Below are 230,686 nucleotides of genomic sequence, written 5' to 3'. Positions count from 1 at the left end.
AGCAGGTCATATTGAGGGGCTTCCATTAATTCCGATGGGTGAGATTGCCGACCTGATGGATCGTTTGGACCCGAGCAAAGAGTATATCTTCGTCTGCCGGAGCGGCCGCCGCAGCTATGAGGTCGCCAAGTTTTTTGGTAATAACGGCTTCGAACGCGTGCATAACCACTTGGGCGGCATGCTGAATTGGCAGCAGCAGGGACACGATATTGCGTTTGGACCTGCCGAGGACATCATCGAGAACTTCAAACCTGAGCAATTGGAAAGGAAGCGTGGATAATGAGCTTGAACGAACAGCAACTACTTGAAATCAAACCGGATCATATTGTCGATGCTATCGGCGAAGTATGCCCTCATACCTTAAATCTGGCGCTGGCTGGCTTGAAAAAAGCCAAGTCTGGTGAAATTGTCGTTGAAATTACCGATCATTCGATTGCAACCAAAACCATTCCAGCAGCTGTGAAAATGAATAAATACGGAGAATTCCTCGGTGTCGCCAAAAAAGGCGGTAACTATCACATTTTTATCAAAAAAGCTTAAGCTGCACGATGAGCAAATCCTGATGCGGATTTGCTTCTTAATTTATTAAAGGTTAGGACGGTTTACATCATGGCTTATACTTGGGATGTCTTTTTAATGGCTGCTATCTTTGGATTTCTGTACGGGTTTCTGCTGCAAAAGGCGGACTTCTGCTTTGTGGCCTCGATTCGTGACTGGATCAGCGTCAAAGATACCCGAATCCTGAATGGCGTGCTTGTACTGATTGCAACAGCTTTACTTGGCTGGGGACTCGTGCTGACCCTTGATATCAAAAGCGTGTCCGACATCTGGACTGTACCGCTTGGCGGCGCTAACCTGCTCGGCGGCATTTTGTTCGGTATCGGTATGACGATTGCCGGCGGCTGCGGCTCGGGAACGCTGTACCGCTGCGGTATGGGCTATATCCAATTTTGGATTGTGCTGTTGTTTGCCATTGCCGGTAATCTGCTGTTTGCACTCATTTATGATCCTTGGGCGCGCGATGCGCTTAAACCTCTTACTGTACTAGAAGGCGGATTTACACTGTTCTCATGGCCTTTGCCCTATTATTTACTTCCTGTAGTTATCGTAGCGGTTATGTTGGCTATAGCGATTTATCGCTTCGGGCTGAAAGGTTTTGTTGGCGGCATCAAGTCGTCCTTGACGGATTGGGAAGGAAGCCCTCTGAAGCAGTCCCACTGGGATATTCGGTTGGTCGCTTTCCTGATCGGAGTGGTAGCTACCATTCAATTCGCATTGATGTCCAATGTCAGTATTACCGGGCCTGAAACGAGAATCGGAGCGGTTGCACTGGCGCAGCTGTTGGGAAATGATTTTGTATTTAACAATACGTACCTGAATGCGATGTTTGCCGATTTTCCGCGGGTTGGACTTGGTCCAGAAGAAACACTCATTATTTTTCTGGTGATCGGCTCATTTGTCGCATCTCTTCTAAGCGGTAGCTTCAAATTCCGTATCCCGAGAGCGTCACGGCTTCCTTTTGCCATTGGCGGAGGTCTGTTGATGGGTGTATCCTCACGGATCGCACCTGGCTGCAATATTGCCAACGTCATTACGGGAATCGGCGGTTTATCCTTGAGCAGTGTTATTGTCGTTATTGGCATGATCATCGGAATTGTCATCGTCGTCGCGTTTGTATTCAAAATGCCGCTGATGCTGTTCCAGCGTAGTGATGCTTTGGATGACTGACCACCTGCATGTGAACAACCTAAAAACGTCTAACCTCTTATTACTCGGGGATAGACGTTTTTTGCTGTTCCAACATCCATGTCGCCATAACCAATCTGCTTAAAAATGCTCCAGGACGATTTTTCCAATCGTACGGCCTGACTCCACCAACTCATGAGCCTTCCGTAGATTCGCCGCGTTAATCGGCGTAAGCCGTTCTGTCATCGTGGTACGGAGCTCTCCGGCATCAAGCTTGGCCGCAACCGCATCCAACAACCGATGCTGCTCAATCATATCTGGCGTCTCATACATCGCTCTTGTAAACATAAATTCCCAGACAAAGGTCGCGCTTTTATTCTTCAGCGGCATCAGATCGAGCTGCTCGTCGGTCTCAACGATTGAGCAGATTTTACCCTGTGGGACAATGATTTCTAACATTTGCTTCCAATGCTGCTGCATTTGATTCAGACAAAAAATATAGTCGACGCCTGCAAAGCCCAGCTCCTTAAGCTGCGGAAGAAACGGTTCATAATGGCTGATCGTATAATCGGCTCCATGTTCTTTGACCCATGCCACCGATTCTGGACGTGAGGCTGTGCCAATGACCGTTAGTCCAACTCCCTTTGCGATCTGCGTTGCTATCGAGCCTACACCTCCGGCAGCACCTATGATCAAAATCGTTTGACCGGCATTATGCTCAGGACGCTGAGAGATACCGAGTCGATCGAAAAGTCCCTCCCACGCCGTAATCGTCGTTAATGGCAGGGCTGCCGCTTCAGCATAATCAAGCGTCTTCGGCTTGTGGCCCACAATTCGTTCATCAACCAGATGAAATTCGCTGTTGCCACCAGGACGGGTAATACTCCCCGCATAATACACTTCATCTCCGGGTTTAAACAGTGTGCAGTCGGGTCCAACCGCCTCCACTACCCCGGCAGCATCCCAACCGAGCACGCGTGGTGATGCTTCTGTACGATTCTTTGGTGCCCTCACTTTCACATCAACGGGATTAACCGAAATCGCTTTGACCTGTACGAGCAGATCGCGCCCTTGCACAGTCGGTTTCTCCAGCAACACATCCAGCAGACTTTCCTTATCTGCAATAGGTAAATATCGGTGTAAGCCAACAGCTTTCATTTGAAACATCACATTCAACCCTTTCGTTTATGTTACCATGCACTCATTATATGTGATAAAATCGTTTTGTATAAGTACGCACATTAATGTTGTATAGGTACATTCTGTATACTATGGAGAGTGAAGCTATCATGAGAAATCGCAAAAGCGGCTACGGACCTGCATGTGAAGACGGATGTCCGGTCGAATTTACACTGGATGTCATCGGTGGCAAATGGAAAGGCGTTCTGCTCTACCATCTGATTGACAGCACCAAGCGGTTCAACGAATTCCGTAAGCTATCCCCCGGCATAACCCAAAGAATGCTTACCTTACAGCTCAGGGAGCTTGAGGAGGATGGTATCGTACACCGGGAAATCTACCGTCAAGTACCGCCAAAGGTAGAATACTCGTTAACCGAGTTCGGACGTACACTCGTACCGATCATCCTGCTCATGAAGCAATGGGGTGAAGCCTATAAGAGCAAAAAATAGCTTTTTTTTCTTGACAATTCCCTTGATAATCATTATCGTTTAAATGATCTTGATAATCATTATCATGATAGTGGTGGATCGTTGTTGAACAACGTCCCTAAATCTCTATAAGGAGTTGTCATTGTGCAAAATATGTTCAAGTCTGTTACAGCTATATTAAGTTTAACCCTCTTATTTCTGATCTCAGCATGCGGCTCTGCCCAAAACCCGGGAGAACCTGTTTCCGCTCCAACCGCTCAACCCCCTGCCGCCTCTGCTGCCACCAAGACGATCAAGCATGCGATGGGTACCGTAGAAATTAAGGGTACACCGAAGCGTATCGTAACCCTGGAATGGGTGTATGCGGAGGACCTGCTGGCACTTGGTGTTCAGCCAACAGGCGTAGCCGACATTGCCGGATATAAAAGGAATTTCAGTATTCAGCCACAGCTGGCTGCCGAAACGGTAGATGTCGGAACACGACAGGAATCGAATCTGGAGTCTATTGCCGGTCTTAAACCTGACCTTATCATTACCTCTGCCAACCGTGCCAAGCAAAATTACGAACAGCTGAAAAAAATCGCACCTACGATCGTATTTGACTCGTATCCGGCTGAAGGTGCAGGTGATCAATATACGGAGATGGAAACGACCTTCAAAACAATCGCCGACCTTACCGGTAAAACAAGTGAAGCCGACAAAGTTTTAGGCGATTTGCAAAAAACGTATGCCGACTCCAAAGAAAAGCTGAAAGCAGCGAATAAGGAAGGCGCCGAGTTCGTATTAACCCAAGCCTACAGCAACCAGAATGCGGCACAGCTGCGGTTGTTCACTGACAATTCGATGGCTGTACAAATTTTGCAGCGGGCCGGTTTGAAAAATGCTTTCAAATCGAGTAAATTTGAAAGCTTCGGTTTTACAACAGGCTCGGTTGAACTGCTGCCTTCTGTACAGAACGCCAACTTTCTATACATTGTTCAGCCGGAAGATAATGTATTCGAGAAGCAGCTGAAGGACAACGCCGTGTGGAAAGGGCTCAACTTTGTAAAAGAAAACCGTTCTTACATGCTGCCTGGAACTACGTGGGTATTTGGCGGTCCGCTATCTGCTCAAGTATTCGTCCAGCTTGCGACCAAGGCCATTGCGAAATGACAACCCGTGAAATCGCCGCACCTCTGACATCGACAAACACGGTAGGCTGGAAGCCGGTCCTTGTATTCGGAGGCGGCTTTCTTGCGCTGATCGTGCTCCTGTTTGCCAGTCTGACCCAAGGTGAAGCCAGCGTCACGATGCAAACAGTCATCGATTCGCTGCTGCATCCGCAGGATATCCCTTCCCACCACCTGGTACTCGGTCTTCGTATGCCCCGGGCCTGTATCGGAATGCTTGCAGGTGCCGCACTGGCTGTGGCCGGGGCTTTGCTGCAAACTGTAACACGCAATCCACTCGCTTCGGCATCCACACTCGGACTTAATGCAGGCGCCTACTTCATTATCGTATTGGCTGCCGTTTATTTTCCGGGCCTAAAGGCTAGCATGCCGCTGCTGCTCGCGCTCATTGGCGCTTGCGGCGCGGCTACTATGGCGTATCTGATGGGGGGAGGCCGCAGAAGCACACCGGTACGGATGGCACTCGCGGGACTGATTGTTTCCCTCGTTCTGTCCTCGTTCACCAGCGCGCTGCAGCTCATCTATGAGAACCAAACCTCCGGCCTGTTCGTCTGGGGGTCCGGCTCACTTGTACAGAATGACTGGGTCGGTGTCCGTTATGCTTGGCCATGGGTCACGCTCGGTATAGCTGGTGCTATATGGTTTGCCCGTCCACTCGACCTGCTGGAGCTGAATGAAGAAACATCGGCTTCACTCGGTCAAAGCGTCACCTTTACCCGGTTTGCTGCTTTAGGTCTTGCTGTTCTGCTGGCAGGTGTGACGGTCAGCGTAGTCGGACCGATTGGCTTTATCGGACTCATAGCCCCGCATCTTGTACGATTGATCGGGCTGCGCCGCCATCGTATGCTGCTGCCTGCAAGCGCCCTATGGGGTGCTGTCATACTGGTGGGCGCTGACACGGTAGCCCGTATGTTCCACAGCACGCTTGGTGAGCTTCCGGCAGGTGCAGTGACCGCATTGATTGGTGGACCATGGCTCATCTGGCTCGCTATTCGGGGTATTCGCGTGCAGCGGTCGGCTGAAGGCTCTTCGTCTATGAGTGTCGGTAATCTGAATAGAAAGATTCCGTATAGTGTGCTTGTCCTGACCGTCAGTGTGGCACTCGTCCTGCTGATCACGGTCAGTGTGATGGCTGGCTCGATGAGGCTGTCATTCATGGAGGTGTGGTCGATCTGGAGCGGCGGAGGTACGGAACTTGCCCGTAATATCGTCTTTAACCTGCGGCTGCCACGTATCCTTGTTGCTGCCATGGCCGGTGCAGCGCTCGCTGTCGCCGGCGTGATGATGCAAGGCGCACTACGCAATCCGTTGGCCGATTCGTCGATAGTCGGCGTTACCGCCGGTGCAGGTTGTGGCGCTCTGCTGCTGCTGGTCGCCTGGCCGCAGGCTTCAGCAGCGTGGCTTCCTGTCGCTGCGTTGGCTGGAGCTTTTGCCGCAGCCACAGCGATATATGTGCTTGCCTGGAAAAAAGGATTGAATCCGGTTGTTGTCGTGCTTGTCGGTATCGCTATCTCCGCCATAGGCTCGGCCGTTATCCAATTCCTTGTCATTAAATCGGGGGTTACTGCCTCAGGAGCCATTGCCTGGTTGGCAGGAAGCACGTATGCCAAAGGCTGGGAGGATCTCATCGGACTCACAATTGCCAATGTTATCCTGCTGCCGCTCGCCTGGCTGCTGGGTCGCAGGGTCGATCTGCTCGCATTCGGAGATCAGGTATCGTTGGGTCTTGGCCTTAAGCTGCAGCGTACGCGACTGATCACAGCCGCCATCGGTGTGGCGCTTGCCGCAGCTGCAGTAGCCAGTGTAGGGACTGTGGGCTTTATCGGATTGCTAGCCCCTCATGCCGTACGTTTGTTTACCGGTCAACATCATCGTCACTCTGTTATACTGTCCGCGATGATAGGCGCCTTATTGCTCGTCGGAGCCGATATGATTGGCAAATTGGTTTTGGCTCCCAAGGAAATTCCTTCTGGAATCATTGTAGCGCTCTTGGGAACTCCCTATTTGCTGATACTCATGTACCGAAGTGCTGTACGACGCTAATCATTAACCCTGTTAATCGTATTGCTCGGTTCTGTGCTTCAGCACACTTTCGCCTCTTCCGCTTTTGATTCACCAAACTTCCAAAACCGCTGTTACGGCACATGATTCAGTGACGTCCCAGCGGTTTTTACATTTTTTTCAACAAAAATACGGTATGAGTGGATAAACAGAAGCAATCTGGGTAATAAAAAAATGGAGCCTCGGCATATCTAAGAAGCTTACAAAATTCATAAAAGGAGGGACTGACATGCTTGTCTCGCAAATCCATACGGATCATCTGACCAAGGAACACATACATAAGCTGCTCTACGCTAATATGGACGATGACGGGAAACAGGGTGATTGTATCTTCGTATTCGGAAGCCGCAATGCCGTCACCTACCGCGTTCCCAAAGCCGTCGAGCTGTACAAGCAGGGACGCGCCAATAAAATCCTGTTCACAGGTGGCGTATTCGACACCCCTGAGGCCAAGACGATGAAAAGCAGTGCCATTCAGGCCGGTGTATTAGAAAAGGATATTATTATTGAAACCCGCTCCAAGCATACGAAGGAAAATGTGCTGGCTGCGTTATTTGTGCTTGATCGGGCGATCGGACTCCATAAGATCAAAAGACTGCTTGTCGTCACGACCAATTATCATATGAGACGCTGCCTGCTCACGCTGCAAACCTATATGCCGGACTGGATCGAATACACCATATGCAGTGTAGATGATAAAGTGACCCGGGCTGACAATTGGTGGCTGCATGAAACGGGCACCAAACGGGTTCGACAGGAGATCAATAGCCTTGTCAAATATATTAGACAAGGCCAAATTCGTGATTTTGAATGTTAGTAGTCCTCTTACCCTTTCACCAGCACCTTGAGCATCGCTTGGATCATTCCCGTATGGTTGTTCTCATGAAGCAGATTGGTTAGTAGAATCTCTTCCACATGGTCAGCTTTGGCAAAGTTTTCTTTAACCGGAGCTTGCAATTTTCCTGCAAAAACTTCGCGTATCCGAATTGGCTGCTGTTTCAATTGCTCAATGATCGCTTCCCACGTTGGCGGTTCCTCCGTCCAATCGGCAGGCTTCGTGCCACTACCGAAGAAGGCACGGTACTCCGCAGGAATCTGGACAGCTTCTCCAGAAAATCCAAAGACAAGGCCTTCCGTTATCGTTAGAATATGACCGATCTGCCATAAGATCGAATTGTTAAATCCCGTCGGGACCACATTACGCTGCTCTGCTGGACATTTATCCACCAGCTGCAGCAGGCGGTTACGGTATTTGTCCACCGCGTCAAACATAAAAGTTTCTCTCATCGATTAGCCTCCCAAATTTTGCGCATATTTTACACATACATCTTATCATAGCTTTGAAATTTCGGAGGATCAAGCAGGTCTAACGGGATTTTTCTTCATACGCTGAAAAGCCCATACCATAGCACCAACTCCAACCATGCAGCCTCCTGCGGTACAAACCCCATTCCATTCCCCGATACTCCAGGCATAGCTGCCAAGCGCCGAGCCTATGGATCCACCAATAAAGGTGCTAACCATAAATACAGTATTAATCCGGCTTCTGGCCTCTGGAGCCAAAGCATAAATTCTCGCTTGATTGGAAATTTGAGAGCCTTGCACACCCAGATCAAGCAAAATCACACCCAAAATCAAACCCCATAGATGAGAGCCCACTGTCCAGAAGGAAAGGTAGGATAATAAGGCTAAACCAATAAAGATACCTACCATCCCCGTCGCACTGAACCGGTCGGTTAAACGACCTGCGGCCGGAGCAGCAGCAGCTCCCAATACACCCACCAAGCCAAACAAGCCCGCGATCTCACTGCCATAATGATAAGGGCTCCCCTCTACATAAAAGGCAAGTGCCGTCCAGAACACACTAAAGCCGCCAAATAATAAAGCCCCCAGTAATGAAGCTTCACGAAGGACAGGCTGTGTCCGGATCAGTTCTGCAATCGACCTCATTAGCTGCTTATAGGTGATAGCAACCTGCGGCTCGGCTTTGGGCAGCACCTTCCATAACACAATCGCCAGAATCAACATAAGAGCCGCGGCAATCCCGTACATGGAACGCCAGCCCATAAAGCCGCCGATTACACCGGAGACCGTCCTTGCCAATAAAATACCGATCAACAGTCCACTCATAACCGTGCCGATCACTTTGCCACGCTCTGCGGGAGGAGCCAGATGTGCAGCAAGCGGAATGATAATCTGTGTAGTGACGGCTGTGAAACCGACGGCCAGGCTGGCGATATTAATCCATAGGATCGTTTGAGAAGTCGCCACTCCGATAAGCGCAATCATCTCGGCAAGCAGGATCATCACAATCAGTCCGCGGCGCTCCTTCATATCTCCGAGCGGCACGAATATAAACATGCCTACTGCGTAACCGATCTGCGTTAACATGGATACGCTTCCGACTTCCCTCGCCGTTGCATGAAAGGTACGGCCTATATCAGCAAGCAGCGGTTGATTATAATACAAATTAGCTACAGACAATCCGCAGGCCACAGCCATTAAAAGAATAAGTGCTTTTGTCATTATCGGCTTGCTGGATTGTTCCCGGGTTTCCATTGCTAGTTCACTCATAACCGTTATGCTCATCCCATTCATCGTTTACTTCGGCTATTAAACCTTTTATTAGTATACTACGATCTCAGGTTCAATACCGCAATATAAACAGGACGATTAAGTATCAGGATGTGCCTAATCCGTAATCGATTTTCTATAGCAGGCTGGCGATGCTCCTGTCCAACGCTTGAACTGCCTGCTGAAATGAGCGAGCTCCCGATATCCAATCAACTCAGCGACATGATCAATGGAAAGCTCTTTTTGCATGAGCAGATGCTTGGCCTTTTGAAGCATTAAGGAGGATAAATATTGACGCGGAGAGATCTGATAACGTTTTTTGAAGATTCGATTGCAATAAGCAGGACTAATGCCAAGCTCTGCCGCGATATCGTCGATGCCTATTCTGTCCTCATCGACAGGACCGTGTATATGCGTATTTTTAACGAGATTCTCGATTTTTTCAGCAATAAGAAAGGCTAGCTGCTCGTTCATCTTCGGATCAATTTGTCTTTCTTTCTCCGAAGTCAGCTCATCGGCTATCGTCCCAAACAATTGAAACAGCTCAGAAAGCATGAACATACGGTCACTTACCTGTAAAGAAACGTTTTTTTTGGAAAATTCGATTAGGCGGTTCAGGTGGGGCAGCACTTTGCTGGTCATTGGGGAATCACAAGGATAATACGTTTGATTGGAGCCGTTAAGCACTGGAAGCAGTTGACCATCATCGATCTGAAAATGCAGACAAAAATAAGTAAATTCCTTTTCGTTGCCTGAACGATTAAAGTGAACTTCACCCGGTTGAATCAACAGCAGATCACCAGCCTGTTGATTATAAGTATTACCATTTATTGTAAATTCCTGACAACCTTCTATTAAGTAATTGATCTCATATTGAAAGTGCTCGTGCGATGGAAAAAACCACGTTCCTTTGACATGGCGTACATGCATGCTGAATAAATGCAGGTTGGTTTGAACATCCTTGGCGAAATATTCCTCCAATGTAAAATCACTCGTTTGCGGTCTTGCCGAATTCACCAAGCTGCTTCACCGCCTTATGGATTAATAGTACGGTTTGTTCACCTCAAATTGCAGTGAATAAGTCCCGCTGCGCAACCGAAGTGTGGCCAAATGTCCTTCCGATTATTCACGCTATCAAAGGTGAACATTTCGCTGTTACAGGATCATTTGGCCGCTTCGCTTAAGCTTTAAAGTTATTATAGCCTAGCTGCTGCAAATACTTTTTGCTTATTTGCACAGCGTCCAGAGAAGGATACATCGGACGACCCTTACGGGTCTGGCTCCACTGATTTCCGTCTAATTCTACATGAGCATAGCCCTTGTACCCGATCTCCTCCAAGTATCCGAGAATACCATTGATGTCTACCGTCCCTTCTCCAAGAGGGGTGTATCCCAGGAATCCGGTTGTATCGACCTCCCTGCCTTCGGCATCCTGTTCGACAGGCCCTCCACTATAATCCTTTACGTGAACAATCCCAATCAGTTCGTGGTAAGCTTTGACGATAGTGAGCGGATCAGAGCCGCCCTTGGCTATTTGACCCAGATCAGGCGCAAAGCTGACAACACGTCCATCCACAGCATCCATCACGCGGTTAATTTCCTCTTCGGTTTCTACAGGCGTGCCTGTGTGCGGGTGGAAACAGCATAGCAATCCGTGATCCGTGATCCGCTCGGCCAGCTCATTGAGGGTTGAGATCACTTGTGGGATATGCGCTGTCAAAGAAAATTGCTGCCGATTCAGCATTTTACCTCCGATAATAACCGCAGGTCCGTTATATTTTGTATACAGCTTTACCCATTCCATCACCTTATTGATTTCAGCCTCGCGATGATCCGGATTTAATAAATCCAAATGGCAGTACAGGGACGTCAGTTGAAGCTGATTGCGCTCGAAAACCTCCAATAGATCTCGATTGGATGCCTCCCACTCCTCCAGTACCCAGCCAAACGTCTCCGTCCCCCAATAACCGCAAGCTGCAATAGCTGGAACGGCCGTTGCAATATCTTCATTGGCCCAAGTAATAGCCGTGTGTCCAAATCGTATTTGCTTATCCATTTTGTCTATTTTGTCCATTCAACATCCATCCTCTCTATTGCTGATCCGATTGGTTGCGCCAAGAGAACTGCGGCTTGTAGCCGAGCTTGGTCCGGAGCTTTTGGGCTGTAATGAGTCCTTCCGTCCCTTCCAAATCCGTTGCCATTTCGACCAGATCGGGCCATACCTTGGCGACCACATCCTTCGTATCCTCCACATGACGGCTGTCAGTCAGCAAATGAAAAGCCTCGAACATCTCCAGATGCTCAGCCTCGATAGCCAACGTAAAAGCTTGCGCTGCATCACGAGGATCAACGTATTGATAGGTTGTACCTACAGGACCGCCGGCATGGTTGGGCCGTGCTTCCAGCGTAATACCATATTTGTAGTCATCCTTGCGAAACGGCCAATCAATCCCCTGCAGACGAAAAGCGACCGCACGAATCCCATACGCTCTGCTATAGGCGCGCAATATTTCTTCTCCGAACATCTTGGACAAAGCGTACGAATCCTCAGGTCGATTCGGATGCTCCTCATCAATCGGCAAATAATCGACCTTGAAAGGCGTCCCGCTAAGTCTTCGTCCCATACCCAGCGCATAGTAGGAGGAGGCAAACGCAACGGTTTTCACATGCTTGAATCGGCGTGCGGCGTCCATCAAGTAATACGTTCCCATTGTATTGACCTTCATGCACTCGTCCTCCGGCAGACTTTGAATTCGCGACTGACCAGGATGAAGCTCGGTATCATAAGGAATGGCAGCCAGATGGATGATCGCTTCCGCTTCGGATAAAGAAATCGCCCGCATGCAGTCCTCAAGAGTTGTCAAATCACCTTTGACAAACTGCACGCCCTTGGGATAATCAGTTGCATTCGGCGCAGCACAATCAAAGCCGGTTACCCGATAATCCCGGTCCACTAAATACTCAATAACATACCGCGCTAGTCTACCGCTTCCACCTGTTACCAGAACATTTTTCATCTGCTTACCCTCTCCCTGATTGATTTTGCAGCTTTTTCAAATAAGCTACGCTCTGTGCGTAAAATTCAGCTTCCTGCAGATTAACGTCCCGCTCCGGGTCCCACCGCATCCAGCCGGGCTCTATAATCAGATGCAAGCCTTCGGCACGAGGGCTGCACTCAGCCAACAGCTGAACCGTTCTGGGCAAATCGACATGTCCTTCACCAAAGGCACAGCCGAATGCCGTAAACGGGATATAACCTCTTATCGGAGAATCGACCACAACCATGTCCTTCACATGAGTAGTAAAAGCATAGGGCGCCAGCGCTTCAATATCTTCATTCGGATCGCAAAATACCGTAAACCCATTCGCCGTATCCAGCGCAGCGCCGACATGAGCGGAGTCAACCTTATCGAACAGCCTGGCCATTTCGCGACCGGTAAAATCACAATGATTTTCCACAGCCAGTAATATATCTGCATCCTTTGCGATGGCAGCCGCTTCCTGTAATGAGGGGAGCAAAGACTCGATATGATCGTGGATGTTCACACTCCGATTGAAACGGCTGCTAGTGATCTTCAACCGTCCATAACCGGTTCGAACGACAGGCATGTTCAGCAGCTTGGCAGTTTCGATGGCCTGCAGAAATTGGGCTTTAGCCTCCTGATCTACATTCACGCCAGCCAATTGAAATACACCGGGAACAGATGTCTCCAGTTCAATTCCCAGTGTCTCTGACAGCTTCCCCAGTGCCTTCAATAACTCTAAGTCTTTGGGAAGATGACGGGTTTGCAGCACCGTACATCCGAGCTCTGCTGATCTGTGCAGCAGCCACTCGGCGGAACATTCCTCTCCCACTTCCGTGGGAACGGGATAAAAGCCTCCCTGCATCCCGATTTTCATCGAACGTACTGTAGAGCTGATGGCTGTATCCGATGGTAGCACCAATAGGCTCATCCCCTTTTAAATGATCAACAGGGAAAAGGAAACCTTTCCCCGCTGCCTATGATCCTTGATTTTCGATTCAGCTGCTTTGCTTATTTCTTGCTGCCTTTCCATTTGGCATCGTATTCCTTTTGCATGATGGAGATATATTCATCGTTCCCCATGTTCTTCAGTTCGGCCTGGAACTTATCCCAATCCTTCTCAATGTCCCGGTTGCCTACAATAAAATCCGCGATATCGGCTTCCAGCTTTTTAGAAATTTCCGTCTTTAATTCATTAAATCGGGTTGCTGTCTTCGGTTCAAAGAAAAACTTCGGCACCGAAACCTTGCCAGCCGTCTTGTCGTACAGCTTGGCTGCATTGTACAGCACCTTTTCCAGGTCGAATTTGCCGTCTGGGAGCACTTCCCTTGAATCCGATCCGAACGGAGGCCATGTGGAGTTCGCCCCTGACCAGTGCGCATTTTGCGGCTCCCCCCATAAATCCTTGCCTACCAGCTTGAATTTGGCCGGTTCTCCATTCGCCGCAAGCGTACCCTTCGGCACTTCCCAATTCACACCCTCTACCCCGTAACGGCTTCGTAAATAGGCTTCCTTGGAATACATAAAGTCGACCAATTTCATCACAACATCCGCATTCTTGCCATTGGCTGGTATGGCGAATTGGTAGGAACCGACAACGCCAAACTCATTGAAATACGAGGTTTGGAATCCGCCAGGTCCTTTTAACGGGGGCACAATCTCATAATTCAATCTAGTTGCATCATTAGCCGCAAACGCATGAGGGCCGCCACTCGGAACCGCAGCCACATTATTGCCGTTGTTCAACTCGACAATTTGCTTCAGCTGCGCCTCATCGTTAGTGAATGAGGTCTGATCGATCAAGCCTTCCTTGGAGAGCTTGTTCAGGTAGCGAATGCCATCTCTCCACGCAGGTGTCGTATACGCAGCGATGACCTTGTCATCCTTCACATACAGACCATTGGCGTCCTGATAGGTGAACGCGTTCATAATAAATTGATCGGCTTTGGCGAACCAGCTCGTTTTTGAACCGACAATTCCGATTTCATCTTTTTTGCCATTGCCATTCGGGTCCTTTTCCTTGGCAGCCTTCAAATATTGGTACAGCTCATCCGTCGTTGTCGGCACGGACATATTCAGGCTTTTCAGGAACGATTTATTGGCCCAGAACCGCATGGCACGATCGCAGTTATAGCATATGCCCGCCTGTGGGAGTCCATAAATATGACCATCAGGTGCTGAGGTAGCCTGTTTGATATTGGGGTATTCGGCATACATTTTTTTAATATTGGAACCATGCTTGTCTATCAGATCTTCCATTTTCCGAATAATGCCTTGTGATCCATAGGTGGCAAGCGAAGAATTGTCCAGAGAGAAGTTGCCCATGATCAGATCACCGAGGTCGCCACCCGACGAAAGCTCCAGATTCAGCTTCGTTTTAGCGTCAGCTGCCGGATAAAAATTCCACTTGATATGAACGTTGGTCTGATCCTCCAGCCATGTGGTCAGCTCATTTTTGCCATATTCCCAGGATAAGACGTATGGGCTCGAGGGGACGGTTATCGTGACCGTGACCTTTTCCTTGGAAATAGGCAGTACCCCTTCAGCCGATAAGTTGGTGTCCGTCGATTCTTTCTTTGCCGTATCCGCCGGTTTCTCTGTGCTGCATGCGCTTAACACGATTGCCATACACAGAAAGACCACGACCATACGGTTATACAACCTTCCTCGCATAAACATTCTCCCTTCGATTTTTGTTCCCTTCGAACCCGTCTATCTATCTTTATACAATCAAATCGGCCTTTTACCTGAATCTCTCTGAGGACCACTTCAAGGGCCGATGTACAACCGTTTATCCTTTGATCGATCCAATCATTACGCCTTTGACAAAATGCTTTTGCACGAACGGATACACAAGCCACACGGGTAAGCTGGCTACAATGATAATCGAATATTTGAGCAGATCGGCCAGCCCCTGCTTTTTGGTCATCGATTCCGGATCTGTAATCGAAGCGGGGTCCACCTCATTTTGAATCAGAATATCCCGCAGAATGATCTGTAACGGAAAAAGCTCCTTGCTCTTCAAGTAAATAAATGCATTAAAGTAAGCATTCCAATGGGACACTCCATAAAAGAGCACCAGTACCGCGATAATCGCTTTGGACAAAGGCAGCACGATACTCCACAAAAATCTCAGGTGCGAGCACCCGTCCATCGAAGCGGCTTCAAAAAGCTCATGGCTGATCGTCGATTGGAAAAAAGTACGGGCGATAATCATATTCCAGACAGCAAGTGCACCCGGAATAATCAGGGCCCACCTCGTATCGATCATCCCCAGCTGTTTAATCAACAGGTAGTTCGGAATCAAGCCGCCGTGAAAGATCATCGTAAAAGCGAATGCATACATAATGAGGTTGCGGCCAATCATCGTCCTTCGGGATAAAGGATAGGCAGCCATGATCGTGAGGACGACATTGATGGTGGTACCTACAACTGTATACAATATCGTGTTTGCATAAGAAGGGAGTATTCTTGGGTCCTTCAGTATTGCCGTATAGCCTTCAAAAGAGAAATTGACAGGCCATAAAAATACTTTGCCTGACACGACAGCCAGTCTGTCACTGAAGGAAGCGCTGAAAATATATATGAGCGGATACAGCACAACCAGCAGCGCAAGCAACAGGATGAAGTCGTTCAGCATATAAAATATTTTGTCCGCATTCGTTAGCCCTACTCGATTGGATTTCATTGTGCAGCCTCCTTGGTTACCACAAGCTGGTTTGTCCTACTTTTTTGGCAATCTGGTTGACGGTTAAAATGATGATCATATTTACGACCGAGTTAAATAGGCCGATAGCTGTCGCATAAGAATAATTAGGGGCACTGGAAGCTAGACTGACTGAATATACATAAGTGGAAATGACCTCTGAGGAAGAAATGTTCAACGGATTTTGCATCAAATAAATTTTTTCAAAGCCGATGCCCATAATCGATCCGGCATGCAGGATCAAAAGCGTCACGATCGTCGGCAAAATACCAGGAATATCCACATGCCGGATTCGCTGCAGCCGGGTGGCTCCATCAATAGTGGCAGCCTCATGGATTTCTGGACTGATACCCGATAACGCCGCCAAATAAATGATCGTTCCCCAGCCCGTCGTTTGCCAGATGCCTGACCACACATAAATCGATTTGAACCAATTCGGATCACCCATGAAATTGATCGCGTCCATGCCGAATAAGCCAATGCCCGTGTTCACGATCCCTACTCTCGGATTTAAGAACTGCAGGATCATACCAACCATTACGACTGTAGAAATAAAGAAGGGCATGTAGGTGACAAACTGTACGGTTTGCTTGAATTTGGTACGGAGCGTTGCATTGAGCGCCAGAGCCAGTACAATTGGAAGCGGAAATCCGGCAAGCAGCTCATAAAAGCTGATAATTAACGTATTCCCGACAATTTTGGTAAACTGGTAGGAATAAAAGAACTTCTCAAAATATCCAAGACCGGCCCAAGGACTTCCCCATATGCCATCCGTAATCCTGAAATTTTTGAAGGCCAGCTGAAGGCCAAACATCGGCACGTAGTGGAAAAGAATTAACCAAGCAACCGGCAAAAGAATGATGACGTACAATTGATAATCATGGCGCATTTGTCTGAGCCGTATCCTATAATCTCTTCGGGCCGCTGACATGGCTCTGGCTGCTGGCTTCACGGTTGTAGATTGCATAATAATTAACCACTCCTTTTCAGGACACTAAATATTAAAGCGTTTACATCAATGGATAATAAGTCCAACCATCCCAATTAATTATCAGTTTATACCCATTTCGTGAAAGGCAACATATCCAAATCGAATTCCAAATTTACCCAAATCAGCACTGTTAAAAGACATCTTGATAAAGCTATCCCCTATCATTCACTGCAAATGCAAACATCCCTCACCATAGCTGGCAAGGGATGTTTCGTAGCTTCTGTGTGGTTGGTTATTAACGTGATAGCAGATGCTGCAGGTTATATACAGCTTGTGCGGTTTCTGCGCGATTCGCCAGCTGATTGGGCTGGAACTGGTTATCTCCTCTTCCATTCATTAACCCGATGGAGGCCGCAGCCTGTACGGAGCCAAGAGCCCAGCCCGATACGCTGTTAAGGTCCGATAAGGAAACGTCAACTGTCGATGGCCTTGCGACTCCCGAGCCTTCGTAAGCTCTTACCAGCATTACGGCCATTTCTTCTCGACTGATCTGATCCTGAGGTGCAAAGCTCTTCTCCGTACGTCCTCCAATCAGCTTCGATTCGTATGCTGCCGTCACTGCCTCCGCATACCAATCTGCCGGAGACACATCCTGGAATGGCGCATGGCCTGAAGCCTTCAATCCAAGCGTACGAACCAATAGTGTCGTAAACTCGGCTCTGGTTGTGAAGGCTTGTGGCGCAAAGTTTATATCATTAATGCCATTAACGATATGTCTGGCAGAAAGCACCTGTATGGCATTCGCTGCCCAATGGCTGGACGGAACATCAGAGTAAGACTTGTTGTATTCAAGAACTGTGTACTTGCTGAAATGAGCCAGCTGTACGTTGATCTGCTTGGCAGCAGTATCGATATGTCCGCCTATATATTCCCATTGCCCCGTTTGTTCATTGAGATGGTACACACCGAGCAGCTGTTCCTTAAGGTTGGAACCACCCTCATAGGGTAACGAAACGTCGACAGGCTTATCGAACAAAGCTAACTTCTTAACCGTTCCATCCTTGGAGATAATGGATAAATCTAGCTGGAGCACAGGCGCTGCTGCTTTAATTACGGCTTCCTTGCTGCCCAGAGCTGTAGCAAGCAGGGCTTCCGTGTCCTTCTCTCCTGCCACACTCAGCTTGAAGGAAATCTGTGCGCCCTGTAACGTTTCCTTACTGAGCAATCCGGTTAGCGACTGGATCACAATTGAAGGAAAACGGATAGTCGCTGCTCCTTTTTGGATTTCCAGCCAGCTTCCGCCCAGGAGTGACAAGGCATCAGCTGGTATTAACAGCTCGCTGGCGCCACCGTTCATGCGGATCGTCAGCTTGCCGTCCCTGATTGCCCCAAGATCACTGGCCTGAACAATTTGCTTGTCACCGCTCTTGTCGGCCTCGTTCATACCGGCATCGACTCCGACTCCGGCTGCGGCTCCACCACCACCATCACCACTATTGCTCGCGGACTGGTTACCACCGCTTGTTTTAGCCGAAATACTGGCACCGTTCGACATATTGCCAGCGGCATCTCTGGCTTTTACGACGAGGATATACGTTGTATTCGGATGCAACCCGGTTACAGTGTAGCCGAGATTAGCATTTGCTGTCAGAGAAACCAGCTTGTCGTTTCCATTGTAAACGTCATATCCTGTAACGCCGACGTTATCCGTCGCTGCTGTCCAACTCAAAGTTATACTGCTCGGCGTCCTTCCTGTTGCGCTAACAATCGGATCACTCGGAGCCGACGTGTCTGGCGGATTTATCGGGGCCTCATCAAATGTAACACTTATAACAGGCAACACAGCTTTTGTAATTGTATTCCCTGACACAGAAGTCAAGTTGGCGTTGTTCACCTGTAAGCTGGTGTTTTGACTTGGGTTCAATACTTTAAAAAACAGCGTAACATAAGGCTTGGTCCTGCTAGTACCAGCTCCGGCTTGAGTAGTACCAAACGAAAGGTGTCCACCTTGTACAGCCAGGCTTTGAAACCCTGTGAGTACACCGTTGTTGGAATAGGACGAATTGTGACTGTCTAGAGCCTCAGGTGTACCGCTGACAAGTCCCGATACCACTTGTTGCAGTTGCAGTATAGCAGGGTCAAAATCGATATCCGATTGTGCTGCATACACATTGTCGATCCCTTGTGCCCATAAATGAACCTGAATCGTGTCCTTTCCAACACTTAGTACGGTGAATTGCGATGAGGCTCCGGTTGAACGCACAGTCACGTTGGCTATAGCCCGGCTCTCTCCGTACACAGCGGTAATAACTGCAGTGCCCTCAGACCTTCCGGTGACTTGGCCAGTGATATCTACCTGGGCCACAGCAGAATTGGATGAGCTAAAGCTGGAAAAACTCGTAACCGGGCTCTCCACTCCATCTGCTGATAGCTGCAGTACAGACGTTAGGTGTGTTGCATCCGGTTGCAGCTCATAAACATCCGAATCCAGTCTAATAGAGCTGACCGATACATGAGCTGCTTTAGATTGACCGCCATAGGTTGCGGTAATAACGGTATGTCCCGCACGAATACCTGCTACATTGCCTATACGATCGACCGAGGCTACGGAAGCATCCGAGCTTGTATAGGTGGCAAGCATCGTAGCGTCAGCAGTGGTTTGATTCGAATATACAGCTGTTACTACGGTCTGATGCACCGATCCTGCCTGCAGATCGTAAGCAACTGAATCCAATAGAAGCTCAGTAAGAATCGGTGTGACAGTGACCGCTACCGAAGCGATTTTCCCGCCATATGTGGCCGATATGACTGTTGATCCTGCACTTTTTCCAGTCACCAGTCCACTCTGGCTAACTGAAGCAATCGACGGGTTACCGGATGTATAAGCGGTATTCGCAGTTACATTACGGGTACCGTTGGAATATACAGCTGTTACCACTGTAGCATGCTCCGAGCCTTGTGTTAGGCTATAAGCAGTTGAATCCAGCTGCAGGCTATTCAAAACAATACCGTCGGTAACCTGTACGGTTGTAGTCGTTGCCTTGCCTGCATAATGCGCAGTAATGGTGGTCGTACCCATGGATCCTGCCGTAACGACTCCTGCCGCGTCCACTTGAGCCACCGATGGATTGGAAGAGTCATACCAGGAAGCCTTCGTCACATTGCCTTTGGTCGCATCGGGATAGATAGCGGTGACGGTTGATGCATGGGTGTGCCCTATGGCCAACTGGTAATCATCCCCCATCGATATCGAAGCGGGCAGCTGCGCTACTTTTAAATCATCAAAATATATCGTTCCGGTCTGGTCGGTGCCCAAAGCGAACCGCAAGAGCGTAGATTCTGCAGCATTATTACGAAAAGCAAATTGGTCTGCCTTCAATTTTCCATCAATATACATATCGTATTTGTTGGTGCTGGTATCCAAAATAAGCTGAATCCGGTACCAGGTGCCAGGCGTAAACGATTGAAGCTTCGTGTTCGTTGTACTATTATATGCCTTGATAAAACCTGCATCGAACAATACACTCACCAGGTTAGTCCCGCTCGTGCTGCCAAACACGTAGGGAGCTGACTTGCTTCCAGCGATCTCTTCGCTTTTCACCCGATAATCAACAACAAATTGACCGGATTGTGCAAGGTTTTTACGATCCGCATTTACCGTACCGGAGGTATTCGTTTTCGTTATTTTGACGCTTTTATCGCTTGGATTACTCGGGTCTTCCACGACCATTATCGAGCCCGATGCCGCTGAAATGGTCCAGTTTGAGCCGGATAAAGCGGCAGACGGATAATTATCAAAGCTCTCATCGACAGTAACAGAAGCCGCTGCTGCCACAGTTGTGACGAACCCAGACACGCCAAGCAGCAGTAGTCCGACTGCCAGTATGGCAGCAGCTGCCCTGAAACAATTTATTATTTTGTTACCCATAGAAAATCCCCTCCCTTTCCTTTCTAGTTATTGATATAAAGTCCCAGCAGGGACAGATCCGTAAGATCGATAATGCCGTTGCCATCCAGATCATGCTGGTAAGGAAAACTCGCCTTGTCTCCAGCAATCGTCCGTCCCCGCTCCTGCCATAAGGCTGCCAGATCGGAGGCAGTCGCCTTTACTCCATTCAACCTTACGCTTCCAGCCTGCTTATCGACGAACAAATCACTGCTGCCGTTAAGTACGAATTTCATACCACTGTCCTCAATTGTGATGGACTGGAGTACATCGCTGCGCGTTGAATATGTCTGAACTGGTGTCACGGTGAAGCTGTCCGTATCACTATCCGGCGCATATTTGGCCACAAAATAAACCCACTCGCCTGCTTTATAGTTAACAGGCGCTGCCGAGTCCGTCAGCTTGACCATGATCTTATCCGAATTGGCAAACTGAACAGTAACGCCATTATTGTCGGATACCCGGACATTTGTCGGGTCCCATAACGCCTTCGTGTACAGATCATCCATAACCTTGCCATTCGTTGTGGTAAAGCCTGCGTTCAACTGATTGATGTCGGCAGTCGATAACCATGTTGGTTTTGCCGTACCTCCCGCTGGCGCATTGACCGCCTTAAGTTCGGGCCAACCGCTGACTTTGGCCGTACCCATTCGCATCTCAGGAGCTGTCGCTTCTCCGGTATCCTTGGTCAGATCGAGCAGAGGTGTACCATCACTGCCATAAATTCCATTGATCCGTACCATTCGCGGATCTACACTGGCTGGAACATACGGATAATCAGGCACCGACATATAGGGAAGACCGATCAATTGATTCAACGATTTATAGCTCTGATCCGAGCTGAATTGAACGGCCAGCACATTGTAAAGTGATTTGCCATTCGTAATATAGTACTGCTTGGTGACGTTCGATTTGGCTGTAGTCACCCCTGTATCCTTGCGTACAAAGTAACCGGGTGTCGACATGTTCGCTGTAGTGGATTTGACATCGTCATATTGCCACTTGTCATTCCCATCCTTGAAATACATGCCCATGATCCGATCAATCTTTGGACCCTTAGACGTCGTGGTACCGGAATCAACCAAATTCTCGATAAAATCAGTACCGGATACGGAAATATGAAGTGGCTGCCTGTTTTCATTTTTGTAATATGCGGAAACCTTTCCTTTACGAAAGGTGTAGTCCTCCAGCTTCTGCTGCTCGCTCGGCACCCACGGATACTGCTGGATCGTACGATGCAGAGCTACAGGTCCGTGAACCGCAATATGCCCCAGATTTGCTGTTTCCCCATAAGAAGGAGTTACCGCACTTGGCCCTTTGATCAGAAATCGCCCCAAATCGGAATTCAAAGCTTGTGCCCAATAAGAGAGGCCTGAAAAATTTCCCATATTAAAGCTGGAGCCGCCGCCTTCATTATGACGTGAGCCTGCAAAAATCCAGCCATCCGCCGCAAGCCTTGAGTTAAAATATTCGGCCATCTCCATACCGTCGGCATGAATGACCGCTTTCAGATCCTTAAACGATGCATCCTGATCAGGAAGCTCCCCTATAATCTCGGCAAGATCACTTAGAGAAACCCCCGCGTAGCTAACGTCGAAGCCTTTGACCTCGTAAAAAATAGATTTTCCATCCACTACCTCCCTGGCTTCATCGCGAAATGCCTTATCAGGCAGATTCGTCCCGGGAATACCTTTGGTATAGTAGTCATAAATTTCAGCTTTTAAAGCGGCATCGTCATAGAGCATAGCAACCTCAATTCCGCCCAGCAAAGCAACCAAAGCCTGATTTTGAGATTTTTGCGTACTGAATTGGACGACCCTCGTCAGCCACTTCCACATAGAGTAAGCCTGTGTCTTTCCTTCTGCAAGCTGAGCTGATGTGAACAGTTCCTGTCCATACTTCAGCGCGCTTGCCAGATTGTGCAGACCAAACGCCGTTGTCGGGTAATCCGCACCCGTTGTGCTGCCGCTTACATAGTAAGGCACATAAGCGGCACCGCTGTTCGCCGCACCAGTAAGCAGCTTGTCGGCATTAGCAGGATTATCGATGGTTTGCACACGGTTATGCATATAAAAGTCGAGCGTTTTCCTCGCCTGCTTCGCCAGCAGAGCATCAGTTTTCCCTGTTATTTCCCATATGTAGGCGAATAGTCCAGCCGCACCAAACCCAGCCTCCGTGCTGCTGCTCTGCTGATCGATCCCGATAAACGAAGCATTGTCAAAAATAACTGTACCGATCGCATGGTCCAGCAGCAGCTCAAAGCTCATCGTATACACTGGGTATTCCGTATCAAAAACCCCACTGATTTCACCCCAATTGCCGTCAGTAGAACCACCATAAAAAGTTCGACTGCCAATGACTTGACCAGATTTATCCTTGTAGCTGATTTTGGCAGCGACTCCCTTGCCATCCGCTGCCGTAAAGCCTGGCAATGTCTTATACTTGACTGAAAAAATTCGGTAATCGCCACCAAACTGCCGTGTACCATTAGAGGAAGCCGTTGCATTCATGCTGAGCGAAGCCACCGTATCTGCTGAAGTGGAAACAATCTGCCCACCTTTTCCAGATACGCCATTAGCTAAAGTCTGGTTGATCGCCGCTTCGGGTCCGCTTGCATTCAATTGCTTGTTTGCCGTCCATGCAGGTGTCGAGTCAAAATTCGCATTTGGAATCGCTGCCGCTCCTTTATTACCAACCTGCACTCCTGCAGACCCTGCAGCCGTCGAAATCGAGCTGTCGATCCGCATGAGACGGATGCCGTCCAGATAAACAGTACCCATTGCCCCATCCAGTCCGGCTTCGATCACGATTTGGGTAGGCTGAGTCGAAGGAACCGTGACAAGACCACGCAGCTCCTTCCAGTCCTGTGTGCCTTGATTTACGGCAACCATAGTCGAATTACCGAGATCCGCTCCGCCAGCATCCTTGAAGGATACTTTTACATAGACGCCTTTCCCCGAACCACTTAGCTGCTCGGTCTTGACGTAAGCGCTCAGCAGCAGCAGACTGTCCTGCTTAACGACTGCGGTTGCAGGCGTTACATAATCTACAAGCACATCCAGCGGATTGGAGATCGTCTGTTTAAGTGAACCATCGCTTTCTGACAGCGCTTCCAATTTAAGCATGCGTGCGCCTTCATAGGATGTTTCCAGATCATGTATCCAGGTTAAATTTGATGTACCTGTATAGCTCCAACCATCAGGCGTACTGGATGTGCCCTGCTCAAAGCCCATATTGGTTGTTATGTTGCCAGTAACCAGATTACCGGCGCTGATTGTCACCTTTTGCGGAAAATTATCGATTCTGCCATCAGGCTGCTGGTTGTTTAACAGATTGGTTTTGAAAAACTGCAGCTGTTTTTCCGCGGTGGCGACGTCGGGATACACCCGGTCCACGCGGTCCAAAAACAAATTTGCGTCCGATGTTATTGCTGATGATTCTGCCATTATTGGACTTGTCATAGTGGATACGGACACTAGCATGGCCAGCGCGGTTGCAATAATTTTTGTTTTCATTGGTTTATCCTCCTATATTTTTGACCCTCCCAAACCCTCCCTATAGGGAGGGCCCCAAAGGGCGCTGCCCTCTGGACTCCCTTGGCACGTGTGCAAGGCTTTTGTGTTCTCGGGGCGCTTATTGTCCCTGCGGGACACGCTTGGTCTCGTGCTGCGCTGTACAGTGGGGCAGGGATTGGTTTACAGTGAATGGGGTGCGTTGGATTCGTTCCTGCGGAACATCATGACTTTACCTCAACCCTAAATGAATATAATTATGAGCTAGAGCTTATTGCGCTTCAGTAACGCGCTGATTAGTAGAAGGGCTAAAGCTTGGCCGTATGGGGTTGGGGTTATTTTCACCTCGTTATAGGCCTCGATCGTTGGCATGACGGGGGTACCGCCGGAAACACCATGAACGGCGCCGTATACGTCTACGTGAATCATGACAGCTTCGGCTGCTTTGCATACCGACTCTTGGAGCTGCGAACGCAGGATATCATCGGTGATAAGACCTGTACGTAAGGCTACCTCGAAGCCATACGCAATACCGGCTGTGGCTGAGGTTTCCAGATAAAAGTCTGGTCGATCCATGACGGTATGCCACATGCCATTAGCGGTCTGAAGCTTGAGTAATCCTTGTACCAAGGCGGTGTAGCGTTCCCCGATTTCTACCGGAATCGGGGTCAGATGCTGGACCTCGGCGACAATTTCCGGGACACCGAACGTCACCCATGCATTCGCGCGTCCCCATCGTGCAGCTGACATGTGATTACGATTATGGCCATCGAAGCCATGGAACAATACGCCTGTCGCTTCGTCCTGAAGCATCTGCAGATGAATGACAACCTGCTTAACGGCTTCGCGTGCCATCGCTTCATCTTCGGTTAGTGACGCCAGACGCGCCAAAAATAAAGCGCCAACAACAAGTGTATCCGCCCACAGCTGCTCCGGGAAATCAACACCTTCGGTTACCGTATGCTCAAAGCCGCCTTCCTTGGTGCGCGGCGCTTCGTTCATCAGCCATTCGCCGTGCTCACGTATGAGCGGCATCCACTCTGCTGCCGCTTCTGGCTGCTTGCGCAGCAGCTCGGTCAGCGCTGCGAACGGTGCCGTCGAATTAATAACACGCTGTTGTGCCGCCTTATGTCGATTGTCCCTCATCCAACGCCACAAGTACTCATCTACCTCATCCGAGCCTATCGCTTCACCGTAGGCAACGGCAGCAATGAGACCGACGCCAGGCTTCCAGTCCCAATTGCCCATATTGCGCTGCCAATCGTTCTCCGGGGCCGTTACCATGTACGCATAAACCTGCTGCGCTTTGTCCAACAGCTTTTGGGTATCCATCCTTGTTTTCCTCCTCCCACTATTTACGGCAAGCTTCTTATATTCACGATACATCATCAAACGTTAAACCATTAACCCTTTACCGAGCCAATCATCGCGCCTTTGGCGAAATATTTTTGCAAGAAAGGGTAAATCAGCAAAATCGGAACCGTTGCAATAATGATCATCGCCATTTTTACGGTAACGCCGATTTTCGGAACCTCTCCGGCCATTGCCGCATCAACGGCATCGCTGGTCATTTGCATCAATATTTGCCGCAATAACACCTGCATCGTCATTTTGCTAATATCACTGTTGTACATAACCGCTTGAAAAAACATATTCCACTTGGATACCGCATAAAACAGCGTCAACGTCGCGATAACTGGCAGCGAGATCGGAATGACAATACGCAGCAATACGCCGATATCGTTACAACCGTCTATTTTGGCCGATTCCTCCAGCTCCGTTGGCAGAGATCGGAAAAAGCTGACCATAATCATCAAATTGAACACGCTGAGCGCACTCGGAATGATCAACGACCACAAGGAGTTCAACATCCCAAGCTCCTTGACCAGCAAATAGGACGGAATGATTCCCCCATTGAACAGCATCGTAAAAAAAGCAATAAACAGCATGACGCCCGTACCCTTGATCGTTCTTTTGGAGAGTGGATACGCAAGCGTCGTAGTGAGCAGCATGCTTACTGCCGTACCGACAATGGTAATGAAGACCGTATTTTGAAAGGTTTGAATGAATTGACGGTTTTGAAATACGGCGTTATAGGCTACTGTCGTCCACTGCTTAGGCCAAAATAACAGCTGTCCCTCGTAAACCAGATGCGGTGTGGAGAATGACATCACCAGCACGTTCCAGAATGGAAACACCATCATCAGCGCCATCAGTCCAAGCAGCGCATAGTTCACTAGCTCAAACCCTATTTTTGTTTGTGATTTCATGTGCAATCTCCTTAAAACAAATAATTGTCGCTCGTTTTCTTAGCCAAATAATTCGATCCCAGTATGAGCACCAGACCCACAACCGATTTGAACAGTCCGACGGCGGCAGCAAAGCTGAAATTACCCTGAAGCACACCCGCCTTGAACACGTACGTATCGAATACTTCGGCCACACTGTTGACCATCGGGTTACCCATAATGTACAGCTGATCGAATGACAGGCTCATAATATATCCAATCCGCAGCAGCAGCAGCACAACTACCGTACTCATCAGTGCCGGAATGGTGATTGATCTCATCTGCTGCCAGCGGTTTGCACCATCTACACGCGCTGCTTCATACAGCTCAGGATTAATTCCGGCCAGTGCGGCGAGAAATATTATCGTACCCCAGCCCGCTTCCTTCCAGATGCTTTGCAGCGTAATCATTCCCCAGAACAGCTTGGTGTCCAGCAGCAGCTGTACCTTCGGAAATCCGAGGAAATGAACCAGCTGGGTAACGAGTCCCTCCGAGTTCATCAGTGTTATCGTCAGCGAGCAGATTACGACCCAGGATACAAAATGCGGTAAATAGACAATCGTTTGCACCGTCCGTTGAAACCAATGAGAACGCACCTCATTCAGCAGTAAAGCAAGCACGATCGGCGTAGGGAAAAACAGTACCAGATTGAGCAGGCTGATCACGAGTGTATTGCGCAGCACCAGCCAAAAATCCGGATGCTTAAACAATCTCGCAAAATGTGCAAATCCTACCCAATCGCTATGAAGGATACCTCCGAATGGGTTGTAGTCCTGAAAAGCCAATACAATCCCGTACATCGGGACATAATCAAATAATAAAATAAACGCCATGCCAGGCAGTGCCAGCAAATACATATAGCGATCCGACCATAATTTTTTTCTTAGCTTGCTGCCGGAACGGACTGCTGCTTGGGGACTCCTGCTGGTTGGAACCGATTCCGTTCTCATTGACATCATAATCACTCCCTGTAGAAAGCTCGGGTACGTCCCGATGATCCAGAACGTACCCGCTTGTCATCTTGCTATGCATTCCATTCCTCGTTATTACTATTACTGTGACATTACGAATAAAGCAGCCACAATCACCATATCTGAGCTATTTTCCGTCGGTCGCAGCAATTTCCTCAATCCACTTCGCACCCTCGAAACGGTCATACCACTGTTTTACGATACCATCCCATTCTGACACGTTGATGTTGCCCATAATGACTTTGACAATGCTTGTGTTAATAAAAGCCTCTGCTTCCGCATTGTACTTCGCACCAGTCGGTGAGAATGCAAAATCGAGTGGTTTTGGGATTTTCAAAAATTTCTCCAGCATTTTATTTCCATCAGCGACAATTTTTTGCGCTTCCTCGGAATTTTTCTTGCTGACGAATACTTCCTCTGTCGGCTGCAGCGGCAGCGTAGCAATGAATGTACCTGGCATATCGCGGGAAATCAGGTCGCTTTTCACTTCAGTTTTGCCGTCTTTCTTCACAGAGTGGATATTTTCCACCCCATATAAACTAAAGTTTTGCCCTTCAGGGCTGGCTCCAAAATCAAACCATTCCATCAGCTTTTGCATTTTGGCCGGGTCTTGACCTGCTTTTTTGGAAACGAACATACCGCCATAGTTTACACGTCCTGCAGCTCCTTGCAGACCTGTAGTACCTTTGACAGGCTCAAAGGGCAGCAGCTTTGCAGTAGGGTTCGCTTTTTTGAAATTATCCTCAAAATCATTAACACGAGACATATAATGGAAGAAAATGCCCGCCTGTCCTTTGCCAACTACCTTCGATTCAGCTGTTCGACCATCGGTTACCGCGAAGTCGGGGTCGATCAGACCGTCCTTGAACGCTTTGTTCATCCATGTTAAATATTCCTTAAAAGCCGATGTCGCAAAGTTAGGCACGTATTTGCCATCAGGCTGCTTTACCCATTTATCCTGAATGCCAAAAGGCTTCTGCAAGCCGCCTATTCCAACAAAAGCATTGTTCGCATAGCCAAGCTGTATGCCATAGGTATCTTTTTTACCATTTTTATCAGGGTCGTTTAAGGTGAAGGCTTTAGCAACATTGTAGAGATCATCCAGTGTTTTGGGAGTCTGCAAGCCCAGATTATCGAGCCAGTCCTGACGAATCAACGGCGCATCACCTGAGGCTACAGGGTTGCGGACGTTGGTCACAGCCCAGATCTTATTTTGATATCTTGTGATATCCAGATCCTTTTGCTTTTTCAGGTTCGGGTATTTATCAATGTAATCATCTAGCGGTACGATTTCACCGGCTTTGATCATACCGACAATAAAATCGTCCATCGTCCGCCAAGCGAACGCATCCGGAATATCCCCTGAGGCAATTTGCACACGGATTTTTTCCTTGTAAATCTCGTAAGCATTGACATTGAATTCGAATTGGACGCCCAATTTGTCTTGCAAATACTTCATCGCTTCATTGCTGTCGGCAGAGGTGCTTGGAATTGCATTACCGACGTCATACGCAAGCTTCAGCTTCACTGGACCGCTTGGCGCTTTGGTCGGTGTACTTCCATTAGCAGTTGGAGCGGGTGGATTGCTGCCGCAGGCTGCCGTTACCCCTACTAAAGCAGTCACGAGCATGGTGCTTGCCGTACGTTTCCAAATACGATTATTCATGTTAGTCCCTTTAGTCATCGTTGTTATTCCCCTTTTCGTTAACTATTCGATTGGCTGTGGATCTGGTACTGCTTCGTTAACAATGTACAGCTGCATGGATTGTTCAAGCAATGATCATTACCATCAAATCAACCAAATTTCAGTAAATGACCATTAGAAAGCTATTGATATCGGTGTTTTCCTGCCAATTGTTGGTGGGTATCTTTATGCTTAAATCCGCTTTTTACGCGAAATGACACTTTCCATGCTATAATTTTACGGTTATATTTTTAATAGAAAGGGGAGAACCCTATGCAGCTGCAACGCTCCAAGAAGGTTCAAACGCTGATCATCATGCTGCTGTTGGCCTCCCTCTGCATCACGGCTATGGGTTACACCGTGTACATTGTTGCCACTAACACGTTAACACAAGAGGTGCAGAGTGCCTACCACGTATCTTTGCAGCGCACGCAGGATCGGGTCGAAAGCTATTTCCGACAGATCGATCAATCCGTCCTTCAATTTGAAAAGCTTCCTGCTCTTGAATCGCTCATCACAACGGGGAAGGAAGAAAATAATCTTGAAATATTGACCCTTCTCGAAACGATGCTCCGCATCCAAACGTCGATTGACGACGTCGATAATATTGCGCTCTACCGTCTCAGCAACAAACGGCTGTACAGTACCAATCATCAGGTCACCGACTTTCAAAATGATTACGAGGCCGTGATCGCCAAGTTTGAAGCGATGAACAAGGATACAGCCTTTTTCAATACAACCGTCAAGAAGGCACCCACCGCTATCTATATCCGCAAGCTGCCGATATTTCAGGCGTCGAAGCCACTCTATATGATCCTTCATTTGAATCAGCAGTTTTTCGATCACATACTGGGGTCCACGGACGAAGTGAAAGGCAATTATTTTATACTCGATGAATCCGGTCAAATGCTGCAAAACCGTGGCACGCTAGACAGTGCAAGTCTGATGTTGAATGTGGTGCCGGAGATTACACACGGGCAGTCCTCCTCCAGAGAGCTGTTCGTCGCTCACCTGCCTCCCTCTTACAAAGGTTGGATCTTTGGCTTTGCGATCCCCAATGATGAGCTGTTCACCAAGATCAACCGGATTCGCAATGTCGTGTTTATATTGGCGGGGATTTTACTAGCCATGGCGGCCCTTGTGACTATTCTTTCCACCAATCGGCTGTGGCGGGGCTGGAGTGATATTGTGACCTTGCTTGATGATGCCACAGTTCAATCGGACAAAGAAGAAGGGGTAAGCAAGCGTGCACCTCGGGATGATGAATTCCGATCGATTTACGATAAAATGCAGCACATTAAAGAGACACGGGATGAGCTCAAAGAGCAGGTTAAGGTGCTTACACCTGAAATCCGTGAGGCATTTATTCGTAACATGCTGCACAAAGGACTTCGTTCCCAAGAAGATCTCGACAAATGTGAAAGGTATCAAATTCCGCTGCTGGCGGGCGGTTACGGTTGCTTGTGCGTTGAGATCGATCAGTATAAAAGTATGACCGGCCTCTATTCAGAGGTGGATCTGTATTATTTTGGCTATGGGTTGTCCATGGTGATCCAAGAGGTTATTGACGGTAAGGGCAAAGGGGTCGTCAGCAGCTGTGGCGAGGGCAGATTTCTGGCTCTGATTTCCTTGCCGGACGATGGTCTCGGACAGGGTGCTGTGAAAGCTTTTGTGCAGGACGCCGCAAGTACGATACGCGATTTTATCGAGCAATACTTTCCGTTCACGGTTTCTATCGGAATCAGTCTGGTGCGCAAGGATTACGCTTATTTGAGCTTGTCGTCGCAGGAAGCAGAAGATGCCCTCAAGCATAAGCTTGTAACCGGCACGAACGAGGTCATCCCCATTGATGAGTTTCAACAAGAGGATAATGAGGGGCAAACCACCGCACTGCCTGTCTCCTTTCGCGAGCTGGAAAATGACGTCATCTACGCCATTCGTTCACTTGACCCGGCACTTGCTTACCGTTATACGGATCAATTGAGTACACTTCAAGGCTTGCGATCCCTTAACTATCAATGGCTGCAAAGCCAACTGACAGAAATGGTGTTCTCTATCTACAGGACGATAGGTAGCTCACTGCGCAAGCCCCCTGTCGAGCCGTTAATGGTTGAGCTGATGCAGCTCTCTACGCTTGAGGAATGGATCGGCTGGCTCAAGATCAACGTCATCGACCTGCTCTGCGCCGATCTGCAGCAGGAACATATGGAGCATATGCATAAGGTGGCGAGCCAGCTCTCCATCTACATTCACGAGCATAATGAAGCCGATCTGCGACTGGAAGGCTGCTGCAAAGCACTGAATGTGCCTACCTCTATCGGCAAGCAAGCGTTAAAGGAGGTTCACGATACTACATTCTCGGACTACCTGCTGCACAGTCGCATTGTCAAAGCACAGAATTGGCTGCTTCACAGCGATATGAGCGTGGACGAGATGGCTTCGCGGCTTCAATACAGCAACGCGCAAAATTTTTCGCGTACATTTAAGAAAACCGTCGGCGTCCCTCCGGGGCAATATCGTAAAGAGGTAAGGGAGCAGTCTGACGGAATTTAGAATCCCGGTGATGAATGAAGAACTCATGATGGACACAAACAAAAGCAGCCCGTTCCCCAATGGAATACGAGCTGCTTTTGTTACCTTCATCGCTAACCCTATCTTACGAGACCTGAGCAATAAACTGCAGGGTCTCAAGTGTAATCGGTGTCCCTGCATATATCGTACTGCCATCTGCGAATAAGGTCAATGTATGGGGAGTTACGCTATATGCATTGCCTTCTTGCAGCATCCCGTTGATGAAAAGATTATTATAGCTATTGGTACCCAAGCCTGAAAAAGAGTTGATTAAATTCCCTGCATCATCCCTGAACAAATTAGCTGGAAGCACAGCAGGGTCCGTAAGTACTAAATCTGAGGTTACTATATAATAATAACGATTGGCCACAGGAATGATGGTTACGATCGGGAGAGGGCCAGTTGGACCCGTTTCACCCGTTGCCCCTGTTGGACCTGCCGCACCTGCCGTTCCAGTTGCTCCTTTCTCTCCTGTAACACCCGTCGACCCGGTCGCTCCTGTCACACCCGTCGACCCAGTCGCTCCTGTTTCTCCCGTCACACCTGCCGTTCCGGTTGCTCCTGTTTCTCCCGTCACACCCGTCGACCCAGTCGCTCCCGTCTCTCCCATTACACCTGCCGTTCCGGCCGCACCTGTTTCTCCCGTCGGACCCGTCGCTCCGGCTGATCCCGTCTCTCCCGGCAGTCCCGTTGCTCCTGTCGATCCAGTCGTTCCTGTTGCTCCTGTCACACCCGTCGACCCAGTCGCACCTGTTTCTCCTGTCACACCCGCAGTTCCGGTTGCTCCTGTTTCTCCCGTCACTCCCGTAGACCCAGTCGCTCCTGTTTCTCCTGTCACACCCGTTGCTCCGGCTGCTCCTGTCTCTCCCGTCGGACCTGTTGCTCCGGTCACACCCGTCGACCCAGTCGCTCCGGCTGATCCCGTCATACCTGCCGATCCGGTTGCTCCTGTCTCTCCTGTCACACCCGCTGTTCCGGTCGCACCTTTTTCTCCCGTCGGACCTATTGCTCCGGCTGATCCCGTCATACCTGCCGCTCCCGTTGCTCCTGTCTCTCCCGTCGGACCAGTTGCTCCGGCTAATCCCGTCTCTCCCGGCAGTCCCGTTGCTCCTGTCTCTCCCGTCACACCCGTTGTTCCGGTCGCTCCTGTTTCTCCTGTCACACCCGTCGCTCCGGCTAATCCCGTCTCTCCCGGCAGTCCCGTTGCTCCTGTCTCTCCCGTTGGACCCACCGCTCCGGTCGGCCCTGTCTCTCCGTACTCACCCGTCGGTCCTGTCTCTCCGGTCGCACCTGTCGATCCGGTTGCTCCTGTCTCTCCCCTTGGACCAGTCTTACCTGTTTTGCCTGTTTTGCCTCTTTTTCCTCTCTTGCCTCTCTTACCCGTCTTACCTGTCTTGCCTGTTAGCCCTGTCTTACCCGTTTGGCCTGTTTTTCCTGTCTGACCCGTTAGACCAGTTTGCCCTGTTTTTCCTGTCTGACCTGTTTGACCTGTTAGACCCGGCTGACCTGTCTGATCGTCCATCATAATCCTCCTCCCTGTTTGGTTTTTTTTCAAATTATTAAAAGTATATGAAAAGTAAATCCAACCTGGCACGGTAAATGCCTCGATTGCTCTATAACATACCTATGAAAAGCGTGAGTCATTTCATAAAGTTTGGATGGTAAACTATAAATAATCCTTCTAAAAAATTGTTGGACAACTTTAGAATAAACAATAGACACTATCCATAGAGGACTAGTGTATATTTGTTTGCATTTAGTATAGAACGCCTTTGAACGTTCGCTATTTACAATACCGCTGCCATTCATTGCATTTTTATGTTTACGAGTTTTTATTTCAACTATGGAATTATCCCAATAAATTGCTCTATGGCTCCATCGAACGGAAACAGCTTCTTACTGATTCTTTCCTGCAACCCTTCCAGTTCTTTTCTCGCCCTGTGGATCAGTTCACTTGGATATCCAAATTTTATCGCGTTGCTGGCAAATTCATCTTCATCAACAACCATCCATCGATCATTTCGGTAGACCAGATCAAGATCCAAATCAACGAACGAGACCACATTATCCTGGATTTTCGCTGGCTGATTAATATTGCAATAATACTGGTTGATTTCCCCACCCACAACATCCGCACTGACGGTGAACCAGGAATCAAATGAAAAGAATTCGATGGTCCAATTCTCAACGGTAAATATCTGATCTTTTGTGTAGTGTTTTAGCTTGCGACCCTGCTCACCCAACACGAAAATATGTGTATCTGTCTGCTCAAGAAGTGTAGTGCTCCACTCGTAATGAAGACGGTCACCATATTTCAACGCTTGAACGGTTATCATGTTATTTTCCATATGTTCATTAATCCTTTATCTCTAAAATTGGATCCAGACGTATCCCATCAATCGAGCTGTTTCAATATTTGCTTGGCGAATAAAGACCAATCTTTACTATCTGTATTTATTTCAATTGTAGGAATCAGCGACTTTTTGGATTGCGCTCGAAGCATATCTTGGACATTAAGCAACTCATCGCACTGTGCTGCAATATACGACTTCGATTTATCCAGCCATTGGGCAGGGCTTCGGCTTTGAATCCTCTCTTCTACCGCTTCTGGCGATATGGTTAACAGGATCGTTATTGCTCCTAAGTCCACCAAGGTGCGTTCCAATTCTGTCACCTGAGTTGAGTCTTGGTCAGCAAAAGCCGCTCGATGATTCAGATGGAAACGCTCCAGCACGTAAAAGATACCTCTGCTTTGCCGCGATGCCTGCCCTAATGCTTCTGCCCACTGATTCAACTCCTGAAGCATAGCAACACGTTTATGTAAAAGCTCCAAATGCTCTTCTCTATGTAAAGCAACCAACTCACCATGGACTCGGTTTAATACCTGGGAATAATGCTCACCGAGAATTACCACACTCCGTTCAGCCTGTTCTTCCTGTGCTTGAAGCAGCTTGAGCGCTTTTAATGTGGAGGTTTTTCCTGCATGGGAATACCCTTCCAGAATAACTCCCCTGATTTGCCCCATTAACAATCCACCACCTTTATTCATAATGATGCTTAGCACCTGTTTCACCTATACATAAATAGAGCACCTTATTGTACAATCATTACATCAGTCAAATAGTATAACAAGGAGTAATTTTACATGAGTAAGTTGAATGAAATAGAAAGAAAGGTTACGAAGTTCGGTGACAGCCTGGTTATTATCATGACGGATGCTTTACAACAGCTCGGACTTGAAGCAGGGGATACAGTACGCATTGCTGTACATCAAAGTGATGGAGAACGACCGTAAGCATCAGCTTTTGGCGATGATGTTTATCAGACTCTGTATGAGAAAGCTGCGGCATTATTCGAGTCTCTGGGTCAAAATCACCCATTCCAAAAAGCTAACATACGGACAGCCTTTACTGCTTTTGTTGTTTCCCTGCATTACAATGGCTGCCGCTTTTCTAATGATCATCAAGCAGCCGAAGATTTCACCGTAGATATGGTTAACCATAGATATTCCTTCAAAGAAATTGTTGGGATCATCGAGGAACACTGTATAGCTTTAAAGTAAAGAAGAGGTTCCATCCCAAAAAGAGACCCACATCAACGGGATGTGGGTCTTCATTATATATATTAATAAGGGGGGATACATGTAGTATAAGCGGGAATCCTTAATCCAAGATGAAAATTAGATTTCATTTTGATTACAGAACTACACTTAAGACAAGATGGACATGGCTTGTTGGACCGTTTCGGCGACAATATCCTCAGCCCGTTGTCCGGAAGTCAGCAGCCTTGTACCTTGTCCTGCCCACAAGGACATATAGTCAGCATTGTTGTGCTTGGCAGCGGCATTCCTGATATCCCGGGTCACCGTATTTTGCGTTGGAAAAGGAAGCGGCTCGATGCCGCTCGCATCCCATTGTCTAATAAACAGATTACGTATTCCCCTTGCCGGACGGCCCGAAAAGGCCTTGGTGATCACGGTACTTTCTTCCGTGCTTGCCAATAGAGCTTGCTTGTAGGTATCATGCGCTCCAGATTCTACAGCCGTTAGAAAACGCGTGCCCATCTGCACACCCTGAGCACCAAGAGCAAGCGCGGCGACGAGCCCTCGTCCATCCATAATACCTCCAGCAGCAATAACTGGAATCTTAACGTGATCAACTATTTGCGGTGTTAAAGCAAACGTACCGATATTGGCACCTACGGGATGCTCCTTCACATCGAACGTTCCCCGATGCCCCCCCGCTTCACTTCCTTGAGCGACAATACAATCGCAGCCGGCCTGCTCAGCCAGTATAGCTTCACGCACTGTCGTGACCATCGTGACAATTCGTATACCAGCAGACTTTGCTTGCTGAACGAACGGTTCTGAGAGTACACCGAACGCTGTGCTGATGACTGGAACCTTTTCCTCCAACACAACGGAAAGCTGCTCCTGAAAGTGATCTGGTGTGCTTACGGGTTCTTGTGTTGCATGAGTAACTCCAAGCACATTACGCAGTCGGTTGAGCTCTCCTTGAACTTCCCCAATTCGGGTGTTGTTATCCGGCACTTGTATCGCAAACAGGTTAACGGCAAAAGGTGCATTCGTTAGCTGGCGAATTTCTCGTATCGCTTCGCGAATCGCCTTCGGATCCATGTATGCTGCTCCCAGCGTCCCCAGTCCACCTGCGTTTGACACGGCGGCCACCAATTTAACCGTTGATGGACCTCCTGCCATACCTGCCAGAAAGATCGGGTAACGGATATTAAACAACTGACAAACCTCTGTCTTCAATTGAATGCTCAATGTGCTTCCTCCTCATAAACTGATTACGGCATAACGCTCCTATCGTCAACATCGCTAGTATAGAACGAAAAGAAACACAAGTAAAATGAGTGATAAGCTTTATATATTGAATTCGTTGAAATCGGCGCAACCAAGCGGCTTTATCCCCTTACAGCCTCTCTTTTCGACTTCATATCGGAATTTCTTTCAAAAAAAATGCAACGTTTCTCAATAAATGGAGTCTAATAATATAACGCTTGCTGTCGAATAGGAGGTCATGCCGGCAAATAAACGTTTCAACACACACTTGAACCCTTAATGAAGGAAATGCTCGTAACTGTCGAATTGTCCGTATCTGATGATGGTATAGTGTCACAACCAACTATGAAAGGTTTTTTAGAGGTGAATGATGAAATTGAAGTGGATGTATACCCTTTTATTGCTGCTTATCGCATTTATGCTTCCTGCTATGGCATCTGCCGCTCCTGCTCCTGTAAATTCCGCCGCTGGCGTCCCTTTATTTTTTAATGGAAAAGAACTGAAGCCCGAAGTGGCACCCCGCATTATTAAAGATGTCACCATGGTACCTGTCCGGATTATTGCTGAGGAGCTGGGCTCCAAGGTAACCTGGAATCAGGAAGCTCAAAAAGTAACGATAACCAAAAATACGCAAAAAATCGAAATGGTCATTAATCAGCTCACGGCTACCGTTAACGGGGATAAATTCAAGCTGGATTCAGCCCCCTTGCTGATTGAAGGAAATACCCTGCTGCCCGTTCGATTTATTGCCGAAAATATGGGCATCGACGTGAGCTGGAACGACGTTAAGAGAGCTGTCTACTTGAACGAAAAAGTCGCTCAGACTACACCAACACCTGGTACACCAGGCCAACCTGTTGATGTGACGGACAAGCCTGCTACGGATAAGCCCGTTTCGGTTGCCAATGGCAATTCTTCCTTGGCCACAATCAAGAAGATCGATATGACAGCCTCCCAATTGCTAATCAAGGCGGACACGGGGGAATTAAAGCCCACACTGTTTACTTTGAAAAATCCTGAACGGATTGTTCTCGATATTCCCAATGCAACACTCGATTCGACCCTCTATAAAGACGAGGCTAACAAAAGTGGTACAACTGTGTCCGCAAATGTGTATGTCAGCAATGTGCGCTACTCCCTGTATGCGACCAGTCCCTCTACAGTTCGGATTGTATTGGATATGAAGGACTCCATGGATTTGAACTGGGTTTCCGGAATGGGTACGGCCTCTTTAGTCGGCAGCATCCAGAAACCAGCCAAATATCGAGTTGTCATTGACCCCGGTCATGGAGATCAGGATCCAGGCGCCAAAGCCGCCAATGGCAGCAATGAAAAAACCTTTAATCTTTCTATGGGGCTAAAGGTGTACAAGCTGCTCCAGCAGGAAGCCAATATTCAACCTTATATGACGCGTAACGATGATACCTTTATCCCATTGGATGATCGCGCCAAGTTTGCGAATGACTTGAATGCCCATGTTTTTGTTTCCATTCACGGGAACAGCTATTTGGCGACATCTACAGGAACTGAAACGTATTATTACAAATCGGATAGTACCGAATTCGCCAAAATTATGCACAAGCATTTAGCAGCGGCAACGGGACTTGCTGATCGCGGTGTGCGTCAAGAGCCCTTCCGTGTGGTTAAAGTAACTAATATGCCGGCTGTACTGCTGGAGGTAGGTTATTTGTCCAATCCAACGGATACCGCGTTGATGTTTAACGAGGATTTTCAGAACAAGGTTGCTGGGTCGATTGTTGCAGGTATTAAGGAACAGCTTAACATCAAGTAAGTCAGAATCGTACGTGTAGAAAAAGGTGGTGGTCTTGATGAACAAACATACAATCATCGGATTCGTTCTGACAGGAGCAATTGCCATGGCCTTATCGGGCTGCGGACAAAAGCCTGCGAGCAGTGGGATGACCTCTCAAGGCTCAAGTGGACAGAATCCGGTTAGCAGCAGTGTAGTACCTCCCACTCCCAAGCCGGAGGTGACTCCTACACCTACGCCGGTCGAGAGTAAGCCCATCCAAGCCCATATCAAAGCCTATTATGGTGATGAGCAGGCGACCAAGCTGGTGGAGAAGGAAGTAACCATCAACTATCCGGAGGACAAGGAAAAGTACACAACCGCGCTATGGACGTTGAAAAAAGCTCCTGCGGACAGTAAGCTGGTCCCTTTGGCTGATGCACTTGGCTTTAAATCTGCCATATTAAAAGATAAAAAGCTGACGCTGGACATCACGGTTTCCGGAGAAGGGCGTCTCGGCGCTCCCGGAGAGGCTATGCTGCTGCAGGCTATCCAAAAAACTTTATTTCAATTCCCCGAAGTCGATTCCATCGATATCCTGGTGGACGGCAAGCCGGTTGAATCGTTAATGGGTCATATGGACCTGCCTCATCCGATGAAACGAGCAAAGTAGCACTTCAAGGGTAAATGTTACCTACACATAAGGCTTCGCCGTCCCGATGGGATAGCGAAGCCTTGTTTTGTTGTTGCTAATGTCATTTTATTCGGAAATCCCGGGAGGGGTGATTGGATATGAATTGGCACCTGTAGGACGTGATTTGATGACTCCGGCGTACTGCAGCGCTGTGACCTAACCGGGCCACAGCGGAGAGTTTTCTTCCTTTTCCCGGAATTGACCTGGGGTCATATTTTCTTTTTTCTTAAAAATCCGATTGAAATAGGTTGATTGATAGCCAACCATCTCGGCAATTTCGTTGATGCGCAGATTCGAGTTCTTGAGCAGCTCCTTAGATTTCTTGATCCGGTAATCCGTCACATAGTCGATAAAATTAATTCCAGTCACTTCTTTAAACGCTTTACTCAACCGGAACGGATCGACATGATGCAGGTCGGCACACATTTCCAGTGACAGGTCAGTCATATATTTGCTGTGAATCGTAGCTTTGACATCCTCCGCCAACTGCACCAGCTTCACATTTTGCGACTCGACGATATGCTCGATGAACGGCTCCATCACCAGCTTCTCAAAGCAATCGCACATTTGCTGAAGCTCATTATGCTGCAGCAGCTCCTCGTACAGGTTGCTGAGACCGAATACCTTTTGCGGACTGTGACCGGTTTGATATACAACATGCAGCACACTGCCCAGCAGCTGCAGCATGCCTTGGTGTAGCACGGTTTCGATATCGGCATTTTGTCTGAATGCCGCGACGAACTGCTTGAATAAGGCAGTCGATTCCTCGACATTGCCGATACGCAATGCCTGCAGCAGTTCCTTCTCCAGCTCAAACGGATAAAAGGCCGCACCCTCGCCCTGAATGATCAGATCCTCCAAATACAATATTTGCGCCGTTTCATGCACGCTGCGAAAACGCAAAGCCTGCTCGGTCTGCTCATAGCTCGCGTGCATAGCCCGCAGCTCCTCCTCAGACTGGCCGATTACCACAGTCACATCCATCTTCAATAAGCGCTCCAGTGTCTGGATCATTTCACTTGAAAGCTTCATCGTTGTTTGCTTCTCTTCCTCCACAGTCATACCTTCTGGGAACCTAAGCAGAAAACCTACCGTTAAATCCTGAAAGTTGAATACTGAGACGCCGTGGCCCGTGGCCCCAATCAGCTCCTGAATGATGTTGTAGGCGGCGAAGGTGATCAATTGCTCGTCGTCCTCGCTAAATTTCCCCTGAAGCCTGGATATGCCGGAAATTTGGATCAGTACAAACTGTACACGGGCGCTGCAGAGATCCAGACTGTAGTTTTTCAGCCTCTTGCGGATATCCGCTTCACTCAAATGATAATAATGTCCGTATATCAGCTGATACAAAAAGCCTTCACAAAGCGATGGCATCTGCGTCTCCAGCCTGTCCTGCAAAATAAGGCTTTCCGTCGTCAACTGAGCCCAGCGGGATTCGATAAATTCGATCTCATCCTGATGGACAGGAGGTTCAGATTCGGATTCGGATTTCTCGGGAACAAATAAGGACATCATCCGCGATATAGGCGAGTACAGCCTTCTTGAGGCTACCCAAGCAAGAATAAGCAGTATAATGAATGTTACAGCAGTAATACCCGCAATAATCCTCGTGACAAGCACGACAGGCTCGGTTAATTTGTAAATCGGCGTTGCCAGTAAAAATTTCCACTTCATTCGGGGGACGATTCCATTGGAAATGAGGTATTCATTCCCGTTCCAGGAGAACACATAATTCCCTTCTCCATCATGACCCTTCAAGCCCGACGCGAGCAGTGCCGCATCCTCACGTTTCTCAAACGTACCGGCAGACAGCAGCTCCTGATTTTCATTCATCAGCAATGTATAGCCTTCACGGTAAGGATTAATTTGACCGATAAACGATGAAAATTTCACCGGGTCAACCTCAACGATAATAGCTCCAAAAGGATGGGAGGATTCTGCCGGGATTTTATGCATTAAGGCCATATCTTTATTAAGGACGTTGCTGGATTCATTCAGACCGTAGCTCCAGTACATATCACCCGGCCGCTTGAAGGCATCCCTGTAACGGTCACGCTTCTCCGTATTATAAATGCGGGAAACGCCGTTCATATTGGAAATGAGCAAATCCTGATCCGCAATGTAGATTTCAATATTTTTAATGAAGGAGATTGAATTTTCCATAGCTCCCAAAGCGTTCATGATAGATCTTATCGTGGATAATTCCTGATAAAAATCTACATGCTCCAAATAATCGCCAAAAATCTGATTGACCGCCCAATTTCGTACCGTAAATTCAAACTGAGTAAGCTGCTGGTTCACACGCTGTGTCATCTGCTGGATCAGCAGCTCATGTGTTTGGTTAATCTGTTCCTTAAGCTCTTTCGTCGCAATGACATTGATACTGATGGATAGCAGCATCGGCGGCAGTATAATGACCGTAAGCAGCAGCAACAGACTTCTCCGAAACCAGGTCCTCCTTTTATCCATAATGCCGAATAGCTTGGTGAATAATCCCATACAGTTGCCTCCCCTGGTGAGGTTGAATACGCTTGATATAAATTCAGACGGGATTACGAGTGGAGTGGTCCCACAACTGGTTCATGATATTTACTTTTTCAAGGCTTTGTTGCCCTCATCCAGCAATCGTTGCGCTTCTTTCTCATATCCGGCCAGAGCGTCCCTGGCTGTCATTTTCCCGTTATTGAGCATGGCCTGTTGAAAATAGTTGAACCATACCTTGCGGATTTGCTGGTAATTGGGCATCGCTACCGGATTGTTAATCGCTTTATCGGGCATAGCCGCCCAATCCTTGCCCGGTTCATCGGTAACCAGGGACTGCAATGATTTTCTTGACGGAAGCTTGGCGTATTTCTGATAAATCAGTTTGTTTACCGCCTCGGATTTGCCACTTGAAAGCCACAGTGCGAATTTGGCAGCCTCCTCCTCCCTCGCCTTATCCTGCTGCTTCTTGATGACAATGCCCGATCCGTTCACGAACAACTTGCTTTTGCCACCGTTATCGGTTGGATAATGGGCCAGCATGAAATCAAATTTCCTGGGAATGACACCGTCGTTGATCTCTCTGCGCAAGTCCCCTCTGTCGTTCATCATAATGCCGACTTTTCCCTGCTTGAACAATTCGTACAGGTTCGGAATTTTATTGCCTGCGGCTCCTGGAAGCGCATACGGAGAGGTTGTCAGTTGTACTAACCATTCGAGCTTTTTAATATTCCCCGGTGAGTTATAGGTAATCTGGGTGTAATCCTTATTCGTATATTCATCGCCATCGCTGTAAATGTACCCGTCGACGAACTTGTCATAAGCAATATCGCCTGCTACCATGCCGAGACCGTACACCCCATTTCCCAGTTTACCAATCGCTTCAACGGCTTTGGCAAACGAGTCACGCGACCAGGTTTTGGTTCTGGAATCAGGAAGCAACTGCTCGACTCCTGCCTTGAGGAACAAATCCTTGTTGACCAACAGTACCTCACTGCGGATTTCCATCAGGAGCATCGCCAGCTTGCCGTCAATCGTCATTAAATCGATGGCACTGCTCATGTAATCGGGCAAATTGTAGTCCGCAGTGATATAGGCATCCAGGCCTGCAGTAACACCGCGCATATATAAAGGGACCAGACGGTTAACGGCATCCACATACAGATCCGGAAATGATCCCGAGGCAATTGCTACGTTCAGCTTCTCATCCAGACCTGTAGTCGGAATCGAGCTGTAGTTAAGAGTAACATGGGGAGCGACCTTTTTATATTCAGCTACGATCAGCCTGAAATCTTCTTCTTCTACAAGACCTATTGAAGGACTGCTCCACCATTCAAGCGTTACAGGATTGAATTTCACAGCTTCTTCTTTTTTCGGAGATGAGGTGCTGTTAGGTAGGGGACCCAACGAACAGCCGCTTAAAAGTACCATGAGAATCGCACTGACTGCTAACAAATGCCTGCTTTTTTTCCACTTCGAAGCCATCTTGAATCAACCTCCTCTTGAAGCCTTGGCATATTGGCATACTTTGAATCTTATACCTGTGGTTTTCAATAATCGCAGGCTCTCCCTCCACTATAAAGAACAGTCCCGTTTCCATCAATTAGATTTTGTTGGTATCGCTCTCTTACACACTTGGACTTTCTTGTTTATTGCTGTCAAAACAAATAACCTTAACCCGATAATCCGGACTAAGGTGCATCTGTATGACGGTTGAGCACTTAAGACAAACGAAGCCTGCAATCTCCTACCTGCTGCTCCCCCCAACAAAGGGACATATGAACCCCATCTGTAACGGCCCCTGCCCCGCCCGGTGTGCCTGTGAATATCACATCCCCTGCTCCAAGTCCAAAGTGAAGCGCCGTGAAATCAATAATTGTCTGTAGATCAAAAATCATATTGCGAATATTGCCGATCTGGACCCGCTTCCCGTTATGGACAAGAGAGAAATCAAGCTTCCTGCATGCCTCGACACCAGTGAACGGCATGAACGGGCTGGCTGCCGCTGAACCAGGGAAACCTTTGGCCAACAGCCATGGATAGCTCATCGCCTTCAATTCACGGTGGATGTCGCCAAGCGTGAAATCAATACCCACAGCCAGCCCGTCCACCAGCTCATCGATCTGGATTCCCGGTTTATAGAGCTGGCCTATCCGGATCACCAATTCGACCTCATACTCCACAACGCCGCGATTGCCAGGAAGAACAAACTCCTGTCCTTGTACTTCTACAAACGCATGCGTTGGCTTAGAGAACAGGAGTGGGGACATCGGGATTTCAAGGGCTGATGCAGTTTCTTCATGAGCTTTGGCAGGAAGCCTGTAATTTCGGCCGACACAATAAATATTTCGAATGCCATGCATAGCTGCGCCTCTTTCTGAATGATGATCCTACCCTTTAACGGCTCCCATCGTAATACCGGAGGTAAAATACTTTTGGAAGAACAGAAATACGGTCAACAAAGGAATTGCGCCCAATGTAGCCCCCGCCATCAACCGTCCGAAGTTGGCTGCAGACTCCTCCTGTAAGCCTGCCACACCCAGAGGGAGTGTCTTCATGTCCACTGAAGTAATGACGATCAACTGCCACATATAATCGTTCCAGACGTACACAAAAGCAAAGATCGACAATGCTCCCAAAGCAGGCTGAATGATAGGGATCAGGATCGAATGGAACAGTCTGAACGGTCCGCATCCATCAATCTCGGCGGCATCAAACAAGTCGGAAGGAATCGTGCTGATAAACTGCTTCATCAGGAAGACGGCAAACGGCCAAGCCAAAGCCGGAAGAATAATACCGTAATACGTATTAAATAAATTGTATTCCTTCATCATGATAAAGAGCGGCAGGAGGAGAGCTTCCTTTGGAATCGTCATAAACACAATAATGATCCAGAACAACCATCTCACACCCGGAAATTTTTTCTTCGCAAGCGGGAATCCGGCTAATGCCGATAAGTATACAATAATCGCCGCGGCTACGGTGGACGTGAACAAGCTGTTGAAAAACCAGCGGATGATCTTCGTTTGCGTAAACAAGTGTGTGTAATTGGATAAGGTTAAATTCTCGGGGATCAGGCTGACACTTACACCCGCACTATTGGGCTTGAATGAGGTCAGCACACCGAAATAGAGCGGTACCAGACTGAGTATAGCCAGCACTATGACCAGCACGACGAACGACTTTTGCACAATCCCTTGCAGAGATAGACCCGTTGTATTCATAAGATTCCCCTTAATACTCGATGTCGGTTGATAAAAATTTGTACTGGATAATCGCAATGATCGTCACGATGAAAACAAGCACAGCCCCAACTGCGGAAGCCGTTCCGTATTGTCCAAAAACAAATGCTTTTTCATATAGCAGATAAGCCAGTGTCTGAGTGGAATTCCCGGGTCCTCCACTCGTCATAATTTTAATCAGTACGAACACATTAAACACCTGAATCGTTCCGGTGATGACCAGATAGAGCGTGGTCGGCTTCAGGAGTGGAAGCGTTACATGCCAAAACTGATGTAGTGCGTTGGCCCCGTCAATCTTGGCCGCTTCATAGAAGGTATCCGGTATATTGCCGAGAGATGCCAGATATAAGATGACCGGTTTGCCAAGCACGAACGTGAACAGCACAATAATGATGGCAAGGAACGCATACTTCGGGTCGCCCAGCCAAGTGACCGGAGACAAGCCGACCGTCCGCAGTATTTGATTGGCTAATCCAACTACCGGATTGAAGATGAAGCCCCAGACCAAAGTCAGCGAAACGCTGGATACGACAAGCGGTAAATAAAAGGCTCCTCTGACAAACGTTTTCACTCCCTGCGAGCCACGATACACGGAAACCGATATGAACAAAGCCGCGAATATACTCACCGGCACGATGATCAGAACCAAAATAAACGTGTTTTTCAAGGCGATCCAAAAGACCTCTTCATGAAACAATTTCGTGAAATTATTGAAGCCAACAAATACTCTGGGAGAACCTATTGTAAAATCAAATACCGAGTAATACAGCCCCTGCAGCGCCGGAACGATCAGAAACAAGGTTAACAGCAAATACATGGGGGCCAAAAATAAATAGTTGACCCGATTTTTATATATTTCCCTGCACAGTAAAATCATGATGTATACATGCTCCTCTCCTTAAACAAGGTACAAATGAGCAGGATGCCTCCAGAACAGACATGGTATGATTGTAACCCTGAGTTCAGGGATACCTTGGAGGCACTGTGCTGCTGCAAATCCCCTTGATGTGCGTGTTCAAAAAATCGCCTATTCAGTGCCGAGAATAATCTACTGTGATACATCGCGATCAAAAGGGGAATTTTCGACCAACTTCTTTATGTCGTCATCTATTGTGAAAAGTATGCTCTATTTACGCGCGTCTTCATCGTCCAATGAGCAGCCCTTTTGCTGAAGAAACTGATCAATCCAATCACGATTTATCGATCCGCCCTGCTCAAGGGTTTCGATGATGCCATCCTCAATTTGCTGTGTTTGACGGGCTTTGTCCAATAATAATCCCGCATACTGTACTGGGATGGCGACCAGACCGTCTTCATCTCCAACGATGATATCGCCAGGGTTGACGATCATACCGCCGATGGATACCGGCACATTGATTTCTCCGGGACCATCCTTATAAGGTCCGCGATGGGTGACACCTCTGGCATACACTGGGAAATCCCTGCTGGCAATCGCACCGGAATCGCGGATGGCGCCATTCAGCACGAAGCCTGCCACTCCTTGCTTTTCCGCCAACCGGGTCATAATTTCACCAATCAGGGAATTCGTCAAATCTCCGTCTCCATCCACCACGATCACTTCTCCGGGAAGCGCCATCTCGATGGCCTTATGGATCATCAGATTATCTCCCGGTCTGGTTTTCACCGTTAATGCTGATCCTACCAGCTTCTTGCCAGAGTGATAAGGCCTCAGCTGCGAGCAGCTGGCAAAGATCCGATTCATATTATCACTAAGATGAGGCGTCACGACATTCTGAAATTGCGCTATCAGTTCAAGATCGGGATACTGGCTGCGCGGAATAATTCTGAATCCTATATTTTCCATAAAAAGGTCTCCTTCGGATGATATTAAAATGGGTGATTACAATAGTTATGAATGGTTGCAGCGTCTCGGTTCGTTGACGGTATACTTACTTTTTCAACTGCTTGTTGCCTTCATCCAGCAGTTTTTGTCCTTCCTTCTCGTAGGCCGCTAATGCATCCTTTGCTGGCATTTTACCGTCACCCAGCATTGCCTGCTGGAAGTAGTTGAACCATACTTTACGAATTTGCAGGTAATTCGGGATAGCTACAGGATTATTGATCGATTTTTCAGGCATTGCCAACCAAGCCTTACCCTGTTCATCTGTAATAAAGCTTTGCAGCGATTTTCTCGATGGGAGCTTTGAGTATTTCTGGTATAGTAATTTGTTCACAATCTCGGACTTGCCGCTTGAGAACCACAGCGCAAACTTGGCGGCTTCTTTTTCTCTAGCCTTATCGTCCTGCTTCTTCACGACAATTCCCGATCCATTCACGAACAGCTTGCCTTTGGAACCGTCATCGGTTGGATAATGTGCATTCATGTAATTGATTTTGTTCGTAACCGTACCTTCATTCGTCTCTCTGCGGAAATCGCCTCTATCATTCATAATGACCGCCACCTTGCCTTGCTTGAACAGCTCATACATATCCGTTACTTTAGTGCCTGCCGCCCCGGGAACCGCATACGGAGAATTCGCCAGCTTAATAATCCATTCGAGTTTTTTCACATTTCCCGGCGAATTGTAAGTCATCTTGGTGTATTCCTTATTCGTCCACTCATCCCCATCACTGTACACATAACCGTCAAGGAATTTATCGTTGGCAGCTTCGCTGGCCACCAGACCCATGCCGTACACGCCATTACCGAGCTTACCGATAGCCTCTACTGCTTTGGCAAAATTGTCCCTCGTCCACGTCTGTGTCTTCGCATCAGGCAGGAGGCTCTCCACACCAGCCTTGGCGAATAAATCCTTATTCACCAGCAGCACCTCGCTGCGAACCTCCATCAGGAACATCGCCAGCTTCCCATCGATGGTCATAATATCTTTGGCGCTGCTTACATAATCCCCCAGGTTATAATCACTTGTAATATAAGAATCCAGTCCGGTCGTTACACCACGAATGTATAAAGGCACCAAACGGTTAACTGCATCTACATATAGATCAGGGAACGATCCAGAGGCAATTGCTACGTTCATTTTCTCATCGAGCCCCGTCGTCGGTATCGCATTATAATTAATAGTTACGTGAGGTGCGACTTTCTTGTACTCCGCTAATATTTGCTTAAACTCATCCTCCTGTGAAAGTCCAAGCGAGGCACTGCTCCACCATTCCAGCGTCACTGGTTTGGCAGCTTCATCTTTGTTGGTCTCTGTTGTACTGCTGGTTGAACTGCCAGTCGAGCACCCGCTTACTACAAGACTGAGAGTCGAGGCGAGAATGAGACTGTTTTTTCCTATTTTCCATATCGAACTGAACATGGGTAAGCCTCCCTATTGGTAGTTATGAATCACTGCTTGCTATGTCGATCACCTCAATGGCTGAACGCCTCCTCCCTTCCACACTGACTATAAAGACCCGATGGATTGCCGACAATTAGACATTGTTGGTTTTGGCGGCTTGCACACTTGGATTCTCTTGTCTCTGCTCGCAATTGCCCTGTTCATGCGTATTTCCAAGCAAAAAGGCCAACCAGAACAGCCTGGTTGACCTTGAAATATGAGAAATATAGGTAGAAAATTTATCGACCCAGCCAGCCTCCATCCACTGCTAACAGATGACCATGCACGTAATTGGAGGCCTCTGAAGCCAGATACACAACAGCACCTTTAAAATCATCGGGGTTGCCCCACCGTTCTGCCGGAATCCGATTCAGGATTTGTGTACTTCGGACCGGATCGTTCATTAATGCCACATTCATATCTGTCGCTATATAACCGGGAACAATGGCATTCACATTCACATGATGCTTGGCCCACTCATTCGCCAGTGCTTTGGTCAGTTGGGCTACCCCGCCCTTGGCAGCTGCATACGCCGGAACCGTAATCCCCCCCTGATACGACAGCAGGGACGCGGTATTGATAATCTTCCCTTTACCTCGCGGCACCATATGGCGGCCTGCTTCCTGGCATAAGGTCCACACGACCTTCAAATTAATTTGCAGCACATCGTCCCAATCCGATTCGAGAAAATCAACCGACGGGGAGCGGCGTTGTATCCCAGCATTGTTAACCAGAATATCGAGACTGCCGAATTGCTCGACTACATTAGGTACCGCGGACTTAACTTGAGTCGAATTTTCCAAATCGCAAGGAATAATCAGGCACTTTCTCCCCAGCTTCTCAATCTGCTCCTGCAGCTCCGTCTGCTCGGGGGTTCGCTGGAGCAAAGCAATATCCGCGCCCGCCTCTGCCAACGCCAAAGCCATCGACTTTCCGATTCCTCTTGTCGCACCCGTTATGGCAGCTACCTTGCCTTCCAAACTAAATAAATGAATTCCCATTTCTTCTCTCCTTATCACTAGGGATGGAACAGCACTTTAATCGAAACATCAGGATTTTCCATCAAATGAAAACCCTCCTCAATCTGCTCAAGCGGTAGCTCATGGGAAATGAGCGGAGCTACATCAATGGCTCCACTATGCATCAGCTTGATCGCCTTGGCAAAATCACTTTTGCTGCAGCAGCGCGTCGTCGTTAATGAGATTTCTCTATAATGCATCGCTGCCAAATCAATCGCAGGCGCTTGCTTGAACACGCTGACCACGACAATTTGCCCTTGAGTTTTGACCGTTTCAATCATTTGCTTGGCTGTGATTTGGTTACCTGCCACCTCAAACACGACTTCGGCGCCATTCCCGTTGGTTCGTTTCAATATCTCCTCAGTCACGTTGACTTCCTTAGCGTTCAAGGCGGTAAGTCCAAGCTGCTCCGCCTTGGCCAGCCTATACGAACTGATATCGGAGATTAGCACCTGACCTGCTCCCGCCTGTTTGGCTATCATACCGGTGAGCAAACCTATAGGCCCCGCTCCCAACACTACCACATGATCCCCGACCTTCAGATTGGAACGGCGAACCGTATGGACAGCTATAGCTACAGGCTCTGCAAGTGCTGCATGAGCATCCGATAAACCTTCAGGAATCCGGTGAAGCCTGTCGAACGGAACCGCTACATATTCCGCGAAGCCGCCGTGCTTGTCGATACCGATCAGCTTCAAGGTTTTACACACATGAGACGCACCGGCGAGACATGCCTCACACTGGCCGCAGCTCAGAGTTGGTTCTATAACCACACGGTCCCCTACAGCCCAATCAGACTCACCCTGCAGCCTTTCGATCCTTCCAGAAAACTCATGTCCCATCGCGAGCGGAGCCTTGGCTCTTGGATGCTTGCCTGCATAGATCATCATATCAGTTCCGCAAATCCCTGCAAAGGCTACCTTGATCAGCGCCTCTCCAGGTTGTAGATCGGGCACTTCAATTTGACCGACCATCACCTTCTTTTCAGAAATATATAATCCTGCTTTCATTGTCATTGGGTTCTGCTCCTCTGTGTTCATTTGGGAAGCTTTCTTAACTGATTAAACTGAGTGGGCTCACTTGAATTGAACCGATGGATTTACGCAAGCCGGAAGCTTCTCTCCCCGCAGCCCTGCTAATAAATTATCTGCTGCCAAATTGGCCATCCGGTTTCTGGTTTCGTAAGTCGCACTGCCCACATGCGGAGTGATAAGGATATTCGGAAGACTGAGCAGCGGATGATCACCAGAGATAGGCTCCGGGTCCGTCACATCAAGGGCCGCATAAGCAATTTGATTCGTTCGCAGGGACTCATATAGAGCCTCTGTATCAACAATGGAGCCACGTGAAGCATTGATAAAATAAGCGGATGATTTCATTTTGGCAAATTCTTTCTTGCCAAACATCCCACGGCTTTGATTGGATAAAGGCACAAGTACAATAATAAAATCTGCCTGCTCCAACAGGGCATCGAAGGAAACATATTGCGCTTCCAGCAATTGATCATCCTCTCGCTGTGAGCGGTTATGGTAAATAAGCTTCAGTCCGCACGCCCTGGCTCTCCTTGCCACTGCGCTGCCAATATCCCCCATACCCACAATACCGAGCGTTTTGCCGAACAGATCGACACCAAGCGAAATATTGACGCCATTCTTCCAGCTCCCCGATTTCACAAATTCCCAGCCTTCATGAATGCGGCGGGCTGAGGACAGTAGCAAAGCAAAGGTCAGATCTGCTGTTGCTTCAACGAGAACACCAGGCGTATTGCCAAAAGGAATGCCTCTGCGTGTGCAAGCCTCGATGTCAATATTGTCATAGCCGACTGAGGATTGCGCAACTACCTTCAAATTGGGAGCAGCAGCTAACAGCTCCTCGTTGACATGGACATCCCCGGTACTGAACAAGCCCTCCGCTTCCTGAAGCCAATCCATTAACAACGAGCGGGGGATTGGGCTGCTGTCTTCCCAAACCTTGACTTCACATTCCTCTTGAATGGCTTCCAGTGCAGCGGGCCATGTTCTTCCTGTTAGCAAGACTTTAAATTTACCCAGAAGGAATCAACCCTTTCCTGATCAATTAAAATTCCTTATGCATGAAAATCAGCTGCAAGAATGACGGAGCAGCTTGGGCTTACACTCTTGATTATATAACTTGTATACTTGTCGACAACTTAAGTATAAAGAATTATTTAAGGCTTGTAAATACCATTATCGTAACGTCAGCCTTAAAATAAGCTCTCATCCACGGATTTCTTCGTATCCATAAAATGCTCCTGAATGATCTTGCTCATATTGGAAGCATCGCGTGAAACAAGCGCCTCCACGATCAGCTTATGCCGGTGAATCAGCGGCTGGATTTCCTCCTTATGCTTCGAGAATCGTCGTTCCGTTGCCACTAATAGAACCGTGAGGATGACATAACGAATGTTATTCCACAAATATAAAATCCGGCTGTGATGAGCGCTTAAAATAATCGTTTCGTGAAACAGCAAATCATAATAGGCAAATTGCACAGGATCATCATGGCTTTCTGCCAGCTCCATTTTGTCCACAATCTGCTGCAGCTCCTTGATCTTCTGCTCATCATAAGCGCTGGAAAGCTTCTGAACCGCGAACCCCTCGAACAGAAAACGGACATCATTCAATTCTTCCATATCCTTGGATTTAAGACCAATGACCACGGCACCCATGCGTTCCATCCGTATCAAGCCCTCATTGGATAAAATTTTGAGTGCATCGCGAATCGGTGAACGACTGGTTCCAAATTCCGCGGCCAGCACATTTTCCGTTATCACCGTATCAGGAGCCATCGTTCCATTAATAATCCGCAAACGAAGCTCACTGGAAATTTTTTCACCTAGGGAAGCCCCCTGCAGCCACATTGCCGGAAATTGCATCCGTTTCACCCCATCTTGTGTACTTGTCGACCATCTAGTCTTTCTATCATACCTGAAGTGCGCATATCATGCCAGTCACTAAGCGCTCGTGTTGCCTCGGATAAGATGACGAAGGAAGCGCATAATATTGAGCATCAGATAACAGGTTGAACAATGGTGCAATCTGTTTGATTTAATGTCCAGCAGGTTAATAATAGTACACAAGTGCATACTAACATTGGAGGCGACCTGATATGTCGAACAATACCTATAATAACGAAGATTTGAAAACGACCGTAAAGGCACACGAAGAGTTCGATGAGCAAAAAGGGTCCGATACCCCGATCAGTGAAGTTATGAACGGATCCATGGCTCCCAATATGGAAGAAATCAAGCGGCTGGGCAAGGATATGAAAAATATGAAAACCGAGGCAGAGCTTAATGAAGAAGGCTTGGTCTCCGATCCGATCCAGAACGAATCATAAAATCATGGAAGCTATGAATGAAACGCTATATCTCAAATTTCACATATGATCTCCATTAAAGCAAAGGAGCTGCCCATACTGGCAGTTTTTTTGCTTTTTTTATGGGAATATCGTCGTGGATATCGCCAATAAGGTTTGAAGAATGTTCAACCTTATGTTTACAGAAAATTAAAAATATAATGAAAATATCACTTAGCACAGGAGGTTAATACACATGAGAATTATTTATTTGGACATCGACTCTCTTCGTCCCGATCATATGGGCTGTTATGGCTACAACCGCAATACCACACCTAACATTGATAAAATTGCCGCAGCAGGTATGAGATTCAACAATTGCTACACCGCGTCTTCTCCATGTGTACCATCGAGAGCCAGCTTCATGTCAGGCCGATTCGGTATTCACCACGGAGCGTTGACGCATTGGGGACCGGGCGGAGAGTTTCATTACCCAGAAGGCGACGGGCACAGTGAAGACATTCCTTTCTTTACGAGACATATCCGCAAAGCTGGATATAAAACGGTTACATTCTCTACCTTCGGAGATCGCCATCACGCTTGGTGGTATTTTGCCGGCTGGAACGAAGTTCATACGCATTCTTTAAAAGAAGGCAACGAAAATGCCGATGAAGTAAACGCTTCCGTAATTCCATGGCTGAAGCAGCATGGTAAAGAAGATAACTTCTTTTTACACATTCAATATTGGGACCCACATACATTCTACACGTATCCCATCGAATATATGGAGCAGTGGAAGGACGCGCCTCTGAAGGCTTTCCCTGATGAAGCAACCATTGCTTCCCAACAAAAGGACAGCTTTCCGCGTTCCGCTCCTTTCCTTCACTGGGGTGACAAGTATCCGGCAACGATGCCAGGACAAATCGCCAATCGCGACGATTTCAAGCACGTGATAGACGGCTACGATGGCGGTATCAGCTACATGGATAAATATGTTGGTGAGTTGTTAGACACGCTGCGCGAGCTTGGCATCGAAGATGAAGTGTGCTTCATTATTAGTGCCGATCATGCCGAATCCCTTGGGGAGCAGGGCATTTACATCGAACACGCAAGTGCGACGGAAGCTGTCCATCATATTCCGCTAATTGTTACAATTCCGGGTGTAACCCAGCCGGGGCAAGCTGTTGACGGATTCGTCTATAACGTCGATGTAATCGCTACCCTTACCGATTTGGTTGGACTCGAAGTTCCATCAGGGTGGGACGGTCGCTCCTTTCTTCCAGCACTGACAGGCAAGCATTGGCAAGGACGCGATTATCTGGTGATGGATCATGCTTTGTATGTATGCCAACGCGCTGTGCGTGACGAGAAATGGTATTTCATCCGTACGTATCATCCGGGATTACTGCTGCATTTTGACGATGTGACTTTGTACGATATGGTTAACGATCCTAATCAAACCCGCAATGTGGCCCATGAATTTCCTGACATTGTGAAAGAAATGGACCATCGCTTGTCCCAATGGCAGCACGAGCAAGCACGCAAACCAGGCTATAAGGTAGACCCGATGCAGAAAGTCATTGAAACCGGACCTTGGAAATATTTGAAGGTTGAGGATTGGGTTCGTAAATTAGAAAAGAGCGGCTGGAATGAAGCAGCATCGGAATTGCGAAGCATCTACTCCAGTGAGGCGCTGCAGCCTGCCTATGATGGGTAGACCTACCTGCAACCGTCCCCATTAATTAAATTGAGCTCTATGAAAAGAGGTTAACACTATGAAAAAAATCCCCAACTGGATGCTGACGATCATCTCCTTGATCGTAGGTATACTTCTCTGGTACCTCCTATCGTCGATTCCGGCTATAGGAGCTATTATAGCGAGTCCGGTCAAGGTTCTGAAATCGTTCTCCACGGAGATTGGGAGCGGCCGGATGTGGACCAACGTATGGGCGAGCCTGCTCCGGGTACTTGGTGGCTTCTCACTCGGGCTGATCGTAGCTATACCCGTTGCATTTTTGATGGCATGGTACTCACTGATCCGTTCCATCGTGGACCCATGGATTCAATTTTTTCGGACGATCCCTCCTATCGCTTTGATCCCTCTTGTTATTGTTTCACAGGGTGTGGGCGAATCGGCGAAAATCAGCGTTATTTTTGTTGCTACCTTTCTGGTCATGGTGATCACGATCTTTCAAGGAATACGCAACGTCGATCCAACCTTAATCCGTGCGGCCCGGGTGCTTGGCGCCAGAGACCGGGACATTTTCTTCGAGGTCATTGTACCTGCCTCCTTCCCTTATATTCTGGTAGGAGTGCGACTTGGTCTGGCTGCTGCGTGGACAACACTTGTTGCTGCTGAACTAACGGGCGCCAATAAAGGACTTGGCAACATGATCATGGAAGCAAGCTTATACTTCCGCATGGATGTCGTCATACTCGGTATCATTGTTATTGGGATTATAGGCTTGGCTATGGATAAATTCGTACTGTTTCTGGAGAGGAGGCTGACAGGATGGCAGGAACTTCGTCAAAGCTAGAAGCGAACAGCATCAATAATCAAGCGACAGAAGCTAACAAAATTGAGATCAGCAGCCTTTCGAAAATATACAAGGGACGTGGCGGCGATACCATTGCCCTGCAAAACACGGATTTAACGATCAAAAACAATGAATTTGTATGTGTAGTTGGCCCAAGCGGCTGCGGGAAAACAACCCTGCTCAATATTATTGGCGGGCTTGAAGCCGCAACCTCCGGTTCTGTGCGAGTCGATGGCAAGGAGGTGAACGGCCCCGGTAGGGAACGCGGTGTTGTCTTTCAGCAGTACGCCTTATTCCCGTGGAAAACCGTATTGAAGAATGTTGAATTCGGACTGAAGCTGCGCGGATTAAACCAGAAGGAACGCAAGGAAAAGGCAGAGTCTTATTTGGAGCTGGTGGGACTCAAGGACTTTGCCCATGCGTATCCGAAGGAATTGTCAGGCGGGATGAAGCAGCGGGTCGCGATTGCAAGAGCGTATGCGGTGGAGCCGGAAGTACTTCTTATGGATGAACCGTTCGGAGCGTTAGACGCCCAGACGCGAGCCCAGCTGCAGGAGGAGCTGCTCAAGACCTGGCAAAAGCAAAAGAAAACGTGCTTCTTTATTACTCATGATGTTGAGGAAGCCGTCATCCTGGCCCAGCGTGTCATTATTATGAGTGCACGTCCCGGCCGTATCAAAGAAATTATAGATGTAGACATCCCTTACCCTCGAGATCAGTCAACCAAGCTGGATGAACGATATATCAGTATCAAAAATGAGATATGGTCCAAAGTGTACCGTGAATATCTCGAGGTGTCGAAGTAATCGGTATATATTACCGTTATACTAATCATAATAAAGGGAGGGTTTTTAACATGGTTTACAAATCACAATCCGTAATTAAGCTTCCACTGGCAGCACTTGCACTTAGTCTTACACTTCTTATCAGTGCCTGTGGTTCAGGCAGCGGGTCCACGAATGCCAATGCACCACAAACGCCAACCCCCACAGCCAAAACCGAGGAAAAAGTACAAACCATTAATTTCGCTTATATGCCTAACATGGGCGGAGCAGCACCGATTGCGATTGGCGAGGAAAAAGGCTTCTTCAAAGAAGCAGGCATTAAGATGAACGCAGTGAAGTTCCTAAGCGGCCCTCCGGAATTTCAAGCCATGGCAGCGGGTGAAATCGATATTGCTTATATTGGGCCTGGAGCGACCTTCCTATCAGCTCAAGGTCAAGGCAACATTATAGGGATCGTCAGTCTCGGCAAGAGTGATATGGTGTTCGCCACGAAAAAATCCGGTATTAAAGAATTTAAAGATTTAAAAGGTAAAACCGTTGGGGTACCCAAAGGAACCTCGGGTGAAATGGTATTGAATCTGGGCATAGAAAAAGCCGGGCTTAAGCTGAGTGATGTGAATATCGTCAACATGGATGTTGCCGGTGCTGTTACCGCTTACGTTGCAGGCAAGGTCGATGCAGTCGCCATCTGGTCCCCGTACACATCAGAGATCGAGAAACAAATTGGCAAAGAAAACATGGTTAAGCTCGGGGATAACAGCAGCTTCTTCCCTGAATACTCGTTCCCGTCCAGCTGGGTCGTGAATCCGAAATTCTTAAAGGAAAAACCGGAATTGGTTGACAAATTCATGAAAGCGATGGCGAAAACAACCGAGTACAAAATAAGCCATAGTGACGAAGCCGTTAAATTAACAGCTGCCTATACACAGGTGCCTGAGGATAGCCTAAAGCAAGAGCTGGAAAGTATTGATTGGATCGATAGCAAGAAGCTTGCGACCGTATTCAAGGACGGCACAGCCAAGCAATGGTTCGACAATTTGCAAAAGCTGTTTGTGGCTAACGGCAAAATGGACAGCATCGTGCCATCAGAAAAATTCATGACGACGGATCCGGCTATCAAAGCGGTTAACCCGTAAGCAGGTTCAAGCGATACCACGCTTAGCTTTACAGAAACTTATACATTGTGATGATTACAAATAAGAGAAGGGCTCTATAGCCCCTCTCTTATTTTATGTATGTAGGGTATAATGTCCGAATCACGCAGCATGGCGGTTACTTCTTTTGTTCGCTTTTTATTGAATTTTTTCAAAATGAGATTAATTTGTGATTTGATGGTGGACAGCTCCACCTGCCGTTCCTTGGCAATCTCCGTGATTTTCATATCCTTTAACAGCAGATCAAGAATGGCTAGCTCGGAGGGAGTTAATTGGTACAAAATCTGAATGGACTTGCGAAAGGTTTCTTCGTTGCGCCGAATGCGGGTAAATTCATTTTTGATCTTATAGGCGACCTCAGGCCGGATTTGGACCTTGCCCTGATAGGCCGTTCGGACGCTATTGATGATTTCGCCAACCGAGCTTGTTTTCAATACATAATCAACGGCTCCTGTTTCAAAGGCGCTAAATACGGTTTCGTCATCCTCATGGACGGTCAGGAAAATAATCTTCGTCTCAGGAAATTGAGCGAGTACCTTTTGGGCGGTAATAATACCGTCATGCTTCATATCCATCTCAATATCCATCAAAATAATATCCGGTCTAAGCTCCGGAACGAGACTTAGCACCTCTTTGCCACTGGAAGCTTGTCCAACGAGGATCATACCCTCTGTCTGCTCGATCAGTAAGCAAAAATGTTCTCTCAATACGTCCAGGTCCTCGGCTACAAGAATACGAATTGGTAGTGTCATAGAGCCCTCATCCCTCCTTTGCTGACGGTTTTAATAAGTATAGCGGAATGATGACCTGGAAGGTGCATCCGGTATTTCCCTTGCTGTCCAGATGAATATGGCCGTAGTGGCCCAGCACGACATGTTTAACATATGATAACCCCACCCCCCAGTTTCTAGTCGTGTTCTTGCTCGTATAAAAGGGGTCAAAGACGCCTTCCTGCAGCTCTTTTGCAATGCCGGGGCCGTTGTCGGTTACTTTAATTATGACCCAGTTTTCCTCCACATAGCTGATCAGACGGATTCGACCTTCAGGATCGTCTCCAATCGCTTCGATGGCATTTACCAGCAAATTGTGGATCGCTTCGGACATGTGATACACATCGATTAATATAAAAGTTTCTTCGCTTGGCACTTCAACCTCAACCGCGATAGACTCCGGCACCGTCGTGCGGTCGAGCGTGTGATCGATAAGCTTGTGGACAGCGTACGGCTTTAATTGAAGATGATTGCTTTTCGAAGATTTATATAACTGGTCCAGCCGTCCGAGCGTGTGATCAGCGATATGTGCCGCTTTTTCCAAAGGGATCTTCACCTCGGCAGAGCCAGGTGTTTCTTGCTTGTTGAGCTGATCTGTTGCCTGTGTGATGAGCAATTGTATCATAATCAGCTGATTTTTAATCGCGTGTGTGAATACCTGGGCACCCATATTAGCCGTTTTCAGCTTTCTTTGCAGATGCAGGTCGTTTTTACCCATCTTGTTTTCGATCTCCGCATATTTCCATATCGACACAATACTAATGAGTGACAGCACCCCCGTAAACACGATGCTCAAGTACCACTGGATGAGAGTCAGCGGTGGATTGAAATTCGAGAAATCCGAATACAGGACGTAGAACGTCCGTACATCAAATACTTGCAGAGGTCCCATAAAACCGAGGAAAAAATAAAAGAGCACCAGCGAGCATACGCCCAATATAATGAATCTGCTCTGCTGCTTCACCCAGGGTATTGTTATTTTCCGGTAGCTCCAGATCATGATGGAAACCGCCATAAGAGCAGAGATGACGATCCAACCCCGTGTCAGCCAACCAACCATATACGTATAATGGCGTTCCATGACCGTAAGTGCCTCTTTGTATATAACCGGATCATAAAAAATAATGTTGGCAAGCGCCAAAAGCAAGCTTAGCGTGTAGATATGCCACTGCTTCCAAATCGTTCTAGAAGATAACAGCGACAGGGATAACCCGATGAGACTGAAAATAAACATCGATCTTCCCACCGTAATCATGCGGCTGATGCCTTCAATTTTGATTGGCGAATTCAGCAGCAGATTACGAATGTCATCATTGAAAAATAAGACAATGTTTACCTTATAATAGAAGCCGCCGTATTTGGCTATAAACAAAATAAGACCGGCTATACTCAGGAACCACCCAAACAGAACAAAACCCATCCAGTACGCAGAAGGGTTTCGAGCTTTGGTTATGAACAGCGCAATAGCCGCTACCATGAGGACCATAAGTAAAATCGTCAAGTTGTCACCCGCATCATCAGTATAGCTTTATCATACCACACAACGCTGATATATATCTCACATAAGGCTAACCTTTAACTGCCCCGGCAACCAAACCTTGAATGATAAATCGCTGCATGAACAAGAAAAATACGATTATCGGAAACATCGAAATGGTGAGCGCAGCCATAATGGAATTCCACTCGTTGCCATAATCACCGAAAAATATACTGACAGCTAAAGGAAGCGTCCGGAACTTATCGGAACTGATCATGACCAAGGGCAGCATGAAGTCATTAAACACCCCAAGTACATTGATGATGGCGATTGTTGTCGTAATAGGCATCAATAAAGGCATAACGACCTTATAGAACATTTTAAATGGACCACAGCCATCTATAAACGCGGCCTCCTCCAATTCAATGGGAATCGTTTTGACAAAACCATGGTACAGGAACAAAGCCATAGGAACCAAAAAACCCCAGTACATGATAACCAGACCATAAACCGAATTGATTAAGTATAAATCCTTGGCTACCTTTAGTGCGGGTATCATAACAATTTGAAACGGAATGACCATTGAGGATAATACGAGGAAAAATATAAGCTGGCTGACTTTGCCCGGGCTTCTGACGAGTCGATAGGCGGCGGCAGAGCTTACCAGCAATACGCCCCCTACCGAACAAACGGTGACAATGATGGAATTAAGCAAGGCACGGGGATAGTTCATCGAAACCCATACCTTGGAGAAGTTGTCCAGAGTCCACGAGCCGGGAAGTGCAATTAAAGATTGCGAAACTTCGAGATACGTTTTAAAACTGTTGAGAAATGTTAAATAAAAAGGATACAGCATGAGAACCGCAGACAGGATCAGCAGCAGTTCAAGTATCAATAACCCGACTCCATATCGTGTTTTCCTCACGCTTCCACCTCTTTTCTTTTCATAAGCGCTACCTGGGTAACTGAAAACAAAGCCAGTATGAGAAAAAATATGACCGCTTTAGCAGAAGCGTAGGAGAACAAATCGCTGCTAAAGGCATCTTGATAAATCTGATAGGAGATGGACTCTGTCGTTCCGTAAGGTCCGCCCATCGTAAGTGAATAGTTGAGATCGAACGATTTGAATCCGTGAACAATAGAAAGAAACACACAGATCGTAATCGAGGGCCGGATCAATGGAAGAATGATGCTCCAAAAAAGCGTAAGCTTGCCGGCTCCATCTATTTCTGCGGCTTCCTTCAAGTCGCTGGACACACCTTGAAGCCCTGCCAAATAAATAATCATATAATAGCCCAGACCATGCCATACCGTAACAATGATGATGGCCCAGAAGGAATGACTCGGCAAGGAGAGCCAGTTATCCTTCAGTAAGTCGATCCCCATGAATTGACCCAGCTGCGGGAACATATGTTTAATAATAAAATTCCATAGGAAGCCCACCACAACGAGCCCCATGACCGTCGGTAAAAAGAATGCCGTTCGCAAAAAATTTCTCATTTTCAATCCGGTATTTAAGGTGACTGCCAACAATAACCCGAGTACATTATACGCAATTACCGTAGCAGCCACATATTTCAAGGTGAAGGTGATGGTTCTGGCAAAGTTCGAGTCTTTAAACAAGCCTATATAGTTTTTCCATCCTACCCAATGAATTTCACTCCTGATTCCATCCCAATCCTGAAAAGAGTACAGAATTGAACGGATAAACGGGATGAAGATGAACATGAAAAACAAGACAAGCATCGGACCGACAAATGCGACATATACAAGCCTTCGCTGAATGACATTCTTACCCATGATGAACTCCTTCCAAGCCTTATGATAGCGACGTGTGCCAATGAGAAGGGCCTGGTTATGACTAGCACCAAGCCCCACTTTGAAAAGCTATTTTTTCATATGCTGAATCCAGAGATCCTGCAGCTGCTTCAAAGTTTCTTCCTTATTCGCTACGCCTGCAATATAGGCTTGCAAAGGCTTGGCGATATCCGTATTGAAGCCGGCCGGCCAAAGTCCGGTGCCATAATTGTCATAAGTTTTGCCTGCTTTCACGTAGCTGTTCATGTCTTCGTGCAAAGGTCCTAAATTTTTTCCATTTACATCATCAAACACAGGAGCCAAATTCATTTTCTCCACAATATATTTTTGTCCGTTTTTATGAAGCCAGGTCAGAAACTCCTTGCTTTCTTCCAGATTCGCTGAGTCTTTGTGGAGAACGAAATAAGCCGTGGTGGCAACTTGCATCTTGGTTTCTTCAGCGTTGTCATTTAGCGGTACGGCGAACATTCCCATGTTCAGCTTCGGATTTAGTTTCAAAAGAGGCCCCGTGTACCAGGTTCCCTGCTTGATCATGGCCATTTTCCCGTCGGCAAAATCCTTTTGCTGCTGATTAAAGTCATAGCCTACCGATTGCTTACCCAAACCGTAATCATCAGTCAGATCCAAAACCGTAAAAAAATTATCAATATTCGTCACATTTTTGATTTGCTTCGTGCCTTTGTTGATCTGATCGATCAATCCGGCTTGATCTTTCTCATAAGCAAAGGGAATACCGAGAAGGTGCATGAGAAAACCCCAGTTGCTCCATGCTTCCCCGAAGGATTGAATGTTGGCTGCTTTCAGTTTATCAGCTGTCTGCTTCAGTTCCGACAAGGTTGTCGGGACTTTAGTGATTCCCGCTTTTGCAAATAAATCCTTGTTGTATACAAAGCCATGCCCTTCAACCTGCATCGGAAAACCCAATTGCTTGCCGTTAATCGTCATTGGGGCAAGGCTCGGCTTCAGTGCGTGCGCCATCCACGGCTCTTTCGACAAATCCGCGAGTTTATCTGCCCAAGCAGGAATTTCGGAAGCACCCAAGTAAAAGATATCCGGCGCGTCACCAGCAGCAAAGCGCGTCTTCAACAAAGTACTTGCTTTATCCGGGGGAATTTGAAAATCCACCTTCACTCCCGGATGCTCAGCTTCATAATCACTAACGATCGCTTTAACATTTTCGGCATGCTGCGGCGTTAATCCGATTGCTTTCAGAGTAACATTTTTCGGCGGCTTCGCTTTATTGCCTGATTCTCCTGCTGCCGAACTTTCCTTCGTTCCCCCATTGCCCGGTACTTGATTAGTACAACCGACCAGAGCTACCGTAACGGCCATTAAGACCGACAGCATGGAGCAAGACCACTTTTTCCCCATTTCCTAACCCCCTATTTATCGTTGCTACAGTCCTATTATAAGATAAGAATGACCGCACCCAACAAGGAGAATCGCCTTCTAAAAAAGGAATATTTGAACTTCTTCAGGTTCACCTGTCTCTATTGTGTTTACGGAATTGGATTGGAGATAATCCGGTCTGTTTCTTAAATACTTTGCTGAAATAATTCTCATCCTCATAGCCGAGTGAATTAGCTAATTCCGCAATCGGAGCATCTGAATGGATCAACAGCGATATCGCCTTTTCCATCCGAAGGCTGGTTAAGCAGGACATGATGGTGGTATGGTATTGTTCTTTAAATTTTCTGGTCAAATGCTGTGGACTGAAATGAAAGGCTTCTGCCAGCGTAGACAACGAAATCTGATCCTGATAATGCTTGTGGATGTACTGATAAACCCCTTCAATTCCAAAAGATAACGATTGATCGTTTCCATACTCGGCCATTTCCCAGCAGCGCTGCTCAAGCTGAGCTTGCCATTCATCCAAGTCACTAATCCATAAGGAAAGTAAACCGTCTATTCGATCTTTGTTCGTTTGACTAGAACCTGCGATACGCTTCACCAGCAGGTTGGCTTCCATCGTGTACACTTGAAGTTGTTCCAGACGCAAGGAACCACAGGCGTGCAGCGCTTGAAAAAAAGCTCCTATAATATCCGTCAAACCGGCATGATGACCTCTCTGGATAGCGTTCATCAACAAGATTTCACGATCCGCCCATCGGGGCAATTCGTGGGTAGGGTTGATCGAGCCCTTCAATAGCTCGCTTTTCAATAAGGAGGTTCGTGCCTCGGCGACTGCAGGAAGCAGCTGTGTAGTATCCGCTACCGATATGAAGGTTCCTTGCAGCACTTCCAAGCCTAACGTCTCCCGCCATGCCTGCTCTAATTTTTTGAGATACCAGTTATATTCGTTCTTCATGTTATCTGAATGTGTAGATGACATGATCAGGATCCATTGGTATTCATCCAGCCTGCATAAGTAATGCACCACGTGAGATTTGAGAATTTCTTGCGCAATATTATTGACAGCGAATTGAAATAATCCGATATCCCCTACAAATCTTCCATCGATCAGCCTCGTTTTATTTCGCGGCAGCATAAAAGAAATACTCAGATTGTGAGAGGGGAGCCCGATTTTATGAAACAGATTGCGAAGGGTTTCGTCCTGCAGCACAACGTTCCCTTTAAGAAATTCGACCAACTTCTGCTCATCCAGAAGTGAATCGGCAAGGCGAAGGCGGTGACGCTTTTCAAGCTCCTCAATCGATTTGTTATGGATGGCTTGACTGGCCGTTACGGCGCGATAAACAGCTTCTTCCAAATCCTTGGTCTTGAACGGCTTCAGGATATAATCGACCCCGTTTGCTAACAGCGCTGCTCTTGTAAAGCTATAGTCGGCATAGCCGCTAACGACGATAACCTGGGTATCCCACCCTTCATCCCGGAGCGACTGCAGTAATTGAATCCCATCCATCTGCGGCATACTCATATCGCAAAATAAAATGACAGGCTGATGCTTCCTGACCAGCTCCATCGCCTGAATACCGTTATCGGCCATGAATCGTTCTGTTATGCCGAATTGTACCCAATCCACAGCAAGATCAATTCCTTTACGGACATGCTCTTCATCATCAGCTATCACTACTTTCATGATTCAGTCCTCCCCTCTGCAGTTTGATAAGGAATCGTAAAGGACACGACGGTAGCTTCGTAAGGTACACTTCGAATCCCCCAATGAAATTCCGGGCCGTAATAAAGCTGCAGCCGATGCAAAACGTTAAGAAGCCCAATCCTTGTATCGGAATTAAACTGATAATCCGCATAGCTCTGCTCCAGCTGCTCGATCATTTTGGATTCCAGACCTTTACCGTTATCTATGATTCGGATTTCAATAGCGGCACCGGACTCAATGCAAATGTGTACGGTTCCGTTTCCTCGACCTTTTTCCATGCCGTGCACGATACTGTTCTCAACCAATGGCTGAAGAATCATTTTCGGCACCTCTATGTTCATCAGCTGTGGCGGGCATGAAATTGTGTAGGACAGCTTGCTTGCAAATCTTCCCCCTTGAAGCGACAAATAATTTTCAATATGCCTAAGCTCGGTCTGCAAAGTTACCACCTCCGTCTTAAGGTCCATACTATAACGAAAAATATCTCCCAGCTCAGCGATTTTATCGTGGATTTCCCTTACGCCATGACTGAGTGCCAAGGTTCCAATGGACTGGAGGGTGTTGTAAAGAAAATGCGGATTAATTTGCGACTGCAGCATTTTTAGCCGGGCAGTTGATAGCTCCAATCGGTTCCGGTATTCTTCGTTAATCAATATATCCAGCTGCCGAACCATATTTTGAAAGCGCTCTTCCAAAACTCCCAACTCATCCGCTATCCCCGTCTTCTTATCCACCTTGAAATTCCCGGTCTGGACTTTGGCCATGTTTCTTATCATTCTCTTAATCCGCAGGATCATATAGTAGGACATCAGTGTCACTAATACAATGATAAATACAACACCAATGGATTGAACGATCAACGATTGGCTCAACGTCTGATTAGCTGCCTTATTAATGGTTGAATCGGGTACAAACCTTACTATGGTAAGGGGTAATTTCCTGAATTGATCCGTTGCATATATAAAAACACCTTGGGCTCCGTTCCATTCTCCGCTGATGAACCCATTCTGATCACGAATGCTTGCCACCATAGCGGTAATTTTATCGTCTCCAGCCTGATTCAGATCGGAATCGGAAGTGAATGCCAATTGAGGCTTTTGATGAATGAGGAAAAACTCCGAGCTCTCTTCCTCAGGATTGGAGATTCCGCTGACGATTCCTGCGATTTCTTTGGGACCAATATAGAGAGAAGTCAAGCCTAATACCCTCGAGTCGGGATAATCTATTAGCAGCTTGTTCATCGACAAAATCCGATCTTTACCCGTATGAGAAACCTGAAATTCTTTGGTAATGTCCCATTCATTAGCCTGTGCTTTGATCATCTTGGAGTCTGAGGATTGGATGCTTTGACCGTTACTATTAATCATATAACGCTGACCGGATAAAGCACTCATGAAATCAACGGCCTTCAATTCAAGATGGCTTGCGTAAATTTTTTGCATCTGTTGTGAAAAATATAAGGCTTCGTACGGTGTAATCTCCGAGCTTTGCAAATATTTCATTAAATCCTCGTCTTTATAAAAGGATACGGCCAAATCTGATAATTCAACGAAATACCTTTTGAGCCCGTCCATGCGGATCTTCATCGAATGCTTATTCAACTCAATGATTTGCCGTTTCACGGAATTGCTATTCGTCTGATAAGCGATCACATTGGATAGAAAGAAGGGAATGACTGACGCAACCAGCATTCCCATTAATAATTTCGCAAACAAGCTTTTTTTTATCCAGCTCATATCGGTTCTCCTTGGATCAATATGATGAATCCACGTTTGTTGGAACGATTATACAGGCGGCTATATTTATAAAGCAAGACTTTTTACTTGATCCTATGACTAAATAAATGAAATCACAAAAAAAGCTGTCTCATAGTCATTGTATGACCTGTGAGACAGCCCTCTATTATCCTTTCACAGCACCAAGCGTAATCCCTTTGGTAAAATATTTTTGAAAATAAACGAACAACCCGATCAGCGGTAACGTAGCAAGAACGGCTCCGGCCATAGCAATACCGTAATTATTGTGGAATTCCTGCGCCTTCTGCACAACCCGTACACCTACAGGCAGCGTGAACATAGAATCCTTTGTCAGAATTAACAGCTGCCACACGTAATCATTCCAGGTGTTGACGAAGGTGAATATCGCCAGCACAGCCAGGCCCGGCTTTGCCAAAGGCAGGATGACCCGCGTGAAAATTTGAACCTCGCTGCCCCCGTCTATTCTTGCCGCTTCAATCAGCGCGGTCGGCAGCGTCTGCATGAACTGCCTTAAGAGAAATACGCCGAACGGCCAGCCGACAACCGGCAGCATCGCTCCCGCGTAGGTGTTGATCAAGCCCAGCTCATTCATCATTTGAAACAGCGGGATAAACATAACGGCATGCGGCAGCGTAAGCGATCCTACCATCAGCGCAAAAATATAACCGCCCGCTTTAAACTGGATCTTGGCAATAGCGTAAGCGGCCATTGAGCTTAACAGCAGCACGCATACCGTCGCGCCTGATGAAATGAACAGACTGTTACCAAACCATTTGATAACAGAATGATCAACGAATAATGTTCGATAATTAATCCAAGTTGGCTGCAGCGGTATCCATTCCGGTGGGATCTGTATGGCTACGGTCAAGTTTTTAAAAGAACCCGTCACCATCCAGTACAACGGCCATATAAAAAAAGCTGCAGCGATCACAAGTATGACATTGAAAATCCATTGGTTGCTGCTTTTGTTCCCCATCATCCGCTCTCCTTAATATTCGATGTCGGTCTTAAGCAGCTTGAACTGAATGATTGCGATCGTTGTGATAATCAAACACAGCACGATTCCCATTGCGTTGGCGGCTCCAAAATTCATATTCATAAACGCTTCGCGATAAATAAGCATCAAAATGGTAGTAGTCTTATAAGCCGGTCCGCCTCCGGTCATCAATAAGATAACCGTGAAAATCTGGAATGCGGCGATCATCCCTGTAACCACCACATACAATAAGCTGGGCTTCAGCAGCGGCAGCGTAATCGAGAATAAAATACGTTTCGGTGTAGCTCCATCTATGTTGGCCGATTCATACAGCTCCTGAGGAATACCGTCAAGTCCTGCGGAAATAACGACAACCGCCGTACCGAGTGTGATGGTGATAACAATCAAGGATAAGGCGTAGACGCCAAAATTGATCCCAAGCCAATTGACAGGCTCCATCCCGACCAAACTCAACGCATAATTGGCAAATCCAAACTGGTTATTGTAAATATAATCCCACACCATCGCGAGACTGACGACAGAGGTGACACCAGGCACATAAAACACCGCTTTATAAAAGGACTGCAGCTTGCTGGAGAAGCTGTTAATGGTCAAGGAAATACATAAGGCAATAACGGTCTGGGCCGGAACAATCAGAATGACGAATAAAAGGGTCGTTCGGATCGATTTCAGAAAGGTCTCATCTTGAAATATCGTTATATAATTTCCTAATCCATTCCAATAATATTGGGTGTAGTCAAACCCGTATAGACTCGATTTAAAAGCCTGGATGACGGGATAAATGACAAATGACAAAAACACGATCAGCATCGGCAGTACGAACAGCCAGCCGGTCAACTCTCTCCTCGTGCTCATTGAAAACGTGTTACGGCTTGGGGTCATAAGGTTATCCTTTCAAGCTTACTTATTTGTTATATTTTTGAGTAATGTCATTGAATTTCTTGGATATATTGTCGACCGTCTGCTTCGGTGTTGCGGCATTAATGAACATCCGCTGCATCTCGGGATACATCGCAGCTCGCATTTCGGTAAAGCCTTTGACCTTGGTTAGCGGATCAATAAGCGGCCATTGTCCTGACTTGGTCAGCAGGGTTGTCAAGAAGCCCCATTCCTTATCCTCTTTTGTCCAAGCTGGAGCATCACCAACCGATTTCATTATTTTTTGGGCGTTGAAGAACATCTCGGTATCATTGATCGCCCATTTGAAAAAGATTTTGGCCCATTTCACCTTATTCGGGTCTTGATCCTTGAAGATCGTTCCATTGCCAAGAGCTAATTTAATACCGGATGTGCCTTTCACCTCTGACGGGAAATTCACAAACATATAATCGAACGGTTCCTTGATGCTGCCGTCTTTGATTTTCGCTTTAATATTTTGCACAACGGCTGGAGAAGCGACTACCATCCCATTTTTGCCTTGGTAAAAGAAATCGTTGGCGTTCGTGGTTGATAGCGTTTCCGGGTGTGGATTCACGAGTCCTTCATCGACCAGCGATTTGAAGAAAGTCATGACCTGCTCGGTTTTCGGATTCTCGGCAGCCAAATATTTGCTGTAGTTATCGTTGAACAACTTCACCCCGTGGGTCATCAGCGTGTTGTTATACAGCTCGTCCCCCTGCTCATTCAACGCATACATCGTGAAGCCATACGTATTATTTTTTGGATCAGCAACAGCCTTAAGCGCAGCCTTAAATTCATCCAGCGTCCAAGTGCGGAACTCATCCTTCGGCAGTAAGTCGAGAGCATTAGCCTTGGCCCACATGCTTTTATTGACCAGAATCGTAACCGGTGTCGCAGCCAACGGCATAATGATAATCTGATTGTTCAGAGACACCAGCTTCATCATATCCGGGTTGCTGCGAACCGCTTCCAAATCCTTAGGTGACAAAATATCATCCAACGGTTCAATAACACCTAATTGAGAAAGCGGCAATATGCGGTTTGGTACATCAAAATAAATGTTGGGCAGTGTCTTCGAGGCAGCCGCAACGGAAATCTTCTCCTGGATGCCGTCAAAAGGAATCAGCTCCACATTAATCTTCACATTCGGATAGATTTTGTTAAACTCCGCAACCAGATCCTGACTAATCCACTCTCCAGCCTTCTGCCCGTCTTTACCCAAGCCGGTTGGCGTTGCCCACAGCGTAAGCTCGACCTTCTCGTCGCTTCCACCCTTGGCACCTCCCGTTGTGTTGGCTGCAGACGGTTTGTTGTCACTACATCCAGAGACAATGATCGAAACCACCATAACAACCGATAACAGAAACGCAAATGTATGTTTTTTCAAATAAAACACCCCTCTCCTTGTTGGTCGTCACTATGGAAGCATCTGCATAATCGAATTACCGGTAGCCCTCCCTTTTCGTTGATTCGCAGTGCACTCCTTATTTCAAAAGTAGCATCGGAAACGACCATTCAGGTAGGTTGAATATTCAAGATTACCGTTAAATTCTAAGTTTTCCCGGGATTAAGTAGACTGATTTCGGTATTGAGAAGGGGTCAACCCGGTTTTATCCTTAAACCAGATGCCAAAATAATGTGGGTCCGCATAACCAACTTCCTTGGAAATTTCTTTAATTTTCAAATTCGATTCCCCAAGTAAACGTCGCGCATGTCCAAGCCTGATTTGGCTTAAATAGTCCATGAAGCTGGTTCCAAGCTCCTTTTTAAACAATTGACTGAAATAAACACTATTAATATGAAGGATGCGTGCCATAAAATCGATGCCCATCTCATAGTTGTTGTATTCCGCTTCCATAACAGACACTGCTTTTTGAATCGCTGGACTTAAGCTCCGAGCACCCTGTCCTCCGATAGCTTGAATATATTTCTCAATCGCGGCGATTAATTCATCAAAATTTCGTTGGAACGATCCCTGGGAATCAACCAGCAGATCAGTCTGCCAAATTCTCGGGTCAAATAACTGCTGCGGATCGACATGATGCTTAACCGAAAGCTGCTGCAGGTAAATATACATATTCGCAAGCAGCGTATGAATAATGAAAGGTTTGATATTATTGTCCCGAATAAAAATGAGCAAATTCCCGACCAAAGTTCGGCACTGCTCCGGATCAGCCTGCTCGATGTAATATTTAAGCTGGTTTTCAAGTTTGTCCGGGTAGGTCGTCTGCCATACTTTCCCCATCACAGCCTCGTAGCTCATGCAATGTGAATCGATGAAAAACCGATATTTGCTTAATTCCTTCGCTTCCTCGAACGAGTTTTTAACAAAATAGATCTCATTGTAATCATTCCCTATATAGCCGACCGCTGAAATTTCCAGCTGTGTATGATAATAATCGATCAGTTCGTTGGTTATCCGGTACGTCTCTTCTTTACTATCATTAAATAAGATGCAGTATTGCCCCGGCTTCAATGTAAAGCACACCATAGGGCTTGTTTCCCCATATCGATACATCCGTTCCTCCATCAGCTTCAGCTTGTGGGCAGGCAAATCGATCGCAAAGTCAATAAGCACAACCTGATAAAAGGGCTGAATCAGCGGGAGCGCTGTCAATTGGTTGAGCTCCATAAACTCTTCCTTGCTCATATTTTGTTCAAGAATCGATCGAAGCATTTTTTCCCGTCGCAGTGGAATGCCTTCACGGATATTATCGAGCATTCGATTAAAGCTGCTGCCGAGTATCCCCACCTCGTCTTTATATAAGGAAAGGAATTTGACATTCAGGTTGCCCCGCTCGACTTCTTTGTTCAATATTGTGAGGGTTTTGAGTGGTCCGGAAATCGATTTGGAAATCTTCAAGGAAATCAGACTAATCAATATAAATGAACCGATAAAGAACACGACCCAAATAAAATAAATATATTTAATGTCCTTAAATAGTACATTTTGCTCTATCGTATAAGTAAATTTCCAGTTGGTCAGCGGGTTCGTGGAATATGTGACAATGTAGGTTTTACCTCCAGCTTCTGTAAAATAGTGCCCTTTGGCCGCATTCATTTTGCTCGTATCGATGATCGACTGCTGTCTGCCCGATTCATCCTGAGAGTAAATTTCCCCGCTGCTGACGACAATGCTGTAAATCCCGTCCATCTGGCTGTCTGAGGTAAACATCGTTTTGAGAATATCCGGCGATATGGTGAAGAGGACCACCCCGAGTGTTTGCTGATTACGGATGCTTTTAATGGAGCGGAGCATATGCATCGTTTTTTTGCTTTGTGACCAGTCGGTAATTTCCCATTGGTACAAGCCGTCACGATTCTCTGCCATTCGGAACCAGGCCGTATCCCGGTAATTGCCGTTGGGCGCGGAGGTTAGCAGATTACTGCTTTCACCGAAGGTAAACGCATTATTGTAATTATCCATAATCGCGATCGAGCTGATCCCATACGAATTGTTAATAATCTCTTTGATCTTTTGATTGATGTCTTGAAAAGCCTTCAATCGATCCTCAGGGTTCAATAAATCGGCGTTACTTTCCAGATGGTCCTGAATGGCAGGGTTGTATATCAGCAGCACAGACGATTTATCAATTCCATTCAAGTAGTTATTCAGGTTGCCGCGGAAGGCGTCCAGATTCGTCAATGTGGAGCTTATTTCCTTGTCCGTCATCATATTTTTGTAAATCATAATGGTCGTCGTGGAGAACAGCGTCAGTGCAATCAAGCATACGAATGAAATCGCTATCGTCAGCTTATAGCTTAATTTCAAATTATGAAATACGAGACCCAGCCTGGTCAGCATATCCATCCCCTCTTTCTTGGACTTGTCCGTCTTTACCAGTAACAGTATAACAAAGACTTAGAGATTCCAAGAGGCAATCTGATCCAAAAACCTTGAAATATCGGCATTCTATAATATGAGACCCTTTTCTATAAAATCTAACCTACCGCCGACAGCCGCTACCTTCTATAGTAAGCTTCAGAATTGCATACCGTATAAGCCTAAACCTCTTATAACGGTCAACCCAAGGAGGAATTGAAATGCACGAAACTATGATTCGAATGAGACCCAGTCGTGTGCTGCACAAGCTTCGTGCCGGCGAGGTTGTCATGAGCACCAAGCTGAATTTAGCCGATTCACGGGTAGTCGAAATTGCCGCGATGTCGGGCTTCGATTGTATATGGACAGATATGGAGCACGTAGCCAATGATTGGTCCGTTATTGAAAGGCAAATACTCGCGGCCAAGGCGTATGGGGTCGATATCATTGTTCGTGTGGCGCGTGGGAGCTACAGCGACCTGGTCCGACCGCTTGAACTGGATGCCACAGGTATTATGGTGCCGCACGTGATGAGTCTCTCCGATGCAAGGCTGGTCATCCAGCAAACCAAATTTCATCCGCTCGGCCGTCGGCCTGTCGATGGAGGCAATGCAGATGGAGCCTACTGCAATATTGAATTTACGGATTATTTGCAGCAAGCGAATACGGAGCGGTTTAATATTCTGCAAATCGAGGACCCGGAAGCTATGGATGAGCTGGAGGAAATCGCCAGTATGCCCGGCGTGGATATGATTTTCTTCGGGCCGGGCGATTTCAGCCAAGGAATTGGCGCACCCGGACAGATGGATCATCCGAAAATTGCCGAGGCACGCAAACGGATAGCCGCAGCAGCTGCCGACAAAGGAATATTCGCAGGGACTGTAGGCACTGTAGGTAACTGGGACGAGCTTGTCGCTATGGGCTACAGCTTCATCAATATAGGAGCAGATGTCATCGGTTTAAGTCATTATTATCGGCAGCTGAGAGAAAGTATGTCCGGCAAGCAGCTTTCGATGCCCTCTGGAATGTATGGTGAAAAGTGATTACACCCAATTTATAAGAAAACCTCTATCGAGGCCTTTCAAAGATGAGCGACCGCGGTTCAGAGGTAGGTTTTCTTGAAACATAACAATTCTTCAGCTCCGCTGAAAACTTATAAATTCTTATGTTATAAAAAATAACGTATGACCGGTCCATGCGGCCGGTTTTTTTACATTCCCCGAACGGTTTCTCCGAGTGTACAAATCCCACCAAGTAGTTTATATTTATTTTACTTAAATCATCAGCTGGAAAGAATGTGGAAACAGTGAAAGATACCTTGACCTTATGGGGGACAGGCGATTCAATGGGTGTCCCCAGAGTATACTGCTCCTGCGGGGTATGCACCGAGGCCAGAACGAGCGGCGCTAATCGGCGATTCCGTTCATCCGCTCTGCTGCATACGTCCGTTGGTAAGCTATTGATTGATTGCGGTCCCGAGTGGCGCACCCAAATGGAGCATTACGGACTCAGGAGTCTTGAGCATGTGCTCATTACTCATGCGCATTTTGACCATATAGCCGGACTTCCCGAATGGGCAGATGCTTGCCGTTACAGCCATATGAAGGGTCATGTGTATGCGCCAGCCGATGTGCTGACCCAGCTTCGCACGATGTTTCCCTGGCTGGAAAACCAGTTCGACTACCACGATTGCAGCGGCAGTATGGTATGGGGCGAGTGGGTTGTTCGTCCTTGGAAGGTATGCCATGGCAAGAATGGCTTCTCTTATGCTTATCGCTTTGACAAGCACACGGATCAGCCGTACCACTTTGCCTACTGCTCAGATGCAATTAATCTGAATGAAGAGGAAAAAGCTCCTCTATTTGGCTTACAGCTATTAATTATCGGTACTAATTTCTATAAGGAAGAATCTGCAATCGAGACACGATCTGTCTACGATATGACCGAAGCCCTTGAACTGCTGCAAGAAACGAAGCCTGAGCATACGATATTTACCCATATGTCGCATGGTGTTGACGTTCTTGAACAGTATGGCCTTCCCGTAAGTGTCGTAATGGCCCGAACCGGCATGATTTTGGAGCTGGAGTAAAAGCTGGATTGGACATGAAGTCTGGGGCAGCTCAACAAGTCTATGGAACGGAAAAAGACTATAAGTTCCTTGTTCAGGAGCTTATAGTCTTTTTCGTGAGGTTTTGGTCATAGTGAATGGAGCCTGCTCACAGCGCGGGGGTCATCTGCAACTATTTATAGCGCTGCCTGCAGGTTATTGATATATGCTGCGGTTAAAGGATTGCAGATGGTTGCCGGTCTGAGATTGAAAGGCAACATTCGTGGCTTCCTGAACAGCCATCTCCAGCTGCGAACACAATTGAGCGCATTCCTGCATACGCTGAAGCGCAACCTGATGAGTTTGCAGCGCATTTTGGATAACCTGCACCGCTTGACGCTCACGCTGGGCGATTTGCTCCAGCTGTTGGGCGTTTTGCTGCTCCTGTTGAAGCATAATTTGATAGGTCTGATTCGAATGCTGCGTTTGCTGAATCAGCTGTTGGATGATTTGCTGGCATTGACGCGCTTGCTGGACGATGTTATGGATGTGAATCTCCTCCTCAGAATGGTTAGGTTTGGTATATCACCCATATTATTCTGGTTTATAGGGAAGGAAATTATGCATGATTTATTAAAAACGGGGCAAAGAAAAATGAATGCGGATTGATCTCCAAGCGCGATATGATTTGGGGGACTACCTGAAATCTGCTATGATAAATAATAAGGATTTACTTGAGTCTTCATACTACAGCCCAATAACTAACAAGCTGAGCAAGGTTATCCGAACTCCCAGGTAAAGGAGCATACATCATGGCATTCGGTATCAAACGAGCTGAGCTTCAGCAATGGAAAGCTACGGTCGCAAGAGGTGATATCGCTTTTCTCACCCATTATTGGTTCGATCCGCGCTTTCCAAATGTGAACACTGTTACCAAAGTAGGCTGCTCCGATCTGGGCAAGCTGGCGGCTTGGTGTACAGCTCATGAATTGAACCCGGACTATATTCATCATCGCCAGCCCTATCCCCACTATGATCTGATCGGTCCGAGGCAAATCGAAATATTACAACAAGAGCAATTGTGGCATCATCTGGAGAGATTCAAGCTGTTGTAACCTGAACATCTTTTTCTCTTCACTGCTCCTCACTGGGAACGACCATCGCCTTGATTTGTTCGAACGAAATTGGCGTATAGTCCCACAGCTCGACTGAGACATTAATATACTGCTTTCCTTCATATTTCTGTCCATGAATGTGGCCATGAACGTTCACATAAGGCATATGCTTGTTCATATACATCGGCTCATGAGACAGGAAGTAAAACCCGTTATATACAATTGGGTTTTCACTTACCTCATCAAAACCGGCATCCAACCACCAGCTTCTCGATCGACCACGATCATGATTTCCGAGGATCAAGGTTTTGTAACCGTTAAGCCTTGACACGATACTTGCTGTCTTGTCCTTGTTCAGAAATGAAAAGTCGCCCAGATGGATCACCTTGTCGTCCTTGGTTACGACCGCATTCCACTTCTCAATCATCGTTTCGGTCATTTCATCGGCGTCACGGAAAGGTCTTGATTCAAAGTCTATAATATTCGTATGACCAAAATGATGATCAGAAATCACATGTACGTTGGACATCAGTATCAGCTCCTCGGGATCAATAGAATTGTATTTCTATTATAACCGCACCTATGGAATCATCACAATTGATGTTCACGTACACACTGAGACCAAGGCCAGAGGTTGACGGTACTTGTCCCGTTTAATCGGGCATACATATACCTATTTTTAGAGCTTCCTTTTATCCTCACATATCATGAGTATATTGCCATCGGGGTCCTTGAAAGTGAAGAACGATATGTTGTCATGCTCTTCGATCTCCGTGACGACTTCTATCCCTTTCTCTTTTACAAAATGGTACGAATCCATAAGCTTCTTCGTTTCAAAAAATAATTGAGTCTTATTGTTCTGACTGCTGTCGTCTCTACGGTTACTGTCCAGCAGCAGGTCCGACCCGCCATCCATATGCAAGCTATAAATTGTTCCCTCATGACTATCAGCGTGAATTGGCAATCCAAGCAGCTCGCTGTACCACTGGATCGCTTTTGGCATATCCGTCACATGTACAAATACTGCACCTATTCGATTTGTTATCGGACTATTAGTCATTACAATCGCTCCTCACGTTTGATCCATGATTTTGTAAAGAATCTTCTCCCAATCGTTTCTCCGAAACCGTTAACCTCATTGTGTAGGGTATATTTTCTCCTCACAACAAGAACACTTGTTCCAATTATTATAATCCCATTATATGGGTATGTCATTAGATTTATTTTGCATGTCCCCAGGAAATTCGTTAAAAGACAAAAAACCTTCAGGTGCGTATCACACACCTAAAGGTTTTATCACAATTTGGCCAATCTTCAACGAGACGTTTTCCGCACAGCAACAATTTTTTGGGCAATTATCGCTTCCAGTCCCTCTGGAGACACTTGCGGAGCACCCGCATTAATGCGCGGTATCCGGTATGGATCTACACCTCGGGTCGCCATCAAGGGCTGGATTGTAAAGCCATAGTGGATACCGGCTGCTTGGACAGCTAGGGCTGTATTTTTATCTGAAATGCCAAAAGGGTAGGCCATCGTATCCACCTGATGAGGATCAGCCTGCTCCACATTTGCTTTGCAGGTTCGGGTATCCGCCAACATTCTATCTATGTACTGTTGATCCGTTTCATCGGCTTCTTGAACCAAATAAGCTTTTCCATCCTCGCGTTTACCATGAAAAGCATGTGTATGGCACTCGGCATCAATCAAATCGGAGCCGGTGGTCATGGCGGTGATCTGCTCCCGCGACATTTTTGGCGGAGTATCCTCCTGCGGGTGATCCAGCGTCTCGGTAATAATAAAATTGACTGCCGGAATCTGCAGCTCCTTCAATATGGGAACACCCATTGTATAAAAGCTCTCATAGCCATCGTCAAAAGTTACCAGTACCGCATTATCTGGAACCTCCGCACCACCGAGAAACTTTTTGAATTGATCCAAGGTAATGAAGTGATGTCCCTTGCTCTGCAAATATGCAAGCTGCTGTCTGAACAGCTCGGGCTTGATCGTGCTTGAGCTCGTATCTTCTTCATGAAGATGATGGTACATGAGGACAGCAACCTGATCGGTATAATGCGCATCGCGCTTGTCGAATTGCTGAACAATCGTAAGGCCTATCACGCATATAAGCAGGCCTGTCAACCAATAACGAATGATGACTTCCGCTCTCCCTTCGGGCAATACCGTTATCTGTACAATATCCGGCTTCACACCTGTGCTGATGTACCTTTAGAGATCGGGTACCAGAAGAATAAACAGATTGAAGCGATTTTGATTATACCATAAGGGTTGACCGTTTGGGAAAATGAACGTTGTGAAACCCTCACGATCAAGCAGTACATGCGCCCTTTAAGCTAACACAAGAAGACCGCCGGGAATTTCCGGCAGCCTGTTAACGGATCTGTATGCAGTTGCTGAATCTCACCTTTACAGCTCCACCATGGCCTTGATTACGCCTGTTTCTGGCTTCAGCCACGAATCAAACTCACCGATCATCGCATCAAACGGGCAGCGGTGCGTGATGTATGAATCCGTATCAATATGACCGTCGGCCATCGCTTGCATCACCTTTTCAAAATCAACCCTCGTTGCGTTGCGGCTGCTAAGCAGGGTCATCTCCCGTTTATGAAATTCGGGATCATTGAAGGTCAGCTCCTGCTTGACCAGACCCACAAACACCAGCTTGCCGCCGTGAGCGGTATATTGAAAAGCATCCATCATGGATTTGGCATTGCCGGTAGCATCAAAGACAACCGTCGGCAGCTCTCCCTGCGTCAGCTCCAGCAACCGGTCCAAAGGATTATTCAGCGCATTGATCGTTTCATCCACCGGCGCCCAGCGCGCGCAATAAGCCAGACGTTCTTCGTTAATGTCCATCGCTATGACCCTTGCGCCTGCAAGCTTGGCAAACTTCATCACACCCAGACCAATCGGCCCAGAACCGATGACCAGCACGTTCACCTGAGGCTGCAGCTCGGACCTTCTCACGGCATGAGCGCCAATTGCGAGACATTCCACGATAGCCGCCTGCTCCAGGCTGATGCCCTCGGCCTTAATAAGCAGCGAGGTTGGGTGTGCGATCACCTCGCACATACCGCCGTCACTGTGCACACCGATCAGATCGAGCTTTGTGCAGCAGTTCGTTTTGCCGCTGCGGCAGGCAATGCAGGAGCCACAGTGCTGGTACGGTATGATTACGACGGGATCACCGACCTGCAGCCCTCCCTCATTGCTGCCAATCTCCATGATCTCTCCGGACAGCTCGTGCCCAAGCACCCGCGGATAAGAAAAAAACGGCTGTCGGCCTTTGTAAGCATGCAGATCCGTCCCGCAAATACCGATCCTGCGTATTTTGATCAATGCCTGACCGGGTCCGGCTGTAGGCGCTTCCATTTCTTTAAGCACGAACTGGTCTGGCTGTTCACATACAATCGTTTTCATTTTGTACCCACCCTTTCTACGATTGGCCAATCCTTTTCCTAATCGGAAAACATTCAAGCCTGTTGGCCAAGTCTATTATATTTCACGGGAGCAGCCCTCTATTCCTTCCCTGTCACGCAAATAATTAATGTAATGGCAGCTTCATGCCTAAACAACCCGAGCTATTATCCAATGTCTCAGGTTGTGTTATAGCTTTCGACAGTCGCTCAATACCAAGTAACCGTAACGTGTACAAGCTTATTGTTTGATAACACGAACCGTTTCCTCTTTATCGTTCCATTGGACATGCAGCGTAAAATGATCTTCGTCAAAATACGGTGAATTCATCGTTGATGTTCCGCTGATGATCTTGTTCTTGAAGCTGCCCTTGCTTTCACCGCTATTTTGAAAATTACGGCTTTCCTTAAAAGCATACTGAACAGTAGTATCAGGTTGACTTTCCTGTCCGATATATCGTATCTCATACGATTTGTCTTTGGCCGTCACCGAGCAAGCAACGGACCAGTTGATGCTTTCTCCTTTAAATTGCCGCTGCTCGGAGCAGCCTAATAGCCCAAGTAAACTGATGAGCAGCATACTCATGATGAAACTTCTCATAGACGAAGCCTCCTTTTCTGATAATGATATGTTTGGGTACAACTCCCTACTGTCACCGGAAATGATGCTTTCCGTGCAACTCTATTCAGATTGGAGATAAGATAAGTGTAACAGTCAAATCTTAACAATATGTAAGGGAATTTCTTAACGGTTTCTTATTTTCCAGCAAGCTGTACGCAAAAAAAAAGACCCAGGATTCCTGAAAATAGAATCCTGGGCTTCTCGTATGCTTCTAACGATCTTTTATTGAACACTCATCTCACTATCCGTCGTCTCTCGATCCGGGTCCGTCCCTTTCGTTTCCTTGCCCAGAAACAACACAGCAGCCGCACCAATCACGATCGCTATACAAAACACGGTGAAGATCGACGTGATCGGTATTTGCCGAGCAACGAGCATACCTACAAGATAGGGCCCGACGACACCACCAATTCTCCCGAAGGAAGCGGCAAGACCTACTCCAGTGGAACGAACCGCGGTCGGGTACAGCTCTGGCGTGTAAGCATACATCGCTCCCCAGGCACCAAGATTAAAGAAAGAAAGGCAGATGCCCGATACGATAAGCATACCGACCGTATCGGCATTTCCAAAACATATCGCACTCACCGCCGTCAACAGCAGATAGGTAACCAACACAAACTTTCGGCCAAATCTTTCAATCAAATAGGCGGCGGTAAAATATCCGGGCAGCTGGGCCAGCGTCATAATCAGCACGTACTGAAAGCTTTTTACTAGTCCGAAGCCTTTCAGCATGACCACCGTGGGCAGCCACAGGAACATGCCGTAGTAAGAAAATACGACAGTGAACCATAAGATCCACAAGGTTATCGTCGATCTGCGATACTTCGGCGACCAGGCCGCCACCACTCGTTCGCGGAACGACAGCTTGCGGCTGCGCTGTTCGGTAAAGCGAGGCGAATCCTGTATCGCCCGCCTCAAATATAAGGCGTACAGCGCCGGTACAGCCCCTATCGCAAATGCTATCCTCCAGCCATAGTGGGGGATGATGAAGTAGGCAATCAATGCCGCAATGATCCAGCCGCATGCCCAGAAGCTCTCCAGCAAGACAACTGCGCGCCCTCTTTCCTTCGGAGGCACGGACTCGGACACTAGCGTCGAAGCAACCGGCAGCTCGCCGCCCAGTCCGAAGCCTGCTGTGAAGCGAAGCACGCACAGCATCACAAAGCCGGCTGCCAACGCCGATAGCCCACTGGACACGGAAAAGATAAGCAGCGTCCACAGCAGCACCGACCTGCGGCCGTACTTGTCCGCCATCGATCCTGCGACGGCTGCACCCACCGCCATACCGATCGAATTGATGGCCGCTAACAATCCGATCTGTTCAGCGCCCAGGCTCCATTCTACCGCCAGTGCAGCGGCGATAAACGAGATAATGCCTACATCCATCGCATCAAACAGCCAGCTAAGACCAACACCGAACAGCAGCTTTCTTTGTTTCCGTTTAGCGGTAAGGTCTATACGATTCATAGTCAGTAGCTCCTTTTACAGTACAATTCCGCATCAATCCAAGCCAGTGCCTTGTATATATGCAGTATTGTCTTCTCCTCTCACTTTACCCATGTTTTCCCTGACTTATATCATGCATCGCCAAAGAAGTCTGAATCATCCATTAGACATAAAAACCGCCAAACTTCCACATGAATCGTCGTGGGTTTGGCGGTTGTATGCAAAGTGTCTGATCGTTTAGTATTCGCCCAGCATTTGATCCAATCGATCATTGAACTCCTGCTTGGTAATAAACTCGTAGTCCATCAATTTCACTTGATTCTGCTGCGTGTAGCTTTCGATATCAAAGGATTCATGAATATCTTCTTCTATTAGAATATCATTGCCTGTATGTAGGATGAGGATATAGTCCGATTTGGTTGTCTCCATAGTTTAAGTTGCCTCCGCGTGGTTGTATCGTGCTCACATAATCTGATTAACCTTAAATCGAAGGATTTAAACATTCCGCCTCCCCCTTAGATAGAAGAACCACAGTTAAATGAGCGGTTCGATCTGTCGAACGACAGTGAAACAATTCTTCTGGACTAATGCTATAATAACAATGAAGTTACTTTCCACATACCAAGAGGGAAAGGCACTTCCACCTCATGGGAAGGCTTTCATCCGGAAAGGCTGACCCTGATAGCATGGGCTTGGACATGCGGATTATTTGATTAAAAATCAAGTAAACAGAGGTGTGGTATTCGCTAGCTATTTATTAATCTTACAAGGGTTCAGGAGGAATAATGGATGCTTCCAATCGCTTTCGATCAAAAAGGAATGATCGATTTCGACTACTGGGTTGAAAATCCGATTGTTCCTATGTTTCACTCCCATTCTAATGTTTTGGAAGAGAAACAGCACCGATGTTTGATCTCCTTGAGAACATAACTCCAAGTCGCTTAATTACTATGACATAGGTTGCCTGACCGAGCTGGAATTTACTATGGATACCACGGAGGAGCTACGATGATTGAATTTGAAAGGCTGCATCATATTAGTCTTGCTGTCAGGGATTTGAAGCAGGCCAAGCAATTTTATGGCAGTACGCTTGGATTTCAGGAATTAGTAAGACCTCCATTCGATTCAGAGGGGGCCTGGTATGCGATAGGTGACTCCCAGCAGCTGCACTTACTGGAATTTCCAGATGGAGAAACGTTGCGCAAAAGTGAAATTAATTCGATTGACGGCCATTTTGCCATCTGGGTCAAAAGCTATCAGAATACGATACAATCGCTGGAAGCGGCAGCTATTCCTTATGAAGCCCGACCTGACAGTCTCGCCGGCTTCTCGCAAATTTATATTTTGGATCCCGATCACAATATTATTGAATTCGATGCTGCTTACGGCTCATAGCCAGTCATCATGACAATAAGCTCGTCCCCATTAAAACAAAAATAACTGCCCTGCAGGCTGGAGGAAAGAAATTTGGACCCTTTACAAGTAGAATTGATTGTTGATGCGCAGGCAACTTTGGGAGAAGGCCCTTGCTGGGATCACCGCAGCGGGCTGCTTTACTGGGTAGACATTAAAGGACAAAGGGTACATATTCTGAATCCGCAATCCTTGGAAGACCGTACTATTCAGCTGGACCAAATGGTAGGTGCTGTCGTACCGAGACAGTCTGGCGGTGTCGTGCTGGCCTTGCAGCATGGGCTCTTCCTGTTAGACCTGGAAACAGAGCAGCTGACATTGGTCAATGCCCCCGAGAAGCAGCTCCAGGATAATCGTTTTAACGATGGAAAATGTGATCCCGCAGGTCGGTTCTGGGCGGGTACGACAAGTCATCTCGAAGAGAAGCCTGTCGGTTCGTTATATTGTCTTGAAGCCGATCATACCGTTCGTAAGATGGTTGATGGGGTGACGGTTTCCAACGGACTCGCCTGGAGTCCCGATGGACGCACGATGTATTATATTGATTCGCCGACAAAGCGAGTGGTAGCCTACGATTATGATATCGATACAGGTACTATAAGCGGTCAGCGTACCATTATCACAATCCCTGAGGGCGGTGGATTCCCCGATGGCATGACGATTGATGTAGAGGGTATGCTGTGGATCGCGCAGTGGGACGGCTGGCAGGTGTCACGCTGGAATCCGCATACGGGTGAAATGCTGATTGCCATCCCGATCCCCGTAGCCCAGGTCTCATCCTGCACATTTGGCGGACCGAATCTGGATGAGTTATACATCACGACTGCCCGTGTTCGTCAATCGGACGAGGCTTTGGCGAAGCAGCCGCATGCAGGCGGCATATTTCGCGTGAAGCCTGGCGTAGCCGGCATGCCAGCGCACTTTTTTGCTGGTTAGCCGGTCAGTCGAACGAAGAGCATATAAGTAAAAAGCAAGCTGTCGCGCTACTTACGTGCGGCAGCTTGCTTCTCATTTTATAAGCCTTCATATTTTATTTTTTATCGGATAACCGCTTTAGCAGCATATCATATAGATGTATCAGATCCACGGACGGTCGGATACCAAGCTCCCGGCTGAGAAGCCGAACATAATCCGTATACAGAGCCGTTAATCCTTTTTTGTCCCCGGTCATCTCGCGGATCGTTATAAGCTGGCGAATTACAGACTCGTCCAACGGATTGCGTTCATTCAGCTTAAGCAGGAGCTTGGAAGCGGCTGTCGTATCCCCCAGCGAAATCAGCACGGCGGCAAGCCGCTTTACGAACGAAGCATACTGTTCCGCATAACGCTCCGTTTCGTGAATGGCCCACACGTACGCCTTGTCCCCGAACAGATCGCCCGTATACATCCGTTCGATCTGCAGCGCACTCTCCACATTTTCGATATCTATGGTTTGCAGCCTTTCCACCTGCTTTTCGAATTCCACGCAGTCGATAATGTAATCCTTTAGTTCGAGCGCATAGCCATCGTTCTCCGAGCGTACGACCTCGCGCATGCCCAGCGGTTCCAAAGACTTACGCAATTGATAGACGGTCGTATTCAAGTAATTCTCCGCATTGACTTGGTACATCCCTCCGAAAATATCCGTTACCAGTCTGGTACGAGGAATTCGTTTGCCTCGGTAAAGCAGTAAATAAGCGAACAGCTCCACGCATTTTCGCGAGATCCACTTGACGCGTCCCGCTTCATTACTCACAGTAACGTCGCCAAGTGTCGTTAAGACGATCCTGCCACAATCTGCGGAAGCCGGGGCTGACAGTAATGGCGAATGAACAGCCTGCTGATTCGCCAGCGCACGATTGACCGTCCGCTGCAGCCGCTCCTGGGAAACGGGCTTGACCAGGTAATCCAACACGGACAGTTCAAAAGCCTTCAAGGCATATTCCTTGTGCGACGTGACAAAGACGACTTGCATCGTAGGATGAGAAACTTCCAACTTGGCGGCAAACTCTACTCCGCTCTCGCCAGGCATGGAGATGTCTACGAAAGCGAGTCCGATACCGGTGTTCTCCCTTAGGAAGGAGGTTGCAGACTGCGTATCCGTAAAAGCTCCTGCCACGTCAACCCCAGGCAGCTTGACAAGCATTTTACGCAAAATCAGATGCATTGTCGGCTCATCGTCCACCAAAATAACTTTCATAAGCTTCCTCCTCCATTCCACCGTTGTCGAACGCGTTTCGCACACCAGCCGAGCCGGGCAAGGTGAACGAGAAGGTCGTTCCAATTCCAGGCTCGCTCTCGAACCAAAGGGTACCGCCATGGATACGAACGAATTCACGGGTCAGCGCCAGTCCGAATCTTGTATCCCCAGAATCGTTCCCGTTAACCATCGCCTTTAAGAATGGCTCCTCCAGACGCAGCAATTCCGATGTCTGATCATCGATTCCCGCTCCGTTGTCACGGATGGACACGACAATCAGATCACCCTCCAGAACGGCCCCGATCTCAATCGACCCACCTATTCCTGTAAACTTGATGGCGTTCGAAAGCAAATTTCGCAGAATGAGATCCAACATCTCTTTATCGGCCCTGATCGTAAGCTTCTCGTCAATACCCTCCGTCATCCGAATTTGCTTCATAGCCGCCTTGGTACCAGATAACATCAAAGCCTGCCGGACGACCTGCTGCAAATTCCAGCCCAACGGTCGAAACACAACTTTCCCTTTCTGGCTGCGATACCAATCGAGCAAATTTTCGACGAGATGGAACGTGCTCTGCACTTGTCCTTTAAGCTCTCTAACCAATTCGGCATGCTCAAAGTCGGCTGCGGTCAGTTCATCGCCCAGCAGCTCGGTCAAGCTAACAAGGAGTGCAATCGGATCGCGAATGTCGTGTGCCACTACAGTGAATAGCTTATCCTTGAATGCGTTCAGCTCGGACAGCTGCCGGGCGTTCTCGAGCAATCGGGTTTCGCTCTCCTTCAACTCCGTAATATCGCTGAACATCAAAATTTTACCGATCAGAATTTCACCCGATTCGTAGATGTGTGACAAACTGCAGTTGTAATACTTGATCCGGTTGGCATGGAATCTATGAAACGGGAAGCGTTCGTCCCCATCACTTGCGGTGCGAATACGTTCAAGCAGCTCCGGACTCGCCGACAAAACTTTCTCCATGTTAACGGGGGAGCGTTTCATCAATCCGAGCTCGGGAAGCACCTCTTGAGCTGCGCTATTGTAACTGACGATTTGGTCCTCATAATCAAACAAAATGACCCCGTCCCGAATCGTTTCAAACACTTTGGCCATCGCCAGCGGCGTTAAGCGAAGCAGATTAAACCGGAGAATTCCCCACGTGTAAACGACACCGGATACGGCGAATCCGAACGGTGTTAAATCAACTTTAATGCCGGCCCAAAAGAACAAATTGAAAAACATCGGTGCTGCTGCACCCAAAAGAAGGACAACGATTTGCTTGCGCACAATCGGCAAAGCCCGCCAATACATCGGGATAAACAACAGCATGCCGCACAGCAGCACGGAATAATTATAGATGGTGTGCACCTTATACCAAGGTCCCTTGTCCGTTGTGTACAAAGGAACCGAAGCGTCCTGATTGAGTATATAGCGTTCATAGATCAGGTGATGCCAATCATTCGTTAAATGGAGGAAAAAGACCGCTGTGGGGATAACGAACAGTATGATCGCAAGAAGCTTACGATAACGAGCCGCCGTCCCGGTAAATTGAATGACCTGAAAGAACCAAAGTGTAGTAACGAAGGGAATCCCCAAATATTGGATTTGAAGTGATAGCTTCACTTCATTTAAATCCCGGCTTAACACCTCAAACGCGTAACCGAGTGCATAGCAAGCTGCTGCCAGCATAATCAGAATCATCGTTTTGGCAACAGGCAGATGGCGTTTCCGATAAGACAAGAAAGAGACGAACACCATCAGCGCCGCTGCGAGAAAAAGTGTTACCGACATCCATTGTCTTGTGTCCACGGCTGCGTCTCCCTTGTTTCAATTAACTGTCGAACCGCTTCCACGGGCCAGTTCAACAAAATCTGCGTAAAATCAGGATATCATCTTCTCTAGGTTGTGTCCACGGTGCTTCTCCCTTCTATCAAGCGACTAACGAGCCGGTTCCAATAATTTACATTAATTGGATATTTGATTGGATATATTGGTTTTATTCATTCATAACCTTGATCGTGCCACAGCGGAACGATATCCTTAATGATAGTGAGTCAAGTATGTTCCTTAAATAAGGAGGCCTATATGAAAATTAAAGCCCAAGGCGTGTCAGAGGTCGTGTTGGAAGTTAACGATATGAAACGTGCCGTTGACTTTTGGTCAGGTCAGTTAGGATTTCCTGTTGTGCAGCAATGGGGTTATCAGGACAATCAATTTACAGAAGAAGCCAATGAAATTTGGGCTACATGGCTGTATGTGGGTGGACCGACGAGATTAGGATTATGGCTGCCGCGCAATTTTAATAATCAGCAGCTTGTGGAAAAGGCCTCCTCGGTTTCTTTATGGAATGGGTTATTTGATGAAGGCGGTGTGCATGTGCATCTGGCGTTATATATAGGAATAGACCAAATTGAAGCCGCGATTCACTTGCTTGAGAGCCATCATATCGACAACAAGATCATCACAAGAGGCATTCATAAAAGAGTCTATTTTAAGGACACTGAAAATAATGTAATCGAGTTCTATACCCAAAGTATGGAAGAAGATTATTTGTCCAGGCTCAATCCCATGTAAGTCATGCACCACTACGTCATGTTCAGGAGGACTATCCCAGTGAGTATACATCTGCATGAATGGATCATCGAAGCAGACCTAACACAGCTGCAAACAGCTATGGAATCCGGCTCCATAACCTCGGAAGAGCTTGTTCAAGCCTATTTGGACCGAATACATAAGTATGATCCCAGCATCAATTCTATCCTGGAGATCAATCCAGATGCGTTACATATCGCGCGTGCTTTAGATCAGGAACGCAGAGATACAGGAAGTCGGGGAAGCCTGCACGGTATTCCCATTCTTTTGAAGGATAATATCGATACACAGGATAACCTGCATACGAGTGCCGGATCGGTCGCTTTAGCTGGATCATTCGCAGCGGCGGATGCCTATATAGCATCAAAGCTCCGCTCGGCAGGTGCCGTTCTGCTCGGGAAAGCAAATATGACGGAGTGGTCCAACTTTATGTCCAGCCGGATGCCGGCGGGATATAGCTCACGTGGCGGATTTGTTCTAAATCCGTATGGTGCGGGCGAGCTCTTCATTAGCGGCTCCAGCTCAGGATCTGCGGCGGCTGTAGCGGCAAATCTGTGCGCAGCAGCGATCGGAACGGAAACGGCGGGCTCCATTGTTGGACCGGCATGTCAAACTTTTCTGGTGGGGATCAAGCCGACTGTCGGATTGATCAGCCGTGCCGGAATTATACCGATTTCCAGCAGTCAGGACACACCTGGACCTATAGCCAGAACGGTTACGGATGCAGCGATGATTTTGGGTGCATGTACAGGAATTGACGAGAAGGATTCGGCTACGCTAACGAGTGAGAACCGTTCTTTTTCAGACTATACGCCCTTTTTGGATGCAAGCTTTTTGCGACACGCTAGAATAGGGATTCCCCGATATTATTACAGGCATTTGGACGAGGAAAGGCTTGCTATTATGGAAGCTGCCATTACGACTTTGATCCATGAAGGTGTCACTATCGTCGATAATGTTACGCTTCACGTTGAACAGAATAACTGGAACAATGATGTTATTACGTATGAATTCAAGCAGGGCTTGAACGATTATTTATCCCAGTTAGGAGACTCCGTGCCGATTCACTCTTTGAAAGAATTGATCGCCTATAATGAAAAGCATACCGACATAGCTCTACAATATGGGCAAGACACGTTGATCCGATCCGAAGAAACCACTCTCACCGAGCAAACCTGTCTGATTAAGAAGCAAGCCTACTCGGAGCTCCCGCTGCAGCAAGGCATTGATTATGCCATAGATACGCATTCCTTGGATGCACTTCTGCTGCCTGGAGATGTAGACGGTATGTATATTGCTGCACGATTGGGCTACCCCTTAATTACGGTTCCGGCCGGCTATTCAGTGAATGGCAGCATCGACGCCGATGGCGACTCTACAAAAGGCCCATTTGGTGTTGTTTTCTCTGGTAAAGCATGGAGTGAGCCGACTTTGATAAAAATTGCATACGGATTCGAACAAGCTACACTCCATCGGGTTCCACCGCAATTGGATTAATTACACGGGAGATATATGAAGAGAACCAAAATCAGGCAAGTTATTTGGGGAAACGTTCATTATATACGTCCTATCGAAGAAAAATGGTGATCAAGGGAAATGAGGTATGACTATGACGAATTCGATTGAAGTTGGACCCATGACGAAGGCAGACATAGATTCCGTGTTTCGTATTTTTACTGAACACAAGATTAACAAGCCTTTGGATTACATCGAGAAGTGCTGGGAAGAAAATGTAACAAATCAACGGATAACGTTATTGGCCTCTTACGACGGTCAGTTTGCAGGAAGCCTGCATCTGCTCTCAACCTCTGAATATCCTTATTTTAGAGAAAATGGCATACCGGAAATCAACGATTTTAATGTAATCCCTCCTTTGCGAAAGCTCGGAATCGGTCATGCGCTCATGGAAGCCGTCGAGAACATAGCCTTGAACAAATACGGAATTGTGGGCATTGGTGTTGGACTTTATCAAAGCTATGGGAGTGCGCAGCGCTTATACGCTAGAAGAGGATATATGCCAGATGGCAGGGGTTTGATGTACAGGCAGCAGCCAGTCACCCCCGGTACCGAGGTTTGTGCGGATGACGATTTAAACTTGTATTTCACCAAGTCCCTCATAAAAGAAAGTGAATGACACTCATCACGTAGACAGTAAATTAAGTCCATTACACGCACTCATGAACGACCTCTTTTATCAAAAGAGGTCGTTTTTTTATATTTCGGGAACTATTCGCTTAGCAGTCTGTCTAATAGTAGAGGTGATTTCGTGGAACCACATTATTTACAGCATCTGAGTGGCGGGAGTGATAAAGACGTTATACTTCGGGACCTGATGACCCAATATGGAAACGACGTTTGGAACTTCGCGTTTTTTCTAACCCGTCATGCTGACGCAGCGGATGATCTCACTCAGGATGTGTTTTTATCCGTATACGACAAGCTATACAGCTTTCGAGGCGAATGTAGTGTGAAAAGCTGGCTATTGACGATCACGCGCAACAAGTCACTCAATTATTTGAAAAGTGCGTTCATCCGTAAAGTGACTTTGGTTGATTATGTTATTCGAAAAGGCTCCTCACGGTCAGCTGAAGCAGAGCTGTTTGATCGCTTGGAGACCCGTCATATTTGGGCTACTCTTATGCGAACTCCCCGTAAATTCAGAGAAATACTGCTTTTGAATGCTCATTATCAGCTAACGAACAAAGAAATTTCCTTACTGCTTGAAATACCGGAAGCAACTGTCAAAACACGACTTCATCGAGCACGAAAAAAATTATCCGATATGCTGAACAACGATAACCAAGGAGGAGAGTGACTATGAAAGAGCAACCGCCACAATGGAGCGAAGCGTTCAACTCATCCCCGTTCATGAAGCCTCGCTTTACGGAGCAAATGAAGCAGGACATCATGAACAAGACGAAGCAGCGGCCGGAATCAAAAGAACAAAGGTCGTTCCTTTTGATTCCGGCGCTGGCTATCCTTGTAGTTGTCAGTGCAATCATGGTATTCGCCCTCCTGCCGAAGAACGTTACAGAGCAAGGTCAGAATCCAACGTCAACAGGAGTGACAAACCCTTGGAACGTTCGAATGGAATATCGACTTCATGATCAGACACTGTTCACTATTTTCCCTGACCCTAACCTTACTGCGGGCAGACCATTCGGGTATATGATTCATTTTACAGCGCCTTTTGCTACGTTTGCAGGTAACCAAATAGCGATCTCCGCTTATCATCAAGAAACCGGTATGCGCGTAATCGCACTCCCTCCACAAACAATTACAGAGCCAAGCTCGGGGTATCCGGGTTTGGAGCGTTTTACAGCGACGTTTGCACTTCCTCTTGGTGGCATGTGGCGATATGAGGTGCTTGTAAACAATCAATTATACGGGGACGCTGTCCTGTCTGTAGCGGAACCATCCTGGATGGTAAGCCCTACTTTTGAACTGACTTATATAAGCAGGGATGGCAAGAACGGTTCCTATATTTTGGTTGGTGAGAAAGGAAAAGCTGGTTTTATTGTAGGTCCTTATCTAAATGAAAAGGGTGTAACACTAGACCAGCAACCTTTCCTTGCAGGCAAGGGCAACAAATACATGTGGCATTTGTGGGGATCGGAGCAAGAGCTTGAGGGCGAATTCAAGGTAATGGCCGTCAAACAAGGTTCAACTGAACTCATACAAGTGTTCTCGACAAGTCAGTTAGGCGGAGGCCTGAATGGAGCTGATCGCACGGCGGTGTCATCCATGTCGTTGCCTGAACCTGGACGGTGGAGGCTCATGGCCTACGTCAACAACCGCTTGCTTAACAGCATCGTTGTGGATGTGGTATCCAATTCATAGTCGGCCTTATTGGGAGCCATTGTTGATAGACGACCTTTTCTGCCGCAGCAGAAGAGGTCTTTGTATTGCGTTATTTGTGGCACCTACTGGCTCGCGTACTTTTTTGCTAGATTCGTGAGGTCATCATTATATGGGAATTATTACATATCGCCTTATCCTGCTTAACAACATACACGGCTTGCAGCTTTCACCATTGACCCCTTGGCAATATTCAGGATCGGTTGTTGGTAGAGATTGACCCTTATCTACATAAAACCTTTATATGTAGTTGACCCCTGGTTAACAAATGCACTTTATACTGACAAAGATGCCAAGGAAGAACTCAGCTTCCTCATCAAAAGCTAACCGCTTAACCAAGCCGTTATCGACAGGAGTGATTGAAGCATGAGCCTTATGGAAAAACAACTCAGGAGCGTTTCCACTAGCAGACCCAAGACAGCTGCCGTAAGCCGTACTCATAGCCTTCGCAAGCTGCGTCTGCAGGAAAATCTGCTTGCCTATTTATTTTTGGCCCCCTCTCTGCTGCTGTTTGGCATATTCCTATTTTATCCGCTGCTGCAATCCATCTATCTGAGTATGCATCTGACCGACCCTCGGGGACGCATTGCCGAATTTGTTGGCATGGAGAACTTCCAGGAGTTGTTCCTGTCCGAGCGCTTTTACCAAAGCTTGAAGGTAACGTTGTCCTTCACCCTGCTGACCGTCCCTACCTGTATCTTGTTGGCGCTGCTGCTGGCAGCACTGACGCAATCCAGACTGCGCGGCATGCGCGTATTCCAGTTCATTTTCTCTTTACCTATCGCCATCTCTGTCGGAACCGGCTCTGTGATCTGGATGATGCTGTTCCATCCAAGCGTCGGTACACTTAATTATTTTTTGAGCCTCGCGGGTATTTCACCTGTTGGTTGGCTTACCGATCCTGCCTGGGCGTTGATCTCTGTCTCTATGATGACTATCTGGATGACGCTTGGCTTTAATTACATCGTACTGCTGAGCGGGCTGCAGGGTGTGCCTGAGGAAATATATGACAGCGCCAAAATCGACGGCTCGGGACCGATCCGAACCTTCGTACAGCTAACGCTGCCGCTCGTATCGCCAACGCTATTTTTCGTGGCAATCGTATCGGTTATTGGAGCCTTCCAATCGTTTGGACAAATGCACATTTTGACCAAGGGTGGTCCGATGTACACGACCGATGTAGTCGTTTATAACATTTATCAGGATGCGTTTGTTAATTTCCGGTTCGGTATCGGCAGCGCACAGGCACTGGTTCTGTTCGCCATCATTCTTATTTTGACCGTGCTGCAGTTTACCTTTTTTGAAAAGAAGGTGCATTATCAATGACCACCCGCCTTCAAAATACCGTCGTATACCTTCTATTAGGTATCGCCGCAGCTTTGGTACTGTATCCTCTGCTGTTTACGTTCTCTGCAGCTCTGATGACTCCTGCGGAATCATCGTCTTACCCGCCCAAGCTGCTGCCTGGTGGATTGTATTGGGATAATTTCATTACTGTTACGCACCTGGTCCCGATCTTCACATTTATTATGAACAGCTTGCTGATATCTACCGCCATTATGATCGGACAGCTGCTGACCGCCAGCATGGCCGCCTATGCCTTCTCTTTTTTAAGATTCACAGGCAAAGGCATTCTGTTCGCGCTGTTCCTTTCCACGATGATGATTCCATGGGAGGTCACGATGATTCCCAATTATTTAACTGTAAAAAGCTGGGGATGGCTTGACAGCTACGAAGGGCTGATTGTACCTTTTCTGGCTACGGCGTTCGGTACGTTTTTACTGCGCCAATTTTTCTTGCAGCTTCCTGCCGAGCTGTTCGAAGCAGCAAAGATCGATGGCTGCGGTCATATACGAAGCTTTTTCCAAATGGTCCTGCCCTTGGCTCGTCCGGCATTGGCGACACTTGGTGTTTACTCGTTCCTGACACATTGGAACATGTACCTGTGGCCGCTGCTGATCACAAACGGCGAGCAAATGCGTACCGTACAGATTGGAATCAGTATGCTGCAGTTCGAAGAAATGACTTCGTGGAATCTCGTATTAGCTGGCGTTACGTTGGTGATGCTGCCATCGCTGCTGCTGCTCGTGCTCGGGATCAAGCAGCTGGTTCGCGGTATTACAGCCGGGGCTGTGAAGGGTTAGCCTTACATTTGGTGGAAATAGCGCGTCCCCAAGACGCTCTATATAAATAAAACATTTTTTAAGGGAGCGAAGACGACAATGATAAGCTGGAGTAGAAAAGGTTTAGTGACGCTTTGTATGGCCATCGTGATGCTCTTCATGGCAGCATGCGGCGGTACCCCAACACAACCGTCAGCCGCAAAGGGAACAGACAATAAAGAAATGGCCCCTAAGCCTGCTGCAAGCAAGGAACCGGTTAAGGTTGTATGGTGGCATTCCATGAGCGGAGAGCTTGGCAAAGCGATAGATAAACTTGTTGCTGACTTCAATGCATCGCAAAAAGATGTTGTCGTAGAAGCGGTTTTCCAAGGTACTTACGATGAAAGTCTGAACAAAATGAAAACGTCAATGGATTCCAAAAGCGGTCCTGCTCTGATTCAGGTATTCGAAATCGGCAGTCGTTTTATGATTGATTCCAAGGCGATTACCCCTATGCAAAAATTTATTGATGCCGACAAATATGACTTGTCCCAGCTTGAAGAAAACATTCTCAATTATTATCGGATTGACGGCAAGCTGAATTCCATGCCTTTTAACACATCGAACCCGATCCTCTACTACAACAAGGATATGTTCAAAGCAGCGGGTCTTGATCCAGAAAAACCGCCAGCTACGTACGAAGAAGTAGCGGCAGCGTCCAAAGCATTAACCAAAGACGGCAAGTACGGCAATTCCTTCGCTATTTATGGTTGGTTTATGGAGCAATTTTTTGCCAACCAAGGTGCTGAGCTGCTGAATAACAGCAATGGCCGCAAAGGACTGGCAACCGAATCGATGTTGAACAGTGATGCAGGCGTTAAGACACTTGCCTGGTGGAAGCAAATGGTGGATGATAAATCATCCCTGAATCTGGGTCGTAAAACCGATGATACCAAAAAAGCCTTTATTGCCGGACAAGTTGCTATGACACTGGACTCCACTGGCTCTCTGCGCGGTATTGTAGACGGAGCACAGGGCAAATTCGCAGTGGGAACAGGCAATCTGCCTAAACCATCCGACGCCAAGGAAGGCGGAGTTATTGTCGGAGGCGCTAGCGTCTATATTTTGAACAACCGCAGTGAAGCCGAGCAAAACGGCGCTTGGCAGTTTATCAAATTCCTGGCTGAGCCTAAGCAGCAAGCTTACTGGCACGTGAACACTGGCTACTTCCCAATTACCAAAAAAGCTTATGACGAACAAGTCGTAAAAGACAATCTGGTGAAATATCCACAGCTGAAAACAGCCGTTGACCAGCTTCACGCTACCAAAGCCAACACGGCAACACAAGGCGCTGTCATGGGCGTATTCCCGGAAGCTCGCCAGCTTACAGAAGGTGCGATTGAAGAGGTTCTTAATGGCAAGAAACAACCGAAGGAGGCACTTGACGGTGCAGCCAAGGAAATTACCGGTAAGCTCGGTACTTACAATAAAACTGTAAAGTAATTTATACTTTCAAAAAGCACCATACACGTACAAAAGGGGCCTCGGTACATACCGAAGTCCCTTTTGTTTATCATCACTATGTATACTCAAGCTCCAACAAAAAGCCTGTTGAGTCTGGCTTCACAGCAGCACATATTTACCGAATCTTTAACGTTCCTTTAAATAGTAAGCTTTAAGAATATCGTCCATAACCTTGCTTGTTCTAATCGCGCTGCTCCCTGTGCTGGAGCATATCCCTTGGCCCCGTAAAGCATCGACAACCGTTTGAATCAAGGGCTGCTGGATATGGTGAGGATGCTCGATCATGTACTGCTCCTCGCCTTCTAAGGTAGATACAACGATCGGATTGTTCTGAAAGGTAGAAAATGTAATTTTCCCTTTGGTGCCCACAATCTCGTTCTTGTCCATATCCTCATAAGAGGTAAAACACCAATTTCCGGTTCCATATACGCCGGACTCAAATCGATACGTCCCCGTTACAATATCCTCAGCCTCGTAATGGTGCCCTTGATTGCCTGCGAAGCCTTGTATACTCGCAATAGGCCCTAACAAATAATCAAGTAGATCAAGCGTATGGCTGGCTACATCCACAAACAGCCCACCCCCGGATATTTCCGGCTGGACCCTCCAGGAGCTTTTTTTAAACTGCCCCAAATGTATCGTAGTTACCAAGCGAACCTCACCAATGATTCCGCTCTCAAGAAGCTCCTTCACTTTCAGAAATCTGGGTAATTGTCTCCTGTAATAGGCAACAAACAGGGGCACATCCGCTTGGCGGCTTGCCTCCAGCATTTCCTCGCATTCCGCTACATTCATCGCCATCGGCTTTTCCACATAAACTGGCTTTCCCGCTTTCATGGCTTTGATCGCATATTCTTTATGAAAGGCTGGCGGTGTGGCGATATAAACTGCGTCTACCTGCGGATCCTCGATGAGCTGCTCGGCATCACTGTACCACTTCGGCACGTTGTGCCTGCGGGCATAATCTTCCGCCAATGCGGCGTCTCTTCGCATGACAGCAACCAGCTCAGAATGTTCAGCCTTTTGAAAGCCTGGACCACTTTTGACTTCAGTTACGTCTCCGCAGCCGATAATTCCCCAACGAATTGTTTGCATAGATAGATAATCCCTCCTGATAAATAATAATTGGATGAACCTCAATGAGAGTTAAGTATGCACCCATCATACCATTAATGGCACTATTTATCCGAAGGGATTCCTTATTTATTGATGTTCCTGCTGACTTGGTTCTAGAGGATCTTGCTGTTCAAAAAGCGTATTTTGCGCTTGCAAGCTCTGCTGCTCTTCAAGCTCCTGATCCTTATGCTGCTCACGCGCTAGCTGGTTCTGTTGATTTTCAATCCACAGACGTAAAAGTCCATCCACATCATCAGCATGCTTCGTTGGGATCTGATGCGGAGCACCGCGAATAAAATGCAGAGTGCTGTGCGGCAGCCTGGTCTGCATCACCCTTGCATACTGGTGGAACCTTGTATCTCTCTGCCCGTAGAGCAGCAAGATCGGCGCTTGAATCTCATGCAGCCGATCCGTACAGTTGAAGCTGAGCACCTGCTCATGATATTGGGCCATATTCAACACATTCCCTAAATTACAGCTATCGTACATCGATTTAAATATACGAAAATTAGTCGCATTGCCTCCAGCATCAAGGGCCGATAACAATCGTTTCCCATGAAGTCCACATAACAGATATGCGATCCATACCAGACCTCTCTGAATCGGATCCGTTAATTCCGATGTTGGGCCTATCAGTATTGCCCCCAGATAACGGTCCGGATCGTTCAGCAGTGCTTGCAAAACGATTTGACCCCCTACCGAGTACCCGCACAAATAGGCTTGGCCAATTCCAAGGGAATCCAAAAGCTGCCTTATATCTTCAGCAATCATTGTATAGGAAAGTGGCTCTTCCGAAAAACGGCTTTTACCGTGGCCACGAATATCGAAGGTAATGATTTGATAACGGTCGGATAAAGAGGCACGCTGATAGCTGAAGATTTCTCCGGTTAAAAGAATCGGATGTATGCACACAATCGGTATTCCTTGACCCACGCTCTCATAATAGAGAGTCGTTCCATTCACATCGACAAATGGCATGCTGGTGCCCATCCTTTCTTACTGTGCTTTTGTCTATGTTTTCTGTCCTGTTAGAATACCCGAATCGTCCCATTTCATACGACAAAAAGCCTCATTGGGTCACAATGAGGCTTCGTTCAGCAAGAGGCTTCGGCTATAGCTCCAGTAACGATTTATGTATCTTGATAACGACTTTTTTAATCTTCTGACCCTCTTTGACACTACAAACTGGACGATGGATATCGCTCGGATAAAAAACGGTAAAGTTCCCCGGGAGCAACAGGATCGAGCTTTCCACACTTGTTGTTTTATAAAAAGCAATATCTCGTGATGCGAAATCTTCTTCGGAAATGACTGCTTCTGATGTTAGGCGTGCCACCTTGATCAGCTCTTCGCCTTCGATCAGGTATTGAATATCGATGTAGGTTTGGTGTGATTCCGGACGCTGCTTCTCCCAGCTTTGAGTTGTCGGCTCCTGAACCATCACAAACATTAAATCACCTTCAATATCATGCTTGCCCGGCGCCATAGTGCTAAAATCGGTGGAACGGATATACTCCAATCCACGGTTAAGCGCTTTCGGATAAAGTGCCTTTTCAAGTTCCCAAGTTGCCAAATCACTGAAAATCATGAATGATGCCTCCCCAACATATCGTTGTTTGTACAGATAGCTGCTGTGCAGAATCTGCCCTTTTCAGTATAAGCTTCTTTGATTCTATTTAAAAGACCGATAAAGTCCGGTGAATAAGTCCCGCTGCGCGGCCAAATATCCTTCCGATCACTGTTGTTTCCGTATTTTTTGATTTTTTAAGAGATTTAGTGGTAAAAGTACGGAAACAAAGGCGAACGCTAACGCTTCTACAGGATTATTTGGCCGCTCCGCTCATTATTCACCGGACTTTTAAAAAAGCGGAACAAAAAAACCGGATTCCTTATCGTGGAATCCAGTCATGAGACTAACGCTGCATACATTAGATTGATAGCCTAATATTTAATCAGGCTAATCCTGTTAGCCATTAATGATTTCGCCACCATTGATATGCAGAAATTGTCCTGACATGTAAGAGGAATCATCCGATGCCAAAAAGACGTAAGAGGGTCCAAGCTCCTCTGGCTGACCCGGTCTTTTCATGGGTGTATCTCCACCAAACTCACTGACTTTTTTGGCATCAAAGGTTGAAGGAATCAGTGGTGTCCAGATCGGTCCCGGTGCTACACCGTTAACCCGAATGCCCTTATCCGCCAAGCTCATCGACAACGACCGGGTGAAAGCGACGATAGCCCCCTTAGTGGAAGAGTAGTCTATCAGCTGCGGATTACCCTTATAAGCCGTGATCGAAGCCGTATTAATAATGGCCGCACCTGACTTCAAATGAGGTAAAGCCGCCTTCGTAAAATAAAAATACGAGAAAATATTAGTACGGAACGTTTTTTCCAGCTGCTCCTGTGTAATATTTTCAATCGATTCCTGTGGATGCTGCTCAGCAGCATTGTTAACCAAAATATCGAGCTTGCCAAAGGTAGCTATACTTTTGCGTACAACCTCCTGGCAAAAGGCCTCATCGCCCACATCACCGGCAATCAGTAAACAGCGGCGTCCTTCCTTTTCGATCAGTCTCATCGTTTCCTTGGCATCGCTGTGCTCATTCAGATAGACGATCACAACGTCCGCTCCTTCAGCTGCATAACATACTGCCGCTGCCTTGCCTATGCCGCTATCTCCTCCGGTAATAATCGCTACCTTCCCGAGCAGCTTACCGCTGCCCTTGTATTGGCGGTCAACGGAATTCGGCTTCGGATTCATCTCGCTCTCCAGTCCGGGCTGGCGATTCTGATGCTGTGGAGGCATCGTTTGTGTGGGTGATTTGGTTGGCATGGGTATCTCTCCTTTTCTTATTAAAGTGATGATGTCCCAATCATGTGTTGCTGTAAGCTAGCTTGTACATATGGATAAGCTTTTATGTGGCTTTCAGTGGTTACGAGTAATTATGTGAAGTTTCAACGGTACCGTTCTTACGGTGAATAATTGCGCTGGAATTCGTATCTGATGCCCATTGCTTCGCTTTCTCGACGGCTTCTGCCTTTGTTTCCGTATTCAAACGAACATCATGAAAGCCCTCTACCTTGACAGCCCATCCGTCTCCGTCGGGAACCACATGCAGATTGTGTCCGCTGTGCTCGTTATGGGAAGCTGATTGTTGGTTGCTTTGAGTTGAGGTTGCTTCCTTCTCCTCATGTTTTTGTCTCTGTAGGGGATGATTATCATCCCACTCTTCCCCCTTGGCCGTAGCGATAGCGATTGCTCTGCCTTCCTCATATCCATCCTCCAACAAAGCATTTGCGATTTCGACTGCTTTATTGCGGACGCGAGGCTCCAAATTTTTCATTGAAACGGGGTAATCATTCTTTTTCCATGGCATAGTAGTCCCTCCTGGAATTAGTCATTACTTTATTTTATTAGCCAATTGACCTTGAATCGAATCATTCATTCAAATACTTCTAACATCAACCGTCGAATTTTCCGCAAAAAAATACCCCAGCTGCCACCGCGGCAACTGGGGTTCAAGTTTATATATTTTAAAAGGGGGTCATCTATTAGTATAGGCTAAGAACATTAAACGAAGATGAAGCGTATGTTTCAATTCGATTACAATCGTGAGGCAAATTGTATCGGCATTTACGTCATGTTCATAATGTAAACAGTAAACAGTGATACTCTATGTCATATTCGAAAAATGTTTGCCTGATGTTGAAGCTGCTCTTCCTCTTTATGCTGAATAGATTGCGTGGACATCCGCTTACTGGACATATATAGTAAAACCATCACGAAAATATATAGGTATAAGAGCTTCGTTATGCTTCAATGCCAGTTTTGCTGCGCAAAACCTAGCCTATGCTTCAATGCCAGTTTTGCTGCGCAAAACCTAACCTATGCTTTCGATGCCAGTTTTGCTGCGCAAAACCTAACCTATGCTTTCGATGCCAGTTTTGCTGCGCAAAACTTTAAGGAGGGTTCAAACCATGAAAAAATGGACAAGTTGTTGGCTTCCCTTGATGATCATTATCACCGTGCTGTTCGTACCCTTGACCTCAATCCCGAATACTCATGCTGCCAATACCGTTACCTTCAGCGATACCGTACGACACTGGGGCGCAGATGCTATCGACTGGGCTGTGCTTAATAAAGTTGTGGATGGTTATGCCGATGGTACCTTTCACCCGGATAACCCGGTCTCTGAACCCGAATTTCTTGCTATGCTGCTTCGGGCCTATCCCGAGGTCAAATTGCCAGGCGCCGCTGCTGGATTGCCTTGGTATACACCCTACTACGACATGGCTGCAGCTCAGAAGTGGCCAGTACTGTCTGCCAGCAACCGTGACCAATTTAATCGGGGCCATGTAGCCCTAATAATCGCCGCTACACAAAAAGGTACCGTGAGCTTAACCGATGCTATATCGTTTTTACTCAACCAAGGTTTGTCCAAAGGCAAAACAGCCGCTACAGTCGAAGGCTACCGGGCAGCCGATAAGCTTTCTCGTGCCGAGGCTGTACAGTTCATACGTAATCTGAAGCAAATGCAGTTCCAGCTTTCAGCAAGTAAGGATGCTGCCGGTTCTGCTCCAAGCGTACCTGCTCCTGTAACACCAGATGTACCTGTCAGCCCAACTGCACCCACAGGATCAGTCTCATCCTCTGCTGTCATTACCTTGAAGGATGTGCATATTGGGGACACATTGGAAGCAACCCTTAGCAAGCTGGGTCAACCAGCCCGTAAGGATGCCAGTGAATACGGTTTTACCTGGTATGTGTACAATCAGGATTACTCCAGCTATGCGCAGATCGGCATTAGTGATAATAAGGTCGTTGCCCTCTATTCCCTGTCTACCAACTGGTCCAATAATAAGGGCATCCAAGACGGATCAGCCAAATCCGAGGTGATTAATCAATACGGTAATCCCCTGGAATCGATAAGAAAGGGTAATACCCGATTTATATTCAATTATGGAAACGGTGAAAGTGGCACCTATGAAATTGACGGCGTCTACGTGACCTTCTTTTATGACCTGTTCCAGAATAATGTCGTAACCGGAGTACAAGCAGTTGCCAAGCCCAATGAGCTCGCCCTAGAATCATTTTATCCAAAAGAAAGCCCTGCTTTAATCACAGCCTACGAACGGGAAGCGTTCGATCTGGCCAATGCACACCGCACCAAGCTTGGAAAGTCCATTCTGGTATGGAACGATACCATCGCTGGCACAGCCCGCAAGCATAGCATGGATATGGCCGCCAGAAATTATTTTGCACATGAAACCCCGGAAGGTAAAAGTCCTTTTGATCGAATGAAAGATGATGGTTTGAAATTACGTGCTGCATCAGAAAATATAGCCGCAGGTCAGACGAGCGCCATATTCGCCCATCATGGCTGGATGAACTCGGAAGGCCATCGCAATGCTCTGCTAAGCGATATTGAGCGTCTCGGTGTAGGAGTCGCATTTGGCGGGAAAATGAGTATATATTATACTGAAAATTTTTATACGCCGTAAATTTTGCTGTCTTGCCGTCCTTCTTTTAGCATACTTTTTAAAAAAGCGTACCTGGCTTCTCAGCCAGGTACGCTTTTTTTATTTGAACACAAGCAATCGTTCTTCGATCGGTTTAAATTCTTTATCTCCCGGAGGTGCGGTCGGTGTCCCAAATGGCATTTGGGCTACGAGCTGCCAGTTCTCCGGCAATTTCCATTCCGTCTTGACCTTCTCATCAATCAGCGGATTGTAATGCTGCAGACTGGCGCCAAGCCCTTCGCTCTCAAGCGCTGTCCAGATCACAAACTGATGCATCGCATTCGTATGCTGTGCCCAGACAGGAAAACGATCCTGATAAGTCACAAATGCCTCCTGCATGCCTGTAACCACGTGCTGATCTTCAAAGAACAGGATGGTCCCATATCCGTTGCGAAAACCGTCCATACGCTGCTTGGTCGATTCGAACTGGTCCGCCGGAACGATTGCTTTCAAAATATCAGTCGTGATATCCCACAGCTTATCATGCTGGGCCGCTAATAGCACCACGACTCTTGTACTCTGCGAATTAAAAGCTGAAGGCACGTGCTTAACCGCATCTTCGACAATTTCCAAAATACGCTCATCCGAAATCGGAGATTTTTTGCTAATTGCATACATACTACGACGCTCTCTTACCGCTGTCAAAAAGTCCTTTGCCATCATTGATACCTCCATTATCTTATAAATGCTCACATTCTTTTATATAGTTACCCACTGGACACCAAATTATAACCTTACTGCCGGGCTTAAACCTCGTATACGAAAGTCTCTGGTTTTCTACCCATCACGCATTTATTTATGTAACACCCCAGTTGATCTCTCACCTTTTGCGAGCTGTTACCGGATCCATAATATTACCAATTTTTGTATATTCCATCATTATAGACCTATACATATAAATTTCGTATTATTTTTCATTAATTTGGAAGATTTTCGCAAAATTTGATGTTATAATGCCCATAGCACTTTCCTGCATTTTACATCTTCATAGACTCGTGAGCCTATAAATTTCGTAGAACACAGGTCTAAAGTAACAATTATTAAGCAGCCATTATAAGGAGGAACAAATGTGTTTTTAAGAAATCGTTACAGTAAAATCAGCGGATTCCTGGTTTTTATGCTGTTGTTTGGCATGCTGGTACCCACTTGGACATTCGGTGCTGATACTCCAGTAGAATTAACGGATATTTCTGGTTCTTACGCACAAAAAGAAATACGGAATTTGGTAGATAACGGTGTGATCAGCGGCTATGAGGATGGGTCCTTTCAACCTGCTAAAGCGATGAGTCGTGCAGAATTGGCCAAAATCATCGTCTTATCTCTCGGTCTAAAAGAAAATACGGATCGGGCATCTGCTTTTACAGACATCGGTACAAACGATTGGTACCAAGGTTTTGTAGGTGCATTGGTTGAATCCGGAATAACGCAAGGAACATCGGCAACCACATTCTCGCCCAACGCAAAAGTGACAAGAGAAGAACTCATTGTATTTTTTATTCGCGCTATGGGTCTTGAGGAAACAGCCGGAAAGATAGCTGTTGATGCTAATTTGTCTGACTTGAAACAAGTTTCAAGCTGGGCTCAGTCACATGTATCATTAGCTTTCAAAATCGGTTTCGTCAATGGAATCGAGAGCCACGATGGCACTTTGAAATTCAGTCCTAAGGATCAAGCAGAAAGACAAGCTTTGGCTCGGTTAGCTTATGAGTTCAATACGAACAAAGCAGCATACATAAGCAAAGGGAAAGCTTTTGCCAATACGGGCTTGTCTGATGTTAGCTCGGTGTCGGTTGTGAACAACAGCAGCGTCGAAGTTACCTTCCACAAGGACGTTATTACCGTTAATGAGACGGATTTTACTTTTGATAATGGGTTGAATATTACGAACGCAGCGTTGAAAACCGACAGCAAAACTGTCGTAGTATTGACAACTAGCGTGCAATCAACTGGAACGGTGTATAAGCTGAGCTATAGAGGTAAAGATACCGGTTTAACCTTTACAGGATTTGCTGCTGGTGGTTTTGGCGGCGGGGGTGGTGGAGGTGGAAGCGGACAAAACTCTCCTGTAATTCCTCCTTCAAAATCCGATCTTGATAAAGTAAATAGCGGCGGTACATACGATTCTCTCTCTATTACATCTTCTGGAACAGTTGGTCCTGCTGACGGTGCGGCTAAAACGATTGTTACAGGTACGCTGACATTAAATCCTGGTGCTGGTGGTGAGATTTTGCTGCAGAATGTGGAGGCTGCTAATATTGTAGTGGCTTCAGGCAGCTCTAACTCCATTAAATTGAAAAATACAATCATTACCACGTTAAGAGTAGCTGCCAATAATCAATCAGAGCCTGTTCGGATCGAGTCCCTCAGCGGTTCCGAAGTAACAAATACTAATATCCAGTCCAAGGTAATCATGGAATCCAGTGCCGGAAGCCTGGGAATGATCACAATCGGATCGGGTGCCCAAGGACAAGAGATTGAATTAAGAGGCACCATCAAAGGTGATGTTACTGTACAAGGTGAAGGTGCGAAGATCAAGATTGCCGCCCCAAAAGACGGAGGCACTTCATCTATCGCAAACTTGAACATAGGCACTAACGCAACGATCAGTGCAGCCACAGGTACCTCCTTAGGAAGCTTGAGCATCACGGCGCCGAACACTTCGGTTACTCTAAATGGTGAAGGTGAATTTCGCTCGGTTACCGTGTCTAAGGAAGCCCAAGGCACAACCTTGAACCTTTCAAGTACGAGCACCAAAATTTCTGCGCTACAATTAAATGCAAATATTAAATTAGAAGGTGATGCGGCTGTAATCGGGACTATTCCCATTACCGTTAGCCCCGGAGTTAAAGTAGAGGCATCTCCAACATTAATCAATACTTTGAAGGCTAATGCCATTGCTGCTATCGCGGCCATCGGATCCTTTAATTCGTATTCTGCGGAAGTGGATGCCGCAATTACTGCAGCAGGGACGATTGCGAATAATGCGATCCTGCTTGGAGTAGCTGAAGCGGATATTACCGATTATTCGACAAAGCTGGTTGAATACAAACGCTTGATGACCACATTCGCCTTGGAAGCGGCTTATCAGGATTTGAAAATCGGTTTTGCAGGAACTGATACGCTGCAGGCTGTTACGCAAAATATCGTGCTTTCAACAGTTGATGTTTTACGAGGGGTCAGCATAACTTGGAAATCCTCCCAACCATCGGTTGTAAGCAGCACGGGTCTGGTGACTCGCCCTGCACTAGGACAAGCAGATGTACAAGTTATCTTAACAGCTTTAATATCCAAAAATGGTCAAGTACGGGATGTCGAATATCCGATTACAGTATTAGCCCAAAGAACTTCCGTTCCGGTTGAGCCTACAGTACCCATTCTGGACTCATTATCCGTCGAGCCAAGCAATGTGTCTTTAAAGACTTTGGGTGCAACCCAGTCTTTGAGCATCGTTGCAAAATACTCGGATGCCACGATTCGTCCAGTAACGAAGGAAGCTTCTTATACTAGCAGCACGCCGACTGTAGCCTCAGTAAGTAAGGAAGGTATTGTTACTACTATAGCTAACGGAACAGCCGGCATTACGATTAGCTACGGTGGGAAAACAGTGACAGTGCCTGTTATTGTGGATGTACCTTCTGGACCAACGGATCCTTTCGGATTAAAGCCAATCGCAGGTGATGCCCAGGTGTTGTTGTCTTGGAACACACTAGGATCGAACGTAACCTATCAGGTTTACAGCTCCAAGACAAGTGGATCATATACCCAAGCTCCTACAACGGTAACGGGTACTACGTATACAGTAAACCGATTGGATAACGGAACGAAGTACTATTTTATTGTTAAAGCTACAGTGAATGGAGTCATCACCGCGTCTAATGAAGTGAGTGCAATCCCAATGGTCGATTCAAGAGAAAAAACCGCAAAACCTACTGTATCCGGCAATGTATATACCAACGGATTTTTACTCAGCGGAAAAGTTGGACCAGAGAATACTTGGACTACTATTAAGTTAACAAAAAAAGACGGCTCCTATCTTTCTGGAAGCAGTGCAAACGGGGATGGCACATTCATTATTAGTCCCATCAGTTACTACTATACTAATTTAGTCATTTTGGAAGGCGAGGAACTGCTGCTTATTGCTCAAGCCGAAGGGAAGAAGCAAAGTGATCCTGTGACATTGGTCGTACAAGTTCCCAAAGGTCAAACCAAAACGCCTAGTTTTATAAGCGATGTCTACGAGGCAACAAACTTAATAAGTGTTAATGCGGAACCAGATGCGTTCATTACCGTAAGGGAAAATACCAAAGGCTACAATTTGATCTTCGCGCCGGAACCAAATAGTGGCATCTATAAGATATATGTTAATGGACAATTTGGAGTAGGTGATCAGCTACAGTTTACAGCCACTGTACCCGGTAAAGCTACTAGTAATCCTGTTAGTATGACCGTAAAAGCATCCTTGAAAACTGAGATGCCTACCGTAAACGGCAATGCATATACCAACGGATTTATACTCAACGGAACAGCAGAACCTGGGTTTGCAAATAACTGGGGATCAGTTTCTTTAACTAAAAAAGACGGCTCCTATGTTGCCGGAGGCGGAGTAAGATTAGATGGCACATTTACCATTCAATCAAACCCATACATTCCAGATCTGATGCTTACTGTGGGTGAGGAGCTTTTTCTTACCGCACAAATCGAGGGCAAAAAGAAAAGTGATCCCGTATCCATTTTCGTACAGGCAACTACAGGTCGAACAGACTCTGTCATGACCGATATAATCAATGAAACCACTATTAGTGGTTGGGCGCCATTTGGCTCGGTTATTTCCGTAAAGGATGATTTGAATCGCAATAACATGATAGCTTACGCATCATCCATAGATGGCTTTTTTAATATAAAGATACAGACTGGAACTTTCCAGATAGGTGACCGGCTGACAATAACTGCCGCCTTCATCGGAAAAGCTACTAGCAATCCGATCAATGTTATTGTTGAGGCAGCTCCGAAAACAGAAAAACCAACTATTTCAGGATATGTCTATCCCAATGCATTCGCTATAGAGGGAACAACAGTTCCTGGATTTGAGCAAAAATCGACTGACCTGATTTTGTCTAAACAAGATGGTACTTATATTATCTCGCTCAGTGTTAATATGGATGGTCGTTTTTCATATTCTGATTTATTTAACAATTCCTACGTTAATATTATTGCGGGTGAAGAGCTGCTAATGACATCTCAAGCCTATGGCAAGAAGATGAGTGATCCTGCAAAAATCATCGTACGGGCAGTTACCGGACAAACGGCAATACCTACGATTACATCTGCCTCGGAAGCCACCATCAGTGGATATGCAGAGCCCGGTGCATTCCTCAGCATAAAAACCAGCTTGAAGGGAATCAGTATGTCTACTCGTGCGTCAACATATGACGGCTCCTTTAGTTTGGAAATGCTCCAGGATGGTATATTTAATGCAGGAGAGCAAGTGACAATTACAGCAATTACACTTGGAAAAGCAACTAGCGATGTTGTCAATGTTATCGTGCAAGCAGCGCCCAAAACCGGCGTTCCTATGGTTAGAGGAAATTTATATACAAATGGATTTATGCTAACTGGAACCATAGATTCCGGTTCAACATATGCCTATATCACCTTGAATAAGAAAGATGGTTCGTATGTTGGATCATTTGGTTCATCGTCGGATGGTACTTTCTCATCAAGTCAGCTTATCCAATCATCTTACGTAACACTAATTGCGGGGGAAGAGCTGCTAGTAACGGCTCAAGCTAAAGACAAGAAAAGAAGTGATCCTTTTAAAATTATTGTTCAAGCAACTGTTGGCCAAACAGCCGTACCCACTATTCTTGATGACATATTAAATACAAATTTTTTAAACGGAAGCTCAGAGCCCGGTGCGATTGTCACTCTGATGAAAGACTCGAGTGTAAACAAATACACAGCTACCGCTTCAGCTGAGGGCAACTTTACTATCTATTGGCCATATAATTCATTTAAACCTGGAGATCAACTATCTCTCAATGCTACATCAATTGGAAAAGCAACAAGCGACATCGTACACATTACGCTTCTGCCGTCTCCTTAAAATTTTTAGTAAAATAATACCAAAAAAGCGGCTTATCAGTTTTATCCGATAAGCCGCTTTTTAATGTTAAAATAGTACCCTTCGCTTGTTTACAACGAATCGTGTAAATGAACACCTGACGGCAGCAGCCCCTCAACATGCGCTTTCAAGGCTGGCTCCCCATACAGCTCCTCACTGAGAATCGCTATAAGACCATGATCCTCACGAGTACGGATCAGTCGCCCCATACCCTGCTTAAGCCGCAGCAGCATGTAAGGCAGGTCAACCTCCTCGTAAGGCATAATCGCAGATTGGCGCTTGGCCATAAAAACCGGATCCTGCGGTGGAAAAGGCAGCGCCCAAATGATGACATTGGATAGAGATGGCCCAGGCACATCAAGCCCCTCCCATAAAGTAACCGCACATAATATGCTTGTTTCCTCACGCTGAAAAGCCGCGATCAAATCGCTGATTTCACGGTCTCCTTCAAAACGGAACCGCATCCCCGCAACTTCCGGATAATGGATGATGTCTCGTTTGAACCGCTGCAGTGTATCTTTGGTCGGGAACAAAATCAAAGCCCTTCCCTCCGTTCGCACCAACAGACGGATGGCCGTTTTCATTTTTTCTGAAAAGGTGCCTCGGTATGACCACCGCGGCGCGATAACCTCCATCTGATGTGCATAATCATATGAAGAGTCCACACTGAACGACAAGTAATGTTCAATTCCGAGACTTTTCGTCACATAATCGAAGGAACCGTTAACCGACAGCGTCGATGAAGTAAATACAATCGGCATATTCGCACTGAATACCCGTCTCTTCAGCACTTCCTTCACGGCCCTTGGCATGATGACCAAGGTCAAGCCCGTGATACTCTCCGTTACCCAGCATACAAAGCTTTCTGATTGCAGGAAAAGGCTCAGCGCCTTTTGCATCATTTCCAAATGCTCTTCGACAATTCGCGAATGATACGGATTCAATGAGTACAGCTCACTCTCCAGCACCAGTTCCTCCTCGATGATTGCAAGCGACTCTCGGAACAGGCTGATCTCTTGCAGCAGCTGCTCATTCAATAGAATCTGTCTACGATCCGAGCCGGGTATCGCCCTGTTCTGCCGCTCCAACAGATCGAACATGGCCTCACTGCGGTCGATCGCTTCGTCGATTAATACTGCTAGTGAATGACGAATCTGACCCTTCAGCAGCCGAACAATTAATTCCTCAAACACAATATGCTTGATTTTGTAGGTCAAGGCTTTCTGCGCCGCGGACTCCAGCAGGTGGCCTTCGTCGAACACGACGGTGCAGTGTTCCGGCAGCAGCGGCAGCTGTCCTCCACGTTTTCTTCCTTCATAAGTCCATACATGCTCCATATAATAATCGTGAGAGCAAATGATCAAATCCGCCGAGCGCCGAAAGTGATCGCGGGAAAGCGTTTGTCCACACCGATGCCGCTGCTCGCAGACAAAACAATCCTGAAAAGCATCCCAGCTGATTTTTCCCCATTGTTCATCGTTCATATCCGGATAATGCTTGCGGTCTCCATAAGCATGAAACGACTGCAGCGTTTCACGATAACGGACAAACTCCGGCAAATGCTCGTACAACTCCCTGTACAGCCCCGCATCCTCATGACCTAATCTGGCTTCGTCCAGCTTCGTCAGACACACATATTGATCAGGAGATTTGGCTAATCTGGCGTCTATCGCAAGATTCAAATGTCGGGTAAGCTTAGCGATATCTCCCTCAGGCTTGACCAACTGCTCAATCAAGGATTCATCCGCACAAGCGATGATGGCGGGCTTGCGGGTATAACGTGCGTAACAAATCGCATACAGCAAGTACACCAGTGTCTTGCCCGTTCCGACCCCAGCCTCCGCAAATATCGTTTCTTTTCCACTAAAGGCTCGTTCCAGCTGAAACGCCATAAAAATCTGCTCATCACGAACCTCGAAGCCGGATTCCGGCAATATATCGTATAACACATCCACAATCCATTCGCATGCCTGCTTCACGAAGGGCTGGGTGCGATCATAATGAAACGGATACAGATCCATACTGCATATGCCTCCATCGGGACTGATTTCAGTACACCCATAGCCCCTTTACATTGAAGCTATAGTATCACATAAATGCTACAAACATTCAATAATGCTCAAGTGAACTCACCCTACTTGTGGGCGATATACAAAGAACCCCCCGGCAAGCCGGAGGGCTGTTCACAAGACGGTTGTTCTTATACTTCAGTTGACGGTTACACTGATCATCCTGAAAATAACTTAGGGTATAAACGATTTGGCGCCAGCAGAATTAATCTGACGAATAATGTTCACTTCCACTCGGCGGTTTTTGGCGCGCCCCTCGGCAGTATCATTCGTATCAATCGGTTGATATTCACCATAGCCGATAGAACGGTAATGGGCCGGATCAATTTTGCCATTTTGCATGAGCAGCTTCATAAAATTCAAGGACCGCTTGGCGCTCAGATCCCAGTTGCTCTGGAACTCTCTCGTATTGATCGGCACGTTATCCGTGAAGCCCGCCACTTCCACATTATATTGATTATAGCCGCTCAGCATACTCGTAATGCTTTGTGCCAGCACCTGCGATTCCTGCTTTATCTCCGCCGAGCCGGATTGAAATAAGGCATTGTCGCGAATCGTAATTTTTAACATATCCTCATTCAATTTGGTTTCCAGCTGGGAAAGGAGACCGTTATCCTTGATGTATCCGTCCAGCTTCTGTTGAAGCTCCTTGAGATCCTGCATTTCCTTATCATGCAGAGCCTTCATTTGCTGCTCTTGCTGACTTTCCTGCTCATTTTTTTTCTTTTCATCTTCTTTTTTCTTCTCAATGTTAGGTGAAACAGTCAAAGGTACAATATTCGATTGCTCAAACATTCCTGTTCCGCCGTTAAAGCCCGAATTCAGACCCTTCATGATTTGCTCGAACTTTTTGGAATCAATCTGACTTGAAGCGAACAATATGATAAACAAAGCCAACAAAAGAGTCAGCAAATCGGCATAGGGGATAAGCCACGTTTCATCGATGTGCTCCTCATGATGCTCATGTCGCTTTTTTTTCATTCAGCGCCACTTCCCTCATCAAGTAAATGACGTTCATTTGGCGGAATATAGACGGACAGCTTTTGCTTCATAGCTATCGTGGAAATACCGGATTGAATGGACAGCAGACCCTCTACCATAATAAGCTTGATTTCGATTTCCTTCTTGGAAATTTGCTTCAGCTTGTTGGCCATCGGGTGATAGAGCACGTAACCAGAAAAAATACCAAGCAGTGTAGCGACAAAAGCCGCGGAAATCAAGTGACCCAGGTTCTCAACATCGTTCAGATTACTCAAGGCTGCGATGAGTCCAACGACCGCACCAAGCACCCCAAGTGTCGGCGCATAGGTTCCTGCTTGTGTAAAGATCAGGGCACCGTTACGGTGACGTTCCTCTGTTGATGAGATTTCCTCCAATAGAACATCCCTGACAAATTCGCTATCGTTACCATCAATAATCATCCGCATGCCATTGCGCAGAAACGCATCTTCAATTTGATCTACCTGAGTTTCCAAAGCAAGCAAACCTTCACGACGTGTAATGGAAACCCAATCCATAAAGCGGCGAACCAATTCTTTTTTTTCGATTAATTGCTGCTGCTTGAACAAAATTTTCATCAATTTGGGAAACTTCTTAAGCTCACTCATTTGAAAGCCAACGAACAAGGTCGCCGCTGTACCTACGAAAATAATAAGAAGTGCTGCCGGGTTCAATAACGACATAACACTTGCACCCTTCAGCGTCATGCCGACACCGACGGCGATAACCGCCAATACTAATCCAATAACTGTTGCCTTTTCCATATCCGATGAGCACCCCGCTGTAAATGATTTGAACTTTCTTAATCGTGCTTGATCCCTATATTTCTACATTTCATACATTTATTCGACATCCTGTGACGTGAAGCCTGCTTGAAAATATTAAAATTTATACAAATTTAACTAAATACCATTTTCAGCTTTTAGCCAGGGCGAAGGGATTAGGACCAACGTATGATGGTGTTCCAGACAATTGATTCCAATGGCGGAGAATGATGCGGATAAAGCTCCTCCCGCTGAAATAACAGTCCTCATTGACCAAATGGCTCTGACCCTTGAAAAACAAAAAACAGGACCCCGTGGTGCGATCCCGTTCATTTTGAGAACCTATCCCCTCAGCTCGTATACATACTCATCAACAGTGCATACACAATTGCGGCGATTATGGCAGCTGCTGCGATACTAATCAAGCCTACCCCAATACGTTTTCCCATCTTCTCCCTACTGAGCTTCACAACAAATTCCACTTCAGACGGCAGCTTACCCTGATCCATCGACTTTCTGATATCCGGCAGCTCACGAATATACTTTCTAGAGAGGTATATACCATAACCAATCTGAATTCCCCAAAAGCAAAGCAATAAGGCAACAACAAAAGAAACTACCACAGACACATAGATAAAGAGCGGGATACCCCCCACAGGTGCAAAAGAATGCGTCAGGGCTGGCGGCTTATCTCCAGCACCAAGCACGGCCAGATCGTCCGCAGAACCGCTTAACGGCTTCGTGCCATCACACAGCATTGTGGTTTGCTTACCACTGCCGTCGCTGCTGGCATATACCAGATACTCCCGGTTCATTTCAAAGCTGTAGCCGCAGCTGGAACCGCTTATAGGCGTGTTCACATTCAACTCGGCTCGCACCTCTCCTTTCCAGACGTTAGACACCGCGAATGTTACGGTCACAGGATCAGCAGATGAGCTAAAGAAACCTGTGTGTGGTTCTGAGAGCTTCACAACCTTGCCTGCAAATATGGCCGTCTTCCTCTGCAGCTCCTCCTGAACGGATGGCTTCTTGGCACAGGAGCACGCCTGAGAAGGCTGTGGCACCGCGATAAACGTTGCAAACACAAATAAAAGCGTATACAAACCAACAAGTCCTCTTTTCACTTTTCTTTTCCTCCTATGAGCTTTAGCAGAGAGCTGACTTCGTTAGCATCATTCAGATTTCAACACGAATTTTGCTTCAGAAGCTGACATTTATATCATATAGACGAAGCCTGATTACATTTTGTTCCAGTAAAATTTGTTGTCTGTGTCAGATTAGTTACATATTTAGACTATTACCATGAGTTAAGCTACAATAGATTGAAACCTTTTCGGTCTATTTGGAGTTTAAATCATTAAGGACAAATGCTTATTCATTTTAATCAGCAAGGAGATAACCATGACAAACAAACCTATGCTCACTGTTGTATGCCTGACAATAGCTTTATCTGTATTCAGCGGATGTGGCGGAGATCCCAAGACCCCAACTGTTCAATCCCCACCTGCTGCTTCATCAACGAATAGTGGTACATCAGCATCTGCAACCGATAAGAAACCTGCTGCTAATAATGCCAACCAACCCATTACGCAGCCTGGCACTCCAGCAAACAATCAGACCGCTGCTCCCAATGTGAGCCAAACCGGTTCTCAATCCGGCAATTCAGGCGCTACCCCAGGCACCGTGGGAAAAGCTACGGATTCCACTCCGTCCAAACCAGGCGCGATTCAGGTCGTGACCAGCCCGGAAAGCATTACGGTGCTCGTCAATAAACAGCAGGCCCTCCCTGAAAGCTATGAGCCGAAGGATTTGGTCTATCCGAATGTTCCTTTTACATTCACTGAAAAAATCGATAAACGCAAAATGCGCAAGGAAGCCGCTACAGCTCTGGAAACCTTGTTTGCAGGGGCCAAAAAAGACGGGATCAGCTTGGCCGGAGTTTCTGCTTACAGATCCTACGCCACACAAAAAACGTTATATAACAACTATGTAAAACAAGATGGTGAAGAGAAGGCCAAAACCTACAGCGCCTTACCTGGCCACAGCGAGCATGAGACCGGACTTGCGATTGATGTATCAGGCAGCAACGGCAAATGCGCCGCACAAAATTGCTTTGCCGTTACCAAAGAAGCGAAGTGGCTGGATAGCCATGCCACTGAATATGGATTCATCATTCGTTATCCCGATGGCAAGGAATCCATTACGGGCTATCAATATGAACCTTGGCATTTGCGTTATGTAGGAACACAGTTATCCAAAGAACTGGCTCAAAAAAACATAACTTTAGAGGAATATTTCAACGCCGTTCCCGTGCAGTCACGCAAATAGAAAACTAAAGGAGCCCTGATATGTCGACAGTACAAGGAACCAAAGAAAATCCTTGGCAATTAAAAACTCCTCCTCTGACATCTGATTACGAAATGTACAAGGACGAAAAAGATGGAAAAGCCATTTTAGTTTGCACAGTAGGCAAAACGGTATTACATTATGACTATCGTTGTGTCGACGACTTATATGCCATGCTCAAACAACATGGTGACTGGATGGAGCTTGGCAGTGCTGATGAGCAGAAGCCTGTCAAAGAAGGCACGGTTGAAGCCTGGGGACGTTCACCTGAAAATCCGGTCGGTGGATGGTACGGGTTGAAAAAGGGGCTGCGTGGTCGATTGGGCATGTACCTACCTCCTCTAATGGAACAGCTGGGACTTGCGGAGGTTGAACACAATCCCAGGAACAATCGGATCAGAGCCATATAGTATCATCACAAATCAAAGGGAGAACCTACTCAGCGTGGGCTCTCCCTTTTACTACTTATCCATCATAATCGATTGTTGGCAATGGTTGTAAGGCTGGGCCTTCAAGCACCTCACCCTTAAAATTAAAGCGTGAGCCGTGACATGGGCAATCCCAGGATCTATCCCCATTGTTCCATTTGACCTCGCAGCCCATATGGGTACAGGTCGTATCGACAAGATGCAGCTTCCCTTCCGTATCTCGATACGCCCCCGCACGTTTTCCGTTTATTTGGATCACCGAACCTTCATCCAATCCTAACGAATCAGCCTTCCTCGAAACAGCTTCCAGCTTGCCACCGATCAGTTGCTTGGCCACATCAAAATTCTCAACAATCAAATTTTTAATACCAGGATCTGGTTTAAACCGTGAAGGGGTAAACAACTCGGTATAAGGATTCTCTTGTCCCATGAGCTGATCTTTCAGCAGCAGCGCAGCTGCTATCCCTGTGGTCATGCCCCATTTTTTATATCCGGTAGCCACCCAAACATTGGGATGACTTGCCGTTATGGGACCAATATAAGGGACCTTGTCCAACGTCAGCAAATCCTGTGCAGACCAGCGGTATGGAATGTCTTGAATACCGAATGTTTGCTCCCCGAACCGTTCAAGATTCTGATAATACTCGTAGGTCGGCTCCCCCTGTCCTGTTTTATGCGTCTCCCCACCGATCAGTACCATCTGCTCACCATTAATCGTTACCGATCTCAACGAGCGCTTAGGCTCGTCCACACTCAGATACATCCCGCCTGGATAGTCGGTGATCGGCTTCACGGCAATAATATAGGAGCGTTCCGCATGGAGTCGGGTAAAATACAGACCAAGTCCGTCATAGAACGGAAAATGGGAGCTTGCAATCACATGACGGCAAGTAATCTGCTTTCCATCCATCGTCCAGATTTTCTGACGATCTCCTTGTTCCACTTTTCCATCGATCCTTGTATGCTCGTATACCCGGCCCCCTGCTTTAACAAAATGGGCTAGTAACCCATTCATAAATTTCACAGGGTGAAATTGCGCCTGCCCAGACAGCCTGAGTGCCGCGCGGACTTCGATAGGTAACGGAATATTTTGCACCAACTCCCCGGGTATCCCCAGCTTCTCGTAGGCTTTATACTCCAGCTCCAGTTTATTGGCTGATTCGGCGGTCTGGGCGTATAAATAAGCGTCCTCCTCCGACCACTCACTATCGATGTGCAGATCGGCTGCCGTACGCTGAATAAACTTCATCGCCTCGTTGTTAGCTTTATAATAAAGCAGCGCCTGATCCACGCCAAAATTTTTAATTAATTCATCGTAGATAAGGTCATGCTGCACGGTTATTTTGGCCGTTGTATTACCTGTGGTTCCGTGAATAATCTGATTAGCTTCGAATAGTGCGACCCGATGACCTTTTTCGGCTAACAGATAGGCAAGCGTAATACCCGTGATCCCGGCGCCAACAATTGCATAATCGACATCGATATTCTCGTTAAGCGGCGGGAACGAGCTCGGAGGAGCGGATTCGATCCAATACGATTGTGGGGATTCCGGGATTTTGCCCCCGGCGGATGGGTGATCAGCATTCATTTCACTTCACTCCTTCGTTCTGCGGTTTAGGTTCTCTTTGTTCATGATTACCACGATTGACCTGACCTAAACCAGCATGGAAAAGAGCTAAGATATATTCATAAAATCCAACTATTTTGACATGCTCCTGACACACTGCCATCGTACACTAAATATAAATTAAATCTGTGGAGATGATCTTATGCATTTTGCTCATGTACTTTATCTTTCAGCCATGCTGCTCATCAGCGCTTGCACCAACACGAACGGAACGATATTGCCCGCAACGACGACAACGGCTCCCCCACTATCAGTGCCAACTGCATCCGAGCAGGCAAGCTTCACGAAGGGTGCGGCCACCACCATTAATCCCGGGTTGCTTACTTGCAAGGGAGGGCGTGTCAGTGCCGTTGGAGAGATCAAGTCAGAGGACGGCAAAACCTGGACAGTCCCCACTATTGTGAACAATAAGCTTCCTGATGCTTCTGACTTGCTTAATCCATGCACAAATGTCTTACATCCAAATCTCGCAGCCGTTGACTTAAACAAAGTTCCTGTCATTGAAATCGATCCAGACGGTACGATCATCACTGGTTACATTTTTGCAGATAACTATTTCGAGCTATATGTCAATGGCAAGCCCGCAGTCAAGGACGCTGTTCCTTTCACACCATTCAACTCTCATGTCGTCCGTTTCAAAGCTGCATACCCGATGACCTATGCGTTTAAGGTTGTCGATTGGGAAGAAAATCTTGGCCTCGGTACCGAGGATAACAAAGGCAACAAATATCATCCCGGAGATGCCGGTATAGTTGCAACCTTCAGCGATGGTACCGTGACGGATAACCGCTGGAAGGCACAAAGCTACTACATCGCCCCCCTAATGAACAAAACTGATCTGGTAATCGAGGAGAAGAATGGCAGGACGGTCCGATCCACTCCCAATGCTTCTAAAGCTCCGTCATGTGCGGCAAATTGTTATGCTGCCCACTTTGCTATTCCTGACAATTGGTATGCTGCCGATTTCAATGACTCTTCATGGCCGCAGGCTGTCACCTATTCAGCAGCAACGGTAGGAGTCGATAATAAGCGGGAATATACGAATTTTAGCAATGAATTCAAAAAAGGCTCCTTCGTCTGGACGAATAATCTTATTCTTGATAATGAAATTCTTTTACGCCATACTGTCGAGAAGGCTTCTAAATAAGAGGCAAACCACCCTTCCTTGATAAGTGCAAAAAAGCTTCGCCATCGTACTTTAGTGGCAAAGCTTTTTGCGTTGTGGGTGGATTTACTGATCGTATGATATCGCCACGGACTCTCCCTGCTTCACGGATCGATAACCGGCAAGGGCAACTTCGGTCGAACGCAGGCCATCCAATCCCGTAATCGGTACCGACTCGCCAGCAAGCAGCGCATGAACGAATGCCTTTACCATGTAAAAGTCCATCGGATCACCATAGAACATACTTACACCTTTCCCCAAGGAGTCGCTGTAAAGCATGTTGCTCTGGGCAAAAGCATCGATAGATAGATGTCCTTTCGATCCGATGATTTCCATCGTCACATCGCCCCATGTTGGAAATGATTTAGGCCTTGACCAGCTTGTGTCCAGCACACCAATCGTACCATTCGCAAACTTGACATGAATCATCCCCGCATCGTCAACCTCCAGTCCCTCATGAAACAGAGTATTGCAATATGCGTAAACATCTGTCACTTTGGACCCGGTGAACCAGTTCATAAGATCCATCACGTGGACGGTGTGATCCAGCAGCGCACCCCCGCCCGATAAGCCGGGCTCTGTGAACCAGCCTCCGGGTGCGGTTCCGCGATTCGTCCCTTTAATCGCCAGGATCTCGCCGATTTCACCTTGCTCAACTGCCTTCTTCGCCTTCGCTACGGCTGCCAGATAGCGGCATGGGAACGCCGTCATCAGCTGAACACCGTTCGTTTCACAGACTTCGATCATACGCTCCATTTCTGCAACGGATAAGCCAAGTGGTTTTTCACACAAAACGTGCTTACCCGCTTCAGCGGCAGCGATAACCTGCCCAGCATGGTTCACATTTTCCGAGCAGATGACCACAGCGTCAGCATCCGTCTTCAGCAATTCCTGATAATCCGCAAAATATCGTAGTCCATGCTTGCTTACCACAGACTCCACTCTGCTGCTCTTTTCATCGGCAATGCCGACGATCTCGACCTCAGGCAGCTCCAGAAGGGATTTCAGATATGAATGGGCATGTCCGTGAGCAAAGCTGATCATACCTACTTTTAATTTTGTCATGTCGGCGATACCTCCCGTTTGTCTTGACCTATTGTGATAACCTTCCCGGTTTGAACAGACTGAACGACAGCAAGAGCGATTTCCAGCGCTTTATAAGCATCCTCAGGAGTAACGACCGATTCCCGGTTGTCGCGAACGCATTCGATAAAATGACGCAGCTCCTTCTCATAAGGAGTTTCATATCCCGGGCTTTCCGGCACCTCCACGAAAGGTCCCTTGCTTAACGAAGCAGCCGGTTTACGTACTTGCAGCGATTTGGAGGTCGATCTGTCAGTGCGGATGACACCGCCGCTTCCGGCAAACTCAACTGCTGTTGTGAATGCTCCCGGATATCCCCAATATGCTTCCAGATTAGCGACAGCCTCGCTTTCGAATACAAGCGTTGCCGTTGCATAGTCCACTTGATCATTATGCTTGTGCTGCGCGAACACCGAGCGGACTTCACCTGCAACCCAGCGCATGTAATCGATATCGTGCACCATTAAATCCAATACCACACCACCGCTTTTGTCATCCTCCCGATACCAAGGACGAATGTCACCGGGATGTACGCCTATCCGCTTCGCATGTGCAACGCCAAGCCGACCAATCGAGCCATCGTCAATCTGCTGCTTCATCTGAACATATTCCGAAAAAAAGCGGACAACATGTCCGACGAACAGCCTGACGTTATGACGTTTGCAGACCTCAATCATTTCTGCAGCGTCCTCCAGATGGAGCGCAATCGGTTTTTCACAAATCACATGCTTACCAGCTTTAGCCGCCTCAATTACAGCCGATTTATGCAAATAGCTCGGAAGCGTAATACTCACGATTTCACAATCGCTGTGTGCCAACATATCGGCAAGAGACACATAAGCTTTGGCACCCACCTTGGCAGCCAATTGCTGTGCCCGTTCTTCCAACATGTCGCAAACACCTGTAACCGTGACTCCGGATATGTTCGCATAGCATTCAGCATGTATGTTTCCCATGCCTCCACAGCCAACTACAGCGACTTTCATATGTATCCCTCTTCTCTGATTGTTGTATAATAGTTCTACATTCAAGATACAACTAGATGAAGGTGACTTGTATGACCGCTTTTGCTGAATTACTATCCTAATTTGTCGGCTGGTAGCCATACAGGAGAGATTTAATGAACATTTATAAAGAACCGATTCATTACCAGAATCCTCTTCTACATATCAAAGTCTGGGAGTTTACTTCGAGCGGCAGCGTTGCCGTCACCCCTCCTATTAACTTAACCTGGCACCATCATCCAGAAGTCGAATTTATTTATGTACGTTCAGGTATTCATGGTATGCATACGCTTACTAATCGATATATCCTGAATCCAGGCGATATTATGGTCATTGGCTCCTCCCAGCTGCACTGGGGTAACAAGCTCAGTGATGAAGATCTCGTCTATATCGTGCTTCATGTAGATTTGCAGCCTTATTTTGATCCTACGATGATGATGTATTATCCGCATTTCTCTGAAATCCACCAGCCTCTTGAAACGCTAAACGAGATGTTTCGTGAAGACCAGCATCTTAGAGAAGAAGTAGCCGGCTTCATTCTCCGCATTCATGAAGAAATGATGGGACGCGACAAAGGCTATGAGATCGCAACCAGCATTTATATCCGCCACATATTGCTGACGATGCTGCGGGGAGACCACAGAAATTTGCTGAAAGGTAATATCGCGGACGGCACCCTCTTATTGCGGCCCATACTTGAGCATGTGGACCAGCATTTATGCGAAAAGATCGATATGGAGGAAGTGAGCAAGCTGGCGAATATGAGCTACTCCTATTTTTCCAAGTTTTTCAAAAAGACAATGAGCCTTACATTTACCGAATATGTTAACCGAAAACGGATTTCTCGTGCTGAACAGCTGCTTCTCACCAGCTCCATGACGATTACGGAAATTGCTGAATCAATCGGAATCGAGAACATGGCTCATTTCTATGAAATGTTCAAGCGATTTAATGGCTGTACGCCAAAGCAATTTTTGCTCAAAATGAGCACAGATGCATCAACCGGAATCCAAAATAAGAGTAACTGAGTTATCCATCAGTTACTCTTTAACCCGTCGATGACGATTTGGGTTTAATCGCAAGTAATGCACATAACCCGCCCACCCCTGCAATAGCGGCGAACGTATAGAATAATAAGGGCTCTTTACCCAGGAGCAGGGAAGTGACCGGTGGACCAGCCGCAACGCCTATAAATCGCATACTGCTGTAAAGTGAAGTAATCGTGCCGCGCTGCTTTTTATCGATGCCTTCCGTAATCAGCGCATCCAGACAAGGCAAGGCCGCCCCAATACCAAGCCCGGCGGCGAATAGCAGGGTTAGCAGCAGCAGCAATCCCTTGGTAGGAATCCATCCACATACCAGCATAGCTGCAGTCACAATAATGAGCCCTATGAAGGTAAACCATTTCATCCGCTGCTTGTTCTCCCCTACCAGCTTGCCCGTCACATAGGAAAATAGGCAGACGGCTGTCAGCGGAATCGCCAGCAGAAGGCCTTTCCGTATCCCTTCAATGTGGTATTGCTCTTCCAGCATGGTAGACAGGTAAAATAAAAATCCGAACAAAATATACATACCAATTCCGCCAATGCCAAATATGGCATATAGCCAACGTCCCTTTTGCTGCAGAATTTGTTTGATTGAAGTAATAAAGGCTTTTAGCGTCACCTTTTCCCCCTGCTTATTGCCGGGGACCTTGATCAGAAAAGCTACCGCCAGAATCGAGATCAGACAGAAGAAGGGAATAATAAGAAAAGGCAGAAACCAGACCAGCAGAGCCAACGCAGAACCCAGTATAGGACTGAGCACCTTCCCGAATGTATTCGAGGTCTCTACGATGCCCAATCCGCTTGTAACCTCCTCCTCGCTTTGGAACATGTCCCCCACGAGCGGTATCACGATAGGAAAGGCACCGGCGGCTCCAATCCCCTGTACGAATCTACCCGCCAGTATGACCCAATAGGCAGCCATACCATCCATTAACCAAGCACCCGAACCCGATATGCCCCCTCCAATCGCAGCGAGAATCAGACTCGGTATAATAATTTTTTTTCGTCCGAAGCGATCAGACAAATAACCGGCTATAGGAATGCATATAATCGCAATTGCCGCATAAACGGTAATAATTAAACTCGATTGGACGGAGGAAATCCCCAGCTTTTTCTCCATAATCGGCAGCAAAGGGATCAGCATGGAATTGGCCAATGTCATAATAATCGGAATCGATGCGACAGCCGCGAGTTCGAGTTTCTTCGTATGATTCAAGTGAATTCCGCCTTTTCGAGTGATCTCAGAGTTCCGATAGGGCCAATCGGCTTTGCTTATGATCATTCAAACCGCCCGGAAATATACATATCCCGTACCGTTTGCACTCTTTTCACACCAAATAACCTTTTGCATTCCTCAAAGGGAATGAACAAAAGGTTGTCGGATATTTATGATTTAGATGGCTAATGATTGGGATCGTAAATCTCTTGTCGTGCTTACTATAGCCCCGCAGTTTCTTGAATGCATTAAAAAAATCTTGCAAATCGGTACAAATCACCTTGCAAATTTTTGAGTTTATTTCATTTGTCCGTTTCAGTATAAAGATTATCAGTTTCAATGCATTCAAAGCGGACATGCGCAGGTGCTAAGATACAACTATCAAATACAAATAAGAGGTGAGCGACATGGAAACCGTACCATCGCTTTATAATTATGCAACAGAAGAAGAAGTCGCACTTGCTGAACGTATCAATGCCACAATGTATCGTTATGACAATCCCGCAACCAATCATATCGATTCGTTGGCAAATGTAACCGAGACTGACATTGCCGATTTTTGGAAGCAGGGTTATATGGTTGTTGATAACGTTTTCAATCAGGAAGAAGTCAACACATCGCTCGAAGCGATCATGGACATTATTATGGAGCGTGTGAAGGGACCCCAGCTGCAGTTCGTCAAGCCGCGCGATCAACTGAAAAATGACTTTGAGAAGGAGCTGGCGATTCGCAAAATCGAACGTTTTGTCGAGCATGATCCGCGTCTGCATCATCTTGCCTACCACGAGGGTATGATGCAATTGCTGAGCAGCCTGTTCACTGACACCCCTAAGCTTGTGCAGCAGCAGGGAATATTGAAGCCTCCGCATGGCGGCGCCGAGAAGCCTTGGCATCAGGATATGGCCTACGGCAATCTGACTTATGAGAAACCGGTCATTGGCGTATGGATTGCACTTGACCCTGCAGGAGCCGATAACGGCTGTATGCACGTGATCCCGCGCTCACATATGGAAGGTCCGGTTCCCCATTATGCCGTTCGCGATTGGCAGGTGTGTGACACCAGTGTAAGGGTTGAGCAGGATGTCATCGTTCCGCTTGCACCCGGCGGTGTTCTTATATTTCACGGGATGACGCTTCATGGTACACCACCGAATTTCTCGGAGAAACGCAGACGCTCCCTGCAATTTCATTATGCACCTGAAACGGCTGTCAAGATGTCTCCGAAGGAATACAAACGCTGGTTTACGAATGAGATGACCAAAGCCGAGTGCTGAGTGGACAATAGTCTGAGTCTGTTACATTCAATATCAATGGAATAATTTGAATAACTACACAGCACAAAGCCTCCTAAATCACAGAGTAAACGTGGTTTGGGAGGCTTCTTTTTGCTGAAGAACTGAGCTCGCGTTACTCATCTGCTTAGATGTCGTCAATGACTTGCAGGCTTAGCGTCATAATCAGTCATGTCGCCTTACATTTTGCTATAATAAGTGGAGAACGATTCTACAATGAACCTTGGACGGGATGGCGGAGATTCCATGGATATCAACAAGCTTCAAGAACAAATTATTTTTATCCGATCTGGTAATAGTGGAAAAGCACGCTGTGAGGAAGGCTGGAACTGGAATCCGCCGCCTTTGCATGACTATGATCTGTGGTATGCACTCTCAGGCAGAGGCGAAATGCGTATTCAAGGACAGTCTTATCCGATCCGTAAGGGCAGCTGCTTTCTCGTTCGCCCTGGGGACAGTCCTCAGGCGACACAGCTGTCCGAGGATCGGCTGCAGGTCATTTTTATTCATTTTCAATACGCCCCTCCCCTTGAAGAAGATGCAAGCCGTGCGTATATACCTGAGCGGCATACCGTTATCACGGAAACGTATGCTTTTGAAACGATGCTGAATCGGATAATGGAGCTGGAAGAGCGGAAATTCGTGTGGAAAGAATTGGAGTTTGATCTGATTATGAAGCAGCTGTGGTTTCAACTGCTCCGCAGCCAGGCGAATGTTCCGGAAACCCGACTGAGGGAGGATAAGCACGGACAACTGCTTTCGCGTGTCGTTGCCCTTATCAAGGATGTGCCGGGTTACCGGATCAGTCATCAGGAGCTGGCTGACCAAGTCAGCATGTCCCCTGAATATTTGAACAAGCTGTTCAAGCGAAATATGGGGATGTCTTTGAAGCATTATATGACTGAGGCAAGGCTGGAACGGGCGCTCCATCTCTTGCAGGAGACCTCTATGAATGTTTCCCAGGTTGCAGAGGCGCTTGGCTATGGCAATATTTATTTGTTCAGTCGACAGTTTAAGGAGCAGTATGGCCGCCCCCCCTCCGACTTCAAGTTCAAAGGCGTTGCCTCCAGGCCACACGGAAGAAAGGAACAAGGGGACTCATAGACAACCAATTCATGCAAGCTACAGAACCGCGTACAAGCACGCCAAGAACAGCGCTAATAGTCTATGCTTGAACCTTGAATGTACGATACGTGTCGGTATCTGTGATCTCCAGGCCATTCAGCTGCATGCCAAACGCACAGCCACCGTCTACACCAATCTTGTCGCCACCAAACCAAATGTCCGGCGTTCCTTGAATATCTTTCGTTTTCGTATGTCCGAATACCACGATTTTATTGACCACCGTTTTGTTTTTGAAAAAGGGGTCTTTAATATACATAAATTCTCGGGTTGGCTGATTCCTCCAATCCACATATTTCGGGTCCAGTCCCGCATGAACGAAGATATGAGCAGGTCCCTCGTAATAATAGGGCAAGCTCTCCAGAAAGGCTACATGTGCCGCATGCTCAGTGCGAACCAACTGCTTGAACGTCTCCAGCTCTTCATGGATCATTGTATAATCGATTGTGTCGATGTTCAGATAACTCATCATCGTTTGTTTACCCCCATGGTCAACAAATTTGGAGCTGACCAGATGATCCTCAGTCCGGACGATATCGATGAACCGCTGATCATGGTTTCCACGCAGCGCAATCACGTCATCATCCTGAACCATCTTCCTAATCTGCTCGACTACCTCTTTGCTGTGCGGACCGCGATCGACATAATCCCCAAGCAATATTAATTGGTCCACCTTGGGCTCGTAGCTCATCAAATCCAAAAGCTGATTAAATGGCTCGTAGCAGCCATGAATATCGCTGATCACCAGTGTTCGTTGCGTCATGGGTTCGCTCCTCTCATCCGACCGTCAATGTAGCCCCTGCAGGCAGCGCCTATCGCTAAACCCTTTTCTTTATGCGCAGCAGCAAATACAGGAAATACGGGGCTCCAATCAAAGATATCATAATCCCGACGGGGATTTCTACCGGTGGCATAATAATGCGCCCGACCGTATCGGCGGCGCTCACCAGTACAGCACCAAGCAAAGCGGAAACCGGCAGGACATATCGGAAATTCGAGCCTACTAGCAGACGGGCCAGATGCGGGATGATCAAGCCGATAAAGCCTATAGCACCAGCGACTGCAACTACACTCGCCGCCAAAGCTACAGCAACGGCAATCAGGAACAGCCGCGCCGTTTCGATACGCATACCGAGCCCACGAACGGTCTCTTCACTTAACAGCAACGTATTCAAATACCGGCTGCTCATCAGCGCCAATAGGACGCCAATCACTGTCCACGGCCATATCATATCGACATGTTCCCAGGAACGGGCATACAGGCTTCCTTTTAGCCAAATCAGCGCCTGAGCCGCCGACGGAGCAAATTTAACAACAAGCAGTGTAATCAAAGCATGCAGACCGCCGCTAACAGCTACCCCACAGAGGATGAGACGTTCCGGACGAATCCCATTTTTATATGCCAAACCGTACACCAGCATACTGGCGCACACAGCCCCGATAAAAGCGAACAGTGGCAGTGAAGCAGCCGAATAATTCGGCACAGCCAGAATCATCAGCACGGTAACGAGACCCCCACCTGCTGTAATTCCCATCAAATCGGGTGCGGCTAACGGATTCCGTGCCACTCCTTGCAGGATCGACCCGGATAATGACATATTGATGCCGATCAGCATCGCAATGAGCAAACGTGGCATCCGATAATCGTATACCACACCAGAATGCGCGATCAGCTCCTCCATTAACTGCTCGAAGGGAATTTCTACGGCACCAAGACGTAATGATAATACAGCAAAGATCAGCAGCAGCAAGCATCCTGCGATCATGGTAATGATAAATCTCCGCAGAGGATTCAGCTTCAGCATTTAACCCTCCTCCCTTTTGCGGCGCATCAAATACAAAAAAAACGGGGTACCGAGCAGCGCCGTTATAATGCCGACCGGTGTATCGGTAGGGTACAGAATCCACTGTCCGGCTGTGTCAGCCACCAGCAGGAGGCAGGCACCCGTTAGCGCCGAGATCGGAATCAATATCCGATAATCCGTTCCAACCCATGCTCTAACGATATGAGGGATCATCAAACCGACGAATCCAATCGGCCCACACAAGGCAACCGCACCACCCACAAGCACAATAACCAGAATAAAAGCAGCGCGGCGCACCCATACAATGTGCTGTCCAAGTCCTCGGGCCGCATCCTCACCAAGCACGAATATGTTAAATTGATTAGCCAGAAACATACTGGCAATCATAGCTGGAACGATGCTGATCAAGCTTAACTGTACATCAGTCCAGTTCGTTCCGGACAGCTTGCCTGCCATCCAATACAAAATTTCCGACAAGCGGTCATCGTGTAAAATAATAAGTCCTGTCGTTAACGCGCCCATGAACAATGAGACCGACACCCCTGCCAGCAGCAGCCGTATGGCCGTGTAGCCAGAAACCTGAGACAAGCCATAGACGATGCTGCCTCCAACTGCTGCACCCAGGAAGGCCGCTATCAGAATGGTAACCGTCACATCCTTCAATCCAAACCAGGCCAGGGACGCCACGACAAAAAACACAGCACCCTGATTAATCCCCATAATTTCAGGATCTGACAATGGATTCCTGGTGATCCCCTGCAGCAGGCATCCGGCTACGGCCAAACCGCTTCCCACAATAACAGCCAGCACGGCACGTGGCAGTCTTACATACCAGACCTTATACACGAGCAGATTGGATGGCTCCAGACTCATCAATTCCGAGAGATTATGCCAACCCAATCCTTTGACACCTGATGTGAGGGCAATAATGCCAACAACCAGCATCAGGGTCATTAATCCGATACACAGAAAAGGGACAGACATAGTCCGCCCCTTCCTGCTCGATTGCAGCCGATTCACAGTGAACTACCCCCTGATCTTATTTTCCGCCTGCCATGGTTTGTATAGCTTGATCCAGAATAAGCTCGGCAGCGAGTGGCCCGCGTCCTTTGGACCAAAGATCACGGCTAACCTCAAGTGCCTTTTTCTCTTTAACCGCTTTTAAGTTTTTATAGAGTGGATTGTTGTCCCATTTTTTCGGTTCTCCGTATAGAAACAGGTAGTCCGGGTTGTATTCGTTCAAACGCTCCAGATTGATCTTGGCAATGTCTGTTTTACTTTCAGCAGCAGACAAATCCTTTTTGCCTTCGAACAAGTAATTAGTGCCTACTTCGCTCAGCAATGAGCCAATGAAGGAGGTTTTGAGCCATACGGTCGAATCATCCTCGAACGCACCAACAACGAGCACGCTTGGCTTGTTCGTCAATTTTTCCTTACCGGATTTGATCTTGCCTTCAATGCTTTTCACGACTTTGTCCGCTTGCTCCTTCTTGCCAAGTACATCAGCCAGTGAAGTAAAGTTAGCAAGAATCGACTGATAACTGCCATCATCCAACGCTACGGTCGGAGCAATTTCGGCAAGCTGTTTTTTGATCATTTCATGACGGTTCGGGCTCGCAATAATAAGATCGGGCTTCACAGACTTAATGATTTCCAGGTTGGGCTGCTTGGCCTGACCGGCATTCGCCACATTTTGCGGACTGAACTTACCATTCAAATATTCAGGAAAACCGGAATCGCCAATACCGACAGAAGCTACAGGCTTCACATCAAGCGCTGTTACCATATCCACATAGGCAAAATCGAGAACAACTATTTTTTGAGGAACCTCTTTGAATTTCGTTTCTCCCCATACATGCTTGATCGTTTTTTCTGTTGCAGACGGACTCGCTGCCGGATTTGGTGCTGTGTTCGTATTGGCTGAACTGCCTACAGATGCCGCTGCGCCCGTTTTCTCTTTATTTGTATCCGCAGCCGGAGTGGACCCACAACCCGACAGAACGAATGCACTCACTAATCCAACCATACTCATAACCAGCATCGACTTTCTTAAAGTAAACAATGTAGTATTCCCCCATATCGATATCATCATGATTAACAAGGCTTCATGCAGATAATGAATATCATTATCAATGAGACTGTGCATTTGCTCGCTATAAAATTATATCTGGGGTGCTGCGAATAATCTATGAACATTTTTGCTCAATAGCTTGGACAATTCTGACATCAAGGCTTCACAAATAAACCGATTGCTGCGTCAATCATCATCTTATGACTCATCGCCGAGTAATCGATCCACGGATAAAGCTCAATCTCCAGGCACTGCTCCCGTCGTACCGCGGACAAATTGTTCCACGCCTGACTGGCTCGCAGCTTGCGCAGCAGCTTCTGATCGGCTTTATGCGAGGATACCATCAGCAGCATATAGTCAGCGTTTAATTCACTCAGCAGCTCTAGCGATATGGTTCGTCTCCATTTGATCTGCTTCACCTCGGCTGGCGCATTTAATTTCAGATCCTGATAGAGCACACTGCCAATATTCCGCTCAACTCCATATATTCTCAGCTTGCCGCAGACGATTCTGAGAATGATGACCGTCGATTCCCCTATGAGGCTTTTGAGCGTTCGACTCGCCAGTGCTGCCTGACTGTCGTAATTCTGAAGCCATTCCTTCGCTTCCTTCCGCTTGCCTACCAGCTCCGCAATTTGATTCAGCCTCTCTCGCCAAGGAATATCCCAGTAAGGTATAACCGCTGTCGGGGCGATCTGAAATGCATCTTTGTTGTACTTGGCCCACTGGGAGTCACATACAATCATATCTGGCTGCAGCTGAATCAAAGCATCCTTGCACGCCTTGCCATCCGCAGATATTCGGGGTACATGATCCAGCTTCCCCTCAAAAGAAGGCCCTCCCTTGCTGCCTACCCGCACTGATGCATAAGGAATGACGCCCAGTGCGACCAGATCACCATTAAAGGTACCCTTCATGATCACAATTTTTTGGCGGTGCAGCTTTACATAATAGGCAGGTGAATAGCCGGTTTCCTTCTTGAATACACGGCTAAAATACGATTCATCATTGTATCCCAAATGCTTGGAAATTTCGGTTAGGGAGCTTTGGGAAATTATCAGAAGCTCCTTCGCGCGCTTCATCCGCAGCATGGTCATATAAGCGGTTGGACTGATTCCCTTGAGCTTCTTGAATAAACGGGAGTAGTAGCTGGAGCTGAAGCCTGCAAGACGCGATAAGGCATCGAGCTGAATGGGCAGCATGTAATTGTGATTTAGGTACTCCACTGTCCGCTCTACGGCCGTCAGCTGCTGTTCCTCTCCCGTTTCGATTTCTGAAGCAGCCAGGTACAACAGTTCCTGTATCAGACAAGTTTGGCGATAGTGTCTGCGGCCTTGCTCCAATTCGCTCATACTATGGTGAAGCTGCTCGCACAGATGGAGCAGTTGCGGTTGGCTATGTATATAAAATTCACCTTCCAGAGGAAAGGTCGTACCATCCTCCCGATACAGGCTCCCCTTTTCTGTTATGCGGATTGGTGATTGATAACTGAATCTGATCCTGTAAATCGCCAATGGATCTGCGGAATCGGATGCGGCTTGAACCTTTTGTCCTTTTGCCAAAAACAACAAATGTCCCGGTCCCACACGAGTGGAAATTCCATCCATATTGAAAATTGCAGATCCTCTATGTATAAAAACGACCTGATAAGAGGAAAGGATCTCCGACTGCAGGCTCCATGGCTCAGATCGACGGATGTGATCCACATCGGAGACACGAACGACCAGCTCATTTAATTGGGAAAAAATATCATTCGGTACGATCATCGTGCCCTCCTTTTGTAGTTCTCCGTCATAGTCCGATAAACGTAAGCTTCGGCCATATGGCTTCCCACTGCTTGCCGCGCACTCTCTTTTGATAATAGGCTTCATCCTTGAACAACGGGCTTTGCCTCACCCTGCATTCAAACATATCATCCAAACCATGCGGACACACATAGGATATTCGGTTATCTGCTTCCAAAGTAATCGCAACAGCCGTTGCCGTCTCAGGCCAATAGCTAATCGCATCCTGTATGGATAGATAGGGCCTATTTCCGTTCTGAATATGCATGCGGGCCTGGTTTTTAACGGACCAGAGCGGGTTTCCTGTTGCTTGTTTTAGCTGCTGTTCCAGCTTTTTCTCGACCTCTTCGTCCAGCTCTTCTTTATTATAATAAATCACATCGATATCATTCAGCGGTGTCCGTGTATGGTATCCGTGCAAATAATCCCAAATATAATTACGGACATATCCCGCGGCAATGTACCCATGAGGCAGCTCAAGCGATCGGACGACCGACAGATCGTTCATCATTTCAGCGTTATCAGATATCAGTTCAATAAACAGCTCATCATACTTCGACAACCAGCTTCGCTCCATTCCATTCATGTTATTTCACAGTTCCTCATTGTCAATTCGGTTCTTCATTTAAACCAAGCGGAATATTAATATAATGCTCAACAACTGGAAATGGATCGTAAAAATGATGCAATAAAGCCTTCCATTCCTCGTAGGCCGGTGAGGTTCGGAAGCCTACCGTATGATCCTTCAGCAGCTCCCATTTGACCTGCAAAATATATTTATTGTCCACTTCTACACATTTTTGCAATTCATGGCTGATGTAGCCGTTCATCTGGGAGATGATTCGGGATGCTTTTCTAAAATTGCTTTCGAATTCATTGCTTAAACCTGGTTTTACTTGTAAAACAGCAACCTCCAATATCATCGCGTTCCGCTCCCTTTGTTTGATAAATCTGTATCTTTCTCTCCAACTGTAGAGGCAAATACGTACATTCATGATCATATCACATTTGTTGAAATCGTCGTGTAAACTACCCACAATTCCTTGAGATCAAACCGATTTAGAGCTTTATTCGACAAAATTTGCCTTGCTGCTTATAGTTTCAGACCATTCTGGAAAGGTTAATAAAAAGCAAGCAAGTAAACAAGTAAGTCAAGCAACATACATTAAAGGAGGAATACACAATGAGTTTCTTATGGTCATTAATTGTTGGTGGTATTATCGGTTGGTTAGCGGGTCTCATCATGGGTAGAGATATTCCAGGTGGTATCATTGGAAATATTATTGCAGGTTTCGTTGGTGCATGGCTGGGTGGTTTGCTGCTCGGAAGCTGGGGACCTGTAATGGGCGGTTTTGCTCTACTACCCGCGCTTATCGGTGCGATCGTGCTCGTGTTCATTGTTAGCTTGATTATGCGTTCAATGGGTAAGAACCGAACCTAAAACATAAGCGAAACCGTTACGTATATCATAAGCATTACCGTAGCAAACAGCGCCGTTAGTCAGGAATTCATTCCTGGTTAACGGCGCTGCTGCTTTCCATACGCAATACCTATTCGACAAGCTGCTTATTTATACCTAAAGCTCTATAGTAATTGCTGATGAGGTACCTGCTCCTGGTGTCACAAGAATGCCTTGCTCCGTAGCTTTCCAATCCGCGCCCAACACATTGTCAACCTCTGTAATCCCTCTCAGAATGAGACTCCAAGGTTTTGTTGAATGAATACCACTCGCCTGCACACGAATCGTTGAGCCCGTTCGTACAGCCTTAACAGTCAGCTCCAGCTCACCCTTCGTGCTGTAGATCGCTGCTTCTGCCGCGCCCTGATCCTGCAGCTCGAATGCATGTACAACAACATGATCAGCATAATCATAATCCGGACGCAAATGATTACTGCCGACGGCAATCATACTGTTCGGTCTGACCCATAATGGTAAACTGAAATAATCATGACGCTCGGTTATCCAGCTGCCGCCTTCTTTTCTTTCACCGGTCCAATAATTCGTCCAGGTTCCTTGCGGTATATAATAGGAAGCATCTCCCGTTTCATTGAAGATCGGCGCGACCAGCAAGGACTCACCTAACATATATTGCAGATCGAGTGGATGTGCTGCCCGGTCCTCAGAAAATTCAAGCACCATCGCACGCATCACTGGCAAGCCTCGGACCGTTGCTTCAACCGAAGCACTGTACAAATACGGCATTAAGCTGCATTTGAGCTGGGTAAAATGACGCAGCACATCCACCGCTTCATCCCCGAACAGCCAGGGCACCCGATACGATTCATTACCGTGCAAACGACTGTGTGAAGATAGCAGCCCAAAGGCGACCCAGCGTTTGTATACATCAGGTGGAGCCGTTTTTTCAAAGCCGCTAATGTCATGACTCCAAAAACCGAAACCGCACAGCCCTAGCGACAGACCACCACGCAGTGTCTCTGCCATCGAAGCATAATTGGCAGAGCAATCGCCGCCCCAATGAACTGGGAACTGCTGACCGCCAGCTGTCGCCGAACGGGCAAATACCGCTGCTTCATGCTTGCCCAGTGATTGCTCCAGCAGCTCGAAAGTCGCTTTATTATAAAGCTGCGTATAATAATTGTGCATTTTCATCGGATCAGAGCTGTCATAATAAACGACATCCGTTGGAATCCGCTCACCGAAATCGGTTTTGAAGCTGTCCACGCCCATATCGACGAGCCGTTTCAACTTACCCTGATACCATTTGACCGCAACCGGATTGGTGAAGTCGACAAGCCCCATGCCCGCCTGCCACTTATCCCACTGCCAGACGTCACCTTCCTTGGTCTTCACCAGATAGCCTTGCTCCACCCCTTCATCGAACAGAGCTGATTTTTGCGCGATATACGGATTAATCCATGCACAAATTTTCAGACCCTTGCTCTTCAGTCGCTTCAACATGCCCTCTGGATCAGGAAATACGTCCTTATCCCACTCAAAATCGCACCATTGGTATTCCTTCATCCAGAAGCAGTCAAAATGGAACACATGTAAGGGCACCTCACGCTCGATCATCCCATCGATAAAATGATTGACCGTCTCCTCGTCATAGCTGGTCGTGAAAGAAGTCGTCAGCCAGAGCCCAAATGTCCACGCTGGTGGTAATGCAGGTTTACCCGTCAAGGTCGTATAGTTGTTCAATACATCCTTGAGCGTATCGCCACCGATAATAAAATAGTCAAGCGATTCTCCCTCCACACTGAACTGCACCTTCGATACATTTTCCGATGCAACCTCGAACGATACTTTTTCGGGATGGTTGACGAATACACCGTAGCCGTAGTTGGACAAATAAAAAGGGATATTTTTATAAGCCTGCTCGCTGCTTGTGCCTCCATCCTCGTTCCAGATATCGACCGTCTGGCCATTTTTCACAAATGGAGTGAATCTTTCGCCCAAACCATAAATATATTCACCGATTCCCAGCTCAAGCTGCTCGCGCACATAAGCGCGGTTCCCCGGCGTCCGCATATAAGCAGAAGTGCGGTTTCCATTTCCCGTTAGGCGTTTCCCGGCATAATGGTAATCGATTTTCCACGTATCGGTTCGGGAAATATCGACCTTGAGCTTGCCGCTGGACAGACTGGCTCCTTGCTCGTTATTCACAAGTTGAACATGTGTTTCCCCGATATTGAGCTCAAACGCTGGCCCCTTCACTGCCTTGCCTTTATGGTGCACGATCTGTACACGAATAACATCAGGGATAGGTGAGCTGTAACGCAGCGTCAATAATGGACTATTCAGGGTGTCCCCCTTGCGCTGAACCTTTTTATCTGCCGCATATACCGTAATTGAATCTGCATCTGTACGAATATCGCGCACCTCTACCGCATAATGCGCTTCTACGCCTTCTCTGATTTGCCAATAACCATCCGTAAACTTCATTATTGTACCCTCCAGACATTGAACTCTAATTTATCGAGCTTCCTATACTTCTATAATATTGATATGATTGAAGGAATTCTTCTACTATTATGACGAATACTAACAGTATCCTGATATTCAATGGAGGTCGCCGAGATGAACCGCGATACGTTGAAAGAAAATCGTATTCACGGACACCCCATGTATCCCGTCAGTGTCTATAAGCTGCAATACGCGGCTGGAGAGCCGATTCTGGATTGCCACTGGCATGAGGAATTAGAGTTTCTCATCGTGACCTCCGGCCGAGCGCTCTTTCAGGTAGGTACCGAGATGATGGAGGTGAGCTCAGGGCAAGCTGTGTTCATTCCGAGTGGCGAGATTCATGCCGGATTTCCGCTAGAAGGGAGTCCTTGCAGCTTTGACGCTTTTGTGTTCCACAGCGATTTTGTAGCCAGTTCCACCTATGATTCCATTCAGGAGAAGTTCATCGCTCCCCTGCTTAATCGTCCATATACGCCACCGATTCAGTTAAAAGGCGAGCTGGATTGGGAAAATCACGTGCTGGCACTGCTGCAGGACATGATCCGTTCCAATGTGGAGGCAGAGCCCTTACGCGAGCTAACGACCAAAGCGCGGCTGTATCTTATTATTGCGGAGATGTTCTCACATGCTGCCGAGCGTGCTCAGGATACAGAAGCCTACATGAACCGCGAGAAAACGGAGCGCTTGAAAACCGTACTCCATTACATCCACGAGCATTACCAAGAGCCGATCCGACTTAAGGAACTTGCTGTTCAAGCCAATATGAGCGAAGGACACTTCTGCCGATTTTTTCGTGAAATGATGCGTACAAGCGCTATTGATTACGTCAATCGTTTCCGAACCCGGCAAGCAGCCATACAGCTGGAGCAGAGCGACCACCAAATAGCCGCTATCGCTCTCGATACAGGCTTCGATAATATCAGTTATTTTGTTCGTGTTTTTAAACAGCATATCGGTCATACCCCATCCCACTACCGCAAAAAGAGACAAGCCGAGCTGCGATAATATGATATTTAAGGAGATCCTATGAATAAACCTGTGAACAAGAAAAAAACACCTGCACCACTCGAGGCACCCAAGCTGCCGACCCACCTGCCGGAGCTTACGCTTGTTAATATGCAATCCTATGATAATATCGAGCTGGGAAGGGTCCAAGATAGCTTTATCGATAATTGTACCGCTCGCAAAATGTCTTTTGATAAAATGATTTTGAATAACGTCACTTTCACCGAGACTTCACTGACCGAACTTGAGCTTACTGATATTGTTTTTGAACGCTGCGATCTATCCAATGTCAATTTTCAGGATGCGACCATCCATAGAACGGAGTTTAGGAACTGTAAGCTCATCGGCCTGGATCTGACTGGCGCTACACTTCGAAATGTGCGATTCCATCAATGTCTCGGTGATTATGCAACGTTTCGTTTTGCCAATTTCAAGCAGGTGCTGTTCGATGACTGCTCCTTACGCAGTGCGGATTTTTACAATTCCACGTTACACAAGACGATGTTTCAGAGCTGCCTTATCGATCTGGCACAATATTCCGGCACCAAGCTCGACGGCATTGATCTTAGCAATTGTCAATTCAGCTCATTAGGCGTAGGCTTGGAGGATTTACCAGGCTGTATCATTTCTCGTGAGCAAGCAGCCGTATTTGCCAATCTGATGGGGCTGGTTGTAAAAGATTAAACAGACTAATACACAAACAAGAACATATGTTTGCAGTTTATTATTTTTTTGTGGTAATATATGTATCAAATCAATTGAATTCGTACAGGTGGTGCTTGGGTGAAAAGAGTCGATGTCGCTTCTGCTTTAATCTACAATGAACAAGGTCAGTTGCTGGTGGTTAACAATATGAAAGGGAACGCTACCTATTGGAGTCCTCCGGGTGGGGCGGTTGAACAAGGGGAAACCTTGGAGCAAGCGGTGATACGTGAGGTCAAAGAGGAAACCGGATATGACATTGCCATTGCAGGCTTAAGCTCCATCAGAGAAATATGGTTCACGGATGCAGGGCACCACGTTCTGATCGTTAGCTTCTTTGCCAAGATTACGGGTGGGGACATGCTTATTCAGGATCCTGATAATGACATTACTGAAGTGCGCTGGGTTGACCTCCAAACAGCCAAGCAGCTCATGCCAGAACTATTTGAAAATCTACAGATTGATACTGCTTATCCATCCCCGGCTTTTTATGCTTTCGAAGGAACACGCTTACGCGGAATATAAAGCACTTATGGTTTTCAAAAGCTGCATTTCTATTTTAATAAAATGAAAAGGACGTGCCCTGCCACAATCGCAGAAGACACGTCCCTGTATGGAATCCATTATTCTCCAGATAAGCCGCTTTCCTTCAGTATCACATCATGCGCTCCGCCTTCAACAAGGCTGGTTGCCGATACAACCGTAATTCTGGCTTCCCGCTGCAGCTCTGCAATCGACTTGGAGCCACAATTACACATGGTGGATTTGATTTTGCTGGTTGTTTTCTCCAGGTTTTCCTGCAGACTGCCCGCATACGGTACGTACGAGTCTACACCCTCTTCAAACATCAGGCCGCTCTTGCCGCCAGAATCATACCGTTCCCAGTTGCGTGCCCGATTGGAGCCTTCTCCCCAGAATTCCTTAACGAAATTGTTGTTCACTTTCAGCTTGCGGGTTGGACTTTCATCGAATCTCGCAAAATATCGGCCCATCATCACAAAATCCGCGCCCATCGCCAAAGCCAAAGTGATATGGTAATCGTGGACAATTCCGCCATCAGAACATATCGGGATATAAATACCGGTTTCTTCATAATACTGGTTCCGCGCTTCAGTAACCTCAATTAATGATGATGCCTGACCGCGCCCGATTCCTTTTTGTTCCCGTGTAATACAAATCGATCCGCCACCAATTCCGATCTTCACGAAGTCGGCGCCCGACTCGACCAGATAAAGAAAGCCTTCACGATCGACAACATTGCCGGCTCCGATTTTCACATCAAAGTTGGCTTTCACATATTGAATCGTATCCCGCTGCCATTCGCTGTATCCATCGGAGGAATCAATGACCAATACGTCAGCTCCAGCATCGACAAGCGCCGGAACTCTTTCCTTGTAATCCCTAGTGTTAATGCCCGCACCTACAATGTAGCTTTTATTGGAATCCAAAAGCTCATTCGGATGGTCTTTATGCGCCTCATAGTCTTTGCGGAAAACCAAATATTCCAGACGCTGGTCATCGCCAACAATCGGCAAACAGTTGATTTTATGCTCCCAGATCAGATCATTTGCTTCCGACAGCGTAATTCCCAGCCGGCCATAAATTAATGAAGAATACGGCGTCATGAATTGGCTGATCGGCTTGTCCAAAGAGTCGCGGCTAATCCGGTAGTCGCTGCCCTTCACAATACCCAAGAGCTTGCCCTTCGCAGTTCCGTCATCGGTAACAGCCAGAGTTGAATGGCCTGTTTTTTCTTTTAAATCGAGCACATCGGCAAGTGTATGCTCGGGAGTCAGGTTCGAACGGCTGACGACAAAGCCAGCCTTATAGCCTTTGACTTTACGCACCATTTCCGCTTCTTCTTCAATCGGCTGAGATCCAAAAATGAACGAAATACCGCCGCTCCGAGCCAACGCAACCGCCATATGATGATCCGATACTGCCTGCATGACTGCTGATGAAAACGGGATATTCAGCGAGATTGCCGGTTTCTCCCCCTTTTTGAATTTGACGAGCGGTGTTTGTAAGCTTACATTTGCAGGTGTACAATCCTTGGTCGACAAGTTCGGTATGAGTAGATACTCGGTAAACGTACGCGAAGGCTCCGTGTAGTACTTGGCCACTTTTTCTCACTCCTCTTAAAGTTTTGATCACATATTTTCAGATAAATTTTTACAATCTTATCATTCAACCTACGGTGAGTCAACCTATTTTTTCTATTGGATACAATTAGCATACAATCAGTCGGTAGCACTTCCAATATACTCCCTCCTGAATACAAATCTTTCAGAAATTTGGAGAACTAGGGGCTTTCGGTTGGCTACTGGCCAGGAAGGATTTATAAGACCCGTGTCGAAATATTTATTACTATGTCAAAAACAAAAATCCTCATCCTTATAGGTATCTTCCTGATTGTATTAACCGGGTTACGCTTAACTTGGTTTGTTTACCATATGACCCCCGAACATCCTCAAGTGACAGCAGGGGTGCTGGACTTACGAGATTGGGATCTGCCATCCGAGCACACTATTTCATTAAACGGTCAGTGGGAATTTTATCCGAATCTGCTTTTACATCCAAATTCAATTCAAGCGCAGCCTTCCTCTAAGGAAAGAGGCTTTATTCAAGTGCCATCCAGTTGGGATAACAATCCTCAGTTTGATCTGGATACTGCATTTAACTACGGGACTTATCGGCTGCGAATTTTGACTAATCACACAATGGATCAATCCTATGGCATTCGAATCCCCAAAATCCAAACAGCTTCTCAGCTGTTCGTGAACGGTCGACTGCTCGGAAGCGCTGGTCATCCTGCAGAAAACCCTGATGCGTATATGGCTGTTGACATCCCTTACTCCGTATTTTTCACACCGGATACGCCTGAGATCGAGGTTGTTATTCAAGTATCCAATGCCAGCCGCTTTGGTCCCGGAGGCATCGTTCAGCCTATTCGATTTGGATTCCAGCCTGCCATCAACCATGAAACCCTATTTACAATGAGCATGCAGCTTCTGCTGTGTGTCTTTCTATTACTGCACGCGGTATATGCCATCTTGTTGTATTTCATAGGCTCTCGTCAAAAGGCATTGATCTACTTTGCTCTATTAAACCTGTTTACGATCCTTAGTGTTGTTATTGATGACGACCGATTGCTGCTGATCTGGATGCCTATTCAACAGGATTGGTCTTTAAAAATTTTTTTTATAGCTTATATTGGTCTTACCGCATTTTTTGTGCAATTTATGAAGTATTTGTTTCCTGATTATACGAAAATGAAGGTTTTTGTCTGGTTTCCCTATTTTTGCAGTCTTTACAGCTTATTTATTGTTTGCGCTAATACCGAAGCTATCACTAAGACGTTGTTTTTGCTCGCAATTATTTTATTACTCTCTAATCTGATTGTTCCAGGAATTCTGCTTCGTGCAGTAATTAAGGGGGACAATGATGCCATCTTTTTACTGCTGGGGGCCGTAGGCATCACTGCCAATATCGTATGGGGAATTACCCGAAATGCCGGTTCGATCGAGATGACCTACTATCCCTTCGATCTGATTTTTAACTTCCTCGGGTTTGCGATTTACTGGTTCAAACGGTCTTTCCGGAATTCTATTGAAATTGTGAAGCTTGCGGACAAGCTCAAAAAAGTCGACAAGCTGAAGGATGATTTTCTGGCGAATACGTCTCATGAATTACGCAACCCGCTTCATGGCATCATTAATATCGCCCAAACGGTCCTTGACAGCGATGGAAAAGCTATGAATGACACGAATACGCGAAATATGAAGCTGCTGATCAATGTAGGTCGTCGTATGACCTTCCTGCTGAACGATCTGCTCGATTTGAATCGGCTTGAGGAGAACAAGATTCATCTGCAGCGAACCCGAATTGACCTGCATTCCGTGGCCTCGGGTGTTGTCGACATGCTGCAATTTATGACCGAGGGTAAGCCGATTCAGCTCATTCTGAATATCCAGGAACCGTTCCCGAGTGTCTATGCCGACGAGAATCGGCTTATCCAAATTTTATTTAATCTGGTTCACAATGCTATCAAATATACAAACGAAGGCTATGTCACCATTACCGCTCACGTCGAGGCTGGAATGGCCAGCATTCATATTGCCGATACAGGAACTGGTATGGATGAAGAAGTACGGCTGCGGATCTTTCAGCGATATGAGCAAGGTGATTCCAGCATCACAGCTGTAGGCGGTGGTCTCGGACTTGGACTCAATATTTGCAAGCAGCTGGTAGAATTACACGGAGGTAATATCCACGTCAGCACGACATCATCCCAAGGCTCCATATTCACCTTTACCCTGCCGCTGTTCGACCCAGTAGAGCATCTGGAAGCAATTCTAAGAGAGCACCCTGCCTCCACCTCCGTCTATGAAGCTTCAGAAGTTATTTCAGAAACAGCTGTCGCGAGCGAGATTTCGCAGCATTCTCCTGAACCGATAGCTGTGGGCACGGGTATAAGACAACGCATCCTGGCTGTGGACGATGATCCACTTAATCTCAAAATTCTTCAAAGTATGCTGGAAATCGAAAATTACGATATCGTCACGGTGACTAGCGGCAAGGAAGCGATAGCACGTGTTGTAAGTGAGCATTGGGATCTGGTCATCACCGACATTATGATGCCGCATATGTCTGGCTATGAATTGTCACGTCTCATTCGTGAGCGCTTCTCCTTATCAGAGCTGCCGATTCTGCTATTGACCGCACGCAGCCGTTCAGAGGATATTTATACAGGTTTCCATGCAGGGGCCAATGATTATGTAATCAAACCGATGGATGCACTGGAATTAAAATCCCGTGTGCGTGCCCTGACGGATTTAAAAAAATCGATTGGTGAACAGCTTCGAGTGGAAGCAGCATGGCTGCACGCCCAGATCAAGCCGCATTTTTTGTTCAACACGTTAAATTCGATTTCTGCTCTTGGTGATCTGGACATGGAAAGAATGAGGCTTCTCCTCGAGGTATTCGGGACCTATATGCGTTCCAGCTTCAGCCTGCAAAACCTGGAACGGGAGGTTACCCTGGATAACGAGATTGAACTTGTCCGTTCCTATTTATATATAGAAAAAGAAAGGTTCGATGAACGGCTGCAGGTTGTCTGGGAACTTCAGCAACACCTTCATGCCAAGCTGCCTCCGTTATCCATCCAGACGTTAGTAGAAAATGCGTTAAATCACGGCATTCTCAAACGTGCTAGTGGAGGAACAGTACAAATTCGGATTCATCCTGCCGCAGACCATATTGAAATATCGATCATAGATAATGGCGTCGGTATGGATGAGCAGAAGCTGCAGGGATTACTTGACGGCCGCCACGACAAAAAGAGCGGCATTGGTTTGTTCAACACCGATCAACGCTTGAAGCAGCTTTATGGTGCAGGACTTCAAATTCAAAGCGCAGTTGATCAAGGTACGACCGTCAGCTTCAAAATACCTAAATAAACGGCGGGCAAACAAATTTCTTCCTACATACTGACATTTCATTTCGTCCAAATAATGTATAATCATGAACGCCTCGCATATGGTATTACAAATATACCTAGGGAGGTTATTCGTGTGCCGGATGCTTTTGTCGTACGTTCTATTGATGAAATTCGATTTTGGTCCCGCATCATGAAAGAACATTCATTTTTCTTGAGACTGGGCTTTCGCTGCGAAGATACTCAACTTATTAATGAAGCGAATTACTTTTACAAACTGTTTGAAGGCATTGAACACAAATCGCATGCTTTTGGTTTGGATACGGATCCTTCCTCTATACGACAATTCAACACGGAAGTACATACAGCCGTTTCGCATATATGGGTGTTCAAAAGAAAAATATTAGGTCTGATATTGACCTGTCAGCTTCCTGGGCAAAACAACTTCCCCCTATTGGTCGATCATGTTAGTCGGGAAGCGAATTATTTTAGAAATCGTCTGGAAGAACTGAATCAAGGCAAGCTGGAGCCGCTGCAGGATGCGATTCTTGATGAAAATGTATTTTTCCTGAAAATCATGGCAGATCACGCCAAATTCATAGGACATCTTCTTGACCCTTCCGAACGTAAACTGGTAGATCAGGCCCGCGAGTTCAGCCAGGATTTTGATCAATTGCTGTTCCAGGCCCAGGATTTGAGCTCTATGCGGCCACAATCGCAAACGCAGCCTCTTTTAACCCAATTTCTGGATCAGAATCGAGTCTCCGTGAAATCATTACGCGATTTTAAACAAACGGCGAGAGATTTAATCTATGCTTGTAAAATTAAAAGTATCATCCACCCCTTATTGGCGGATCACGTTTTCCGGGAAGCGGAGCGGTTTTTGGAAATTATCGATATGTTTGAAGGGGTATTGACCGCCTCAGGCAAGAAAAGGGAATGACCTCAAGATTAGACTGTACGATAAGGGCATGTTCAACGGCGATCACTTTACGGTATTGTACCGGGAGTGGTCGCTTTGTTTTGTGAATGAACGTTGACAAATCCGGGATATACCCCTATCCTACTAATAGACCGGTTGTTATAATTTCAGGAAGGTGATTCAGCTGTGGCAGACAAAAAAAATTCCAGAGACATTCTGATTGAAGTCGCTTCTCGGCTTTTCCGAATACATGGCTACTATGGTGTAGGACTTAATGACATTATTGAGGAAAGTGGTATTCCTAAGGGTTCGCTGTATCATTATTTTCCCAAAGGCAAGGAAGAATTAGCTATAGCGGCGATTCATTATACGAAAGAGATCGTTATTGGAGAAATTCATGAAGTATTTACAAGCATTGAAGATCCTGTACAAGCGATTCAGACTCATATTTACCAATTGTCCGAGGGGATTTTTGATAAAACAAATGCATTTCCCGGTTTGTCCATCGGAACGATAGCAGGTGAAAAACATTCAACAAGTGAGCCTATACGAATAGCCTGTCATTCTGCTTTTGAGGAGTGGCAATCTATGTACACTAAGAAATTATTAGAAGCAGGCTATAGCGATAAGCAGTCCAAGGATTTAAGTATTGTCATCAACGCTTTAATAGAAGGCGGAATTGTTTATTCATTAACTGCCACAAACGGTGCCCCTCTCCGGGCCATTGCTGAACAAATCCCGTTATTATTATCTATAAAATAATTTCATACCGCATACGGCTTCAGAAAATACTATCAACACAGGTCAATCAAAGCTTTTATTGGAGGAATATCGCATGTCAACACTTGCATCACAGCAGCAGCAAGTCATTAGAACAACCCCTATTTTAATTTCCTTTTTAATTGCAGGGTTCATAGGATTATTTAGTGAGACAGCTTTAAATATGGCACTTGGTGATTTAATCAACGTATTTCAGGTTAGCTCTTCCACGGTACAATGGCTGACAACAGGTTATCTGCTGACCTTGGGGATTCTGGTTCCCGTCTCTGGCCTCTTGCTTCAATGGTTCAGCACTCGTCAATTATTTACAGCGTCATTGGTCTTCTCCATTATCGGAACGCTCGTCGCGGCAGTAGCACCAGGCTTTGGCATGCTCATGCTAGCCCGTGTTATTCAAGCCATCGGCACCGGTTTATTGTTACCTCTTATGTTCAATACGATCTTATTGATTTTTCCGATTCATAAAAGAGGAGCGACCATGGGGCTGATGGGATTAGTCATCATGTTTGCACCCGCTATTGGTCCATCGGTTTCCGGTTTAATTATTGAGAATCTGAATTGGCATTGGATCTTCTGGGTATCGTTACCGTTTCTTGTCATAGCGTTATTATCTGGCATCACCTACATGCAAAATGTATCGACCATCACCAATCCCAAAATCGATGTTCTTTCGATTATTTTATCTACTATTGGTTTTGGCGGCATTGTGTACGGCTTTAGCAGTGCAGGTGAAAGTAGTTGGGGCAGCAGTATCGTGATTTCTACTATCGTTGTAGGCCTCGCCGCACTACTCCTGTTTTCGTTGAGACAGCTTAAAATGAGCAAGCCGATGATAGATTTGCGCGTTTTTAAATATCCCATGTTTACTTTGGGTTTATTAGCTGTATTTATTACTTTTATGATCATCTTATCTTCCATGATTCTGCTACCCTTATACTTGCAAACGGGGCTGGCATTAGCGGCATTCTCAGCTGGGCTTGTGCTGTTACCAGGAGGCGTATTGAATGGTTTGATGTCGCCATTAACAGGTCGTATTTTTGACAAATATGGACCTCGGGGACTGGTTGTTCCTGGTTTTGCTATCATGATTGTCATGTTATGGATTCTTTCAACCGTCAATACTGAAACTTCTATACTAACAGTGATCTTGCTGCACTCCTTTCTTTTTATCGGTGTGTCCATGGTGATGATGCCTGCTCAGACCAATGGCCTGAATCAATTACCCAAAGAGCTGTATCCCGATGGGACAGCTACAATGAATACACTACAGCAGGTGTCGGGAGCTATCGGTACGGCTGTTGCCATTACCATTATGTCAGCGTCCCAAAGCAGTTATATGAAACATGTAACAAATCCAGCTGATCCAGCAGCAATTAGCGCCGCATTAACCGCAGGCGTTCAAGATTCCTTCATTTTCGGTCTCATTCTTGCCATCATGGGTCTTCTCGTGTCACTCTTTATTAAATCTTCTCGTGTAAAATAAGAACGTCAAACAAGCCAGAGAGCATGTATGTTCATCCTCTTCCGGCTTGTTTTTCTATATGGTGGTCAAGCAAATTACAGTTCATTACTTCATTTTAACGAATTGGCCATGTTTCCTGATGATAAGCCATATCCCAGAACAGCGTTTCATAGCGGGTCGTATTCAAGAAAATCATTTCCAGCCGATCCAGCTCCGCTTGCGGCTTACCCTCTGTCAATTGATCGAACAGATCCAGGCACCAGCGAGCCAAATCGCCAAATTCCTCTGAGCTGTACATCCGCACCCACTCTCCATACCATTCATGCTCGGACGCTCCTGGTATTTGATTCAGCTCCACCCCGATCTCCCAATAACTCCACATACATGGAAGCAGCGCCGCAACCAGATCAGCCAATGACCCATTGTTCGCAGCGTGCAGCATATAGTGTGTGTAAGCCAGCGTGATGGGAGAGGGTTCGGCTTGCTCCAGCTCGTCTAGCGAAATCCCAAAACGAGCCGCGTAGTCGCGATGCAGGGACATCTCCTCATTCATCGTGGAGTTCAGCAGCGCGGCAAACTTGCCCATCGTCCCGATATCATTCGCTTTTACAGCGCCCAGAGCAAACAGCTTCGCATAATCAATTAAATACAAATAGTCCTGAACCATATAGAAGCGAAACTTCTCGATGGGGAGCGTTCCCTGCCCAAGCTCCTGTACAAAAGGATGAGTATGATTTTGGCGCCAGACATGCTGGAGCTTTTCATATAAGTAGGTTGAAAATGTCATCGACAGCTTCCTCTTTTCTTTAAAGGGTTATTTCTTTGTATGTCCCCATTCGTATATAAATTGAAGCATCACTTTGGTGAAATCTACTACCTGCTGGATCGATACCTGCTCGTTGACGGCATGGGCATTGCCCAAATCGCCTGGTCCATAAATAGCTGCGGGAATGCCAGCATCCCCAAACCAGCCCCCATCGGTGACAGTCGGTGATACATCAACAATAGGCTGGCTGTTCAAAATACGCTCGTGAGCCCCCATTAACGCACGAACAGCGGCATGCTGCGGGTCCACCTCCAATGAAGGGAAGATTTCGCCGCGATCTTCAATCATCGACGATCCGCCCCATGTAAACTCAGGGGGATTGTCTCTAAGCCATACATCTCCAGCAGCCACCAGTCTGATATGCTCCTCGATTTCTTGGGCCACTTGTTCATGGGTCTCATTCGGATAAAAATGTACGGTGATCCATAATCGGCATTCATCGGCAATGAACGCGGCATGTCGACCGCCTTCAATGACGGCAGGATTGATCGTACTTGCTCCTGGTGGACAATCCGGATAACTTTTGATTACGGACCAGTGACGCTCCAAATCCTGCAGCCCTTGAATCAACTTCACCATTTTCTCAATAGCGCTTGCGCCGAACAGCTTGCCTCCGGCATGGATCATGCTCCTTCTCGTCGCATCGTGAAAGGTTTGCTTGCTCTTCACCGTGATCCAGCCTGTAATGACGCCGCCCTGCCCTTGAATATGCAAATCACTCGTATCGACAACAACGGCAAAATCCGCGCTGTACCCGCGTTTGCAGCATTCCAGCGTTCCCGCTTCGCCTACTTCTTCTCCAATCACGGATTGGAACGTAAGGTCACCGGGCAGCCGAATACCTGCTTCATGTAGCAGCTGAGTAGCAAACAACGCCCCGGCAAGCCCCGCCTTCATATCCGCGGCACCTCGGCCAATGATCGCACCGTCCCTGACAATCGGTGTGAAGGGTGTCGTTTCCCAAGCTTCGTCTGGACTCACCTCAGCCACGTCCATATGACCATTAATAATCAAGCTTTTATACGTATCTGATGCACTGCCTTTTAACACACCAACGACATTCGGATCTCCAGGGTATACGTCCCATTTGTCAATAACAAAGCCCTTATCCTGCAAAAATGCAGCGACAAACTGCTGTGCCTCCTCCGTATTGCGAGCGGGTGGCGCCGGTGTTTGAAACCGGATCAAACGCTCGACCAGATCGATGAGCTCCACCTGTCGCTGATCTACTTGTTGAAGCAATGCTTTCAGATTTATCTTCACTCTTATAGCTCCCTTCCGTTACATAAAAAGACGCTTCTCCTGAAGAAGAAGCACTGCTCATAATGATCAAATAGTAGCATACCTGCACGGGTTTACTCAATCGAGTCTTTCGATTCATACCGTGTAACCTTCATGGCTAATACAGGTTGAACTTCATAGTACCCTGTGGTATGATAGGCTCAAATCTAATAACTTTTGAAAAAGGCAAACCTGTCGAAAGGCAGGGACGCAAAGCCACGAGTCTAAAGCATTTTGCTATGATCGTCGGGTCGCCAAGAGGCAACAGTACATTGTACCCTCTTTTGGCTTAATGACAAGGGAGGTTTTTTGCTATGTATTCCAAATTAAAGATTTTCGTTACCTTACTCACCGTTATGCTTTTTCTTCTCTCTTCGTTGGTACAAGCAGAGACTGCAAGCGCCAGCGCGCCACTGCAAGCTAGTAATTTAACAGAGCTGGAATTAACAATTCAAGCTGAGCTTGCTAAAAAATCAGATTCCATTACAATCACCTACACAGCTAAAGATACAGAAGATTCGAAAAGTTACGTTCAAGCAATTAAAAATACTATAGACCTTGCACAACGGAATCTTGATGAAGAACTTTACTGGAACATGAAGGACCTGTCTATGAATATGAAGGGAAGCATCGGTAATATTACGATTACTCTAACGCCGCAATATCTTACGTCAGTAGAACAAGACCAATACGTAGACAATGAGGTTGACCGTATTCTGAAGGAAATTCTGACACCAAACATGAACAATCTTGAAAAAGAAGCTGCCATTCACGACTATGTCGTCTCCAATACCTCTTATGAAAATTTAGACGACATTGGACATACAGCTTACTCAGCAGTCTTTAACAAAAAGGCCGTGTGCCAAGGCTATGCGATCCTAACGAATAAGCTTCTCAATAAAGCAGGAATCACAAGTCGGCTCGTGGTTGGTTACATAAATGATGATCCTGCGCAAACGCACATGTGGAATGCAGTGAGCATAGATAACAACTGGTATATGCTTGATACCGTCTTTGACGACCCTACACCTGATCATCCAGGTGTTCAATCTACTAAATATTTTAATGTAACAAATGAAGAACTTCTGAAAATGGGTCATACTTGGGTGGAAAGCGATTATCCGATTGCAAAATAAAATAGGATTGTTAAGAAAAAGGGGCCCTCGGCCCCTTTTTTACTGCATGTATGACTAAACGAGTATCATCTGTCTCATTACTGCATGTTACCAGTGTAAGAATTTGATCATCCTTTTGCAGAGTCACAGCCGCCTGATACATAGATTTTTTTCGATATTGGTCTAAAGCAAGAAGAAACGCATCGTCGTTTTCATATGAAATATCGACAGTATCTTTACTGGCGTCAATGGTATAAACGGAAAATATTTCCCAATCGCTCATTTTTCCTTGTATTCCCCAATTAATATTGCGGTGTTCCGCAAAAAAATCTTTGTTTTTATAATTACCAAGGCTTCCGAACATGGAGCCATCTATCATATTATGTCCATAAATGACAAGATTACGTTGTTCTTGATTCGTGTCCAGACGGTAATCCATAAACACACTGCCATAAATGGACTTTTTACCTGATGCGTCTCTGTTTAAGTAATAATCATTGTCTTTATGCTGTAGGACCGGATAATCGACACTAGTGCCGTCAACATGGAGCCATCCAATGATTTCTTTATTAATAGCCAATAAACTTTGGAATCTCTCATTTTCCGTTGGGCCTTTGGCTACAGCGCTTGCTTCTTTGGTTAGTTCAGTGGACTCATTTGCCTGTTCTGTATTGGGTTGTGCTTTTGTATGGTATAGACTTAACATCTGATTTTTTAACTGAAGTGAATTGTTTCTTTCGGTATGTTGTATATAAGCATCCATACTTATAAACACAACTCCAGCACATACCAATATGGAAGCTGCCCAATAAAAAAATCTATAACTTCTAGCGGCAGGTTGGGGAAGTTGCTTTGTCATAAGATTCTCCTCTCTCCTATGAACTCGAAATAGCTTGTTTATACGATTGAAGTGAAACAGAGGCACATGATGTGCCCCTGCTTGTAGGATTTTATTTTCTACGTTGCTGCCAACGTGTAGCTCCAAATACCCCAAGTCCAGCAAGTACCAAAGCTAGTCCTGTCAGATAAAAGCTGCTATAAGCCTCTTGGCCTGTTTTTGGTACTAGGGAAACTACAGGTTCAGTAACCTTTTTATTGCTATTTGGAAGTACATTGACCGTAACATCATGGAAATTAATATCTCCATTCTCATCCTTGATACCGATGGTAAAGGTATCTTTGCCGTTAAAGCCTTCCTTCGGTTTATATACCCATTTTCCATCATCCGTTAATTCAACAATTCCATTTTGAGGCTCAACTTCAAGCGTATACGTCTTCGGAACCGTTATATTTCCCGTGTCCACTATCGACGGCACTGCTCCTGCTACGGGGGTATCCTGATCCGTAGTTACAGGTTGTGCTGGAGTTGGCACTGGAACTGTTACTGGAGTCGGTTCTGGTGTTGGCACTGGAATCGTTCCTGGAGTCGGTTCTGGTGTTGGCACTGGAATCGTTCCTGGAGTCGGTTCTGGTGTTGGCACTGGAATCGTTCCTGGAGTCGGTTCTGGTGTTGGTACTGGAGTTGTCCCTGGAGTCGGTTCTGGTGTTGTTGGCTCTGGTGATGAACCGCCACCGCCACCGCCTCCTCCTCCGCCACCTGAGTAAAGAATATAAACCCCGGCATCTATCGTTCTGTTATCGTCTCCAGAAAGCAATATAATAGGATCCGTAAAACCTAAATTATTGACATCTGAATCGATAGTTTTGTCCGTCCCCATGTTCTTAGGTGTATATATATAACCGTTACCGGCCACGAAACCTACTACATAAGAACCTGGCTCCAGATTGTCAAACAGATAATTGCCGTTAGCATCCGTGACGGTTGTTGCCATAATTACGGCTGGCGCATCGGAACGATACAAGTTAACTGTAACATTCGCAACACCTTCATCGTTCACATCCTGTATACCGTTCACATTGAAATCTCTAAACACTTTGTCGCCGAGTTTAGCTAGCTTGTAGAAACCAGCGTCCACTGTTAAATCATTAATACTTGTGCTTAATGTAAGAGTATGACTGAAGCCTGTTGTAACGTCTCTATCCGAATCTTTGCTATCATCCGTTCCTGCATTTGCCGGACTTTCCTTGTACCCATCTGGTTTAAGGAATTTCACCTTATAGTTACCTACGAGAATAAGGTCTGTAAACAGATAGCGTCCACCTGCATCTGTAGTTCGGGTACCCAGCAGCACATTCGTATCTGCATCATACAACTCAACGGTTACTCCCTGAATGCCTGGCTCTCCTGCATCCTGTATGCCGTTTGCGTTCAAATCATGCCAGACAATGTCTCCGATAGAACCCTTGGTAGAATTATAAATTCCAGCATCCACGGTTCTGTTATCGTCTCCAGAAAGCAATACAACAGGATCCGTAAAACCTAAGTTATTGACATCCGAATCCATGGTACGATCTGTCCCTTCATTCTTTAAAGTAAAGCTATAGCCGTTAACAGCCGTAAACCCTACTACATAGGAACCTGGCTCCAGATCGTCAAACAGATAGTTGCCATTAGCATCCGTGACAGTTGTCTTGACAGGTACCGCCAGCGCATCAGAAAGATACAGGCTAACCGTTACATTCGCAACGCCTTCTTCTTTTACATCCTGAATACCATTTTCATTAACATCTTTAAATACTTTGTCGCCGAGTTTAGCTAGCTTGTAGAAACCAGCATCAACCGTTAAATCATTAATACTTGTAGTTAATGTAAGAGTATGGCTGAAGCCGGTTGTAACGTCTCTATCCGAATCCTTGCTGTCATCCGTTCCTACATTTGCCGGACTTTCCTTGTACCCGCTTGGTTTAAGGAACTTCACTTTATAGTTACCTGTAAGCAGAAGGTCATTGAAGTAATAATGTCCTAAGGCATCTGTAGTTCTAGTACCCAGCAGCGCATTCGTATCCGCATTATAGAGCTCCACCGTTACTCCCGGTATGCCGGGCTCTCCTGGATCCTGTATGCCATTTGCATTCAAGTCATGCCAGACCAAGTCTCCAATAGAACCACCGCCGCCTGCATTAGGAACGTAAATCCCGGCATCCACCGTTCTATTATCATCTCCGGAACGCAATACAATGGGATCTGTAAAACCTAAACTATTAACGTCGGAATCAATTGTATTGTCGATCCCTACGTGCTTATACGTAAAGCTGTGACCGCTAACAGGCACAAACCCTACCACATAGGAATCTGGCTCCAAATTATCAAACAGATAGTTGCCATTGGTATCCGTAACGGTTGTTGCGACAATTACTGTTGGGGCGTCGGAACGATACAGATTAACTGTAACATTAGCTACGCCAGCTTCACTAGCATCTTGTATGCCGTTAACATTCACATCTTTAAACACTTTGTCGCCGAGCTTGGCCAGCTTATAAAAACCAGCATCGACAGTTAAATCATTAATAGTTGTACTTAATGTAAGAGTATGGCTGAAACCCGTTATAATATCTCTATCCGAATCCTTGCTGTCATCCGCCCCTACATTTGCCGGGCTTTCCTTGTAACCACTTGGTTTAAGGAATTTCACCTTGTAGTTACTTGTAAGCAGAAGATTAGTGAAGAGATAGTTCCCGCCAGCATCTGTGGTTTTGGTATCCAGCAGTGCATTTGTATCGGCATTATACAGCTCAACGGTTACACCCGGAATGCCTGGCTCTCCTGGATCCTGTATGCCGTTCGCATTCAAATCATGCCAGACCAAGTCCCCAATGGAACCATTGGTAGGAATATACATCCCGGCATCTACCGTCATATTAGCTTCCCCTGACGATAGAGGGACACTGGCTGTTTTTCCAGTAGTCGGGTCTGCATCCGAATCTAATGCTGCAGAACCGCCTTGATTTTTGGAAGTGATAGCATACCCTGTTGGTTTGATGAATTCAACGAAATAGCTGTCTGGATCCAGATTCGTAAACTGGTACAAACCTGTTAGATCCGTAAACGTTGTAGCCACTGCGGTATTAGGTGCGGAAGTCTTATACAGCTTAACCGTTACACCCGAAATTCCCACTTCGCCAGTGTCTTGAATGCCATTTTTGTTGGCATCGAGAAAGACTCTATCCCCAAGGCTGGCTGGCTTGAATACACCCGCATCGAAGGTATAGTTGCGTCCGCCTTCGAGCAGCGTAATACCATTGACAACAGCTTCTGCATCAGTCCGAGCTGTATAGGTCGCGTCGCTATCCAATGCATCATTGGATCCCCGATTCGAAGGAGAGAAATAATTGTAAGCCGCTGGACGAGTAAACTTGACTACATAATCTCCTGGAAGCAAATCAGAGAATTTGTAAATCCCGCTTGCGTCAGTCGTAGTAGTTGCTATAGGAGTTGTAAGGTCAGCTGCCTTATGGAGCTTAACCGATACACCATGTATACCTGGTTCTCCTGCATCCTGAACACCGTTGGCATTCAGGTCATGCCAGACCAGATCACCGATTTCACCGAGATAAAATCCTGCATCCACGGTCATGTCGTTTTGGCCAGAGCTTAATACCACGATATGGCTTAAACCATTCGTATCATCGCGGTCAGAATCGATTTTATCATCATTCCCCTGATCCTGAAGCGTCGATTTATACCCAATAGGCTTAATGAACTTCACGCGATAGCTTCCTGGATCCAGGTCAGTGAATATGTATTTACCGCCTCCGCTAGTCGTCGTGCTTTTCAAAGGAGTTGTAATATCAGCATCATCATACAGTTCTACCGTTCCCCCATCAAGACTAGGTTCACCTGCATCCTGAATACCATTGGCGTTCTTATCCACCCACACAAAATCTCCAATTGAGCCTTTGGTATAGATACCCGCATCCAGAGTCATATCGGTTTCTTCATAACCAAGATTTTTGCTTACTTGGTATGTTAATGTTGATGGATTTAAAGTAAAATCGCTATCTTTGGCACGATCTGAGCCCTGATTATGAGGTGATAAGTAATAGCCAGTCGGCATTACGAATTCTACCGTATAATCATCAGCTTGAAGATTAGGAAACTCATAATAACCTGGCTCATTCGACCCATGTCGATCTCCGGTTCTTGTGTAGCCTATACGATTAGTGAGATCGTTGGTTTTGTATAAATTCACAAGAATCCCATTGATTCCTTTCTCGCCTGCTTCCTGAATGCCATTCGCATTCGAATCCATCCAGATAAAGTCACCTATATTGCCGGTACCTGCAGGATCGGTGTCTTTAATCAGAAAACCTACCTTGATAGGCTCTGAGGGTAAGAAAGACTGCGGTCCGCCCTCATCGGGATAAGTTGCTCCATAACCAAATGAGTTCCAGGCGATCTCGTTTCTCGGTGCATTTACTGGTGCACGCATATCCCATTCCAAGGTGACTGATTCTCCTTGGTTAAGGGTAATAGTGCCGAAGTCGAATTCCAACGCGGTGACGGTCGTAATGTCATCAGGAGGCGTTAGACTCCAACCTGTGTGAGTCGGATTCAACGGATTGGATATATCACTGACATTCGGACTTACATCTGTCGAATAATATACCTTAATTCGTGGATCCAGTGGTGCTCCGCCTGGTCCCGTAACGCTATTTACCAGATAAGGCCTCCAGTCAGATAAACGAGCATTTGTATCAACTACACCTGTGTCTGTAATACGAGGCAGCTTGTCTACAATAACGATATTGGAAATAGGACCATTGGAAGTAACATTACTTACGACCAATTGATACATCGCTTTACCACCAGGCAGCGTCTCTCCGTTAGCCGGGTACTTTGTGAAGGCATTATCGACTTCTCCTTTTACCCATTTGATGGATTCCAGAGAGCCTGTGAATTTCACATAAGCGTTAACCGAGGCCTTTACGAATTGTGTCGTAGCCGGATTATTATCTCGGTCTTCCGGTACATCGCTCACTACTGTACCTTTATAGGTATTTGTAGCTGTAGTCGTTGCGTACATCGTATTGCCAAAATTCCCATTAGGTGTAGCATGCTTGACAGTACCGCTAATGGTAACATCGATATACTCGTTTGGCTTCAGAACGGCACTAAGAAACTCCCAACTATAGACCGAATACGTTACTGAACCTACGGTCTTATTATAGCTGTTAAAAACAGGGGCTCCAATAGGTGTGCTAGAGTTATTTGTTATACCCACCACTGTGAAATTTTCCAACTCATTCGGAAAGAATTCCACTATTTCCGGGTGCGTCATATCCCCCGTAGCAAACTCATGATTCTGCACCCGCAGCTTATAGGTGAGCGTATCGTTCTCTTTCACCGATGCACTGCCTACAACCGATTTATTCGCAACAACCCAAGGTATAGGTTGTACAACCTTAATAGTTACTAAGCTGCTGCTGTTAAAAGGTGTAGCTCCATAATTAGCCGTAAGCACAGCCGTGTTGTTAATTAGTTGATTATCAACAACCGGTAGTGAGTTATGATCCGTACTAAGCAGGGTCCCCTGCAGCTGGATATCGGAGGCAACACGGAAACTGCTTGGCACTGTGCCATAATCCAACTTCACTTTGGAAACATATTCCCCAGCCACGAGTCCTAAAGAAGCTACATTTAAGGTCTGGCTGCTGCCACTGCTGAGATTAACGCCTCCAGTCCAACTCAGCCAGGTATTAACTCCAGTTTTCTGGTAATACACATTTACGGTAACACCCGTATTATTACTATAGGAGCCTGTAGAAATCTGAGTCAGATTAATTTCTTTCGGTATAGCATCCTCAACTACAAAGTTATCCAAGGGTACATTACCTTTGTTTCCAAAGCCATTAATCTTATACTTGACAGTCTGTCCAATGGAATACTCATCGCTCGCTTGACGTGCTTCCTTTTTAATGTCATAAATTCCTGGGTCAGGAGCTGCTAGCAGATGTGTAGCATTAGCCGTATTCGTCCTAAGAGCAGCTCCAGTCAGACTGGTACCGACCGCATAGACGGAATTCGTAACTGAATCGCCTACATGAAAGGTTGGACTTGGATAACTCAGTACAACTTCATAGGTTTTTTCCTGCCCGACATTTAAAGCTGATGAAGGCCAAGAAACCTTTCCATACACGGCATCATACACACCGCCCCCAGTGGCGGATACAAAAGTAGACCCTACTGGGAGAGTATCCATAACTCCAACGTTTTGGATATTGGTGCCGCCTGGAGCACTATTCCCCTTCAGCTTGATCTGATAGGTCACATTGCTGTTCAAAGCTGGATCAACCGCAGGGAGGATTTTTGCTTTGGATATCGACCAATCGGGAGCATTAACATTTGCGGTGACCACCGGTGCTGATGCCGTAATTACAGGGCTGTTATCAGCTTTGGCTGTCACACTATTTAGTGCAGTGGCGCCATTCAGGGTTACCCCTTCCTTGAACTTGGCTTTAACCTTTATGATGCCGGTTTTACCTGCTGCTAAAGGACTAACCATGTTAAACTTCACTGTACCAGGGACCGAAGTATCGACCGCACTGACATCAGTCGAGGTGTCGACTCCCACATAATCCAGAGTACTTGGCAAGACGTCGGTGATAATCATATTCTGAGCTGCTTCAGTCGTGCTTGGGTTCGCGTATTTAATCGTATACGTGATGGTTTCCCCTGGAAATGCTGACGTCTTGTCTACCGTTTTTTCTAAAGATAAAGAAACATCCGCCCATACAGCAAAGTTGTAATAAGGCAATATGGCCAGCGACAACGCCATAAATAAGAAAAGCACTCTTTTGGGAAACTCCAAAAGGGATCGGCTTCTTTTTGATAATTGTTTCAAATTCCCCATACATCGCTCCCCCAAATCGGTTAACATGAGCTGGCAATGTATTGTATTGAGTAATATTCCAACTACATGTTCCTCAAACATCTTTCAATTTCTAATTTCCATTCTTGCCACGGGTTTAAGATATACCGTACTTCCGAATTGCAGATTAATTTCAAGACGAGTAACCCTACAATCAGGTGTATGTATCCTCTATGTATGTCCTATGACTGTTGATCAAGCCCGTTAGGAGGCAGCTTGAATGATCCTAGAGTCCCCGTACCTATTTCCACCTCCTGCAATAAAAGATTTTCAGAATAAGCAATTAACCACACATAACCAATAATCGATTATGTACAAAAGATGAATCCATTTACTTATATCAATAAGAACTGAAAAACTTCTGAACAAATATATGAATTTTGATAAATCATTCAGCAATTCGCCAAAATACTTGTCCCAAGTCCACCAAATTTATAACGTGATTGCGTGTACGACAAAAAAAGACAGCATCAAGCATCGAACTTTGTCCGAACACTACTGTCTTTTGTATTATTATTCGTATGAGCTGACCCTTACCTCTACTGCATATGCAGCCAACACTGTGAACGGTTATTGTCAGGTTTTTTCAAGCTACAATAATTTTCGTTTGCTGACTATCCATAGAGGTACATGTGTCCTCGTGTCACTGATCTGCTGCTTCCAGCACTCAAACCAATGGGTAATTTCCCCCTTAGGCTCGAGGTTCAGCTCCTGTTCCAGCATCTTCAACAGCAGTTGATACTGCTCTTCTACAGACGCGCGCTGGCCCATAAGATCATACAATTTCATTAATGCAAAGAAACTGTCCTCCGACAAAGGCTGCTCCTGTTGGATTCGATGATATACCCCCGCAGCCTCGTTCCACATTCCGTTCTGCGAGTAGCACTCTGCAACCTGTTGAGCATGGTGCAGCCAGCGCATTGCCATTCGTTGACGATCTCCCTCTGCCCATAAATAATCATGTTTGCCCAAATATTCGCCTCTGTACATGTCTAACACCCGTTGATGCGCAGCTAAATTATTCACGTTCACATGCTCCAGTGTACGCAGGTTGTGCTCCCATTCATCCGACTCCAACCGCACCCGCCCGGCATCCAGCATATAGCCTTCCTCCGCACTCAAGCTTTGAATGGGGATATCAATCGCATTGCGCTTGAGGTTCTGACGAATTTGATAAATGGTCGTATATAGCAAAGTGATCGCTTTTTTGGGGTCTATGTCTGGCCATAATAAATCAAGCAGCTCACTTTTACGTACTAATTGTCCTCGATGATGAAGCAAGTAGGCGAATAGCTCCTGCCCCTTGGTGGTTCTCCATTTGATGAGTTCCTCAGCTTGATTTTCTTTATATTCGATTTGAAGCGATGGGAAGCAGCGAATCGATACAGGCTCTCCAAGGAGTGGGGTTTTAGGAGGGTTAACATTCGGCTGCTTTAACCGCTGAAGTGTCTTTATTAAACGTTTTCGCTGCAGCGGTTTGAGCACATAATCAAGAGCTTGAAGTTCAAACGCCTGGATCGCGTACTCATCGAATGCAGTGACAAAAACGATCTCAGCTGATGGGCAAATCTCTTGCAGCAGCTCAGCTGCCTGCAGCCCTGATAATTCCGGCATCTGGATATCCATGAAAATAACGTCCGGCATTAAATTCCTGGCCATCTCTATAGCTTGCAGCGGATTCATACTTGTACCTACAATTTGGATGTCGGTGAGCTCTTTTAACATTTTTTCCAGCTGCATGAGTGCAAGTCGTTCGTCATCAACCAATAGAGCCTTCAACGTATTGGTCACCCTCCACCTGAAATTGTTTTCATACTAATTTCATAAAGATAGGCTATAATTTGTATATGTTAACCTTCTAACGAAAGTGTGGATTCATATATATGTATAATAATTCAGATTTTCCCAGCTTGTCCACAGAACGTTTGTTATTAAGACAAATGACGCAGGACGATGCCGATGAGCTTTATAGCTTCTATGCTGAAGGATCTCCTATTATCAAGTATCTCGATTGGCATGGACCTTCCTCCATGGAGCAAGCCCGTGAACTGATCGTCGCCTGGAATAAGCAGTTTCAAGAAAATAGGCTCCTGCCTTGGGGGATAACCCAGCATACAGACAATAAATTAATCGGAACCATTATGTGCATGCCCGTTCGCGGCACGTTCGATTATCATCCGCTATCTCCTGTTTCCGTAGGCTTCGAGCTCACAGATGCCCATTGGCATAAAGGGTTTATGTCTGAGGCCTTGGGGGCCGTGATCCAATATGGCTTTAACCATATTGGCGTTCATCGCATGCAAGCGGAGGTTGTCCCCCAAAACAAAAACTCATTAAGACTCCTGGAGAAGTTTGGCTTTAAACAGGAAGGTTTGTTGAAGCAATATTTGATGCACGATGTGACCAAAGTATTTTTCGATGTGATTATGCTAGCGTTGCTGGAAGTTTAATGTCGTTAATGACTTTCGTTATGTGCAGTCGATATCTCTACGACTCCTCAGCATCTACCAAATGCTCTTTACAAAAAGCTTCAATGACTGCCAATTCATCATCTTCAAGCTCAAAATCCACGTAATTATCATTGGTTTTCTCATGAATGGCATATTTCGCCATGCCGGAGCGACTTTCCTCCACCACATAAATGACCCGTACATACAATCCATTCTCCGAGTATAGTTCGTCATCCTCCGCCACCTCTATATCCAGCAGCAGCTCATAACGCTTACCAGTCAAAATCCCGAACGGATCCTTGATCAATTCCACACTATAACCAGTAATGGTTAACATGGTATCATCCTTTCCAAATCTTCTGCATCTTATCATTATACTTCCTCAAATACATAAACGGAAGCCTATCGGACACTTGCCCGCACTCTCTAGTATGATTACGAATATATTGGTAGCAAGAGGTGATCCGATGCAAGAAATAACGATCGCTGCAGTTGGTGATATTTTAATCAATGGGGCTATTTCGATGTCAGTCAAGCAGCGTGATGCCAACCTGTATGATTTTGATTGCATTTTTGAAGACATTGCACCTATTTTACGGGACGCTGACCTGACTATCGGCAATTTAGAGGTTCCTTTAAAAGGGGATATGCCTTTTATTAAAAAAAAGAACCCGCGAACAGGGTTTCCTATGTTCAATGGACCCGAGCAACTTGCCGCGGCGTTAAAACGAAACGGTTTTGATGTATTGGTAACGGCCAACAACCATTGTCTTGATAATGGGATCGAAGGACTGCGGCGTACCCTGCAGGTGCTTGATGCCAATCAACTAGCCCATACCGGTACTTATGCCGCTCCCGAGCAGACTCGGCAGCCACTGATCATGAACGTTAAAGGGATCAAGGTCGGGATTCTCGCCTATACCAAAACGACCAACCAGATCCCCCTTCCTACCGCCATGAGAGGGTCAGTCAATCTGATCAACGAAGCTCAAATAATAAGAGATTTACGCAAAATTAAGCCAAAAACCGATCTGAATATTGTTTGTCTCCATGTAGGACAGGAGTACCAGGCTGCACCGACCTTGGAGCAGCGCGCGCTCGTTCGCAAGCTTTTACACCATGGAGCAGACGTTATTCTTGGCTCACACCCCCACGTGCTGCAGCCGATCCTCAGGACGCGTTCCAACCAACTGGCCATATACTCGCTTGGTAATTTTGTATCGATTCGCTTAAACGATAACCCTTATACCAATAATGGATTGATACTTCAATTGACCATACGCAAGGATGAATCCCGTACTACAATCAGCAGCGTGGACTGGGTATCTACGTGGACTTATCGTAATTTTCGGGGAAAGCGGCCCATCTACCGTATCGTCCCCAACACAGCAAAAGCCAGTATACAAAGCAGAGAAACCGGCATCTCTCTGAAGCAAAGAAAACTAATGGAACAAATGCGGATTTACACCTCAAACTTACTGAGATCTCGCGAACATAAGCCATAGTGAACCCTATTGGCAAAGATGATTTCACCGGATATTCATAAAAACCAAAAATCCCCTTCCAAGCAGCCGTGTCCATATTCATGAAATCATGAATTTCACACTTCCTGTTAGAAGGGGATGTACCCTATACTCACTATTTATGTTTAGTCGGGATCTACTATGCGGTTTCTTCAACTTCCTCGTGCACCGTTTTGATCTGAATCATGACAGTACTCGGATCCGTCAACACTTCAATTCCATCCTGGAAAATCAGGTCAGAAACGAGAAGCTGATCGCCAGCATCAAGGCCGCTAATATCCACTTCCATGGAAGTCGGCAAATCACCAGGCATACAGCGAACCTCTACTTCATACTTTTCCACCTGCAGGACGCCGCCAGATTTCAAACCGATTGCTTCACCTAGAAAATGGATCGTAACTTTACTATCCATGCTTTCCGTCATGTTCACATGATGAAAGTCAATGTGTAGCAGCTTGCCTGACAAGGTTTCCCTTTGGATGTTCTGAACAACGATCGGCAGTACTTTTTCATCGGAGGTTTTCCCCTGCAAAATAGCACGCGGATTTTTTTTCAAAATGTTCAGCATTTCTTTTTCATTCACTTCTAATGACAAAGTATCTTTACCAATCCCATACAACACAGCGGGGATGCGTCCCTGTTTTCTTGCTTGATTGATGTGGGACTTTGTTTCACCGGTGCGCTTGTTTAATTGAATAAATTTACTCATTTGTTGGTTCCTGCTCTCTTTTGACCATAAATTCTTGTCAATTCATTATAACATGACCATAGAATCTAGTCAAATTCATCGATTTTCAAGATTCATATTCGACAAAAGGATCCGGGATTTCAATCTGATAGGCTTCAGCATCACTCACACCAACGGAGAGTACGGCTCGACCGTGGCCTGACCGTATAAGTCCACCGCTAAAAATAACATCCTCCAGGTCTGGCCGTTTACCAGGACCTATTGGAAAATCACTTCTTGCCGCAATAATTTTTAAAGGCGTTTTCTCACAAGTTTCGGGGTCTATCGAAAATACCATTGAATAATAGTGCTTGTTGCCTGATAGATCAAAGCAGGCGATATGCCCCAGCACGCCCACATGCCCATTGCTCAATAAATGTGCTTCGTTTGCCCCTCCCCATTCCTCGGGGACAAATTGATTTCCAAGCATCTCTGCATCAATAAACGTTTGCTCATCAAGCTCATCCAGCGAATCGATAATGGTAAATCCGATTTGACCTCTTCCGCCTTTTGCTCCTTGCGGTCTTGTGAATATGCCTATCCTGCCATCCATAAGCTCAATCAGACGAATATCCTTCATCGTACCAGGGCCGGATGAAAAGTGGCATAACGAATCTATTTGAAAGCCGCGATAAAATTGAGTGACCCACGACACGATTTTACCCGGATTATCCGCTGCAGTGAAGACTTCAACTCCGCCAACAATCAATTCACCCTTAATAATCGTTGTACAGGGGTCCTGCAAATTATAAGTATGGGTATGCATACGAGGGCTCCACACCTGATTGTCGCATGTAAAAAAGAAGACTTGAGAGAACTCGCTGTCCCGTTCCTCAACTCTTCCCAAGAGTACTTCCTCCCCGTCATATTGAAACGGAGCCGTTATATTATATACATCTCGGTTTCCAACCCCAGAGAACGTTAGCTTCTCTACCTTCGTTATGCGAGGATTCGCATAAAATGTATCCAAAAGCTGTTTACAGGTTTCCACTTGTGCCGCTTTCCTTGTCATTGCCGTCCTCCTGATGTTCAATCGATTCATCTATCGGCCAATCGCTTTCCACATTCTCTTCCATTATTATGAGCTGCCCAGGCTGAACTTTAAAATACAAACAAAGCTTTAACAGCAAATCCCTCGGATACTGTACCATCTCATCCTTATACATACGACGTACCGAATCAAAGTGGTAATCTATATCTTTGGCAAGCTTACGTATCGATAATTTGGGATCGTGATTTTCCATGACCGCTTTTAAATTACTACGTATGACTGACATACTTACACCTCCAACATTAATATATATGGAGAAGGGTGGAGAGTCAATAAAATTGACAAGAAAAAATGGTCATGTTATAGTGGTTAAACAGGAAATAATTTGGAATTTTCAGAAAATTTAATACCACTTCCCCCTAATTAGAAATAAAGATCTCTTTATCTTCTTTTTTTTTACCCAAAAATCATGAACGCATATGGAGGCTATTGATATGAGAAATACAAGCAGTAATCGGAATATCGTTTTTCTTGGTACCAGTCTGCCAAGAGAATGCGGCATTGCTACCTTTACACAAGATTTACTGGATCAATTTGAACATATACAAGGCTTCAATAAACCTCGGATTATTGCCATCAACAACAACGAGACTTACTCGTATCAGGAACAGGTCATGAGGGAAATTGACCAGCATAATCTGTCGGCATATATCGATACGGCTGATTTTCTGAACTCGTCAGATGTTGATCTTCTCGTTATTCAGCATGAATTCGGTATTTATGGCGGAGAAAGCGGGGAATATTTGATTCCATTTGTCGAGAGACTAAGGATTCCTTATATCGTCATTTTTCATACCGTGTTAACGAAGCCTTCCGCCAAACAGCGACACATTATGAATCGTATCGCGAAGCTGAGCGTTAAAGTCGTAACGATGGCGCAATCTACCGTCAAGGATTTGATCTCTATTTATGGGATTGATGCCACCAAGGTCACCTTCATTCACCATGGCGTACCCGATGTCACAACAGATACAAGGGCAGAGCTCAAAGAACAATATGGTTATGCAGACCGCAAAATTTTGTCTACCTTTGGCTTCTTAAGCCCTGGCAAAGGAATTGAGTACAGCATAGAGGCCATGCGCGGTGTCGTTAAGCAGCATCCGGAGTGTCTCTACATCATTTCGGGGAAAACACATCCGGTAGTCAAACAAGAAACAGGCGAGGTTTACAGACATAGGCTGCTCGATCTTGTGAAGGAATATGATTTAAATCATAACGTTCTCTTCATCGACAAACTATTGACTCAGAAGGAAATTATACAATCGCTTGTTATATCCGATATTTACATGACCCCTTATTTGGGCAAGGATCAGGCCGTTAGCGGTACTTTGGCATACGGAGTCGGCTATGGAAGAGTCATTATTTCAACACCTTACCGATACGCTGAGGAAATGCTCGCAGAGGGCAGAGGTTTACTGGCAAACTTCCGTGATTCGGCCTCTCTGGAAGCTTGCATCCTCCAACTGCTGAACAACCCTGCTGAAGTAAAAGAAATGGAAAATCGCACACTTGAACTAGGCAAAACCATGCTCTGGAGCGAAGTCGCCAAAACCTATGCAGCACTTTTTCAAGAAAAAATAACGATTTCGCAGTTAACGAACAGGAGTGTGATTTAATGGAGGTACAGACGATCATAAAGTTTAAGACCGATTATATGCGCAGGATCACGGATGATACGGGAATTTTTCAGCATACGAAGTTTGGTGTTCCCGATCGTGCGAAGGGCTATACAACCGATGATAACGCACGGGCATTAATCGCAGCCGTTTTATCATACAGCAGCAGCAAAGATTCAGTCACGCTGGACCTCATCCATACTTATATTTCCTTCATTCATCACGCACAAAATGCAGAGGGAAACTTTAGAAATTTTATGGATTATAATCGTTCATTTATAGAGGATAGCGGCTCTGAAGATTGTCAAGGACGTACGTTATGGGCACTTGGATTCGCACTCTCTCATTCTTCCTCCCTACCCGATAATTTATTAAACACGTGCCGTTATTTAATCAATCAAGCATTACCGCATATTCATGCGCTTGGTTCACCCCGTGCCGGGGCCTATGCCATGATCGGTCTCAGCTATCTAATAGAAACCCCTGATGCCTTAACCTACTCCTTCCCTTATCTCCATAAGGCAAATACCGCGGAAGATAAAGCATTTTTACCCAAAGCCTTTATTCTTAATTTGATCGAAAATATGGCTGTCCGGCTGCACAATCAATATATGCGCAATAAGGGAAACGGTTGGAATTGGTTTGAAGACAGCCTTACCTACGGAAACTCGATGCTGCCCTGGGCACTTCTAAAAGCATTCCGTATTTCAGGTAATGTGTGTTTGAAGGATACAGCCAAGGAGAGCCTGGATTTTCTAGCTTCGAAAACCTTCTCCAAAGAAGGCTATTATAAGCCCATTGGCAGTCACGGCTGGCTGCTGCGCGACGGACATGCCGCTCCCTACGACGAACAGCCGATTGAAGCGTGTGAGATGCTGCTTGCTTGCAAGGAAGCTGCGGTCGTACTGCAAGACCCCGCTTATCTGAAGCAAGCAGATTTATGTTATGAATGGTATGTTGGTCATAATTCAATTAAAACGTCTCTGATCGACCCCCAAACCGGTGCTTGTTACGACGGTATCCATTCAACAGGGTTGAATCTTAATCAAGGCTCCGAAAGTATCATTTCCTTCTCCATTGCACGTTTGGTGATGCATCATGAATAAATTTGCAACTATCCTTGCAGGCGGTGGCGGAACACGGTTTTGGCCGCTGTCCAGGCAGGAGATTCCGAAGCAGCTACTCAATATTAGCGGAAACGATATTATGTTAAACGATACCATCGAACGATTCAAAGGAATTATCCCTCAGGTAAATACAGTTATCGTGACGAATCGTTCCCAAGCTGTGTTGATGGAGAGCATTATGCATAGCAGTGTGTCTAAAAGTAATATTTTGATTGAGCCCGTGGCGCGAAACACAGCTGCCAGCATTTTGTTTGCAGCGTTATCTATTGAAAAAAACCACGGCGATTCATTAATGGTCGTATTACCATCCGATCATTATATAACCGACGAGGACCAATTCCGGCTTACGCTCGACGAAGCCTGCACGGTCGCGATGGAATCAGACAAAATCGTAACTATCGGAATAAAACCGACATTCCCTTCTACCGGCTATGGCTATATCGCTTTTAATAAGAATCCGATTTCCTCCAAACCTGTAGCTGTATATGAAGTAGCCGAATTTGTTGAAAAACCGAATTTCCAGAAAGCCCAAGGCTATCTGTCCTCAGGTAATTATTTATGGAATAGCGGTATATTCATTTGGAAAACATCCGTAATTATTGATAATTTCAAGCGTTACCTTCCTCGGTTGTATAAGACGATGCTGCCAATCAGGGAATTTCTCGGTACGGAGCAGGAAGAAGACATCATTAATCAGGTTTATCCGACACTTCAAAATATTTCGATTGATTATGGCATTCTTGAGCGATCCGATGATGTCGTGGTGCTGTCTGGTCAATTCGGCTGGAATGATATCGGCAGCTGGGATGCACTTGGTTCGATCTTCCCACCCGATGAATCAGGCAACATAATCAAAGCGAATCACTTGGGCATCGATACGCGTAATTCGATTATCTATGGAAATGGCAGACTCATCGCGACTATCGGCGTAGATGGATTTATCATTGCTGACACCGGTGATGCCCTATTAATCTGTCCCAAGGACAAAGCACAGTCTGTCAAAGAAATCGTCGAGTTGCTGAAGGAAAATGGAATGACTGAATATATTTAGGGATAGGGATTACACTAAAAACCGGATCACCAGCAGAGGTTTAGCTGCGTGAATCCGGTTTTTGTGCTGCCGCTCAGACGCAGATGTATCATCGACGAACAGGCTTGATCATACAAATTTATACAGTAGCTTGAGCTTCCTTCGCGTCCGCCTGAACCAGCACCTTTTTCTCCCAGGCTCGGCTGCGCCATCGGTGCAAAATAATAATTCCCCGCACCCATTCGTCAAGGATAAACACGATCCAAATTCCCATCAGTCCATAAGCGAGATGAATACCCAGAAGATAGGTTAAAGGAATACACATTCCCCATACAACCGTAATACCGGTTATAACCAAAAATCTCGCATCACCTGACGCTCGCAGCGCTTCGCCAATCACAATATTCAAGCATCTACCAGGCTCCAGCACAAAGCCCAACAGCAGCAGCGCGGCACCCAATGTAATAATTTGAGGGTCACTCGTAAATAAGCCAAGCAGCGGCTTTCTAAATATGGCGATTACAATGACAGCCCCCATCGACAGCATCAGACTTAAGGCAAGGCTGCGGAATAGCTGTCGATAGGCTTCTTCCTTTTCCCCGCCCCCGATGAGACGGCCAATAATAATTTGCGTGCCACGGCCTAGTGAAATGGAGAGCACCATTATGAAATACATAATATTTTGCGTATAGATGCGAGTCGACAGCATTTCGGCACCGAGCGACGTAATGAAATACGTAGTGACGATTTGACTAGCTGCATACGACAGTTGATTGCCCGCCGTGGGGATGCCAATCGACAAAATCTTTTTCATATCCTCCAGCTTGCATCTCACGAGCTCCTTCAAGCCCAGATCCAGCTTAACAACCTTACGTAATATCAGAATATAAACGCCAAGCCCGAGGCATTGGCTGATGACCGCCGAGATGGCCACACCCGGAACACCCAGCTTCGGAAATCCCCACGGACCAAAAATGAACAAATAATTGCCGGTTAAATTAATCAGATTCATGCCAATGGCTACCATCATCGTATATCGGGTGAATCCATGGACCTGAACAATCGCCGAAATCGTCAGATTGAGCGCCTGAATGAATAAAGCCCCTCCGACAATAGACAGAAAGGTTTGTGCCGTTCCGAGCAAGTCCTGCTGCAGCCCGAACAGTCCGAGCAGCGGCCTGCTGAAGATGACCATCACGACACTAATGACCACGCCCGATATAAAATTCAGCAAAATCGCACCGGCCGCAAATCTGCGTACTGCTTCTAATTTATTGGCTCCCAAATATTGCGAAATGACGATAGCTGATCCCGCAGAGATCACCTGCAGCAATAAAAACGTAAAAATAATGAGTTGATTGGACACTCCTACTGCAGCTACCGCGCCATCCGATACGTTACTGACCATAAAGGTGTCTGCAGCCCGCATCGCCATTTGCAGAGAGGATTCAATAAATAACGGCCATGTAATCGTAAATAAAGCCAGCTTGTTAGTGTTGGTCATGGGTTCATCCAGCTTCTGTATGATTTTATTTTAGATCTTGATCGCCCTCCAATGAATGAGAGCGCTTTAATAACAGAGTACCACACTTACTTTATTTATAGAACACTTACCGCGACTTAATTGTCTACTAATCCCCACAAAAAAACATCTTGATTGGCTCAAGATGTTACGCAATTCCTATGGAACTTTGACACCTCTGGATGTCACGTACAGATCGTACCATTCTTCGCGCGAGATCACGATTCCGGTTGCTTCCGCGCAAGCACGTATCCGATCCGGGCTTGTTGTGCCTAATACAGGCTGAATCCCTGATGGATGGCGCATGAGCCAAGCAAGTACTATAGCTTCCAGTGATGCGCCCTTCTGCTCCGCCAATTGCCGAACGAGTTCAGCAGTTTTGCGCACTGTCTCTGGCTTGTCCGTCAAATCCTTACCACTAAACAGCCCCTTGGAAAGCGGCCCCCACGATTGAACCTGAATATGCTCCATCTGGCAAAATTCAAGCAGCCCTTCGGGAAATGACAGCTGTGTTCCTGCTTTTTGATTGACCGATATCCCTGCATCAATCCAATCCAGCTTGGCAAGATTCAATTCGAGCTGATTGACGATCAACTGCTCGTCCAAACAAGATTGGAGCCACCGGATTTGCGTGGGACTCATATTGGAAACGCCAAAGCTTTTGACCTTCCCCTGCTTCTTTATCTTGTCAAAAGCGCTTGCTACCTCTTCGGGCTCCATTAACGGATCCGGCCTATGCAGCAATAAAATATCGATAGACTCCAAACCAAGCCGTTCCAAAATGCCGTCTACGCTGGAAATAATATGTTCCTCGGAAAAATCATACCGCGCTGGAAGCCCTGGACCCTCCTCCATCCGAATGCCGCATTTGGATTGGATGATCATCTGCTCCCGCAGCTCCGGACGCTCCTTCAGTACTTGTCCGAATGCAGACTCCGCCTTGCCGTAGGCATAAATATTGGCATGGTCGAACATATTGATTGACACGGAAAGCGCTGCATCTACAGCCGCATGCGCCTTTTTCATATCATCAGCCGTGATAGCATCCCGCGTCCACCCTCCGCCTAAACCCATACAGCCCATAACGAGACGACTGGCCTGGAAGCCATGTTTATGTAATGCCAACTTATTACCCATGATTGCTGTCATCCTCCTTTGTTAATAACCATCAGCTTGTCCTAACCATTATAAACCAAAAGGAGGACCGTACATAGAAGTGCGTGTTAAAATCAGCTGCGTGCACCTTTATCTGGTGTAGCGGATTGGATTCATCCCATCCTGCTGCTATGTCGATCACTCTCCTACAAGCTGATTGGCACGCAGCGCCTGACGTATTTCCCCCATAAGGCTGTCTTTGAACGCTTTCCATGTTTTCTTGCTAACATCCAGCTTGTCCTGACCGATCGCTTGGACGGTTTCCAGCCATATTCGCCGATCATTGATTTGACCCAGCTGGTCCTGAATGTCTTTATATAGCTGTTCATGCGAATGAAACTTCTGATCTAATGCAAAGGATGCAGCAGATGCTGTATATCTCAGCTCCTTGGCTGCGATTCTCAAATCATGCAGAGCGTCGAACGCTTCCTTCGTTTCAGCACCGTTGTGCCTACTAAGCTGACGATAGGCTTGTTTATGCTGTTCATAGGAAACTTCAAGCTCACGCATCACCTGATTTACGTTGATATCGGCACTTTGCGAATCCAGCTCAGGCAAATCCTTCAGAAACGCCTCCCATTTCTCGTCCAGTGCAGGATTAATCAGTTCCGGCAGCTTATCGGCCAGCTTTGCTCTGCAGCGTCTCCGCTGTTTTCTCTGAATCTGGATGACTGCCTTTAACAAATCGGCCTCTTTGCGTCTGCCGCTTCGCTTAGCCCTTTTCCGTCTCGCTTGAAAAGACTCGATCAGCACATCTGCATCCCTGACCTGACCGAGGCGTTTTTGCGCTTGCTTGATTAATGGATACAATCCGGAATGATCATGCTTGTCGAGGATACGCAGCAGTGTCAGCAGCTTCCGGCTGTTGACCCGCGCTTGATGAACATCCTCATTATCAAAGCCGCGGCTTGCCCTTCTGCCATACTCGCAAAACTGTTCATATAAGCGATCCAAAGCTTGTTTCCATGCATCTTGATGAGGTTTTGCACCATGATCCGGCACACCTGTACTCTCCATGCAGCATCTCTCCTTTACTCATCATTACGACAAGACAATGGGAACCAAACAACCGATTATAAAGGTTTCCCCGTAGATCATCGTGAACAGCAATACCTTATTTTGTAAAAATTCCTAATTCGACATGGAGGATTGTTCAAACTGCTCTCGAATTACTCATGTAAACCCTTCCCATTTAAAAAGAAGGAGCCCACTGCCATGCAACTGAAAAAAAGTACATTGACACACTACAGCTTAGGTGAACTTAATCAGTATATGCTAACCATCCAGCATTTAATCTCAGCTACAGCTGCATCGATGGTCGTCATTCATCATGGACAGATTGTTAACGAATGGTATTCCGGCAGCCATGGAAGCTCAAGCGAAAGTCGAACAGTCGATGCCAGGTCCCGTTTTAATGTGGCCTCCGTTCGCAAAACTTACCTCGGTGCGGCAATCAGTCTTGCTATATATGAAGGAAAAATAAAAAGCATCGATGACCCGGTAACGGAATACATAGCGGATTACGACCCCGAACTATTAAGCCATACAACCCTTCGGCATTTATTAACGCATACCCATAGTCTTAGGGGACACAATCAACGACTGTTCCCTCCAGGGACCGAATGGAAATACAATAATGAGGGTGTCAATCTGCTCATCCAAATGGTACGAAATGTGTTTGACCAGCCGCTTGCTCAAGTGATGCAGGAACGTTTTTTTGTACCTTATGGATTCACAGAGACAGGGTGGGTACAAGAAGAACAAGACCATTTGGTTTGGCTTCATGAAGCTTACTCATCCGATCAGGGCAGCGAAGCTAATCTCTTTGCCAGTACGAGGGAATTAGCCTATTGGGGATATCTTCACCTAACGAAAGGTATGTACAAAGGCAAACAAATCATACCAAGCACCGTATTCAATACCTGCTGTTCCATTACTACCCCCGCAGCACTTAATCAGACAATAACCAGAAACGGCTTCTTTTGGTGGGTGCAGGATATACCGCGTCCGACGTCCGAGCTCGGGGGTCAGCTTCCTGTAGGTTCTTATCAATCCCTGGGGCTGTATGGGAATGCCGTGCTGGTTATTCCTGCGTATCACCTAGTCGCCGTCCGTATGCTGAATCAAACAGAACCAAACCCGCCGACTTATGATTATATCCATGATATCCAAACCTTTGGCAATCTCGTATGTCAGTATGGCGCTGCAGTCAACTCCAAATCATCTTAATCACTCAAGATGATTTGGCTAGTTCATGAGCTCGTTTGTTATATTTTTCTGTTGGAAGCTCTTCTTATTCACACAGCAGAAGTTGTACCCGTGATTGCCTCGGAAATTGTTACAACGACTTCTCCGGCCCGCACAGGCTCCAGCAAACGAAGCTGCAGCCGATATAACGTGTCTCCCCATATGGACTGCATTCTGGCATCACTGACCGTGATCGTCTCCACCACAGCTTGCAGTCGATTGGCTGCATACTGAATCCATACCCGCTCGCCGTGCTCATTCGTTAGCTCAATGCGTCCATCCTCTAGCAGCTGTGGCGTTGGAAGCAGCAAGCCGTTAAACACCACATCAGCTGATGCCTCTTTCAATTCAAAACTATCCTTGATCTCAGCATAAGCCTGGTCTCCTGGTGTCCGATGCAAAGTGATGCTTCGTTTCCAGAATTCGATCCCCGCCGACTCAGGATATGCAGGTGTAAGATTCAAGGATAAGTTGGCTGCTGAATCTGTGTTCACGTATTCGACGTCGGTCGCCCTGTAGGCCTCACCATCCTGCTGCTCCACGCCATTCACAGTCGGTAAGCTGTGGTAGCCTGATTGCATCGTCCAGATCTCGTATCTCCGCTCGCTGAAGGTTTTGGCTGTGTAGCTTTCCGTGCCTGCATCAATGAAAAATGGATGTCCGTTGAAGTAGACAATATAATGTCCGACATCATTATGGTTATGGTTCTCATCGTTGTGACCACCTTTTGCTGCTAGATACAGTCCAGCCGAGCTCCCCTCGTGCTCCCTTGCGACAAAAATATGGGTATCCTTCAGCCATACATCCCGTTCAAAGGGTGCCATTGCCCGCTGCCCTGTAAGCTCGGTGTAATTCGTGAACTCCCCAAGTATCCTCGTACATGAAAAAATTCGATCACGCGTAATGCCATTAGCCTGAAACGTATACGCACCCAGCGCACTCATTTGTGAATCCTCAATTCTTTTTCCATAACGATATACCACATCAGCAGACAGGCTCAGCCTCGCGTCGCCATCGGCAAAGTTAACAAAATCGTTACCGGCAATATGCACCCGATAAATATATTTGCCCATTTCCTGCACAAGCGGCTCCTTGTAAAAATCGATGCGTCCTGCTGACCCTTCATATAGAAGCTCCAAACAATCGAACAGGGATGCGCCTGCCCGCCCCCAATAACCCGGCCCTTCATCACAACCACCGTCAGGATGATAGATCTCCATAAAGCTGTCGAGACTTTGCATGCCTTTCGCTACAGCGCGGCTCCTGACTGACACATCCTCCTCCAATATCAGAAAAGCTGCCAAACAATTGGAATGAATCCATGGATTCCAGTTGTTGACGCGTTTTGGCGTATAGCCCATCCACCAGAAATCCTCGCGTTCCAAATAAGGCTCAAATATACGCCTGTTCATCTCATAACGAATACGCTTCAGAATCATCGGGCTTTCCGCCTGCAGCTTATCTTTAAACAAGTATGTCGCCCAGGCAAGTAAACCACCCGTATCCGCGGCAAATAAATCGATCACCTGCTCCGTGACATCAGGCAGCGAATAACCATCACTCTGGGAGGACAGCGTCATATGAGCGGGAATCACCCAATACGATTCCTCACATAAGCACCACAATCCATTCATGATTTGCTCGAAGAATCGGCCCTGACCCTCGACACATTCTCCGAACAGCAGATCGCCTAATACTCTTCTTCTTTCAAAATAAGCCTCTTCATAATGCGTACGATTGCCATTACGCACATAATCCATATAACGAACGGCTGGAAGTGCCGGCCATGTATAATCCAATCGTTCCTCCGCCCAGCCTATCCAGGTCGCACGTGCCTCCTGCGGGAGCTTCTCCCAGAACTCACGCTCTGCAGCTTTTGGGTACGGTTGGAACTGCTGCGCTGATACCAATAGCTCACTCAAATTATGCTCTTTTGCAAATTGATCAAACATCCCATATCATCTCCTTCTAAGGTATAGAATGGACTTGCTTCAAGCCCATCATACACCTTTCAAAGGAGAAGAACTACATCTTCTAGCAGCATAAATACCTTATTAGTTCTTAGTAGCTGCCTCCAGCCAGTCATGGTAAAAAGCAGCCACACTACCGTACCGATCTTTTCGATCCGCAGAGGCAGCCTTGCAAGCAATCCGATACAGAGTTTCAGACGCCAGCCAATCCTTCGAGTCCCGACTGCCCTCATCAGCCAAAAAGACGAATGCGGCAGCTCCCATTGTGAACACGTTAGTAAGGTGGTCAATCCGGCTTCCCTTCACGAATTCCTCCGGTGCCATAAACCGGCTTGAGCCATATAAACGATCCATCTCCAGTGTAAAAGCACCTTGTGCGTAGCAATCCAAATCGCACAAGTGCAGCTCATCCCGATCGAAATCGTAAATCATACTGCCGTCATAAAAATCTACCGCAACAAAACCCTCACTCTCCAGATAGGTGTGTACTTCATATACTGCCGATAAAGCAGCAATTATCTTGTGTACAAGCAGCTGCCTGAATCGGTAGTGTGGCGATTGCGGCGAGCTTCTACCCTCTTTGCCCGGGAATTCCGGTGTTCCGAGCACCTCACCGTCTACCCATTCATACACAAGAGCAAAACCTTCAGAGGTATGGATCGAGTTGAGCAGCTTGGGGAGCCGCGGATGCGCAACAGCGCGATGAAGTCGTTCCGCATTTTGCATAAAAGCAATAGCTTCAGCTCGTTCCGCATATTTGACGAACCATCGTTGGCCCATAGCCTCGATACCATAGGAAATGCATCCCGAGTCCTGCTGGTTGAATACTTTAAATATTTGACCCGCTTCCAACAATAAAGCAGTGATATTACCATCATATAGGCTTACTTTCAGCAGAACGTTTTCCTCTGACATGTGAGTCCTCCTCAATATTTCGCATCCCTCTGACACGCAGCACCACTTCGATGTAGTCAACTGGCTTCATCCACGCTATAAGATTCCTATAGATCAGTTGGTTCCTTTCGCCTGAACCAGATAATAAAAGCTGATCGTTTTCAATCCTTGTTGACTTCGGTTCAGCTCAAACTGGCGACGGATCCCTTCCATGCAGCTGTCTTGTACGAATTGATTGAAGCCCTCGGTTTGCCCGAATCCGATGATTTGGAGCACATCCTCCACTGTTGGCAGGTACGTCGTTTCGCGTAATCTACGAATAGAGAGCACATCGAGCTTGCTTTGTGAAAGCATGAGGTTGATTTTATCCAGAATCGGTGTTCCTTGCTGCGGTGGCGCAAACAGCCCGGGGAAATAGCTCCCCAGCTCGATACCTTCACCATTTCCATCGCCAGGATGCAGAGATAGCACATCACCTCGTGGTTTGAGAATTCGATTTGCTTCGGGATACCAGCTGGTTGGACCTTTTTTGGTATAAGCAAGATCAAATTCATTATCCTTGAAGGGCAAGCCATCATGGGTATTTCCCAGAACAAATGAGACGTTCGGTTTACGGTTCTGTTCCGCTGTACGTAAAAAGCCGTCCGTCATATCATAACCAACGACCTCATCAGCCTGGCTCGCCCATCGATTCGCAAAAGCTCCATGACCGCAGCCTACCTCGAGAACCTTACCGCGCACCAGCTTCGCCAGTTCCTCACTGAAGATATCCTCCGCAGTCTCCCCTTCAACGATCGTTGTCCACGGGTACTCGTATTTACCAGTCTGCTCAGCAAGTCGATTGCACCAGGCTAATGTCTGTCCTCGCAGCCATTCGGGGTGCTGTGTAATATCGGGAAACATATTGAGTTCCACCTCTCCAGTTTAGATTTAGGTTACTAACCATTTGACACGTTAATTGTCGCTTCTATCCGTACACACGGTGGATGACCTCTTCAAAGTCTGGCTCCTCCATGTGCACGTCCTCGATAACACCCCAGGCACTCATCGCCTGAAGCACCTCCATCGCTGTTGTTTCCTGCCGATTGCAGGCTACGGACATCATACGCGAATCAATCATCTGAATCTCAAAAGAAGATGTGTGGGCCGATGGTTGTTTAATCGCTTCACGAAACGTTATTTTCATCCGCGTTGGAAGCCCGATTCTACCCCTCAGCTGCTCCAGCGTTCCATCATAGATCGCCTGACCATGATTAATAACGATGACTCGGCTGCATAGCTGCTCAATATCGTCCATATCGTGTGTGGTTAGCAAAATCGTTTTGTTCAATTCCCGATTTAACAGCCGCAGGTGCTCACGAATTTGCTTTTTGGCGAGAACATCCAATCCGATCGTCGGTTCATCCAGAAACAATAATTCGGGGTCGTGGAGCAGAGACGCCGCCAGATCAGCCCGCATTCGCTGGCCAAGGGACAGCTTCCGTACCGGTGTGTCGAGAAAATCGCGCAGATTCAAGACCTCACTCAGCTTACCCAACTGGCGTCTGTATGCTGGTTTACCGATCTTATACAGCGATGCGAGGATCTCGATCGAATCCTTGACCGGAAGATCCCACCACAGCTGAGTACGCTGACCAAACACCACCCCGAGCTGCCTGACCAGCTCCATCCGATTCTTTTGCGGACTGCGTCCGTTAATCGTTACTTCACCTGAGGTGGGATGCAGAATGCCGCAGAGCATTTTGATCGTGGTCGATTTCCCTGCCCCGTTTGGCCCGATATAACCGACAAATTCACCTTTTGGAATCTCGAAGCTGATATCCTTCACCGCCTCAACCAAGCGGTAATCCCGCGTAAGTAACGTTCTTAGCCCCTGCAATCGACCTTGCTTGACGACTGGAATTCGGAACGTTTTGTGCAAGCTTTTGGCAATAATCATAGGTCTCCTCCTTTTAAAAATCCACTGAATCCGTCTGTCAGGTACCCGTGCTTTGATAATGAGAAATCCCGTACCGCCACAACCGCAGCGCCGCAAGCAGCAGCAGGATCGCTACCAATAAGGTAACCACCACTACCCAAGGTCCCTGCTCGCCACGAATCACGTACAGTGATGGTACATAAGCAGTAAAGCCCATCGGTACAATCGTCAGTAGAACAACGCGCATCCATTGCGGATAAATAGTTAGGGGATACTGCCCGGCAATCGTGCCTGCATTGTCTGTGATCCGCTGTAAATCATCGATCCGATGCGTCCAGAAGCCTACCGCCGCTGTCGCCAAGCCGATCGAAAACGTAATCATCGTCCCGCTCGCCACAACCACGCCGGTTAACGGGATCGCCCACCAGGTCACCTGACCGCTCGCCATCAGATGATGGAGACAAATACTAACCAGAATCGTGCCAAGAATCAGTTCACCGAGCATCGGGCGAAAATTCCGCGTCATCAGCACCAGCAGCACGGGCGCCGGACGAATCAATAGTCCATCGAGCAGGCCCTGTACCAGATATTTTTCAAAGCCGTTAACTTCCGAGGCCAATATCCGGTAAAAGGCTCTGGTGAACATCATGATGGTAAACAGATACCCAATCTCGTACACGCCCCAGCCTTGAATACCATTGAACCGATAAATGACGGTGACCACAGTAAGAAATTCCAGAGAGAACATGAATAACGCCATCATCGAGGAAAAAATAAAATTGAATTTATACTGCATTTGTCCGCGAAGGCTTGCTCCCGCCATCCGGGCATACAATTGTATCCAGCTCATCCGCCCTGCACCTCCACCTTGCGACGCATCGTATGAGTCATAAGTATCGCTGCAGTTGTTAGCAAGCAGCACCAGATCAGGGAATTGACGAGAACCGTAACCGGATCCAATTCAAGATAAATTCGCGCTGGATAATATTGCAGACAAGGGTAAGGGGAGAGCAGGCTGATGGTCTTAAGCCATCCGGGCAGCCAGGCTACAGGAATGAAAAAACCGGAGAGCAGCATATTCAGTGCATGATGCACATGCCATAGCCAACGTGACTCGGTGGTCCACAAGGCTGTGATTCCAACCAAGTAGGAAATACATAGGGCGATATAAGCGGATAACATGAGGGCTATGAGGGTCCACAGCCAGGTTAGCGGATGCTGAGGAATTTGAATCTGCAGAAAAATAACATAGATGAGATAGATCGGCACGGTACTGTAGAGAAACTGATAGATCAACTGTCCCCACTCCCGGCTGAGTAAATACCAGAAGAACGGCATTGGCCTCATCAGCTCGTGAGCGATCTGTCCCGTTCGAACCATACCGTCAATTCCCAAACCTGCTGTCGGGAATAAAATCCAGATACAGGCTTGATTGAATGCAATATAGCTGAGCATACCCTGCAGCCCGTATTCGCCAAGTGATTGGTCATGGCTGATACCAGCCCAGATCGACATGTATACGTATCCGATCGCGACACTGGCGAGCATGCGAAGCAAGTGCGCTCTCCGGTACTGCAGTTGATTTAGATAACCTTTGCGGGCTAACGTTAAGGAAAACATGAGCACCTCCAGCTCTTTTCGTTCTGAGATCTGCTTGCAAACTTACGATCTAATCGAAGCAACATGTAAAATATAAAGTAAAATGGAAAAAAAGACTAGACTGTTTCTTTTCCGTATGTTATCCTAATATTATAGACAGCGATTACAGTTCTATTTCTAGTTGAACTTTGAAAAAAATCAACTCTAGTTAAAATTTACCTACGGGGCTATTGTGCGTCGTTTATTTTAGTTTTATGGCACTTTAAGTTTAAAAGTCGTGAAGCAATTCAATTTCTATCCACCTTTGGGGTACTGCTCCAAAGGTTTTTTTTCGTACATTATCCACTACACTCATTTGCAAAGAGATATGATGATTTCACCAGAAGCACAGTGAAACGCCGGGAGCGATCCGTTATAATGGTTAACAGAAGGAGGAGATACATAATGGGAGAACCTTTAAAAGCCATGTACAATGAACAGTTTTTGCGCAGCTTTGGTGAGAAAGTACGTACCGTATACGAGGCTTTCCATACAGAAGGTTTCATTGCTGCGGCGATTGACGATACATGGGATGGGCTGGAGTTGAAAGCCCGGATGCGGCGGATCACCCAGACACTTGGGGCGCATCTGCCGGAACGGTACGAAGAAGCATTAAACATCCTGTTTGCAATCGACGAGACCTGTGTCGGTTTTCCGTATTTGTTCTTTCCCGATTTCGTGGAGGTGTATGGTCAGGCGGAGGAACACTGGGCGCTTTCCATGAAAGCACTGGAACGCTTTACGCCAAAATCATCAGCGGAGTTTGCTGTAAGACCGTTCCTGCTCCGTGAGCCCCAGAAAATGATGGCCCAAATGGAGGTATGGTCTAAGTCTCCAAATGAGCATGTAAGGCGGCTTGCGAGCGAGGGCTGTCGGCCACGTCTGCCGTGGGGACAAGCACTCCCGATGTTCAAACGCGACCCGGCTCCCGTGCTGCGGGTGTTGGAGCTGCTAAAGGCAGATCCTTCGCTTTATGTGCGCAAAAGCGTTGCCAATAACCTGAACGATATTGCCAAGGATCATCCCTCCGTTGTACTCGATACCGCCCGACGCTGGAGGGGCGTCGATCCGAATACAGACTGGATTGTGCGACACGGCTGCAGAACCTTGATTCGTAAAGCAGATCCCGAGGTGATGACACTTTTTGGATATGCGGAAGCAACAGAGTCCGAGGCACTTACAAGCAGCGAGGCATTCACAGCAGAACCGTCTGTGCTGTCAATTGGTGGAGCCTGTGAGCTGCGGTATGAGCTGCGGATCCGGGAAGGCGAACCCGCTCATGTCCGTATTGAATACGGAATCGATTTTGTAAAGGCTAGCGGACGCAGCTCACGCAAATCGTTCCTGCTGTCCGATAAAACAGTGCCTGGCGGCACCTCGCTGAACGGCACTCGAACTCACCGTTGGTCGGACCTTACAACCCGTCGTCATTATCCGGGGGAGCATCGGATTGCCCTGCTGGTGAATGGACGCGAGGTCGCTTTTACGATAATCCAGTTGGAAGGGAACTAACCTGTTGATCCCATGCCGATGATTCATTTTCGACACCGAGCTTTCGACTCCAGTTAGATTGGAAAGCATGGAGATCAGCAGTATAATACAAGGATAACATCCCATTTGCTTTGGCTTGCTCAGATTAAACCGTTAGAGGGGTTGCGTGGTGGACGAGAAAGACTGTAAGGTTTTACTCATTATATTTGAGGAACAAAATTTGTCCAAGGCAGCGGAGCGTCTTTACATTACCCAACCAGCCCTAACGTATAGAATCCGGCAGCTGGAAAAGCAATATCAATTGCAAATCGTTCAAAAGGTAGGCAAGAACATCAAGTTCACCTCAGAAGGCAAACATCTTGTTGACTACGCCAGAAAATCGTTGCAAGAGCACCAACGGTTTAAAGAATTCATTATTAACTTAAAGAGCGAGGTTCAGGGAACGCTGCGGCTTGGGGTTTCCAGCCATTTTACACAATACAGGCTTGCGCCGATTCTTCAACAGTTTCTTAAGCTATATCCCAAAACCGAAATATTTCTCAATACGAGCACGAACCAGGAGATCTTTCAGGCTCTCGAAAACGGCGGCCTTCATGTCGGTATTGTCAGAGGAGAGTTCAACTGGATTGATCAAAAATATTTGATGAGTGAAGACCCTTTTTATATCATTTCCAACAATGAAATCGACCTGGAGCAGCTGCCCACGCTACCCCGGATTAGTTATCGAACCAATACGCCTCCACTGAATAAGTTCGGCTATAAACCCGACACTTTACTTCTGGAAGCCATCGACGGGTGGTGGAAGGATCGGTATAACGCTCCTCCGCATATTACAATGAACGTCAGCAACTATGAAACGTGTAAGCAGCTGGTCACACATGGGCTTGGTTATTCCATCGTTCCCCAGCTCTGCTTACATCCTCAGGATACTTTCCATAAGTATCTGATGACTTTCCGAAGCGGACAGCCCCTGGTTAGGAAAACATGGCTCATTTACAAGGAACCATCTTTGGAAATCAATCTGGTCAATGAATTTATCAACCATATCAAATCGTTAAATCTTCATGAGTTGATAGGTCGTAATCATGAAAAAGAGACAAAAGGATGATGATCAACATCGCTTCTGTCTCTTTTTTGTTCATGCTATAAGCTGCTCATAAATGCACTTTTGGCTGTATCGAATTCTTCCTTCACCTCATGAAGCAGGTTAGGAACCGTAATTAAATCATAGGCAGAGCAGGCAAGCGCCTTCGCCGCTAAGATGACAGCCTTATGCCCTGCTTCACTCGTTCCGGCTTCTACCCATTCGGTAGAATGACTGGCCGTACCGAAAGGAACAAAAGCGACACGCAGGCAAGCGCCGGGAACTATATACGTCACATTGCCAAAATCAGTAGAGCCAGTGCTCGTTCTGGGAGGAGATATCTCCTTAATACCTGCTTCTTCAGCGTTTTTCAATAAGACTTGATTCAATCTGTCCACGTTGACTTTATTTTCGCATCGCTTCACTTCTTTAATCGTTAATTTGCTGCCTGTGGCAAGAGCCGCTCCACGTGCCGCATTATACACCCGCTCCAGGACGGTATCCAGGTAGGGACGGTCCGCTGCCCGCACATAAAACTGAGCCGTAGCCAAGTCAGGCACAATATTGGCCGCAATGCCTCCATTCGTAATGACCCCATGCATCTTAACGTCTGAGCGAACATGCTCACGTAAATATTCAATGGCATTAAACGTCATCAACACCCCGTCGAGAGCACTAATTCCTTTCTCCGGAGCTACCGCAGCATGCGCAGCTTTTCCTTCGAATATGAAATCAATCAAATTCATCGCAAGCGATTTGCCGTCTACCGTAGTACGGTCGCCTCCATGCATCATTAAGGCTACGTCCATATCATCAAAAATGCCGGCTTTGATCATAGGCAATTTACCACTGGTCGTTTCTTCAGCAGGAGTGCCATAGACGACAATCGTCGCGGGTATATCACCCAAATTTTGCGAAAGCGCAATGGCTGCGCCTACAATAGAAGAGGCTTGCAAATTATGCCCGCAGCCGTGCCCTAATCCTTCCAAAGCATCGTATTCGCACAGTAAACCAATGGTCGGTCCGCCTGCCTGATTGGCATAAGTCGCTCTAAAGGCTGTTGGCAATCCGGCAATCCCTTGCTCCACCCGGAAATGATGGGAAGCTAAGGTGCGGGTTAACAATTCCACCGCTTGAAACTCATTGTTACCTAATTCAGGATGATCATGGATAAAATCATTGATTCCAATTATAGAGTCCCGCAGACTATCCACGGAAGCATATATGTTCGATTTGGACTTACTCACATTCACTACCTCCAGAGGACATTTTCATTAATTAATGATATAAATGACACGCAACATACTGGCCATTAACTTCCTTGAGCTCCGGCTTATCTGTCCGACAAATCGCCATACACTCGCTGCACCTTGGATGAAACGTACAGCCGGATGGTGGATTGGCAGGGCTCGGGACATCCCCTTGCAGTACAATTCTTTCCTTCTTGATTAAAGGATTTGGAATGGGTACGGCAGACAACAAAGCTTTCGTGTAAGGATGCTTAGGGTCATTAAATAATTCGTTCTTATCGGAAAGCTCGACAATTCTGCCTAAATACATCACGCCGATCCGATCGCTGATATGTTTAACGACACTCAAATCATGGGCAATAAATAAGTACGTTAATTGAAACTGCTCCTGCAAATCCTGAAGCAGGTTGATCACCTGAGATTGAATGGATACATCGAGTGCAGATACAGGCTCATCCGCTACGATCAGCTTGGGGTTCAAGGCCAAGGCCCGTGCGATTCCGATCCGCTGACGCTGCCCGCCGCTGAATTCATGCGCATACCGTTTGGCATGGTAGCTGCTTAAACCTACGACATTAAGCAGTTCCTCAACCCGTTGGTCCATTTCTTTTCCTGCGGCGATTTTATGAATCTGTAAGGGTTCTGCGATAATGTCGCCTACAGTCAAACGCGGGTCCAACGATGCATAAGGGTCCTGAAAAATAATTTGTAAATCTTTACGCAGCTTTCTTAATTCCTGCGGTTTCATGCCAACCAGGTTTTTCCCCTCGTATAGAACTTCGCCTTCGGTTGGTTCCAGTAATTGAAGAATCGTTCGTCCCGTAGTCGACTTTCCACAGCCGCTTTCTCCCACCAAGCCGAGCGTTTCTCCTTTGTAAATTGTAAAATTCAAGCCGTCTACGGCTTTAACATGATTAACGGTTTGACCGAAAATTCCTTTTTTGATAGGAAAGTATTTTTTTAAATTATGGACTTCAATTAGCGGTTTTTTCATCTCGGGTCTCCCCCTGATTGTATGAATGAAGCCAGCAGCGGCTGTAATGTCCTGTTTCGACTTCCTCCAGCAATGGTGCGTCTTGGCGGCATTTGTCCATGGCAAATTCACATCGAGGGGCAAACGAACAGCCTTTGCGCAAGCTGCCCGGAATCGGTACATTACCGTGGATCGAATACAATCTTTTTTCTTCCGCATCCAAGGTCGGTATGGATTTCATTAACCCTTGCGTATAGGGGTGCTTGGGATTGGTGAAGATCGTGATGACATCCCCTTCCTCCACCACTTTCCCGCTGTACATAACCACGACACGGTCGCACATCTCAGCGACCACACCCAAATCATGCGTGATCATCATAATGGCCGTGTTTTGTTCTGCTCTTAATTTTCTCATCAAATCCAATATTTGCGCCTGAATCGTGACGTCCAGGGCAGTGGTCGGCTCATCGGCGATGAGCAGCTTGGGCTGGCACGACATGGCCATGGCAATCATGACACGCTGCCTCATACCGCCTGATAGCTGATGCGGGTAATCATCGACGATTTGCTCCGGTCTCGCCATGCCTACTAATTTGAGCATCTCAATAGCGTGTTCCCTTGCCTTTTGCTTACTATATTTCAAATGGATTTCCACTGATTCACCGATCTGCTGACCTATCGTGAACACCGGGTTTAACGAAGTCATCGGTTCCTGAAAGATCATGGCCATTTCGTTGCCGCGAATCCCTCTCATCTCCGCTTCCGGTAGAGACAATAAATCTTTTCCATTAAATTCGATGGAGCCTCCAACGACTTTGCCTGGAGTAAGCCTCATTGTGGTTAGTGAGGTTACACTTTTTCCGCAGCCGGACTCACCGACGATACCAACCGTTTCTCCCTCATATATCGTGATGTCCACACCATCTACAGCCGGAACTACACCTTCATCGGAATAAAAGTACGTTTTGAGCTCTTTAATCTCCAGCAGCTTGTTCTTCAATGTCTGACCTCCCGCATCACAGATTGATTTCATTTCACCTTCAAGCAAACAGAGGTTATAACTTCATCTTAGGATCCAGAGCGTCACGCAAACCGTCCCCCAGCATGTTAAACGCAAGTACCATGAACATAATTGCCAGCCCTGGAATGGTGCTGACGTGAGGAGCTGTCCGCAAATATTCGCGTCCAGTACTCAACATAGCTCCCCATTCCGGTGAAGGAGGCTGTGCGCCCATACCCAGAAAGCTTAGCCCGGATGCCGTCAAAATCGCCGTGGCGATGCGCAATGTGGAAAGAACAATAATCGGAGCAATACTGTTGGGGATGACGTGTTTGAATATAATGAGCGCATTCGTGGCACCCATCGCTTTGGCGGCTTCAATGTATTCTTTATTTTTCACGGAAATGACGGCGCTTCTGGAAATACGCGAGAAGGTCGGCACTGAAAAGATACCAATCGCAATCATCACGTTGACCATGCTGGGGCCCAATACGCTAACGATCGCCAGCGCCAGCAGAAAGCTCGGGAAAGCCATGAAAATATCCATGACACGCATAATCAAAGTATCAACGAGCCCGCCGAAGTAACCGGAAATCGTCCCAAGCGCTACACCGAATACAACAGAAATCAATACGCCGACAATACCGATCATCAACGAAATTTGAGCACCATAAATAACTCTTGATAAAATATCCCGTCCAAACTCGTCATTACCAAACGGATGACTCCAAGTCGGAGGCTCCAGCATAATCTCCATGTTTTGAACGAACGGATCATAGGGCGCAATAAAGCGCGCAAACAGGGCTACGATGACGAAAATCACGACCATCCACAGCCCGACCATGGCCCTTTTATTTTTTTTGAATCGGCTTACCATCATCTGTACAGGTGTTCGCGGCGTATAGGATTGCTCAAATGGATTGCTTTTTGCTTGTGATGCCGATGCTGACTGACTCATGAAATGGCTCCTTCCTTAATCATATCTCACCCTGGGGTCTACAAGACTGTAGCATAGGTCGACGATCAGGTTGACAATGACAAATATAGTAGCGATAAACAGTACAGTTCCCTGAATCGCCGGATAATCGCGGAATTGAATCGATTGAATCACATATCGCCCAAGCCCGTTCATGGAAAATACGGTTTCTGCAAGAACGGCTCCACCCAATAAATGACCAAATTCCAAGCCAATGATGGTAATAATCGGGATGAGTGCATTTTTTAAAGTGTGCTTATAAATGACCAGGTTCTCCTTAACTCCCTTCGCACGGGCCGTTCGTACAAAGTCCTGGTGAATGACTTCCAGCACGGAAGACCGTGTAAGACGGGCCAAAATCGCGGAAGAAGAAAGTCCGATAGCCAGCGCAGGGAGAATAAAATACTTAAAGCTGTCACTGCCGCCGGAGGGCAGGACTCGAAGGTAATAGGAGAAAATCAAAATGAGCATAAGACCCAGCCAGAACACCGGCATGGAAATGCCAAATAGCGAAAACATCATGGTCGCATTATCTCTCAAGCTGTTAGGCTTGGTGGCGGAGAAAATGCCGGCAAACAGACCTACAATAATCATGATGACAATAGCCATCAGGGTCAGCATAATCGTCGTTGGAAAACGGGTAAGAATTTCGGTCATCACAGGCCTGTTGGAGCGCAGCGATGTCCCGAGGTCGCCTTTGGCCAGGTTGACCAGATAGGCTCCGTACTGCGCATACAAAGGCTCATTCAATCCCAAACGATCACGAACAAGCGCAACATCCTCTTCGGTGGCATCATTTCCGGCAACAAGCCGGGCAGGATCTCCAGGGACGGCGTGAATGAGAATAAATACTAGAATGGATACACCAATCAAGGTAGGAATCATCTGCAGCACACGTTTTATGATATAACTAAACAACCGGATGCCTCCTTTACAAAAATAGGGGGATATGCTCCCCCTGATCTGCTAAGCCTTTTGTTATTTTTTTACAACATCGCGAAGGATGAGACGTTCATTATTCCAGTTATATACATTGTCCAGATTGCTTCTATAGCCTGTAGTTTGTTTGTAATCCAGCAGGAAGATCCACGGGGCCTGGTCTTTGATCAATTTGAGCGCATCATTATAAACCTTTTTACGCTCATCCGGATTGGCTGATTTCATCCCTTTATCGATTAAAGCATCTACATCTGGATTAGCCAGCTTGGAATAGTTGCTCGCGCCTTTTGTTGCCAGGATCGGTCTTAGGCCCCAATCCGCATCGTTCGTTGAAGTACCCCAGCTGTTCAAGGCCAAGTTAAATTCTGCCTTCGGATCCCGCGTCGCTTCCTGGAAAGCACCAAATTCCCATTTACGGTATTCCACTTTCAGTCCTACCGCTTGCAGATTGCCTTGAATGTACTCAGCAATTTGACGATCCATTAAATAACGTCCGTCCGGTGTCCATAATTTAATCGTTGTTCCTGGTGCTACTCCCGCTTCAGCCAACAGCTGCTTTGCTTTTTCGGGATCAAATGGATACGCTCCAACCGAAGAATACCCCCACACCATATCTCCGATTGCTGCATCGGCTACTTTTGCCTGACCGGACATGATTTTCTTAACAATCGTTTCCTTATCCACTGCATAGTTCAACGCTTGACGGGCCTTCACATTATCAAATGGCGCACGTGTCGTATTAATCGACATATATAAGTTTCGGGAGCTTGGCTCCACATTGATTTTAATTTTATCGTTGGTTTTCAGACGCTCCACATCGGTAGTCACAACCGGTACGATGATATCCGCTTCACCAGTTTCCAGCATGATGGAACGTGCGGAATTTTCGGCAACAGTTTTAAACGTAATGGTCTTCATCTTGGGCTTATCTCCCCAATAATCGGGGTTTGCTTCAAATACGACTTTGTTGCCGGGAATCCATTCCTTCAGTTTGTAGGGGCCGGAGCCCACTGGAGATTTACCGACGTCTTTACCTTTTTCCTTGACATTCTTAGGGCTGTGAATTCCGCCGTTTGTATGAGCAAAGGTAATCAGTGCCGGACCAAAAGGAAATTTCAAATCAAAGCTCACCTTATACTCGCTATCCACGGTAACTTTATCGATAAACTCTGCATATAACGAATAACGATTCAGCTTATTATCCTTATTGATAACCCGGTCAAAGGTGAACTTCACCGCTTCTGCATTGACTGGAGTACCATCCTGAAATTTGGCTCCTTCACGAAGTGTGAATGTAATTTTCTTGCCATCTGCCGATACAATCCAGTCTTTGGCCAATTGAGGAACAATATTGTTCGTTTTATCCAACGTAACCAGCTTGTCGAATAAAAGCTCGTTGGCATTATTGGATATCCCGTCGCTTGTATCCTGCGGATCCAAAGTAACCGGTTCAGAGCCCAGAGCAACAATCAGATCCTTGGGCACATTGGCATTTTCCCCGGCGGACGGAGCGCCGCTGCTACAGGCAGATATGAGAAGAACGAACGCTAATACTAGCAGTAATGCTGTCTTTTTCATGAAATTTCCCCCTCATAAAATGTAAACGATATAAAAGTCCGGTGAATAATGAGCGGAGCGGCCAAATGATCCTGGAGAAGCGTCAAATACAGAAACAACAGCTAAGAGTTTGCTTGCAAACTAGCTTCGTAAGCATTTTCTCGGAGGGATATTTGGCCGCGCAGCGGGACTTATTCACCGGGCTTTTCAACAAATTCATGAATAACCGCAGCAACCATCTTTATACCATAAATATAATCACTGACCAAAATATTTTCATTAGGAGCATGTTTCCTGGAATCTCCATTCCCCACTCCAAAACCAATCGTCGGGATACCAAACTGCTGGCACAGCTGGTACATCGGTCCAGAACCCGGATTCATCAAAACCTTCTGGGGAGCTTTACCGCTTACTTTCTCCGCTGCCTGCATGACTTTCTGAACGAGTGGATGGGTGGGATCGGTTTTGGCCGCCCGCGTCCCCTTTCTGGCCACAATCTCAATGTCCTCAAAGCCGTGACGGTCCAGATGCGCTCTTAGCAGCCGCACAATCTCCTCGGGATCTTGATCAGGAACGAGACGAAAATCAAGCTTGGCTCTTGCCTCCGAAGGTAAAACCGTTTTGGAGCCTTCCCCTGAGTAGCCGGAGTAGATCCCGCATATATTGCACGTCGGTTGAAAGATCAGCTTTTCCTTAAGTGGCATATCGGTCAGATTCAATAAAAAATGATTGATTCCGTATCTTTGCAGCGTTTCCTCTTCGGGGTAATCCATTGTTGCGAGAATCGTGCGCTCTGCATCGGACATCGGCAATACCCGATCATAGAAGTTATCTATTAAGATCTGTTCTTCCTGATTTTTCAAGGTACTGAGTGCCCATACCAATCGCCAAGCGGGGTTCACGACAACTGCCGCATTCAGGGAGTGCATATCCGAGTTGGTACCTTTGACGACCAGTTCAATATAAAGAATCCCTTTGGTCCCCAACTTGAGCTCAATGCTTTTATCTGAATAAATAATCCCATTTTCCCAGATGCACAAATCAGCCTTCACCTTATCAGGATGCTTCTCAATAAATTCCGGTAAATTAAGGCTGCCCCTCTCTTCCTCCCCTTCGACAATGAATTTGATATTAATAGGAAGCTCGCCGTACACCTGCTGGTAGGCATGAATAGCACAAATACGTGCCATAAGCGCACCCTTATTATCCGCGGAACCCCTGGCCGTCAGCACATCACCCTGAATTTCAGCCGCAAACGGATCGCACCGCCATAGTTCAATAGGATCCTCAGGCTGGACATCGTAATGGTTATAAAATGAAATCGTTTTCTTATTTCCTGAAAATAAATGACCATAAACGACCGGGTGACCCTTCGTTTCGATAATTTCTGTGGAACCACCTAACTGCTGCAAATACGCCATGACCATCCGGGACGCTTCCTCGATCCCTCTGTTCTGGGTGGAGACGCTTGGGATTTTACATAAATCCTGCAGCCAGTTCACGTACATGTCCTGATGTTCTTCGATATAACGATATACAAGTTCCATAAGGTGTCCTCATCTCCGTATTTCCTGGAAGAAGCATATACGCGCAGTCTGCTTTGTCGTGATCCCCCTCCATGTAATGATTCGTAACATGATATTTGTACCCTAGTATAGCACCCCATTTTTTGAATGTATAATTTATAATTTTATCAATAATTAATAAAAAAATTTTTAATTATGCGTTTTCATTACCTTTTACACCTGAATAAATATAGTGATTTCTATTGAATACAATAGCTTCTTCTTCTTTACTGAACCCGATCTTCTCTGCCACACGAATAGATGCAATATTTCCCGGGGCTATGATGCTGATCAATCTGCTCAAACCGATTTGGTAAAACCCATACTCCTTGCAAGCTAATGCCGCCTCCGATGCATACCCTTTTGACCAATGCCCCTTGCTGATGTGGTAACCAATCTCAATTTCTGTTTTATCGTTTATTTGCTGTTTAACAAGACCACAGTCGCCAATACATTCGTCGGTCTCCTTCAAGCATACAGCCCAAAGTCCAAACCCATCCTTATCGTATCTCGTCATATTTCTCGAAATCCATTGTTGGGTTTGATCAAAACTAAAGTGAGAGGGATAAAACTTCATCGTTTCCGGGTCTGAAAACATGGGGTGCAGCGCATGAATATCCTCATTTATATAATGTCTTAAGTATAGTCTGGACGTTTCAAGTATCATCATGGTTTCCTCTCCTATATACAGAATCTAGCTATTGATTGCCTTGCCGCTGTTTGTTGTGACTGTTCTGAATCTAAACTTCCGGTTAGCCTGCTCATGAACTGGAAAAAGCCGCAGTAATCGCGGCCGCATTGTGTTTTGAACATGGTTACGATAGGGAACTCCCGTAAATACTGAGCGTATGTTGTGACGCACATTGTGGTTGTCGGGCCCACGTGGCGTTTCTAGTTGGGTGAAGCTGGTCCAGGGCAACCTCACCTTGTTTTACGGATACAGCACACCCTTTCCACCCGCACTTTTCAAATAGTCGTACATATTACGACGCTCCCAGATCTTAGCCGCATCTAGGGCGGTAAATTGTTTAGGAATATATCTTTTTTTCTCGTTAACCCAATACTCCCCATATGGGGCCAGCCTATCAAGATCTGCTCCGGCTTTGACAAGCACCTGCAGGGTTTCCATGTTGTTTTCATCTATCGCATGAATAAGAGGTGTTTGTGCGTTCCATGAATAATTCACATCGGCCCCTTTGTCAATCAACAATTGAACCAGCTTCGTGTTTGCATTCTTGGCAACCGCCCAGGACAATCCAGCGAAGATACCCTTATAGCTTTGATCCGATGGGCTTAGATGCTCAAGGATAATACTGGCCACTTCGACGTTTCCTCCGTAAATAACTTCATACATCACAGGAAAGTTCGAGGTGTTGTCGGGATCCTTCGGGTCAATTTTCACCCGGACGTCAATACTAGCGCCTTTATCAAACAAAAGCTTGACGATATCCGGACGGTTCTTGCGGACAGCGATCTCCAGAAAGGACAGTTCAATCTTAACGCCAGGCACACGTGCAATCGAGTCAGGAGACATCCCATCCTCCAGTGCAGCTCGCACTTTATCTGTTTCCCCGTTAATAATCGCTAGCATGGCCGCATTTTTTTCTTCCTTAGTGTGCGTTTTTTTCTGGACTTGCACAGGCTTGATCGGTTCTTCTTGAACTTCAGATTTAGAAAAATGATTCCAAGCCACAAATAAAATGATGACTACTACAATAAGGCCAGCTAAGTGCTTAATCGTCAACAACTCCTAACACAATCGAAAATAGTTAAATGCTATCAGTTTATACTCCGCAAAGATTGTATTATACATTTGACCACAAGTAAATAATAATCCATCCCTAATCTAAATAATGATGGACCGATTCTTTCATGGTTAGGCACTACAATCTCCCCGTTTATGAACTCGACTTGAGCATTTCTATAAAATCCGACAGTGCGTGTGACATCCATTTTTTCGGGTGAATAACCATGTGCAGGTCCAATCGTATGTCGGGATGTGCAAATGGAAGGACTACTAATTCCCCTCTCTGTATCTCTTCTTCAGCTGCCATTCTCGGCAATAAGGAAATACCTGAACCGACCCTAACACATCTTTTAATAGCTTCGGGGTTGCCTAATTCCAATCCGATTCGATACGAAATTCCATGTGTCCGCAGTACCTTTTCCAGCATAATCCGGTAATTGCAGCTATCCTCTGCCATAATCCACTCAACACCAATTAGCTGCTCCAACTGTATGTTACTAAGTGCAGCTAACGGATGATTCGGATTGGCGATCAGCACCAGAGGTTCTTCTTTAATCTTGATCCACCCGAGCGTTGGATCTGACGGTTTATTTTCCAGGATAAGCCCGATATCGACTTCGCCTTCCCTTACTTTGTTTATAATGAGTGCTTCACGATCAGGCTGAAGTCGGATGGCTAGATCAGGGTATTGCTGTCGAATATGCTGAATCCAAGGTGGAAGAAAATATGAAGCCAATGAATCAATCGTTCCGATTGAAAGAGTCCCCCCTCCTTGCTTGGCCAGCTTTTCCTTAGACTCCTGATATAGATCAAGCATCTGAACAGCGATCTTTAGCAGCTCCTCCCCAGCCGAAGTCAGACGAAGCCCTCTGCCAAATCGTTCAAATAGCTTGACTTCATAAGCCTTTTCCAATTTTTGAATCTGCATGGTCACACTGGATTGTGCATACCCAAGCTCTTCGGCTGCCCGGGTAAAGCTTTGACGTACCGCTACTTCCCTGAAGGTTTGCAAATAGATAAGCTCCATCATATCCCCCACACATCAATATTATTGATACTATCTATCACTTATTATAGATAACTATGATGTAATATTCCATGGTAAAGTAAATTCACGAAAGAAAAACAGGAGGAATCGTTATGATGAATGAAACGGATGTAAAAGGCATTTATGTACCCGTTGTAGCCCCCTTCACTGGGAATGAAGAGTTAGATCTGGATTCGTATCGGAATTACATCGGGAAGCTGTTGGCACACGATATTCAAGGGTTGGTTATTAACGGTACTACCGGCGAAGCACCGACGGTTATGTGGGAAGAGGTGAGCGAGCTCGTACAGACGACACAGGCATGTATGCAGCAGAAACGAATACCCATTGTCATCGGCACAGGAACGAATAGCACCGTTTCTACAGTGAAACGAACAGAAATGGCAGGGTTATTAGGCGCAGATGCTGTTCTCGTTGTGACGCCCTACTATAGTCGACCTTCGCAAGAGGGCATTCTTGAACATTATCGGAGGGTGGCACAGGTTGGAGTACCGATTATTGCCTACGAGGTCCCTTCCCGTACTGGAGTTCGGTTAACCACGGATACGATAAGAAAAATTATGGATTTGAACGGGGTTATCGGTTTAAAAGATAGCTCAGGCGGCATTGAGCTCATCTCGGAGTTGACACGTCATGATACGAAGCCGATTCTTTGTGGGGAAGACCTTTATTTCCACGCCATGTTAAGTCAGGGGGCGAGTGGTGGTATGCTGGCCTCAGCGAATGTCATTCCAGAAGCTTTAATCCATGTCTTTCGTCTTGCCAGCAATGGTAACTTTATTCAAGCCAAACAGGCATTTGATCTACTGGTCCCGTTGATTCGAGGTCTTTTTCAGGAATCGAATCCCTCACCTATAAAATGGATACTTGCCCGACATGGCATCATCTCATCTGACACCCTGCGTTTACCGATGGGGCCGATTTCTAATCAATTACAACTGGAATTGGGGCAGATAATGCCGAAATCTGGTTACTAATAGCTTTCTCTACCTCTTAAAATAAATAAGCTGCCTCGCGGCAGCTTTTCTTATATTTCCTGAGATAATCTCACCATGTCTCTACAGGGGATACCGTTTTCAACAATTTCTTCCGCATAGTGTCTGACAAAAAAATCCCTATCTATGCCAATCATTCTAAACCCACATTTTTGGTATAGCGCCAGCTGTCCGATCCCAGAGTTGCCCGTGCCAACCTCGATTGTTTTATATCCCTGTAATTTAGCGTTATGAATGGCGTGGTGGACTAACTGTTTTCCTATTCCTCTGCTTTGATGATCCTCATGGACGGCTATATTCACCAGTTCAACGGTATTAGGTCTTGTTGGCAGTAATACATAAACGGCGATAACAGCTTCGCTCAGCTCTGCCACATAACATTGCCCTCGTTCCAAATATTCTCTAACAATCCGTTCAGAGGGGTCTGCTGATAATAGCAAATCCATGGGGGGTGATTCATTAGGACCTAACATGCGGATTTCCATTAATGTACTCCTTTATAAATGGCCGAGTGCTATTTATGCTATACCATCAATCATCATATGGCAATCAGAATCGATAAACACTGTTGTTGCGGTCATGCTGCCGGATAATTATCTTCATCAAAGTAAGCCGATACCTTTATTTAATAGCCCCCGTCGTCATTCCATCCTCAAAATACTTTTGCAGGGACAAGTAGGCGATAACCACTGGAAGACTAATTAATACTAAAGATGCAAAGATTTTACCGATATCCACCGAATATTCGCCGGTAAAAAATTGCGGTGCCTGCGTAATCGTCTGCATGGTGTCCTTACGCATGAAGACAAGCGCCAAAAAGTATTCGTTCCACGAATTCAAGAAACCCCAGATGATCACTACTACAGACATTGGCTTGCATAATGGAGCGATAATAAACAGCAGCGTTTTAAAAGAACCGCAGCCGTCAATTCGCGCGGCATCCATCAGTTGATTAGGTAGATCATCCATGAAGTTTTTGGCGAGCAGCAGGGTAAATGGCAGCGTAAAGGCGCAAATCGGACCGATCAATGCCAAATAATTGTTGAATAGTCCAAGGCTTTTCACAATTAGAAATAGCGGGACGATCAGCGCAATTGAAGGGATCATCAAGCCCATTAAAATAAGGTTCATTAAAGTGCCTTTAACCGGTAGCTCCAGCTTGGAGAACGCATAAGCAGCTAATATCGTGACACAGAACACGATCGCAATCGTGCTGGCCGATACGATCAGGCTGTTTAGAAAAAATCTTGGGATCGCCGGATGGGTTAGCACAGCGATATAATTGCCTATCCCTTCTCCCTGCAAAGAAACCTTCATCATAATGACAAGGGGAGTTGCAAAAATCGCTGCGATAACAGTTAGTATAATTTGATTCAGAACGGTCGTCGCCTTATTGGATTTTGTTGACATAAGCTCCTCCTAATATTTTCGTTAAGAAAACTTACTTCCTAAGCGATACTATGGGTTGCGATAGGCCCGCAATTGAATAACCGTGATAAGCAAAGCAATCACTAGCAGGATCATCGCTAACGCGGAGGAATACCCTGCATTGTACTCAAGTATAGCTTTTTTGTAAATATACGTTGAGATCATTTCTGATGCCCGCCCTGGACCACCGCCGGTCGTCAAATACACGTAATCGAATTGTTTTAAGGAACCGATAACACCCAGAATGATTAACGAAAAATGCGTCGAACGCAGGAGCGGGAACGTAATCCCGATCACCGTGCGCAGTGGGCCCGCTCCATCGATTTTCGCGGCTTCATACAATTCTTTATCAATGAGCGATAAGGCCGCATAATACATCACAAAGCTGAATCCGGTCCATGCCCATATATTGATGGCAATGATAGAATAAAGTGCAATATCGGGATCTGCCAGCCAGGCAAGCGCCATGAAATCCAGTCCTAAAGCGTGAAGCATATGGTTTAAATTCCCGTCGTTCGCATCGTAAATGTGTCTGAACACATAAGCGACCACGGAGTGGGATAATACCACCGGAAGGAAAAAAATCGTTTTATATACGGATTTTGATTTCACATTCGTTTTCAGCAGCAGAGCGATAAAAAGACCAAGAACCATCTGGATGAGCAAGGTCAGCACCATATAAATAAACGTATTTTTCATCGCCTGATAAAATATCGGGTCCGTAAACAGCTCCACATAGTTATCCAATCCGATAAATAGTTTATTTTCCACGCTAATTCCATTCCATTTATAAAAGCTGGTGATTAATGTATCGAATAATGAGTAATAGATGAACACACCCAAGAAAATAAGAATCGGCAGGATGTATAACACATTCAGCCACTTATTAAACCGCAAGCTCATACGGATTGAACCTCCTTCCATAAACAAAACTTCGCAGACCATCCAGACATCGGTTGAAGGTCTGCGAAGAAATAAAATTTGCACCTATTTTATCCTACCTATTTTTTTATCTTATCGGAGGCCGTTTGTACGTTCTTCATCCCTTCTTCCGGTGTGGCTTTGCCGGTTGCAATCATGGCTAGCGCATCTCCGAGAGCTGTTTTCAATTCGGGATAAAGGAATTCCCGTTTACCGATAGCATTTTCAAGATCCTTCATTTGCTGTTTCATATTTGCCTTCTGGCGGTCGGTACCAATATCTGCATCATTGATCTGAATTCCTTTAATTGAAGGGATCTGCATGACGTCGGCGTTCATCTTTTGTGCCTCTTCTGATACCATCCATTTCACAAATTTCCAAGCTGCCTCTTTCTTCTTGCTTTCCTTAGTGATGGCCAGTGAGACATCCGGACCGCCGAAGAGGCTGCCTGGTTTGCCATCTCCGTTCAAATCCGGGAACGGAGCTGCCAAAAACTCATAGTCTGTAGTCAAGCCATATTTCTTTTTGTCATTCGCGGAGATAGTCTTTGTCATTCGGGTATCGTGCCAAGTGCCGAGCATAATCATGGCCGTTTCGCCTTTGGCGAATTTGTCAGATGCATCCGGATAAACGCTGAGACCATACGCACCATTTTGCATAATTCCATTTTGGAACATATCCTTCCAAGTCGTTGCCGCTTTCACAAGATCACCGTCTGTCCATTTGGCTTTGCCCGCTTCGGCTTCGTAAATTTTACCCGGAGCGAATTCATTGGCTATCGCAATGAACATATCAAAATTTTGCCAAGCATCTTTGGCGCCTTGAATAAACGGAGCATTGATCCCTTTAGATGGAGCTACTTTCACATATTCCACCCATTCAGCATACGTGGTTGGTGGTTTCAATCCTGCCTTCTCCAAGAGGGTATTGTTATAAAAGAGGTAACCTGCCGCACTATTAAAGAATGGAAGTGCAGGCGTTTTACTGCCCGCTAACAATTGCTTCAGACCTAAATCGTAGAACCGATTCTGCCAGTCATTTCCCCATTCTTTGACAGCGTATGGGGTAAGATCCTCGCTAAACTCCGTGTATTCTTTGGCCATCGCGCCAGCCTGAATACCGAATACATCAACCTCATCTCCTGATACCATCGCCAATTTCAGTGTTTTGACATAATCGTTATACTCATAACGCTTGTAATTAACCTTAACTTCGGACTGTGAGGCATTAAACTTGTCTACGAACGGTTTGGCTTTGTTCTCATCCGGATTCCACGACCACCAATTGATCGTAACCGGAGCTGCTGATTTGGCCTCCGGGGCTTTCGATGACGCCGGAGCAGAACTCGTATTTCCACCGCTGCACGCAGTGAGCAGCATAGAGGCAAAGAGCGTAGTGGATGCGATTAAACCTATTCTTTTTTTCATGTTCAAAACCCCTTTTTATGATTTATGCAAATAATATATCGGTAAAGAAATAATACGGACCTGGCGTTTTGGTGTTTTTCTGCGCTACAGGAAGAACATACACTTCTAAAGGATGCTCCCCTTTTAGCACCTCGATCTCGAGCTGATGGTTCCCCTTCGGCAGTTGGATCTCCGCGAATTTCGACTCTAAAGCCCGATGAAAGGCAGGCATGAATGCAGTTTCATTCTGATCATCGATAATGAGCTCTCCATTCAAATGAGCCTTTACAGGATTAGCAGTTGCTACGATAAGCCGCAGCTCTTTGTCACCCGGGTTGATCATTGTCGTAACTGCACGATAAATTCCAGGTTGGTCCGTCTGTAACGCTTCCGCGAAGCGAAGCCGATTCCCTGGGAAAATCGCTGAAGCCTCTAAGGAACCTTCCGGACCGGATACCTTCCAATGCGTTGCGCACAATAGGTTTAGATTCAGCGTCTCTTTGTTCCAATAGTTGTTGTCATGATAGCGCAAAACTTGAAAAGTAAGCGTGTAAGCAGGTTTAAGCTCATGGTTCGAGGTAATTTTTGTTTTCCAGGAGAGTTCTTGATCCGGCTTGATCATGAACGGTTCCTCCTTATTTCCGATCCAACCATCCGGTACATCCAGCTTTAGGTAACCCTCCCACAATTCCTTCGAGCGATTTATTATAGTGAAAGTTATTTCCTTTTGCTGCTGCTTACCGATAGCAGGCCCCTCATCTCCATAGTTGACAATCACTTCAAGCCCTAAATTGCTCCGTGTACCTTTGGGTAGCAGATAACGATCGGTGTGAAAGCTGTGGTTCCAGAGCCAATTTGGATCATAATGATCAAGCAAGCCCTCCTTGAGTGCAGTACCCGTCTGTTTAGTGAATTCCAATGGAATTTCCCACACGGCAGCGACTTCTTTACCGACCTTAAAGGTTCGGCTCGTTAATTCATCCAATGTCAAAGGAACGTTGAACCCGACAATAGGAGCATTAACCGCAATGCGGTCACCCACCGGCTTAAGCCAGCGCTCTGGAAGATTCTCCGGTCCCAAAATGATACCGAGAATGGCACCTAATGTCGCTCCCGTACAGTCGGTATCATATCCGCAGTTCACAGCTTTCAGAATGGCGTCTTCAAAGTCTTCTCCATATAGCCATCCCAGAATGGTGAAAGCAATGTTTTGCGGGGCATCCGTGAAATTGGGGTTCCCGTGGTGCTTCAAGATCAATTCTCTGGCTTCAACCCACGTTTTCCCTTCTTTATGCCACACAAGCAAATCCTTAACCGCTAAAGCTGTCCGACAATCGACCGGCATGTAGGTAAGTCCGATATTAATGAGCCGATCTCTGTCGTTTTCAAAAAATGCAGCGCTTTCAATCGCAGCAAAAAACATCTCGCCGTACACACCTTCCCCCCCGGCATGATCGACAATAGCATCCTGATACGCGTAATAAGCTGCTACACCTGGGCATCCGGGAGCTATCATTGCCCAAATTTCAGAACGTATAGGTGAACCCATACAGTTGGTAAACGGATTGTTAAACCACCCTGCAATCGGCGGGACAAGTCCTCTTCGCAAATTAGCTAACGCGTAGCCATACTCGTCAAAAGGAAAAAACACATGCTCCATCCATTCTTGACCCAGCTCCACGGATGTCAATCGTGCCCCGTATTGTTCCAGTGCATGCAGCCAAACGATTTGAAGATCCAAATCATCGTTAGGCAGCGGACCTTCTGACAACTCAGAGTAATAGGTTAAATCGAGCAGCTCCATTTTCCCCTCGACCGGATATCCAAGCGTACCACCTATATTTTTACCTAACCATCCCCCATAAATTTTACGGTAATAATCCGTTTCATTCAGTCGACTCGTTCCCATTGGGTTTGCCTCCATTTTTTAATATAGACTCAATTTATCAGCATCGTTAGCAAACCGCCATTGACGATTTTAATGTTTCACAAAAACTTTGTAAGCGTTCTATACAGGCAGCTTCTCCTGTTGGTAGAAAAAAAAGCAGGCCTATGTTACCATCAACCTACGATAATTTAACAAGGAAGGCAGGCGATGATGTTGAAATACTACACGCTCTCCCGATTATCCGCAATCGATGTCAAATGGACCAATTCATTCCGTGTGAATGAACTATTTAACGCGCATCATTACAACCCTTACTACCAGTTAATAATGGTTTCAGAAGGACCGATATACATACAGGTGGAGGATGAAAAATTCATTTTGGAAGCAGGGGAAACGTTCCTGTTGAATCCGTGGGAACGTCATTGGGGGTGGAAAATTCCTGAGGGGCCCTCCACTTTTTACTGGGTTCAGTTTTCATCTACGTCCCCCTTAACGGAATTAAATACCCAGACAAAACCTATTAGCGATTATAAAATTTTACATGCCGAAAAGAACGAACTCAGAACGGTTGAAAATAAAGATTCCGATCAGCTTCTGATCCCGCGTCGTTTTAAACCAAACCCTCGCTATAAATTACTTGGTATTTTTGAAGAACTTGTTAATGAATTAAAAAAACCAATCGGCTATTTTAAGTTTCGGATGACTACGCATTTTTGTAAAATACTGGAGATTATTTCCACAGATCTGCTTGAACAGCATTTTAAAGATTTGACGTTACCAACCTCTTATCACATTTATAGACAGCTGCTTAATTTTATCCACGATTTTTATCAGACCGATCTTACTAAAGAAGTTATTGAAAAAAGGTTAAGTCGTAGTTACGAATATTTGAGCCAGGTATTTAAAAAACACTCCGGGATGACAATTACTCATTATATTCATCAATTACAGATTCAACGGGCTAAGCATTTATTAGACGAAAGCCAAATTCCCATTCAGGAAATCGCTAAGGAGATCGGCATCGCAGACCCCTTTTATTTCAGTAAAATATTCAAAAAATTAGTGGGCATTCCCCCTTCCACATACAGAGAGAACAGACTTTCGGAAGGCCGTACTTTCCTTGGTGAGGACATGCAAAAAGGACTAACCCCTCCGAGAGAATCGGAATATAGGATAGCCCCTGGTTCAACACTTTTATGATTACTTCTTTCACACTGGCGTCTCCAACGGACGACAATATATTTTGGAATGAATGTATCCAAGTTGGAGATGGAATCCGCCCATTTTGTGGCCTAATGGAAAGCGTATATTTGTATATGACCATAGTGGGGCCTTATTCGATGATGCAGGGATCTGAAATATATTAAAGCTAATTGTACTCACAATATCCATCTCCCCTTAACGAAAGACTGTATATCATCCTTACAATGTAAATGCCTAAAATTATACGCAATCAACTTATTCGTTTAGTTAGATAATAGTTTAGTCATCTTGAAATTAACTAAATTAACGCCATTGCGTTCAACAACCTGCAATTGAATGGTTTGATATCCTTGACGTTCGAAAAAGGGCTTTGCCGTGATACTTGCCTCCGTATCCATTTCAGTGAGCCCTAATTTTCTTGCATCTGCTTCAATTGTATTCATCAAAGCAACGGCTATTCCTTGCCTCTGATAATCTTTATGTATATACAGTCTATCCAAGTGACCCTCGGGGGTCATATCAGCAAACCCGACGATCTCACCATTAATTTCCGCAACGTATGTGATGTTGTGACTCAAAGAAACTTTCCAATTCGCAATCTTAGCGATTTTTTCACCTTTTGGTGCCCATGCTTGAAGCTGATCTGCTGAATAATCCCGTGCGTTTATGGTATGTACGGTTTCGTAAAATAATGAAACGATCTGATTGATATCGGAATCTTGGAACTTTCTTATTTTCATCAAAGAATGACTCCTTGCTATTTTCAATGACTTAGATACACCTTATCACCAACATGAATCTGCCCCACCTGTGCTACAGAAGCATACACGCCAAAGTTCAAATTCATCTCCTCATTTACTTTCCTCAAAAGAGAAGTATCATGCTTCAGCGTATCAGGATCAATCGTAATCATGGAACAACGGCGGCAATACTTATCTACCTGTAATTGTGTATCGCCCACGACTAACCGCTTTCCGATCCAGTCGCTTTCATCGATTGATTCGTCATCTAAGGACACAATGAAGTTCGCTCTAAACCGACGCAAATCCAATCTTTTGCCCCAGATCTCTTCAAGCTTACGTAATGAGGTTGTTGTGACAATCAGAATACTGCTCGCATCAACAGCCAAGAGGTCGGACTCCCGGGGATCATAGCTTTGCATCGTTATCTTTTTCTTGGAAAACCTTTGTATTTCATCCAGCAAAACTTCATTCCATGTAAAATTCCGCCCAAACGGCGAGGTTACATGAATACTAGGAAACTCATTTTCCGATCCTTCACCCATGAGCTCCGCCTTATAACCCAGCATTTCAGGGATACTTCTTGCAGTAATAAAGCTATCCCATCCTTCCTTGGTTTCATCTATAAAAGCATAACAGCGGTCGCCATACAATCCGTATCTCTCGATTGTGCCGCTCTCTAAACGTTCACCTGCGAATGACTTTACTGGAAATCGATGGATTTCACGGAGTTCACCAATACAAGATGCTGCCAATGTTAACGCCTCTTTCCCTAGCATGAATATAGCTATGCAATTAAGAATAAACAAATTGTTATAATTTAACAACAATAATTGAAAAGCACATTAAAAAACAGTTCATTAAAACGGAACTTTATCTTGAACTCCCTTCAAATCAATCCTATCATCAATTAGAATGAAGTTATAAAATATTCAGATTCATCTAATCGATAGGGGAAAAACAGCCGCGGCGGTCTCTAAACTGTGATCCGAGTCTGCTTTTTACCTACATATAAAAGCTTCCTAAACCCATTATAATGGGTCTGGAAGCTTGAAGGACTAGCTCGATTACAATTTAACAAGCGATTGCTCAACAGCTTTCAGTGTATCGCGTACATCCACAGCTGAATGCTCTGTCGATACATACCACAAACCGCTGGTGCGGACAAGTACGCCTGCCTCCAGCATTAATTCGGCAAACCTTGAATATTTGGCCGCATCGCGCTTATTAAAAGCGTCGAAGTCCTCCACCTGCTGTTCATGAGTAAACATCATATGAAATACAGGTCCGAGTTGATTCACGACGCCCGGAATTTGATGCAAAGCAAGCAGCTCACGAATCCCGCTGGCCAAATCCGTACCGGTCTGTTCCAGCTTGATGTAGTATTGCTCTTCTTCACGAGAAAGCTCTGTTATCGTCGCCAGTGCGGCGGCTGTCGCCAATCCATTACCGTTTAAGGTCCCCAGGTGACTGACCTTACCGTGATCGATCTGTTCAAGCAGCTCCCTCGAACCAGCAACGCCGCTAATTGCAATACCACAGCCCATCGCTTTGCCGATAGTAACAAGATCCGGCATAAGACCGAATCGACCGTGCGCTCCACCCAATCCGACACGGAAGCCCGTGATGACCTCATCAAGAATCATCACGATGCCAAGCTCCTGTGTCAGTGCACGCATGTGCTCCAGATAACCCGACTTGGGCATAAGGCAGCCTGAATTGCACATAACCGGCTCAGAAATGACTGCGGCAATTTCGTGCTGCTGCTGTCTGAGCACCAATTCCAGAGCTTCAGCATCATTCCATGGCAGCAGTATGATATCCTCCAGACTGTTTTCGCTTTGACCTTCGGTTCCAGGCGGTGTAAGATTCTCTGCTTTGTTAGCTAGAGTATGCATATCGGGACTTGGGAACGAAGTGAAAATACTGTCCGACCAGCCGTGATAATGACCGTGAAAACGAACGATTTTCCGTTTACCGTTATATGCTCGTGCAAGCCGAAGGGCCAGCATTACGGCTTCCGTTCCCGAGCCGCTAAGTGCAACCTTGTCCGCGCAAGGTAATATTTGTGTCAGCCTTTTGGCCAACTGAATTTCCCCGTCATGCTGCAACCCGTAGGTTACGCCGCGCTGTGAAGCATCATTCACGCTGGCAATCAGGGCAGGATGCGCATGACCAAGTATAAGCGGACCGTAGGCAAGTAAATAGTCGATATAGGTGTTACCGTCCACATCGACAATTCGGGAGCCGGATGCTTTTTCAACAAACAGCGGTACAGGCTTCATAGCAGCACGCAATGAGCTGGCCACCCCGCCAGCCAAAAATTGCTTGGACTCGTTAAACTTTTGTGACGATTTTTCCGTTATATATGGATTCAAGCCGTGCATCCTCCTTTATTTTGCATTATGCATCATGATCGAGTGTCTTGTTTTCCTTATGCTTGTTTATCCAGGGGATAGATCGGTCTTTTCACGTATTGATAGTCGAAATGGCTCAGATTAGCGGAGCAGCAGCCTGGTGTATCCACATGAATAACACGTTTGGCGAATGCTCCAAGCGCGGTTTGCCAGGCAATTGCCGATTTAACAGCAATAATATGGTAATCATCGGGCCATATACCTATATAACGCAGATGTCCCAAATCCCATGGCGGTGTCCGCTTTTCCGTTACGACTACAGTTAAATTACCGCATACTATAACCGCCGTTCGTCCCATATCGGCAAGCTGGCCGGTCATATAAGGACCAACATGATGATAAAGACCATCGAACAATAAACGGATCTGTCCCTTCAGTTCAACAGGCAGACCGTGAAGCATGTCATGCCTCCCGCCCACTTGCCCATGGAACACGCCCCCTGTACCGATTTCATTAGCTTGCTGTGAGGCCTGGGGGTCACACATAACGATGAGCGATTTACAAGGCAAATTCGTCAAGTGCTGCAGTATATGCGTGGCGTCACCTGGAGCCCCACCACCTACATTGTCTGATCCTTCGGTTAGGATTACCGGGCCTTCCGGATTGGCCACAGCTAAAGCCACCGCATCTGCTGGAGGAACGAAGCTTACAGTAAAACCCTCCCGACGTGACCATGCGGCCTGGACAAGACTAGCGGCATAATCTTTAGCCAGCCCCTCGTCACCATCAGTCGTCACGACAAAGGACATACCGGCTGCAGGTACATCACTGTAGGGAAATCCTCCGGCTACGGTTACGTTTAATACCTTATTATCATTTTCGATGGCAAAAGCCAGCTCCATTACTTCTTTCATCATTCCTTGATCGGTCAGCATTCCTTGAGGAATGACCAGCATATTCGTGGCACCAAATGCCCGCACCGGCCTGATCTCGCCCTGTATCATCCTCACAAGCAAATGGAAGGCCTCTGCTGCCCTATCGAACATATCCACGTGAGGGTAAGTATCGTAACCGACCAGAATATCGGCCCTTTCCGTCATCTCGGCGCTGATATTCGCATGTAAATCCAAGGTAACTGCAATCGGCAGTCCGGATCCCAGACGCTCTCGCAGTCGTCCCAACAGCTCGGCTTCCATATCCGGAATCGCTTCCCCAACCATCGCTCCATGTAAAATCAGGATCAGCCCGTCTATGTTATCGTCTATCGAATACACGATATCACTCAGCGAGGCTTCGGCCGCTGCCGTTTCGACCAAACCGCTTGGTGTAGCCGCCGTATACAACCCAACGACTAAATCTGCCCCAACACTGCGGGCAGCTGCAATAACACCGCCCATTGAGGTTTGAGTATGCTCATAGCGCTTGTAAAATAACTCGCTTCCCGTCACGTACTCGGCAGAAAAAGCTGTTAATCCAGTCGTTCCCGGAGCAAACGTATTGGTCTCGTGATAAAGGCCTGCAACGGCTATTTTTAGAGCTTTAGGCTTCACTTCCAGATACCTCCTTCATATCCCGATCAGGCATTGCTTCTTGGGGAAGGAATATAAGCAATGACATCAATCTCAATCAGGTAAGATCCAATACCGCTAACAACCGTTGTTCGTGCTGGATATGGGGCAGCTACTATTTTCTTGTAGGCTTGATTATAAGCAGGAATATCCTCTGCACGGGACAGAAAAGCATTCGTCTTCACCACATGATCGAAGCTGACGCCAGCCGCTTCCAGAATCGCGCCGACATTACGGATACACTGCTCCGTCTGTTCCTCTATTGTCGTACCGGACACCTCAAGCGTATCCGGATTAACCCCTACCTGACCGGACACGTAAAGGAAGTCTCCGGCACGAATGGCATGGGAGAACGGTAGTGGAAATTGCGGTGCTTTACTCGCATGAATGGAAATTGACATGAAATAACATCGTCCTTTCTAATGTTAAATGTAAAATAGTAGCATCGCCGTGTTACGGTATTGTAGTTTTCTAGCTTTATCCATCACGTCTGTTCATCAGGCAGTAACTCCGTAGACTTAAATCGCTTGCTCCGGTCCAATCGTCCCTGCTGTTGGTAGGGCAATTTCTGTATCCTGTATGCTCAGATTATCGATATATACATCCGTGCCTGTACCCGCCGTGCTTCCCGAAGCTATATTGAAATGGGTGATTTGATCCCCCGTCAAATAGTTTGCCGCATTGCCTTTAAAGCTGCCGTTCACCCATACCCCTATTTGCTTGGCGGGCACATCGAATCTCAATTCGATATCATACCAGACTCCTGTTGCCAAATCTGTCGGAACCGGAAGCTCAACACGGCTGCCCGCGGTATTGTATACCTTCAATGATCCATCGGTTTCCAGCATAAACTGGAATATGGTTCCAGGTGCATTATGAACGTAGGAATACGGCTCACGTAACGAGAAGCTGAACAGGTTGGAAAGCTGGTTCGCGTATACGCTGAATTTGACGGTCCCTTTTCTCATTGCAGGGAAAAGTCGGCTGCCAGCTGTCAAAGTCGAAGTATTGTTATCGAAGAGCCGTAAAGAGCTTGCTCCGCTTCGGGATTGATTACTGCTGACTTCCACGGTGTCGCCCAATTTCCACCAATAATCATTTTTTAAATCGGTATACTCAAAACCGTCCGAGACGCCATGCGAACGGTACAAATAACGATTGAAATCCTCGATTCTGATCGTTTGTGCTGTCGTTAATGAATTGCCCCACCAGCCGAATAAATACGTATCCGAATCCACCTTAACCGTAGATGGCTGTGTGGCTATACGTTTGGTCGGATTAACCGCGGCTTCGGAAAGACGGGTTCGACCTAAAATATCACGCATACCTCTCCACGTTGCAGCTTCATCCGAACTGTAAGCGAGTGTAAGTGGATTACGCAGATAGCTGGTTCCACCAAAGCTGTTGTTGCCTGGCCATAGCAGCAAAATATCATGATTCGTGTGGCGCGTCATAACCGACATTGTATTTGATGAAAACACAGGAGCATCGGTTGGCGCAGACCACGTCCGGCCATTATCCGTCGAGGTGCTTTGGGCCAGTCTGTATTTATCGGAGACCTGCTGACGCATATACATCAATAAGTTTCCATTATTCAGTTGAACAATAGATGGCTCTGAAAGTCCGCCTTCGCCGCCACTTGAGGTGACAGAAAGCTGGCTGACACTCTTGGTCCAAGTGCCCCCCTGATCGGTCGAATAGAGTACACTGGTTGCCAGTGATCCGTCAGGTGCTTTGACGTAAACGAAAGGAAAGATCCAGTCCCCATTCACCAGCTTGATCGGATTCGTATAAGTGACATTATAATTAATTGGATAGGTAACACCATTGTAAACAAGCGTACCCGTATCGATTTTTACAGGCTGGGCAAAGGTTCGACCGTTGTCCGTTGATTTGGCATAATATAGATCGTTCCGGCACGCGTTACCGGCTGTCAAGCAATTGGTCGTCGTATACCCATAGTAGGAATAGAAATATAGGAACACAATGCCTGTAGCCGGATCGACGAACAGCGCTGCTGGTTCATCCCGTCCAGCATCATTTAGATTGATGATCGGCGAAGGAACAGTCCAGGTAAGGCCACCATCTGTTGAATATTTGGAGTAGATACCACTTGTCGTGGAACCGACCGTATTGGCAACCATCATGATGTCTCCATTAGCCAGCTTTTCAGGCTTCACATTATCCTTGAACAGCGAGGTCGTATGCTCAACCAACGTTTTATTGCCATATTCAACCTGCAGAGCCTCCTGACCCGCTCCTGTAAACTCGGCCGATGGATTACCATAATACATCGTAATGGTTGAACTGCCTGAAGCCAGAGCCGGAATACGAACATAAAATCCGCTGCTATCCATGTAATAAGCCAGCTCCCGATTCGCTGCATCAGCAAAGCGAACGTCGCGATAATCCTGCTGCAGCTTGCCGGCAGCAATCAGACCACTTGTGTCCAAAGCCGCTTTGGTCACATATACAGCTCTGTCTTCAAGAGAAGCTGTAGTGCTATTAGTCACCTGCACGGACTTTTTGTAGGCCCATGCGCCCCCGCCCGCAGCTGTCCATTCCCCGGTAGGACGATTGGTTACATACACCATGCTTTGCAGGTTCGTATTGGAAAATGTAAAATCCAAATCATCGATATGATTATGAATTTTCACGTATCTTCCTGAACCGGACAAGTTATACAGAATAAGAGTATGATCCAGCTTCAAAAAATCCCAGTCGGTTATCTTGCTATAACTCATGTTGTCGTTGCTGACGTATACCGACAAGTCGGTTTTCTCAAGTCGGGAAGGCCCTTGGCTTTCAACCAATTCGATTGTATTGAACGTTCGGATAACACCCAAATCGATGCCAAGGCTTCGATAGTTGTAATCCAGTGCTGCTGCGACAGCTGCACCCCAACTGCCGATCGAACCGCTAGTCGGATTCATGTCCTGGTTCAGGTAACCAACCGTTCCCGTATATGCACCGGAATGCGGAGTGACGAGCAGCACTTCCAGCATGGATTGCAGGTTGGATTGCTTCAGCCAGGTTCCCGCAGCACCTGCATCAGTGAAATTGGAATGGACCTTAACATATCGTGCATTGGACGAGAAATTGTGCAAAATAACAGACTGGCCTGACTTCCAGAAGCTCCAACCCGTCAGTTGCGTATAGGTTACATTATCGTTGCTCACATAAACAGTGAGATCCGAGCTGTGGTTAATGCGATTGGTGCTGTCCTCATCAATCAGCCTGATTTCATTGAAGTTCCTTGACGCTTGCAGGTCGATGCCGATACTGCGGTTGTAGTAGTCGAAATACGCTGCATTGGTGTAACCAAAGTTCGCCATTACTCCGCTTCCTGGAGAACTGTCATTATTTAAGTACCCTACACTTCCCAGCCATTTCCCTGCGTATGCAATCGAAGCATTCCATGTGTTCGGAAGCAGACCTGCTAACAGAAGCAGGGCAAGCATTAGACAAATCCTCGATCTCATTCAACATCTCTCCTTATAATTGGTAAAGGAATCCATTCATATGATGGTAGGACCATTATCCTCGGATGATGTATGGATTCTGATGCTGCTTAACTTCTGTCAACGGTCTGGGAGCTCAATCATGTGATAGGAAACTAATAATAACTTAGTATGGGGCTGTTATTTAAGCTCCCCAACAGCATTCATAATTTTATGATAAAGAGCATCAATCAATGGGGTATGAACCTCAGACAACTGGGGCAGCGGCTCTCTCACATCTCCGCAATCAACCCCCCGCATTTTGACCAATGCTTTTAGAGCCGCATAAATGGGCAGCTGCAACAGGTCAGCAATGATATCGTTAATCGTATACTGCAGCTGCTGTGCTTCAGCGATCCGTCCGGCACGGTATTCACGCTCCAGACTCACAAACAACTCGGGCATGATCCCGTAGGTTCCTCCGATACCCGCATCCGCTCCCATGATCCGTCCTGCCAGAAATTGTTCATCAGGACCATTAAAGAGCATGAAGCCCGGTCCGCCCATAACCTTAAATTGCTGCAGCTCGAAGGTACTGGCTGTCGTGATTTTAATACCGATAACTTTAGGGCTTTTGATCATTTCCTTCAGTAGGCTTGGAGTAAGGCTAAACCCTGTCGTTGATGGGATATGGTAAATGATAAAAGGAAGCTCGGTGCTGTCTACAATCCTCATCCAATGCTTGCCAACGCTTTCCTCACGATAGCCGTAATAGAATGGTGAGACAGCTGACAGCGCATCTGCACCTGCCTTCTCCGCATGAATGGCTAGATCCACACTTTCTTTTGTCGTTAATGTCCCAACATGAGCAATGACCGTGACGGCTTTTTGACTTTCCTCCAACACGGCCTCCAGTACCTGCTTACGCTCATCACTGCTTTGCAGCAGCCCTTCACCCGTGCTTCCACCGACATAAAGTCCGTCTACTCCTTTATCCATTAAAAACCGTGTCAACTTCTTCACCGCAGTCGTGCTGATATTGCCCTCGCTGTCGTAGCAGGAATTCATCGCCACGATCACACCTTTAAATTTGTCTGTTGTACTGGCTGACATTGTTGTTCCTCCTTGCAATATTTAGGGGTTTGTAGTGGTAAGCTTGCTTGGAAAAGCTTTTCCTGCATGTAGTTAATACTGTTATTCATGTAAGGCAGCGAGCAAATAGATCGGTTCACCACGTTTGATGATGGGTGTTCCTACCATCATGACAAGAAAACCGTCGGCGTAGGCTCGAACCTCCTGAAGGCTTTCACCACTTAAAGCATAGATCGTACCGATAAGATCACCAAGATGCACCTCGGACATGAGCTTGACTCGAGGGATAAAAAAGCCCTCTGCTTCAGAGACAACGGAAGCATCGAAGTTGCCGTCCCCATAAATGGTCTGTATTGAAGCAGGAGATTTACCCAGTTCCCATTGGTCTGGAGCCACGAGCATTTTCAGATGGTTCATCAACCTGAGTGAGCCTGTGTAAAAGCTGTCTGAATCCTGCTGACGTATTCTTCTTCCTCCATAAGCTTCCGTATATAACCACGGAATGCCCAACGATTGAGCAGATGAAATACTGCGGCCTGCGGCAATAGTGGAATGTGCCCAGAGCAGATCCATACCGAAAGCGATGGCAGCAGCACGGCTTCGTTGGCCCAGCTCCGAATGCTCGTCATGATAATAGCCAACCAACGTTGCTACAGCATAATGCGTACCCCCACTGTGCAGGTCAAGCAGAAAATCCGCATGGGCAATAAATTGGTGGTGCAGTACGTAGGCGAGCTGTTGAGTTATCGAGCCTTCTGGATCACCGGGAAATGCACGGGCCAAATTCACATCATCGTCCGGGCTGATTCGAGTACCTCCCCTGTAAGCAAGTGGGTTGGCTGTAGGCAGCATGACCAGCCTGCCGATCACATCCTGCGGGGACAACTGGTTATACAATCGCAGTATGGTATCGATCCCCTCATATTCGTCGCCATGGATACTGGCAAATACGAGCAGTGACGGGCCTTCCTTTTCTCCTGTTATCTGAAGTACCGGCAGGGTCAGATCTGTATCAGGATGTACTCGAAAAGTTAAGCTTGAGCTGCCTTTCGTACCACGCTCATACTGATTCCAGTCAAAATGATGTTCAGTTTCCAGTGATCGTTCATCTGCCATTCCCTGTGCCTCCTCTATTCCTGCCTTCATCAACCAAATCCGCTCTGTACCATGAAACGGATCATACAATACTTTCAGGTGGCTCTCCGGCTTCAAACCGTCGATGTGCCAACATAATATGCTCATTGGCATGCTCCAGAATAGCTGTTCCATGACCAGAGAATAGCTGCTTGAGGTTCATCGATGACAAATTGGCTATCGTCCTGCGATATTGACTTAAGGAAAAGTCAGAACTGCTTTGGAGCGCAAGCATGCCTCCACTAAATACAGTGTCACCCGCAAACAAAGCTCCAAGCTCAGTGCAGTATAAGGCGATCATATCGGCGCTGTGTCCGGGAACCGCAATCACTTGCAGCGTCAGGTTGCCTATTGCTATTGTTTCCCCGATACACAGTGTCCGGTCAATTGGACACGCCTTGAAGCGATACCAAGCCGGATAAATCCCGTTTCGCCTTGCTTCAGGTAGTGAAATCCTTGCTTCATCACCGGAAGCAACTATATCCGCTGTCAGGCTGCCAGCCAGCACCGGAACGGACAAATCATGACGAAGATTGAAGGCACCACCCGCATGATCTGCATGTGCATGGGTCAAGATCAATGCTTTTATCTGTTCTATGGTTATACCGTCATGTTGAATCCAGGCGACAATTGCGTTTGAGTCCATCCCGGAGCCAGCGTCGATAACCACATATTCACCACCGCCATCTACTAAGTAGATATTGCAATCGAAAGCATTGCTGATTTTGTAACCCAAATCGCCGCCGCCAATGGCATACACCGATTCCGAGATTTTCATGCCTGGCCCGTCCCCTCGTACATGGACAAACTTACAGGCCTTCGTTCTGTCGCGGATTGCTCTATAGCAGCCGCTACCCGGACAGCACGAAGCGCATCGTGCGGAAGCAAGATTTCAGAAGCTTTTCCTTCCGTTACGCAGGCTACAAAGTGTTCCAGCTCATTCGCGAGTGCACCGCCGATTTTCCCATGTAATTCAAATCCGGCAATAAGTGAGGGCACATCTATTTTGTTACTACCAATATAAGAGATACTCTGTTCGGGGTCATGAATTTGAATCGCTCCATCCTGTGCCGTTATTTCCATTCGTACATCTGCGAAGGATGACGCACCATCCGGGAGGAGCCAATTATTTTCCAATATGCCGATCCCCCCCTTGGAGAATGTTAGCATCGCCCAGCTCAAATCGCCTGATCCATCGGCTCCAGGCGGGCTGGTCGCATACACCTCACAAACATCATCCTCCATATACCAATGCATCAAATCGATATCATGGATTCCGAGAATATAGACAGGTGCAACGCGGTTATACATCGAGAAAAAGGCTTTGCCATTATTTCGTTTGGCATATATGGATCGAAGTGGTCCATATTCTCCTGCGGAGAGCTTCATCTTTACAGCTGCATAACGTGGATCAAAGCGCAGCACATGCCCTGTCATCAGCAAGCGATTATGCTTCATGGCCGTTTCGATAAGCAGCGCAGCATCCTCGGGAGAGTGGGCGAGCGGCTTCTCCACGAATACATGCAAACCCGCTTCAAGTGCTGCAACTACTGGCTCCTTATGCAAATGCTCCGGTGTGAGCACATCGACAGCATCCAGCTTCTGCTGTTGAAGCATTTCGCGCCAATCTGTATAACACTCCGCCTGTGGGAACCAGGCTTTGAATATCGCAAATTGCTCAGGATTGCGGTCACATATAGCCGTAACCTGTACATTCGGCATCTGTTGCCAGATACGTCCATGCAGTGCGGCGAAGCGCCCCAAGCCTACGAGGCCAATCCGTATAGGATTCATCGGTACCAGTCCTCTCTTGACTTATTGAACTACTACCTCTAATTGTTAAATATCCAGACTCTCAGCTTGCAGTGTTGGCACTACTTTATTGCTCACCATCGCCGATAAACGAGCCCCATCCTTGAAGCCGACACCACTGATGATACAAACGACGGGATTTCCGTGAGGCTGCTCTGCTCTAGCACATGCTTGAATCAAGCCGGCGACAGACGCTGCTCCGGCGGGCTCGCAGAAGATGCCCTCCTCCGCTGCCAGCATTCGCTGCGCTTCCCAGATCCCCTCATCCTCCACGGACATTGCGGAGCCGTCACCTGCAGCCATTACCGACAGTGCAGCCTTGCCGTCTGGCGGATTCGGCACCTGCAGACCGGAAATCAGCGAAGTCGATTCCCCAGGTGCCGGAACAGATTGCCCATTTGCATAAGCGCGAGCAATATTCGAGCAGCCACTCGACTGTACGGCAACCATCTGCGGCTTACCTGAGGTATATCCGAATCGAAATAACTCGTTAAACCCCTTCCAAATTCCCAGGTATAAACCGGCGCCACCCGCTGGAGCATATACATGAGAAGGCATTGCCGCCATCTGGTCAGCCAGCTCAAAAGCAATCGTCTTCACACCCTCCATCGCAAAAGGGTTATATCGGTAAGCTGTGATCATCACCTCCCAATCCTTACGCTGTGCGGCTGCAAAGATATGGCTGAAGACGCGCTCTCCAACCTCAGGACTGACTCCGAATCCCGCTACCTTTCGAACCTGCGCATTGTAGGCCAGCATCTGCTCCAGCTTGGCTTCTGCCATATGCTCCAAAGCATACAGATGGTACGGAATGCCTGCTCTAGCTGCATAAGCAGCAACTGCTGCCCCGGCATTGCCAGAGGAGGTGCCTATGCATGCTTGTCGTCCGCTGGCCAATGCCCACGATATCCCCATCGCTGCGATCCGATCTTTGTAAGAGCCGGTCGGATTACCACCCTCGTATTTGAAATAAAGCTCTTTTAACCCGAGCCTCTTGGCTAAAGCTACGCTCTTAATAAGCGGGGTCATCCCTTCACCGGCATACAAGCGATTTTCTTTCTGTACCTCTGGCAGCAGCTGATGAAATTTCCAAATTCCATTTTCAGTCGGGTCCATCCAGGAGCCCTGTGGCTTTTCATAATCCAGCAGCAATACACCCCCGCATAAGGGGCAGGAATAAGATAATACCTGTTCAACACCCGTATGACACTCGCTGCAAACCGCCTTCATCAGAAGCACCCCCTTTAATAGATATGATGGTATGACCATTGTTGCGAGGGAGCTTCCTCCCGGACAGCCATATGGCTTGATAGATCATCAAACTGCCATTCGAAATACTCTCAGCGATCCTACTTCATCAATCCGTATATTTTTTCAGCGGACGGAGATGGAGCTCCATCTCTTTCTTCGCTTTACTTACATCCTTCGCACGAATGTACTCAACCAGCCTTTGATGCTCTATAATCGATTTTTTTGTATCCTCCAGATTGCCAAAGTGCAGCTGCCGAATATTCAGGAAAAAATCGGTAATTAATTCGCTGAGCTCAAAGTAAGTTTCGTTACCTGTAGCTCTGAACAAGGTTTGATGAAATTGCAAATCCTCCTCGAGCGGCATTTGCCCGCTATCCAGCTTGGCTGCCATTGCTTCATTCCATACATCCATTTGGTCGATAAAACTGAGATCGTATTTCTCGATGGCCATTTCTACGGCACCCAGCTCCAGTATGCGCCGTGTCGCCAGCAGCTCCTTCATCTTGCGCTCATTCTGATGCCACCGGAATGATACCTGATCCATCACGGGCTTGAGCGATAACGCATTGACATATATACCATCGCCCGTTTTGATTTTGAGAATACCGATCATCTCCAGCGACTTCAATGATTCCCTGACGACGGTACGGCTTACGCCCAGCATATCGATTAGCTGCTTTTCAGAAGGCAGTCGTTCCCCTTCCTTGAGCTCATTTTCAATAATATGATTTTTGATCCGTTCACTGACGATATGAGACAAATTCATTTTTTCAGAGATTTCCACTGCCAGCTCTCCTCCTGTATCTATAGGCAAACCTAGATTATGGTATGACCATTCTATGTTTTAATTTAAATCTACTCCATCGTATTGTGTCTTGTCAACGTATCGTTCCTTGCTCTGAGCACCACTTCCCTGCGCATCCCGAGCACCCTCATTGACAAAATGTGAAAAGAAAGCTAAGATTTCGTAGTGGTCTGACCATACAATATCAGGCCTGTTTAAATAGAGTGAGGAGTTGCCAGCTATTATGAAACCCATTGATAAAAGTGAACGTTATACCCTTACACAATTAGTCGTTCAAAATCTAAAACAATTCATTCTCGACGGGAACATGCAGCCCGGAGACAAGCTGCCGGCCGAAAGAGAGCTGTCGCTAATTCTCGGTGTCAGCCGCGCCATCCTTCGTGAGGCACTCCGTTCATTGGAAAGCTTCGGTATTCTGGAGATCAAGCACGGAGAAGGCAGCTATGTGGCGACCAACTTTGTGAATCCCCTCTTTGAGCAGCTATCCTTTATTGTGCAAATGAATGCCAAAACCGTCCGCGAAATTCACGAAATCCGTTATTTGCTGGAGGCCGCTGCCCTTGCAGCCCATCCTACTCCTACATCTGCCATATGGGCGGAGCTTGAACAGTTAGCAGATCAATATGCCAATCCTGAGCTGAGCCATACTCAACGCACCGCACTGGATGCTAAGCTCCATCTTACCCTGATCCGTTCACTCGGGAACCAGACCCTGGTCTACCTGGCAGAGCCACTCATTCAACAGGTACCTATGAAAGAGCTTGATCTGAATGGAATTGAACAGAGCGTCCAGGAGCACAGGCGTTATTTGGAGGCCGTACGTAATGGTGATATGACGCTGGCCGCGGCAATTTTGTTAGAGCATCTGTCCGATAATTCCTCTACCAGGAGCTCCAACCCCCGTCTATAATCAGATTATGACCGGTCACATACTTCGAGGCCCGTGAAGCCAGATACACAATGGCTCCCTTGATATCATCATCGTCAGCCATTCGGCCGAGCGGAGTCCGCTCCTCGTAATTGCGCAGAAACTGCTGTGAAGCTATTTCCTTGTCGCTTCCCACGGGATTATAGCCTCCTGGACTAATGCAATTCACGCGCACATTGTATTTCCCGTAATAATTGGCTAACCACTTGGTCATACCAACCATTCCCCACTTGGCGTACGTATACTCGATTCCACTCGTCATGCCGCTGTCTCCATATACCGGAAAATGGGGTCCCAATATACCCTGAATCGACGATATATTAATGATACTGCCTTCCTTCTGCTCTCTCATCACCTTCACGACTGCCTTGGATAGCAGCATCACGCCGAGACCATTCACCTGCTGAGCCTGCAGCCAACCCGCTGCTGTCGTATGCTCAATATCGTCCAATCCTTCACGGGATACCGAATTATTGACAAGAATATCAATGCGACCAAAGCGGTTGACCACCTCCGCAGCCAATGCGGTAATGCTCTCCTCATCGCTCAGGTCTAGTGCTATCGCCGCTGCCTGACAGCCCTGCCTGCTTAAAGCTTCCACCTGCTCCTCACATTTGTCGATATTTCGTGAAGCCACAATCACCATGGCTCCAGCCTGCCCGAGAGCTTCCGAAATATGAGCGCCATAAAGACCTGAACCTCCAGTTACTATGGCTACCTTGTGATCCAATCGAAATTGATCCAGCACCTGCATCGCTGCTTCTTCCTCCTCAACCCTTCACACTGCCAACCGTGATGCCCTTGACAAAATAACGCTGAAACATGATGAAAATGATGAAAATGGGGACAAAGCCCAAGGTTGCGGCTGCCATCTGAGCACCGTAATTAGCTGAAAATTCACTAATCAGTGTAGAGATCCCTACATTGATCGTCATTTGTTTACTGTCACTCAGCATAATCAACTGCCACAAATAATCATTCCAGGTAAAAGAAAAAACGAATATAGCCAAAGCTCCGATACCCGGCTTAACGACCGGTAAAAAGATCCGGGTAAACAGGCCAATCTCACTGCAGCCATCGATTTTTCCCGCTTCCAGAAGCTCGTGGGGAATCGTCTGGCTGAATTGCTTCATCAAAAATACCGCAAAAGGAAGCGCCAGAATCGGTAATATAACGCTGCCCAAATTGTTGACCAAATGAAGATCTCTCATTAATGTGAACATCGGCACAAGTCCCAGCTGCCTCGGAATCATCATGGTCGTGACGACGGCGCCAAATATGAGCGCTTGCCCTGTGAACTTGTGTTTCGTAAGCGCATACCCGGCCATCGTAGCAATCACACAAGCCAGTAGTGTAGCAATACCAGCGACAAGCACACTGTTCAACAACCATTGAAAGATTTCACTGTCCTTTATCAATCGCAAGTAATTCACTAGAGTCGGGTTAAGCGGGACGAGATCGGGTGGTATTTTGATCGTCGTGGACTGATCCTTGAATGAACCGGTTATCATCCAATAGAGTGGGAACAAGAAAAAAATGGCACATGCGTATAACAGCACATCAGCGATCCATCCAAGCAGTTTTGCCAGCATTCGCATGCCCTCCTAATACTCGACATCGGTCTTGAAAAATTTGAATTGAACCACCGAGAATATCGAGATCAGCACTGCAAGCACGACACCCATCGCCGAAGCCAGACCCAAATTCCCGTATTTAAACGCCGTCTCGTACAGCAGGTACATAATGGTCGTGGTCGAGTAGCTTGGTCCGCCGCCCGTCAGCAGTTGCACAACAACAAACGTTTGAAAAGCACCGATCGTTGTAGTCACAATGACATACAACGTCGTAGGCTTCAACAGCGGTAGCGTAATATTCCAGAATTGCTTCCAAGGTGAAGCTCCATCTATGGAAGCCGCTTCATAATAGGAAGAAGGAATATTGCCGAGTGCCGCCAAGTATAAAATAATCGGTTGGCCGACACACCAGGTAATGACCACAATGATGACAGCAATCAAGGATACATCCGAATCCGCCAGCCACATCACCGGCTTCACCCCGACCAGGGACAAACCATAATTTCCGATTCCGCTAACCGGATTGTAGATCCACAGCCAAGTTACCGACAAGATGACCTGCGAAGTGACAATCGGCAAGTAAAAGCTTGCCCGAAAGAAGGAAGCTATGGCTGCAGATTTTCCAATAATAAGGCTGGCCGCAACGATCGAGAAAAACACAGACACAGGAACTACACCCAACACCAGACCAAACGTGTTCAGAATCGAGCGTACAAATATTTCGTCCTTGAGCAAGGCTGTATAATTGCTGAGCCCTACCCACTCCTTTTGTCCGATGCCATAGTCAAACAGGCTCAAATACAAGGCATCCAGAAACGGATATATTTCAAAAGCAAGAAAAACGATCAAAAAGGGCGCTATGAAAAAAAATCCCCAAAATTCCTTGTACCATCTTGAAGCCATAAACATTCCCCAATTCTCTTGATGAACTGATCCGGAAGTTTTTGCAGCAGGCAAGCTACCGGCATGACAATACTCGATTCTGCTTACTTTGAATTTTGCGTAATGATCTCATTGGCTTTTGTCACCCAGTCATCCAAAGCCTGCTTCGCTGTTTTCTTCTTGGTGATGGCAGCCTGCAGCTCGGGAAAGAAGGCATTTCGGGTTGCAGCATAACCTGGAATGGCTAAACCGATATCGCTGGAATATTGAAACAGCTTGGTAGTTTTCCCTTGTATCGAATCTGGCTGATACGTCTTGGACAGCGACTTGCGCGCTGCGAGAACAGAAGGTACCTTTGCCATTTTCTCCATGCTCTCTTTGCTGTTAATGAACTTTACGAATTCCTTGGACCATTTCATCTTATCTTCGTTCTTGGTGTTCCATGCCCAGGTTCCGTTGCCGAACAGGATCGAGTTGGACGTTTTACCGTCTTTGGATGGATAAGGAATCAGGTCGTATTCGAATTTCGGTGCAGAGCCTTCCTTAAAAGCTTTATCGAACGCGCTGACATTGCCTAAACTGCCGAAGGTCATTCCGATTTTCCCTTGCAGGAACATCTCATTAATGACAGAGCCTGCTTTCAAGCCTGCTACGCCGGGTGGAGTGATGCCTTCGTCAATGATTTTGATTAAATATTCCAAACCGGCTACGCCTTCAGGGGAGTTGAGCACCGCTTTTGTTTTATCATCAGACCAGGTTTTGGCTCCGAAACCCCAGAGGAACATATGATGACCCTGATCACCTCCCGTATCGCCAGCGTACACACCGAATCCGTAAATTCCTTTCGCCGGATCGTTTACTTTTTTGGCAGCCTCTAGAAACTTGTCATAGCTCCATGTGGACATATTTTGCGGTAATAGCTCCAGTGCGCCTTTGGCTTTAAAAATATCCCTATTCACCAGCAGCCCGGGAGAGGTAATGCTATTAGGAAAAATATACAATTTATTATCTACAGATAATGAGTTCAACGTGCTTTCTTCGAAGTCCTGCTTATCGACAATATCATTCAGGGGAAGCAGCAGGTTCTTCTTGGCATAGGTGAGCGGCCAGCCAATAGCGCCTTGCTGTACATCAGGGAGCTCCGAGGTATTAATGGCGATACTAATCCGTTCACCGATCTTGTCGTCCGGCGTTTTAACGATGTTAATCGTGACATTGCTGTTCGCCTTTTCAAAATCCTTTTTGATTTCCTCATATGTAGCCTGAATATCATCGCGGGAATCGACCCACCAATTCAGAGCAACCTTCTTGGCCTTTGAAGCCTCATTGCTCGGATTGCTCTGCTGCGGTGAAGAGCTCCCCCCATTCGTACAACCTGCAGCCAAACTCGTGGATAATAATAATGCAGCCAAAGCGGTTTTTGACCTTCTCATATTTCGTCCCCCTGTTCGATTGATGAATAATTCCGTTCAAGCCTCCGAACTACCCCTGACTACGACCCGATAATGATTTATTGTACCTCAGCTTGCAAGCTTCCAACACCACCATTCTTATGAATAGTATGGTCATACCATTATTCCGATGACGGTGACACGAATTTAAGTAACAGCTAGATTATGGTATGACCAGATTATAGTTTAAAATGATCTTACCTGTTTCTGTTTATTCTGTCAATTCATTTTCTTATATTTTGGTAATTTTATGTTATATAATCTAACGTAATATTCAATAAATAACTCAGTTTCAAGTGGGTATTGTTTTTTTGTTATGTTATATGACATTGTTGTTAGACAAACTTAAGCTCAATATAGTTTGTTCCCTGCTTGATAGCAGTGCTGCCTCTGCAACAGCTATGGATGTATATGCTGCTGATCCATCCAGTAACAGTTTTTTATCCTCATCAATTGGCAGGTGAAGAATGGCCTTGCGAAACGTATCCATTTCCCGTTCCATCGGTGTACGCAGGAAAGCGGGTGGCCGCATCTGTGGATCTCCATAGATCACTCCACCATCCATGCGCTGATACGTTTGAATCCGCTCCTGGTCCTCATGATCAGCACCATGCAATCCGATGATCGCCTCCGTCCGCCCATCCTTGCGCAGCTCTACCGTTGAATTTCTAAAATCGATTTTGATGGCGCCAAGTGTGCCATTGATTTTCATATAATGCTCTCCCCACTGGAAACCTGACCCATACTGCAATGTACAAAAGGTCCCTGTGGCAAACTGCAGGCTGATCAGCAGCACGTCATCCTCATCCCCATAACCGTCTCCTCGATGAGCCACATTATCGGCCATCATGGATACTTTAACTGCAGGTCCCAGAATGGACAATACCAGATCCAGCTCATGAATATGGTGGAACAGATGCCCGCCCGATAAGTCCTGCTTTTTCTTCCAGCTGACCTCCTCCTTTCTTTTCTCCCAGCCTGTTCGTTCGCTGTGGGCAACGACAAGCTGCCCGATCTCGCCTTGTTGAATCCAGCGCTTCACCTGCTCAATTCCCGGAAAAAAATGCAAAATATGCCCAACCATCATGTGTACCCCTGCTTTTCTGCAAGCATCCAGCATTTCCTTGCAATCGCTCAGGCTTAGCGCCGCAGGCTTCTCACAGAACACATGCTTACCGCAGCGGGCTGCCTCGAGGACCGCTTCCTTATGCGCATAATTGGGGCTCGATACAATGATGGCATCCACATCCTTACGGCTAACCAGATCCTCCAGACGATGCTCGACCCTGCAACCAACCTCCATGGCAAGAGCCGCTGTGCTGCCCCCGCTGCCTCCGTAGACCGCTGCAACCGTCGCTCCTTCCAGCTTATGCAAAATACGCGCAAATTCAGCGCCAAAGAAACCGCAGCCTACAATACCAAAACCAACATTTTTCATGTAAACGCTTCCTTTCTTCTACTTATTCCATTGCGTTGGATCAACAAATTGGCGAGGAATATCAGCAAAAGCTTGCTCAACTCGCTCTCGTGTCCGTTCAGAAAGAGCGGGACGGTTCAAAAGCTCCAGGTTATGCTGGATTTGCTCAGGAGTTTCCGCACCGATAACCAGACAATGAACATTCTCCAAATCGCGAACATAGTTCATAGCAAGCTCTGCGACGGATATGCCTTCCTCGAGTGCCAGCCTGTGAAGAGTCTCAAGCAGAATGCTCCCATCAGCTTGAATGGCCTCTGGCAGCGCGTCCTTCTCCAGAAAAAACAGCCCCTGCAAAAACACACTTCGAACGATTATCCATTTCCCCCTGCTGGTAAAATCCTCGAGCGCGCCGCATTGAACCATTCGTCTGTCAAACAAGTTAAGAGGAAGCTGCACCATGTCAAATATATCGTCCTGCACCAATCCAGCGCTGTAGGCATACTGCCCGACAGGATCGGCTCCAAACGATATGCCGGCTCTTTGAATGAAACCCTCCTTCTGCAACTTGTGCAATATACTGTTCACCTTGTCTCCGTATACTTGCAGCATAACAGGATCATGAATCATTAATGCAGATAAAGAATCGACCTTCAGACGGCTTATAATTCGTTCCGTCGTCTGCACCATCTGACGCTCCAGCTCCAGCTCGGAGGTGTGATGAAGATCAACCTTCAGCTTTGATGCTATAAACGGGGGTTGTTTGCCTATGAAAAAGCGACCCAGCTTTAGCTCTGCATCTCCATACTCATGAGCTGTGTCATAACAATTAATACCTGTATGCTCACAATATTCAAGTAAGGCGCTCCCATCCACAGCACCGAGCCGATTGTTAATTCCATAGCTGCCCAGTCCCAATTGTGCAGTACCCAGCATATATCGTGATAATTTCAATCCATTGCGTTCGATATACGGTACAGCCGTGCCTATCATCGTTTTCCTCCTGTCTTGTATCTTCTTCCACTCTTGGATATAGTTTGGATTTTAAACAAAAGTATTATGGTCTGACCATATTATTTAAATTTTATACTCTTACCCGGCAAATTGTCAATACAAGTTTATCATCGTTTGTCCGAATTTTTAGACTTCGCTATCCGATTTAAATGGAGCTACTTGTATGCACTATTAATGGTTGTACAAACCGATAATTCCAATACCGTTGCGACGATGACAGCTGCAATTTTTATTTCACTTACTCGATATTTGTATTGCATAAGATATTAATATTGTTTATGATCAAGGTTGATAATTGAATATTTGTGGGAACAGGTGCTTCAGCAAGCTGAAGCTTAAAAGGGAAGTTCGGTGCAATACCGACGCGGTCCCGCCACTGTAACGGAGAAGTCCTCAACGATTATGCCACTGATCTTAGCAATGTCAAGATTGGGAAGGCCGTTGATGATCATGATCCCGAAGCCAGGAGACCTGCCAGTTCTGACAACACTGCTTTTACCTACGAAGGATAGGGAGGTGTTAAGGACGGCCAAAAGTTTCATACAATAAAACTATGGGCATCTTTACCTTTTTCTTGTTATAGGGTAACGATGTCTTTTTTGCGTTGTATACGATGTTCCGGCTTTAACAAGGTGGCACAGGAAATACAATTATGAGAAGGAACACAGGAGGAGACAAACATGTTGATTTATTTAAAGAAAAGTAGTTGGTTCACCTTCATTTTGACTTTACTCATCGCTTTATCCGCTTGCAGCACGGCTACAAACTCGGCTAGTTCAGGTACAGGTGCTAACAATGCCGCAGCAGGTACAAGCTCCGCGATGGCCGATCAACAGGTGCTGAAATATGTTACCTTGAATATGCCCCGCTCGTTGGATCCAACTAATGTGGATGCACAGCGAATTACGTCAGACGGGATTGCCGAGCCATTGGTCATGCTCAATGATGATGCGACCTTACGTCCATGGCTGGCCAAGTCATGGAAAAACGTAGAGCCTACCCTTTGGGAAATGGAACTGCAGCCTAATGTGAAGTTTTGGAGCGGAGCAGTGATGGATGCGGCAGCAGTCAAAGCAGCGCTTGAACGCCATCAGAAGCTGAACAAGCGGGCTTCCTCACAGATCGGCGGCGTGGAATTCATCGTCAAGGATGCGCTGCACATTCAGTTCAAAACACCTAAGCCCGATCCGGCTTTTATTTTCAAGCTTACCGGATTTGCAATCCATAATGCGGCTGAAGCGGATCGTCTTGGCGATAAATTTAATAAAGAAGCTGATTTAACCGGATTTATGAAGCCCACGCAATTTATTCCCGGCGAGCTGCTGATCGCCGAAGCCGTACCCACATATTGGGGCACAAAGCCGAAGCTTCAGCGTGTCGAGGCAAGGCTGGGTTCCGATGGACAAGGTCGCCTGCTCGCTATGAAAAGCGGAGATACTGACGCCGATATGAATGTGGAGGTTGAACAACGGATTGCCTATGAAAAGGATAAAAAATTCAATGTGCTGTACCCTCCGGGCTCAACGCGCAATTTATGGCTGAACATTAAAAAGGTTCCCGCTTTTCAAGACCCCAAGGTTCGTTTGGCTATAAGCCTGGCCTTGGATCGCAAAGAGCTCATTGACGGGGTGAGCCGTGGATTTGCTGAGCCGGTGACAGGACACTTCCCGAAGGGACTTCCGTATGCACTGGACAAAGGTCCGGAATCCGACCGTGCCAAGGCAGCGCAGCTGCTTGAAGAAGCAGGCTGGAAAGCCGGAGCAGACGGCGTTCGTACCAAGGACGGTCAAAAGCTGCAGTTCAAGCTGCTGACTTACTCGTTCTTTCAGCCAACTGCTGTAGCTTTGCAGAGCCAATTAAAGGCTGTCGGCGTTAATATTGAAATTGCACCTGTTGAAACTACGGCTTCTAATCAATTGATGCTTGACGGCAACTTCGAGATGGCTACGTACTGCTCCTGCGGCAGTGTAACCGGAGATATCGGAGGCCAATTGAAATCGTACTACCGGAGTGGCATCGTTAGTAATTATGGTGGATACAGCAATCCTGAGGTGGACAAGCTGATCGATCAGCTGTCAGCTGAATTTGATGCCAACAAGCAAAATGAGCTGGCGAAGCAAGTTCAGAAGATCGTACTGGATGAAACCGCAATCGTATATATGTATAACTCGGCAAGCTGGGGCTCGGCCTACAACAACAAGGTGAAAGGCATAGATGAGAACCTGAGAACGAAGATTGTACCGGAAATGTACATCAGCAAATGAGTATCTTCAAATATCTGCTCATTCGTATAGCGGTCACCATTCCTGTACTTCTCGGTGTCACTCTGCTCATATTTTCGTTATTACGCTTTATACCAGGTGACCCTGCGCAGATGATTTTGCTGACGATGTTTGATCCCGGGGCAACCGTGACTGATCTGGATGTCGATGCCGCTATCCTGCGCAAGCAGCTGGGGCTTGATCAGCCTTTTGCGATTCAATATTTGACATGGCTAAAGGAGGTCGTTTCCGGTAATCTGGGAACCTCCTTTCGCAGCCGTACACCCATTACTGAAGAGCTTTGGGTACGAATTCCGGCAACCTTGGAGCTGGCAGGCGCAGCATTGGTAGTCATGCTCGTCATAGCTTTACCTTCTGGGATAGCCGGGGCCGTATTTCATCGGCGTCCTACCGACCATATCACCCGTTTTATCGCGTTAATGGGTGTATCCGTTCCGAATTTTTTCCTCGGATTGGTATTGGTTTATTGCCTTTCCTATCTGCTCGGTTGGTTTCCCACACTCGGAAGAGGCTCTTGGCAGCATTTGGTCCTCCCTGCTTTAACGCTCGGAACGGGGCTGGCCGCAACGACCTCCCGATTGCTGCGCACCTCTTTATTGGAGGTATTTTCCAAACGCTATATGGTGCTGGCAGAGGCCAAAGGACTGCCTCGATCTGTCATTGTATACAAGCATGCCCTGCGCAATGCGTTGATTCCCGTTATTACGTCTTTCGGCATGATCATTGGCGGTCTGCTCGGAGGAGCTGTTATTATTGAAACTGTTTTTTCATGGCCAGGTATCGGACGTTATGTGGTCGATGCCATCAACGGAAGGGATTATCCCGTTATTCAAGCATTCGCCTTACTTATGGCTGTAACCTATGTCATGATCAATGTGCTTATAGATATCATATACCGCTGGATCGATCCCCGTGTGCGGATAGAGGAGGGAACCCATGGATAAGCGAATGCTCAGACAGCTGCGGTCAACGATAGTAAAGGACCCGATTGCCTTAATCTTGCTTCTATTCATCGTTATGGTGATCATACTCTCATTGGGCGCACCCTTATTCACAAGCCATGATCCGGTCAAGGTCGATTATGCACAGGTGTTTATGCCCCCATCGGGTGAACATCTTTTGGGTACCGATAATTTTGGCAGAGATGTGTTCACACGGTTGATCTATGGAGGCTCCGCTTCCTTAACGGCTTCCTTCATGGCTGTCGGCCTGATCATCTCACTTAGTTTAGTAATCGGTGTAACAGCAGGCTATTTGGGAGGCTGGGTTGATCAAATATTGACCCGCTTCATGGATGTACTGCTTTCGTTCCCAACCTTGGTACTGGCGATAGCTATTGCAGCGCTGATGGGTCCGGGATTAACTGGCTTGATGATCGCGGTAGCCGCCGTATCCTGGCCTTCTTATGCACGAATTTTCCGCAGCTATGTGCTGATGGTGAAACAGGATGGTTATATTCAGGCGGCACGCTGTTCAGGGACACCAGCATGGAAAATCATGCTCACTCATATTCTGGGAGCCATTATCGGACCGATTCTGGTGCTCATAACGCTGGATATTGGATATGTCATTCTAAGTATCGCTTCCTTATCATTTCTTGGCCTCGGGATTCGTCCGCCACAGCCGGAATGGGGTGCTATGCTGAATGAAGGCCGAGCTTACCTGGAGGAAGCGCCTTGGTTATTTCTAGCTCCAGGCACAATGATTTTCGTTATGGTGCTGGCGACTAATTATTTGGGTGACACGGTTAAGGATGCATTGGAGCCAAGAACACTTCATGTTCCGCTGCTATTCAAGAAAAGAAGCCGAATGAACAGGAAGCTCACCGAAATCTCAAGCAGCCAAAGAGCAGCAAACATGGAAACGGCTGCAGCCGCAGCCATTGGATATCAGCAAGCAACTGCGGGTAAAGAACCGCTGCTTATCGTCAGCAACATCAGTGTGGAAGTGCTCAGCACTCGTAAACGTCAAAAGTCGCAGCCGATTTTACAGTCGATCAACCTGGAGCTATATCCAGGAGAATGTTTAGGCTTGGTCGGAGAAAGTGGTTCTGGCAAAAGCACACTGGTGCTGACCATCATGGGACTTCTGAGACACCCACTGCAACAATCGGACGGCAGCCTCGCCATTCTGGGAGAAAGTACGTCTGACTGGCAATGGGAGGATTGGCGGATGATCCGCGGCAAGCGGCTGACCTATATTACACAAGACCCGATGGATACCCTCAATCCAACATTGACGATCGGTGACCAACTGCTGGAATGTTTGATTTATCATCAACACAACCCTCCATTAGGACGAGTCGAAATGAAGAATAAAGTTATCGATATGCTGTCCAAAACCGAGCTTGCGCCCGAGGTTTATGCAATGTATCCACATCAGCTTAGTGGGGGTATGCGGCAGCGGGTCGTCATAGCCATGGCTATGATCAACGATCCACAAATCATTATTGCCGATGAACCTACAACAGCGCTCGATGTAAGTACACAGGCCAAGATTATGGCACTGCTCAAAAAGCTGCAGCAAAGCAGTGGCGCTGCGATGATCTTTGTATCTCATGATCTTAGGCTCGTTGCCCAGGTCGCAGATCGTATTGGTGTCATGCATCAAGGCCGTCTGATTGAAATGAATGATGTGAAATCGATTTTTACGCAGCCCCAAGAAACCTACACCAAGCTGCTGCTGGCATCTATTCCTCGTCTGTTTATCCCGCAGCACAGCCCGGTTATGGCGAAAGGAGATCCTTCATGCTGCAAGTAAAAAATTTGCAAAAGGCCTATCGCAGCAAGCAAGTGCTGCATGCTATTGATTTTGCGATAGCACAGGGAGAGATTGTCGGATTGATCGGCATGTCCGGATCGGGGAAAAGCACCATCGCCAAATGCATAATGGGTCTTGATAAACCAAGTGGTGGCGATATACTATGGAATGATCAGTCCTTGTTAAAATGGAGCGCTCGAAGCTCATGGAGACAAGACATTCAGATTGTGTTTCAAGATCCCCGAACCAGCTTGAACCCGCGTTGGACAGTACGACGCAGCATCGCTGAACCGCTGCGAAATTATGGCACTGCCGCTGAGGCGCGGATTGTGGAGCTTTTGCTCGAGGTGGGTTTAGACGAACGGTATTTGAACCGCTATCCAGACGAGCTGAGCACCGGACAATGCCAGCGGGTATGCATAGCCCGTGCGCTAGCATTAAAGCCGAAGCTGCTTATATTAGATGAGCCATTGTCGGCCTTGGATGTGTCGATTCAAGCGCAAATGCTTGTATTGCTCCAACAGCTGCATCTTTCCCAGCAGGTCAGCTACTTATTTATTTCCCATGATATAGCCGTCGTATCCGAGCTATGTGAACGTGTGCTCGTCATTGAGAAGGGCACGATTGTCGAGGATACTACGGCGATACGATTAATTAGCGAACCCAAGCATGCCTATACACGCAAGCTGCTCGCCGATACGCCTACCTTTCCTCAATTTAATCAGTAGAATTTACTAGAAAGCGGTGAAAGCATGGCAACCTGGAATTTATCCGAAACGCAGCATCATGTGCTAATTTGCAACGGCGGGAGCTGCATGAAGCATCAGGGGGAAGAAGTCACCTTGGCCATCCGGGCAGAAATAGCTGCACAAGGTGCTGATCGTTTTATCCATACCACAAGAACACGCTGTAATGGACGCTGCCAGGATGCTTGTGTGGTTACCGTATATCCGGAAGGTGTATGGTACAAGGACATGACACCGGAAAGCGGCAGAGCGATGGTACGTGAACATTTGCTTCAAGGCAACACCCTGCAGGCGCATATGGTGTACAGCTTTAAAGATCGTTTTGTCCCTACAGGATTAGGTCCCGAAGGCGTGCAAAGAAATTAATAATCGTTGATCATAGTCCCCTCTCGATTCATCAGTCTCGGTACTAGTACAAGTTAGTACTTACTGAAACCTAATCCATTAACTACTATTAATAGTATAAGTAGATAACGAGAGATTGGGTGAGGTTCTGATGGGGATATGGGTATTATTGATCGTACCGACTGTTACGATTGGGCTTGGGCTGCAGCTGATACATAGCGTTCCGATAACATTTGTGTTATTTTACAGCTGGCTGCTGCTTGTACCGTTAATTGACTTTTTGTTTATTCAGAAAGTACCTCTTGATGAGGCGGTCAAACAGCTTGGCTTACATCCTCGTAAGAACTCTATTGCTGTCGGTGTCTTATCCGGGATCATATTTGGCCTTATTATTGTTATCCCTGCTTCAATTCTCACTCCTATTCTATTTGACATCAATGAAATTCAGCAGACCTTGGCTGGCTGGGGTTTCTCCGGGAATAAAGGTTGGCTGATCCTTATTTTAGTATTGGTTAACCCTTTGCTGGAAGAATTGTATTGGAGGGCTTACGTCTATCAAAAGCTGCTGCGCAAAGTCAGCTCTTATGCAGCTATTGGCTGGACGGCGTTGTTCTACACCACTTACCATTTACTTTCGTTGATCACGCTGCTCAAATGGCCTTTCCCCCTTATAGCGCTCCTCCCTGTTTTCATTGCAGGCTTGTTCTGGGGTTACTTGACCCGCAGATCCAACTCATTGATTGGGTCCGTGATCTGCCATGCTTTGGCGGATGGTGGAATTATGGCGGTATATGTGTTGTATTTAAGCTAAAAAAGCATTTCATATCTGCATGCCTTAAAGAGCCTTGCATCCATAAGTGGGATGAAGGCTCTTTTGCATTTCTTTTACCTATATGATAACAATCCATTTAGCAGTCCGATGAATAAGTCTCGCTGCGCGGCCAAATAGTATGATTTTACCAGTTAAATCTAATGTCATTTTATAAGTAATTTAAGTTAGCGTTAATACTTGAGGTCCAATATAGATAACAGAAGGACGTCTTACTCACTATTATCCAATCCAATATTTCAACTTTATAAAATGGAGGTTTTAACAATGGAAAACAACCACAAAGATACCGATACTATCATACAGCCGTCCAAGGATCATGAGCATCGCAACGAACAGAATTCATTATTATACCAAGAGGAGTCCGGTGATTTTAAGGTCACCCAGCCTCGATTATTCGGTGATTCACATCCCAGGAACAAGCGTCCTCCTGAGCCTGGTTCGCAGGGAAGCAAGAAATCCGGCAGTAATGGAAAAAGTGTCTTTGCCGCCTTTATGGCTGGCGTGATCGTCGTGGGCGGCATGATGTTTGCCTCCGATCGCATGAATATGTTTACTGGAGGTACCCCTGCTTCTAGCGTTTCTGCAGCTGCCCCTAGTACTGTAAATAGCGGCACTGCACAAAAAGCTTCACTGGATATTGCGAGACCCACCAATATTGCTGATATTGCGCAACAGGCAAGCGCGGCTGTTGTTAAGATTGAAACCAAAACGAAAGCTCAAAGCTCCAATAAGCAAAATAACCCGCTCTATAGCGATCCATTTTTTCGTCAGTTTTTTGGAGACAACGGCGGCAGTCAGGAACAAGATCCAAATGGTCAGCTTCAACCTTCGGGGCTGGGCACCGGCTTCATCTTTGAATCGTCCGGCTACATTATAACGAATGAACATGTCATTGATGGCGCCGATGAAATTAATGTAACCATTGAAGGACAAGATAAACCATACAAAGCCAAACTTCTGGGCAATAGCTACGACCTCGATCTGGCGGTTCTGAAAATTGAAGGAAGCACTCCTTTCTCAACGCTGCCGATTGGTAATTCGGACAATTCCCGTGTTGGTGATTGGGTTGTAGCCATCGGTAATCCGTACGACTTTGACTATACGGTAACAGCTGGATTATTAAGTGCCAAAGAGCGTCCGATCAGCATCCCGGATACTAATGGTACCCGTGACTACAAGCATTTGCTTCAAACCGACGCCGCTATTAATCCCGGCAACTCCGGCGGTCCTCTGTTAAACATGGACGGAGAAGTGATTGGTATCAATACCGCAGTGAACTCGCAAGCTCAAGGCATAGGATTTGCCATTCCGTCCAGTACAATTAGCTCGGTTTTACAGCAGCTTAAGGATAATGTCACCATTCCCAAAGAACCGGCTCCGTTCATCGGTGTGAGCGTTCAGGATCTGACATCGGATATGTTGAAGGATCTCAAAGTCGATACTACCGACGGTGCTTTGGTGGCTGATGTACAGCGCAAATCCCCGGCTTTTGAAGCTGGCATTCGTCCTTATGATGTCATCATCGCAGTCAATGGCGCAAAAATTACGAGCTCCACCGAATTAACTACAAAAATACAGGCTCTAAAAGCTGGAGATCAAGCTACTATCACAGTTATCAGTAATGGCGTCAAGAAGGACGTTACCGTAACTGTGGGCGATAAAACGGCAACCACTAGCACACAAAAACAAAGTCAAGGCTAATCAGAGCACAGAACAAGTGTTGGTAACTATCCAATAAGGTCATCTTCGGCTTATAACCACCTCGCATACAAAAAGGAAGCGATCAGAGTATATTATCTCTGAACGCTTCCTTCTTTGTATATATGACTAATTATTTGGTCTCGATGATCATCGGCAGCAGTGTCTGCGTCTCGACCTCAACAAGTGCGATATCCGTAATCTTCGCTCTCGGAATTACCGGCAGCGTGACAGCAATCATCCGGTGAATCGGATTTTTGCCCGGCATAATTTCTTTTTGCAAAATGTCGACCAGCTCCTTGAGCTTCGGCACCAGCGTCTCAGCCTTTTTCGTGCTCATCAGACCAGCAAGCGGCAGCGGAAGATGCGCAATGACTTGGCCGTTCTTGACAGCTACGAAGCCGCCGTCAACCCCGAACGTCCCCCGACCTCTACACCGCTCGCCGACTCAATGTATGCCGTAACCGTCGTCATCCCCATGGCAGAACCGCCGACCATAGCAACCGAATCGACTAGGAAAGGCTTCTGGATATCGGGAAGGTTCCCGTTTTCGTCCAATAATTCGGCTTTTCCACCTACGCCTAATACAATGTTCTCCGCCTCATACTTGATTTTGTAAAAGTTCTCATTCCCATCCTCCCTCGCTCTCTCTGTCCATAGAACAGCACCCCTGCTCATCAACCGTAAAACGCAGACGTAAAAACGAAACAAGCAGCCCCCTACCCGAAAACTACAAGGAAATGAGGACAAGCTAAGTAAGCAATCAAGCAAATTTTGAAAATGAACTGCTTATTTGGAAAACACAATATTATTATGATGAATAGGGGTGATCCTTGATGACAAATACTAGAATGAACCCTAAGGTTGATGCATACTTTTATCGTTCTTGACTGTGAGCTGACCGAAGAATTCAAGTGGATGCATCCTTGTTACACGTTTCAGAATAAAAACATAGTTTTAATTCATGGATTTAAAGAATACTGTGCGCTTCTGTTTCACAAAGGTGCCTTGTTAAAAGATGCCCATGGTATCCTAATCCAACAAACGGAGAATGTACAGGCAGCCCGCCAGATTCGGTTCACCAATGTTCAAGAAATAGTTGAAATGGAAACCATCTTGAAAGCCTATATTTATGAAGCCATTGAAGTTGAAAAAGCCGGTTTGGAAGTGAAACCCAAACAATCCAAAACTCGAGAGTCAAGGATTGAAAAATATATGCAGCAAATTCTGCTTGGAAAGGGATTAAACGATTAGGGCGTGATATTAAACAGCAATCCATAAGAAATCACATTAGATTTTAATGGTATAATCAATCATAGAATCTAAATTTAATAAAGTGAGGCGGTAATAATAATGGAAACAGGTAATACAACAATAACGGTAGAAACGACTGTTCATAAACCGGTTGGACAAGTGTGGAAACATTGGACGGAGCCGCAGCATATAACAAAATGGTGTTTTGCTTCTGATGACTGGCATGCACCAAATGCCGACAATGATTTAAGGGTTGGCGGGAATTTTGTTACAAGAATGGAAGCTAAGGACGGTAGCTTTGGATTTGATTTTGGTGGTGTTTATGATGAAGTGAGAATAAACGAGTTTATTTCTTACACGATTGGTGATGGAAGAAAAGTTGCGATCACTTTTATTAGCCAAGAAAACGACACTAAGGTAATTGAAACTTTTGAAGCAGAAACCACCAACTCCATCGAAATGCAAAAAGCAGGCTTTCAGGCAATTCTGGACAATTTCAAAAAATATAGTGAAGCCTCCTAAGAAGATTAGGATAAAATAAGTCGGATAAGCAGGTTTAATCATAAATATTGGAAACATAATTTTAAACCTTCCTTTGGGAAGGTTTTTTATGCTGACTAACCCCCTAAATGAAACAGCGGCTGACTCGGACTTTTGCGCATACGACAGTTAATTAGGGAAGCATTCAGAGATTTGTTACGGGATAAAGGATTTGATGCAATTAACCGTACCATCTTATATGCCCATTATGAAGATAAATATGCATTGCTGGAAGATATTACAGAACAGGCTTTTCACGAGATGATTCCTGAACAAGTACATGGCAGACCAGCATACAAAGATCATTTCGGCCATGACTGGCTCAGCGATCTATGGCGCAGCGCATTATTGGTTAATTGTTGAGGAAAATGATCGAACCGATCTACTTGTAGATATTGCACGAACCTATGTTATGAACGGTCTGGGGCTGTATCGCAATTGTGATGAATATTGAAACGACCCGCCGACAGCGGCCTTAGTCTAATGCTCGTCCGGTCTAATACTTTATTTTTCTAATTTTAATACGCTATTTTCTTCGAACATTTGCAATTGGAATCTGTTCAACAATTTCCAATATTGTTCAACCATGACCGATGGTGGATACGGCATCGAACGGGTAATCCACCATTCCAATAAACCCACTCCCGCTGAAATTAAAAATTGTACCGTAATGTCCCTGTTCAGCTCCCGATCGAGACTGATCGAATCCAGATGCTCGTTCAGACTTTGCCGGAACATTGTCTCCATTTGGTTTCGGAAAACCGCGCTTCCCTTGCTCGTCAGCATTATGGAATAGAAAGAAGCATGCTGCTCCAAATATTCAAACGTGCGCAGCAGCGCAGTTTTGGAAGTGAGAAGAACCAAGCCCTCTTCAGGCATACAACTGAGCTGCAACTGGTTTAATTGTGCTTCCACGCATTGATCGCGCAGATCGTACTTGTCAGCGAAATGCAGATACACCGTTCCTCGATTGACATTCGCTTCCTCCGCAATTTGGTTGATCGTCATGCTCTCGAAGTCCTTTTCCGACATCAACCTCATAAAAGCATTCATAATCGCTTGCCTCGATTTTTGAATACGCCTGTCCATATCATTCTCTCCCTTTATCCCATACAAAATGAACATATCGAAGCCCTCTGTTGAAAAACCAACAACGGAGCTTGTTTTAACCATTGAACACTATCTACCACCTTGATACACTCACTATATATAACATATGTTGAAAATTCAACGTTTGTTTAACTTATGAGGAGGCGTAATCATGAAAGCAATTGCTTTGACAAGCTTTGGAATCCCCGAAGTGCTAGAGGAACTGGAAGTGCCGGTTCCCACAATCACCAACACACAGGTTCTCATCGAAATGCGTGTCTCGTCCATCAATCCCGCAGATATTCTATTGCGTAGTGGCGCGATTCTTAAGAGTCCGATGGCCGATAAATTTCCGGTTCAATTGCCGCTTGTTCTTGGTAATGAAGTAGCCGGCATCGTAAAAGAGGTTGGCGAAAAAGTGCGTCATTTCAAGCCGGGGGATCGTGTCATGGGCATGGTTCCGATGGGTTCCTACATGGACTATGTTGCAGTGGAGGAAGATCATCTTGCCATTATCCCAGAGAGTCTTTCCTTCGAAGAGGCAGGTGCCGCGCCTGCGGTTGCCCTGACAGCTTGGCAAGCGCTGTTTGAGCATGGCCGTCTTCAACCGGGACAACGCATCCTCGTTCAAGCCGGCGCCGGAGGTGTGGGGCATGCGGCGGTTCAGTTGGCCAAGCAACATGGAGCATATGTTATCGCAACCGCTAGGGACTATAATCATGATTTCGTCAAAGGACTCGGGGCGGACGAGGTGTTCGACTACACGAAGGTCGACTTTGCCACCCAAATAACAGAACCTGTTGATATCGTATTGGATTCCGCTATGGACCAATCCACTTTTGGATCCACTTTCGGTACCGGATTACCAGGAGAAATCGGAAAGAAGAACTACTCGGTCATCAAGGATGGCGGAACCTATATTTCAGTGGTGGCATTTGCGATCAATCAATATCCAAAGGTCCGCGACATTGACGCATTTTTCTTCCAGGCAAGACCTAACCGTACCGATTTTGAATCCATTGTTCGCCATATGAAAGAGAATAAATTGAGTATTCATATTGATGAGACCTATCCCTTTACTGCTCTCGGCCTGCTTCAGGCGTATCGCAAAAGCGAAGGGTTGCCGAAACGGGGAAAAATCGTCATATCGAAAAACATGGGATAAACCTCTTACTTAGTGAGATGGGGAGTCTCAAAAGTAAGTTTGCGCACTTGACGGATAGCTTGGCTGATCAAATCATCTTGCAAAAATAAAGCAATGGCGGTGCTGGGTCCCCCTACACCGCCATTGCTGGAACTGGACACGGAGCTCGGCTATGACAGGTATGATGGAAAGAACAAACAAACGAGAGTTCCCAAAATAATAAACTCTGCTCGTGCAGTCTGTGGCTTCAGCGCTTTCATGAGTATGACCGCGAATTCCGCGTGATTTCTTTTTACTTATTCTAAGGGCTGACTAACCAGCATGTGATAAAGACCTTTATCCATCATTAGCTGCTCGTGAGTACCTGACTCTGCGATAACCCCTTGATCCAGTACGAGAATGCGGTCCACATGCCGAATGGTGCTCAGTCGATGAGCAATGATGAGGGTCGTTCGATCCTTTAATATCGTGCTCATATTCCGCTGAATCGTCTTCTCGGATTCATTGTCGAGCGCGCTGGTTGCTTCATCGAAAATCAAAATACGCATGCCCATCGATGCGAACCGATCATCGAGAGGCAGGTTGGGCCGCAGTCCATCTCACTTTGCTGAATGCGCACGGGGAATCGGTTCCTAAAACGCC

At 46.6% G+C, this 230,686-nt stretch carries 199 protein-coding genes, 1 pseudogene and 2 riboswitches (1 of these 202 cut by a window edge); of the genes and pseudogenes, 70 read left to right on the top strand and 130 right to left on the bottom strand.

What is annotated here, in order from left to right:
* From BK127_RS14425 to BK127_RS14415, 3 genes are all read left to right on the top strand, one after another.
* A protein-coding gene (locus BK127_RS14425) for a rhodanese-like domain-containing protein (protein WP_076231166.1) crosses the window boundary here: on the top strand, positions 1-280 show its 3' portion. Its footprint begins 116 nt before the window's first position; the window shows 280 of its 396 coding nt (coding positions 117-396); its start codon lies off the left edge, out of view; it ends in the stop codon at positions 278-280.
* Complete coding sequence (locus BK127_RS14420; RefSeq protein ID WP_076231163.1) at positions 280-540, top strand: sulfurtransferase TusA family protein; 261 nt, start codon at positions 280-282, stop codon at positions 538-540. The genes BK127_RS14425 and BK127_RS14420 overlap by 1 nt, the downstream gene beginning before the upstream one ends.
* A 69-nt stretch (positions 541-609) precedes the next feature.
* A complete protein-coding gene (locus BK127_RS14415; protein ID WP_083689306.1) occupies positions 610-1,728 on the top strand; it encodes a YeeE/YedE family protein in 1,119 nt (372 codons plus the stop codon).
* 99 nt (positions 1,729-1,827) lie between these two features.
* Here the strand turns inward: BK127_RS14415 and BK127_RS14410 are convergent, their stop codons facing one another.
* Positions 1,828-2,853: a zinc-binding alcohol dehydrogenase family protein gene (locus BK127_RS14410; RefSeq protein WP_076231159.1), complete on the bottom strand. Its 1,026-nt coding sequence runs from the start codon at positions 2,851-2,853 to the stop codon at positions 1,828-1,830.
* Positions 2,854-2,975: 122 nt separating this feature from the next.
* Here BK127_RS14410 and BK127_RS14405 point away from each other — a divergent pair, with 122 nt between their 5' ends.
* The 4 genes from BK127_RS14405 (at position 2,976) to BK127_RS14390 (ending at position 7,343) form a co-directional block, all read left to right on the top strand.
* Positions 2,976-3,317, top strand: a complete 342-nt coding sequence (locus BK127_RS14405; RefSeq protein ID WP_076231156.1) for a winged helix-turn-helix transcriptional regulator — start codon at positions 2,976-2,978, stop codon at positions 3,315-3,317.
* A 132-nt stretch (positions 3,318-3,449) separates the two neighbouring features.
* Complete coding sequence (locus BK127_RS14400) at positions 3,450-4,448, top strand: ABC transporter substrate-binding protein (protein WP_076231375.1); 999 nt, start codon at positions 3,450-3,452, stop codon at positions 4,446-4,448.
* Positions 4,445-6,508 (top strand): iron ABC transporter permease, encoded by a 2,064-nt coding sequence (locus BK127_RS14395; RefSeq protein WP_076231154.1) that lies wholly within the window; start codon positions 4,445-4,447, stop codon positions 6,506-6,508. The genes BK127_RS14400 and BK127_RS14395 overlap by 4 nt, the downstream gene beginning before the upstream one ends.
* Positions 6,509-6,755: 247 nt before the next feature.
* Entirely contained in the window at positions 6,756-7,343 is a 588-nt protein-coding gene (locus tag BK127_RS14390) for a YdcF family protein (RefSeq protein WP_076231151.1), read from the top strand.
* An 8-nt stretch (positions 7,344-7,351) separates the two neighbouring features.
* On the opposite strand, the gene BK127_RS14385 is transcribed toward BK127_RS14390, so the two are convergent.
* The 16 genes from BK127_RS14385 to BK127_RS14315 form a co-directional block, all read right to left on the bottom strand.
* Positions 7,352-7,813 (bottom strand): DinB family protein, encoded by a 462-nt coding sequence (locus BK127_RS14385; protein WP_076231149.1) that lies wholly within the window; start codon positions 7,811-7,813, stop codon positions 7,352-7,354.
* A 69-nt stretch (positions 7,814-7,882) separates the two neighbouring features.
* Positions 7,883-9,100, bottom strand: a complete 1,218-nt coding sequence (locus BK127_RS14380; RefSeq protein WP_256711308.1) for an MFS transporter — start codon at positions 9,098-9,100, stop codon at positions 7,883-7,885.
* 117 nt (positions 9,101-9,217) lie between these two features.
* Positions 9,218-10,117, bottom strand: coding sequence for an AraC family transcriptional regulator (locus BK127_RS14375; RefSeq protein WP_256711320.1), 900 nt, complete (start codon positions 10,115-10,117; stop codon positions 9,218-9,220).
* A 163-nt stretch (positions 10,118-10,280) separates the two neighbouring features.
* Complete coding sequence (locus tag BK127_RS14370; protein ID WP_076231144.1) at positions 10,281-11,174, bottom strand: sugar phosphate isomerase/epimerase family protein; 894 nt, start codon at positions 11,172-11,174, stop codon at positions 10,281-10,283.
* A 16-nt stretch (positions 11,175-11,190) separates the two neighbouring features.
* The gene (locus BK127_RS14365) at positions 11,191-12,117 is read right to left on the bottom strand and encodes an NAD-dependent epimerase/dehydratase family protein (RefSeq protein WP_076231141.1); all 927 of its coding nucleotides are present in this window, start codon (positions 12,115-12,117) and stop codon (positions 11,191-11,193) included.
* 4 nt (positions 12,118-12,121) lie between these two features.
* Positions 12,122-13,042 carry a sugar phosphate isomerase/epimerase family protein gene (locus BK127_RS14360; RefSeq protein ID WP_256711319.1) on the bottom strand — a complete coding sequence of 307 codons (921 nt, stop codon included), beginning with the start codon at positions 13,040-13,042 and terminating at the stop codon, positions 12,122-12,124.
* A gap of 92 nt (positions 13,043-13,134) precedes the next feature.
* The gene (locus BK127_RS14355; RefSeq protein ID WP_076231135.1) at positions 13,135-14,796 is read right to left on the bottom strand and encodes an extracellular solute-binding protein; all 1,662 of its coding nucleotides are present in this window, start codon (positions 14,794-14,796) and stop codon (positions 13,135-13,137) included.
* 118 nt (positions 14,797-14,914) lie between these two features.
* Positions 14,915-15,811 (bottom strand): carbohydrate ABC transporter permease, encoded by an 897-nt coding sequence (locus BK127_RS14350; RefSeq protein ID WP_076231132.1) that lies wholly within the window; start codon positions 15,809-15,811, stop codon positions 14,915-14,917.
* 16 nt (positions 15,812-15,827) lie between these two features.
* On the bottom strand, positions 15,828-16,796 hold the full coding sequence (locus BK127_RS14345) for an ABC transporter permease (RefSeq protein ID WP_076231129.1): 969 nt from the start codon (positions 16,794-16,796) through the stop codon (positions 15,828-15,830).
* A 259-nt stretch (positions 16,797-17,055) separates the two neighbouring features.
* Entirely contained in the window at positions 17,056-20,688 is a 3,633-nt protein-coding gene (locus tag BK127_RS14340; protein ID WP_076231127.1) for an S-layer homology domain-containing protein, read from the bottom strand.
* Between the two features lie 23 nt (positions 20,689-20,711).
* A complete protein-coding gene (locus tag BK127_RS14335; RefSeq protein ID WP_076231124.1) occupies positions 20,712-24,221 on the bottom strand; it encodes a cupin domain-containing protein in 3,510 nt (1,169 codons plus the stop codon).
* Between the two features lie 261 nt (positions 24,222-24,482).
* A complete protein-coding gene (locus BK127_RS14330) occupies positions 24,483-25,550 on the bottom strand; it encodes a glycoside hydrolase family 88 protein (RefSeq protein ID WP_076231122.1) in 1,068 nt (355 codons plus the stop codon).
* A 71-nt stretch (positions 25,551-25,621) separates the two neighbouring features.
* Entirely contained in the window at positions 25,622-26,488 is an 867-nt protein-coding gene (locus tag BK127_RS14325; RefSeq protein ID WP_076231119.1) for a carbohydrate ABC transporter permease, read from the bottom strand.
* An 11-nt stretch (positions 26,489-26,499) separates the two neighbouring features.
* Positions 26,500-27,363 carry an ABC transporter permease gene (locus tag BK127_RS14320; protein ID WP_256711307.1) on the bottom strand — a complete coding sequence of 288 codons (864 nt, stop codon included), beginning with the start codon at positions 27,361-27,363 and terminating at the stop codon, positions 26,500-26,502.
* The gene (locus BK127_RS44800) at positions 27,317-27,538 is read right to left on the bottom strand and encodes a hypothetical protein (protein WP_256711306.1); all 222 of its coding nucleotides are present in this window, start codon (positions 27,536-27,538) and stop codon (positions 27,317-27,319) included. The genes BK127_RS14320 and BK127_RS44800 overlap by 47 nt, the downstream gene beginning before the upstream one ends.
* A 66-nt stretch (positions 27,539-27,604) precedes the next feature.
* Entirely contained in the window at positions 27,605-29,161 is a 1,557-nt protein-coding gene (locus tag BK127_RS14315; RefSeq protein ID WP_076231114.1) for an extracellular solute-binding protein, read from the bottom strand.
* Between the two features lie 273 nt (positions 29,162-29,434).
* Between BK127_RS14315 and BK127_RS14310 the strand changes: the two genes are divergently transcribed.
* Positions 29,435-31,714: a helix-turn-helix domain-containing protein gene (locus BK127_RS14310; RefSeq protein WP_076231112.1), complete on the top strand. Its 2,280-nt coding sequence runs from the start codon at positions 29,435-29,437 to the stop codon at positions 31,712-31,714.
* A gap of 103 nt (positions 31,715-31,817) precedes the next feature.
* Here BK127_RS14310 and BK127_RS45540 read toward each other — a convergent pair whose 3' ends face one another.
* The 3 genes from BK127_RS45540 to BK127_RS14295 all read right to left on the bottom strand — a co-directional run bounded on the left by BK127_RS45540 (position 31,818) and on the right by BK127_RS14295 (position 34,781).
* Complete coding sequence (locus BK127_RS45540; RefSeq protein ID WP_083689302.1) at positions 31,818-33,257, bottom strand: DUF4183 domain-containing protein; 1,440 nt, start codon at positions 33,255-33,257, stop codon at positions 31,818-31,820.
* Positions 33,258-33,573: 316 nt separating this feature from the next.
* Positions 33,574-34,080: a DUF402 domain-containing protein gene (locus tag BK127_RS14300; protein WP_076231107.1), complete on the bottom strand. Its 507-nt coding sequence runs from the start codon at positions 34,078-34,080 to the stop codon at positions 33,574-33,576.
* Positions 34,081-34,127: 47 nt separating this feature from the next.
* The gene (locus BK127_RS14295; RefSeq protein ID WP_256711305.1) at positions 34,128-34,781 is read right to left on the bottom strand and encodes a hypothetical protein; all 654 of its coding nucleotides are present in this window, start codon (positions 34,779-34,781) and stop codon (positions 34,128-34,130) included.
* A 96-nt stretch (positions 34,782-34,877) separates the two neighbouring features.
* Here BK127_RS14295 and BK127_RS44780 point away from each other — a divergent pair, with 96 nt between their 5' ends.
* Both BK127_RS44780 and BK127_RS44775 read left to right on the top strand, forming a co-directional pair.
* Complete coding sequence (locus tag BK127_RS44780; protein WP_256711304.1) at positions 34,878-35,027, top strand: AbrB/MazE/SpoVT family DNA-binding domain-containing protein; 150 nt, start codon at positions 34,878-34,880, stop codon at positions 35,025-35,027.
* Between the two features lie 33 nt (positions 35,028-35,060).
* Complete coding sequence (locus BK127_RS44775) at positions 35,061-35,294, top strand: type II toxin-antitoxin system death-on-curing family toxin (protein WP_083689320.1); 234 nt, start codon at positions 35,061-35,063, stop codon at positions 35,292-35,294.
* A gap of 147 nt (positions 35,295-35,441) precedes the next feature.
* Here the strand turns inward: BK127_RS44775 and BK127_RS14285 are convergent, their stop codons facing one another.
* On the bottom strand, positions 35,442-36,518 hold the full coding sequence (locus tag BK127_RS14285) for an NAD(P)H-dependent flavin oxidoreductase (RefSeq protein WP_076231102.1): 1,077 nt from the start codon (positions 36,516-36,518) through the stop codon (positions 35,442-35,444).
* Positions 36,519-36,906: 388 nt separating this feature from the next.
* Here BK127_RS14285 and BK127_RS14280 point away from each other — a divergent pair, with 388 nt between their 5' ends.
* Both BK127_RS14280 and BK127_RS14275 read left to right on the top strand, forming a co-directional pair.
* Positions 36,907-38,328, top strand: coding sequence for an N-acetylmuramoyl-L-alanine amidase family protein (locus BK127_RS14280; protein WP_076231100.1), 1,422 nt, complete (start codon positions 36,907-36,909; stop codon positions 38,326-38,328).
* A 37-nt stretch (positions 38,329-38,365) separates the two neighbouring features.
* Positions 38,366-38,959 carry a GerMN domain-containing protein gene (locus BK127_RS14275; protein ID WP_076231094.1) on the top strand — a complete coding sequence of 198 codons (594 nt, stop codon included), beginning with the start codon at positions 38,366-38,368 and terminating at the stop codon, positions 38,957-38,959.
* A gap of 177 nt (positions 38,960-39,136) precedes the next feature.
* Here BK127_RS14275 and BK127_RS14270 read toward each other — a convergent pair whose 3' ends face one another.
* From BK127_RS14270 to BK127_RS14220, 11 genes are all read right to left on the bottom strand, one after another.
* The gene (locus BK127_RS14270) at positions 39,137-41,479 is read right to left on the bottom strand and encodes a helix-turn-helix domain-containing protein (protein WP_076231091.1); all 2,343 of its coding nucleotides are present in this window, start codon (positions 41,477-41,479) and stop codon (positions 39,137-39,139) included.
* A 90-nt stretch (positions 41,480-41,569) separates the two neighbouring features.
* Positions 41,570-42,946 carry an ABC transporter substrate-binding protein gene (locus BK127_RS14265; protein ID WP_076231088.1) on the bottom strand — a complete coding sequence of 459 codons (1,377 nt, stop codon included), beginning with the start codon at positions 42,944-42,946 and terminating at the stop codon, positions 41,570-41,572.
* A gap of 236 nt (positions 42,947-43,182) precedes the next feature.
* Positions 43,183-43,824, bottom strand: coding sequence for a fumarylacetoacetate hydrolase family protein (locus BK127_RS14260; RefSeq protein ID WP_076231085.1), 642 nt, complete (start codon positions 43,822-43,824; stop codon positions 43,183-43,185).
* 27 nt (positions 43,825-43,851) lie between these two features.
* Positions 43,852-44,685, bottom strand: a complete 834-nt coding sequence (locus BK127_RS14255) for a carbohydrate ABC transporter permease (protein ID WP_076231082.1) — start codon at positions 44,683-44,685, stop codon at positions 43,852-43,854.
* A 10-nt stretch (positions 44,686-44,695) separates the two neighbouring features.
* On the bottom strand, positions 44,696-45,580 hold the full coding sequence (locus BK127_RS14250) for a carbohydrate ABC transporter permease (protein ID WP_076231080.1): 885 nt from the start codon (positions 45,578-45,580) through the stop codon (positions 44,696-44,698).
* Positions 45,581-45,829: 249 nt separating this feature from the next.
* Positions 45,830-46,528 (bottom strand): RraA family protein, encoded by a 699-nt coding sequence (locus BK127_RS14245; RefSeq protein WP_076231077.1) that lies wholly within the window; start codon positions 46,526-46,528, stop codon positions 45,830-45,832.
* Positions 46,529-46,613: 85 nt separating this feature from the next.
* Positions 46,614-47,987, bottom strand: a complete 1,374-nt coding sequence (locus tag BK127_RS14240; RefSeq protein ID WP_076231075.1) for an extracellular solute-binding protein — start codon at positions 47,985-47,987, stop codon at positions 46,614-46,616.
* Between the two features lie 260 nt (positions 47,988-48,247).
* The gene (locus tag BK127_RS14235) at positions 48,248-49,009 is read right to left on the bottom strand and encodes an SDR family oxidoreductase (RefSeq protein WP_076231073.1); all 762 of its coding nucleotides are present in this window, start codon (positions 49,007-49,009) and stop codon (positions 48,248-48,250) included.
* A 17-nt stretch (positions 49,010-49,026) separates the two neighbouring features.
* Positions 49,027-50,043: a zinc-dependent alcohol dehydrogenase gene (locus BK127_RS14230; RefSeq protein ID WP_256711303.1), complete on the bottom strand. Its 1,017-nt coding sequence runs from the start codon at positions 50,041-50,043 to the stop codon at positions 49,027-49,029.
* Positions 50,044-50,103: 60 nt separating this feature from the next.
* Positions 50,104-51,060, bottom strand: a complete 957-nt coding sequence (locus tag BK127_RS14225; protein WP_256711302.1) for a 2-hydroxyacid dehydrogenase — start codon at positions 51,058-51,060, stop codon at positions 50,104-50,106.
* A gap of 191 nt (positions 51,061-51,251) precedes the next feature.
* Complete coding sequence (locus BK127_RS14220; RefSeq protein WP_076231068.1) at positions 51,252-51,923, bottom strand: GntR family transcriptional regulator; 672 nt, start codon at positions 51,921-51,923, stop codon at positions 51,252-51,254.
* A gap of 233 nt (positions 51,924-52,156) precedes the next feature.
* Between BK127_RS14220 and BK127_RS14215 the strand changes: the two genes are divergently transcribed.
* The 5 genes from BK127_RS14215 (at position 52,157) to BK127_RS14195 (ending at position 56,803) form a co-directional block, all read left to right on the top strand.
* Positions 52,157-52,387, top strand: coding sequence for a hypothetical protein (locus tag BK127_RS14215; protein WP_076231065.1), 231 nt, complete (start codon positions 52,157-52,159; stop codon positions 52,385-52,387).
* 214 nt (positions 52,388-52,601) lie between these two features.
* Positions 52,602-54,062 (top strand): sulfatase family protein, encoded by a 1,461-nt coding sequence (locus BK127_RS14210; RefSeq protein ID WP_076231062.1) that lies wholly within the window; start codon positions 52,602-52,604, stop codon positions 54,060-54,062.
* A gap of 58 nt (positions 54,063-54,120) precedes the next feature.
* Positions 54,121-54,882: an ABC transporter permease gene (locus BK127_RS14205; RefSeq protein ID WP_076231060.1), complete on the top strand. Its 762-nt coding sequence runs from the start codon at positions 54,121-54,123 to the stop codon at positions 54,880-54,882.
* Complete coding sequence (locus BK127_RS14200) at positions 54,858-55,688, top strand: ABC transporter ATP-binding protein (protein WP_076231057.1); 831 nt, start codon at positions 54,858-54,860, stop codon at positions 55,686-55,688. Before BK127_RS14205 ends, BK127_RS14200 begins: the two co-directional genes overlap by 25 nt.
* Before the next feature lie 50 nt (positions 55,689-55,738).
* Positions 55,739-56,803, top strand: coding sequence for an ABC transporter substrate-binding protein (locus BK127_RS14195; RefSeq protein ID WP_076231054.1), 1,065 nt, complete (start codon positions 55,739-55,741; stop codon positions 56,801-56,803).
* 74 nt (positions 56,804-56,877) lie between these two features.
* On the opposite strand, the gene BK127_RS14190 is transcribed toward BK127_RS14195, so the two are convergent.
* The 11 genes from BK127_RS14190 to BK127_RS14140 all read right to left on the bottom strand — a co-directional run bounded on the left by BK127_RS14190 (position 56,878) and on the right by BK127_RS14140 (position 71,406).
* Complete coding sequence (locus BK127_RS14190; protein WP_076231050.1) at positions 56,878-57,573, bottom strand: response regulator transcription factor; 696 nt, start codon at positions 57,571-57,573, stop codon at positions 56,878-56,880.
* A 7-nt stretch (positions 57,574-57,580) separates the two neighbouring features.
* Positions 57,581-59,068 carry a HAMP domain-containing sensor histidine kinase gene (locus BK127_RS14185; RefSeq protein ID WP_179097483.1) on the bottom strand — a complete coding sequence of 496 codons (1,488 nt, stop codon included), beginning with the start codon at positions 59,066-59,068 and terminating at the stop codon, positions 57,581-57,583.
* Between the two features lie 91 nt (positions 59,069-59,159).
* Positions 59,160-59,993 carry a carbohydrate ABC transporter permease gene (locus BK127_RS14180; RefSeq protein WP_256711301.1) on the bottom strand — a complete coding sequence of 278 codons (834 nt, stop codon included), beginning with the start codon at positions 59,991-59,993 and terminating at the stop codon, positions 59,160-59,162.
* On the bottom strand, positions 59,990-60,868 hold the full coding sequence (locus BK127_RS14175) for a carbohydrate ABC transporter permease (protein ID WP_076231046.1): 879 nt from the start codon (positions 60,866-60,868) through the stop codon (positions 59,990-59,992). The genes BK127_RS14180 and BK127_RS14175 overlap by 4 nt, the downstream gene beginning before the upstream one ends.
* A gap of 87 nt (positions 60,869-60,955) precedes the next feature.
* A complete protein-coding gene (locus tag BK127_RS14170; protein WP_076231044.1) occupies positions 60,956-62,257 on the bottom strand; it encodes an ABC transporter substrate-binding protein in 1,302 nt (433 codons plus the stop codon).
* 109 nt (positions 62,258-62,366) lie between these two features.
* Positions 62,367-63,926, bottom strand: a complete 1,560-nt coding sequence (locus BK127_RS14165; protein ID WP_076231042.1) for a response regulator transcription factor — start codon at positions 63,924-63,926, stop codon at positions 62,367-62,369.
* A complete protein-coding gene (locus tag BK127_RS14160) occupies positions 63,923-65,683 on the bottom strand; it encodes a sensor histidine kinase (RefSeq protein WP_076231040.1) in 1,761 nt (586 codons plus the stop codon). Before BK127_RS14160 ends, BK127_RS14165 begins: the two co-directional genes overlap by 4 nt.
* Before the next feature lie 166 nt (positions 65,684-65,849).
* The gene (locus BK127_RS14155) at positions 65,850-66,680 is read right to left on the bottom strand and encodes a carbohydrate ABC transporter permease (RefSeq protein WP_076231038.1); all 831 of its coding nucleotides are present in this window, start codon (positions 66,678-66,680) and stop codon (positions 65,850-65,852) included.
* 12 nt (positions 66,681-66,692) lie between these two features.
* Entirely contained in the window at positions 66,693-67,556 is an 864-nt protein-coding gene (locus BK127_RS14150) for a carbohydrate ABC transporter permease (RefSeq protein WP_076231367.1), read from the bottom strand.
* Positions 67,557-67,605: 49 nt separating this feature from the next.
* On the bottom strand, positions 67,606-68,988 hold the full coding sequence (locus BK127_RS14145; RefSeq protein WP_076231036.1) for an ABC transporter substrate-binding protein: 1,383 nt from the start codon (positions 68,986-68,988) through the stop codon (positions 67,606-67,608).
* Positions 68,989-69,168: 180 nt separating this feature from the next.
* On the bottom strand, positions 69,169-71,406 hold the full coding sequence (locus BK127_RS14140; RefSeq protein WP_076231034.1) for a helix-turn-helix domain-containing protein: 2,238 nt from the start codon (positions 71,404-71,406) through the stop codon (positions 69,169-69,171).
* 239 nt (positions 71,407-71,645) lie between these two features.
* On the opposite strand from BK127_RS14140, the gene BK127_RS14135 reads away from it, so the two are divergent.
* From BK127_RS14135 to BK127_RS14115, 4 genes are all read left to right on the top strand, one after another.
* Complete coding sequence (locus BK127_RS14135; protein ID WP_076231032.1) at positions 71,646-72,467, top strand: HpcH/HpaI aldolase family protein; 822 nt, start codon at positions 71,646-71,648, stop codon at positions 72,465-72,467.
* A 254-nt stretch (positions 72,468-72,721) separates the two neighbouring features.
* Positions 72,722-73,513 carry an MBL fold metallo-hydrolase gene (locus tag BK127_RS14130; protein WP_305954297.1) on the top strand — a complete coding sequence of 264 codons (792 nt, stop codon included), beginning with the start codon at positions 72,722-72,724 and terminating at the stop codon, positions 73,511-73,513.
* Between the two features lie 177 nt (positions 73,514-73,690).
* Positions 73,691-74,140: a hypothetical protein gene (locus BK127_RS45535; protein WP_179097482.1), complete on the top strand. Its 450-nt coding sequence runs from the start codon at positions 73,691-73,693 to the stop codon at positions 74,138-74,140.
* A 143-nt stretch (positions 74,141-74,283) separates the two neighbouring features.
* Positions 74,284-74,586 (top strand): hypothetical protein, encoded by a 303-nt coding sequence (locus BK127_RS14115; protein ID WP_076231023.1) that lies wholly within the window; start codon positions 74,284-74,286, stop codon positions 74,584-74,586.
* 19 nt (positions 74,587-74,605) lie between these two features.
* Here BK127_RS14115 and BK127_RS14110 read toward each other — a convergent pair whose 3' ends face one another.
* The 7 genes from BK127_RS14110 to BK127_RS14080 all read right to left on the bottom strand — a co-directional run bounded on the left by BK127_RS14110 (position 74,606) and on the right by BK127_RS14080 (position 80,517).
* Positions 74,606-75,115: a metallophosphoesterase gene (locus tag BK127_RS14110; protein WP_076231021.1), complete on the bottom strand. Its 510-nt coding sequence runs from the start codon at positions 75,113-75,115 to the stop codon at positions 74,606-74,608.
* 150 nt (positions 75,116-75,265) lie between these two features.
* On the bottom strand, positions 75,266-75,646 hold the full coding sequence (locus BK127_RS14105; RefSeq protein ID WP_076231019.1) for a VOC family protein: 381 nt from the start codon (positions 75,644-75,646) through the stop codon (positions 75,266-75,268).
* 254 nt (positions 75,647-75,900) lie between these two features.
* Complete coding sequence (locus BK127_RS14100; RefSeq protein ID WP_179097481.1) at positions 75,901-76,764, bottom strand: polysaccharide deacetylase family protein; 864 nt, start codon at positions 76,762-76,764, stop codon at positions 75,901-75,903.
* 246 nt (positions 76,765-77,010) lie between these two features.
* Positions 77,011-78,024 (bottom strand): zinc-binding alcohol dehydrogenase family protein, encoded by a 1,014-nt coding sequence (locus BK127_RS14095; RefSeq protein ID WP_076231017.1) that lies wholly within the window; start codon positions 78,022-78,024, stop codon positions 77,011-77,013.
* A gap of 237 nt (positions 78,025-78,261) precedes the next feature.
* Positions 78,262-78,621, bottom strand: coding sequence for a hypothetical protein (locus BK127_RS14090; protein ID WP_076231015.1), 360 nt, complete (start codon positions 78,619-78,621; stop codon positions 78,262-78,264).
* 243 nt (positions 78,622-78,864) lie between these two features.
* Positions 78,865-80,109 carry an MFS transporter gene (locus tag BK127_RS14085; protein ID WP_076231013.1) on the bottom strand — a complete coding sequence of 415 codons (1,245 nt, stop codon included), beginning with the start codon at positions 80,107-80,109 and terminating at the stop codon, positions 78,865-78,867.
* Between the two features lie 216 nt (positions 80,110-80,325).
* A complete protein-coding gene (locus tag BK127_RS14080) occupies positions 80,326-80,517 on the bottom strand; it encodes a hypothetical protein (RefSeq protein WP_076231011.1) in 192 nt (63 codons plus the stop codon).
* Between the two features lie 579 nt (positions 80,518-81,096).
* Between BK127_RS14080 and BK127_RS14075 the strand changes: the two genes are divergently transcribed.
* Positions 81,097-81,483 carry a VOC family protein gene (locus tag BK127_RS14075; RefSeq protein WP_076231009.1) on the top strand — a complete coding sequence of 129 codons (387 nt, stop codon included), beginning with the start codon at positions 81,097-81,099 and terminating at the stop codon, positions 81,481-81,483.
* Between the two features lie 72 nt (positions 81,484-81,555).
* On the top strand, positions 81,556-82,437 hold the full coding sequence (locus BK127_RS14070) for an SMP-30/gluconolactonase/LRE family protein (protein WP_076231007.1): 882 nt from the start codon (positions 81,556-81,558) through the stop codon (positions 82,435-82,437).
* 94 nt (positions 82,438-82,531) lie between these two features.
* Here the strand turns inward: BK127_RS14070 and BK127_RS14065 are convergent, their stop codons facing one another.
* Positions 82,532-83,680 carry a response regulator gene (locus tag BK127_RS14065; RefSeq protein ID WP_076231005.1) on the bottom strand — a complete coding sequence of 383 codons (1,149 nt, stop codon included), beginning with the start codon at positions 83,678-83,680 and terminating at the stop codon, positions 82,532-82,534.
* Entirely contained in the window at positions 83,655-85,484 is a 1,830-nt protein-coding gene (locus BK127_RS14060) for a sensor histidine kinase (RefSeq protein WP_076231003.1), read from the bottom strand. Before BK127_RS14060 ends, BK127_RS14065 begins: the two co-directional genes overlap by 26 nt.
* 276 nt (positions 85,485-85,760) lie before the next feature.
* On the opposite strand from BK127_RS14060, the gene BK127_RS14055 reads away from it, so the two are divergent.
* The 8 genes from BK127_RS14055 to BK127_RS14020 all read left to right on the top strand — a co-directional run bounded on the left by BK127_RS14055 (position 85,761) and on the right by BK127_RS14020 (position 93,730).
* Positions 85,761-86,249, top strand: a complete 489-nt coding sequence (locus BK127_RS14055; RefSeq protein ID WP_076231001.1) for a VOC family protein — start codon at positions 85,761-85,763, stop codon at positions 86,247-86,249.
* 39 nt (positions 86,250-86,288) lie between these two features.
* Positions 86,289-87,764, top strand: a complete 1,476-nt coding sequence (locus tag BK127_RS14050) for an amidase family protein (protein WP_076230999.1) — start codon at positions 86,289-86,291, stop codon at positions 87,762-87,764.
* A 112-nt stretch (positions 87,765-87,876) separates the two neighbouring features.
* A complete protein-coding gene (locus BK127_RS14045; RefSeq protein WP_076230997.1) occupies positions 87,877-88,401 on the top strand; it encodes a GNAT family N-acetyltransferase in 525 nt (174 codons plus the stop codon).
* Positions 88,402-88,533: 132 nt separating this feature from the next.
* Entirely contained in the window at positions 88,534-89,082 is a 549-nt protein-coding gene (locus tag BK127_RS14040) for an RNA polymerase sigma factor (protein WP_256711300.1), read from the top strand.
* A gap of 2 nt (positions 89,083-89,084) precedes the next feature.
* Positions 89,085-90,107: a DUF4871 domain-containing protein gene (locus tag BK127_RS14035; protein WP_076230993.1), complete on the top strand. Its 1,023-nt coding sequence runs from the start codon at positions 89,085-89,087 to the stop codon at positions 90,105-90,107.
* A gap of 393 nt (positions 90,108-90,500) precedes the next feature.
* Entirely contained in the window at positions 90,501-91,451 is a 951-nt protein-coding gene (locus BK127_RS14030; RefSeq protein ID WP_372237354.1) for a carbohydrate ABC transporter permease, read from the top strand.
* A complete protein-coding gene (locus BK127_RS14025; protein WP_076230989.1) occupies positions 91,448-92,269 on the top strand; it encodes a carbohydrate ABC transporter permease in 822 nt (273 codons plus the stop codon). The genes BK127_RS14030 and BK127_RS14025 overlap by 4 nt, the downstream gene beginning before the upstream one ends.
* A 78-nt stretch (positions 92,270-92,347) precedes the next feature.
* A complete protein-coding gene (locus BK127_RS14020) occupies positions 92,348-93,730 on the top strand; it encodes an ABC transporter substrate-binding protein (protein WP_076230987.1) in 1,383 nt (460 codons plus the stop codon).
* A gap of 147 nt (positions 93,731-93,877) precedes the next feature.
* Here BK127_RS14020 and BK127_RS14015 read toward each other — a convergent pair whose 3' ends face one another.
* The 5 genes from BK127_RS14015 to BK127_RS13995 all read right to left on the bottom strand — a co-directional run bounded on the left by BK127_RS14015 (position 93,878) and on the right by BK127_RS13995 (position 98,244).
* The gene (locus BK127_RS14015) at positions 93,878-94,846 is read right to left on the bottom strand and encodes a Gfo/Idh/MocA family protein (RefSeq protein WP_076230985.1); all 969 of its coding nucleotides are present in this window, start codon (positions 94,844-94,846) and stop codon (positions 93,878-93,880) included.
* A gap of 108 nt (positions 94,847-94,954) precedes the next feature.
* Entirely contained in the window at positions 94,955-95,845 is an 891-nt protein-coding gene (locus BK127_RS14010; protein WP_076230982.1) for an alpha/beta fold hydrolase, read from the bottom strand.
* Between the two features lie 133 nt (positions 95,846-95,978).
* Entirely contained in the window at positions 95,979-96,455 is a 477-nt protein-coding gene (locus BK127_RS14005) for a NanQ anomerase/TabA/YiaL family protein (RefSeq protein ID WP_076230980.1), read from the bottom strand.
* Positions 96,456-96,833: 378 nt separating this feature from the next.
* On the bottom strand, positions 96,834-97,700 hold the full coding sequence (locus BK127_RS14000) for an SDR family oxidoreductase (protein ID WP_076230978.1): 867 nt from the start codon (positions 97,698-97,700) through the stop codon (positions 96,834-96,836).
* Positions 97,701-97,800: 100 nt separating this feature from the next.
* Entirely contained in the window at positions 97,801-98,244 is a 444-nt protein-coding gene (locus tag BK127_RS13995) for a DUF2188 domain-containing protein (RefSeq protein WP_076230976.1), read from the bottom strand.
* A gap of 601 nt (positions 98,245-98,845) precedes the next feature.
* Here BK127_RS13995 and BK127_RS13990 point away from each other — a divergent pair.
* Positions 98,846-100,369: a CAP-associated domain-containing protein gene (locus BK127_RS13990; RefSeq protein WP_076230974.1), complete on the top strand. Its 1,524-nt coding sequence runs from the start codon at positions 98,846-98,848 to the stop codon at positions 100,367-100,369.
* Positions 100,370-100,447: 78 nt separating this feature from the next.
* Here the strand turns inward: BK127_RS13990 and BK127_RS13985 are convergent, their stop codons facing one another.
* Entirely contained in the window at positions 100,448-101,047 is a 600-nt protein-coding gene (locus BK127_RS13985) for a nitroreductase family protein (protein ID WP_076230972.1), read from the bottom strand.
* Positions 101,048-101,456: 409 nt separating this feature from the next.
* Between BK127_RS13985 and BK127_RS13980 the strand changes: the two genes are divergently transcribed.
* Entirely contained in the window at positions 101,457-106,490 is a 5,034-nt protein-coding gene (locus BK127_RS13980) for an S-layer homology domain-containing protein (protein ID WP_076230970.1), read from the top strand.
* An 89-nt stretch (positions 106,491-106,579) separates the two neighbouring features.
* Here the strand turns inward: BK127_RS13980 and BK127_RS13975 are convergent, their stop codons facing one another.
* The 4 genes from BK127_RS13975 to BK127_RS13960 form a co-directional block, all read right to left on the bottom strand.
* Complete coding sequence (locus tag BK127_RS13975; protein ID WP_076230968.1) at positions 106,580-108,529, bottom strand: ATP-dependent DNA helicase; 1,950 nt, start codon at positions 108,527-108,529, stop codon at positions 106,580-106,582.
* A gap of 222 nt (positions 108,530-108,751) precedes the next feature.
* Complete coding sequence (motB, locus tag BK127_RS13970) at positions 108,752-109,558, bottom strand: flagellar motor protein MotB (protein WP_076230966.1); 807 nt, start codon at positions 109,556-109,558, stop codon at positions 108,752-108,754.
* Positions 109,555-110,340 (bottom strand): flagellar motor stator protein MotA, encoded by a 786-nt coding sequence (motA, locus tag BK127_RS13965; RefSeq protein ID WP_076230964.1) that lies wholly within the window; start codon positions 110,338-110,340, stop codon positions 109,555-109,557. Before motA ends, motB begins: the two co-directional genes overlap by 4 nt.
* 350 nt (positions 110,341-110,690) lie before the next feature.
* Positions 110,691-111,464 (bottom strand): hypothetical protein, encoded by a 774-nt coding sequence (locus BK127_RS13960; protein ID WP_076230962.1) that lies wholly within the window; start codon positions 111,462-111,464, stop codon positions 110,691-110,693.
* A 277-nt stretch (positions 111,465-111,741) separates the two neighbouring features.
* Between BK127_RS13960 and BK127_RS13955 the strand changes: the two genes are divergently transcribed.
* On the top strand, positions 111,742-112,668 hold the full coding sequence (locus BK127_RS13955) for a M15 family metallopeptidase (protein ID WP_076230959.1): 927 nt from the start codon (positions 111,742-111,744) through the stop codon (positions 112,666-112,668).
* A 20-nt stretch (positions 112,669-112,688) separates the two neighbouring features.
* Positions 112,689-113,096, top strand: coding sequence for a DUF6855 family protein (locus BK127_RS13950; RefSeq protein ID WP_076230957.1), 408 nt, complete (start codon positions 112,689-112,691; stop codon positions 113,094-113,096).
* Positions 113,097-113,151: 55 nt separating this feature from the next.
* On the opposite strand, the gene BK127_RS13945 is transcribed toward BK127_RS13950, so the two are convergent.
* Complete coding sequence (locus BK127_RS13945; protein ID WP_076230955.1) at positions 113,152-114,702, bottom strand: FAD-dependent oxidoreductase; 1,551 nt, start codon at positions 114,700-114,702, stop codon at positions 113,152-113,154.
* Between the two features lie 181 nt (positions 114,703-114,883).
* Here BK127_RS13945 and BK127_RS13940 point away from each other — a divergent pair, with 181 nt between their 5' ends.
* Entirely contained in the window at positions 114,884-115,888 is a 1,005-nt protein-coding gene (locus tag BK127_RS13940) for a hypothetical protein (protein ID WP_076230953.1), read from the top strand.
* Positions 115,889-115,972: 84 nt separating this feature from the next.
* Here the strand turns inward: BK127_RS13940 and BK127_RS13935 are convergent, their stop codons facing one another.
* Both BK127_RS13935 and BK127_RS13930 read right to left on the bottom strand, forming a co-directional pair.
* Positions 115,973-116,971, bottom strand: a complete 999-nt coding sequence (locus tag BK127_RS13935) for a Gfo/Idh/MocA family protein (protein ID WP_076230951.1) — start codon at positions 116,969-116,971, stop codon at positions 115,973-115,975.
* The gene (locus BK127_RS13930; RefSeq protein WP_076230949.1) at positions 116,968-117,975 is read right to left on the bottom strand and encodes a Gfo/Idh/MocA family protein; all 1,008 of its coding nucleotides are present in this window, start codon (positions 117,973-117,975) and stop codon (positions 116,968-116,970) included. The genes BK127_RS13935 and BK127_RS13930 overlap by 4 nt, the downstream gene beginning before the upstream one ends.
* A 134-nt stretch (positions 117,976-118,109) precedes the next feature.
* Here BK127_RS13930 and BK127_RS13925 point away from each other — a divergent pair, with 134 nt between their 5' ends.
* Positions 118,110-119,021, top strand: coding sequence for a helix-turn-helix domain-containing protein (locus BK127_RS13925; protein ID WP_076230947.1), 912 nt, complete (start codon positions 118,110-118,112; stop codon positions 119,019-119,021).
* Positions 119,022-119,040: 19 nt separating this feature from the next.
* Here BK127_RS13925 and BK127_RS13920 read toward each other — a convergent pair whose 3' ends face one another.
* Positions 119,041-120,255 carry an MFS transporter gene (locus tag BK127_RS13920; protein ID WP_256711299.1) on the bottom strand — a complete coding sequence of 405 codons (1,215 nt, stop codon included), beginning with the start codon at positions 120,253-120,255 and terminating at the stop codon, positions 119,041-119,043.
* A 407-nt stretch (positions 120,256-120,662) separates the two neighbouring features.
* Here BK127_RS13920 and BK127_RS13915 point away from each other — a divergent pair, with 407 nt between their 5' ends.
* Both BK127_RS13915 and BK127_RS13910 read left to right on the top strand, forming a co-directional pair.
* The gene (locus BK127_RS13915; RefSeq protein ID WP_076230945.1) at positions 120,663-121,529 is read left to right on the top strand and encodes a phytanoyl-CoA dioxygenase family protein; all 867 of its coding nucleotides are present in this window, start codon (positions 120,663-120,665) and stop codon (positions 121,527-121,529) included.
* A 234-nt stretch (positions 121,530-121,763) separates the two neighbouring features.
* On the top strand, positions 121,764-122,651 hold the full coding sequence (locus BK127_RS13910) for a helix-turn-helix domain-containing protein (protein ID WP_076230942.1): 888 nt from the start codon (positions 121,764-121,766) through the stop codon (positions 122,649-122,651).
* Between the two features lie 61 nt (positions 122,652-122,712).
* On the opposite strand, the gene BK127_RS13905 is transcribed toward BK127_RS13910, so the two are convergent.
* The 7 genes from BK127_RS13905 to BK127_RS13875 all read right to left on the bottom strand — a co-directional run bounded on the left by BK127_RS13905 (position 122,713) and on the right by BK127_RS13875 (position 129,252).
* Positions 122,713-123,432 (bottom strand): metallophosphoesterase family protein, encoded by a 720-nt coding sequence (locus BK127_RS13905; protein WP_076230939.1) that lies wholly within the window; start codon positions 123,430-123,432, stop codon positions 122,713-122,715.
* Between the two features lie 55 nt (positions 123,433-123,487).
* Positions 123,488-124,474 (bottom strand): FecCD family ABC transporter permease, encoded by a 987-nt coding sequence (locus BK127_RS13900; protein ID WP_076230937.1) that lies wholly within the window; start codon positions 124,472-124,474, stop codon positions 123,488-123,490.
* Positions 124,475-125,494 (bottom strand): FecCD family ABC transporter permease, encoded by a 1,020-nt coding sequence (locus BK127_RS13895; RefSeq protein ID WP_256711298.1) that lies wholly within the window; start codon positions 125,492-125,494, stop codon positions 124,475-124,477.
* Between the two features lie 19 nt (positions 125,495-125,513).
* Positions 125,514-126,620, bottom strand: coding sequence for an ABC transporter substrate-binding protein (locus tag BK127_RS13890; RefSeq protein ID WP_083689295.1), 1,107 nt, complete (start codon positions 126,618-126,620; stop codon positions 125,514-125,516).
* An 80-nt stretch (positions 126,621-126,700) separates the two neighbouring features.
* On the bottom strand, positions 126,701-128,311 hold the full coding sequence (locus BK127_RS13885; RefSeq protein ID WP_076230931.1) for an AraC family transcriptional regulator: 1,611 nt from the start codon (positions 128,309-128,311) through the stop codon (positions 126,701-126,703).
* A 25-nt stretch (positions 128,312-128,336) separates the two neighbouring features.
* Positions 128,337-128,915, bottom strand: a complete 579-nt coding sequence (locus BK127_RS13880; RefSeq protein ID WP_372237353.1) for a nucleotidyltransferase family protein — start codon at positions 128,913-128,915, stop codon at positions 128,337-128,339.
* Positions 128,916-128,937: 22 nt separating this feature from the next.
* Complete coding sequence (locus tag BK127_RS13875; protein WP_076230928.1) at positions 128,938-129,252, bottom strand: antibiotic biosynthesis monooxygenase family protein; 315 nt, start codon at positions 129,250-129,252, stop codon at positions 128,938-128,940.
* A 260-nt stretch (positions 129,253-129,512) separates the two neighbouring features.
* On the opposite strand from BK127_RS13875, the gene BK127_RS13870 reads away from it, so the two are divergent.
* Positions 129,513-129,770, top strand: coding sequence for a GlsB/YeaQ/YmgE family stress response membrane protein (locus tag BK127_RS13870; RefSeq protein WP_076230926.1), 258 nt, complete (start codon positions 129,513-129,515; stop codon positions 129,768-129,770).
* A 135-nt stretch (positions 129,771-129,905) separates the two neighbouring features.
* Here BK127_RS13870 and yicI read toward each other — a convergent pair whose 3' ends face one another.
* Entirely contained in the window at positions 129,906-132,233 is a 2,328-nt protein-coding gene (gene yicI, locus BK127_RS13865) for an alpha-xylosidase (RefSeq protein WP_076230924.1), read from the bottom strand.
* Positions 132,234-132,368: 135 nt separating this feature from the next.
* Here yicI and BK127_RS13860 point away from each other — a divergent pair, with 135 nt between their 5' ends.
* From BK127_RS13860 to BK127_RS13850, 3 genes are all read left to right on the top strand, one after another.
* Positions 132,369-133,259 (top strand): AraC family transcriptional regulator, encoded by an 891-nt coding sequence (locus BK127_RS13860; protein ID WP_076230922.1) that lies wholly within the window; start codon positions 132,369-132,371, stop codon positions 133,257-133,259.
* 21 nt (positions 133,260-133,280) lie between these two features.
* Entirely contained in the window at positions 133,281-133,943 is a 663-nt protein-coding gene (locus BK127_RS13855; RefSeq protein ID WP_076230919.1) for a pentapeptide repeat-containing protein, read from the top strand.
* Positions 133,944-134,042: 99 nt separating this feature from the next.
* Positions 134,043-134,486, top strand: coding sequence for an NUDIX hydrolase (locus BK127_RS13850; protein WP_076230916.1), 444 nt, complete (start codon positions 134,043-134,045; stop codon positions 134,484-134,486).
* Between the two features lie 98 nt (positions 134,487-134,584).
* Here BK127_RS13850 and BK127_RS13845 read toward each other — a convergent pair whose 3' ends face one another.
* Positions 134,585-136,084 carry an IMP dehydrogenase gene (locus BK127_RS13845; RefSeq protein WP_076230913.1) on the bottom strand — a complete coding sequence of 500 codons (1,500 nt, stop codon included), beginning with the start codon at positions 136,082-136,084 and terminating at the stop codon, positions 134,585-134,587.
* 246 nt (positions 136,085-136,330) lie between these two features.
* Between BK127_RS13845 and BK127_RS13840 the strand changes: the two genes are divergently transcribed.
* The 4 genes from BK127_RS13840 (at position 136,331) to BK127_RS13825 (ending at position 142,583) form a co-directional block, all read left to right on the top strand.
* Positions 136,331-139,420, top strand: a complete 3,090-nt coding sequence (locus BK127_RS13840) for a hybrid sensor histidine kinase/response regulator (RefSeq protein WP_076230911.1) — start codon at positions 136,331-136,333, stop codon at positions 139,418-139,420.
* Between the two features lie 114 nt (positions 139,421-139,534).
* Positions 139,535-140,341 (top strand): DUF2935 domain-containing protein, encoded by an 807-nt coding sequence (locus tag BK127_RS13835; RefSeq protein ID WP_256711297.1) that lies wholly within the window; start codon positions 139,535-139,537, stop codon positions 140,339-140,341.
* 165 nt (positions 140,342-140,506) lie between these two features.
* Entirely contained in the window at positions 140,507-141,082 is a 576-nt protein-coding gene (locus BK127_RS13830) for a TetR/AcrR family transcriptional regulator (protein ID WP_076230905.1), read from the top strand.
* A gap of 73 nt (positions 141,083-141,155) precedes the next feature.
* Entirely contained in the window at positions 141,156-142,583 is a 1,428-nt protein-coding gene (locus BK127_RS13825) for a DHA2 family efflux MFS transporter permease subunit (RefSeq protein WP_076230903.1), read from the top strand.
* 94 nt (positions 142,584-142,677) lie between these two features.
* On the opposite strand, the gene tenA is transcribed toward BK127_RS13825, so the two are convergent.
* Positions 142,678-143,349 (bottom strand): thiaminase II, encoded by a 672-nt coding sequence (gene tenA / locus BK127_RS13820; RefSeq protein WP_076230900.1) that lies wholly within the window; start codon positions 143,347-143,349, stop codon positions 142,678-142,680.
* Positions 143,350-143,376: 27 nt separating this feature from the next.
* The gene (locus BK127_RS13815) at positions 143,377-144,651 is read right to left on the bottom strand and encodes an acetylornithine deacetylase (protein WP_076230897.1); all 1,275 of its coding nucleotides are present in this window, start codon (positions 144,649-144,651) and stop codon (positions 143,377-143,379) included.
* 193 nt (positions 144,652-144,844) lie between these two features.
* Positions 144,845-144,928: riboswitch (cyclic di-GMP riboswitch) on the top strand.
* 55 nt (positions 144,929-144,983) lie between these two features.
* Between BK127_RS13815 and BK127_RS13810 the strand changes: the two genes are divergently transcribed.
* A complete protein-coding gene (locus BK127_RS13810; protein ID WP_076230895.1) occupies positions 144,984-145,805 on the top strand; it encodes a transglutaminase domain-containing protein in 822 nt (273 codons plus the stop codon).
* 10 nt (positions 145,806-145,815) lie between these two features.
* Here the strand turns inward: BK127_RS13810 and srtB are convergent, their stop codons facing one another.
* The 3 genes from srtB to BK127_RS13795 all read right to left on the bottom strand — a co-directional run bounded on the left by srtB (position 145,816) and on the right by BK127_RS13795 (position 155,344).
* Positions 145,816-146,643 (bottom strand): class B sortase, encoded by an 828-nt coding sequence (gene srtB / locus BK127_RS13805; protein ID WP_083689293.1) that lies wholly within the window; start codon positions 146,641-146,643, stop codon positions 145,816-145,818.
* A gap of 91 nt (positions 146,644-146,734) precedes the next feature.
* Positions 146,735-153,535 carry an SdrD B-like domain-containing protein gene (locus BK127_RS13800; protein ID WP_076230892.1) on the bottom strand — a complete coding sequence of 2,267 codons (6,801 nt, stop codon included), beginning with the start codon at positions 153,533-153,535 and terminating at the stop codon, positions 146,735-146,737.
* Between the two features lie 609 nt (positions 153,536-154,144).
* Complete coding sequence (locus BK127_RS13795) at positions 154,145-155,344, bottom strand: response regulator (protein ID WP_144026456.1); 1,200 nt, start codon at positions 155,342-155,344, stop codon at positions 154,145-154,147.
* 92 nt (positions 155,345-155,436) lie between these two features.
* Here BK127_RS13795 and BK127_RS13790 point away from each other — a divergent pair, with 92 nt between their 5' ends.
* On the top strand, positions 155,437-156,003 hold the full coding sequence (locus BK127_RS13790) for a GNAT family N-acetyltransferase (RefSeq protein WP_076230887.1): 567 nt from the start codon (positions 155,437-155,439) through the stop codon (positions 156,001-156,003).
* 37 nt (positions 156,004-156,040) lie between these two features.
* On the opposite strand, the gene BK127_RS13785 is transcribed toward BK127_RS13790, so the two are convergent.
* Positions 156,041-156,340, bottom strand: coding sequence for a DUF6509 family protein (locus BK127_RS13785; protein ID WP_076231354.1), 300 nt, complete (start codon positions 156,338-156,340; stop codon positions 156,041-156,043).
* A gap of 94 nt (positions 156,341-156,434) precedes the next feature.
* Between BK127_RS13785 and BK127_RS13780 the strand changes: the two genes are divergently transcribed.
* Positions 156,435-157,508, top strand: coding sequence for a CapA family protein (locus tag BK127_RS13780; protein ID WP_179097480.1), 1,074 nt, complete (start codon positions 156,435-156,437; stop codon positions 157,506-157,508).
* A gap of 157 nt (positions 157,509-157,665) precedes the next feature.
* Here the strand turns inward: BK127_RS13780 and BK127_RS13775 are convergent, their stop codons facing one another.
* The 3 genes from BK127_RS13775 to BK127_RS13765 form a co-directional block, all read right to left on the bottom strand.
* Positions 157,666-158,235 (bottom strand): 50S ribosomal protein L25, encoded by a 570-nt coding sequence (locus tag BK127_RS13775; protein ID WP_076230882.1) that lies wholly within the window; start codon positions 158,233-158,235, stop codon positions 157,666-157,668.
* Positions 158,236-158,320: 85 nt separating this feature from the next.
* On the bottom strand, positions 158,321-159,265 hold the full coding sequence (locus BK127_RS13770; RefSeq protein ID WP_076230879.1) for a DUF1861 family protein: 945 nt from the start codon (positions 159,263-159,265) through the stop codon (positions 158,321-158,323).
* Positions 159,231-159,530 carry a helix-turn-helix domain-containing protein gene (locus tag BK127_RS13765; protein ID WP_076230876.1) on the bottom strand — a complete coding sequence of 100 codons (300 nt, stop codon included), beginning with the start codon at positions 159,528-159,530 and terminating at the stop codon, positions 159,231-159,233. Before BK127_RS13765 ends, BK127_RS13770 begins: the two co-directional genes overlap by 35 nt.
* Before the next feature lie 208 nt (positions 159,531-159,738).
* Here BK127_RS13765 and BK127_RS13760 point away from each other — a divergent pair, with 208 nt between their 5' ends.
* Genes BK127_RS13760 through BK127_RS13750 form a run of 3 tightly spaced genes read left to right on the top strand, consistent with a single transcriptional unit; the run spans position 159,739 to position 163,098 of the window.
* Complete coding sequence (locus BK127_RS13760) at positions 159,739-160,920, top strand: glycosyltransferase family 4 protein (protein WP_076230873.1); 1,182 nt, start codon at positions 159,739-159,741, stop codon at positions 160,918-160,920.
* On the top strand, positions 160,920-162,026 hold the full coding sequence (locus BK127_RS13755; RefSeq protein ID WP_076230870.1) for a glycosyltransferase: 1,107 nt from the start codon (positions 160,920-160,922) through the stop codon (positions 162,024-162,026). The genes BK127_RS13760 and BK127_RS13755 overlap by 1 nt, the downstream gene beginning before the upstream one ends.
* Complete coding sequence (locus BK127_RS13750) at positions 162,019-163,098, top strand: mannose-1-phosphate guanylyltransferase (protein WP_076230868.1); 1,080 nt, start codon at positions 162,019-162,021, stop codon at positions 163,096-163,098. The genes BK127_RS13755 and BK127_RS13750 overlap by 8 nt, the downstream gene beginning before the upstream one ends.
* Positions 163,099-163,216: 118 nt before the next feature.
* On the opposite strand, the gene BK127_RS13745 is transcribed toward BK127_RS13750, so the two are convergent.
* The 3 genes from BK127_RS13745 to BK127_RS13735 form a co-directional block, all read right to left on the bottom strand.
* The gene (locus tag BK127_RS13745; RefSeq protein ID WP_076230865.1) at positions 163,217-164,581 is read right to left on the bottom strand and encodes an MATE family efflux transporter; all 1,365 of its coding nucleotides are present in this window, start codon (positions 164,579-164,581) and stop codon (positions 163,217-163,219) included.
* A 177-nt stretch (positions 164,582-164,758) separates the two neighbouring features.
* Positions 164,759-165,736: an aldo/keto reductase gene (locus tag BK127_RS13740; protein WP_076230862.1), complete on the bottom strand. Its 978-nt coding sequence runs from the start codon at positions 165,734-165,736 to the stop codon at positions 164,759-164,761.
* A 156-nt stretch (positions 165,737-165,892) separates the two neighbouring features.
* Positions 165,893-166,771, bottom strand: a complete 879-nt coding sequence (locus tag BK127_RS13735) for a CHAD domain-containing protein (protein WP_076230859.1) — start codon at positions 166,769-166,771, stop codon at positions 165,893-165,895.
* A gap of 198 nt (positions 166,772-166,969) precedes the next feature.
* On the opposite strand from BK127_RS13735, the gene BK127_RS13730 reads away from it, so the two are divergent.
* Entirely contained in the window at positions 166,970-167,983 is a 1,014-nt protein-coding gene (locus tag BK127_RS13730; RefSeq protein WP_076230856.1) for a serine hydrolase domain-containing protein, read from the top strand.
* 68 nt (positions 167,984-168,051) lie between these two features.
* On the opposite strand, the gene BK127_RS13725 is transcribed toward BK127_RS13730, so the two are convergent.
* From BK127_RS13725 to BK127_RS13700, 6 genes are all read right to left on the bottom strand, one after another.
* A complete protein-coding gene (locus BK127_RS13725; protein ID WP_076230853.1) occupies positions 168,052-169,953 on the bottom strand; it encodes a heparinase II/III domain-containing protein in 1,902 nt (633 codons plus the stop codon).
* Positions 169,954-170,055: 102 nt separating this feature from the next.
* Positions 170,056-170,886: a protein kinase family protein gene (locus BK127_RS13720; RefSeq protein ID WP_076230850.1), complete on the bottom strand. Its 831-nt coding sequence runs from the start codon at positions 170,884-170,886 to the stop codon at positions 170,056-170,058.
* A 93-nt stretch (positions 170,887-170,979) separates the two neighbouring features.
* Positions 170,980-171,768: a class I SAM-dependent methyltransferase gene (locus tag BK127_RS13715; protein WP_076230848.1), complete on the bottom strand. Its 789-nt coding sequence runs from the start codon at positions 171,766-171,768 to the stop codon at positions 170,980-170,982.
* Between the two features lie 64 nt (positions 171,769-171,832).
* The gene (locus BK127_RS13710; RefSeq protein ID WP_076230845.1) at positions 171,833-172,804 is read right to left on the bottom strand and encodes an ABC transporter ATP-binding protein; all 972 of its coding nucleotides are present in this window, start codon (positions 172,802-172,804) and stop codon (positions 171,833-171,835) included.
* 37 nt (positions 172,805-172,841) lie between these two features.
* Entirely contained in the window at positions 172,842-173,633 is a 792-nt protein-coding gene (locus BK127_RS13705) for an ABC transporter permease (RefSeq protein WP_076230843.1), read from the bottom strand.
* Entirely contained in the window at positions 173,630-174,403 is a 774-nt protein-coding gene (locus BK127_RS13700) for an ABC transporter permease (protein WP_076230840.1), read from the bottom strand. The genes BK127_RS13705 and BK127_RS13700 overlap by 4 nt, the downstream gene beginning before the upstream one ends.
* A gap of 423 nt (positions 174,404-174,826) precedes the next feature.
* Between BK127_RS13700 and BK127_RS13695 the strand changes: the two genes are divergently transcribed.
* Positions 174,827-175,933: a DNA alkylation repair protein gene (locus BK127_RS13695; RefSeq protein WP_076230838.1), complete on the top strand. Its 1,107-nt coding sequence runs from the start codon at positions 174,827-174,829 to the stop codon at positions 175,931-175,933.
* A 148-nt stretch (positions 175,934-176,081) separates the two neighbouring features.
* Entirely contained in the window at positions 176,082-177,020 is a 939-nt protein-coding gene (locus BK127_RS13690; protein WP_076230835.1) for a LysR family transcriptional regulator, read from the top strand.
* Positions 177,021-177,055: 35 nt separating this feature from the next.
* Here the strand turns inward: BK127_RS13690 and BK127_RS13685 are convergent, their stop codons facing one another.
* The 10 genes from BK127_RS13685 to BK127_RS13640 form a co-directional block, all read right to left on the bottom strand.
* Positions 177,056-178,243 (bottom strand): M20 family metallopeptidase, encoded by a 1,188-nt coding sequence (locus BK127_RS13685; RefSeq protein WP_076230832.1) that lies wholly within the window; start codon positions 178,241-178,243, stop codon positions 177,056-177,058.
* A gap of 31 nt (positions 178,244-178,274) precedes the next feature.
* Positions 178,275-179,240, bottom strand: a complete 966-nt coding sequence (locus BK127_RS13680) for an ABC transporter ATP-binding protein (protein ID WP_076230829.1) — start codon at positions 179,238-179,240, stop codon at positions 178,275-178,277.
* Positions 179,221-180,219, bottom strand: coding sequence for an ABC transporter ATP-binding protein (locus BK127_RS13675; RefSeq protein WP_076230826.1), 999 nt, complete (start codon positions 180,217-180,219; stop codon positions 179,221-179,223). Before BK127_RS13675 ends, BK127_RS13680 begins: the two co-directional genes overlap by 20 nt.
* Positions 180,220-180,274: 55 nt before the next feature.
* The gene (gene nikC, locus BK127_RS13670; RefSeq protein ID WP_076230823.1) at positions 180,275-181,177 is read right to left on the bottom strand and encodes a nickel transporter permease; all 903 of its coding nucleotides are present in this window, start codon (positions 181,175-181,177) and stop codon (positions 180,275-180,277) included.
* A 15-nt stretch (positions 181,178-181,192) separates the two neighbouring features.
* Positions 181,193-182,113 (bottom strand): nickel ABC transporter permease, encoded by a 921-nt coding sequence (nikB, locus tag BK127_RS13665; RefSeq protein WP_076230820.1) that lies wholly within the window; start codon positions 182,111-182,113, stop codon positions 181,193-181,195.
* 60 nt (positions 182,114-182,173) lie between these two features.
* Complete coding sequence (locus BK127_RS13660; protein ID WP_076230817.1) at positions 182,174-183,712, bottom strand: glutathione ABC transporter substrate-binding protein; 1,539 nt, start codon at positions 183,710-183,712, stop codon at positions 182,174-182,176.
* A 170-nt stretch (positions 183,713-183,882) separates the two neighbouring features.
* A complete protein-coding gene (locus BK127_RS13655) occupies positions 183,883-185,238 on the bottom strand; it encodes a M20/M25/M40 family metallo-hydrolase (RefSeq protein ID WP_076230814.1) in 1,356 nt (451 codons plus the stop codon).
* 172 nt (positions 185,239-185,410) lie between these two features.
* The gene (locus tag BK127_RS13650) at positions 185,411-185,926 is read right to left on the bottom strand and encodes a GNAT family N-acetyltransferase (protein ID WP_076230811.1); all 516 of its coding nucleotides are present in this window, start codon (positions 185,924-185,926) and stop codon (positions 185,411-185,413) included.
* A 261-nt stretch (positions 185,927-186,187) separates the two neighbouring features.
* Positions 186,188-187,000, bottom strand: a complete 813-nt coding sequence (locus BK127_RS13645) for an ankyrin repeat domain-containing protein (protein ID WP_076230809.1) — start codon at positions 186,998-187,000, stop codon at positions 186,188-186,190.
* A 154-nt stretch (positions 187,001-187,154) separates the two neighbouring features.
* Complete coding sequence (locus BK127_RS13640) at positions 187,155-188,030, bottom strand: LysR family transcriptional regulator (protein ID WP_076230807.1); 876 nt, start codon at positions 188,028-188,030, stop codon at positions 187,155-187,157.
* A 113-nt stretch (positions 188,031-188,143) separates the two neighbouring features.
* Here BK127_RS13640 and dapA point away from each other — a divergent pair, with 113 nt between their 5' ends.
* Positions 188,144-189,028, top strand: a complete 885-nt coding sequence (gene dapA / locus BK127_RS13635) for a 4-hydroxy-tetrahydrodipicolinate synthase (RefSeq protein ID WP_076230805.1) — start codon at positions 188,144-188,146, stop codon at positions 189,026-189,028.
* Between the two features lie 50 nt (positions 189,029-189,078).
* Here dapA and BK127_RS13630 read toward each other — a convergent pair whose 3' ends face one another.
* From BK127_RS13630 to BK127_RS13610, 5 genes are all read right to left on the bottom strand, one after another.
* Positions 189,079-189,531, bottom strand: coding sequence for a GNAT family N-acetyltransferase (locus BK127_RS13630; protein ID WP_076230803.1), 453 nt, complete (start codon positions 189,529-189,531; stop codon positions 189,079-189,081).
* Positions 189,532-189,667: 136 nt separating this feature from the next.
* Positions 189,668-190,456: a carbohydrate ABC transporter permease gene (locus BK127_RS13625; protein WP_076230800.1), complete on the bottom strand. Its 789-nt coding sequence runs from the start codon at positions 190,454-190,456 to the stop codon at positions 189,668-189,670.
* Between the two features lie 48 nt (positions 190,457-190,504).
* Positions 190,505-191,377, bottom strand: coding sequence for a carbohydrate ABC transporter permease (locus BK127_RS13620; protein WP_179097478.1), 873 nt, complete (start codon positions 191,375-191,377; stop codon positions 190,505-190,507).
* Between the two features lie 98 nt (positions 191,378-191,475).
* Positions 191,476-192,822 carry an ABC transporter substrate-binding protein gene (locus BK127_RS13615; RefSeq protein WP_076230798.1) on the bottom strand — a complete coding sequence of 449 codons (1,347 nt, stop codon included), beginning with the start codon at positions 192,820-192,822 and terminating at the stop codon, positions 191,476-191,478.
* 22 nt (positions 192,823-192,844) lie between these two features.
* On the bottom strand, positions 192,845-194,710 hold the full coding sequence (locus BK127_RS13610) for an ADP-ribosylglycohydrolase family protein (RefSeq protein WP_076230796.1): 1,866 nt from the start codon (positions 194,708-194,710) through the stop codon (positions 192,845-192,847).
* 186 nt (positions 194,711-194,896) lie between these two features.
* On the opposite strand from BK127_RS13610, the gene BK127_RS13605 reads away from it, so the two are divergent.
* Positions 194,897-195,889: an AraC family transcriptional regulator gene (locus BK127_RS13605; RefSeq protein ID WP_076230793.1), complete on the top strand. Its 993-nt coding sequence runs from the start codon at positions 194,897-194,899 to the stop codon at positions 195,887-195,889.
* A gap of 266 nt (positions 195,890-196,155) precedes the next feature.
* Here BK127_RS13605 and BK127_RS13600 read toward each other — a convergent pair whose 3' ends face one another.
* From BK127_RS13600 to BK127_RS13545, 12 genes are all read right to left on the bottom strand, one after another.
* The gene (locus BK127_RS13600) at positions 196,156-196,632 is read right to left on the bottom strand and encodes a GNAT family N-acetyltransferase (RefSeq protein WP_076230790.1); all 477 of its coding nucleotides are present in this window, start codon (positions 196,630-196,632) and stop codon (positions 196,156-196,158) included.
* Positions 196,633-196,655: 23 nt separating this feature from the next.
* Positions 196,656-197,387 (bottom strand): MOSC domain-containing protein, encoded by a 732-nt coding sequence (locus BK127_RS13595; protein WP_256711296.1) that lies wholly within the window; start codon positions 197,385-197,387, stop codon positions 196,656-196,658.
* Between the two features lie 312 nt (positions 197,388-197,699).
* Positions 197,700-199,010, bottom strand: a complete 1,311-nt coding sequence (locus tag BK127_RS13590) for an aspartate aminotransferase family protein (RefSeq protein WP_256711295.1) — start codon at positions 199,008-199,010, stop codon at positions 197,700-197,702.
* Between the two features lie 56 nt (positions 199,011-199,066).
* Positions 199,067-200,539 (bottom strand): M81 family metallopeptidase, encoded by a 1,473-nt coding sequence (locus BK127_RS13585; protein WP_076230784.1) that lies wholly within the window; start codon positions 200,537-200,539, stop codon positions 199,067-199,069.
* A gap of 26 nt (positions 200,540-200,565) precedes the next feature.
* Complete coding sequence (locus BK127_RS13580) at positions 200,566-200,958, bottom strand: RidA family protein (RefSeq protein ID WP_076230781.1); 393 nt, start codon at positions 200,956-200,958, stop codon at positions 200,566-200,568.
* Between the two features lie 117 nt (positions 200,959-201,075).
* Complete coding sequence (locus BK127_RS13575; RefSeq protein WP_083689287.1) at positions 201,076-204,039, bottom strand: DUF2341 domain-containing protein; 2,964 nt, start codon at positions 204,037-204,039, stop codon at positions 201,076-201,078.
* Between the two features lie 159 nt (positions 204,040-204,198).
* Positions 204,199-205,110, bottom strand: coding sequence for a dihydrodipicolinate synthase family protein (locus tag BK127_RS13570; protein ID WP_076230775.1), 912 nt, complete (start codon positions 205,108-205,110; stop codon positions 204,199-204,201).
* A gap of 81 nt (positions 205,111-205,191) precedes the next feature.
* The gene (locus tag BK127_RS13565; protein ID WP_179097477.1) at positions 205,192-206,331 is read right to left on the bottom strand and encodes a succinylglutamate desuccinylase/aspartoacylase family protein; all 1,140 of its coding nucleotides are present in this window, start codon (positions 206,329-206,331) and stop codon (positions 205,192-205,194) included.
* Positions 206,267-207,001: an MBL fold metallo-hydrolase gene (locus BK127_RS13560; RefSeq protein WP_076230770.1), complete on the bottom strand. Its 735-nt coding sequence runs from the start codon at positions 206,999-207,001 to the stop codon at positions 206,267-206,269. The genes BK127_RS13565 and BK127_RS13560 overlap by 65 nt, the downstream gene beginning before the upstream one ends.
* Positions 206,998-208,017 carry a Gfo/Idh/MocA family oxidoreductase gene (locus BK127_RS13555; RefSeq protein ID WP_076230767.1) on the bottom strand — a complete coding sequence of 340 codons (1,020 nt, stop codon included), beginning with the start codon at positions 208,015-208,017 and terminating at the stop codon, positions 206,998-207,000. The genes BK127_RS13560 and BK127_RS13555 overlap by 4 nt, the downstream gene beginning before the upstream one ends.
* A gap of 45 nt (positions 208,018-208,062) precedes the next feature.
* The gene (locus BK127_RS13550; protein ID WP_179097476.1) at positions 208,063-209,265 is read right to left on the bottom strand and encodes a threonine synthase; all 1,203 of its coding nucleotides are present in this window, start codon (positions 209,263-209,265) and stop codon (positions 208,063-208,065) included.
* 127 nt (positions 209,266-209,392) lie between these two features.
* Positions 209,393-210,070 (bottom strand): FadR/GntR family transcriptional regulator, encoded by a 678-nt coding sequence (locus BK127_RS13545; RefSeq protein ID WP_076230764.1) that lies wholly within the window; start codon positions 210,068-210,070, stop codon positions 209,393-209,395.
* A 244-nt stretch (positions 210,071-210,314) separates the two neighbouring features.
* Here BK127_RS13545 and BK127_RS13540 point away from each other — a divergent pair, with 244 nt between their 5' ends.
* Entirely contained in the window at positions 210,315-211,001 is a 687-nt protein-coding gene (locus BK127_RS13540) for a FadR/GntR family transcriptional regulator (protein ID WP_076230761.1), read from the top strand.
* Here the strand turns inward: BK127_RS13540 and BK127_RS13535 are convergent.
* The 6 genes from BK127_RS13535 to BK127_RS13510 all read right to left on the bottom strand — a co-directional run bounded on the left by BK127_RS13535 (position 210,973) and on the right by BK127_RS13510 (position 217,333).
* Positions 210,973-211,773, bottom strand: a complete 801-nt coding sequence (locus BK127_RS13535) for an SDR family oxidoreductase (RefSeq protein WP_076230758.1) — start codon at positions 211,771-211,773, stop codon at positions 210,973-210,975. The two genes, BK127_RS13540 and BK127_RS13535, sit on opposite strands and share 29 nt — an antisense overlap.
* Positions 211,774-211,789: 16 nt before the next feature.
* Positions 211,790-212,611: a carbohydrate ABC transporter permease gene (locus BK127_RS13530; RefSeq protein ID WP_256711294.1), complete on the bottom strand. Its 822-nt coding sequence runs from the start codon at positions 212,609-212,611 to the stop codon at positions 211,790-211,792.
* A 12-nt stretch (positions 212,612-212,623) separates the two neighbouring features.
* Positions 212,624-213,496, bottom strand: coding sequence for a carbohydrate ABC transporter permease (locus BK127_RS13525; RefSeq protein WP_256711293.1), 873 nt, complete (start codon positions 213,494-213,496; stop codon positions 212,624-212,626).
* Positions 213,497-213,579: 83 nt separating this feature from the next.
* A complete protein-coding gene (locus BK127_RS13520) occupies positions 213,580-214,908 on the bottom strand; it encodes an ABC transporter substrate-binding protein (RefSeq protein WP_076230751.1) in 1,329 nt (442 codons plus the stop codon).
* 337 nt (positions 214,909-215,245) lie between these two features.
* Positions 215,246-216,364: a Gfo/Idh/MocA family protein gene (locus BK127_RS13515; RefSeq protein ID WP_076230749.1), complete on the bottom strand. Its 1,119-nt coding sequence runs from the start codon at positions 216,362-216,364 to the stop codon at positions 215,246-215,248.
* 18 nt (positions 216,365-216,382) lie between these two features.
* The gene (locus BK127_RS13510) at positions 216,383-217,333 is read right to left on the bottom strand and encodes an aldo/keto reductase (protein ID WP_076230746.1); all 951 of its coding nucleotides are present in this window, start codon (positions 217,331-217,333) and stop codon (positions 216,383-216,385) included.
* 317 nt (positions 217,334-217,650) lie between these two features.
* Positions 217,651-217,847, top strand: a riboswitch (cobalamin riboswitch).
* A gap of 187 nt (positions 217,848-218,034) precedes the next feature.
* Between BK127_RS13510 and BK127_RS13505 the strand changes: the two genes are divergently transcribed.
* The 7 genes from BK127_RS13505 to BK127_RS13475 all read left to right on the top strand — a co-directional run bounded on the left by BK127_RS13505 (position 218,035) and on the right by BK127_RS13475 (position 226,020).
* Positions 218,035-219,618 (top strand): ABC transporter substrate-binding protein, encoded by a 1,584-nt coding sequence (locus BK127_RS13505; RefSeq protein ID WP_076230743.1) that lies wholly within the window; start codon positions 218,035-218,037, stop codon positions 219,616-219,618.
* Positions 219,615-220,580 carry a nickel ABC transporter permease gene (nikB, locus tag BK127_RS13500; protein ID WP_083689284.1) on the top strand — a complete coding sequence of 322 codons (966 nt, stop codon included), beginning with the start codon at positions 219,615-219,617 and terminating at the stop codon, positions 220,578-220,580. The genes BK127_RS13505 and nikB (BK127_RS13500) overlap by 4 nt, the downstream gene beginning before the upstream one ends.
* Positions 220,573-222,396 (top strand): nickel transporter permease, encoded by a 1,824-nt coding sequence (gene nikC, locus BK127_RS13495; protein WP_076230740.1) that lies wholly within the window; start codon positions 220,573-220,575, stop codon positions 222,394-222,396. Before nikB (BK127_RS13500) ends, nikC (BK127_RS13495) begins: the two co-directional genes overlap by 8 nt.
* Positions 222,384-223,124: an ABC transporter ATP-binding protein gene (locus BK127_RS13490; RefSeq protein WP_076230737.1), complete on the top strand. Its 741-nt coding sequence runs from the start codon at positions 222,384-222,386 to the stop codon at positions 223,122-223,124. Before nikC (BK127_RS13495) ends, BK127_RS13490 begins: the two co-directional genes overlap by 13 nt.
* Positions 223,125-223,148: 24 nt before the next feature.
* Positions 223,149-223,508, top strand: coding sequence for a (2Fe-2S) ferredoxin domain-containing protein (locus tag BK127_RS13485; protein WP_076230735.1), 360 nt, complete (start codon positions 223,149-223,151; stop codon positions 223,506-223,508).
* Positions 223,509-223,638: 130 nt separating this feature from the next.
* On the top strand, positions 223,639-224,298 hold the full coding sequence (locus tag BK127_RS13480; protein WP_076230732.1) for a CPBP family intramembrane glutamic endopeptidase: 660 nt from the start codon (positions 223,639-223,641) through the stop codon (positions 224,296-224,298).
* 285 nt (positions 224,299-224,583) lie between these two features.
* Positions 224,584-226,020 (top strand): S1C family serine protease, encoded by a 1,437-nt coding sequence (locus BK127_RS13475; protein WP_076230729.1) that lies wholly within the window; start codon positions 224,584-224,586, stop codon positions 226,018-226,020.
* Between the two features lie 130 nt (positions 226,021-226,150).
* On the opposite strand, the gene BK127_RS13470 is transcribed toward BK127_RS13475, so the two are convergent.
* Positions 226,151-226,375, bottom strand: coding sequence for an adenine deaminase C-terminal domain-containing protein (locus BK127_RS13470; protein ID WP_256711316.1), 225 nt, complete (start codon positions 226,373-226,375; stop codon positions 226,151-226,153).
* A 35-nt stretch (positions 226,376-226,410) separates the two neighbouring features.
* On the bottom strand, positions 226,411-226,728 hold the full coding sequence (locus BK127_RS13465) for a hypothetical protein (RefSeq protein WP_076230723.1): 318 nt from the start codon (positions 226,726-226,728) through the stop codon (positions 226,411-226,413).
* Between the two features lie 125 nt (positions 226,729-226,853).
* Here BK127_RS13465 and BK127_RS13460 point away from each other — a divergent pair.
* The 3 genes and pseudogenes from BK127_RS13460 (at position 226,854) to BK127_RS44765 (ending at position 228,265) form a co-directional block, all read left to right on the top strand.
* Positions 226,854-227,271, top strand: a pseudogene (locus tag BK127_RS13460) (YdeI/OmpD-associated family protein).
* Positions 227,272-227,370: 99 nt separating this feature from the next.
* Entirely contained in the window at positions 227,371-227,793 is a 423-nt protein-coding gene (locus BK127_RS13455) for an SRPBCC family protein (RefSeq protein WP_076230720.1), read from the top strand.
* 298 nt (positions 227,794-228,091) lie between these two features.
* The gene (locus tag BK127_RS44765) at positions 228,092-228,265 is read left to right on the top strand and encodes a hypothetical protein (protein WP_256711292.1); all 174 of its coding nucleotides are present in this window, start codon (positions 228,092-228,094) and stop codon (positions 228,263-228,265) included.
* A 50-nt stretch (positions 228,266-228,315) separates the two neighbouring features.
* Here BK127_RS44765 and BK127_RS13445 read toward each other — a convergent pair whose 3' ends face one another.
* Complete coding sequence (locus BK127_RS13445; RefSeq protein ID WP_076231339.1) at positions 228,316-228,900, bottom strand: TetR/AcrR family transcriptional regulator; 585 nt, start codon at positions 228,898-228,900, stop codon at positions 228,316-228,318.
* A 172-nt stretch (positions 228,901-229,072) separates the two neighbouring features.
* Here BK127_RS13445 and BK127_RS13440 point away from each other — a divergent pair, with 172 nt between their 5' ends.
* A complete protein-coding gene (locus BK127_RS13440) occupies positions 229,073-230,065 on the top strand; it encodes an NADP-dependent oxidoreductase (RefSeq protein WP_076230715.1) in 993 nt (330 codons plus the stop codon).
* Between the two features lie 275 nt (positions 230,066-230,340).
* Here BK127_RS13440 and BK127_RS13435 read toward each other — a convergent pair whose 3' ends face one another.
* Positions 230,341-230,592, bottom strand: a complete 252-nt coding sequence (locus BK127_RS13435) for a hypothetical protein (protein ID WP_179097475.1) — start codon at positions 230,590-230,592, stop codon at positions 230,341-230,343.
* Positions 230,593-230,686 lie beyond the last annotated feature (94 nt).

Source organism: Paenibacillus sp. FSL H7-0331 (assembly GCF_001956045.1).
The sequence above is the reverse complement of the archived record's forward strand: the minus strand, read 5'-3'. Positions and strand labels throughout refer to the sequence as shown.

What these genes read in the sequence shown, in the direction of transcription:
- BK127_RS13770 (WP_076230879.1), bottom strand. Translation starts at nt 159,265, where the DNA reads ATGACAAGGAAAGCGGCACAAGTGGAAACCTGTAAACAGCTTTTGGAT.
- BK127_RS13455 (WP_076230720.1), top strand. Translation starts at nt 227,371, where the DNA reads ATGGAAACAGGTAATACAACAATAACGGTAGAAACGACTGTTCATAAA.
- BK127_RS44780 (WP_256711304.1), top strand. Translation starts at nt 34,878, where the DNA reads ATGAGTAAGTTGAATGAAATAGAAAGAAAGGTTACGAAGTTCGGTGAC.
- BK127_RS13655 (WP_076230814.1), bottom strand. Translation starts at nt 185,238, where the DNA reads ATGGAACTTGTATATCGTTATATCGAAGAACATCAGGACATGTACGTG.
- BK127_RS14415 (WP_083689306.1), top strand. Translation starts at nt 610, where the DNA reads ATGGCTTATACTTGGGATGTCTTTTTAATGGCTGCTATCTTTGGATTT.
- BK127_RS13640 (WP_076230807.1), bottom strand. Translation starts at nt 188,030, where the DNA reads ATGGAGCTTATCTATTTGCAAACCTTCAGGGAAGTAGCGGTACGTCAA.
- BK127_RS14135 (WP_076231032.1), top strand. Translation starts at nt 71,646, where the DNA reads ATGCACGAAACTATGATTCGAATGAGACCCAGTCGTGTGCTGCACAAG.
- BK127_RS14340 (WP_076231127.1), bottom strand. Translation starts at nt 20,688, where the DNA reads ATGGGTAACAAAATAATAAATTGTTTCAGGGCAGCTGCTGCCATACTG.
- BK127_RS14065 (WP_076231005.1), bottom strand. Translation starts at nt 83,680, where the DNA reads ATGAAAGTTATTTTGGTGGACGATGAGCCGACAATGCATCTGATTTTG.
- BK127_RS45540 (WP_083689302.1), bottom strand. Translation starts at nt 33,257, where the DNA reads ATGATGGACGATCAGACAGGTCAGCCGGGTCTAACAGGTCAAACAGGT.
- BK127_RS13760 (WP_076230873.1), top strand. Translation starts at nt 159,739, where the DNA reads ATGAGAAATACAAGCAGTAATCGGAATATCGTTTTTCTTGGTACCAGT.
- BK127_RS14410 (WP_076231159.1), bottom strand. Translation starts at nt 2,853, where the DNA reads ATGTTTCAAATGAAAGCTGTTGGCTTACACCGATATTTACCTATTGCA.
- BK127_RS14345 (WP_076231129.1), bottom strand. Translation starts at nt 16,796, where the DNA reads ATGCAATCTACAACCGTGAAGCCAGCAGCCAGAGCCATGTCAGCGGCC.
- BK127_RS14260 (WP_076231085.1), bottom strand. Translation starts at nt 43,824, where the DNA reads ATGCATGGCATTCGAAATATTTATTGTGTCGGCCGAAATTACAGGCTT.
- BK127_RS14265 (WP_076231088.1), bottom strand. Translation starts at nt 42,946, where the DNA reads ATGGCTTCGAAGTGGAAAAAAAGCAGGCATTTGTTAGCAGTCAGTGCG.
- BK127_RS14205 (WP_076231060.1), top strand. Translation starts at nt 54,121, where the DNA reads ATGAAAAAAATCCCCAACTGGATGCTGACGATCATCTCCTTGATCGTA.
- BK127_RS13610 (WP_076230796.1), bottom strand. Translation starts at nt 194,710, where the DNA reads ATGGGAACGAGTCGACTGAATGAAACGGATTATTACCGTAAAATTTAT.
- BK127_RS14350 (WP_076231132.1), bottom strand. Translation starts at nt 15,811, where the DNA reads ATGAAATCCAATCGAGTAGGGCTAACGAATGCGGACAAAATATTTTAT.
- BK127_RS14380 (WP_256711308.1), bottom strand. Translation starts at nt 9,100, where the DNA reads ATGAGTGAACTAGCAATGGAAACCCGGGAACAATCCAGCAAGCCGATA.
- BK127_RS14195 (WP_076231054.1), top strand. Translation starts at nt 55,739, where the DNA reads ATGGTTTACAAATCACAATCCGTAATTAAGCTTCCACTGGCAGCACTT.
- BK127_RS14400 (WP_076231375.1), top strand. Translation starts at nt 3,450, where the DNA reads ATGTTCAAGTCTGTTACAGCTATATTAAGTTTAACCCTCTTATTTCTG.
- BK127_RS13485 (WP_076230735.1), top strand. Translation starts at nt 223,149, where the DNA reads ATGGCAACCTGGAATTTATCCGAAACGCAGCATCATGTGCTAATTTGC.
- BK127_RS13990 (WP_076230974.1), top strand. Translation starts at nt 98,846, where the DNA reads ATGAAAAAATGGACAAGTTGTTGGCTTCCCTTGATGATCATTATCACC.
- BK127_RS13750 (WP_076230868.1), top strand. Translation starts at nt 162,019, where the DNA reads ATGAATAAATTTGCAACTATCCTTGCAGGCGGTGGCGGAACACGGTTT.
- BK127_RS13515 (WP_076230749.1), bottom strand. Translation starts at nt 216,364, where the DNA reads ATGAAAAATGTTGGTTTTGGTATTGTAGGCTGCGGTTTCTTTGGCGCT.
- BK127_RS14140 (WP_076231034.1), bottom strand. Translation starts at nt 71,406, where the DNA reads ATGCTGACCAGGCTGGGTCTCGTATTTCATAATTTGAAATTAAGCTAT.
- BK127_RS13825 (WP_076230903.1), top strand. Translation starts at nt 141,156, where the DNA reads ATGTCAACACTTGCATCACAGCAGCAGCAAGTCATTAGAACAACCCCT.
- BK127_RS14160 (WP_076231040.1), bottom strand. Translation starts at nt 65,683, where the DNA reads ATGAGCTGGATAAAAAAAAGCTTGTTTGCGAAATTATTAATGGGAATG.
- BK127_RS14230 (WP_256711303.1), bottom strand. Translation starts at nt 50,043, where the DNA reads ATGACAATGAAAGCAGGATTATATATTTCTGAAAAGAAGGTGATGGTC.
- BK127_RS13550 (WP_179097476.1), bottom strand. Translation starts at nt 209,265, where the DNA reads ATGAAGGCGGTTTGCAGCGAGTGTCATACGGGTGTTGAACAGGTATTA.
- BK127_RS14020 (WP_076230987.1), top strand. Translation starts at nt 92,348, where the DNA reads ATGATAAGCTGGAGTAGAAAAGGTTTAGTGACGCTTTGTATGGCCATC.
- BK127_RS13905 (WP_076230939.1), bottom strand. Translation starts at nt 123,432, where the DNA reads ATGACGCAACGAACACTGGTGATCAGCGATATTCATGGCTGCTACGAG.
- nikC (WP_076230823.1), bottom strand. Translation starts at nt 181,177, where the DNA reads ATGAGTCAGTCAGCATCGGCATCACAAGCAAAAAGCAATCCATTTGAG.
- BK127_RS14335 (WP_076231124.1), bottom strand. Translation starts at nt 24,221, where the DNA reads ATGAAAACAAAAATTATTGCAACCGCGCTGGCCATGCTAGTGTCCGTA.
- BK127_RS13930 (WP_076230949.1), bottom strand. Translation starts at nt 117,975, where the DNA reads ATGAAAGTCGCTGTAGTTGGCTGTGGAGGCATGGGAAACATACATGCT.
- BK127_RS14295 (WP_256711305.1), bottom strand. Translation starts at nt 34,781, where the DNA reads ATGAATAAAGGTGGTGGATTGTTAATGGGGCAAATCAGGGGAGTTATT.
- BK127_RS13995 (WP_076230976.1), bottom strand. Translation starts at nt 98,244, where the DNA reads ATGCCATGGAAAAAGAATGATTACCCCGTTTCAATGAAAAATTTGGAG.
- BK127_RS14170 (WP_076231044.1), bottom strand. Translation starts at nt 62,257, where the DNA reads ATGGGGAAAAAGTGGTCTTGCTCCATGCTGTCGGTCTTAATGGCCGTT.
- BK127_RS13650 (WP_076230811.1), bottom strand. Translation starts at nt 185,926, where the DNA reads ATGATGATACTTGAAACGTCCAGACTATACTTAAGACATTATATAAAT.
- BK127_RS13765 (WP_076230876.1), bottom strand. Translation starts at nt 159,530, where the DNA reads ATGTCAGTCATACGTAGTAATTTAAAAGCGGTCATGGAAAATCACGAT.
- BK127_RS13530 (WP_256711294.1), bottom strand. Translation starts at nt 212,611, where the DNA reads ATGCTGGCAAAACTGCTTGGATGGATCGCTGATGTGCTGTTATACGCA.
- BK127_RS14000 (WP_076230978.1), bottom strand. Translation starts at nt 97,700, where the DNA reads ATGCCAACCAAATCACCCACACAAACGATGCCTCCACAGCATCAGAAT.
- BK127_RS14420 (WP_076231163.1), top strand. Translation starts at nt 280, where the DNA reads ATGAGCTTGAACGAACAGCAACTACTTGAAATCAAACCGGATCATATT.
- BK127_RS13540 (WP_076230761.1), top strand. Translation starts at nt 210,315, where the DNA reads ATGAAACCCATTGATAAAAGTGAACGTTATACCCTTACACAATTAGTC.
- BK127_RS14390 (WP_076231151.1), top strand. Translation starts at nt 6,756, where the DNA reads ATGCTTGTCTCGCAAATCCATACGGATCATCTGACCAAGGAACACATA.
- BK127_RS14245 (WP_076231077.1), bottom strand. Translation starts at nt 46,528, where the DNA reads ATGGAAAATATAGGATTCAGAATTATTCCGCGCAGCCAGTATCCCGAT.
- dapA (WP_076230805.1), top strand. Translation starts at nt 188,144, where the DNA reads ATGATGAATGAAACGGATGTAAAAGGCATTTATGTACCCGTTGTAGCC.
- BK127_RS14330 (WP_076231122.1), bottom strand. Translation starts at nt 25,550, where the DNA reads ATGGATACCCAAAAGCTGTTGGACAAAGCGCAGCAGGTTTATGCGTAC.
- BK127_RS14405 (WP_076231156.1), top strand. Translation starts at nt 2,976, where the DNA reads ATGAGAAATCGCAAAAGCGGCTACGGACCTGCATGTGAAGACGGATGT.
- BK127_RS13910 (WP_076230942.1), top strand. Translation starts at nt 121,764, where the DNA reads ATGAACCTTGGACGGGATGGCGGAGATTCCATGGATATCAACAAGCTT.
- BK127_RS13575 (WP_083689287.1), bottom strand. Translation starts at nt 204,039, where the DNA reads ATGAGATCGAGGATTTGTCTAATGCTTGCCCTGCTTCTGTTAGCAGGT.
- BK127_RS13630 (WP_076230803.1), bottom strand. Translation starts at nt 189,531, where the DNA reads ATGGAAATCCGCATGTTAGGTCCTAATGAATCACCCCCCATGGATTTG.
- BK127_RS13875 (WP_076230928.1), bottom strand. Translation starts at nt 129,252, where the DNA reads ATGATATTGGAGGTTGCTGTTTTACAAGTAAAACCAGGTTTAAGCAAT.
- BK127_RS13555 (WP_076230767.1), bottom strand. Translation starts at nt 208,017, where the DNA reads ATGAATCCTATACGGATTGGCCTCGTAGGCTTGGGGCGCTTCGCCGCA.
- BK127_RS14035 (WP_076230993.1), top strand. Translation starts at nt 89,085, where the DNA reads ATGAAAGAGCAACCGCCACAATGGAGCGAAGCGTTCAACTCATCCCCG.
- BK127_RS14250 (WP_076231080.1), bottom strand. Translation starts at nt 45,580, where the DNA reads ATGATTTTACTGTGCAGGGAAATATATAAAAATCGGGTCAACTATTTA.
- BK127_RS14155 (WP_076231038.1), bottom strand. Translation starts at nt 66,680, where the DNA reads ATGGGGAACAAAAGCAGCAACCAATGGATTTTCAATGTCATACTTGTG.
- BK127_RS13730 (WP_076230856.1), top strand. Translation starts at nt 166,970, where the DNA reads ATGCAACTGAAAAAAAGTACATTGACACACTACAGCTTAGGTGAACTT.
- BK127_RS13780 (WP_179097480.1), top strand. Translation starts at nt 156,435, where the DNA reads ATGATTACGAATATATTGGTAGCAAGAGGTGATCCGATGCAAGAAATA.
- BK127_RS13810 (WP_076230895.1), top strand. Translation starts at nt 144,984, where the DNA reads ATGTATTCCAAATTAAAGATTTTCGTTACCTTACTCACCGTTATGCTT.
- BK127_RS14315 (WP_076231114.1), bottom strand. Translation starts at nt 29,161, where the DNA reads ATGACTAAAGGGACTAACATGAATAATCGTATTTGGAAACGTACGGCA.
- BK127_RS13605 (WP_076230793.1), top strand. Translation starts at nt 194,897, where the DNA reads ATGATGTTGAAATACTACACGCTCTCCCGATTATCCGCAATCGATGTC.
- BK127_RS14115 (WP_076231023.1), top strand. Translation starts at nt 74,284, where the DNA reads ATGGCATTCGGTATCAAACGAGCTGAGCTTCAGCAATGGAAAGCTACG.
- BK127_RS13725 (WP_076230853.1), bottom strand. Translation starts at nt 169,953, where the DNA reads ATGTTTGATCAATTTGCAAAAGAGCATAATTTGAGTGAGCTATTGGTA.
- BK127_RS14185 (WP_179097483.1), bottom strand. Translation starts at nt 59,068, where the DNA reads ATGGTAGCGGCTATTGCGCTGTTCATAACCAAAGCTCGAAACCCTTCT.
- BK127_RS13885 (WP_076230931.1), bottom strand. Translation starts at nt 128,311, where the DNA reads ATGATCGTACCGAATGATATTTTTTCCCAATTAAATGAGCTGGTCGTT.
- BK127_RS13860 (WP_076230922.1), top strand. Translation starts at nt 132,369, where the DNA reads ATGAACCGCGATACGTTGAAAGAAAATCGTATTCACGGACACCCCATG.
- BK127_RS13720 (WP_076230850.1), bottom strand. Translation starts at nt 170,886, where the DNA reads ATGTCAGAGGAAAACGTTCTGCTGAAAGTAAGCCTATATGATGGTAAT.
- BK127_RS13565 (WP_179097477.1), bottom strand. Translation starts at nt 206,331, where the DNA reads ATGAGCATATTATGTTGGCACATCGACGGTTTGAAGCCGGAGAGCCAC.
- BK127_RS13440 (WP_076230715.1), top strand. Translation starts at nt 229,073, where the DNA reads ATGAAAGCAATTGCTTTGACAAGCTTTGGAATCCCCGAAGTGCTAGAG.
- BK127_RS13945 (WP_076230955.1), bottom strand. Translation starts at nt 114,702, where the DNA reads ATGAATGCTGATCACCCATCCGCCGGGGGCAAAATCCCGGAATCCCCA.
- nikC (WP_076230740.1), top strand. Translation starts at nt 220,573, where the DNA reads ATGGATAAGCGAATGCTCAGACAGCTGCGGTCAACGATAGTAAAGGAC.
- BK127_RS14220 (WP_076231068.1), bottom strand. Translation starts at nt 51,923, where the DNA reads ATGCAATTTCCGGCAATGTGGCTGCAGGGGGCTTCCCTAGGTGAAAAA.
- BK127_RS13790 (WP_076230887.1), top strand. Translation starts at nt 155,437, where the DNA reads ATGTATAATAATTCAGATTTTCCCAGCTTGTCCACAGAACGTTTGTTA.
- BK127_RS14005 (WP_076230980.1), bottom strand. Translation starts at nt 96,455, where the DNA reads ATGATTTTCAGTGATTTGGCAACTTGGGAACTTGAAAAGGCACTTTAT.
- BK127_RS14085 (WP_076231013.1), bottom strand. Translation starts at nt 80,109, where the DNA reads ATGAATCGTATAGACCTTACCGCTAAACGGAAACAAAGAAAGCTGCTG.
- BK127_RS13745 (WP_076230865.1), bottom strand. Translation starts at nt 164,581, where the DNA reads ATGACCAACACTAACAAGCTGGCTTTATTTACGATTACATGGCCGTTA.
- BK127_RS14280 (WP_076231100.1), top strand. Translation starts at nt 36,907, where the DNA reads ATGAAATTGAAGTGGATGTATACCCTTTTATTGCTGCTTATCGCATTT.
- motB (WP_076230966.1), bottom strand. Translation starts at nt 109,558, where the DNA reads ATGAAAAAAAAGCGACATGAGCATCATGAGGAGCACATCGATGAAACG.
- BK127_RS13715 (WP_076230848.1), bottom strand. Translation starts at nt 171,768, where the DNA reads ATGTTTCCCGATATTACACAGCACCCCGAATGGCTGCGAGGACAGACA.
- BK127_RS13475 (WP_076230729.1), top strand. Translation starts at nt 224,584, where the DNA reads ATGGAAAACAACCACAAAGATACCGATACTATCATACAGCCGTCCAAG.
- BK127_RS14015 (WP_076230985.1), bottom strand. Translation starts at nt 94,846, where the DNA reads ATGCAAACAATTCGTTGGGGAATTATCGGCTGCGGAGACGTAACTGAA.
- BK127_RS13445 (WP_076231339.1), bottom strand. Translation starts at nt 228,900, where the DNA reads ATGGACAGGCGTATTCAAAAATCGAGGCAAGCGATTATGAATGCTTTT.
- BK127_RS14325 (WP_076231119.1), bottom strand. Translation starts at nt 26,488, where the DNA reads ATGAAATCACAAACAAAAATAGGGTTTGAGCTAGTGAACTATGCGCTG.
- BK127_RS13710 (WP_076230845.1), bottom strand. Translation starts at nt 172,804, where the DNA reads ATGATTATTGCCAAAAGCTTGCACAAAACGTTCCGAATTCCAGTCGTC.
- BK127_RS13535 (WP_076230758.1), bottom strand. Translation starts at nt 211,773, where the DNA reads ATGCAGGTGCTGGATCAATTTCGATTGGATCACAAGGTAGCCATAGTA.
- BK127_RS14385 (WP_076231149.1), bottom strand. Translation starts at nt 7,813, where the DNA reads ATGAGAGAAACTTTTATGTTTGACGCGGTGGACAAATACCGTAACCGC.
- BK127_RS14275 (WP_076231094.1), top strand. Translation starts at nt 38,366, where the DNA reads ATGAACAAACATACAATCATCGGATTCGTTCTGACAGGAGCAATTGCC.
- BK127_RS13985 (WP_076230972.1), bottom strand. Translation starts at nt 101,047, where the DNA reads ATGGCAAAGGACTTTTTGACAGCGGTAAGAGAGCGTCGTAGTATGTAT.
- BK127_RS13510 (WP_076230746.1), bottom strand. Translation starts at nt 217,333, where the DNA reads ATGATAGGCACGGCTGTACCGTATATCGAACGCAATGGATTGAAATTA.
- BK127_RS13800 (WP_076230892.1), bottom strand. Translation starts at nt 153,535, where the DNA reads ATGGGGAATTTGAAACAATTATCAAAAAGAAGCCGATCCCTTTTGGAG.
- BK127_RS14365 (WP_076231141.1), bottom strand. Translation starts at nt 12,117, where the DNA reads ATGAAAAATGTTCTGGTAACAGGTGGAAGCGGTAGACTAGCGCGGTAT.
- BK127_RS13700 (WP_076230840.1), bottom strand. Translation starts at nt 174,403, where the DNA reads ATGTTTTCCTTAACGTTAGCCCGCAAAGGTTATCTAAATCAACTGCAG.
- BK127_RS14210 (WP_076231062.1), top strand. Translation starts at nt 52,602, where the DNA reads ATGAGAATTATTTATTTGGACATCGACTCTCTTCGTCCCGATCATATG.
- BK127_RS14150 (WP_076231367.1), bottom strand. Translation starts at nt 67,556, where the DNA reads ATGAGCACGAGGAGAGAGTTGACCGGCTGGCTGTTCGTACTGCCGATG.
- BK127_RS44765 (WP_256711292.1), top strand. Translation starts at nt 228,092, where the DNA reads ATGGCAGACCAGCATACAAAGATCATTTCGGCCATGACTGGCTCAGCG.
- BK127_RS13490 (WP_076230737.1), top strand. Translation starts at nt 222,384, where the DNA reads ATGCTGCAAGTAAAAAATTTGCAAAAGGCCTATCGCAGCAAGCAAGTG.
- BK127_RS14025 (WP_076230989.1), top strand. Translation starts at nt 91,448, where the DNA reads ATGACCACCCGCCTTCAAAATACCGTCGTATACCTTCTATTAGGTATC.
- BK127_RS14055 (WP_076231001.1), top strand. Translation starts at nt 85,761, where the DNA reads ATGAAAATTAAAGCCCAAGGCGTGTCAGAGGTCGTGTTGGAAGTTAAC.
- BK127_RS14320 (WP_256711307.1), bottom strand. Translation starts at nt 27,363, where the DNA reads ATGTATTTGCTGGCACTGCCTGGCATGGCGTTTATTTTATTATTTGAT.
- BK127_RS13435 (WP_179097475.1), bottom strand. Translation starts at nt 230,592, where the DNA reads ATGCGTATTTTGATTTTCGATGAAGCAACCAGCGCGCTCGACAATGAA.
- BK127_RS13580 (WP_076230781.1), bottom strand. Translation starts at nt 200,958, where the DNA reads ATGTCAATTTCCATTCATGCGAGTAAAGCACCGCAATTTCCACTACCG.
- BK127_RS13615 (WP_076230798.1), bottom strand. Translation starts at nt 192,822, where the DNA reads ATGAAAAAAAGAATAGGTTTAATCGCATCCACTACGCTCTTTGCCTCT.
- BK127_RS13975 (WP_076230968.1), bottom strand. Translation starts at nt 108,529, where the DNA reads ATGGATCTGTATCCGTTTCATTATGATCGCACCCAGCCCTTCGTGAAG.
- BK127_RS13620 (WP_179097478.1), bottom strand. Translation starts at nt 191,377, where the DNA reads ATGAGCTTGCGGTTTAATAAGTGGCTGAATGTGTTATACATCCTGCCG.
- BK127_RS14235 (WP_076231073.1), bottom strand. Translation starts at nt 49,009, where the DNA reads ATGGGAATTCATTTATTTAGTTTGGAAGGCAAGGTAGCTGCCATAACG.
- BK127_RS14175 (WP_076231046.1), bottom strand. Translation starts at nt 60,868, where the DNA reads ATGGGTAAGAATGTCATTCAGCGAAGGCTTGTATATGTCGCATTTGTC.
- BK127_RS14370 (WP_076231144.1), bottom strand. Translation starts at nt 11,174, where the DNA reads ATGGACAAAATAGACAAAATGGATAAGCAAATACGATTTGGACACACG.
- BK127_RS44800 (WP_256711306.1), bottom strand. Translation starts at nt 27,538, where the DNA reads ATGCATAGCAAGATGACAAGCGGGTACGTTCTGGATCATCGGGACGTA.
- BK127_RS13480 (WP_076230732.1), top strand. Translation starts at nt 223,639, where the DNA reads ATGGGGATATGGGTATTATTGATCGTACCGACTGTTACGATTGGGCTT.
- BK127_RS14255 (WP_076231082.1), bottom strand. Translation starts at nt 44,685, where the DNA reads ATGAATACAACGGGTCTATCTCTGCAAGGGATTGTGCAAAAGTCGTTC.
- BK127_RS14355 (WP_076231135.1), bottom strand. Translation starts at nt 14,796, where the DNA reads ATGCGAGGAAGGTTGTATAACCGTATGGTCGTGGTCTTTCTGTGTATG.
- BK127_RS14090 (WP_076231015.1), bottom strand. Translation starts at nt 78,621, where the DNA reads ATGAGAAGTTTCATCATGAGTATGCTGCTCATCAGTTTACTTGGGCTA.
- BK127_RS14165 (WP_076231042.1), bottom strand. Translation starts at nt 63,926, where the DNA reads ATGAAAGTAGTGATAGCTGATGATGAAGAGCATGTCCGTAAAGGAATT.
- srtB (WP_083689293.1), bottom strand. Translation starts at nt 146,643, where the DNA reads ATGACAAAGCAACTTCCCCAACCTGCCGCTAGAAGTTATAGATTTTTT.
- BK127_RS13660 (WP_076230817.1), bottom strand. Translation starts at nt 183,712, where the DNA reads ATGAAAAAGACAGCATTACTGCTAGTATTAGCGTTCGTTCTTCTCATA.
- BK127_RS13775 (WP_076230882.1), bottom strand. Translation starts at nt 158,235, where the DNA reads ATGAGTAAATTTATTCAATTAAACAAGCGCACCGGTGAAACAAAGTCC.
- BK127_RS13695 (WP_076230838.1), top strand. Translation starts at nt 174,827, where the DNA reads ATGGGAGAACCTTTAAAAGCCATGTACAATGAACAGTTTTTGCGCAGC.
- BK127_RS13680 (WP_076230829.1), bottom strand. Translation starts at nt 179,240, where the DNA reads ATGAAAAAACCGCTAATTGAAGTCCATAATTTAAAAAAATACTTTCCT.
- BK127_RS13870 (WP_076230926.1), top strand. Translation starts at nt 129,513, where the DNA reads ATGAGTTTCTTATGGTCATTAATTGTTGGTGGTATTATCGGTTGGTTA.
- BK127_RS13505 (WP_076230743.1), top strand. Translation starts at nt 218,035, where the DNA reads ATGTTGATTTATTTAAAGAAAAGTAGTTGGTTCACCTTCATTTTGACT.
- BK127_RS14045 (WP_076230997.1), top strand. Translation starts at nt 87,877, where the DNA reads ATGACGAATTCGATTGAAGTTGGACCCATGACGAAGGCAGACATAGAT.
- BK127_RS14095 (WP_076231017.1), bottom strand. Translation starts at nt 78,024, where the DNA reads ATGAAAACGATTGTATGTGAACAGCCAGACCAGTTCGTGCTTAAAGAA.
- motA (WP_076230964.1), bottom strand. Translation starts at nt 110,340, where the DNA reads ATGGAAAAGGCAACAGTTATTGGATTAGTATTGGCGGTTATCGCCGTC.
- BK127_RS14300 (WP_076231107.1), bottom strand. Translation starts at nt 34,080, where the DNA reads ATGGAAAATAACATGATAACCGTTCAAGCGTTGAAATATGGTGACCGT.
- BK127_RS13880 (WP_372237353.1), bottom strand. Translation starts at nt 128,915, where the DNA reads ATGAATGGAATGGAGCGAAGCTGGTTGTCGAAGTATGATGAGCTGTTT.
- BK127_RS14200 (WP_076231057.1), top strand. Translation starts at nt 54,858, where the DNA reads ATGGCAGGAACTTCGTCAAAGCTAGAAGCGAACAGCATCAATAATCAA.
- BK127_RS13785 (WP_076231354.1), bottom strand. Translation starts at nt 156,340, where the DNA reads ATGTTAACCATTACTGGTTATAGTGTGGAATTGATCAAGGATCCGTTC.
- BK127_RS14110 (WP_076231021.1), bottom strand. Translation starts at nt 75,115, where the DNA reads ATGTCCAACGTACATGTGATTTCTGATCATCATTTTGGTCATACGAAT.
- BK127_RS14030 (WP_372237354.1), top strand. Translation starts at nt 90,501, where the DNA reads ATGGAAAAACAACTCAGGAGCGTTTCCACTAGCAGACCCAAGACAGCT.
- BK127_RS14215 (WP_076231065.1), top strand. Translation starts at nt 52,157, where the DNA reads ATGTCGAACAATACCTATAATAACGAAGATTTGAAAACGACCGTAAAG.
- BK127_RS14190 (WP_076231050.1), bottom strand. Translation starts at nt 57,573, where the DNA reads ATGACACTACCAATTCGTATTCTTGTAGCCGAGGACCTGGACGTATTG.
- BK127_RS14270 (WP_076231091.1), bottom strand. Translation starts at nt 41,479, where the DNA reads ATGGGATTATTCACCAAGCTATTCGGCATTATGGATAAAAGGAGGACC.
- BK127_RS14075 (WP_076231009.1), top strand. Translation starts at nt 81,097, where the DNA reads ATGATTGAATTTGAAAGGCTGCATCATATTAGTCTTGCTGTCAGGGAT.
- BK127_RS13840 (WP_076230911.1), top strand. Translation starts at nt 136,331, where the DNA reads ATGTCAAAAACAAAAATCCTCATCCTTATAGGTATCTTCCTGATTGTA.
- BK127_RS13935 (WP_076230951.1), bottom strand. Translation starts at nt 116,971, where the DNA reads ATGACAAAATTAAAAGTAGGTATGATCAGCTTTGCTCACGGACATGCC.
- BK127_RS13925 (WP_076230947.1), top strand. Translation starts at nt 118,110, where the DNA reads ATGAACATTTATAAAGAACCGATTCATTACCAGAATCCTCTTCTACAT.
- BK127_RS13740 (WP_076230862.1), bottom strand. Translation starts at nt 165,736, where the DNA reads ATGGGTAATAAGTTGGCATTACATAAACATGGCTTCCAGGCCAGTCGT.
- BK127_RS13900 (WP_076230937.1), bottom strand. Translation starts at nt 124,474, where the DNA reads ATGCTGAAGCTGAATCCTCTGCGGAGATTTATCATTACCATGATCGCA.
- BK127_RS14080 (WP_076231011.1), bottom strand. Translation starts at nt 80,517, where the DNA reads ATGGAGACAACCAAATCGGACTATATCCTCATCCTACATACAGGCAAT.
- BK127_RS13570 (WP_076230775.1), bottom strand. Translation starts at nt 205,110, where the DNA reads ATGTCAGCCAGTACAACAGACAAATTTAAAGGTGTGATCGTGGCGATG.
- BK127_RS13950 (WP_076230957.1), top strand. Translation starts at nt 112,689, where the DNA reads ATGTCGACAGTACAAGGAACCAAAGAAAATCCTTGGCAATTAAAAACT.
- BK127_RS14240 (WP_076231075.1), bottom strand. Translation starts at nt 47,987, where the DNA reads ATGTTCAGTTCGATATGGAAAATAGGAAAAAACAGTCTCATTCTCGCC.
- BK127_RS13705 (WP_076230843.1), bottom strand. Translation starts at nt 173,633, where the DNA reads ATGAGCTGGATACAATTGTATGCCCGGATGGCGGGAGCAAGCCTTCGC.
- BK127_RS13735 (WP_076230859.1), bottom strand. Translation starts at nt 166,771, where the DNA reads ATGGAGAGTACAGGTGTGCCGGATCATGGTGCAAAACCTCATCAAGAT.
- BK127_RS14310 (WP_076231112.1), top strand. Translation starts at nt 29,435, where the DNA reads ATGCAGCTGCAACGCTCCAAGAAGGTTCAAACGCTGATCATCATGCTG.
- BK127_RS13755 (WP_076230870.1), top strand. Translation starts at nt 160,920, where the DNA reads ATGGAGGTACAGACGATCATAAAGTTTAAGACCGATTATATGCGCAGG.
- BK127_RS13600 (WP_076230790.1), bottom strand. Translation starts at nt 196,632, where the DNA reads ATGAAAATAAGAAAGTTCCAAGATTCCGATATCAATCAGATCGTTTCA.
- BK127_RS13560 (WP_076230770.1), bottom strand. Translation starts at nt 207,001, where the DNA reads ATGAAAATCTCGGAATCGGTGTATGCCATTGGCGGCGGCGATTTGGGT.
- BK127_RS13520 (WP_076230751.1), bottom strand. Translation starts at nt 214,908, where the DNA reads ATGAGAAGGTCAAAAACCGCTTTGGCTGCATTATTATTATCCACGAGT.
- BK127_RS13855 (WP_076230919.1), top strand. Translation starts at nt 133,281, where the DNA reads ATGAATAAACCTGTGAACAAGAAAAAAACACCTGCACCACTCGAGGCA.
- BK127_RS13890 (WP_083689295.1), bottom strand. Translation starts at nt 126,620, where the DNA reads ATGCACAGTCTCATTGATAATGATATTCATTATCTGCATGAAGCCTTG.
- BK127_RS13955 (WP_076230959.1), top strand. Translation starts at nt 111,742, where the DNA reads ATGACAAACAAACCTATGCTCACTGTTGTATGCCTGACAATAGCTTTA.
- BK127_RS14010 (WP_076230982.1), bottom strand. Translation starts at nt 95,845, where the DNA reads ATGCCATTTGTCGATGTGAATGGAACGACTCTCTATTATGAGAGCGTG.
- BK127_RS13940 (WP_076230953.1), top strand. Translation starts at nt 114,884, where the DNA reads ATGCATTTTGCTCATGTACTTTATCTTTCAGCCATGCTGCTCATCAGC.
- BK127_RS13915 (WP_076230945.1), top strand. Translation starts at nt 120,663, where the DNA reads ATGGAAACCGTACCATCGCTTTATAATTATGCAACAGAAGAAGAAGTC.
- tenA (WP_076230900.1), bottom strand. Translation starts at nt 143,349, where the DNA reads ATGACATTTTCAACCTACTTATATGAAAAGCTCCAGCATGTCTGGCGC.
- BK127_RS14395 (WP_076231154.1), top strand. Translation starts at nt 4,445, where the DNA reads ATGACAACCCGTGAAATCGCCGCACCTCTGACATCGACAAACACGGTA.
- BK127_RS13625 (WP_076230800.1), bottom strand. Translation starts at nt 190,456, where the DNA reads ATGTCAACAAAATCCAATAAGGCGACGACCGTTCTGAATCAAATTATA.
- yicI (WP_076230924.1), bottom strand. Translation starts at nt 132,233, where the DNA reads ATGAAGTTTACGGATGGTTATTGGCAAATCAGAGAAGGCGTAGAAGCG.
- BK127_RS13525 (WP_256711293.1), bottom strand. Translation starts at nt 213,496, where the DNA reads ATGGCTTCAAGATGGTACAAGGAATTTTGGGGATTTTTTTTCATAGCG.
- BK127_RS14105 (WP_076231019.1), bottom strand. Translation starts at nt 75,646, where the DNA reads ATGACTAATAGTCCGATAACAAATCGAATAGGTGCAGTATTTGTACAT.
- nikB (WP_083689284.1), top strand. Translation starts at nt 219,615, where the DNA reads ATGAGTATCTTCAAATATCTGCTCATTCGTATAGCGGTCACCATTCCT.